We start from the raw sequence: 197887 nt of genomic DNA, 5'->3' as shown, positions 1-197887 counted from the left end.
CCACCGGCGGCGCGGACCGACTGTGGATCGTGGACGGCACCCTGATCCCGGTCCGGGACAGGCACCTCGGCACGTCATCACGCAACTACCGGTTCTCGGCGAATGTGCAGGTCATCGTTGATGCCGACACCCGCCTCGTGATCGCCGCCGCCCGGCCGGTGCCGGGCACCACCGCGGACGCCCACGCCTGGCGGGCCTCCGGCCTGGCCGAGCACTGCCAGGGCGTAACCGTGCTCGGCGACGGCGCCTACCTCAACTGCGGCATGGTCACCCCGCACCGCAAACGCCCCCGACGGGCCCTGCTGCCGGGCGAAGAGGCCGACAACGCCGCCCACCGCACGGTCCGCGCCCGGGTCGAGCACGTGATCGGCCGGATGAAGAACTACAAGATCCTCCGCGACTGCCGGCAACACGGCGACGGCCTCCACCACGCCGTCCAGGCCGTCGCCCAGATGCACAACCTCGCCCTCGCATCATGACCAGAGAACCGCGTTCACGGGCCCTGACCTGCCCGAACACGGCCTTGTGCAACACGCTTTACAGGGCAAGCCAGGTCAAGATGTCACCCGATCGTGCAAGCAGACCCTGGTCCCGTGTGCCGGGGATCGCTTGTTGCAGCGCCCCCGCAGGCATCCGGCCGCGGGGGGCGCTGCACCGTTCACTCGTTGTCGGGCTGATCGTTTCCTTCGCTGCCTCCCCTGTCGGCATCGTCGTCTTCAGCTTGGTCGTCGATGACGATGCGGTTCGGACTTCCGCTGCCGTCGCTGCTGGGCCGGTCGATGATGGCCTGCACCGCGGCGGTGATCTTGCCTTGAATATGGCTGGCGATGGCGCGCGTCACGGTGTTGTCAGTGGCGTGGGTGACGTGGGCGAGGCTGGTGAGAGCGGCTACGAGGCTGGGTCCGGAGAGACGGACGCTGACGAAGCCGTCATCGTCTTTGACTTTGCCGGGGATATGGAAGTGCTGGGCGTTTGCGGCGACTTGGATGAGGAATGCCCAGGTGTCGCGGTGCGCTTCGACGGTGGCATGGGCGATGCCGGCGGCGGCCCGAAGAATGCCCGGGTCAGGCTCGACGGCCCAAGGCTGTTCGGGCTTCGGGTCTGGCTCGGGTGCGTGCGCGTCTCCCTGCTCGACTGATCCCGCCCGCGGTTCGGCCTCCGGCGGCACTGATTCGCCCTCGGGGCCGACGGCGCCGGTGGAGGTCACGTTGTCGGGGCACGCTTTGAGCTGGTCGTCGAGTTGAGCAACACCGGCACGTATCACACCGAGTTCGGAGCCAATGTGGATGAGCGGGTCGCTGAATCTGTCATTGATGCTGGCGAGACCCTCGCGGATCACGGCCCGGTCCTCGATGAGTCCGGTGTTGACTGCGGCTCGGTTCTCGGTAAGACCTCTGGCGATCTCGGCATTGGCTTCGTGCCGGGTCTGGTCGATGGCGAGTTGCTGGTCAGAGACTTGCTGCTTGAGCGCGGCGAGGTCTTCGCCGACTTTGCCGAGCTGGCAGATGATCTGCCGTAACAGGTCCGCGTTGCCGTTGCCGAAGAACGCCATGAGCCCCCCCCTGTGGTCGTCAGCTGACCTGGTCAGAGTGGAGCTCGGTTGAAATATCGACAAGTGCAGGAACCAGCCATCGAGGGGCAAATACCCGGCGCATTTGCCAGAAGGCGCGCTCAACAACACGCGCCCCGAAGAAGGCAGCCCACGACAGAGGGCCGCCGACAGTGCGCACCATGCGGTGTATGGCATTACACAGACGGAGAGTTGGGGGCCGGCGCGAGCTAGGACATGGTGATCGCGGGTGCGGTGGTTGCCCGCGAGGGCAAGGCTCTTCTGATCCGCCGCCGGTTTCCGGAGGCGCCCTGCGGCGGCACTTCCGGGAAACGGGCGTCGCCATCGATCCGTAGACGGTGAGCGGTGAGCGGTGAGCGGGTGCATCCGGTGACAAGCCGGCCAGTGGTGTACGTTGCCTACCTCTGGTCGTCGGGCGGCGTCGCCACGGAAGGTAGTGGCGACGGCGTGAGTGCCGTTCGCCCGGCTGCAGGAGTGGGTCCAGGACGGCATATGTTAATCAGCGTGGGATCGATGTGACGGGGGCTGGCGTTTCCCTCCTGACCGGCATTGCCGCGAATCCGGGCGTGTGGCGAGGCAGACGGCGACGAGGTTGATACTGCCGACGTTGTCGCCTATCAACAGGACGGTCACAACGCCCGGGAGAATTGCCTCACGCATCCGGCTGGGCCCGTCAACTCCCGCCAAGCGCTGCATCAGGCAACACCCCTATGTGCCGTCCCGGAACCGCTCACCCCCGCGCAGGTCGCCCGCCTCGCCGTACGCCGAAGAGACCGCCTCGGCGGAGCGCTCCACGAATACCAACATGCCGCCTGAACTCGGCGGGGCACTATCAGTGATACGTCGTCGGGTAGATCTCGCCGTCGACCGTCAGGTGTATGAGGCCATTGCTTCATTCCGCGCTGCGCTGGGAAGCACCTCCCATCGTCAGAGCCTGAACGCCCCCCGCCCGGTCCACCCGGCGCGCAGCACCGTGACCTCCAGGGGGGGTCGTCATCTCCCTGGTGTCAAAACGGAACGGCTCGACCCGTTGTTTACGGCCGTCGGGCCCGTCACGGTCTCTCGCTGCGTGAACACCGCCGGCGCGTGGCCACGTCCGTACTGCTCATTGGCGTAGTCGGCGGAACGGTTCTCCCACCGCTCGTGGAGGACACGCACCTCGTGCTTCTCCGGGACCAGACGCATGCTGGTCTTCAGTCTCACCCCCACCTGCTTGATGTGGCACTCCGCCACCAAGTCCGCCTTCTCTCCCTGCTCCCCTTCACGCACGCTGTACGGCACGTCCGCGTTGTTCAGCGCGAGCAGCGCGCCGCGGACCTCTGCCGCCGCTTTCGGGGTGACACGGCCGTCAGGGACCTTCGTACCGGTCCACTTACTCAAGAAGCCCATTGCTATTTTCGCGCCCCCCGTTTCGGAGTGAACTGTGCGGATGAGGTCCTGGAACTCCCCCAGAACATCATGGTGCTGAGCCTCGGTGGCGGTCAGCGCCAGCCGAATCACCGCGCGATGGGCTGGATTATCGATGTCCGGCAGAGACAGATACGCCTGCGTCTGAACGAGGTCGTGACGCGTGCCATTGACGGTGGCGGAGAAGGCCAGCCTCTGGGCGAGAGCAGGTGCGTCGTCAGATCCCACCTCACGGCGTGATCCACGGTCACCGGCTCGACAACCTCGCGAAGGGGCTCGACCGACTCGTCTTCGATGTCCGCCAGTGTCGCCGCCTGTGAGGGCACCTCGCCGACGATGGTGATGTTCGCAGTGAAACCGACAGATTAAGTGTCGAGGTTCGGCGGCGCCGGGCAGGGCCCGCCCGCGAGGAATCGGTCGGGCCCGGTCCCACACCATCGCCGGGAAGCCGTTCCGGCTCTGGCCCACGCCGACTTGAAACGGTAAGCGCCGAAGTCCTCGCTATACGGGCGCAGGAGCGAGGCCAGTTCGGCACCAGATCGCGCAGGCCGACGCCAGGCCGGACACCTTCAAACGGCAACCATCGGTGAAGCTCCGCTCGCCGACGACGACAGGCCGTCCTCCAACAACCGCGCCGCCCAGAACCGCCCGGCTGGTAGCACGATCCCGTGCTCGGTCGCGACCCGGCTCAAGGCCGCATGGTCCCCGATAAGCAGCAGGTGTGTGGGCGACATGCAGATCACGATAACCGGGGGTGTAGCCGCTCGGGTCCGGCCGCATCCCCGGACACCGACCGCTACACAGACCTGCTCGCGCCCACAGGACCGGCAGCACTTCCCGCTTCGCCTTCTGCCCCGACCGCACTTGGCCGAAATCGCCCCGGGACACAGGGGTGTGGCTCAGGAATTCTGTCGCCCTCCTCAGCGGGATCGCATCGGCTCGGTGTGGGAGGTCACCGGGGATCGGTCACGCGCAACGACTTCCCACGGCGCGGCGGCGAGCTCGGGTACTGCCGCGCAGGACATCACCGTGAGCGTGCAGGCCCCCGGCATGGCCTGTTGCATGTTCAAAGAGTTATCCCAACGTCGTGTGCCGCGTGGCGCAGTCGGAACCTGGCACTCCCCCACGCCCCTATCCCGGGATGCGGTGCATGATTCGCGCCACTGCTGCTCAATCACATTGCCGCTGCAACCGGACATGGGAGAGGATGTTCGAGGAACTATGGGACGTACGGTGCTCACGTGCCGCGCGGTGCGCAGCAGTGCGCCGGGCCCAAGTTGACCAAGGGGGAGCGATGAAGTTCGACATGGGGTCGACGACTCTGTCGACGCTGACTAGGAGCACGGACGGGTCCAGCAACGATCTGGGCACGTTGATCCAGCAGTTGATCGCCGCCGCTCAGCCGTTGGAGGGGAAGTTCAACGGCGAGGGCAAGGCGATGTTCGATTCGTTCAAGCTGAATGCGGACGAGATCACCGCCGCGCTGAACGGCTCGCTGTCCTCGATCCTGGGCGGCCAGGGAGGCATGGACACCGCGTTCGGCACCGGTGACACGGAGCAGTCCGACAACGCGCAGCAGAACATGAGTGCCGCGAACTTCGACGCGGCCCGCTTCCACGGCTGAACCGAACGGGGAGACAGATCATGGGGACTCAGGACCGGCGCTCCTACGACACCGGCGCCTCCGCCGAGGTGCAGGGCGGCCTGCAGGGCATCATCGGCCGTCTGGAGACCGTGCTCGGCGATCGGGACAGCGCGGTGAAGGCCGCGATGGCCGACTACCAGGCCGACGGCGTCTCGGAGGAGTACCACGGCAAGGAAGTCCGCTGGAACAAGGCGGCAGGCGAGGTCCGCGACATCATCCGGCTCGTGCGCACCACGCTGGAGAAGAACGACGTCACCGCGCAGGCGACGTTGGCCAAGGCGAAGGCAGCCGTCGACAACATCGGCTGATCGGGCGCCAGGCGACGGGCGGGGCCAGGACCCCCGCATACACGGGGGTACGGGGATGAGGGGTTTGTCGTGACGGGGTGGGACATCGACCCGGCCGGGGTGTCCGGCGTGTTGTCCAAGTCGGGCACTGCGGCGAAGAACATGTCGAAGGCCGGCGGTGCGATGCAAAGTGACCTGGAGTCTGCGCCGTCCGCGGCGGGCACGCTCACCAGCCAGTTCGGCCCCTACACCAGCACCGCGGGGGTGGTCGGGGCGGCGCTGGCACAGTTCGCGCAGCACTGGAACCGGGACCTGCTCTACATCGCCAAGCGCACTGAGAAGTCGCTCAACGGGGCGGCCGGTGCCACCACCGCGTACATGCACGGTTCGGTCGAGCAGGCGGCGAACGCCCAGGAAGAGGCGTCCAAGGAGCCGAAGATCGACATGCCGGGCGCGGGCCAGACCGGACGTCGCACGGAGGGGCGGTAGCGGTGAGCGAGAAGCTGATCGACCCGTCCGGTATCCCGCACTTCATCGGGGACCTGGCCACCCTGGACACCGATGTCACCAACCTGACCACGCACGCGGGCGAGTTCCGTTCGGCGGGCTCGGACGTGCACACCGAATTCCAGGGTCTGTCCGCGTTTTACAAGGCCCCGGAGGCGGACCAGTTGTTCGCCACCACGCTGCCGGTGAAGACGAAGACGGACGCGTTCGCCGACGACCTGGAGCAGGTCTCCACCGCGCTGTCCGCCTACAGCACCGAGGTGCAGCCTCTGGTCAAGAAGCTGGAGGCGCTCAAGGCGGACGCGACCGCGTTCGTGAACTCGGTGTCCGGTGACGACGACTGGCGCAAGGACCAGGACAAGGTCGACCACAACAACGACCTGTGGCACGACGTGAACCACACCGTCACCGCGTTCCAGGCCGCCGAGCGCACCGCCTACAACAAGATCATGTCGCTGATCAACGGCACACCGCTGACCACGGACGACGGCTCGCACGGCGAGAACATGTACGGCTACAAGGCCGGCGATCTCGACCACGCCGAGCAGACACCGTGGGGCTCGGCCGCCGAGCGCGAGTACGAGGGGCTGGCCTGGCTGGGCCACCAGATCAAGAGCTTCGTGTGGGACGGCTTCATCGTCGACGGTGTGTGGGGCACCATCAAGGGCCTGGGCACTTTGGTGGGCACCGACGGCGGAGACGCGGCCGGAGAGGCCTGGAAGCATCTCGGCCAGCTGGCCACCGGCATCGTCATCTCCGGTGTGCCGATCGTCGGCACCGCCTATTGGCTGGCCCCCGACGACAAACTCCCCTCCTGGCTGCGCGACTCACGCACCACCATGAAGGAGACCGGCAAGGCTCTGGTCGCCTGGGACACCTGGAAGACCAACCCCTCGCGCGCGGCCGGCCAGGTCGTCTTCAACGGACTCACCGCCGTCTTCACCGGCGGCTCCGGCAGCGCCGCCTCCGGTGCGGGCAAGGCCGGAGCGGTCGCCCGCACGCTGTCCGTCACAGGCAAGGTCGCCCGCGTCGTCGACCCCATGACGTATGTCGGCAAGGCCGGCAAGTTCGCCTTCATCAAGGTCGGCGACACCTTCACCGCGCTGAAGAACCTCCACTCTGGCGCCTCACTCGACCTGCTCAAGCGGGCAGACGCCTTCAAGTCCCCGACGATCCCTGAGACGGCGATCCCGTACCTTGACAACGCCACCGGCAAGGTCGTCTACCTCACCGACGAAGGCCATCTTCTCAACTCCGACGGCAGCTTGCACCAGCACGTCGATCAGGCACCCGGCGAGGTGTCGGCCGCGGACCGGGCGCGGATGGACGCTGCCGGCAGCAATGTCCTCAGTCCCGAACTGGCCGGCGCGCATGCAGGATCTAACTCCGTCGGCACCGCAGGTCACGCCGCAGGGCACACGTCGAGTGGGGCAGTCCGCGAGGTCGGTCAAGGTGCTGGACGGGGCAGCGGCTCGGGTACTGACACGACCTTTTCCCATTCGCGCGGCACGACAGATTCGACAGGCACAAGTGCGGCGGGGCACGGCGCAGCTGAGTCGGGTCGACTTCCGGGCGGCCACAGCGGCGGAACCGAAGGGCACGGCGACTCGTCTGCCGCTTCGTCCGCCGATGACCTCGGTCACGACGCCGCGGCAGCAGGGGCGGACGGTGGAGCATCCGCCCACGACCCGTATCACGGCCACGAGCCGGTCTTCTCTCGACCGGCCCTGCCACCGGGGGACGGTCCGCTCACGCTGGACGATGTACGCAGGGCCCACGACAACCGCGTCCGCTGGGAGATGGGCGAGGACTATCACCGGCAGGTGTACGGCGGCGGCCCAGAACGGCACTATCCGGTACCGACCAACACGCACCCCAAGTACCCGGTCACGGCGACGGGCGGCCGCAAGGTCGATGTGCCTGTGGACATGCCGGACGGGCGAGTACTTGCCGTCGAGGTCAAGACGTATCGGCAGTACCGAACGATCACGTTGCACGACGGAACCAAGCAGACCGTCAAGGGCGAGGTTCCGCTGAGCAAGCACATCAAGGAACAGATCCATAAGGACCTCGCGCTACGCCGCATGAACCCGAGTTACGATCCACGATGGTCGTTCACCCATGCGGGACCCTCCAAGGAACTTCGGGACTATCTAACGGAGGCCAAGATCATCTTTGTCGAATACGGCCCGACGCCCAAGAAGTAGCGTCGGTACCCGGCTGAGTCGAAAGGCAATTCTCCATGCACAGCGAGACCCCGGAGCCGGGGGCAGTTGCTGCCCTGGAATGGGCAGAGGGCGCGCACCGCAATGCTCGCGATCTGGCGGCGATGGTGGGGGTCGCCCCAGAACAGTTCGATGCGGATCCACTCGCGCTGATCCCCCGGCTCGAGAACTACGTCACACGGCTACCCTTGGACGAGTTCGAGCAGTCTGACTGGATCACGCTCCACAGCGACCTGACGTCCTTTCTCGGTGACGTCCTTGTACGGCACTACAACGCCAGGTGGATCAAGGCTCCGGATTCGGACGCTCCCGCCGGGTTCCGCTATCTCGTCGAAGCCGAGGGACTGGATGGCCTCACCCACCGCGTGGAGCCATACGACGTGGTTATGGAGGAATTTCATCACTTGCCCATCGAAGTCACGCGAATGCTCGCGAACGCGGAGGCTGTCTTGTGTTTGAGCCCCGACCCCGAGGGGGCCTAACTCTTATTCCTCGGCGGCTGCTTCACGCAGCAAGGCAACCTTGGCCAGCGTCCCGGCCCTGTTGATCAAGAGGTCAGGAACTGCGTCCTCATAGAAACGGAGTTGCCCGATGACACCCTCCCTCACGGTGTGCTTCACCAGGCGATTGAGGAGTGCGTCCACGTCATCGAGGTTCTCTTCGTGCACCTCCTGATGAACGGTGAGGTACCAGGTGTCGCTGGCATGGACGAGCTCAGCAACCAGTGCGCCGCCGGCATGGAGGGCGGGGCCGCGACCGGCAAGTAGCGGCCACTCATCTTCGTCGGCCTCTCGTTCGTCGGCGACGCCTAGGTGCCAGCGCAGATCATCGACGAACGGAGCAGGCGTCGCTCCCGACAACTCCAAGGCCAGATCAAGGGCGTACATGTCACTCATGTTCCGAGCCTATAGTCGCGCCACGTCGTGACAGCCCCGGACTACCTTTACCAGGTGCGCTAGTTCGGCCCCTAACCGCATCAAACAGGAATTTTTGCCATGTCAGCCCAGGATTACGACAGTCAGCTTCTCGAGTCGGTGGCCGTACGACGTCGGCGGCTTCGGGATGCGATGTTGTTCGGGGCGCAGCGCAGGCGACGTACCGTCGATGAGCGGCTGGGCAAGGCGTTCGCGGGGGTGGTGATCGCGGCGGTGTTGTGTGCCGGGTGCGTAGGTTGGTCGTTCATTTCGCACCGGGTGATCGGCAAGAACGGTATCGGAACGTCCGTATCTGTTCCGACAACGACCACTCCGCCCGCACCATCGCCGCAAAGTACCAATTCGGCCCGATGATAGGTTCGATCGCGTGATATCCCAGGAGACCGTCGACCGCACGGCGTTGAGCCGTATCACCTTGATCGGTGAGCGGCGCCGTATCGATCTGGTGCTGCCCTCACAGGAGCCTGTCGGGCTGCTGCTTCCCGAGGTTCTGCGGCTGTTGGATGATCAGGTGGGTCAGCGTCCGCAGGCGCGCCACCTGGTGCGGCCGGACGGCAGTGCGCTGGAGCCGGACGCGACGTTGGAGTCCGCCGGGGTGGCGGACGGCTGCGTACTGCGGCTGGTACGGGTCGAAGATGCGCCGTCCGCTCCGGTCGTTCATGACGTGAGCGACGAGGTGGCCCGTGATGTGGATGTGCGGGCCTGGCGGTGGGATGCGCGGGCACGGCAGATCGTCGCCGCAGCCGCGTGTGTCGCCTGGGCCGTGGCCGCGTCGCTCATGGCCCGCGAGGGATACGCAACGAAGAGCGTCGCTGGCGTCCTCGTTGCCGCCGCTGTCGTGACTGCCGCTACGGGCGCGCTGCTTAGCCGGGTCGGCCGCAAGGGCCTTGGCACAGCACTGATCGCCGCAGCTACGGCCGTCGGGGTGCTGGGCATCTGGTCGTTCGCGGATGCCGAGGGCTGGTCCGGGCCGGTGCGCTGGGCCGCGGTGGCCGCGGTGGCGGTCGTGGCGCTGTTGCTGCTGGGATGGTTCTCGCCCTTGGGGCGTGGCGCTTTGGTGGGCGCGGCGACGTTGACCGGGTCCGGGGTGTGCTGGCAGGGCGCGCTCGTCGTGCAGTCGGCCGACGGGGACACTGGTGCGGCCCAGACCGCGGCGCTGATGGCTGTGGTATCCGTGGTGGCTCTGGGTGTGCTTCCGCGGCTCGCGTTGATGGCGTCGGGCCTGTCCGCTCTGGACGACCGGCGTGCGGCGGGTTCGTCGGTGAGTCGCCTGGAGGTGGCGACCGCAATGGCCGCTACACACCGGGCTCTGGCCCTCGCGTCGGTGGTGCTGGCGTTGTCCGGTGCGTTGGCCGGGGTGTTCGCGGTGCGTACGGTGACGGTGTGGACGGTGCTGCTCTCGGTGGCGGTCGCGCTGGTGCTCGCGCTGCGCGCGCGGGCATATCCGCTGGTGGCCGAGGTCGTCGCGCTGCTGGTGGCATCGGGTGCCGTCGTGGTCTGCCTCGCCTGGCTGTGGCTGGGGCAGAAGGGCGCCGCGGGGCCGCTCACCCTGCTGGTGGTGCTCGCGCTGGTGCCACTCGGCGTACTCGCCGTTCAGCCCGCCGAGCATGTGCGGGTACGGCTGCGCAAGCTGGGGGACGTCCTGGAGACGGTCGGTGTCATCGCGCTGTTCCCGCTGTTGCTCGGGGTTTTCGGGGTGTACGGGCGGCTGCTCGGCACCTTCGCGTGAGGTGACGGTGATGACGACTTCCGGCCGGTGGCAGAACGACGTACTGCGGGAACTCAGTGCGCCCGCCCAGCAGAGCGAGGTGGACGCCGGCCGCTCCCCGCTGCCTGTGCGCCGCACGGAGGAGCAGCGCCCCCACCCGGGGCAGCCGAATCCTCTGTCCCCGCCGCCTCCGCCCACGGCATCGCAAGAAGAGCCGGCTGGGCCGCCCGCGACCGGCTCGGTTCCGGCAAGGCGCCCTGCCCGTCGGCCCCAGGGCCCGGTCACGACTCCGGACTCCGTACCGACGCTGGATCCTCGGCTCGCGCTGGCGCTCGGGGCGCCGCAGCACGGGGATTCGGTGGTGCGGCGTACCGGGCGGAGTCTGCGCAAGCTGGCCTCGTCCGCGGCGCGTGAGGTGTCCGAGGAGACCCGGCTCGCCGGACTGCTGCAGCAGCCGGTGACCACTGGCCGCGTGATCGCGGTGACCTCGATCCGCGGCGGAGTGGGCAAGACCACCACGGCGGCATTGCTGGCCCGCACCCTCAATCATTACCGGCACGACCCGGTCCTGGCCCTGGACGCGGACTCCGCGCTGGGCACACTGCCGGTGCGACTCGGGGCGGAGTCGGTGCGCTGGGCGTGCGCCGACCTGGCCCAGATCCTCACGCCGTCCATGCAACTCACCGACGTGACCGGCTACTTGGTGCCCGTCACGGATGGCGGCTGGCTGTTGCCCGCGAGCCAGGGCCGGCTGACCGCGCCGCTGGACATGCCCACCTACCGCACCGTCACGCTCGCCCTGCGCCGCTACTTCGCGGTGACGGTGGTGGACTGCGAGAGTCTGCCGGGCGAGGTGGCGCGTACCGCGATGGACACCGCGCACGCCCGCGTCGTCGTCGCCCCGCAGACCGCCGAAGGCATCAACGGCACCCGAACCGTCCTCGACTGGCTGGCCCAGCTGCCGCATGCCGCGCTGGCCTCCACCGTCGTGGCGCTCACCACGAACAGCAACGATCCGAGCCTGGAGCTGAAGACGGCCATGGCCCACCTGCGCGAGACCGGCGTCACCGTCGTCCACGTGCCCTACGACCGGCACCTGTCGGGCGGCGGCCCGATCCGCACCGACCGGCTCGGCGAGGCCACCCGGCGGGCCGCGGCCGAGCTGGCCGCCGAGGCGATGCAGCGGGCGGTGCGCGTCCGATGACCCAACACCTCATCCACCGCCCCGCCCGCTCACACCGCCCGCTGCCGCCGGTCGAGGCCCGCACCATCGAACCGCCGCCGAACCTGCCCGAGGGCAAGACAGGCAGCGCGGCCACCGCCCTGCTGCCCATGGCGGGCGTCATGGGCTCGGTCGTGATGATGACCGTGATCCGCTCCAGCCAGTTCGCGGGACTCGGCGCCGTCGTCCTGGTCATCGCGCTGCTCGGCGCGGTCGCGCTGTTCCTGTCCCAGCGCGGCAAAGCGCAGCGGCAGCGGCGCACCCAGCGCGAGCGGTACCTGGAGTATCTCGAGGAACTGCGCACCGAGTTGGCCGAGGCCGAGGACGGCCGCCGCCGGGCCGCCCACTTCCTGCACCCGACCCCGGCAGCCCTGTACGACCTGGTGCGCGACCCGGCCCGGCTGTGGGAACGACGACGCTCCGACGCCGACTTCCTGCAAGCACGCATCGGGATCGGCGACATCCCCGTCCAAGAGCTGGCCATCGCGCAGAACGCGGCCGGTGGGGCCATGACCCCGCCCGACCCGTTCATGCTGAACGAGGCCCGCGCCCTGCAGGCCCGCTACGCGATCACCCCGGATCATCCGCTGACGGTGCCGCTGGACCGGGCAGGCAACGTCAGCATCGTCGGGGACCGCGACGGCGTGCTGCGCATTACCCGGGCCCTGCTGATGCAGACGGCGGCCGCCCATGCCCCGGACGACGCGGCGCTCGCACTCGCCGTGCCCGGGGAGCACATCGGCGAATGGGAGTGGGCCAAGTGGCTCCCGCACGTCCTCGACCCGCAGGCCCCCGACCGCGCGGACGGCCCCAGTGCCGCCCGCCGTATCGCACCGGACCTGAACCAGCTCGCCCAAGTGATCGGCGGAGATCTGAAGCGGCGTGCCTCCTACGCAGCCGAGGTGCGGCGCGGCCTGGCCGACAAGAAAGCCCTCGACCTGACCGACCGGCTCGTCATCATCCACGACGCCTACGGTGAGAACGCCGCCGACCTGCCCCGCCCGGATACGGCGGTCCCGCTCGACGCCATGGGCGTCACCGTCGTCCACCTGCTGGCCGAGCAGCGCCACGAGCCCGACCACGTCTCGCTGCGCATCATCGTCGACGGCGAGAACGTCATCGTGGACGACCTGCGCCATCAGCAGACCCTGCGCACCCACGGGCTCGTCGACGAAACGGGCCCCGCCGCCGGCGAAGGACTCGCCAGGACGCTGGCCCCGCTGCGCTTGTCCGCGGAATCGGCCGCCGAGGGCGCCCCCGTGTCCGGCCCCGTCGACTTCCCCCACCTCCTCGGCATCGACGACATGGCCGCCCTCGACCTGCCCCGCCAGTGGGCACCGCGCGGCGACCGCGACTTCCTGCGCGTGCCGATCGGCCTCGACGACCACCACCAGCCGGTCCTCCTCGACCTCAAAGAGTCGGCCGAACTCGGCATGGGCCCGCACGGGTTGTGCGTCGGCGCCACCGGCTCCGGCAAGAGCGAACTGCTGCGCAGCCTCGTCCTCGCCCTGGTCACCACACACGCGCCCGACGACCTCGCGATGGTCCTGGTCGACTACAAGGGCGGCGCCACGTTCGCCCCCTTCACCGGCCTGCCGCACGTCGCCGGCGTCATCACCAACCTGGAGAACCAGGCCGGACTCGTCGAACGCGTCCACACCTCACTGGCCGGGGAGATCAAACGCCGCCAGCAGGTGTTGAAGGACGCGGGCAACATCGCCGACATCGGCCACTACCGCGCGCTGCGCGCCGGCGAGCGCCCCGACCTCGAACCGCTGCCCCACCTGTTCGTCGTCATCGACGAGTTCGGCGAACTGATCACCGCCAAGCCCGACTTCATCGACCTGTTCCTGTCGATCGGCCGGATCGGCCGCTCGATCGGCGTACACCTGCTGCTGTCGAGCCAGCGCATCGAGGGCGGCAAGCTCAAGGGCCTGGAGACCTACCTTTCCTACCGCCTCGGACTGCGCACCTTCTCGGCGGATGAGTCGCGTACGGTCCTGGAGACCACGGACGCCTTCCATCTGCCGCCGCTCCCGGGCTTCGGCTACCTCAAGGTCGACACCTCCACCTACACCCGGTTCAAGGCGGGCTTCGTCTCCGGCGCCTACCGCGGGCCCGCCCTGCGCGAGACCACCGCCGACGCCGAGCCGCTCGCCTGGCCCTACCCGGCCTACAACACACCTCAGACAGCAACCAGTGCACCGCAAGCAGCCGCACCGGCGATGCGGGAGCGCGAGACGGGACCGACGGTGCTGTCCACCGCAGCCGCCCAACTCGCCGACGCAGCCGAGCCGGTACGCCGCATCTGGCTGCCGCCCCTGCCGGCGGCCGTCTCGCTCGACACGGCCGCCGGCCCCCTCCAAGCCACCGGCGACGGTCTACGGATCGCCCGCTCCCAGGGCCCATTGCGCGTGCCGCTCGGTGTCCTCGACGACCCGGCCAAGCAGTGGCAGGGCCCCTGGGTGCACGACCTGAACACCGCGGGCGGGCACACCGCCGTCATCGGCGGCCCGCAGTCCGGCAAGACGACCCTGCTGCGCACCCTCGCGCTGTCCCTCGCACTCACTCACACCCCGCACGACGTCGCCCTTTACGGCCTCGACCTGGCCGGTGGCGGCCTGAGTTCCCTCGCCGACCTGCCGCACGTCGGCGGCATCGCGGGCCGTGCCGACCACGAACGCGCCGCCCGTACCGTCGCTGAGGTCCGCGCTATGCTCGACGCTCGCGAGACGGTCTTCCGCGAGCACAACATCGACTCCATCGACCAGCTGCGCGCGCTACGCGGTCAGGGCCGCCTGCCCGAACTCGGCTCCACCGACATCGTGTTGCTCATCGACGGCTACGGTGCGCTGCGCGACGAGTTCTCCCACCTCGACGACCCGGTCGCCGACCTCCTCAAGCGCGGCAGCAGTTACGGCATCCACGTCGTGGCCGGAATGCTCCGCTGGAACGACGTCCGCATCGCCACCCAGTCACTGTTCGGCAGCCGCATCGAACTGCGCCTGAACGACCCAAGCGACTCCTCCGTCGACCGCAAACTCTCCGAGACACTGTCGCCCGACACGCCTGGGCGCGTGCTCACCCAGGACAGGCTCTTCGCGCACACCGCCCTGCCCCGCATCGACGCCCGGCCCACCGCCGACGGCCTCGGCCCGGCCCTGCAAGAGGCCGCCCGCACCATCCGCGCCACCTGGCACGGCGAACTCGCCGCCCCCGTACGGGTACTGCCCGCAAGGCTGCCCGCCCAACGCCTGCCGTCCACCGCCGCCGAGCCGTACACCGTACCGATCGGCGTCGACCAGGACACCCTCTCCCCCACCCTCCTCGACCTGTTCGGCAACGACCAACACCTGCTCATCCTCGGCGACAACGAGTGCGGGAAGACCAACCTCCTCAAGCTGATCTCCCGCTCCCTCGCCGAGCGCTACACCAAGGACGAACTGGTCTTCGGCATCTTCGACCCGCGTCGCGGACTGCGCGGCGTCATCCCCGAGCCGTACCGTGGCGGCTACGCCCACAACGCCAAACTCGCGAGCGCGCTCGCCACCGGCATTGCCGCCGAGCTGGAAAAGCGCCTCCCCGAGGTCGCCGACCCGGACGATGTGGAGGCGGAACCGTCCTTCACCGGCCCGCGGATCGTCATCCTCGTCGACGACTACGACATCCTCACCACCGCCGGCCAGCAGCCCCTGGCCCCGTTCCTGCCCTACATCTCCTCGGCCCAGGACATCGGCCTGCACTTCGTCGTCACCCGCCGCGTCGCCGGCTCCTCAAGGGCGCTGTACGAGCAGTTCCTCACCGCGCTACGGGAAACCGGCGCCAGCGCCCTGGTGATGAACGGCGACCGCAGTGAGGGGCAACTCCTGCCCGGCTTGTATGCCTCCGCGCAGCCTCCCGGCCGCGGCACCCTGGCCCGCCGCGGCCGCCGCCACCAGCTAATCCAGACCGCCCTCGCGGCCGATCCCGCAGCCCAGGAGGCGCCCGCGTGACCAAGGACATCATCGCCCTCACCCCGAAGATGCCCGACCCCGCCGCGCTCCTCGCAGCCCTGCACGCGGGCGGCCCGGACCTGACCCTGACCACCACCGACGACGACGCGGTCGTGCACCTGTGCACCGCGGCCGGCCGCCCCCTGGTCTCCGTCGAGGCCCCGCTCCTCGTCCACACCCCGGGCGAGGCCGAACGCCTCCTCGGCCACCAACTCACAGCCCCCGAGCCGCCGTTCTGGTGGACCGAACTCCGCGCCTCCACGGCCGTACCAGAAGCCGAAGACCTCGCTGCATCGGTCTGCGGCCGCCTGACGATGCTGCTCGGCGGCACGGCCTGGCCCCGCCAGGCCACCAGCACCGCGGTGGTCGACACATCGGCCGGGACACCGGAGGACGTGACCGCGACACCCGCCTCCCCCAGCGCACTACCGATCGTCGACGTCCTCACCGACTCCACAGCAGTGGTCCTCGCCGACCGTCCGGCCCTCGGCCTCACCACCTGGCTCTCCGACGTACTGCGCATCACCACGGCAGCCGACCGGGCCCTGCACATCGTCACCCCACCCCACGTCCGCCTCACCATCCCTCTGCGCACAGCGCTGAGCGGCGCCCCCAACCGCTGGGTCATCCAGGACCCCGACTGCGGCTACTACGACGGCCTGTCCGGCGCCGAACTCACCTGGCAAGGCGGCACGTTCAGCACCCTCGGCAATGGCAAGGTCGCGCAAGCGTTCACGAACGGGGCTGCCCCCACCGAGGAGCGGCAGCTCGCGGTGGCGTTCCGGACGCTCCACGCGCCCGACGCCGATCTACTCCTCGGCGGTGCGCTGGAGGCAGCCTGGCGCCACCTGACGGGTGCGCCGCCTACCGCATGGGGCACGGCCGAACCGGTCAACCTCCCCTGGTCGGCACGCCAGTTGACCGACCTGGCCCGCGACCGCTCCCCCGACCCCACCCACGCCCTCGCCGTCGGCACCCCCGACCGACCGGCCATCGCCACCCACCGCACCACCCGCACCACGACCGGCGTCGCCGAGGACGTGCACCTCACCCTCGGCTACCGAACCGACGAGCCCGTCCCCCTGGACGTAATCGAGTCCCTGGCCGCCGAACTCGTCGACCACCACGGGCTCACCACCATGCTGACCACACTCACCGCAGCCCACGCCGACCTGACCTTGCCGCCACACCTCACCGCAACCTCGATCCCGGTCGCGTTCACCCTCGGCGCCACCGACGTAGGATCTATCGGCCTCGCCCACGCCCGCAGGCCACCGCTCGCCCTGAAACCGGTCGAACTCGGCACACCCTCACAACCGGCCCTGCACTACCCACTCGGCGACGGCACCGAGCCCCAGCCCTGGACGACACTGCAAGCGCTCAGCACACATCTCAAGGCCCGGTCGAGTACGGCACGTTGAGCTACCGCTGCTGACCCTGAGGGATGTGCCCGATCGACCGCCTCAGCGGCGTAATCCACGAGTACCGGCAATGCCCCTGCCGACAATGTCATCCATGCAGTTCAAGAACCTGTTCGGTGGTGCGGCAGGATGAGCACTCGCGCTGCTACGTCTCGCCTACCCTGTGGGGTTCCAATACTCGGCTCAACCGATGACCTGCACCTTTCGGTCGGTCGAGTCACCGGGCAAGATCACGTCACATGGCGCTGCGACTGCTCTACCTGATCTTCGTCCGGCTGCTCGACGGATTGGTCCTGCTCGGCCGCTCCGGTCGAGCCAAGGAGATTGAGATCCTGGCCCTGCGCCACGAGGTCGCCGTGCTCCGCCGCCGCACCCCTCGCCCCGGATTGACCTGGGCCGACCGGGCCCTGGTGCCCGCGCTCACCCGCCGCCTGCCGGCATGGCTGCGCCACCATCGTCTCGTCACCCCCTCCACCCTCCTCACCTGGCACCGTCGTCTGGTGAAACGTAAGTGGCGCCAACCGGCCGCGAAGCCCGGTCGACCACCCATCCCCGCCGAACTGCAGACACTGATCCTGCGCCTGGCCAGAGACAATCCCTCCTGGGGCTACACCAGAATCCAGGGCGAGCTACGCCGACTCGGACACCGCGTCGGCGCCTCCACCATCCGCCGCCTCCTGCGTAACGCCGGACTCCCGCCCGCACCCCGACGTACCGACGAGCAGACCTGGCGCCAGTTCCTACACCACCAGGCCGAAGGACTGCTGGCCTGTGACGTCTTCCACGTCGACACCATCACGCTCCGACGCGTGTACGTCTTCTTCGTCATGGAGGTCTACACCCGCACCGTGCACATGCTCGGCGTCACCACCCACCCCACCGGCCCCTGGGTCACCCAGCAGGCCCGCAACCTCCCGCTGATCCTCGGCGAGGACGCCGGCCGGTTCAAATACCTCATCCGCGATCGCGATGCGAAGTTCACCGCCGCCTTCGACGCCGTGTTCACCGCGAACGACACCCGGATCGTGAAGACCGCACCCCAGACCCCGCGGATGAACGCGTACGCGGAAAGATTCGTACGCACCGTCCGCACGGAAGGCACCGACCGAATCCTCATCTACAACGAGCAGCACCTGCGCCGCGTCCTCGACCGCTACACCGCGCACTACAACTCCGGTCGAGCCCACCGGGCCCTGGACCTGCGCGCCCCAGCGGACGACCCGAACGTCCTCCCCTTCCCCGCCCACCACATCCACCGCCGAAAAATCCTCGGCGGACTCCTCAACGAGTACCAATCAACAGCGTGACCCGCCACCTAGACCGGGCGAGAAGAGCCGGGTCAGATCACATGCGTGGGTTTTGGAACCCCACAAGGGCGGACCGATCAGCTGATGACCTCCCCGTCCGTTTCGCGTCGCACTGGATCGGCACCTCAGCGACCTACACCGGCTGTTCCTGGAAGCCAGCCGTCCGTGGGGCTCGCCGCGCCGCGGCGAGGGTTGACGGAAAGTACGACGCACCACAGCTTTGGGTCGACACCTTGCGCCGCGCGGGAACGACGTCCTGTCATAGGGAACCCGCGCTTCACTCCATCAGGGCAGGCCATCCCCAGACCGCCGTAAGGTCCGCACAACGGACCGTGACAGTCGCGTCGGTCAGCGCGATTTCGTGCACGCAGCCACTCTCTTCGCCCGGAAGGATCTCGTCGAGAAGCACGGAGTCGACCGGCATCCAGTCGATGGAGTGGTCATAGTCGATGGAAAAGTGAGTCACTCCCGAATAGGTGATACGCAGACCAGAATCATGCTTCCACTGATTAGGAGCAAATTCGAGGGCCAACCCTCCGCTTTTGTCGGTAGCCAACTGGATACCAGACAATTCGAGATCCTTGACGCAGCGACTGTTTCCGCGCCCCATGTCGTAATGCGCAGGATCGGAAGCGAAAGCCCAAGCGCCTGTGGGCAATTCTTCGCGGATTTTGGGGAGCTCGGCCAGATAGTCCCTCGGGTCCAGGTAGAACCCGTCGGACTCCCAGACTGCCGTGACGTACTTCATTTGCAACCTTCCGCGGCGAGAGGCGGCCGCCTCCATTTGTCTCCGGTGATGTCCTCGGCCCCCTTGGGGGCGATGCGACCGACTTTCCGCAGTTCATAAACCATCCGCCCCTTGATGGCATTCTCTACAGCGGGCGGAACCTCGACCTCCGAGGCACTGATGCCATGCTTATTGAACCATCCCTGGCTGTTGAACAGCCCAACCTCGCGCATCGACTTGTCATATACGTGGATTTCCACGTCCGTACCCGTGCTGCCCACCGGAAAGACGTCGCGCCTGCCCGTGTACCCCTGCCCGAAGTCCAGCGGGTTCCGCGGTCCCGATGGCCCTTTCCCGGCGAGACCGAAGGGATCGCTCCAGCTCAGAGGATTGTGCACGTACGCGTAATGATCGGGTGCCGGAACGAGGCCCAGCGGATCCGGGCTGATGTACCGTGCCGTCTCGGGGTCGTAGTACCGGTGAAGGTTGTAGTGCAGGCCGGTCTCGGTGTCGGCGTACTGGCCGGGAAAGCGGAGCCGGCAGTCGACCTCCGACGTGTCCTCCTGCGGCGCCGGGAAGCTCGTGCCCCACAGACTGGTGCGGCGCTGCCACTCCAGCTCCCCTGCTGCGGAGACGAGTTCTGTGGGCGTGCCGACGGAGTCCGTGATTATGGCATGGAATCGGGTGGTATACACGAGGTCCGACTCTGCCGCCAACTGAGCCAGATAGGAGGCGTTGGGAGGGGTAGCCGACGGCTGGTGCTGTGTTTGGGCCACTGGGCGATCGCTGTCCGGCGCATAGTCCCAGGTAGTGGCCCGGCCGTCCGGACCCGTTACCTCGGCCAGGTGCAGGTCGTCCCATGTGAACTCCGTGTGGTCCGCTGTCGCGCCGTCGTCGGCCACGCGGTGCTTTGAAATCCGGCGGCCGAGCGGGTCATACGCGTAGCGCCAGCGGCTGCCGTCCGCTGCAACCACTTCCACGAGACGGTCTTCGGTGTCCCACGCGTAGGTCCACGTACGACGCTGGCCGTTGAGGAGTCTGCGAGTCCGGCGCACCAGGCGTCCCTGGGCGTCGTGTTCGTACGAGGTACGGCCGGCTGAGAGGAGGAGCGCGCCGTCGAACTCACGTTCACCGGGGGCTTTGTGGGCGGGCGCGGTAGCTCTGGTCACGTTGCCCGTAGTGCTGTACGCGTATGTCTCCGCCCAGCCGTGGGCGCCGATGCCGGTGACCCGCCCCATGTCATCGAGTTCGATACGGCGGGTGCCCGAGGTCAGTTCGCGGATCTCGGTGAGACAGCCGTCGGCCCGACGTGAATACGTGCGGTGCTGGAGAAGGTGATCCGTGCCGGACATGGCGGAGGGAGCGGTCAACGACTGCGCGGTCAGGAGTCCCCCCGCGCTCCAGCTCTGCGTCAGCGCCACGTCTGAGCCCATGAGGCGTTCGGTCTCACGGCCCGTGGCGTCATGGACAAAGTCCAGCGAGCACGCTGGTGAGCGCAGGGCGAGCGGGAGCCCCGCCGAGTCGTACGTCCACTCGGAGGCCAGGCCGGAAGGCGTGACCCGGCGGACACGGCGGCCGAGGGCATCGTAGGCATGCAGGATTGTCCGGCCATTGACGGTCTCCGACAACACTCGGCCGAGTACGTCCCGTTGCAGCATGACATCCGCGTCCCCGTTGATCGCACGATGCAGGCCGCCATCGGCACCGTAGGCGAAGGTCGTGACGTTGCCCGTGTCCGAGCGCTGCTCCACCACGCGCCCAAGGGCATCGCGGGTGAAGCGCAGCGTTTCGTCGGCGCCGTTGGTGCGTGAGCGCAGGGCGCCGGTCGCGTCGCGTGTGTAGGTGAGAGTGCGACCGTTGAAGTCTGTCTCCGCCGTGAGGTAACCAGCCGGGTCATAGGTGTACGACCAGGTCAACCCGTGGGGGTTGGTGACTTCGGTGAGGCGAAGTTCGGTGTCGTAGGTGAAGGCGTAGGTGGCTCCATCGGGGTCGGTACGGGTGGCTGGGACGTCGAACGGGGCGACAGTGTGCTGGGTGATGTGACCCGCCTGGTCGGTATGGGTGAGGAGGTTGCCCTCACCGTCCCAGGTCCACAACTCCTCAGTGCCGTCTACGTGTTCGCGGCGCTCCGGCTTGCCTTCGACGGTCCAGGATGTGCGGGTGATGTTGCCGAGGGGGTCCACCGTTTCGGTGATCCGTCCGAAGGCGTCCCGGCGCACCGTCGTGATGTGACCCAGTTCGTCAGTGAGGGTCAGCGGCAGACCGGCCGCGTTCACGGTGAACGCGCGGGTGTGTCCGAGCGCGTCCGTGAGCGTGTTCAGGTGACCGGACTCGTCGTAGTCGTTGTGGGTTTCGGCACCGAGCGGGTCGGTGGTCGTGAGGAGGTTGCCGCGCTCGTCGTATGTGTGCCGCCAGTAGGCGCCGCCGGGCTCGATGAACTCCGTGGGCAGGCCGAGATGGTTGTACGTCGCCCGTGCTGTCGCGTCGTCGGGCAGGGTGACCTGGGTGAGGTTTCCGGCCTCGTCATAGGTGTAGCGGGTGGTGTGTCCGAGCGGGTCGGTGACCGCGAGCGGCTTGTCGCCACGCTCGTCCCATTGGCGACGGGTGATGTTGCCGAGCGGGTCGGTCTCTTCGACGACCAGGCCCTCTGTGTTGTGGCGGTGATAGGAGGAGCGGCCGAGGGAATCGGTGTAGGTAGTGGTGCGGGACGCGTCGTCGTAGGCCAGCGCGCCGGAGAGGATGCCGTCGATGCCCGCGGTGCGGACGACCCGGCCGAGTGCGTCGTACTCGTAGGAGAACCACGTTCCGTTGCGGTCCTGCCACGCGGCGGCAGCAGGCGCAGCCGGTGGGGCCGGGGCAACAGCCGGCGTCGCAGTCGGTGGCAGCGCGGCGCTCACCATGGCCGCCCCTCTCGTGCTCATGGCCATAGCCGTGGGAGTGAGCGCGCATGCCGACTCCCAGCGCCAGCAGGCTATCGAGCACATCACAGAACTACTGGAGCAGCTGCACGAACAGAAGCTCGAAGACGAGCACAGCGAACTCGACGGTTGCCGCGACGCCATTGGCAAAGCCACGGCCATTCTGCTCGACCAGGGCAAGCTCGGTGTCTCGCTGGGGCTGGATTCCGCAGTGCATGCCATCAACACAGCGCTGGGCGCCGCTGACCGTCGACTTGCCCAGTGGGAGATCGCACTCGCCAAGCTGCCCGACGGTAAGGCCATCGACATCAGCACGCTGACCAAGTCGTTCCCCGGCATCGACGACGACGGCGGTACTTTCCGCGCCCACCTCGAACTCGCCGCCTTGGCCATAGCGCTGAAACGGCGGGTCAACGTCCTGCAGGCCGTCGAGCATGCCCAGAGTGACCCTGGCAACTTGTTCGAGAACTTCGTCCGCGCGCTCAAGGCCGACCAGCAGCGCCTCGACAAACTGGAGTCGGACACGGCCAGTGTCCTAGTACACCTGTCGACGCTGGAGCTGGCACGCCCGCAGGGTCTCCGCCCCGTCTTCACGACCGGTGAAGTCGATCGCTTGATGCGCACGGCATACCGAATCCGCAAGCTGGCCGACGGCGTCACGGTAGACAACCGCACGACAGACGTGGCGATTGAGATTGCCCGTGCCAAGGACGGCTCAGTGATCGTGTTCCCTGCGCTACCCGCGTCGGCGTAGGCGTGTCCGGGCTCACTCCGCGAATGGTGCTAACGAGCTCGTGTATGGATGGCGGCGGCGTAACCGCGCGCCGCCAGCCTGGGAGCCCAGTCCCTGATTTCCGGCATCGGCCATGTCCGCGCAGCTGGCCAGCGCGGCCGGGCTGCACCGGCTGCGGCTGCAGCGCCGTCACAGTCGAGGGCGCCCAGTGCGGCGACGGTGCGCGATCTTGGCAGCTAATTTCAATGGTGCCGTCAGACTCGAACTGGGCTTGACAACATAAGAGTTCACCCTAGCCACCAGGATCGCGCACGTTCCTCCACAGTCAAAGCCTGAACACCCCACGCCAGGTCCACCCGGCGCGCAGCACCGTGACCTCCAGAGGGTTTGTCATCTCCCGAGTGTCAAAACGGAACACCTCTGCCCGTTGTTTACCCCCATCGGGCCCCGTCACGGTCTCTTTTTGCGTGAACGTCGCAGGCGCGTGGCCGCGTCCATACTGCCCGTTGGCGTTACCTGCGGAACGGTTCTCCCAGCGCTCGTGGATAACGCGGACCTCATGCTTCTCGGGGACCAGGCGCATGCTGGTCTTCAGCCTCACACCAACCCGCTTGATGTGACACTCCGCCACCAAGTCCGCCTTCTCTCCATGCTGCCCTTCACGCACACTGAATGGCATGTCCCGGCTGTTCAGCGCGAGCAGCGCATCGCGCACCGCCGTCACCGGCTCTGGGGTGACACGGTCATCAGGGACTCTCGTGCCGGTCCATTTACTCAAGAATCCCATTGCTATGGTCGCGCCTTTGTATCGGAGTGAATTGTGCGGATGAAGTCCTGAAATTCCCCTAGGACGTCGTCGTGCTGAGCCGCGGTGGCGGTCAGCGCAAGCCGGAGCATCACACGCTTGGCCGGGTTCTCGATGTCCTGCAGCGACATGTACGCCTGTGTCTGGACGAGGTCGCGATGCGTGCCGTTGACGGTAGCGGAGAAGGCCAGCCGCTGAGTCAGAGCAGGCGCATCGGCAGCACCCACCTCGCGGCGGCGGCCCACCGTTACCCGCTCGACAACCTCGCGCAGGTGCTCGACCGACTCGTCCGCAATATCCGCCAGCGTCGTCGCTTCGGGGAGCATCTCACCGGCGATGGTGATGTTGGCGGCGAAGCCGACATCCGGCTGCGGATGCACCGCGGCGAAGGCCACCTCCTCGGTCTCGCCCGTCTCTGGGCGGGCGGGGACCCAGCCGTCCGGCAATCGAAAGTCAATGGGGATCGGCAATGGCGTGGGCATCTCTGCCCTCCTTACACGAGAAATGGATCAATCGAACCAGCCGGTGACGGTGTCCTTGACGGAGCCGGCGCCGTCGCCGATGGCCTCAACTCCATCGCCCACCGCACCGGCAACATCGCCGGCAGTTTCACTCAGCTTGTGTGGATCGACCGTGACCTCAACCCCGACCGCCCCGCCGAGTATGGGGGAGGCACCGGCCTTCCCTCCGAGACGGAACGTGCCGTCGTCGTCCTTCTTGAGGCCCCACCACGCTTCGGCACCGGGGCCGGCCCATCCCTCGGCCGTCCCGCCGATGCCGAGCCCGGCAACCTCGAAGCCGGCGGCTCCGCTGACCTTGCCCCCTGCGAACGCCTTCGCTCCCACGGTCAGCTCCTCCTTGGTGGCCTTGGCGTTGACGCCCGCTTCACCGCCCACGAAGCCCTCGCCGCGCGTGTACCCGCCGACCCAGGGGCCGTACTCGACCCGGCCTTCGGCCAATCCGCGGACTCCTGCGGATATCTCGGCCTTGCCGACGACGCCCTTGTCGTTGAATCCGTAGTTCGCGGTGGCCCGACCACCGCCGTAGATGTCGGCCACCCCTGAGAGCCTCAGGTCTCCCTGCGCCAGCGTGCCCTTGGCGGTCTCGTGGAAGGCGTCGATGTAGGCCTTGAGCGAGCCTTCCTTGCCATACTTGGGGCCGGTGACCGTAAAACCCATGTGCGGCCATCCGTCAGTCCTGGTGTGGGGGGCCTTCTGCTTGCCCAGGTACTGGTCGATGTTGCCGTCGGCCTGGCCGTTGAAGCCGTTGACGGTGCCGTCCTGGAGGTCGCTGTCCACCACGACCGACTGCAGCGCGGTCTGGACATCCTTGTCGGCCGCGTCCGTGTCCTTCACACACTGGTCGATGACCAACTGCCAGGCGGTGACGGCTTTGTTGATACTGCTCCGGTAGTCAGGGTCGTGGACCATTGCGTGGCGCTCGGCGTCGGTCAGATCCGTCGTGTCGAAGGACGCCACCCCTTGGTCGGAGACCTTCATCCCTGCCTTGATGGCATCGCTGCGGACCGATTCGAGTTGCTTCCGCAGGCTCGTGAACCCTGTGTGCGCTTCGCGGAGCAGAGAGGCGATGGCTTTCGCCTCGGTCTGGGCTTTCTGGAATTCCCTGAGGGTCACGTCGAAACGCCCGCTGGCTGCCTGCGCGCTGAGCCCCGTCCACGTGCTACCCATGGATATGCCGTGCACGTCACGGCGGTACGCGCTCTCCAGGTCATGGAAATTCTTGGTCGCCATGCGCTCCCACTGGTCGGCGGCCGTGGTGAGCGACGACAGGTCGGTCGTCATGATCTCGTGGTACGTCGGCATGGATTCCCCGTTGGATGATGCAGCTGCGTTGTCCGCCGGAACGGCTGGGATCAGAATGTGTCGAGAGAAGACGAGGAACGCACCCCGGATCCGACCCCGGCATCCGTTCCGGTCAACGTGGTGTTGCTGCTGCGCAACGCCGTCTTCTCCAAGGACAGCCGGCTCATGAGGTGCTGCACCTGCTCCCCCCACGCCTTGTGGGCCTTACTCATCGCGTTGGACGTGAGCCACCCATGCCCGTCCTTCGGCCCGAAGGCCTTCACAACGCCGTGCGTCTCTTCGTCGGCCGCATCGCCCGCCTGCGTGGTATCGGGCTGGATGTGGTCTTCGATGGCCCGTGCGGCCGCCTTCTTCTGCGCCGGACTCGACGCGAGATCCGGCTGTCCGCCGAGGGCTGGCCCTTCACCGGCGGGAATCTGGTTCAGACGCATCCCGACCGCACCGTCCGGCATGTGCTGCTCCCCGTTCGAGTCCGTCACTGGCCCTGCCCCCACTCGATCCTCGTCATGTCACGGCCTGCCCGTGTGGTTGTTGTCCCGGTGCGGCCATGGCTGCCCCTGTCCCGCCTGCGGGCTTGGAGGAGGCGGCTGGGCCCATCCGTGTTGCGGCGTCGGCTGCACGGCCGCAGTTTGGACCGAGCGGCGCCTGCGGCTACGCACGGCGAGCACCCCACCGCCCGCTCCGACCAGCACGAGCACACCCACGTTCACCAAGATCCACGGCAAGGCACTCGAATCACCATCGGAGGGTGCAGCGGGAGACGCCGAGGCTCCCGAGGACGGCTCGGCGCTGGCACCGCCCTGCGTCGCGGAGCTTCCGGCCTTGTCATCCGGCAGCGGGTATGCGTGAGCCGGCCCCGGGTCACCGGGATTGGTGAGTGCGATCCGGGGGCGTACAGCGCCGTAGCCGATGGGGTCGGTGCGCTGCTGGCCGCTGACGGGGCCACTTGCGGTGTTCAGCATGACTCGCAGGACCTGGTTGTTCGTCCAGTCCGGGTGCTGCGACCAGATCAGTGCCGCCGACGCCGACGCGAGCGCGGTGGCGTCACTAGTGCCGTGCGAGTCGCACACCTCGCTGCCGCCCTTGCAGGCTGCGACGATCTTCGCTCCGGGTGCGACCAGGTCGACCTGCGGACCGCGTTGGGATTCGCTGGTCACCTTGAGGTCCTTGCCGATCGCGCCGACGCCGATCACGCCTGGGGTCGCGGCCGGGTACTCCGCGCGGTTCGTCCCCGAGCCGGTGTTGCCGACGGCCGCGAAGACCAGCTTGTTCTTGGAGAGCGCGTAGGCGACCGCAGAGTCGAGCTTCTTCGAGTGGTCCTCACTGCCCAGGGAGATGTTGATGATCTGGGCGTCGGATTCGGCGGCGTAGCGGATGGCCTTGGAGATGTACGTGGGGTAGTCGTCCGGATTGCCGTCCTTGCGGCTCTTCTCGATGAAGTCCGGCACCCGGATCGGCAGGATCTTGGCTCCGGGAGCCAGCCCGTACGAGGCCTGCGTCCCGCCTCTCGCGCCGGTGGCCGCGATCAGGACGGCCATGCGGGTGCCGTGTCCGTCGTAGTCCGACTGTGCGTCACCGGGATGCCGTGAGTAGTTCTTGCCCGGCACTACCTGCCCACGCAGGTCTGCAAGATCGGGGTCGACGCCCGAGTCGACGACCGCAACCGTGACGCCCTTGCCGTTGGTGGTCTTCCACATCTGATCGGCGTGCATGGCATCCAGGTACCACTGCTCGGCCCGGACCGACTCGGCACTGGCCGGCGTCACGGCGACACCTGCGAATACGACGCCGGCCAGGGCCGCCGCCAGCCGGAGCCTGCGGACCTGCTTGGTACGGGAACCCATGGTCATCCTTCGTTGTCGCGCCGAGCTGTCGGAGGCAGGCCCGGCAGACGCAGCTCAGGCACCCGGCGCTCCGGCTGCTCCACCTCAATGTCCTCTACGTCCTCGCGCTCCGGCGTCGCATCGCGCGGATGCTCCTCCGAAGAACGCCGCCCATCATCCTTACGTGCCGCGGACGCGGAGCCGCGGGCAGGATCGTCACCGACACGCTGCGCCGGTGCGTTGCTCCGATTCGCCGCCGCGCCGCGGGTACCACCCGCCGCCCGAGTAGTGGCCAACGAGGCACGCCGTGCCTTTGAGGTCTGCTGCGGCTGACCGCCGGCAACACCGTCCGAGCCGGCCGGCATCCGTCCACCGGAGCCGCCAATTTTGCGCACTGTGCCGACTGTGGTGTCGCGGCGTGATGCGGCTCCAGTACGTGCCGATCCCTCTGGCGCACCGCCTCGGGCTCCGCTTCCCCGCTCGGAAGGCGATCCGCCAACGACCGTCCCCCGGGGAATCGCGCTTGTACCGCGCCCCGTCTGCTGCGAGACCGGACGTCCACCGGCAATTCCGTTCGACGGCTGCCCGGAACTCACGCCACCAGGCCCGCGCACTGGCGAGGCCGTGCCTCCCTGTACACCTGGGATCCCCGGCCGCCCCGCCACGGGAGCCTCGCGTCCCGGTGTCACTCCACGAGAAGAGCCGGGGGCGCCGGTGCCCTCCGGAACGCCGAACGGTCCGCGCCCGCCGGGTGACGATGGCACGCGGCCAGCACTGCCCAGCCCACGCGGCGAAGCAGCGGAACGACCCGTGCTTGCGAACACCGGAGGCGGCGCTCCCGGAACCGCGGGGCCCGTGCCCGGTGAACCACCCGGCAACGCGGAAGGCGGCGCCGCGGGAGAGGACACCGTCGCAGCGGTGGGCGACGGTAGCGTGCCTGCACGGTCAAGCGACGTGCCCGGACTGCCTGAGGCAAGATCCGGAACTGGCCTGTGGGAAACGGAAGTTACGGCCGCTTGATGGCCTCCCCCTGCCAGGGAAGCACCGTGCGCCGCTTCGCCGAGCACCGCAGCCCCCGCCGCGACAACGCCGGCTCCGCTGACCGCCGCAGCGGTCCCCGCGCCCGACGAATCACCGGAAGCCTCATCAGGGCGATGGCTGAGGTCGTCGCGGCTGTCCGGCACGAACTGCTTGGGAAGGGCCGGAAACTCCGGTGCTCTCAGGGCCTCGATCTGCTCCGTGGATGCCGAGTACGACTGCGCCAGCTTCGTCATCAACAGGGAGGCTTCGGCACGATCGTTGTCGTACTGCGATTTGGCCGTCTTCACCGAGGACGCTGACGGCCCGCTGTCATGGTTACCGACGTCCGTCGCCGCGGCGTCATGTGCGTCCAGGATCGAGCGCGCCGGGGCGCTGGAGTTCTTCAACGACTCCAGCTGTGGCTTGACTTCGTGCAGTGTGTCCGCCGCGTGGCCCAGCCACTTTCCGGCGCTCTCGCTGTAGTCGCCCAGGCTCAAAGTCGCCCGCGCGGCATGATCGATCCACTTGCGGAACGCCTCGGCGCCCTCGCCGTCCCACTCGACCGCCGTGCTGTGCGTCTTCAGGTCGTCGCCGATGTCTTTGATCGTCTTCGCTGCCGTGGTCAGCAGCACGCCAAGATCCGCAGCTGCTGCCCCGTCCGCCGGCTCGACCATCGCCCACAGCTCTTCCGGGGTGTGCACGGCGAAGCGGTACTGCTTGGCCATACCCCATACGTGGGAACCCAAGTCGCTCATGCCCCGTACCCTCCCTCAACCATGCCAGCCCCAGGCCCGAGTGCTACCACGGCGCCCCCGCCCACGCGTGACGGCATCACAGTCCCCCCGCCTCGTCTTCCGCCGCCTTCGGCACGGGCTCGCCCCCGGCGGCAGTGTCGGCGCCATTGTGATGAGAGCCGTGCGTCGCCTTTCCGCCGCGGTTCACCAGGGCATCCGCCTGCGACCGGATCCGGCTCAGGCGAGCGCGGACGTCCTCGTCGAGGTTGTCGTAACCCGTCTTGGTCGCATCGACCGTCACCACCAAGCCCTCAATCTGCAGGGCCAGCATCTTGGAAAGATTCGCCAGTTGGCTGTGCACCTTCGTGTAGGCCGAGTGCAATCCATCGGCCTCTTCGAACGCGCCCAACCGGCCGCTCGGCATCGCCCCATTCGCGATCGACTTCGGCGCCGCCTTCGACTTCTCCAAGTCGCGTAGCAGTGCGTCGACTCGACGCTTGAACGCCGAGAGCGTCTCACCCTCGACCAACATGGTCTTCGCCGCGCCGGCTCCGGCCGCTGCCGCCTGCGACGCACCCCCCGTGCCGTCGGACACGATCCTGCCCTCCCCGTACAACCTGCCTCTCAGCACACATTCAGTCCTGCTGAGGCCCTTCTGTATTTTCTCATCTGTAACAGAAGCAACCCAAGCACCGTATCCGGGTTGCACACGCACCGCACGACACAGGCTCGCGTCGGGCGATCGACTGGCTGAAAGTACGTCACAAGCCAAGCCTTCGGCGGTCTCGAGTCACGAGAACATAGCTGCGCCGATTCCTGCGACTTTCGAGATCAGACCCAGGCCATACCCATCCTCCAGCCACGCCGCCTCTGGTCTCCCCTACGGGGAGCGCCGCGCGCGCTGTCCCTGATTGGCCGCTTCACACCGCTCCTACAGGCCTCCTCCTCGCCCACCGCTCTCGAGCCGAACTCGGCCACTACTCCTGTGACTTCCCGGCCGCGTGCTGCTTGCCAGCCCGTTCGGGGACCCGCCCCGCGCCGCCAGAATCCACATGCGACTCAGGAGTCCAAGCTAGTGCGGGGTTGAGTGGCAGGTTCAGTATCGCGGCCTGTAGGACCGGTATGGTCACGGAGGCCGCTACGATGGCCCTGGCCCTGGCCCTGATCTCCCCACTCCACGTCGGCCAGAACATGAGTTTGCCCACGTCGACCCCGACGTGGAGGGCCACGCCTGCACACCGGCAAGGTGAACATCATCGGTGAATTTCAGGTCGTGATCGAGTCCAACTCGACGCTGTACGCCGTGGCCGGCAGGGCGGAGACCCTGCAACCGCGTCGCCTCCTGCGGTTCATGAGCGCGCCAACTCTCCCTGCCACCAGAGGCGAACCCCCTCGGTCCCGAACAGATAGACCACCTAGACATTCGCCGGCACAACCGCCCTTGCGCCGTACTCAGCGAGTACCGCCGCACCTACTGAAGTACACAGATGCACATTTCCCCACACACGCGTCCCCGCGGATGTGGGGAACAGAGCGGCATGCCGTGCCCAGTGTGCAGTGGCTGGGGATCATCCCGCACTCGCGGGGATGGTCCTATACGCCACCCCGACAAGGCCTGACCTGCCCGACAGGGCGCCTGACACCCCATCAGTACGGGCGTCAAATGAGCGTCACGATCGTCATTTCAGGGTCGAGATATCGCCCGCAATACCCACATCGCGCCTGATGCGCATGAGCAAAACCCAGACTCCGGAGCCCTTAGCGACCGGTTCGAGAATCGCCACGCACTCCACATGATGCGTCATCGGAAAAACAGCGACTCGGCAGCCGAGCTGCCTACCGCCTTGGCACGGCGTTCCGATGACTCACTCTCGACCGCGGCGAGTGCCGGACGCTAAACCGGAGAACCCTCTTCACGTCGCACTCACCGTTCTCACTCGCACAGCGTCCCGACATCACCCCTGAACCTCAGCCCCGCGTCGCGTCGTCCACTCGCCACCGGACCCGCACTGCAATCTGATCGGACGCGGAGTCGATAGGACACGCCGGATGTGCTGCACGGAACAGCGAGTCCGGCATTACAGCGCCGCGAGCCCCGTCACAGCCTCGGCGCGCTGATCGCCAGGCCGCCGACCCGCTGCCAGCCGCGTTCAACTTCTCCTTGCGTCACGCAACAGCCATACCCGAAAACCGGCATACCACCCACCCGAAATCGGAACTGGGGTCAAGATTTCGCACGCCCCCATAACCCAGATTCCAGACATGGTGTCGCCGCTTCCGGCCCCACTCCCACGGGGAGCAACCCTCACCAGCAGCAAGAGCGCCAGCCCATAACCAAAAGCCCACCCATACGACGGGGAGCCACAGGTCACAAACCGGGCACGGATGTGAACACGCGCGCAAGGAATCGACTATGCGCGCATGGGCCCGAGTGGGAGCAAACAGACAAGGGGACAGTGGGAGCACGCTCCCACTCCCCCGCTCCCACCCGGGAGCGAGCCGAAAACAGAAAAAGAGCCGTTCGAAAACGGCCCTTCACCTGCGACGTTCGATACGTTCGAACTGTCGGGACGACAGGATTTGAACCTGCGACCCCTTGACCCCCAGTCAAGTGCGCTACCAAGCTGCGCCACGTCCCGGTGCTCGCTGACCTGGGCTTTCCCCTGGCCGAACGTGCACCGAAACCATACCGCACTTGGGGCAGTGGTCGCGCATCCCTTTCGGTCGCGGGGCGGGCTTGACCTCAAGCAAGGTTGAGGTCGCACGCTGCTTGTCATGACGACCACGGCGAAGACCAGGACGAGGACGAAGACGGAGACTGCGCGGCGACGCGTGTACGGGTATAGGGATCTGGCTCGTCTGATGAGCCTGATGACCGGCGACGAGAAGCACGGGCCCGCCGCCACCTCCACCCTCGACGTGCTGTGGGTGCTCTACGACAAGGTGCTGCGAGTCCGGCCGGGGACCGTTGACGATCCGGGGCGCGACCGGTTTCTGCTCTCCAAGGGGCATGGGCCGATGGCGTACTACGCGGTGCTCGCCGCGAAGGGGTTCGTGCCGGTCGAGTGGCTGGGCGGGTTCGGGGAGTACGAGTCGCGGCTCGGGCACCATCCCGACCGGGTTCTCGTGCCCGGCGCGGAGATCGGCAGCGGGTCGCTCGGGCACGGGCTGCCGATCGCCGTGGGGACCGCGCTCGGTCTGCGTGCCCAGGGGCTTGATGACGCCGCCGTCTGGGTCCTGGTCGGCGATGCCGAACTGGACGAGGGCAGCAATCACGAGGCCATCGCGTTCGCCGGTGCCGCCGGCATCGAGCGGCTGCACACCGTCGTGATCGACAACCTGTCCGCCACGTACGGCAGGGCGGGCGGTATCGCGGCCCGTTTCGAAGCGGCGGGCTGGTCGACGCTGAGCGTGGACGGCCGGGATCACGCTGCGCTCTGTGAGGCGTTCGACGCGCCGCATCCGGGGCGGCCGCACGTGGTCGTCGCGCGCGTCGAGCCGAAGTTCTCGTAAGCACCCCAGGTCCCCCTTTCAACCCTCTGCGCACCGTTCGGAAGGAAGTCGCCATGGACACCATGCGTGACCGTTTCGCCCCCGTCGTCTCCCGGCTGCTCGACGAGGATCCCCGTGTGGCCGTCGTGCTCGCGGAGATCGGCCTGGCACCGTTCGCGCAGGCCGCTCGCCGCCATCCGGACCGGGTGATCAACGTCGGGATCAGGGAGCAGCTGCTCGTCGGGGCCGGGGCGGGGCTCGCGCTCGCGGGGCTGCGGCCCGTCCTGCACACCTTCGCGAGCTTCCTCGTGGAACGGCCCTTCGAGCAGGTCAAGCTGGATTTCGGGCACCAGGACGTGGGCGGGGTGCTGGTGAGCGCCGGCGGGTCGTACGACGTGTCGGCCGGTGGCTTCACGCACATGGCGCCCGGCGACGTGGCTCTGCTCGACACGCTCGACGGCTGGACCGTGCACGTGCCCGGGCATCCCGACGAGGCGGAGGCGCTGCTGCGGCACGCCGTGGCCGACGGTGACGAGCGCGTGTACGTCCGGCTGTCCGCGCAGGCCAACCGGGAGCCACTCGTCGTGGACGGTGCTCGGTTCCTGACCGTGCGGGAGGGGCGCGGGGGTGTCGTGGTCGCTGTCGGGCCGATGCTCGACAATGTGCTGGCCGCGACGGAGGGCCTTGACGTCACTGTGCTGTACGCGTCGACAGTGCGGCCTTTCGACTCCGGGGCGCTGCGTCGGGCCGTTGGAGAGGGCGGGGCCGCCGATGTCGTCCTCGTCGAGCCGTATCTGGCGGGCACGTCGACGGCCGCCGCGAACGACGCACTCGCCGATCTTCCGCATCGCGTGCTCGGGCTCGGTGTGGGCCGCCGTGAGCTGCGGCGCTACGGCCTCATGGAGGACCACATCGCCGCGCACGGGCTCGACGCGGCGACGCTACGGACGCGGATCGGCGACTTTGTGGGCACACCGCCGGTCACGGGATAGGCGCGGCGCGGATCAGCGACTTTCCGGGCGCGCCGGTTGCGGGGCCGGTGCGGGCAGGGAGCGTCGAGGGGACGCGTCCGCTCGTACGAGGTCTCGGATCGCCGGGATCGCGAGCAGTGCGGCCGCGCAGACGACGGTGACGACGCCTCCGGTGAGCAGGACGTGCCGGGTGCCGAACGCGCCGGCCGCGGGGCCGGCGAGCGCCTGGCCGACGGGGGCCATGGCGAGGGAGCCTGCGACGTCGTACGCGTGGATGCGGTTGAGGACGTCGCGGGGCACCTGTGTCTGCACGCTCGTCGCCCACATCACGCCCCAGAACGACAGGCCGGCGCCGGCCACCGCGCAGCCCGCCATCATCCCGGGCACGCCGAGTCCCGCGCCGACGGCCGCCGGGAACAGGGCGAATCCGAACAGGGCGAAGGAGCCGGCGCGGAGCATGCGGCGGGGGCGCAGGCGCAGGGCGACGAGGCCGCCGATCACGGTGCCCGCGCCGAGCGCCGAGTTGACCAGGCCGTAGGCGCGCGGGCCGTGTTCCTGGGTGACCTGGGTGGCGACGAGGGGGACGGCCGGGCCCGACGCGCCGATCATCAGGACGCACCAGACGGCGATGACGCCCCACAGCCAGGGGCGGGACCTGAATTCCCGCCAGCCCTGGACGAGATCCCGGCGGAAGCCGTTGTGGGCGGGCAGGCTGTCGGGCGGTGCCGGGGGCAGGCGCAGCAGGACCAGGCACAGGGCGCTCAGTGCGTAGGTTCCCGCGTGTGCGGCGAAGACGAGGCCCGGGGAGGCGAACGCGACGAGCAGGCCCGCGACGGCGGGGCCCGCGAGCTGGGAGCCGGACTCGGCGACGCGGATCGACCCGTTCGCGGCCTGTACGTCGTCGGCGAGGCGGGGCACGGTGCTGGCGACGCCGGGCTGGAAGATCGCGGACGCCGCGCCGTTGACGGCCCCGATGACGCAGATCTCCCACAGCACGACGTGCCCGGTGAAGAACATGACGGCGGCGAGGGACTGGGATATCAGGCGCGTGACGTCGGCGCCGATCATCAGCCACCGGGTGTTGAAGCGGTCCGCGAAGACCCCGCCGAAGATGACGAGCCCGGCGAAGCAGGCGACGGACGCGGCCATCGCGAGGCCGACGGCGCCCGCGCCGTACCCGTACTGCAGCAGCCCCGCGGCGAGGGCCACGGGCAGCATGGTGTCACCGAGTTTGGCGACGGCCCGCGCCGTGAAGAACAGTCCGAAGTCCCGTGACCAGATGCCGCGCGGCCGGCGCGGGGAGGCGTCGCGGCGGCCCTGCCGTCGCCATCGGGTGCGGCCTGTAGCCGTTTCCGGCGCGGTCGGCCGCTTGTCGTCGCCCGCCGCGCCACCGCTTTCCGTGCCGCCCCCGCTCATGCCCGCCCCGACTCCTCCCCGGCCGTTCCCACCCCTACGGGCGGATCATGCCACGCGCACCGGGCCGGGCCCCATGGAGTTTCAGTCCGCTGTACGGAGGCTCAACTCCGGGTGGGCGTCGAGCAGTCGGGGCGGGGCCGCCTGGTGCCAGGAGTCGGTGAGGATGGCCCGCAGTTCGTCCGTGTCGTCGAGCGCGGCGAGCCGGGCGCGGACCCATGCGAAGGACGCCTCGTGGTCGGCGATCCAGAACTTCTCCGGCTCGGCCAGGACCAGTTCGTCGCGCTCCTCCTTGGGGCAGCGCACGGCGATCGACGTCTCTTCCTCGGGCATCGTGACGAACATCTTCCCCGCGACCCGGAAGGTCGGCATGCTCCAGGCGATCTTCTCCGTCGTCTCCGGAAGGGACAGGGCGATGCTGCGTACATCTTCGGCGTCCGGCATGGGAGGAACCGTAGCCAAGGGCACTGACAGTCGCGTCCGACGGGCCGGTCACGGCACGCGTTTGTCCAGCCAGGCCGTGAGGTCGTCCTGCACTTCACCGCGGTTCGTCTCGTTGAGGATCTCGTGGCGTGCGCCTTCGTAGCCGCGCCACGTCAGGTCGGTGACACCGGCGTACCGGAAGTCCTCCAGGAGTTCGTGGACGAGGGTCATCCGTTGGTTGCAGGGGTCATCGGTGCCGACCGCGACGTGGATGGGGAGGTCGGCGGGGATGCGGGCGAGGTTCGCCGGGTCGTTGATGCGGCGTACGGCGCGAACCCAGTCGAGGGTGAGGCCCGCCGAGAAGGGGAAGCCGCAGCGCTCGTCGGCCACGTACGCGTCGACCTCGGCCTCGTCCCGCGAGAGCCACTCGAAGCCGGTGCGGTGCGGGTAGGGGTCGTTGAACGTGGCGAACAGGTCGGGGACGTAGGAGGAGAGTTCGGCCCGTCCGGAGCGGGCGATGTCCGCCTCCAGGGCCGCGATGGAGCCCTCGTTGTCGGCGCCGGGCAGCGAGCGGAAGGTGCCGGAAAGGATCAGGCCGACCAGGTCGTCCGGGTGCCGCTGCGCGTAGTCCCGCGCGAGCAGCGAGCCGAGGCTGTGGCCGAGCAGGACGAAGGGGACGTTCGGGTACAGCGCCCGTGCCTGGTCGCCGATCGCCTTGAGGTCCTCGACGATCGCGACCCAGGCGTCGACCGTGCCGGGTTCCGCGTCGTCGGTGACGCCGTAGCCGCCGGTGGTCACGGCGGTGGCGCCGTGGCCGCGGTGGTCGGAGGCGATGACGCCGTAGCCGTGCGCGGTCAGGTGCCGGGCGAACCGGTCGTAGCGCAGTCCGTGCTCGGCCGCGCCGTGCGCGATCTGCACGAACGCGCGGGGCCTGCCACCGTCGGGCAGCCAGGTGTACGTGGCCACGGCCGCGCCGTCGCCGGTGCTCAGCACGCTGGTGGTGTACGCGGGGTCGGTCATGGGGGCGGCTCCTGGTCATCGGTGGGCGGGTGGGTCCTCTCCATCTCCCCTGCCCCGTCGGCGCTCATGCCTGCACGAAGGCGAACGGCGGCACGGGGCGCTTGTTGACCAGCGTCGGGGGGCCGCAGAGCCCCCGTGGGCGGTCGGGTAGGGCAGTACCGTGGTCGGGACCAGGATCTACGACGGGGTGTGGGTGCTCATGGCGCAGCAGTCGCCACTGATGACGTTCCGGGAACCAGGGGCGCCCCCGCTGAGGATGGTGGCTCTGGAGGAGGACTTCGACCCCGCTGAACTCGACCCGTACATCGCGGCGTTGGAGGTCGTGGGGCGGATGCCCGTCGATCGGTACTGGCCGGAGCCATGGCACGACGAGGCAGGCGGCGTCCTGTAAGCCGCTCAGCCCCCGGCCGCCTCCCCGAGCGCGTCCAGGACCGGGCGGATCAGCGGATGCGTCTCCGCGCCGTGGCGGACCGCCGCGAAGACCTTTCGGGTGGGGGTCACGCCGTCGATGGGGCGGACCACGACGTCGGCGAGGTCCATGCCGACCAGTGCCGAGCGTGGGACGAGGGCCACGCCCGCGCCCGCGGTGGCGAGGGCCACGACGGCGCGGAAGTCGTCGGAGAGGTGCTCGAACTGCGGGGCGAAACCGGCGTGTTCGCAGGCCAGGACGACCACGTCGTGGCACGGGTTGCCGGGGTAGGGGCCGATCCAGGTGTCCTTCGCCAGCTCGGCGACCGGTACCCGTTCGGCGTCCGCGAGCCGGTGCGCGACCGGCAGCACCGCGTCGAACGGCTCCGCGTAGAGCGGCACCCTTGTGATGCGGTCGTCGTCGGCCCCCGGGGCGCCCCGGTACTCGACGGCGACCGCGACATCGATCCGGCGGTCGAGGAGCATCGGCAGGCTGGCGTCGCCCTCGGCGTCCTGGACCCGGACCCGGATGCCGGGCGCGGTGTGCGCGAGCCGGGCCAGGGCCGGGCCGACGACCAGGCCGATACCGGTCGCGAAGGAGGCCAGCGTCACCGTGCCCGCCTCGCCGGTGCTGTACGCGGCGAGCTCCGCCTCGGCCCGCTCCAGCTGGGCCAGGACGGCGTTGGTGTGGGTGAGCAGGATCTCGCCCGCGGGGGTGAGACGGACTCCGCGGGCACCGCGTTCGACCAGTTTGTGGCCCGTCTCCTGTTCCAGGGCCGTCAGCTGCTGGGAGACCGCGGACGGGGTGAGGTACAGCGCGGCGGCAGCCGCCGTGACGGTGCGGTGGTCGGCCACCGCACGCAGGATGTGCAGCCGCCGCGCTTCGATCATGCCCCGATTGTCCCAAACCGGTCAGCCCAGCTGCGCGCGGGCCTCCACGAAGGCGTCCACGGCGCGGTTCACGTCCTCCGTGGAGTGCGCGGCGGAGAGCTGGACGCGGATCCGGGCCCGGCCCTGCGGCACGACGGGGTACGAGAAGCCGATCACGTACACGCCGCGCTCCAGGAGCAGCTCGGCCATGCGGCCCGCGACCGACGCGTCGCCGATCATGACCGGCGCGATGGCGTGGTCGCCGGGGAGGATGTCGAAGCCCTCCTCCACCATCCGTGTACGGAACAGCTTGGTGTTCGCGGCGAGGCGTTCGCGCAGGTCACCGGCGGACTCCAGGAGGTCGAGGACCTTCAGGGAGGCGGCCGCGATGACCGGGGCGAGGCTGTTGGAGAACAGGTACGGGCGCGAGCGCTGGCGCAGCAGCGCGACGATCTCGGCGCGGGCCGCGACGTAGCCGCCGGAGGCGCCGCCCAGCGCCTTGCCGAGGGTGCCGGTGATGATGTCGACGCGGTCCATGACGCCGTGCAGTTCGGGGGTGCCGCGGCCGCCGGGGCCGACGAAGCCGACGGCGTGCGAGTCGTCGACCATGACCATGGCGTCGTAGCGCTCGGCGAGGTCGCAGATGTCGGCGAGCGGCGCGACGTAGCCGTCCATGGAGAAGACGCCGTCGGTGACGATCAGCTTCCTGCGGCTGTCGGAGGCCGCCTTGAGCTGGGCCTCCAGGTCGGCCATGTCGCGGTTGGCGTAGCGGAAGCGCTTGGCCTTGCTCAGGCGGATGCCGTCGATGATCGAGGCGTGGTTGAGGGCGTCGGAGATCACCGCGTCCTCGGGGCCGAGGAGCGTCTCGAAGACGCCGCCGTTGGCGTCGAAGCAGGAGGAGTAGAGGATCGTGTCCTCCTGGCCGAGGAAGGAGGACAGGCGCGCCTCCAGTTCCTTGTGGACCTCCTGCGTGCCGCAGATGAAGCGGACGGAGGCCATGCCGTAGCCCCAGCGGTCGAGGGCCTCGTGGCCGGCGGCGATGACCTCGGGGTGGTCGGCGAGGCCGAGGTAGTTGTTGGCGCAGAAGTTCAGCACCTCGCCGGGGCGGCCTCCCGCCGTCACGCCGACCGTGGCGGACTGCGGGGTACCGATGACCCGCTCGGGCTTGTGCAGGCCCGCGGCGACGATCTCGTCGAGGGTGGCCTGGAGGTCTTCGCGTACGTTGTCGAACATGCCATCTTCCTTACGGTGCGGAGGCGTCGGCGGCGTTTCGTGATGCGGCATCGGCGAGTGAGCCGAAGGTGCCCGCCGGTGTCGAGACGGCGAGCGCGCGGAGGCCCGACGAGGGAGGGTCGAGCACGGTCGTCGTCTCGACACCGGAGTGGGGCCCCGGAGGCGAACCGAGCCCGGAATCAGGCTTCCCAGTCGAGGATGACCTTGCCGCCGCGGCCGCTCGCGGCATCGTCGAAGGCGGCGTCGAAGTCGGTGTACGCGTAACGGCCGGTGATCACCGGGGCGAGGTCGAGGCCGCCTTCCAGGAGGACCGACATCGCGTACCAGGTCTCGAACATCTCGCGGCCGTAGATGCCCTTGATAGTGATCATCGAGGTGACGATCCGGGCCCAGTCGACGGCGAACTCCTGTGCCGGCAGGCCGAGCATGGCGATCTTTCCGCCGTGGGTCATGTTGGCGAGCATGTCGCGCATCGCGGCCGGGTTGCCGGACATCTCCAGGCCGACGTCGAAGCCCTCGCGCAGGCCGAGTGTGCGCTGGCCGTCGGCGATGGTGGACTCGGCGACGTTCAGGGCGAGGCTCGCGCCGACCTTGCGGGCCAGCTCCAGGCGCTCCTCGCTGACGTCGGTGATCACGACGTTGCGGGCGCCGGCGTGCTTGGCGACGGCGGCCGCCATCAGGCCGATCGGCCCGGCGCCGGTGATCAGGACGTCCTCGCCGACGAGAGGGAAGGACAGCGCGGTGTGCACGGCGTTGCCGAACGGGTCGAAGATCGCCGCCACGTCGAGGTCGACGGGGACGCGGTGCACCCACACGTTCGACGCGGGCAGGGCGACGTACTCGGCGAACGCGCCGTCGCGTCCCACCCCGAGGCCGACCGTCGCGCGGCACAGGTGGCGCCGTCCGGCGAGGCAGTTGCGGCACTTGCCGCACACGAGGTGGCCCTCGCCGCTGACCGTGGAGCCGACGGCGATGTCGGCGACGTCACGGCCGGTCGCGACGACCTCGCCGACGAACTCGTGGCCGACGACGAGGGGCGCGCTGATGGTCGACTGCGCCCAGCCGTCCCAGTTGCGGATGTGCAGATCGGTGCCGCAGATGCCGGTCCGCTTCACCTTGATCAGTACGTCACCGGGGCCGACGGACGGCTCGGGCACGTCCGTCAGCCACAGTCCCGGTTCGGCCTTCTCCTTGACCAGTGCCTTCAACGGCTCGGCTCCTGTCGTCGCGCACGCGGGCAGCACGAAGCGGCCCGCCTACGGGGAAGAGTGAGGGGGTGGCGGCCAGCAGGCCGCCACCCCGGACTCTTCCGTACGGCGGCGCCCCGGTCCATCGAGACTTTCTTAAGCGCCGTCGCAGCTTTCCTACAGGCAGCTTTCTACGGGTGTACCTGGACCTGGGCGAGGCCCACGCGGCCGGTGCCCGTCAGTTCGACGCGGACGTAGCGGGCCCGGGTGCCGGTGCCGAGCACGGTGGGGCGCAGTGCCTTGCCCGTGACGTGGACGGTGGTGGCGTCGGAGAAGTCGGCCGATGACGCGAGCCGTACGTCGAAGCCGCTCGTCGTCATCGACGCGTCGTTCCAGATCTCGACCTGGCCGACGGAGTGGACGGCGCCGAGGTCGACCTGCCACCAGGCGCCCGGCTCGGCGAGCGTGCGGGTGTCGGTGGAGGTGTCCCCGTCGACGGCCCGCGCCGCCGCTGCGGTGCCGTCGGTCGTGGACTGGGTGGCGGTGCCGGTACGGGCCAGGTCGGGGCGGAGCTGTTCGACGCGGCCGTGCCCTTCGGCGCCCGCCGCCGCGGCGACCTTCAGAGCCTCGGCGGGGAGGCGGTCCAGCTTGGTGTGGTTGTCGGTGAGGGTCGATCCGGTGCCCGCGAGGGCGGGGGTGTCGGTGTCGGTCCAGTTGCCGGTGGCGTGGTTGTCGATGCCGTAGTCGGCCCAGTTGGAGACCCACTTGTAGCCGAGGCGGGTCAGCACGTTGCCGCTGACCGTGATGTGGCTGGACTGTTCGTCGAGGTAGATGCCGTTGCCGTCGCGCTCGGTGTTCCCGTAGGCGCTGCGGTTGATGTAGTTGCCGGAGACGACGGTGCCGGGCTGGGCGCCCTGGGTGTAGACGGCGCCGCCGTCGTGCTGTTCCTGGGCGACCCGCATGACGTCGGTGATCCGGTTGTTCGTGACGCGATTGTCGCGCAGTACGGACTGCTGGGCCTCGGGCTGGTTCCAGCCCCAGCCGACGGAGATCGCGGAGTAGGGCAGGTCTTCGAGGGTGTTGTGGTCGATGACGGTTCCGGCCTCGTACCCCGCCCAGATCCCTACGGCGTCCGTGTACTCCACTCCTGTGTCGCGGATGGTGTTGTACGACACCGTGTTGTGGGCCCCTACGAGTTCGGGTGCCGGCATGGGTTCCGTGTCGCCTATGTACGCGGCGCCCGAGGAGAGGTCGCTGAAGCGGGAGCGGGTGAGGGTCGAGTCCTGCGTGCCGTGCTCGAACACCGCTCCCGCGCCGCCGAGTTGGGTGAAGGACGCGTGGTCGACCATGACGTGTCTGCCGCCGCGCACGGTGAGGGCGGCGGCCGGCTTGGTGTAGAACCGGCCCGCGTGGTCCACGGGCCCCGTGGCGCCGGTCAGGGTCAGTCCGGCCTGCATACCCGCGTACCCCTCGTCCGTGGAGGGCTGGCTGTAGGCGGCGTATGCGAAGCCGATGCCCGTGACGCGGACGTCGTGCGCGCCGTCGAGGACGAGCAGATTCTCCGTCACGGGCGTGACGGCATGGAAGCGGCGCGGGTTCTCGCCCTTGCGCGGCAGATACGTGACGGTCCGCGCGGCCGAGTCCCACACGAACTCGCCCGGCTGGTCGAGGAGTTCGCGGGCGTTCTCGAAGAAGGCGACCTTGGAGTAGCGGGCCGAGTCGACGGCCGTCGAGTCCCAGGCGGGTCCGGTGCGGTCCGTGCCGGACGCGGAGTTGGTCCAGCAGGGCTGGGCGAACGTCATGGTGTCACCGGCGACGGACGCGATCCGGCAGTGGTAGTTGCGCCACCGTACGCGGATGACGGCTTCGGCGTCGGTGGGCCGGGCCCACTGGGCGATACCCGTGGCCTGCGCGCCGGTCATGCCGGTCCTGGTGGCGTCGCACACGGCGGCGGCGCAGGAGTCGCCCCGGGCGCGCACGGCGCGTCGACCGTCGACGAAGAGCTGACGCGGGACGACTCCCTTGGGCACCTTCGTGGTCCAGGTGCCGTCCGCGTTCGCGGACCAGCCGGTCAGCGCGCGGCCACCGGAGAGGACGGGACGGGCACCGCGGGCGGCGGCCCAGGTGACACCGGAGTCGTCGGCTCCGAGCTTCAGCGGCGTACGCAACTCGTATGTTCCGTCGGCTAGTTCGACGCGTACGGCCCGACCGGTGACGTCCCGCGCGGCGTCCCGAGCGCCCTCCACCGAGCAGGGGTGCCCGACGGTGCAGGAGGCACCGGAGCCGTGCGGCGCGGCGTGCAGGACCTTCGGGGCGGAGGCGGCTTGAGCGGCGGACAGAGGGACGAGTGCGAGGGCCGCGGCGGCGAGGAACGCGGCGGCACGGGTGCGGGCTCTCATGCGGTGACCTTCCCTGCGGATGGGGGTGCTGTGGCGTCCTGAGGGGGCGCGGGACACGGGGCGAGCGACCACGTACGCCCCGGGAACGGCCCGGGCCGAAAGACGCTCCGGTGCCGGGTCCGTGCGCCGGTCACGCCGCACCGGCCCAGTCGGGACGACCCGGCATCGGAGGATTCTTCGCCCCGAACAACCAGGCCCGCAGGAACGCGTCGAGCGACCGCTCCCCCGACACGGCGACCGCGTGCCGGATGAAGTCCTCGCTGGTGACGGTGCGGTCCCGGAAGCGCCGCGGCCACTGACCCATAATGCGGTCGAACTTCCGCTGTCCGACCTGGAGTTGAAGCGCGTAGAGAACGAGCGCTCCGCCGTCGTAGATGTTGGTGCCGCCCAGCGCCTTGGGCAGCCCGGGCGGGCCATCGCTCGCCCGGACGGCGTCCAGCTTCGCGTACGTCGCCTTCATCTTGTCGTCCATCAGCGACCAGCCGCGCTCCTCGCTGTACAGGGCGGCGTAGTACACGGCCGGTCCCTCGTTCAGCCAGGCCTGCTGCCAGTCGTTCGGGGTCACGGAGTCACCGAACCACTGGTGGGTCAGCTCGTGGACCATGGTGTTCTCGTACGTGGGGTTGCCGTCGGCACTGGGCTTGAACCAGTTGGTGCCCATGAGCGTGAGCGTGGAGTTCTCCAGCGCGTCGGTGTACCCGTCGTAGATGTGCACGCCGTACACGGAGAACGGGTACCGGCCGAACTTCGCCTCCAGCCAGGCGAGATGGTCCGGGGTGCGGGCCACGATCGGGCCGTACTTGTCCTCCTGGCCCTGCGGGACGATGTGCCGCAGCGGCAGCCCGGTGTGTGAAGTGCCGTACAGGTACGCGCCTTTGACAACGGCGATACCGAGGAGTTCGGTGGGCATCCGCTCGCGCAGCGCGAAGTGCCACAGGGTGGAGCCGTCGGGGCGCTTGTCCTTTCCGGTCAACTCGCCGTTGGCTGCGGCGACATAGCCTTCGGGCGCGGCGATGTGGAAGGTCCAGGTGGCTTTGTCGGACGGCGTGTCGTTGCACGGCAGGAACGTGTCGGCGCGCGAGGACTGCACGGCGGAGGCGAATCCGCCGTCGGTGCCGAACCGCCAGCCGGTCAGGCCCACGCGCGGGGCCTTGCCGTTGCCGCGGTACCTCACCGTGACGGTGAACGGCGCGCCCTTGTGCAGGGGCTGGGAAGGAGTGACGGTCAGCTCTTGGCCGGACTGGCCGACGGACAGGGCGAAGGCGGCGCCGCGGCCGTTGACGGCGATCGCGTCGATGGTGTGGCCGTCGGTGTCCAGGTTGAACGAGGACAGGTCCTGCGTGGCCTTCGCGGAGAGTGTGACCACGCCCGTGAAGTCGTAGGTGACCGGCGTGAAGTCGAAGGTCAGGTCGTAGTGCGTGACCTGATAGCCGCCGTTGCCGAGCGTCGGGAAGAGCGGGTCGCCGACGCCGTCGGCACCGGGCCGCGGGTCGAAGCCCTTGGCGTGGGCGGCCGTGGCGAACAGCGGGACCGTGAACGCGGCGACGCCCGCGCCCTTCAGGAGTGCGCGTCTGCTGGTGCTCACTTCTTCCCCTTCCCCGAGGACTGGTGTGAGGACGACTGCCGGGAGGCCTGCTCGAACTCGGTCCGGCACTTGTCGCCTCCGGCGTTACGCCACTTCTTCACCAGGGCGTCGTACGACGACAGCGGCTTTCGGCCGGTGATGAGGTCCTTCACGCCGTCGAGGTGGATGCTGTAGAGACTGCCCAGGCCCTTGGAGTCCCAGGTCGGTGCCGTGTAGGCGAGCGTGGGGTCCTCGATCATCTTCGGGATGAGCTTCGTGTACGCCTCGTGGACGTAGCGCGCCGCGTCGGGGTGGGTGGCGCTGAAGAACGCGGGGGTCGCGGAGGCGAGCTTGGACCAGGGCACGGTGACGTCCTGCGCGCCCTGCTTGGTGAGCACGGGGGTGCCGCGCTTGTCCCGCTGGTGGTCGGTGCCCTCGACGCCGTAGTTGATGAGTGTGTACTCGGCCGAACCGAAGGGCGACGCGGCGAAGTCGGCGAGGCGCAGCAGTTCCTTCACGCGCTTGTCGTCGGCCTTGGTGAGGTGGCAGTTCTGCAGCGAGACGTTGTCGGTCCAGACGACGGCGTCCTTGCCGACGGGCACCATGGGCCGCACGTCGAAGGAGGCGTCGATGGCGGCCATCGCGTCGACGTAGCCGGTGGAGGTGGTCAGGTAGGACGGCATGCCGTCATAGACGTACGCGGCCTTCCCGTTCATGAACAGGCCGGTGTACTGGGCCTTTTGGGCGCCGGACATCTGCACGGTGCCGGGGTAGAAGCAGCCCGCCTTGTACAGCTCGGCGGCGGTCTCGACGGCGTGCCGGTACGCCTCGTCCTCCAGCTGGTAGGTCCACTCGCCCGTCTTGTGGTCGTGCTTCCAGTAGTGCTGGGCGCCGGCCGACATGGCGAGCAGGTTCAGGCTGCCGCCGGTGAAGAAGTACTCCTTCTTCTTCGCGTCGGTGAGGTCCTTGGCCAGCTCCACGAGCCGTTCGACGCTGTCGATCTGGTCGAGGGAGGTGACGCCGGCCTTCTTGAAGAGGTCGGCGCGGTAGAAGCCGGCGCCGCCGCTGCCGGAGCGGGCGATCGGGATGCCGTAGAGCTTGCCCGCGTAGATGGCGTCCTGCCAGGCGTACTCGGGGACGGCGGCCAGGTTCGGATAGTCCTTGACCTTGTCCCCGGACAGGTGCGGGGTCAGGTCCGCGCACTTGGCGGTGAGGAAGGCGCCCTTGTTGTCGACGCCGCCGGTCTCCGGGTACATGAAGATGTCGGGGAGCTGGTCGCCGGCCACCATGGTGGAGAACTTCGCCGGGTAGTCGTCCGCGGGCACCGCCGTGAAGTCGACCTGGGCGCCGAGCAGCTTCTCCACCTCCCGCCACGCCGCGTTCTTGCCGCGCTCGGGCGGCAGCGGCGCGAACGTCTCGGTCACCGCGGTGATCTTCTTGGCGCCCTTGAGCGGGGTGCCCTTGGTGGCGCGGGCCGGGTTCGCCGGGTACTTCAGGAAGGCGTTGGGCACGCCGGCCGCTGTGCCGGGCAGATCGGCGTTGACGCCGATGGAGCGGACGGTGGTCGTCGGGAGCAGCTTGGCGCTGTTGGCCTCGGCCTTGGCCGCGGTGCCGCCGTCGCCGCAGGCGGCGAGCAGCGGGGCCGCGACGACGGCGAGGCCGGCGCCCGCACCCCAGCGGAACAGGGTGCGGCGGTTGACGGATGTGGTGCCGGACATCGATGGCTCCTCAACACGAGGGGATAGACGGCAAGTCGGGGGCAGCGGTGACTTCTTCAGCCCTTGACGGCGCCGGTGAGGACGCCCTTGGTGAAGAACCGCTGGAGGAACGGGTAGACGAGCAGGATCGGCACGACCGCGATCACGAGCACGGCCATCTGCACGGCCTGCTGCGGGGCGATCGCCTCGCCGGCCGCGGCGGTGTCGAGGTTCTGGCCCTGGAGGATGAAGGTGCGCAGCACCATCGGCAGCGGCCATTTGTCGTTGTCGCCGAGGTACAGCAGGGCGTTGAAGTACGCGTTCCAGTACGCGACGGCGTAGAAGAGGCCGACGACGGCGACGACCGCCTTCGACAGCGGCAGCACGACGCGGACCAGGGTGCGGAAGTCGCCCGCGCCGTCGACCTTCGCGGCGTCGTACAGCTCCTCCGGCAGGTTCATGAAGAAGGCGCGCATCACGACGAGGTTGAAGGCGCTCACCATGGTGGGCAGGACGAGCGCGGCGAAGGTGTTGTAGAGGCCGAGTTCCTTCACCAGAAGGAAGTTGGGGATGACGCCCGCGTTGAACAGCATGGTGAACAGGGCCGTCATCAGGATGAAGCGGCCGCCGACGACGCCGCGCCGCGAGAGCCCGTACGCCATTCCGATGGTGGCGAGCAGGCTGCACGCGGTGCCGAGGACGGTGACGCCGACGCTCACGAACAGGGCGCGGGTGACGCGGCCGCCGGTGAACGCGGTGCGGTAGGCGTCGAGGTTGGGGTGGTCGGGCCACAGGACGAGGCCGTTGGACCTGATGATGTCGGTCTGCGAGGCGAAGCTCGTGCCGATCACACCGAGCAGCGGGTACGCGACCAGGCCCACGACGATGACGAGGGCGAGGCCCTTCAGGACGAGCCCGGCCCTGGTGGGGCGCTCCATCCACGGCGGGCGGGCACCGGACGGGCGCAGTTCACCGTCGGCGGGCGCACCGCTCCTGCGGCGGCGCGTGCGCACCGCGGTCGTGGCGGTCGTATCAACGGTCAGCACCGCGGTACACCCCTTCGTGGCCGAGCCGGTGGGCGAACTTGTTGGCGCCGATGACGAGCACGGTGCCGATCACGGCCTTCACCAGGCCGACCGCGGCCGCGGTGCCCCACTGGTTGTCCTTGATGCCGTGGAAGTAGACGTAGGTGTCCAGGACTTCGCCGCTGCCGGGGCCGACGGCGTCGCGCTGGAGCAGGATCTGCTCGAAGCCGACGGTGAGGATGTTGCCGAGGTTGAGGATCAGCAGCAGCACGATCACCGGGGACAGGCCGGGCAGCGTGACGTGCCAGAAGCGGCGCCATCGGGCGGCGCCGTCCATGGCGGCCGCCTCGTACAGGCCGCGGTCGATGGAGAGCAGCGCGGCGAGGACGATGATGGTGCCCCAGCCGGCGTCCTTCCACATGACCTGGAGCGCGAGCAGCCAGGGGAAGGCGTTCGGGTCGGTCATCATGTCGTAGCGCGGCAGGCCGACGGCTTCGAGCAGGTCGGGGACGACGCCCGCGCCGCCGAGGATCTGCTGGAAGATCGAGACGATGATGACCCAGCCGATGAAGTGCGGCAGGTAGACGACGCTCTGTACGAAGCGGCGCAATTTGTCGCTGACGATGCTGTTGAGCAGCAGGGCGAGCCCGATCGGCACGGGGAAGAACAGGACCAGCTGGACGAGCGCGATCTCCAGTGTGTTGCCGGTCGCCGACCAGAAGTCGGGGTCGGCGAAGGCGTTCGTGAAGTTCGCGAGGCCGGTCCAGGCGCTGTGCATGTAGCCCAGGTAGGGCTGGTAGTCCTGGAAGGCCACCATGTAGCCGAGCAGCGGCACGTAATGGAACACCACGAAATACAGGAAGCCGGGCAGGCACAGCAGCAGCATCACCTTGTCGCGCTTGAGGCGCTGCCAGAGGGTCTTGCGGGAAACGACGGTGGGTGGTGCGGGTGGTGCGGGAACAGTCATGGGGCGGTCCTGTTCGGCCGAGTGGCGCAGAAGCGGTGGCGCACGTAACTGTGTTTCTGCGGCGGCAAGTTAGTAAGCGGTTAACCCCATCGTCAATAGATGCGCGAAACAGCTGGGTTACGAGCAGCTTTCAGCAGGCCTTTCCTGGCAGGCATTTCACTCCCTACCGGACAACTCAGGGCACAATGAAGCCACTTGACCTTGACGGTCGAGCCGCACCCTCCCTAGCGTGCCGTCACGCCATAGAACACGTTTACTGTCCGGAGGCAGGGTGCGTACCACTGACGAGGCGCCGGTCCAGGCCATGGCCGCCGACGCCACACCGCCTTCGCGGCGGCCCCGTACGGTTCTCGCGATGGATTCCGCGGTCGTCGACGACGTCTTCCCGCCACCCGTGCGGGCCCGGCTCGAAGAGACCGCGGACATCCGGCCGCCGCACGTCGTGCGGGAGTTCGGCAGCCGGGAGGCGCGCGCCGCGCTCGCCGAGTGCGAGGTACTGCTGACCGGCTGGGGCTGCCCGGCCATCGACAGCGCGGTACTCGACCGGGCGCCCCGGCTGCGCGCGGTGATCCACGCGGCCGGCACCGTGAAGACGTTCCTGAGCCGGGCGGCGTACGAGCGCGGCATCACGGTCTCCTCGGCGGCCGCGGCCAACGCGGTACCGGTCGCCGAGTTCACCCTCGCCGCGATCATCCTGGGCGCCAAGCGGGCGTTCCCGCTCGCCCACCTCTTCCGCGGCCGGCGCACCCATCGCACCGACGCCGACCTGGACCGGCACCACTGGCTCGGCACCCGCGGCATCACGGTCGGCGTGGTCGGCGCCTCCCGGATCGGGCGCCGGGTCGTCCAGCTGCTGCGCTCCCTCGACGCCGAGGTGCTGCTGTACGACCCCTACGTCTCCGACGCCGAGGCCGAACTGCTCGGCGCGAGCCGCACCGACCTGGACACGCTGGTCGCCACCAGCGACGTCGTCACCCTGCACGCCCCCGACACCGACGAGACCCGGCAGCTGATGGACGCCCGCCGGCTCGGCATGATGCGGCCGGGCGCACTGCTCGTGAACACCGCGCGCGGCCCGCTCGTGGACACCTCCGCCCTCACCGAACACCTGGTCAGCGGCCGGATCGACGCCGTGCTCGACGTCACCGACCCGGAGCCGCTGCCCGCCGGCCACCCGCTGTGGGACCTGCCCAACGTCTTCATCACGCCGCACATGGCGGGCGCCCAGGGCAACGAGGTGGGGCGGCTCGGCGCCCTCGCCGTCGACGAACTCGCTCGCTACGCGCGCGGGGTGCCGCTCAACCACCCCGTCCTCCTCGACGACCTGGAGCGGATCGCGTGAACGGGCCCGCCCCGCACCGCCTAGGCTCGGAATCGGTGTCGAGGCCGGGCGGACGGCCCCAGGCGGACCAGCGGGCAGCCCCGCAGGCACAGCAGCAAGCACAGCGGCAGACAGACCAGAACGACCATCAGGGGGTGGGCCGGATGTCCCGGCAGAGTTCGACGGCACCCGGCAGCGGCGGAACCGCTGGGCAGCGCCGCGCGACCGTCGTCGACGTGGCCAAGCGGGCCGGCGTCTCCACGGCGACCGTGTCCCGCGTGATGAACCGCAACTACCCGGTCGCCGCGGAGACGCGCGAGCGTGTGGAAGCGGCGATGCGCGAGCTCGGGTATGTGGTCAACGCCCATGCCCGCGCCCTCGCCGGGGTCTCCGGCCGCACCGTCGGCATCATCGTGAGCGAGCTCATCGACCCCTTCTACGCCTATATCGCCCGCGGGGTCGAACGGGAGGCCACCGATGGCGACCGGCTCTGCCTGGTCTGCTGCACCCAGGGCGACCCGCGGCGCGAGCTGGCCTTCATCGAGCTGATGCACGAGCGGCGCGCCGACGCCGTGGTGCTGGTCGGCGGCAGTGTCGACGACCGCGACTACAAGGTCGAACTGGCGCGCAGGGCAAGGGAGTTGGATGCGGGAGGCTCCAAGCTGGTGCTGTGCGGCCGCCCCTCGATCGGCCACGGCGCGCCCACGGTCGGCGTGGAATACGACAACGAGGGCGGCGCCTTCGCCCTCACCGACCACCTGATCGCGCAGGGCCACGAGCGGATCCTGTACCTCGGCGGGCCGCCCGGCCTGTCCACCGCGAAGGACCGGCTCGCGGGTCACCGCCGCGCGCTCGAACTGCGTGGCATCGCGCGCGAGCCCGCACTGGAGCAGCCGGGCGCGTTCAGCCGCGCCTTCGGATACCGGCGCATGACCGAACTCCTGCGGGAGGGGCCCCGGTTCACCGCGGTGTTCGCCGCGAACGACATCGTGGCGGCGGGCGCGGCACAGGCCCTTGAGGAGGCCGGCGTCCGCATCCCGCAGGACGTCTCCCTGGTCGGCTACGACGACATCCCGGTGGCCCAGGAGCTGCGGCCGCGTCTGACGACGGTCCGTATCCCCCTGGAGGAGATGGGCCGCCAGGCGGTACGGGTCGCGCTCAACGGAGGCGACGAGGACGACTGGCGCGCCCCCACCACGGGCACACTGCGGCTCGGCACGCAGCTGGTCGTGCGGGACTCCGTGGCGCCGCCGCGCGCCTAGGGCGCGTCTTCACACTCCTCTCGTCGCCCGGAGGGCGGCCCGGCGGCGTTCGGTGCGTGCTCTCGGCGGGCCGGGTGCGGGGCCTCGTACGGGGCGTACTCGGCTTTGCGCCCGGTGCGGCGGGAGTACGTGCCGGGCGGCGCCGGGCAGAGAGGAGTTTGAAGACAGGCCCTGGGACCCTGACCGAGCCACCCCGCCCGCCGCCCGACCGCATGCGCAGTCCTGCTCGGACCGGACGTGCTCGACGTAGTAACGAACAGAAACTCTCCGGACCCTCTTGCGGCCGGATAGCAAACGCTTACATGCTGGCGCGCAGTTCTCACGCCCGTCCCGCCCATCGCTCCGACGTTCATCGTCCCCATGGGAGTCTCTGGATGCGCCCTGCCGACCTGCCCCTTCCCGCCTCCGCCGCCATCCCCCGCCCTGCCAACTCCCCCGGAATCGGACGTCGTTCCGTGCTCGCCGGCTTCGCCGGGATCGGTGCCGCCGCGCTTCTCAGCGGCGGCGCCGGAACCGCCGCGGCGTCGACCGCACACGGTGCGCGCGACGGCGACACGCTGCTCATCGAGGCGTTCCCGGACGCCGAGACCGAGCGGCTCCGGCTGGCCACGACCTACCGCGGCAGCGACTTCATCGCCACCGGCCGCTACGCCCCCGCGGGCGCGCAGATCAGTATCCGGGTGAAGGCCCTCGACGGAGTCCTGCCGACGCTGCACATCGGCACGTTCGACAACCACCCCGACAACGCCGACCTGTTGACGCCCCGCGCCATCACCCTGACCCAGGGCGTCAACACCTTCAGCGACACCTACGGCGGGCCGATCCATCTGCGCCTGCCCGGCCACGGCGAGCGCGCTCAGGTCACCTTCGTGCAGGGTGCCGTGCGCATGCCGACGTTCGTCCTGGGCGAGACGACGGAGGACCGGTTCCAGCAGCAACTCGACACCCTCACCGACTCGCTGTACGTCGAACTGTCCTCGCCGCACGCCCTCGTGACCGTCACCCGGGCGAACTTCCTGCCCTACCGGGGTGAGGACCACACACGGCTGATGGAGATCTTCGAGCAGGTCATCGCCTCTCATGCCGACGTCGCCGGGCTCGACGGCTCGTCCGCACCGCACCGGCGCAAGGCGGGCCCTTACCAGTTCAGCGAGGTGCCGAAGGTGCCGGCCGGGGTCGGCGCGTATGCCACGCACTACTACAACGCCTTCCCGCCCGCCTACTTCGACCGGCTCCTGACCGTCCAGGGCCTCACCACGCGCGGGTGGGGGCTCTACCACGAACTCGGGCACCTGCATCAGCAGTTCGCGTACCGCCCGTCCGGCCTGACCGAGGTCTCCGTCAACATCTACTCGCTGGCCGCGCAACACGTCCTCGGACAGCCCTCCAACCTCCTCGTCCCGGATGCCGCTTCCGGCCTCACCCCGTTTCAGTCCGCGCTGCCCAAGCTCGGCACGCCGGGTCTCGCCTTCGCCACCTCCTTCGGCGCCTACGAGAAGCTGGTCTCGCTGCGCCAGCTGGAACTCGCCTTCGGCACGGGCCTCTGGCCGAGGCTGCACCGGCTCATCCGCACCGAGAACCCGCAGTCCGACTGGGCCACCCAGGACGCCCTGCGCTGGACCAACTTCGCCGTGTACACCAGCCGCGTCAGCGGCTACGACCTCACCGACTTCTTCGTGGACCGGTGGGCGTACCCGATCGATCCCGAGGGTCTCGCCGCACTCGCCACACTCAACCTCCCGAAGCCGCCCGTCGATCCGGCCACCTTGTCCGACTGACCGCCGTCTGCTGACCGCGGACGACTGTGTGACCGACCCCTGTCCGCCCGATCCGGAGGGTGACGACCGACCATGGATCCGACCCGACGCCAGACCCTCGCGCTCGCCGGAGCGGGCGCCGCCGCGACCGTGCTCCCGCACGCCGGAAGCGCCGCCGCCGACACCAGCACCAGCACCGACCCGTACGACACGCTCCTCGCCCGCGCCGAGCAGCAGCTCACCGGCGGGGACTTCGACGCCGCCGACCCCGACTTCGCGGCGGCGCTCACCGCCCTGGACCGCCAGGCAGCCGCCTGGTGGCAGCAGCTCGACACGTCCGCGGGACGCACGGCGCTGTGGCCCGACCTCTCCCCCGCCGCCGACCCCGGCATGTTCGGCCAGAGCTATCCACGGCTGCGCACAATCGCCACCGCCTGGGCCACCCCGGGCACCTCGCTGACCGGCGACGCGGCCGTGCTCGCCGGGCTGCTCGACGCGCTGCGCTTCCTCCACAGCGTCGGCTACAACCCGGCCCGCTCCGAGTCCGGCAACTGGTGGTTCTGGGAGATCGGCGCGCCCCGCGCCCTCGTGGACACCTGCGTCCTGCTGCACGCGCGGCTGCCCGCCGACGATCTCGCCGCGTACGTGAGCGCCGTCGCCCGCTTCGTCCCGGACCCGGACCGCCGCACCAACTCCCCCTCCCTCGCCGAGACCGGCGCCAACCGCGCCGACAAGGCCGTCATCGTCGCCCTGCGCGGACTGCTCGCCCGGGACGCCGCCACGCTCGCCCTGGCCCGCGACGGCCTGTCCGACGTCCGCGACGGCGGCCGGAACAGCCTTTTCCAGTACGTCACTTCGGGCGACGGGTTCTACGCGGACGGCTCCTTCGTCCAGCACGACTACGTCGCCTATACGGGTACGTACGGCAGCATCCTGCTGGGCAGCGCGGGTCAGCTCATCGCGCTCCTCGCCGGCTCCGACTGGGCCGTCACCGACCCGGACGTCTCGGTGCTCCACGAGGCCGTCGACCGGACCTTCTCCCCCGTCCTGTTCGACGGCCTGATGATGGACGCCGTGCGTGGCCGCGCGATATCCCGTGAGCGCGCCCCCGATCACACCGACGGCGCCGTGGCCGTCTCGTACGTCCTCCAACTCGCCGACGGCGCACCGCAGTCGTACGCCGGCCGTTGGCGCGCGGCGGCCAAGGGCTGGATCCTGCGCAACGACTCGCGCAACAAGGAGACCCCGTACGCGAGTCTGGTCGGCGTCCCCGCCCTGGCGCGCGCGAAGGCCGTCCTCGACGATCCGGCCGTGCGGCCCGCGGACCGGCTCACCGGGCACTTCGTGTTCGCCGGCATGGACCGGGTCGTGCACCGCCGCCCGCGCTGGGCATGCGCCCTGTCGCTGTCCTCGAAGCGCATCTCCGCATACGAGGCGGGCAACGGCGAGAACCTGCACGGCTGGTACACCGGCGACGGCATGACCTACCTGTACGACGGCGACGATCCCGACGCGTTCGGCGACGGCTTCTGGCCGACGGTCGACCCGTACCGCCTGCCGGGTACGACGGTGGACACGCGGGCCAGGACCGACCTCGGCACGGGCGGCGGGACCAGTACGTTCCGCCCGAAGAACGCCGTCGCGGGCGGCGCCGTCCTCGACGGCCGCTACGGCGCGGCCGCCATGGAACTGATCGCCGACGGGTCGACACTGCGCGCCAAGAAGACGTGGTTCTTCGTGGACAACGCCGTCGTCGCGCTCGGCGCGGACATCACGGCGAGCGACGGCCGCACCATCGAGACGGTCGTCGAGAACCGGAACCTGCACGCCGGCGGAGCGCCCCGGCTCGTCGTCGACGGTCACCGGAAACCCCCGCGACAGGGCTGGTCGGCGTCCCTGCCCGGCGCGCGCTGGGCCCATCTGGAGGGCACGGGCGGATACGTCTTCCCGTCCGGCGGCCCGCTGCGCGCCCTGCGCGAGGAACGCACCGGTACCTGGCGGGCCCTGAACACCGGCGCGGACACCGGCGGCAGCACCACCCCGCTCACCCGCCGCTACGCCACTCTCTGGTTCGACCACGGCCCCTCCCCCGTCTCCGCTTCCTACGCCTATGTCCTGCTGCCGGGCGCGACCGCCGCCGCGACCGCCGTCTGGTCCCGGTCCCGGCCGGTGCGGATCGTCGCCTCCGACGGCACCGTCCAGGCCGTCGAGTCGCCCCGGCTCGGGCTGCTCGCCGCGCACTTCTGGGCCGCGGGTGCCGTCGGCGGGCTGCGCACGGACGGACCCGGCACCGTCCTCGTACGCCGCCACGGCCATGGCGTCACGGTGGCCGTCGCGGACCCGGGCCGCACCACGGCGACCCTGGCGGTCGAACTGCCGTTTCCTGTACGACGGTTGGTCAGTGCCGACGACACGATCAGCGTCGCGCCCGGACGCCGCCCCGTCCTCACCGTCCAGGTCGGCGGTTCGCGCGGCCAGACGCACACGGCCGAACTCGCCTGATCACAGCCTCGCGCCGGGCATCCGACACCGGCGCACCGACCATCGACGTCAGCACGTACCGCGCATAGGGTCCGGCGAAGAAGATCTTCGCCGCCTGTCCCGCAGACCGACCGAGGAGCCAGCGAACCACCATGCCCGCCCCGTACTTCTCCCTGCCGCCCACCGACCGTGTCCGCTCCCCGCTGACGGGCTGGACGCGGGCGCACTGGGAAGCTCTGGCCGACCGGCAGCTGGAGGCGCTGCTGCCCTATGCCACACCGGGGTTCGCGCAGTACCGGCTGCCGGGACGGGCCAGCTGGTCCGGGGTCGTCTCGGACGGGCTCGAAGGGTTCGCTCGGACATTTCTGCTGGCCTCCTTCCGGATAGCGGGCGCGGGCGGCGGGACCGACGAGCACGCTTCGCCCGCCCTGTCCCACCTGATCGAAAGGTACACGGAGGGTCTGACAACGGGCACGGACCGTGACAGCGGAGAGGCCTGGCCCGAGCTCACCGACTGCTCCCAGCAAATGGTGGAGGCGGCCTCGATCGCGATCGGCCTGCACGAGACCCGTCCCTGGATCTGGGACCGGCTCGACACCCGCGTCCAGGAGCGGGTCGTCGACTGGTTCTCGGGGTTCGTCGGCGGGCGGACCTGGGACAACAACTGGCGCCTGTTCCAAGTGGTGTCGGAGCAGTTCCTGGCGTCGGTCGGCGCTCCGTACAGCCGGAGCGACATCGACGGCGGCCTCGACCGGATCGAGGACTGGTACGTCGGCGACGGCTGGTACACCGACGGGGACGGCCGCAACTTCGACTACTACATCGGCTGGGCGATGCACCTGTACCCACTGCTGTGGGCCCGCATGGCCGGACCGGACGGCGACGGCGGGCGCGGCCGGGTCTACCGCGAGCGGCTCGGCCAATTCCTGGGCACGTACCCGCAGTTCTTCGGCGGCGACGGCGCCCCGGTGCACCAGGGCCGCTCCCTGACCTACCGGTTCGCGGCGACCGCCCCGGTCTGGATGGGGGCGCTGGCCGACTGCACCCCGCTGGCGCCCGGCCTGACCCGGCGCCTGGCGTCCGGCGCGGCCCGGCACTTCGTGGAGCGTGGCGTGCCGGACGAGCGGGGGCTGCTGCCGCTCGGCTGGTACGACACGTTCCTGCCGTCGACCCAGGCGTACTCGGGGCCCGCGTCGCCGTACTGGGCCAGCAAGGGCTTCCTCGGCCTGCTGCTGCCCGCCGACCATCCGGTGTGGACGGAGCGTGAACTCCCGCTGCCCGTCGAGCAGTCGGAGCAGTACACGGCGCTGCCCGCGCCGGGCTGGCTGCTGCACGGCACTCCGCACGACGGCATCGTCCGTCTGATCAACCACGGCAGCGACCACAACCCGCTCGAAGGCCCGGCCACCGACGACCCGCACTACGCCAAGCTCGCCTACTCCACGGCCACCGCCCCCGAGTCCGCGCCGCACGCCTGGGCGCGCGCCGTCGACAACCACCTGGCCCTGCTCGCACCCGACGGCACCCCGTCGCGCCGCCGCCGCATCCACCCGCTGACCTGCGAGGGACGCCGCGCCTCCTCCCGTCATGACGCTCAACTCCCGGGGACCGAAGAGGAGTTCCCGATCGAGTCGACGAGTGTGCTGCACGGGCCGTGGGAGCTGCGTGTGCACCGGGCCGAGGCGCCGGCCGGGGTCGGCGTGCGCGAGGGCGGGCACGCGGTCGCGGGCTCCACGCGTCCGCACGCCGAGCAGGGTCCGGGCTGGGCACTGACCGTCACGGAGTCGGGTCTGACGAGCGCGCTGGTGGCCCTGCACGGCTGGGACGAGGAGACCGGCATCGCGCGCGAGGTCGAGGCCAACGCCCACGGCCCGCACTCGGCGACGCCCTGCCTCCGCGCCGCACGGCACCCCGGCGGCATCGGCACGTACGTCACGCTGGTGGCGCTGACCCGCGACGTGGTGCACCCGCAGGCGCTGCGCGAGTCGATCTCGTGCGTGGTGGACGACGACGGACAGGTGTGCGTCACATTCCCGGACGGGGAGACGGTGACGGTCCCGGGCGGCCCGACGACGCGGGAGCCGGCTGTCAGGTGATCAGGTCCCCGCGCCGACGCACCACCTCCATCAGCTCACCGGCCAGCGTCTTGATGGTCGCGAGCCCGGCCCTCCCCCAAGGGCGGGGTGCGGTGTCCACCACGCATACGGTGCCGAGCGCGAGGCCCGTGCAGTCGTCGAGCAGCGGCGCCCCCAAGTAGGAGCGGATGCCGCTCTCGTCGACCACAGGGTTGCCCGCGAACCTCGGGTAGTCGCGCACGTCTTCAAGGACGAGCGCTTTGCGCCGCATGACTACATGGGGGCAGTAACCGTGATCGCGCGCCCTGTAGCGGGCCGTCCCGTCGCCGCGCCGGTCCCCGTCGGGCGTGTGGAGTCCCGCGAAGAACTGCCGGGTCCCGTCGATGAAGTTGACCATGGCGTAGGGCGCTCCGGTCACGTCGGCGAGCCGGTCCGCGAACAGGTCGAAGGCCGGTTCCGGGCGCAGCCCCACATCGAGGCGGCGCAGTCTGCGCGCACGGTCGGGGCCCTCCCGGTCGACCGGGGTCAGCAGCAGACGCCCGGTCGCGTCGTACGTCATACGTCCGCTCCGCGGCTGTCGTACGTCATGTGTGGGCTCCGAAACCGGTGGCCGCCGGGGCGGCGTGCGCCAGCAGGTGCCGGACCAGGGTGAGCAGGGTCTGGATGCCGGAGCTGGAGATGCGCGCGTCGCAGCGCACCACGGGCACCTGGGGGTCGAGGTCGATGGCGGCGCGCACCTCTTCGGGTTCGTAGCGGTAGCCGCCGTCGAACTCGTTGACCGCCACGATGAAGCCCATGCCGCGCTCCTCGAAGAAGTCGACGGCGGCGAAGCAGTCCTCCAGGCGGCGGGTGTCGGCGAGGATCACCGCGCCGAGCGCGCCCTCGGAGAGTTCGTCCCACATGAACCAGAAGCGTTCCTGGCCCGGTGTGCCGAAGAGGTACAGCACGTGTTCGGGGTCGAGGGTGATGCGTCCGAAGTCCATGGCGACGGTCGTCTCGACCTTGTTCTCGATGCCGTCGAGATTGTCGGTCGCGGCGCTGACGGTGGTGAGCAGCTCTTCGGTGCTGAGCGGAGCGATCTCGCTGACCGCGCCGACGAAAGTCGTCTTGCCGACCCCGAATCCCCCCGCGACCAGGATCTTCAGTGCGGTGGGGAAGGGGTCAGAGCTGTCGTCGTAGTCCATCGAGCACTGCCTCCAGTAGGGACCGGTCAGTGGGGTTGTCGTGGAACGTGGGGGGCTTGGTGGTGACGGCCCCGCAGTCGACGAGGTCGGAGAGAAGGACCTTGGTGACGGCCGCGGGGAGCCCCAGATGGCCGGCGATCTCCGCGACCGACGTGGGCTGCGCACACCGTTCGAGTGCTTGGCTGTGTTCCGGCCCCAGGTAGCCGAGGGGCGTCGCCCCGGTGGCCATGACCAGGGACAGCAGGTCCATCGACGTCGTGGGCCGGGTGCGCCCGTTGCTGACCGTGTAGGGGCGTACGAGCCGGCCTGCCGCGCCGTCGAGCCACGGTCCGTCCTGCGGGGCCGACACTCTCAATTCCTCATCGCCGTGGGCTGGGGCGAGGGCTGGCGGGGCGCGGTCACCAGGTAGGGGCGCACGCTCTTGACGAGCATGGCCATCTCGTAGCCGAGGACGGCGGCGTCGGCCTCCCGACCCGCGAGGACCGCGAGGCAGGTGCCGGAGCCGGCGGTCGACACGAACAGCAGGGTGGAGTCGAGTTCCACCACCACTTGCCGTACGTCGCCGCCGTCACCGAACCGCACACCGGCGCTGCGGCCGAGCGAGTAGAGACCGGACGCGAGGGCGGCCATGTGGTCGGCGCTGTCGGCGTCCAGTCCGTGCACGGACTTGACGAGTCCGTCGGAGGAGAGGAGCACGGCGCTGTTGGTGTGGGGAACGCGCTGGACGAGGCCGCTCATCAGCCAGTCGAGATCGGACACATGACCCGTCGGCACATCGCTCGCCATGGGGGATCGACTCCTTGGTGGACTGCTCGGTGTGGTGCTGGTCGGGGGGACGGTGGGGGCGGGGTGGGGCCCGCCCGGTGTCACCGCGTGGTGCGGGGCGGCCCGGGCGAAGGTCATCCGGCACGACCGCCCTCGTCGTCCCCGGCCCCCGGCGTCTCGCCCGGCATCTCACGCGGTCCGGCCGCCTCGGCGAGCGTGATGCCGCGCTGGAAGGCGGCCATGAGCCCGGGGTCGTGGCCGACCGGCGGCTCGTCGTCCTGGCGTGGTGCGGGACCGCCGCGCAGTTGTGGCGCGAGGTGTTCCTGGGCTCTGCGGCGCGGGAGGCCGGGGCGCTCCATGGTGTCGCGCACCGCGCCGTTGACCGGGATGGGCGGGGTCGCCGTGTGCTCGGGCGTGCTCTCCCGGTCCTCGGGGCGGATGCCGGGCAGGGCGTCGGCGGGAGTGGCTCTCGGGTCGCCGCCGTGGCGCTGGGGAAGGGGCGCGGGGCCGGGCGGTGGTGCTGGTGCGATACGTGGCTGCCGCGGCATCGCGGCGACGCCCCCGTGGGGTGCCACCGGGGCGGGCCGCGCCATCGGCGGTGCTTCCGGTCCCGCGTCGCGGGGGTGCCCGAGGGCGCTGGGCCCGTGCGCCGCGGCGGCGCCGGGCGTGAGCACGCTGTCGGCGGTCGCCGCGGCCGCGGCCCGGCGCACCCGGGAGGCCGGCTCCTCCTGGTCCATGCCGAGCAGGCCTTGCGGCAGGACGAGTACGGCCTGGATTCCCCCGTAGATGTTGGTCTGCAGCCGTACGGTGATGCCGTGTCGCCGGGCGAGCTGCGACACCACGAACAGGCCGATGCGCCCGTCCCGCAGCAGGCTGTCCACGTTGACCTGGTCGGGGTCGGCGAGCAGCGCGTTCATCTTGTGCTGTTCGGTGAGCGGCATGCCGAGGCCCCGGTCCTCGACCTCGACGGCGAGGCCGGAGGTCACCAGGTTGGCGCGGAGCAGCACCTGAGTGTGCGGGGCGGAGAACACGGTGGCGTTCTCGACGAGTTCGGCGAGCAGGTGGATGCAGTCGGCGACCGCGTGCCCGCGCAGTGTGCCGTCGATCGGCGGCACGAGCTTGACCCGCGAGTACTGCTCGACCTCGGCGATCGCGGAGCGCATCACCTCGGTCATGGAGACGGGGTGGCTCCACTGGCGCCGGGAGACGGCGCCGCCGAGCACCGCGAGGTTCTCGGCGTGCCGCCGGATGCGGGTGGCGAGGTGGTCGACGTGGAAGAGGCCCTTGAGCAGATCGGGGTCCTCGACGTCGTTCTCCAGGTCGTCGAGGATGGAGATCTCGCGGTGCACCAGGGACTGCAGGCGGCGGGCGAGGTTCACGAAGACCTCGACCTTCTGCTGGCTGCCCGCCTGGCTGGAGAGCTGGGTGGCCTGGACGACCGCGGTGACGGCGACGTCCTGGGCGCGCGAGAGGTCGGCGGCGAGCTGGTCGAGGTCGTCGGCGCCGGGTGCGGGCGCCTTGGGGGCGCGGCGCGGTGGCGGGGCCTCGCCCTTGCGCAACTGCTCGACGAGCCCGCGCAGTTCGGCCTGGCCGCGGGCGCTGGTGCGGCGCAGCGCGATGACGCGGTCGCGCACAGTGGCGGCGGCCCGGTCGGCGGCGATCGCGGCTATGACGATGCCCGCGACCGTGACGAGGCAGGCGCCGGCGAGCACGCTCCACAGGGCGGGGCCGGGGCGCGCCCCGGTGGACCGTACGGCGAACAGGACGGCCGCGCACGCGCTGAGCGCCACCGCGAGCGGCGGCAGCACGGCCAGCCGCAGCAGCTGGGGCCGTATGTGGGTCTCGGCCGGACGTGGCGCGGCCCGCCCCGTCGGCCTGCCGTGCCGACCGCCTTCGCGACGCTCTGCGCGGGCGGCCGACTGGCGAAGCTGAGACATACGGCGTCCTCGTCCACGGTTCTCTGGGGGCAGGGGGCAGGCCGGGCGACGGCAGAAAAGATCAACCGGGCGTCGCTCGGCGAGCACTCACGGTAGTCGGCAACGCTTCATGTGCGGTGGGCAGTTGCCAAACTCCGGTGGCTGACGTCCCGCTCTGGTATGAGTCCTCGCACAGCCGACCGATTACGCCGAGTGGCCCCGTTGCCGGGGTGTGCGGCCCGCGGCCCGGACGAGGTGGGGCCGCGACTGTCGATCCTGGAGGAGCGGGAACCGACGACTCCGGGCGAGTGCGGGGCAGCACTCGCCCGGAGGTGGGCCTTCGTCCGGGGGCCGTCGCCCCTTGGGCTCAGAGGCCGATGTCGCGGCTGCGGTAGTCGTCGAGGGATTCGCGGCGCACCAGCAGGCGGGCGCGCTCGTCGGCGACGGCGATGACGGGCGGGCGGCCGACCAGGTTGTAGCCGGAGGCCATGGAGAGGTGGTACGCGCCGGCCACCGGGACGGCGAGCAGGTCGCCGGGGTGGATGTCGCCCGGCAGTTCGACGTCCGCGGCCAGCACGTCGCCCGCCTCGCAGTGCCGCCCGACCACGGTCGTCGTGGCGGCCGCGGCGCCCGAGTGGCGGCCGATCAGGCGCGGCGCGTACCGCACCCCGTACAGAGCGGGCCGCGGGTTGTCGCTCATGCCGCCGTCGACGGCGACGAACACCTTCTCGCCGGTGTGCTTGACCGCGAGCACGCGGTAGAGGGCGACGCCCGCGGGACCGGCGACCGCCCGGCCGGGTTCGATCAGCAGCCGGGGCACGGCCAGTGCGGCGCCCGCGCAGCTCTCGGCGAGTTCGGCGCGCATCCGGCGGGCCAGCCCGGCGATGTCCAGGGAGTCCTCGCCGGGCCGGTAGGCGATGCCGTGGCCGCCGCCCATGTCGAGTTCCGGCAGGACGACGCCGTGGCTGTCGCGGATCCGGGCCATGAGTCCGACCATCCGGCGCACCGCGGTGAGGTAGGGCTTGACGGTGGTGATCTGGGAGCCCAAGTGGCAGTGCAGGCCGGTGAGTTCGAGCTGTGGCTGGTCGAGGACGCGGGCGATCGCGTGGTGCGCGTAGCCGTCGGTCAGGGACAGGCCGAACTTCTGGTCGTCGGTGCCGGTGCGGATCTTCTCGTGGCCGCCCGCGGTGATGCCGGGCACGATGCGCACCATCACCTTCTGGTGCCCGTCCGGTCCGACGGCGGCGGCGAGCCGGGCGATCTCGGACGGGCTGTCGATGACGACGCGGCCGACGCCGAGGCGCAGGGCGGTCTCCATGTCGTGCGGTGACTTGGCGTTGCCGTGCAGCACGATCTTCTCGGCGGGGAAGCCCGCGGTGACGGCCAGTTCGAGCTCGCCGGCCGAGCACACGTCGAGCCCGAGCCCTTCCTCGTCGACCCAGTGGACCATGGCCCGCGACAGGAACGCCTTGGCCGCGTAGAGGACGTGCGCGTCCGGGAACGCGGCGCGGTAGGTGCGGCAGCGCTCGCGCACCTCCGCCTCGTCGAGCACATAGGCGGGTGTCCCGAACCGTTCGGCGACCGCGGCGAGCGGGACCCCGCCGACGGCGAGGTCACCGTGCGGCCCGCGGTCGGTGGAGGCCGGCCACACCGACAGGTCGTCGACAGCGGGGGCCGTGGCGGGAGTGTGCGGGTGCGTGATGGTCATGATGTGCGAACTCCCTCGTCCAGCCGTGCCACGCCGGTCACCTGCTGCTGCCACCGGCCTCCGGCCTTCCTGCCGCCGCGGCGGGCGAGCGGGACGGCGGTCGCGGGGGCGGAGAACGTGGGATCGACGGTGACGGCGGTGACGCCGAGGAGTCCGGCCAGGGCGCGCAGCGCGGGTTCGCCGAGCCTGATCCACCTCTGGTCCTCGCCCAGCGTCGCGGTCAGGCGCTCGCGGCTGGTGAATCCGACGGCGGTACGTTCGCCGAGCGGGGTACGGAACATGCGGGCGGCGCACCCCGCGGGGCCCGGCCGGACGGGAACGTGGAGCGGTCCGGCCGGGTTCCGTTCGGAAGGCTCCGGGTCTTCGGCGCACTGCGGGTCGTTCATGGGACTCCCCCTGGAGAATCCTCGATGCGGGCAGGAACGCCCCGGCCTTCACCGAAGGGAAGGCCGGGGCGTGCTGCTGACGCTATGCCCGCGGTACAGGGGGTTCCGACGCCTCATGACGCGACGCTTACGGCAAGGGGCCCGCCTCTGACGGGATGCTGACGGAGGTGGTCCGGCAGCGCCCCGGCGCGCACCCGTCCCGGGTCAGCGATCGCCCGCCAGGTCGAGCTCCGTCGGGGCCGGGCCGCCCTCCGTCAGGGTCGGCGCGACGCGGCGCCAGGAGCGGGCGACGGGGCCGGTCACCCCGCGCCACCAGGCCTCGGCCGGGAGCTCCCCGGACGGCTCGAACGGCTCGCCCGGACGCGGTGTGGCGAGTGCCTGTCCGGCGTCCCGCGCCACGTCCATGGACCATTCGCCGGGCTCGGCCCACGCGTGGGGCGCCAGATTGAACGTGCCCCAGTGGATCGGCATCAGCACGCCGTGCGGCCGCGCGCCCTGCAGATCGAGGTGGGCGCGCAGGCCTTCCTCGGGCGTCATGTGGATGTCCGGCCAGAAGTCGGAGTAGGCACCGACCTGGATCATGGTCACGTCGAACGGCCCGTGCTCCGCGCCGATCTCCCGGAAGCCCTGGAAGTAACCGGTGTCACCGCTGTGGTAGATCCGGTGCTCAGGACCCGCGACGACCCAGGACGCCCACAGGGTGTGCTGGGGGTTGCGCAGGCCGCGGCCGCAGAAGTGACGGGCGGGCGAGGCCGTCAGCGTCACCCCGCCGACCTCGGTCGACTCGTGCCAGTCCAGCTCGCGCAGCCGGTCGGCCGGGACGCCCCAGTGCTCCAGGTGCGCGCCGACGCCGAGCGGCACCGCGAAGACGGTGTCCGTCCCGGTGAGCGCCTTGATGGTGGGCATGTCCAGGTGGTCGTAGTGGTCGTGCGAGATGACGACCACGTCCACCGGGCCGAGCGCCGCGAGGGGCAGCGGCGCGGGGTGCAGCCGCTTGGGGCCCGCGAAGGCGAACGGGGAGCAGCGCTCGCCCCACACCGGGTCGAAGAGCACCCGCACCCCGTCGATCTCCGCGAGCACGCTGGAGTGCCCCATCCAGGTGATGCGCAGCCCGCTCGCGGCCGGCTTCGCCAGATCGGCGAAGGTCGTGGCGTGCACCGGCACCGTGCCGGCCGGAGCGCGCAGAGCCCGCTCCTCCTTACGGAAGTAGACCTTCGCGAAGTCGAGCACGGAGCCGTCGGGCCGGGTGCGCGCCCCCTCCGGGTTCTGGAACTGCCCGTCGGCGAAGTTCGGCGACTTGCGGATCCGCTCCAGGCGCGCGCCGGTGGCCTCGGCGCCGAACGCGGCAGGCTGCAGCGACCGCAGCCTGGGACTCAGGGAACGTGGCACAGCGCCTCCCGTTGATCGATCAGGGTCCTCCATTATGTGCCGCCCCTGTGACAGCGCGCCCCGCCGCCCCCTGCACCACCGCGTCGCGACTGATCCGGCATTCGGTGCCAACGGCATTGACAGGGCTCGAACCCCCTTCCGATACTGACTGACGATTCAGTACGCCCACGCCGAGGAGATGACCGGGAACCCATGACCGCCGCCACGCCCGCCGGGCAGCCCACGACGCCGCTGATCCAGCTGACCTGGACCGACCACGTCACGGGCCGCGCCGGCTACCTGGTGGTGGACCGCCTGGTGCGCGGCGTCTCCAGCGGCGGCCTGCGGATGCGCCGCGGCTGCACGCTCGACGAGGTCGCGGGACTCGCGCGCGGCATGACGATGAAGGAAGCCCTGCACTACAACCCGCAGGGGCGGTACATCCCGCTCGGCGGCGCCAAGGGCGGCATCGACTGCGACCCGCGCTCCCCGGAGGCGTACGGCGTACTGGTGCGCTACCTGCGGGCCATGCGGCCCTACATCGAGTCCTTCTGGACCACGGGCGAGGACCTGGGCCTGACCCAGGACCTCGTCGACGAGGCGGCCGCCGAGGCCGGCCTCGTCTCCTCGATCCAGGCCGTGTATCCGTTGCTCGACGACGAGCGGGCCGCCCGGCAACGCCTCGCGGACGCGTTCGCGGTCGATGTCGACGGGATCGGCCTGGACGAACTCGTGGGCGGCTGCGGTGTCGCCGAGTCGGTGCTCGTGGCGCTCGACCGCGCCGGACTCCCGCACGCGGGTACCCGGGTCGCGCTCCAGGGTCTGGGCACGATGGGCGGCGCCACGGCGCGCTTCCTCTCCCGGGCGGGGCTGAAGGTGGTCGCGGTCGCCGACCTCAAGGGCACGGTGGCGAACCCCGAGGGACTCGACGTGGAGGCCCTGCTCGCCGCGCGCGACGCGTACGGCACGGTGCACCGCCCGGCGCTGCGCCCCGAGGACCGCGACCTGCCGGGTGACGCCTGGCTCTCGGCCGACGCCGAGGTGCTCGTACCGGCCGCGGTGTCGTACGCGATCGACGCCGCCGGCCAGGAGCGGATCACGGCCCGCTGGATCGTGGAGGCCGCCAACATGCCGGTCCTCCCCGACGCGGAGGAACTGCTCACCCGGCGCGGCATCACCGTGCTGCCGGACGTCGTCGTCAACTCCGGGACGAACGCCTGGTGGTGGTGGACCCTGTTCGGTGACATCGGCGCGGACGCGGACGAGGCGTTCGCGTACACACGGCGTTCCATGCGCGCCCTGATCGACCAGGTACTGACCCGCGCGGAGGCCGACGGGACGACCCCGCGGGCCGCCGCGCACGCCATCGTCGCCGACCGGCTGCCCGTCATCGCGGAGCGCTTCGGCTGGTACGGGTGACCGCGCCCGGCCCACCGCCGGTCCGCGGGTGAAGAACTAGGGTGGCCGCGTGGCCAGAGTCCGGTTGAGCGTGCCCGAGCGGCGCGAAGAGCTGTTGCGTGCCGCCATCGAGCAGATCGAGGCGCGCGGGGTGGCGGCCGTGCGCATCGCCGACGTGGCGTCGGCGCTCGGCGTGAGCAACGCGCTGGTGCTGTACCACTTCTCGACGAAGGAGAAGCTCGTCTCGGCCGCCTTCACGTACGCGGCGGAGGACGATCTCGCGCGGCTGTCCAAGCTGCTGGCCCGTCGCACCACGGCTCTCAAGCGGCTCCGGGCGGCGGTGCGCTGGTACGCGCCGACGGGTCGGGCCAAGGGCTGGCGGCTGTGGATCGAGGGCTGGGCGGCGTCCTTGCGCGAACCGGCGCTGCGCGAGGTCACCCGCGACCTCGACAAGCGCTGGAAGGCCGCGCTCACCGAGGTCGTCGCGGAGGGCGTCGCGGCGGGCGAGTTCACCTGCCCCGACCCGACGGCGACGGCGCTGCGCCTGACGGCCCTGCTCGACGGGCTCGCCGTGCAGATGACGGCGTACGAGGGGGCGGTCTCCCGGGCCCGCACGCAAGAGTGGGTGGACGAAGCGCTCGCCCGTGAACTGGGCCTGGACCGGGCGGAGTTGACGCGCCAGCCGGTCCAGGGTCTGCCGTAGACGACAGCGCGGCACAGCGCATGCCGGCGCAGTGGCTGTCAGTTCAGCTCGTACACCGCCGTCACGCTCACCTCGTCCTCGATCTCGCCGGGCGCCACCGGGACCTTCGCCGCCGACTGTTCGAAGGCCGCGGGGGGTACCTCCACCGGCCGGGGGCGGCCGCTCGCGCCCTCCGTCAGCGAGACGAGCCGGCCGAGCCGGTGCCCGCTCAACTCGGCGTACTGCACGGCCTTTTCGTGGGCGTCGGTGTGCGCGGCGGCCCGGGCGGCGGCGCGCAGCCGGCTCGGGTCGGCGACGTCGAAGACGACCGCGTCGACCCGGACGGCGTCGCCGGTCGCGTCCGTGATCGCCTGGATGACCTCGCCGGTCCGCCGTACGTCGCGGACCTTGACGGAGAACGACTGCACGGCCCGGTAACCGATGACCCGCGTCGTCGCGCCCGGCTCGGGACCGGTCTCGTACACGGCCGAGACGGCGAGGTGGTCCGTGCGGATGTCCCGGTCGGCGACGCCCGCCTCGCGCGCCGCGGCGGGCAGCGCGTCCGCGGCGCGGCTCTGGGCGGCCAGGGCGTCCTTGGCCGTGGGCCCGGTGGCCTCGACGCCCGCCGTCACGGTCGCCATGTCCGGGGCCGTACTGGCCCGGCCCTCACCGGTCACCGTCAGGGTCGCGGGTTTCGGCGCCGCGACGGCGGCGGCGGCCGGTGCCTCCGGCGCGGCGGCGGCGGGCACCGCCGGCAGCATGACGGCGAGCAGGGCTCCGGCGAGGGCGGCACGGTGCCGGGTGCGTAGAGGCAGTGCAGACATGGGATCGGGGTCCTTCCCGGTCGGGCCCGCCGGCGCGGCGGGCAGCCGACATCCCAGCACCCGCACCCGCCCGGCCCCGTCACGCCACTCCGCCCGGTCACCCCGTCGGGGATCAGAACGACAATCAGACGGGTTCATCGGGGAGCGGAGGGATCAGGACGCGGACTCCAGATGCATCTTGATCGTGTGCGGGTCCACGAAGCCCTTGGCCACCACGCGGTCGCCGGAGGACTCCCCGCGCAGCCGCCGCCCGATCCACGGCACCAGGAACTCGCGCGCCCAGTGGATGTCGTCGCGCCGCACCTCGAACGTGCCGCGCGGCGGGAGCAGCGGCCAGGCCTGCTCCGGGTCGGCGGGCACGTCGACACCGAGCGCCTGCCCCGCGCGCAGGGCGACCCGGGTGTGTCCCTCGGCGGACAGGTGGAGGCGGTCCTCGTCCCAGGCCCGGCGGTCCTGGATGGACCTGAGGGACCACAGGTCGAGCACCGGGCAGCCGTAGCGGTCGGCGATCGCGCGGATGTGCATGTTGTACGTGGCGATCTTGCCGCGCATGTGCTTGAGGACGGCCACGTCGCGGGTGTCGAAGCCGGTGGCGACCATGACGGTCCCGGCGGCCCCGGCGAGGCGTGCCACGGCCTTCTCGAAGCGCTCGGCCACGTCGTCCGGGTCGGTGCCGGGCCGGATGATGTCGTTGCCGCCCGCGACCAGCGTCACCAGGTCGGGGGCGAGCTCGACGGCCCGCGGGACCTGGTCCTCGACGATCTGGTCGATGAGCTTGCCGCGCACGGCGAGGTTCGCGTACTGGAAGGTGTCCTCGGCCACGCGGTCGTCCAGGAGGACGGCGAGCCGGTCGGCCCACCCCACGAAGCTGCCGTCCGGCCCGGGGTCCCCGACGCCTTCGGTGAAGCTGTCCCCCACCGCCGCGTAGGACCGAATCGTGCCGCCGCTGAATGATCTCGATTCGTTTGCCACGACCACACATCTTTCACCCTCGGGTGTGGCCTACGCGACCGTAACCAGGGGTTGACGAGCGGTGAGAAAACGCACTCGGCTCCCGGGGAATAACCCGGGAGCCGATCGGATCGCGCTCGAATCAGATCGAGACGCCGTGCTCGCGCAGGTACGCCAGCGGGTCGACGTCCGAGCCGTAGCTCGGGGACGTACGGATCTCGAAGTGCAGGTGCGGGCCGGTCACGTTGCCGGTGGCGCCGGAGAGGCCGATCTGCTGGCCCGCGGTCACGGTCTGCCCCGCGGAGACGCCGAGCGAGGACATGTGGGCGTACTGGGAGTAGCGGCCGTCGGCGTGCTGGATGACGACCTCGTTGCCGTAGGCGCCGTCCCAGCCGGCCGAGACGACGGTGCCGGCGCCGACCGCCTTGATGGCGGTGCCGGTGGGCACGACAAAGTCGGTGCCGGTGTGGTAGCCGCTGGACCACATGGAACCGGACGAGTGGTACGGCGTGCCGATGGAGCCGTCGACGGGCTTCACGAAGTCCGCGGTGCTGCTCGCCCGGGAGGCCGAGGCGGTGCTCGCGGCCGCGCCGTTCAGGGTGAGCTTCATGCCCGGCTTGATGACGCCCGCGTCGGAGCCGACGACGTCCTTGTTGGCGTCGTACAGCTTCTGCCAGCCGCCGTCGACGTTCTGCGCGTCGGCGATCTTCGAGAGCGTGTCACCGGACTTGACGGTGTACGTCTTCGCGTCGGTCGAGGCGGAGTCGGTCGCCGCGTGGGCGCCGGTGGCACCGATGAGCGGCAGGGCGAGCGCGGCGCCACCGGCCGACGCGACGGCGGCGGCGCGGGTGACGCGCTGGGACTTGGGGCGGCGGTGCTTTCCCTTGGCGGGCATGACGAGTTTCCTCTCCGTCGCCTACGAGGTGAGCTGTCGGGTTCGGGCTGGAGCTGCCCGGCCGGGCCCTTTCACGGACACGACTTCACCCCTAGCCGCATGGGGAATTCCCTCGGCGGCGCACTGCCTGTGGGTCCCCCGTTCCTGCCGTCACGGGTCGTTGTTCGGAATTCCGGGCGGTGGCAGGACTAGGCGTTCCGTCCGGAGTGAGTGGCGACCGTAAGGCAGCGCGAAAGGCGGTGACAAGCGCCGAAATCACCTCTGGGTCCGCTTTCTTGATCGTCTGGGCGTTTTCTGTGTCACCCTGCGTCGACTCAGGGGCTTTGCCGGCGCCTTACTTTCAGGAATTCAGAGGAAGAGAATTTCCGGCGGCCACCACGGACCGTTACGGCTATGAGCCTGCTCACGCGCCTGTACCCAATGTCCCTTTATTTACGGACGGTTGATGTGAAGTATGAGCAAAACGGACAGATGGTTTACTCGGGAACCCGTGTCGTATCGTCAGGAGCGCGTCCGCCGGCGAGCGACGCCGGAGCCCGACCGGGAGGAGCCCCCGTGACACAGCACGCCCCGTCCACCGAGCCCGAGCTGTCCGGAGTGCGCAACTTCCGCGATGTGGGCGGTCTCCCGACCGTGGACGGCCGGCGCGTGCGTCCGGGCGTGCTCTACCGCAGCGGCCATCTCGCCCACGCCACCGCCGAGGACGCGGCGTTCCTCGCCGGGCTCGGCCTGCACACCGTCTTCGACTTCCGCAACGCCGCGGACCAGCGCCTCGAGGGCGCCGACGTCGAACTGCCGGGCGTGCGCAATGTGAACCTGCCGCTGACCGACCCCGCCGACGGCGCCGAGTTCTGGCAGATGGTCCGCGACGGGGACATAGACCAGCTGCGCACCCTCCTGTCCGAAGGCCGCGCGGCGAACCGCATGATCACGTCGTACCGCTCGATCATCTCCCTGCGCACCGCCGAGCACAGCCGCGTGCTGCACGCGCTCGCCGAGGACAGCGTGCCCGCCCTGATGCACTGCGCGGCGGGCAAGGACCGCGCGGGCCTGTCGATCGCGGTGACGCTGCTCGCCGTCGGCGTGGAGCGCGACGCCATCGAGACGGACTACCTGGAGTCGAACGCGAAGCACCGCCGCTACAAGGTGCGCCGCAGCAGCGCGGCGAGCGACGCCTACTCCCCCGAGGTCATGGAGTTGCTCAGCCCGCTCTTCGACGCCCGCGCCGCCTACCTGCACGCGGCCTTCGAGACCATCGAGCAGACCTGGGGCGGCGCGGACCGCTACTTCGAAGAGGGTCTGGGGCTCACCGCGGCCGACCGCGACCGGCTGCGCGAGCGCCTCCTCGTCTGAGCCGCGCTACTGGCCCCCGCCCAGCGTGAACAGCAGGTAGACGAAGGCGGCGAAGGCATGTCCCGCGAAGACGTACACGAGGACCCGCACCCAGATACCGCGCGGCAGCTTGTCCTCGATGTCCCGCCGGGCGGGCTGTTCCCCGGCGCCGTGCTCGGTCGCGTCACTCACGTCAGCCATGTCGGGCCTCCCGGATCGGACCGGCCGCGGGGCCGAGGCACAGCGCGGCGGTCGGGCTCTGCAGCAGGGTGTGTACGAACAGGAGCTCGGCCCCGCCCCGGTCCGCGGCGGCGATCCGGTGCGGGGTGAGCGAGTCGAAGTGCGCGCTGTCCCCGGGGTCGAGCCGGTAGGACGTGTCCCCGAGGCGCAGTCGCAGCCGCCCTTCGAGGGCGTAGAGCCACTCCTCGCCGGGGTGCACGCGCACGATGTCGCCCTGCGATCCGTACGGCACGTGGACCCGCAGGGCCTGCATGCCGCGGCCGGGAGAACCCGCCTGGAAGTACGTCCAGCCGCCGGCCTCGGTCGCCTCCATGGCGTCGGCCCGGACCACGGCGTCGCGGTCGGCGGGGGTCTCGCCGAGCAGTTCGGAGACCGTCGTACCGTAGATACGGGCAAGGGCGAGCAGCATCGGCAGCGACGGCTGCCGCTGCCCGGTCTCCAGACGCGACAGATGCGCCGGTGACAGGCCCGCGGAGCGGGCGGCGACCTCCAGGGTGAGGGCGGCGCGGCGGCGCAGGGCACGCAGCTGGGGCGCGACGGCGGGCAGCTCCGGGGGTTCCGGTGCCTCCTCCGGGAGGGCAGGACTCATACGGTCGATTCAGCCAGAGCCCTGCCCGAGGGGCAAATTTATTGCCCCGGAGGCAAATCCGACGAGCTGCGGTCAGCGGTTGGCGACCGCCTGCTTGATCAGGGTCTTGCCGAAGTCCCACATCAGCCCGCCACCGCTGTGCGCGTCGTCCATCACGGCGGTGAACGCCTCCACGAACCGCTCGACGTCGGCCTCGTCCACCACCAGCGGCGGGATCAGCTTGATGACTTCGAGGTGGTCGCCGGAGACCTGCGTGAGGATCCGGTGCTTCTGCAGCAGCGGCACGACCACCATCTGCGCGAACAGGCCCTTGCGCGCGGCCTGCAGCATGGCCCAACGGCTGCGCAGTTTCAGGGACTTGGGCCTGCCGAACTCGATGCCGATCATCAGGCCGCGGCCGCGGACGTCGCTGAGCAGCTCGTAGCGGTCGATGAGGGCGGTGAGCCGCGCCGTCAGCAGCTCGCCCATGGCGCGGGCGTTCGCGACGGTCTCCTCGCCCTCCATGACGGACAGGACGGCGAGCCCGGCGGCCATGGCCTGCGCGTTCGCCCCGAAGCTCGCCGAGTGGACGAGGACCCGGTCCATGGACGAGTAGACCTTCTTGAAGATCCAGTCCTTGCCGAGCGTCGCGCCGACCGGCACGTACCCGCCGGACAGCGCCTTGGCCACGCAGACGAGGTCCGGCTCGACACCGTCCTCGTGCTGGTACGCGTAGAAGTCGCCGGTGCGGCCGAGGCCGGTCTGCACCTCGTCCGCGATGAGCAGCGCCTTGTGCTGGTGCAGGAGGTCCTGCGCGGCCCGCAGATAACCGGGCGGCGACTCGTGCACGCCCTTGCCCTGGATCGGTTCGACGATGAGCGCCGCGACGTCGCCCTTCTTCAACTCCCTTGCCAGCGCGTCGAGATCGCCGAGCGGCACGGCCGTGTCGGGCAGCAGCGGCGCGAAGCCGTCCCGGAAGCCGTCCTCGCCGTTGACCGACAGCGAGCCGGTGGTCAGCCCGTGGAAGGCGTGCGAGCAGAAGAGGACGCGGGGCTTCCCGGTCGCGTAGCGGGCGAACTTCAGCGCGGTCTCCACCGCCTCCGTCCCGCTGTTGCCGAAGAACACCCGGTCCAGGTGCGGGCTGTGCGTCAGCAGCTTCTCGGCGAGCAGGCCCGGCAGCGGCTGGCAGTCGAACCGGGTCAGGTCGGCGAGCGAGGCGTCCAGTACGTCGTGCAGCGCCTTGCGTACGACGGGGTGGTGGCGGCCCAGGCCCATGACGCCGAAGCCGGCGAGCATGTCGAGGTAGTCGTTGCCGTCCGCGTCCCAGAAGTGCGCACCCTCGGCCCGCTCGTACACCTTGTCGAAACCGATGGTGTGGAGCATCTTCGGCAGCTGGTGGTTGAGGTACTTGGCGTGCAGCTCGTACCGTTCGGCGCCGCGCTCGGCCAGCAGCGTACCGAGGTCGAACTCCTTGGTCATACGTTGTTCTCCTTGCCGGCCTGCTCGGATGTGCTGGCTTTCTTGCTGGCTTTCAGTTTCAGGCTCGTGCTGATCCGTCCCGCGATCTCCACCGGGGTGAGGCCGATGTCGGCGAGCACCTCGGCCCGCTTGGCGTGCCCCAGGAACTGCTCGGGGATGCCGAACCGCCGTACGGGCACGTCGACTTCGGCCTCGCCGAGTGCCAGCGCGACGGCCGAACCGACGCCCGCCGCCCGGCTGTTGTCCTCGACGACGGCGACGAGTTCGTGCTCCGCCGCCAGGGGCACGAGGTCCGGGTCGACCGGTTTCACCCAACGCGGGTCCACCACCGTGCAGTTGACTCCCCGCGCCTCCAGCAGCTCGGCGGCCCGCAGGCAGACGGGCGCCATGACGCCGACGGACACGAGCAGCACGCGTGCCGCGTCCGACCGGTGCAGTACGTCGATGCCGCCGACCCGGTCGACCGCCGGGACCGGCGCCCCCACGGACTCCTTGGGGAAGCGCAGCATGGTCGGCGCGTCGTCCACGGCCACGGCTTCGCGCAGCTGCGCGCGGAGTTGGCCGGCGTCGCGCGGCGCGGCGATCCGCAGGCCCGGCACGACCTGGAGGATCGACATGTCCCACATGCCGTTGTGCGAGGCCCCGTCGACGCCGGTCACGCCGGCCCGGTCGAGCACGAACGTCACGCCGCACTTGTGCAGCGCGACGTCCATCAGGAGCTGGTCGAAGGCGCGGTTGAGGAACGTCGCGTAGACGGCGACGACCGGATGCAGACCGCCTGTGGCCAGCCCGGCGGCGGACACGGCGGCGTGCTGTTCGGCGATCCCGACGTCCCAGACGCGGCCCGGGAACTCCTGGGCGAACTTCGTCAGACCCACCGGATGCAGCATCGCCGCGGTGATCGCGACGACGTCCTCGCGTTCCCGGCCGATCGCCGCGATCTCGTCCCCGAACACGGAGGTCCAGGACGGCCCGTTGGACGGAGCGAGCGGTTCGCACGTCAGCGGGTCCATCACGCCCACGGTGTGGAAGCGGTCGGCCTCGTCCGCGAGCGCGGGCTCGTAGCCGCGCCCCTTCTCGGTCAGGCAGTGCACAAGTACCGGGCCGTGGAATCGTTTTGCCCGGCGCAGCGCGGACTCCACCGCGCCCACGTCGTGGCCGTCGATCGGACCTACGTACTTCAGACCGAGGTCCTCGAACATGCCCTGCGGCGCGAACGCGTCCTTGAAGCCCTTCTTCGCGCCGTGCAGCGACTCGTACACCGTGTGCCCGACCACAGGCGTGCGCAGCAGTACGTCCTTGCCCCAGGCCAGCACCTTCTCGTAGCTGTCCGTCGTGCGCAGGGTGGCCAGATGGTTCGCGAGACCCCCGATGGTCGGCGCGTACGAGCGCTCGTTGTCGTTGACGACGATGATCAGCGGCCGGTCCTTGGCGGCCGCGATGTTGTTCAGCGCCTCCCAGGCCATCCCGCCGGTGAGCGCCCCGTCGCCGATGACGGCGACCACGTGCCCGCGCTCCCCCTGCACCTGGCGCGCCTTGGCGAGCCCGTCGGCCCAGCCGAGGGCCGTGGAGGCGTGGCTGTTCTCCACGATGTCGTGCTCGGACTCCTCGCGTGACGGATAGCCGGAGAGCCCGCCCTTGCCGCGCAGTTTCGAGAAGTCCTGACGCCCTGTCAGAAGCTTGTGTACGTAGCTCTGGTGGCCGGTGTCCCAGACGATCCGGTCGACGGGCGACTCGAAGACCCGGTGCAGCGCCATGGAGAGTTCCACCACGCCCAGATTGGGCCCGAGGTGACCGCCGGTCCTGGCGACCGCGTGGATCAGGAACTCCCTGATCTCCACGCCCAGTTCGTCGAGCTCCTCCTCGCTCAGCGCCTTCAGGTCACGCGGCCCCCGGATGGTCTCCAGAATCGTCACGCTCGAGCCCCCTTCCCGTTCGAGTACCTGCGAACTCAGCTCACGGTGACGTCGGGCGCACCCGACGCGACGCCGTCCTTCTCCCACTGCTCGGCGATCTTCATCGCCTCGTCGATCAGCGTCTCCACGATCTTCGACTCGGGCACGGTCTTGATGACCTCGCCCCGGACGAAGATCTGCCCCTTGCCGTTGCCGGAGGCGACGCCGAGGTCGGCCTCGCGCGCCTCGCCCGGACCGTTCACGACGCAGCCCATGACGGCCACGCGCAGCGGCACTTCCATGCCGTCGAGCCCGGCGCTCACCTCGTCGGCGAGCTTGTACACGTCGACCTGGGCGCGCCCGCACGAGGGACAGGACACGATCTCCAGGCGCCGCTGCCGCAGGCCGAGCGACTCCAGGATCTGGATGCCGACCTTCACCTCCTCGGCGGGCGGCGCGGACAGCGAGACGCGGATGGTGTCGCCGATGCCCTCGCCGAGCAACGCCCCGAAGGCGACAGCGGACTTGATGGTGCCCTGGAAGGCCGGGCCGGCCTCCGTCACCCCGAGGTGCAGCGGATAGTCGGACGCCGCGGCGAGCTGCCGGTAGGCGTTGACCATCACCACGGGGTCGTTGTGCTTGACGGAGATCTTGATGTCGCGGAACCCGTGCTCCTCGAAGAGCGACGCCTCCCACAGCGCCGATTCGACGAGCGCTTCCGGCGTCGCCTTGCCGTACTTCTGCAGCAGCCGCCGGTCGAGCGAGCCCGCGTTGACCCCGATCCGGATCGGCGTGCCCGCGTCGGAGGCGGCCCGCGCGATCTGCTTCACCTGGTCGTCGAACTTCTTGATGTTGCCCGGGTTCACGCGAACTGCCGCGCACCCGGCGTCAATTGCGGCGAACACGTACTTCGGCTGGAAGTGGATGTCCGCGATGACGGGGATCTGCGACTTCCTCGCGATCGTCGCGAGCGCGTCCGCGTCGTCCTGGGTGGGGCACGCGACGCGCACGATCTGGCAGCCGGAGGCGGTCAGTTCGGCGATCTGCTGCAGCGTGGCCCCGATGTCCGAGGTCCGCGTCGTCGTCATCGACTGCACGGACACCGGCGCGCCGCCTCCCACGGCCACCGGTCCGACCTGGATCTGACGGCTGACGCGCCGTTCAGCGATGGGTCGGACCGGTACCTCGGGGAGGCCCAGTGAGACTGGCTCTCCGGAACTCATGGCATCGTCACCCACGGTTCCCGGCGACGGTCTCCGTCATCGCGCGCAGGGACTCCTTGAGGGAGCCCATGGTGGCGAGGACGGCGGTCGGCTCGTAGCCGCAGTGCGCCATGCAGTTGGCGCAGCGCGGGTCCTTTCCGCGGCCGTACGCCTCCCAGTCGGTCTTCTCGATGAGCTCGCGGTAGGTCGGCACGTACCCGTCGCTCATCAGGTAGCAGGGCTTCTGCCAGCCGAAGAGCGAGTAGTTCGGGATGGCCCACGCGGTGCACGGGAAGTCGACCTTGCCCTCGAGGAAGTCGAGGAACAGCGGCGAGTGGTTGAGCCGCCAGCGCCGCCGGTTGCCGCCCGAGAACGCCTTCTTGAAGAGTTCGCGGGTCTGCGTGACGCCGAGGAAGTGCTCCTGGTCGGGGGCCTTCTCGTAGGCGTAGGCGGGCGAGATCATCATCTCGTCGACCGCGAGGTCGTCGTTGAGGTAGTTGAGCACCTCGATGATGTTCTGCGGGGTGTCCGTGTTGAAGAAGGTCGAGTTCGTGGTGACCCGGAAGCCGCGCCGCTTGGCTTCCTTGATCGCCTCGACCGCCTCGTCGAACACGCCCTCCTTGGCGACGGATTCGTCGTGGCGCTCGCGCATGCCGTCGATGTGCACCGTGAACGCGAAGTACGGCGACGGCGTGAACTTGTCCATCTTCTTGCGCATCAGCATCGCGTTGGTGCAGAGGAAGACGTACTTCTTCTTGGCGACCAACTGGCGCACGATCTCATCGATCTGAGGGTGCATCAGCGGCTCGCCGCCGGCGATGGAGACCATCGGGGCGCCGGACTCCAGGACGGCGCCGACGGCCTGCGCGACCGGCATGCGCTGTTTGAGCACGCCGGCCGGGTGCTGGATCTTCCCACAGCCCTCGCACTTCAGATTGCAGGCGAAAAGCGGCTCCAATTCGACAATGAGCGGGAACTTGTCCCGCTTGCGGATCTTCTGTTCAGCGAGATACGTCGCAACCTTGATGGACTGGCGGAGCGGCATGGCCATCTGGCTCACCTCCGAGGGAGCAGCAAAGAACGGTGCCATTCGAAAAATGCGGGAAGGACGGCACGAAGGACACGGAAAGCCGATAGTCCACCGCGAAGCGTGCCGATCCGGACGAGTTCATGTTCTGGAGCGTCGACGACCACCCGGACGGCCGCAACCGGACGGCCGTCCGATCCGGCGGCCGCCACGGCCGTGCGCAGCGTGGCCGCGGACTCCATGTCGACCGCGATCGCGCCCGTGGCGAGCAGAGCGCCACGCTCGTGACCACGTACGACGTGATCGGAACCGGTGAGCGGACCCGCGTGCACGGTCCTGCCGGGCACGGCCCTGACCAGCTCCTTGACCAGGAGGTCCGTACCCGCGCACGGCGTACGGCCATGTGCGTCGCGGGTCTCCTCGGCCACGACCAGGTCCCCGGGGTGCATCCCGGGCGCGAGGCCCGCGCAGAAGCCGGTGGCGACCACGGCGGCGTCACCGAGCGCGGCGTCACCGAGCGCGCGCGTCAGCGCCCGTTCGGCGGCCCTGGGTCCCATACCCGTACGCAGCACGGTCACCGGGGCGCTCGGTCCGCCGCGGCTCCCGGTACGCAGGGCGAGGTGCTCGATACCCAGCGCACACGCGACGATCAGCGGCGTGCTCCCCGGCGGCGGAGCCGCCCGGTTCCGGGACATCAGCCCCCCTTGGCCGCGGTGGCGGCCCGGTCGGCGAACGGCTCGCCGTGGATGTAGCGGCCGAGCGCGGTCAGCGGGAAGACCTGCCGGTACAGGTGGTAGTTGATCGAGAAATCCCAGGGGAAGCCGGTGCCGGTGAAGTACGGCTCGTCCCAGGTGCCGTCCTCGGTCTGGGTCTCGGCGAGGAACTCGATCCCGCGCTCGACGGCCTTGGAGTCCCGCTCACCGGCCGCGAGCAGCGCCATCAGCGCCCAGGCGGTCTGCGAGGCGGTGGAGACCCCGTGGCCCTTCCAGTCCTCGTAACGGTACGAGCGCAGGTCCTCGCCCCAGCCGCCGTCCTCGTTCTGGACGGAGGCGAGCCAGCTGACGGCCCGCTGGATCGCGGGATGCGAGACGGGCAGCCCCGCCGCGGTCAGCGCGGGCACCACCGACCCTGTTCCGTAGATGTAGTTGACGCCCCAGCGGCCGAACCAGGCGCCGTTCTCCTCCTGTTCGGCGAGCAGCCACTCGATGCCGCGCCGGGTGCGCGGGTCGTGCGACTTGCCCTCGATGGCGAGCATCTCCACGACGTGCCCGGTGACGTCGGCGGACGGCGGGTCGATGACCTCGCCGAAGTCGCAGAACGGCAGCCGGTTGGGGAAGGGGCTGGTGTTGTCGACGTCGAAGGCGCCCCACGCCCCGTTCTTCGACTGCATGCCGAGGTTCCAGCGCACCCCGCGCTCGATGGATTTCTCCACCCGCGCCTTGTCCGGGTGGTCCACCCGGCGCAGTGCGAGCACGACCTCGGCGGTGTCGTCGATATCGGGGTAGTTGTCATTGTGGAACTCGAACGCCCAGCCGCCCGGCTCCAGTTGGGGCTTGAGCACGGACCAGTCGCCGGGCCGGTCGATCTGCTCGTCCATCATCCACGTCACGGCCTTGACGAGGCTCGGATGGTCGGCGGGCAGTCCGGCGTCGGCGAGCGCGATGGTCGCCAGGCAGGTGTCCCACACCGGGGACTGACAGGCCTCGATCATCCGGGCCCCGTCCTCCCGCCACACGGCGAACCGGTCGAGGGACGCCAACCCGGCCTTCAGGACCGGGTGTTCGAGGTCGTACCCGACCAGGTGCAGGGCGATCACGGAGTAGACGGCGGGAGGCTGGATGCCGCCCCAGCAGCCGTCGTTCTCCTGCCGCTCGATGATCCAGCGGGCCGCGGCGTTGACGGCGGACTTGCGCAGCCGCTTGAGGGCGACCTTCTGATAGCCGTGCATGATCTTGTCGAGCCGCTGGAAGGCCCCGTCCCAACTCGCCACCGGGGCCAGGGGTTTGGCCGGGTTGGGGTCGCGGGCGTCGATGTGCAGCTCGTCCAGCGGGAACGGCGCGGGCCGCACCGGACGCTTCGCGGACACGATGGTGAGCGGCACGATCGTCTGCCGCGCCCAGCATCCGAAGTCGTAGATGTTGAGCGGCATCCACTTCGGGAAGTAGATGAGCTCCGGCGGGAGTTCGGGGAGGTCGTCCCATTTCCACCAGCCGAACAGGGCCAGCCAGATCCGGGTGAAGACGCGGCTCGCGGCGATGCCGCCGCGCTCGCGGATCCACGCGGAGGCCCTGGCCATGTGCGGATCGTCGGGGGTGTCCCCGGCGAGCCGCAGGGCGACGTACGCCTCGATGGTGGTGGAGAGTTCGCCGGGTCCGCCGTGGAAGGTGGCCCAGGTGCCGTCCTCGCGCTGCTCTCCACGGATGAAGAGGGCGGCGGCGTCGGTGGTGGCCCGGTCGCGGATGCCCAGGAACTGGCGCAACAGCAGATCCTCGGCGTCCATCGTCACGTTGGTGTCGAGGTCGCCCTTCCACCAGCCCTGGGCGTCCTGCCTCGCGAGCAGGAAGTCCGTGGCGCGCTGTATGGCTCGGTTGGCGGCGCTGGGTGTCCCGGCCGCCTCGGGGGTCGTTTCGGTCAGATGGGCAGTGGTGGCCGAGGTCGCCTCGGGAGTTACGGCTCCGGTGCTTCCGTCGGTCGTCGCTGTCATGGCTATCCCTTCGTGCAGTGCTTCTTCTCTGCTGGGTAACCGTCGGCCGATGCCCTGGAGGGACACCGGCCGGCGACTGCGAGTCATATGCGGCCGATAATGATCATCTCTTTCGTACGACGACGAAGTCCGCGAGCGCCGCGAACTGGGCGCGCACCTGGTCCGGCATCTGGACGGAGTCCAGGGCTTCGAGGGCGACAGTGTGCTGGCGCCGGGCCTCCTCGGTGGTCCACTCACGCCCGCCGGCCTTCTCGATGAGGTCGGCTCGGGCGGCGAACTCCGCCTCGGAGAAGTTGTCGAAATCGTTGTTCTTGGCGTCCGCGGCGAGGAGTTCGCCGAGGCGCTCGGAGGCCGGGCCGCCCGCGGCGAGCGCGGCGACGACGGGCAGCGACTTCTTGCGCTGACGCAGGTCGCTCCAGGTCTGCTTGCCGGTGGACTCGGGGTCGCCCCAGATGCCGAGCAGGTCGTCGACCGCCTGGAAGGCGAGGCCCAGGTGGTAGCCGTACCGCTCCAGGGCGTCGGCGGTGACGTCGTCGGCGCCGCCGAGGACCGCGCCGATGGAGGAGGCGCAGGCGAGCAGGGCGCCGGTCTTGTTGCCCTCCATCTCCAGGCACTCCTCGACGCTGACGCGCTCGCGGTGCTCGTAGGAGATGTCCTGGGCCTGACCGTCGATCAGGGCCCGGGTGGCGGTGGTGAGGCGGCGCGTGGCGCGGCCCGCGTCGACCGAGGCGATCTCCAGGAGCACCTCGTTGGCGAGGGCGAACAGGGCGTCGCCGACCAGGATGGCCTGCGCGGGGCCGTGCACCTTCCACACGGTGTCGCGGTGCCGGCGCTGCTCGTCGCCGTCCATCAGGTCGTCGTGCAGCAGCGAGAAGTTGTGGACGAGCTCGACCGCGACGGCGCCGGGCACGCCGACCTCGGGCTCGGCGCCCGCGGCCTGCGCGGAGAGCACGGCGAGCGCGGGGCGCACCGCCTTGCCGCCGTCGCCGTCGGAGGGGTTGCCCGCCGCGTCGATCCAGCCGAAGTGGTAGGCGGCGACGGTGTCCATGGGCGGCGCGAGGCGGTCCACGGCTTTCTTGAGCACCGGAGTGGCCAGGGTGCGGCCGCGCTCCAGAAGCGCGGTCACGTCCACCGCGTCGGCAGCCGTTCCGGCCGAGGGCACAGGTGGCACAGTCTCTCCTTGATTAACCGATGTCGGCGTTGCGGCCTGGGTGACTTCGACGCTCACGCCGCCTCCCGGAACAGATGGCCGCGCGGGCGGCCGAGTGCGGCGAGTGCCGCGTCCGCGGCGCTGGTACCGCTGCGGACCGCGCTTTCCATGGTCGCGGGCCACCCGGTGGCGGTCCACGCGCCGGCCAGGTAGAGGCCGGGGGCATTGGTGCGGGCCGTGGGCCGCAGGGCTCCGACGCCGGGGGCCGGCGCGAAGGTGGCCGTCCGCTCCCGGGTGACGAAGAAGTCGCGCACCGTGGCGCCGCGCGCGGCGGGCAGCAGCCGCTCCAGTTCGGGGAGGTAGCGCTCACGCAGCGCGGCGACGGGCCGGTCGATCTCGTCCTGCGCGGCCGACTGCGACACGGCCAGGTACTGCCCCTCGGTCAGCCCCGAAGCCTCGGTCCGGTCGAAGACCCACTGGACCGGGGAGCCGAGCGCGGTGAAGAAGGGCTGCTTGAGGACCTTGCGGTCGTAGACGACGTGCAGGTTGAGGATCGGCGCGGTGCCGATGGACAGCAGCCGGTCGGCGTCGTCGAGCGCGCCCTCCGGAAGCAGGCCGTGCGCCTCGCGCTGCGGTACGGCGAGCACCACGGTGTCGGCGTCGAGGATCTGGCCGGAAGTGTCCGGTCCTTCGGGAACCTCGACGCTCCAACGGCCGTTCTCCATGCGGGAGATGGAGGTGACGCGTGTACGGAGTCCGGTGCGTACGCCCGCGGAGTCGAGCGCCTTGCGGGCGAGAGTGTCGTGGAGTTCACCGAGGGGTACGCGGGCCCAGCCGATGTCGGCGGCACCCGGGTCGGACAGCAGCCCGGTCTTGAACACCATGGCGGCGAGACCCAGCGAGGACTCACCCGCCACGGCGTTCAGGGTCGCGACGCCGACCAGGTCCCACAGCGCCTCGATGGCCCGCTGCGACTGACCGTGTTCCGCCAGCCAGGAGCCGAAGTCCCGCTCGTCGAGCGCCGGATCGGTGGGGTCCAGGCCCTTGAGGGCGAGCGCGGCTCGTCCGACGTTGGCACGTTCGGCCAGTGACAGATGCGGGTAGGTGGCCAGGCTCTTGGCCAGATGCAGCGGCACGGGCAGCGCGGTGCGCCGCAGTCGGCCCAGCCGGTTTCTGTCCGCGTCGAGCACGGGCACGTCGAGACGTTGCTGCACGGGCGCCAGCGACGTGGCGTCGATGCGGTCCAGGAACCAGCGGTAGGCGGTGCAGCAGCGCAGATACACGTGCTGACCGTTGTCGACGGTGAGGTCGCCGCGCTGGAAGGAGAAGGCCAGACCGCCGAGGCGGGGCCGTCCTTCGAGGAGCGTGACGTCCATGCCGCCGTCGGCGAGCGAGAGCGCCGCCGTCACCCCTGCGAGCCCACCGCCGATCACCACCGCGGCGGGCCTGCGTCGGGACGCGGCGGAATCCGCGTCGTGCGCTTCCGGTGCCGTGTCGCCGGTGCTCATGCGCCCTCCCCCTCGGTGCTGCCTGTGGTGCGTACGGCCAGCGTGCGGCGGGGTTCGACTGGTGTGACGAACGTTCGGCGGGCCGTTGCATGCAGGGACGCCGAGCCACCCTGGAGGGTTGCGCGCCACTTGGGGCCGAAGCCGACAGGGAGCACCGGAATGCCCATCAGGCGCGCCTCCTGAGCGCGGCTCGGGAGACGGTGCGCGCGTCGAGCCCGGAGAGGCCTCGCACGGCGACGTACGCCTTCTCGTGCCCGGGCAGCGAGACACGGCCGCGCAGTACGGCCTCCGGCTCGCGCTCGATGCGGTCGAGCAGGCGCCGGTAGATCCCGGCCATGGCGGCGACGCAGGCACCGGAGCGCCGGTCGAGCAGCGGCAGGAGCCGGTACCCCTCGGCGAACAGTGCGCGGGCCCGGCGCACTTCGAAGTGCACGAGCCCGGCGAAGTCGGAACCGGCGGGCGGCACGGAGCTGTTGAATCCGGCCGAGCAGCCGAACTTGGCCAGGTCGTCGGCGGGCAGATAGGTACGCCCGTCGGCGGCGTCCTCGCGAACGTCGCGGAGGATGTTGGTCAGTTGGAGTGCGAGCCCGAGCGTGTCGGCGTACTCGGACGCCCGTTCGGCGCCGCGCGCCCCCGGTTCGGTCCCGAACACGCCGAGGGAGACCCGTCCGATGGCGCCGGCGACGCACCGGCAGTACACCTTCAGGTCGTCCCACGTCTCGTAGGTCTCGCCGTTCAGGTCCATCACGACGCCGTCGATCAGCTCGTCGAGCCCGCCGAGCGGGATCGGGAACCGGTCGGCGGCATGCGCGAGCGCGACGGCCACCGGATCGGTGTCGTCCTCGTCGACCTTGCCGTCGCGGACCCGGCCGAGCAGCGCCCGGGTCTCGTCGAGCCGGTGCGCCTTCACGTCCGGTGCCAGTGTGCCGTCGCCGATGTCGTCGACACGGCGCGAGAACGCGTACACCGCCGACATGGCCCGCCGCTTCGCGGTCGGCAGCAGTCGGATGCCGTAGGCGAAGTTTCGCGCCTGTTGGCCGGTGACGGTCTCGCAGTAGCTGTATGCGGCGAGCACCGGTGCCGACACTTGCAGGTCAGACTCCACGGTTTTGCTCACCCCTCTCCTCGCAGAGTCGCTCCCACCTCGCGCAGCAGCTGGAGCTTGGTGGGTTTGGGTGGTCCAGGAAGGACGTCGTACGAAACGGCGGTGATCGCGTGAACCGCCGCCTTCCCCCCGGCCACGAACCCGGCCAGCAGCAGCTTCAGCCTGCCGTGGACGCTACCCACGAGGGGGGTGCCTTCATTCAGGAGCCGGAGGGCGCGTTCCGCTTCGTACGCGACCAGCGCGCGCACCGATGCGCCTGCGGTCGGTGCGGCGAGATCCGACTCCTGCACGTGGAACTGTTTCATGTCTTCGGCGGGAAGGTAGATGCGGTCACGCCCCAGGTCCTCGGCGACATCCTGCAGATGCTCGACGATCTGCAGTGCGGTACAGACCGCGTCCGAGCGGCGGACGCGCTCGGGAGTCGCGGTTCCGGTGATGGCGAGGACGAGACGGCCGACCGGGTTGGCGGACAGCTCGCAGTAGGCGAGCAGGTCGTCGTAGGTCTCGTAGCGCGTGACGAGTTGGTCCTGACGGTTGGCCTCGATGAGGCCGGTGAACGGCTCCGGGGTGAGCGAGCGGCGCCGGACGGTGGGCTGCAGAGCGCGCAGCAGCGGATGTCCGGGCGTCGAGTCGAAGACCCGGTGCAGGTCGGCCTCGAAGGCGTCCAGCATCGCGAGCCGGTCGTCGGCCTGTTCGGGTGGGACACCGAGGAGACGGGCGTCGGCGCCGCCCGGGGCGAGGTCTCCGTCGCCGATGTCGTCGACCAGGCGCGCGAATCCGTACACGGCCATCAGGTCGTCCCGCCAGGCACGCGGGAGGAAGAAGGGGGCCACCGGGAAGTTCTCGTCGGCGGCTTTGTCGAGGGTGGCGCTCTCCGGGGTCTTCGTGGACTCCGGGCGCACACGGGGCGTTGCGCTCACCGCGCGCGGTCCGCTTCCGGAACGACGGCGAAAGCCTCGTGGACCTGGAGAGTTTCCGTAGCCATTGCCGTCACATCTCCCGTTCTACACTGCAGACCTAATACATCCTATTTCGGACACGCCGCCCGGCCGTCCGCACCGTCGGCTCTCCCCCGCCGGACCGGGACATCGCGCATTATCGCCCCACTTGCCGCGAATAAGCACCGGTACAGCTTACGTTGTACAACGAGGCCCGCCACGGCGGGGTGTTCCGCGCGTCACAACAACACACCGATCGAGGCCAAGATTCCTTGCGGGCAAGGAAGTTGACCCACCTTTGACCTTGATCGCAAGCGCCACGGCCAAGTAGTTGGTGGGTACAGGCATATCAGAGGCCCCACCGACGGGAGCTCGGTGGGGCCTCCTATGACGCGGTCGGAAGCTCGGCGGTTACTTGCCCGTGAACTTCTCGTACTCCTTCAGTACCTCGGCCGTCGGACCGTCCATACGCAGTTCCCCGCGCTCCAGCCAGAGAACGCGGTCGCAGGTGTCGCGGATGGACTTGTTGTTGTGGCTGACGAGGAAGACCGTGCCGGCCTCCTTGCGCAGCTCACGGATCCGGGCCTCGGAGCGCTTCTGGAACTTGCGGTCGCCGGTGGCCAGCGCCTCGTCGATCATCAGCACGTCGTGGTCCTTGGCGGCCGCGATGGAGAAGCGCAGCCGGGCCGCCATGCCGGACGAGTAGGTGCGCATGGGAAGCGTGATGAAGTCGCCCTTCTCGTTGATGCCCGAGAAATCGACGATGTCCTGGTACCGCTCCCTGATCTCCTCGCGGGACATGCCCATCGCGAGACCACCGAGGATGACGTTGCGCTCGCCCGTCAGATCGTTCATCAGCGCCGCGTTCACTCCGAGCAGCGAGGGCTGGCCGTCGGTGTAGACCTTGCCCTGCTCCGCGGGCAGCAGGCCCGCGATGGCGCGCAGCAGCGTCGACTTGCCGGACCCGTTCGAACCGATCAGGCCGACGGCCTCGCCGCGGTAGGAGGTGAAGGAGACGCCGCGCACGGCGTGCACCTTGCGCACGCCACGCTCTTCGCCGCGCTTGATTATGCGGCTCAGCGCGGACGTGGCGCTGCCCTTGCCGGTCCTCGTGCCGTTGACGCGGTACACGATGTGCAGGTCGTCGGCGATGACCGTCGGGATACGTGCATCGGTCGTCTTGTCGAGATCAGCCACGGCCGTACCGCTCCTCTGACTTCCAGAAGTAGATGAAGCCGACGATCCCGATCAGGACCGCCCACCCGGCCGCGAAGGCCCACACGTGCGGCGGCAGGTAGGAGGAACCGTAGTCGTCGATCATGGCGAACCGGATCAGGTCCATGTAGAGGGAGGCCGGGTTCCACTGGAGGACGTCCGCGAGCCAGCCGGGCGCGTTCTTGTCCGCGAGCATCGCGGGGATGCTGAACATGACGCCGGAGGCGTACATCCAGGTGCGCATGACGAAGGGCATCAGCTGCGCCAGGTCGGGCGTCTTGCTGCCCGCCCTGGCGAAGATCAGTGCGAGACCCGTGTTGAAGACGAACTGGAGGACCAGCGCGGGCAGCACGAGCAGCCAGGACAAGGCCGGGAAGATCCCGAAGCCCACCATGACCACGACGAGCACGATCATCGAGAAGAGCAGCTGCTGGAGCTGCTGGAGCGCGAAGGAGATCGGCAGCGAGGCCCGCGGGAAGTGGAGTGCCCGGACCAGGCCCAGGTTCCCGGAGATCGCCCGTACGCCCGCCATGACCGAGCTCTGGGTGAACGTGAAGACGAAGACACCCGTGACCAGGAACGGCACGTAGATGTCGTGCGGGATGCCCTTCCTGGCCCCGAGCAGCAGCCCGAAGATGAAGAAGTAGACCGCGGCGTTCAACAACGGCGTCGCCACCTGCCAGACCTGGCCGAGCTTGGCCTGGCTGTACTGGGCGGTCAGCTTCGCCTGGGAGAAGGCGATGATGAAGTGGCGCCGGCTCCACAGCTGTCGTACGTACTCGAACAGACCGGGACGGGCTCCGCTGACGGACAGGCCGTACTTGGCGGCGAGCTCGGCCGGGGAGAGCCCGTCGTCGGGCGACGGGGCCGCGGTCACCGCGACGGATCCGTCATGCGTTGTCTCACTCACAAGGGGAACTTTCGTCTTCAAAAGCGCAGCCTGATCGGGCATGGGCGAGAGCCGCGGACCGGGGTCCGGCCGCATGCTCTCAGACTTCGAGCTTGTCAGATGACAGGAGGCCGGCCCAGTCGGGTCAGGCGCCACACCGTACGCCACTTCATGGGACGCCTGGGGCCGCAGGGCGTGGTCCAGCCCTCCTTGAAACCGCCGAGCCAGGCCTTCAGGGCCGGGCCCGAGGGGCGGCGGGCGAGGGTGAGGAGCAGCCACACGCCGAGGTATACGGGGACCAGCGGCGCGGGCAGGTTGCGGCGGGCGAGCCAGACGCGGTTGCGGGCCACCATGCGGTGGTAGACCGCGTGCCGGGACGGGGCCGTGGTCGGGTGGTTCAGCACCATGTCGGCGCGGTAGTCGATCATCCAGCCCGCGTCGAGGGCACGCCAGGCGAGGTCGGTCTCCTCGTGGGCGTAGAAGAACTCGTCGGGCAGTCCGCCGACCTCGGCGACGACCCGTGTCCGCACGGCGTTGGCGCCGCCCAGGAACGTCGTGACGCGCGAGGAGCGCATCGGGTCGGCGGCGCGGAGCCGCGGCACGTGCCGGCGCTGGGTCTCGCCGGTGTCCGGGTCCGCGATGCGGAAGCTGATGATGCCGAGCCTGGGGTCGGCGGCGAAGGCCTCGCGGCACAGCTCGGCCGTGTCGGTCAGCGGCAGCAGGCCGTCGTCGTCGAGGAAGAGCAGGATGTCGACGTCGGAGCCGGAGGGCCCGAAGGCCTCGATGCCGACGTTGCGTCCGCCGGGGATGCCGAGGTTCTCGGGCAGTTCCACGGTCCGTACGCCTTCGGGGACGTCCGGGACCGGCGAGCCGTTGCCGACCACGACCACCTCGACCGGGTCGCCGTCCTGTTTGGCGACCGAGTCGAGGAGGGCGCGCAGCTCTGCCGGGCGGTTGCCCATGGTGATGATCACCGCGCCGACCTTCGACGGCCGTATCTGCGTGCTCACTTCAGCCTGCTCGAAGCGAGGATGGACACGAGGTGGAGCAGGGTCTGCAGGAGCGCGATGCCCGCCAGCACGGCCACACCGAGGCGCGTGAAGAAGAGGTCGCCCCGGATCTGGTCCACGATCGCGAGGACCAGGATGAGGAGCGAGGCCTCGATGCCCAGGATGAGGCGGTGGAACTTGAGCGCGGCGGCGGCCCTGCGGGCCAGCGCCATGCCGGAGCCGCGGATCTCGGACGCCGACTCCTTGACCTGCTCCCGGCCGCTCTGTGCGCGGGACACGCCGACGAGGTCGGTCTCGGCCTTGATCAGGATCGCACCGAGCGCGGCGAGCGTGCCGAGGAAGGCCCACAGCCAGTCGATCCGGCCGGTGCCCCACAGATCGGCGGCGCGCAGGCCGAAGCCGACGAGGACGGCGGCGTCGGTGAGGTACGCGCCGACGCGGTCCATCCAGACCCCGGCGAGCGAGTACTGCTTGCGCCACCGGGCGATCTCGCCGTCGACGCAGTCGAGGAGCAGGTACAGCTGGACCGCGACGACGCCGAGGACGGCACCCCAGATGCCCGGCAGGAGCAGGGCGGGGGCCGCGAGGACGCCACAGACGGTCATCAGGTAGGTCAGCTGGTTGGGCGTGACCTTGGTGTTCACCAGGTGGCGGTCGATGCGCAGCGAGATCTCGCGCATGTAGAGCCGTCCGCCCCAGTGCTCACCGCTGCGCCGGTCCTTCACACCCGCGGGGTGGACGACCGGGCGGAGCTCAGCTACCGATGGCTTTTGCATAGTCGGCGTAGGCGTCCCTGATCTGGTCGGTGGTGAGGGCGAGGTGTTCGAGGATCGTGTAGCGGCCGGGCCGGGTCTGCGGAGCGAACTCCACGACCTTCACGAACTCGTCCACGGTGAAGCCGATCTCCTCGGGCGTCACGGGCAGACCGTGGCGGCGCAGTACGTCGACCATGAAGCGGGACTCGTCGCGGGCACCGCGCAGGTGCATCGCGAAGGCCGCGCCCAGGCCGCACTGCTCGCCATGGCTGGCGGCGCGCTTGGGGTAGAGGAGGTCGAAGCCGTGGTTGATCTCGTGGCAGGCGCCGGATGCGGGCCGGGAGTCCCCGGAGACCGACATGGCGATGCCGGTGAGGACCAGGCCCTCGGCGAGGACCTGGAGGAAGGCGTCGTCGCCGACGCCGCCGGGGTGGCGCAGGACCGCTTCGCCGGCCTGGCGGGCCATGGCGGCCGCGAGCCCGTCGATGTCCTCGCCGCGCTCGCGGGCTGCCAGCTCCCAGTCCGCGACCGCGGAGATGTTCGACAGGGCGTCGCCGATGCCGGAGCGCACGAAGCGGACCGGTGCCTCACGGATCACGTCGAGGTCGATGACGACCGCGATGGGGTTCGGCACGCCGTACGAGCCGCGGCCCGCGTCGTTGTCGAGGGTCGCGACGGGCGAGCAGAGGCCGTCGTGCGACAGGTTCGTCGCGACGGCGACCAGCGGCAGACCCACGCGCGCGGCGGCGAACTTGCCGCAGTCGATGATCTTGCCGCCGCCGAGGCCGACGATCGCGTCGTAACGGCCCGCCTTCTTGATGTCGTCGGCGAGCTGGATGGCGTCGTCGAGCGTGCCGCCGCCGACCTCGAACCAGTCGGCGCGGGGCAGCGAGGACTCCAGACGGGCCCGCAGGGCGGCGCCCGAGCCACCGCTGATCGCGATGGCCAGGCGCCCCGTGGACGACGAGATCCTCTGGTCGGCGAGGACCCCGGCGAGGTCGTTGAGGGCCCCCGGCCGGATGTCGACGACGACCGGCGAGGGAATGAGCCTCGTCAGTACTGGCACGCGATCTCCCGGGCCTTGGCGAGGTCGTCGTGGTTGTCGATCTCGACCCACTTCACGTCGCCGATCGGGGCGACGTCGACCTTGAAGCCGCGGTTCACGAGCTCCTGGTAGCCGTCCTCGTAGTACAGCTGCGGGTCACGCTCGTACGTGGCCTTCAGGGCGTCGGCCAGCTCGTCGGCGGCCTCGCCCTCGATGAGGGTGAGGCCGATGTACTCGCCGGTGGCCTCGGAGGGGTCCATCAGCTTCGTGATCTTCCGGACGCCCGTCTCGGGGTCCACGACGACCTTCATCTCCTCCTCGCCCAGGTCCTTCACCGTGTCCAGGGCAAGAATGATCTTCTTGCCGTCGCCACGGGCGGCGAGCAGCGTCTTCTCGACGGAGACCGGGTGCACGGTGTCGCCGTTGGCGAGGATCACCGAGTGCTTGATGGCGTCACGGCCACACCACAGGGAGTACGCGTTGTTCCACTTCTCGGCAACGTCGTTCTCGATGAGCGTCAGCTTCAGGCCGTACTTCGCCTCGAGCGCGGCCTTGCGCTCGTAGACGACCTCCTTGCGGTAGCCGACGATGATGCCGACCTCCTCGAGGCCGATCTCGGCGAAGTTCTTGAGGGTGATGTCGAGGACGGAGAGCTCGTTCTCGGTTCCCTCGCCCGCGACGGGCACGAGCGCCTTGGGAAGCGTCTCGGTGTAGGGGCGAAGCCGGCTGCCGGCGCCGGCGGCCAGGACGAGGCCGATCATGCGGGTTCTCCTTCATCGTGTACGGCGGGTGCTCCACGACGAGCGGAAGCGACCCAGAAGCGGATGCTCTCGGCGAGCACCACAAGTGCCACGAGCACGGCGAGCGCCGTGAGCGCGAGCGGGAAATCTGTCGTTGCGAGCAGCGCGGCCAGCAGTGTGACCAGCAGTGTTCTGCCGTCGTGCCCGCCAATGGCGTGGACGAGCCAGCGCGGGGGCGCTCCGGTGCCGCCGCGGATGCGGTACACCGTGTCGTAATGATGGTAGGCGACCGCGGCCACCAGCCCGAATGCCGCGGGCAGCGCCCCCTGTACGTCCGCCTTGGCCGCGAGCAGCAGCACCGTGCCGTACTCGGCGGCCCTGAAGAGCGGCGGGACCAGCCAGTCCAGCGGGCCGGTGAGCGGTCCGGAGACGGCGAGGGAGGCAAGGATCACGTAGACGCACGCCGCGGCGAAGACGCTCCAGGACCCGTATCCGCAGATCGCGGCGGTGATCACCAGGAGGGCGGCGGCGACCGCGGCGAGCAGCGGCGCCGTGTACCCGCCGCCGCGCAGTTTGCGGATCGTCCCGCCGGCCAGCAGGCCGGTGTCGGCCAGATCGGCCAGCGCCTGCGCGGCCCGCGGGGTGCGGTGCGCCTTGCGGGTCAGCGAGCGCAGGACGCGGCCCGCGGTCGTGTAGCAGGCGGCGAGCGCGCAGCCGACGAGAAGGACGTAGAAGGTGATGCGCGGTGTGGTCAGCGCGGTGAGGATCGCGATCAGCGCCCAGCGTTCGCCGATCGGCAGCACGATCATCCGGCGCACCCAGACCGTCCACCCGACGCTGTCGAGTTTGTCCGAAAGTGCGGCGGTGGGGCTGGTGTTGGCGGTCGCGACGATGCTGTCGGCGTGCGCCTCGTTGAAGGAGAAGTCGACGACGTGCCGGCAGGTCTGCAGGACCATCGCGCCGAGCGCGAGGGCCCATACGTCATCGCCCGTGGCGTTGGCCGCGCCGAGCGCCAAACCCGCGTAGTAGGCGTACTCCTTGGCGCGGTCGAAGGTCGCGTCCAGCCAGGCGCCGAGCGTCGAGTACTGCAGCGAGTAGCGGGCGAGCTGCCCGTCGGTGCAGTCCAGGACGAAGGAGCAGAGCAGCAGGATGCCCGCCCCGACGAAGCCGACGCGGGTGCCCGTGGCCGCGCAGCCCGCCGCGATCAGGGCGGTGAGCAGCGACGCGGTGGTGACCTGGTTCGGGGTCAGGCCGCGGCGTGCGCACCAGCGCGCGATGTAGCGGGAGTACGGGCTGATGCAGTACGTGGTGAAGAAGCCGTCCCGTGCCTTGACCGCCGTACGCAGCCGGATCGCCTCGTCGTCGACGGCGGCGACGGCCTGCCGGGCCTCATTGCGGGTCTGCGGGTCGGTGGGCACCGCGGCGACGAGCTCACCGAGTTCGGGGCGGTGCACGTCGGTGCCGGCCGCCGCCAGGCTCTCGGCCGCGGCGTCGGGGGCGGGGCCCGTCTCCTCGACCGCCCGCTGCAGGGCCTGGCGGGCCGTGGGCTGGGCGGTGAGGGCGCCGGGGATCGCCGACACGGGGAAGCGGGGGTCGGTGAGGCCGAGGCGCAGGGCGTGGACATGGCCCACGAAGCCCGCGTCGACGACCGCGACCCGCTGGTCGCCGGGGGCGCTCGCGAGCGCCGCTTCGGCGTCCGCCGCGTCCGGGGCGAGTCGTACGTCGAAGCCGAGGTCCCGCAGATCGCCCTCCAGGGACGACCCGGGGACCGGCTGACCGGTGACGATGGCGGTCGACAGACGAACTCACTCCTTGGGTGCCGACGCGAGGGCGCCGGGCTCATGCACGGTGGAGGCGCCCGGAGCACAGCCCCTGGCAGTCCCCAGGGGTGGCCGGGCGGTATGTCGGCAGAGGCTATCGGATGTTGAGAGCCGGACGTTCACCGCCCGTTTACGGCCCGATTGGCCCCTGTCTCACGCGGTCTGCGTAGGCCAGGCCGCCGGTTCATCATTGTCGATCAAGGCCCCGCGCCACAAACCCGAGGTCGGTCTGTTCCCGCCAGGGCCCGCTTAGGGTGGTGCGTCATGACATGGCTGATCACCGGCGGAGCCGGATACATCGGGGCACACGTGGCGCGGGCGATGGCGGGGGCCGGTGAACGCGTCGTCGTCCTCGACAACGTCACGTCCGGGGTACCCGACCGGCTGCCCGCGCAGATCCCGCTGGTGCGCGGCTCGGCGCTGGACGCCGATCTCGTGCGCCGGGTGTGCGCCGAGCACGAGGTGACCGGTGTCGTGCACCTCGCCGCGCACAAGCAGGTCGGCGAATCCGTCGAGAAGCCCGAGCCGTACTACCGGGACAACGTGGGCGGGCTCGCCACGCTCCTGGAGACGGTCGCGGCGGCGGGCGTGCGCCGCTTCGTCTTCTCGTCGTCGGCGGCCGTCTACGGCAACCCCGACACCGACCTCATCACCGAGTCGACGCCGTGCGCGCCCGTGAACCCCTACGGCGAGACGAAGTTGGCGGGCGAGTGGCTGGTGCGGGCGGCCGGGCACGCGCACGGGATGGCGACGGTGTGCCTGCGCTACTTCAACGTGGCGGGCGCCGCCGAGCCGCGGCTCGCGGACATCGGCGTCTACAACGTGATCCCGATGGTCTTCGACCGGCTCACGCGCGGCGAGGCCCCGCGGATCTTCGGCGACAACTACCCGACGCCGGACGGCACGTGCGTACGCGACTACATCCATGTCGCCGACCTCGCCGAGGCGCATCTCGCGGCGGCCCGCAGGCTGGCGCGGCCCGACGCGAGCGGTGATCTGACCCTCAACATCGGCACGGGTCTGGGGGTGTCCGTGCGCGAGCTGATCGACGTGATCGCGGAGGTCACCGGGGATCCGAGGCAGGCGCTCGTCGAGCCGCGCCGCCCCGGTGACGCGCCGCGCGCGGTCGGCTCCTCGGCGCGGGCCGAGAAGGAGCTCGGCTGGACGGCGACACGCGGGGTACGCGAGATGGTCGAATCGGCCTGGGCCGGCTGGCGCCTGCGACACCCCGACAACAGCCGCGAGTGATCGGTCACCGCCCTGACCTGCGGACATGCGGCCTCCCTCCACAGGGACATATCCGCAGGTCAGAGCAGATGACAACGGTGTTCATGGCAGTGTTTGCGGATACCCCCTGCCCGTAGTTCACTGTGATCGCCGCCCCCACCGGGGCGGCACGACCGACCGACACGGAGGGCGGTTTCCATGGGGGCCGGACACGACCACGGGCACAGCCACGGGCCGACGACCGGTACGGCCGCCGCGGCCCACAAGGGGCGGCTGCGCATCGCGCTCTCGATCACGCTGACCGTGATGGTCGTGGAGATCGTCGGCGGCGTCATGGCCGACTCCCTCGCCCTCATCGCGGACGCCACCCACATGGCGACGGACGCGCTCGGCCTCGCGATGGCCCTGCTCGCGATCCACTTCGCCAACCGTCCGGCCAGCGAGCGGCACACCTTCGGCTACGCACGCGCCGAGATCCTCGCCGCCCTCGCCAACTGCCTGCTGCTGCTGGGCGTCGGCGGCTACGTCCTGTACGAGGCGATCCAGCGCTTCATGGAACCGGCCGAGACGGCGGGCGGCCTGACGATCGTCTACGGCCTCATCGGCCTGGTGGCGAACATGATCTCGCTGTCCCTGCTCGTGAAGGGGCAGCAGGAGAGCCTGAACGTACGCGGAGCCTTCCTGGAGGTGGCGGCGGACGCGCTCGGCTCGCTCGCGGTGCTGATCTCGGCGGTGATCATCCTGACCACCGGCTGGCAGGCCGCCGACCCGATCGCGTCGCTGATCATCGGCCTCATGATCGTCCCGCGCACGGTGAAGCTGCTGCGCGAGACGTTGAACGTCCTGCTCGAATCGGCCCCCAAGGGTGTCGACATGGCCCGGGTGCGCTCCCACATAGTGGCCCTGCCGGGCGTCGAGGACGTCCACGACCTGCACGCCTGGACGATCACGTCGGGCATGCCGGTGCTCTCCGCGCACGTGGTCGTCAGCCAGGACGTGCTCAGCACGATCGGGAACGAGAAGATGCTGCACGAGCTGCAGGGCTGCCTCGGCGACCATTTCGACGTCGAGCACTGCACGTTCCAGCTGGAGCCGAGCGGGCACGCCGAGCACGAGGCGAAGCTCTGCCACTGAGGTCCGCCACTGAGGTCTGCCACTGAGGTCTGCCACTGAGGTCTGCCACTGAGCGTGCTACCGTGGCCCGCGATTCTTGAGGAGGTGGGTTGATGACTGTCGTCGCGGTGAGCGCTGCCGTGCGCAGCGACAGGTGCATCCCCATCTCCCGGGCTCTCGCCTGAGCGAGGCCCCTTCACTCAAGGGTTTTACGTTGACTGACGACAGCAACGTCGTACGCGATTCCTTCTTCGCCCTGCACCACGGGCTCCCCCGGCAGGGCCCCGGCTCCGACGCCACGACGCGGCACCTCCTGTCCCTCGCGGGCGAGCTGCCCGCACGTCCCCGCATCCTCGACCTGGGCTGCGGCCCGGGCCGCTCCGCGCTGCTGCTCGCCGCCGAGACCGGCGGCGAGGTGACGGCCGTGGACCGGCACGAACCGTTCCTCGACGAACTGCGGGCGGCGGCGCGCGGGCGGGGGCTCGCCGACCGGGTCCACCCCGTCGCGGGGGACATGGGCGAACTCACCTATCAGGACGGTTCTTTCGACCTGATCTGGGCCGAGAGCTCGGCGTACATCATCGGCTTCGACACCGCGCTCGCGCGGTGGAAGCGACTGCTCGCCCCCGGTGGCGCGCTGGTGCTCACCGAGTGCGAGTGGACGACGGACGCCCCGTCCCCGCAGGCCCGCGCCTTCTGGGAGGAGCACTGCCCGCTCCGGACGACCGAGGGGAACCTGCGGGCCTGCGCGGCCGCCGGGTACTCCGTACTCGGTGCGTACCGGCAGCCCGAGTCCGACTGGGACGAGTACTACGGGCCGCTGGCCGAGCGGGCCGGCGCCGTCGATCCGGAGCGTCCCGGCATGGCCGAGGCGCTCGCCGGCACGCGCGCGGAGCTGGCGATGCGGCGCGCGCACGGCGCCGAGTACGGATACACGGGCTACGTCCTGCGGCCCGCGATCTGAGAGCCGGTGACGGTTCCCGGATGACCCTCGCGGGGCACGATCGGCCACCCGGCCGCGTTCGGTATCCGGCCCCCGCCATACGGTGGTTCCGCCCGGCTTCGCGGCCGGGCGGAACATTCGGTCCGTGGTGAGGTCGGAGACTGTCCGTTCCGTACGGCAGACTGGGGCCCGAGGACCGAAGCGAAGGATGGGTATGCCGATCACACCTGCCACCGCGGCGAACAATTCGTCGAACGGCACCGGAGAAGCGATCTTGCTGGAACTCGTCGACGAGGACGGCAGGACGATCGGCACCGCGGAGAAACTCGCCGCCCATCAGCCGCCCGGCCAACTGCACAGAGCGTTCTCCGTGTTCCTCTTCGACGAGCAGGGGCGGCTGCTCCTCCAGCAGCGGGCGCTCGGCAAGTACCACTCCCCCGGCGTGTGGTCGAACACCTGCTGCGGCCACCCCTACCCGGACGAAGCCCCGTTCGCGGCGGCGGCCCGGCGCACCTTCGAGGAGCTGGGCGTCTCGCCGTCGCTGATGGCGGAGGCCGGCACCGTGCGCTACAACCACCCCGACCCCGAATCGGGCCTGGTGGAGCAGGAGTTCAACCACCTGTTCGTCGGGATGGTGCAGGCGCAGTTGAACGTGGACCCGGAGGAGGTCGGGGCGACGGCGTTCGTGACGGCCGACGAGCTGGCCGCGCGGCACGCCGCTGACCCGTTCTCGGCATGGTTCATGACCGTGCTCGACGCGGCACGCCCCGCCGTCCGAGAGCTGACGGGGCCGGCCGCGGGCTGGTAGCCGCCCGCGTCGTCAGGCGTTCGCGGGCTCGAGGGGCAGGGCGGCCCAGATGACCTTGCCCCCGCTCGCGGTGTGCTCGACATCGCAGACGCCGCCCGCCTCCGCCGTGATCTCCCGCACGAGCAACAGCCCGCGTCCGCCGGTCTGCCCGCTGGTGGCTTCGAGCGCGGTGGGGCGGTAGGGGTGCTCGTCCTCCACGGAGACCCGCACCCACTCCGCGCCGACGGCGACCTCCACGGCGAGCGTGGGCGAGAGCAGGGCGGCGTGCTTCACCGCGTTGGTGACGAGTTCGGAGACGATCACCAGCAGCCCGTGGACCAGGTCGTCGGAGGCGGGCACTCCTTGCCGGGCGAGCAGTTCGCGCACCGCCCGCCGGGCCTGTGGCACGGAGGCGTCGACCGCCTGCGCCGTGAACCGCCAGATCCCCTCGTACGGCAGCGGGGGTACGCCCACGGATGGCTCGGGGTACTCTCCCCCACTGCTCAGAGGACGTGTGCGGGCCCCCGACCCGTCGTCACCCATCGTCCGGTCCCCGCCTCTGCGCTCGATTGTCACCACCCTTCGAGTGTTGGTAACGCGCAGGTCCGGACCGGGTTACTGACCAGAAGTCGGCGACTACTGGTGGTTTTTGATCACGGATGTAGGACAACTTCAGCCGCGCGACCGGCCATGTCCAGGTTGTTCCTCTTTCGAGGGCTCTTCAGCTTGTTGTACGAGGTTCACGAGCGGGGGGCGCCCCTTCTTGATCGCGCGTTCGAGCCCGGCGGATAGCATCCGGCGTATGGCCTCCTCGTCCTCGCAGCAGCTCACGCACACCGTCGCCGACGGGGTCGCCACCGTCGTCATCGACCATCCGGCCAAGCGCAACGCCATGACCGACCCGATGTGGGACGCCCTGCCGCAGCTGCTCGCGGAGCTCGCGGCGGATCCGGCCGTGCGGGTGCTGGTGCTGACCGGCGCGGGGGACACCTTCTGCGCCGGGGCGGACATCTCCACGCTCGCCTCGGGCGCGGGCGCGGCGCAGCGGCTGGCCGTCGCCGCGGAGGAGGCGCTGGCCGCCTTCCCGAAGCCGACGCTGGCCGTGATCCGCGGTTTCTGCGTGGGCGGCGGCTGTCAGCTGGCGGCCGCGTGCGATCTGCGGTTCGCCGCCGAGGGCGCGCTGTTCGGGGTGACGCCGGCCAAGCTCGGGATCGTCTACCCGGCCTCCTCGACCCGGCGGCTCGCGGCGCTGGTCGGTCCGGCGACCGCCAAGTACCTGCTGTTCTCGGGTGAGTTGATCGACACGGAGCGGGCGCTGCGGACCGGGCTCCTGGACGAGGTCCTGGCCGGGGCCGCGCTGGACAAGCGCATCGCGGAGTTCACGCGGGTGCTCGCCGGCCGCTCGCAGCTGACGCAGGCGGCGGCGAAGGAGTTCGCGGCGGGGCGCACCGACCGGGACGCGTACTGGGCCGAACAGGCGCGCGGCAGCGGCGACACCGCGGAGGGCGTCGCCGCGTTCCTGGAGCGCAGGGCGCCGCGCTTCGGCTGGACCGTGCCGACTACGTCAGGATGAAGCGGCTCCTGGCCCGGAACTCCTCGACGAGGTGGGCGGGCGCCTTGTGCGGTGAGCCGGCGTCGTAGGGCGGCTGCGGGTCGTACTCGGTGAGCAGCTGCACGGCCTGGGCGTGTTCGTCACCCGCGATCTTCCCGAGCAGGGTCAGGCCCATGTCGATGCCGGACGACACCCCGGCCGCGGTGACGTACTTGTCCTCGATGACGACGCGCTCCCCCGTCGGCCGCGCGCCGAACTGCTTCAGGAAGTCGAGGGCCAGCCAGTGCGAGGTGGCTCGCCGTCCCCGGAGCAGGCCCGCGGCGGCCAGCAGCAAGGAGCCCGTGCACACCGACGTCGTCCACGTGCTGGTCGCGTCGGCCGCGCGCAGCCACGCCAGGAGGGCCTCGTTCTCCATCTGCGCGGTCTGCCCCGGCCCGCCCGGGACCACGATGATGTCCGGGTGCGCGACCTCGGCGAGGGTCTTGTCCGCGGTGAGGGCGAGGGCGCCGGTGTCGCTGCGGACAGGGCCCGTTTCCTCGGCGACGAAGACGAGCTCCGCGTCCGGGAGGCGGCCGAGAGTCTCGTACGGGCCGACGGCGTCGAGCGCGGTGAACCGGTCGAACAGGGACGATGGCGATCTGCACGGTGTTCCTTTCCGGAAGTCCCTATGTCGTCAAGTCGCTGAGTGGCTTGGTGGCTGAGCCGGTAGGCCGGTCAGTGCGAGGGTGTGGGCGCGTGGAAGCGGCGCCGGTACTCCGCCGGCGGTGTGCCCAGGGCTTTGAGGAAGGCGCGGCGCATCGCCTCCGGTGTGCCGTAGCCGCTGGCGCGGGAGATCTCCTCGACGCCGTCGGTCGTGTCCTCCAGGAGGCGGCGGGCGTGTTCCACGCGGACGCGCTCCACGTATTTGCCGGGGGTGAGGCCCGTCTCGGACTGGAAGGCGCGGGCGAAGTGGCGCGGTGAGAGGCGGGCACGGGCCGCCATCGACTCCACGGACAGGTCGTCGCCGGGATGCTCGGTGATCCACTGCTGGACCTCGCGCAGCGGCTCGCGGCGGGCGGTCTGGGCGGCGAGCTGGGCGCTGAACTGGGCCTGGTTCCCGGGGCGTCGCAGGAAGACGACCAGGTGGCGGGCGATCGTCAGGGCGGTGTCCCTGCCGTGGTCCTCCTCCACGAGCGCGAGGGCCAGGTCGATACCGGCGGTGACACCGGCCGATGTCGCCACGTTTCCGTCGCGTACGTAGATGGGGTCCGGGTCGACGTCGATCGCCGGGTGGTCGCGGGCGAGGCGGTCGCAGTACGCCCAGTGCGTCGTGGCTCTGCGGCCGTCCAGGAGGCCCGCCCGCGCGAGGAGGATCGCGCCCGTGCAGACCGAGACGATCCGCTGGGCGTGCGGCGCGTTCTCCCGCAGCCAGTCGATCAGGCGCGGGTCGGGCCGGCGCGTGCCCTGGCCGCCGGGGACCAGCACGGTGTGCGGGGCGGGCGCGTCGGAGAGGGCGTGATCGGGGACCAGGGTCAGACCGCTCGACGTACGGACCGGAGCGCCGTCGAGCGAGGCCGTGCGGACGCGGTACCCGGCGGTGGCGGAACCCGCGGCGAGGGTGGCGCCCGCGAAGACCTCGACGGGCCCGGTGACGTCGAGGCTCTGTACGTCGTCGAAGAGGAGCACGAGAACGACTCGATCGGTACGGGGCGGCATGCGTCTTATTCTTCGGGACCCCGCGGATGGCCGCAATGACGAGTACCCCTCCTTTCCTGCCATCGTCCGCTCCCCCTCATCCCTCTGCGTACCAACCGGTCGGTAACGTACGGGCATGACCCCTGACCCGCGCCTGCGCGCCGCCCGCCGCTGTCACAACGTCGTCAATCCGTTCCACTCCACCCACTACTTCTCGCCCGACCTGGGCAGGGAACTGGCCGCCGTGGGCGTGCAGGACCGCAGCGCCGCCTATTTCGCGGTGCGGTCCGCGGCCATGGGGGCCGTCGGCGCCGGAACCGTGGCCTCGACCTTCTACAACTTCAAGTACGACCTCGTGGCCCGGCACGTGCCCGCGGTGTGGCAGGCCGCCTCCCCGGAGACGGTGCTCGCGGCACGCGCGCGTGCCGTCGACGCGACGCTGCGCCGCCTGCTCGGCGAGGAGGCGCTCGCCTCCAAGGAGATGGCCGAGGCCGCCGAACTCGCCCTGCGCGCCACGGAAGCCTGCACGCGGCACGCCCGCCCCCTGTATGCGGCCCACGCGGACCTGCCCGTCCCGGAGGCGCCGCACCTCGCGTACTGGCACGCGGCGACGCTGCTGCGCGAACACCGCGGCGACGGGCACCTCGCCGCGCTGCTCGCCGCCGAACTCGACCCGGTGGAGGCCCTCGTCAGCCATGTCGCGACCGGCAAGGGCATGGCCCCGAAGTGGCTGCTCTCCACGCGCGGCTGGACTCGGGCCGAGTTCGACGAGGCCGCCGAGCGGCTGCGCGCGCGGGGCCTGCTCACCGGCGACGCGGAGCTGACCCTCACCGAGCAGGGTGTGCGGCTGCGCGCGGCTCTGGAGGAGCGCACGGACGTCCTCGACCGGGCGCCCTACGAGCACCTCGGCGAGGCGGGCGTGGCCCGGCTGACCGAGCTGGCCACGGGGTTCGTCGGAGCGGCGCTCGGCAACGGCGCGTTCCCCGAGGACCTCATCGGCAAGACGGCCTGAGGCCCGCGCCGCCCCGCGGCGGACCGGCGGAGTGTGTGCGCAGGTCCGTGCCCTGATCCCCCGTTGTCGGTGCCACCTGCCACAATTGCCGCGCAACCTCATTCGACATAGGCGGTACGGGATCGTGGCGACACCCACTGTTGGGTCCATCGAAGGCAGGATTGCCGAGGAACTCGGCGTACGGGAGCGGCAGGTGAAGGCTGCCGTCGAGCTGCTGGACGGCGGCTCGACGGTGCCCTTCATCGCCCGCTACCGCAAGGAGGCGACGGAGTCCCTCGACGACGCCCAGCTGCGCACCCTGGAGGAGCGGCTGCGGTATCTGCGCGACCTGGAGGAGCGGCGGGCGTCGGTCCTCGAATCGGTGCGCGAGCAGGGCAAGCTCACCGAGGAGCTGGAGGCGCGGATCCGCGCCGCCGACACCAAGGCGCGCCTGGAGGACATCTACCTGCCGTTCAAGCCCAAGCGGCGGACGAAGGCGCAGATCGCACGCGAGGCGGGCCTGGAGCCGCTGGCGGACGGCCTGTTCGGCGACCCGTCGGTGGACCCGGTGGCCGCGGCGGCCGCGTTCGTGGACGCCGAGAAGGGCGTCGCCGATCCGCAGGCCGCCCTCGACGGGGCCCGCGCGATCCTCACCGAGCGGTTCTCCGAGGACGCCGACCTGATCGGTGAGCTGCGCGAGCGCATGTGGGTGCGCGGGCGGCTCGTCGCGAAGGTGAAGTCCGGCAAGGAGGAGGCGGGCGCCAAGTTCGCCGACTACTTCGACTGTGCGGAGCCGTTCAAGGAGCTCCCCTCGCACCGCATCCTGGCGATGCTGCGCGGCGAGAAGGAGGACGTGCTGGAGCTGGTCCTGGAGCCGGAGGAGCCGGGCACCGAAGGTCCGGCCGCCTCCGGCTCGGCCGCGCCCTCCTCCTCGTACGAGCCGATCGTCGCCGACCGGTTCGGCATCCGGAACCAGGGGCGTCCGGGCGACAAGTGGCTGGCGGACACGGTCCGTTGGGCATGGCGTACGCGCATCCTGGTGCACCTCGGCATCGACCTGCGGCTGCGTCTTCGTACGGCCGCCGAGGACGAGGCCGTCAAGGTCTTCGCGGCGAACCTGCGGGACCTGCTGCTCGCCGCTCCCGCGGGCACGCGCGCGACGCTGGGCCTCGACCCCGGTTTCCGTACGGGTGTGAAGGTCGCGATCGTCGACGCGACGGGCAAGGTCGTGGCGACCGATGTCATCCACCCGCACGTTCCGGCCAACCGCTGGGACGAGGCGATCGCCAAGCTGGCGCGGCTCTCCAAGGAGCACGCGGTCGACCTGATCGCGATCGGCAACGGCACGGCGTCGCGCGAGACCGACAAGCTCGCCGGTGAACTCATCGCGAAGCACCCGGAGTTGAACCTCACCAAGGTGATGGTCTCCGAGGCGGGCGCCTCGGTGTACTCGGCGTCGGCGTTCGCCTCGCAGGAGCTGCCGGACATGGACGTGTCGCTGCGCGGCGCCGTCTCCATCGCCCGGCGGCTGCAGGACCCGCTCGCCGAACTGGTCAAGATCGACCCGAAGTCGATCGGGGTCGGCCAGTACCAGCACGATCTGAGCGAGGTGAAGCTCTCCCGCTCCCTGGACGCCGTCGTCGAGGACTGTGTGAACGGGGTGGGGGTGGACGTCAACACCGCCTCGGCCCCGCTGCTGGCCCGGGTCTCCGGCATCGGCGCCGGACTCGCCGAGAACATCGTGGCGCACCGCGACGCCAACGGCCCGTTCGGCAACCGCAAGGGCCTCAAGGACGTGGCCCGGCTCGGCCCGAAGGCGTACGAGCAGTGCGCGGGCTTCCTGCGGATCCGCGGCGGTGACGACCCGCTGGACGCCTCGTCCGTGCACCCCGAGGCCTACCCGCTGGTGCGGCGGATGGCGAAGTCGACCGGTGGCGCGGTCGGTTCGCTGATCGGCGACACGGGGACGCTGCGCTCGCTCAAGCCGGCCGACTACGTGGACACCACGTTCGGTCTGCCGACCGTGACGGACATCCTGAAGGAGCTGGAGAAGCCGGGGCGCGACCCGCGCCCCGCCTTCAAGACGGCCACCTTCAAGGAGGGTGTCGAGAAGATCGGTGACCTGGAGCCGGGGATGATCCTGGAGGGCGTCGTGACCAACGTCGCCGCCTTCGGCGCGTTCATCGACATCGGCGTGCACCAGGACGGGCTCGCGCACGTCTCGGCCCTGTCCCGGACGTTCGTGAAGGACCCGCGCGACGTCGTGAAGCCCGGCGACATCGTGAAGGTCAAGGTGCTCGAGGTCGATGTGCCGCGCAAGCGGATCTCCCTGACCCTGCGCCTGGACGACGAGAAGGCCTCCGGCCCGGAGCGGGGCAAGCGGGGCGGCGGAGACCGGCAGCCGCCCCGGCAGACACCCCGGCAGGGCGGGCGTGGTGGCTCCGGTGGCGGAGGCAAGGGGCGGCCCGCCGCCGCGCCGGCCAACTCCGCCATGGCCGACGCGCTGCGCAAGGCCGGTCTGACGTAAGCGCCGTCCTCGTGGGTGGCGGTGGGGAGCTGCGGGCCGGTTCATGGCTGGTCGCGCGGTTCCCCGCGCCCCTGAGCGGCACCGCGGTCTAGGCTTCTGCGACTCTTCCTGCCGCCACCTCCAGGCGCCTGGTCGTCTCCACCGCGTCCAGCATCCTGCGGTCGTGCGTGACCAGCAGCAGCGTGCCCTTGTACGTCTCCAGGGCCGACTCCACCTGCTCGATGGCGGGCAGGTCCAGGTGGTTCGTCGGTTCGTCCAGGACCAGGAGGTTGACGCCCTTGCCCTGGAGGAGGGCGAGGGCGGCTCGGGTGCGTTCGCCGGGTGACAGCGTGGCCGCCGGGCGCAGGACGTGCTCCGCCTTCAGGCCGAACTTGGCGAGCAGGGTGCGCACTTCGGCCGGCTCGGTCTCGGGGACGGCCGCACAGAACGCGTCGAGCAGGGCCTCCGTGCCGTGGAACAGGGCGCGGGCCTGGTCGACCTCGCCGACCACGACACCGGAGCCGAGCGTCGCATGGCCCGAGTCGAGCGGGATGCGGCCGAGCAGGGCGGCGAGCAGGGTCGACTTTCCGGAGCCGTTCGCCCCGGTGATCGCGATCCGGTCCGCCCAGTCGATCTGTAGCGTCACCGGGCCGAACGCGAAGTCCCCGCGCCGCAGTTCGGCGTCCCTCAGCGAGGCGACGACCGCGCCCGAGCGGGGCGCGGCCGCGATCTCCATGCGCAGCTCCCACTCCTTGCGGGGCTCGTCGACGACGTCGAGCCGCTCGATCATGCGCTGCGTCTGACGGGCCTTGGCGGCCTGCTTCTCGCTGGCCTCGCTGCGGAACTTGCGGCCGATCTTGTCGTTGTCGGTCGCCTTGCGCCGGGCGTTCTTGACACCCTTGTCCATCCAGCCCCGCTGCATCTGGGCGCGGCCTTCGAGGGCGGACTTCTTGTCGGCGTACTCCTCGAACTCCTCACGCGCGTGGCGCCGGGCGACGTCGCGCTCCTCCAGGTAGGCGTCGTAGCCGCCGCCGTAGAGGTTGATCTGCTGCTGGGCGAGGTCGAGCTCCAGGACCTTGGTGACGGTGCGGGCGAGGAACTCGCGGTCGTGGCTGACGACGACCGTGCCGGCGCGCAGACCCCGGACGAACGCCTCCAGGCGCTCCAGGCCCTCCAGGTCGAGGTCGTTGGTCGGCTCGTCCAGGAGGAAGACGTCGTAGCGGGACAGGAGCAGGGAGGCCAGGCCCGCGCGGGCGGCCTGGCCGCCGGAGAGCGACGTCATCGTCTGGTCGAGGCCCACCCGCAGGCCGAGCTGCTCGGCGACCTCGTCCGCGCGCTCGTCGAGGTCGGCGCCGCCGAGGGCGAGCCAGCGCTCCAGGCTGGTCGCGTACGCGTCGTCGGCGCCCGGGGCCCCGTCGACGAGGGCCTGGGTCGCCTCGTCCATGACGCGCTGGGCCTCGTCGACGCCGGTGCGGCGGGCGAGGAACTCTCGGATGGTCTCGCCGGGCCTGCGGTCCGGTTCCTGCGGGAGGTGGCCCACGGTCGCACTCGCCGGGGAGAGCCGCAGCTCGCCCTCCTCCGGGGTGGCGAGTCCGGCGAGGAGGCGCAGGAGGGTGGACTTGCCGGCACCGTTGGCGCCGACGAGTCCGATCACGTCGCCGGGCGCGACGACGAGGTCGAGTCCGGCGAACAGGGCGCGGTCCCCGTGTCCGGCGGCGAGGTTCTTGGCTACGAGCGTGGCAGTCATCAGGGAGCCGATCCTAATCGGGGCGCCGGGCAGGGGCGCGCCCGCACTGCCCCGGGGGCGGTCAGCGTGCCATCGGCGCCACCAGCACGCTCCCCGTGGTGCGTGCCACGAGGAACGATTCACCTTTCTTCGCCCTGTGGTCGAGCGGAACGCGATGCCGCCCTGGGCCGAGAATGTCGTCGAAGACCTCATGGGCGTGGGTGCGGTAGAGGCGGTCGAGCCGGTACGCGGTCAGCTGTACACGGCACGTGGAGGTCACTTCGAGGCCCGCCTCCCCGTCGGCGGCGGCGAGCCCGGTGAGGCGGCGCTGTTCCTGCGGGCTGCGGTCGAGGGCGGCCTCGATCTGGGCGACGAGCACCGGGATGATCGGTGCGAGTCCTTCGACGTATGCCGGGTCGGCGCCCGCCTGCTCGAACTGGCTTCGTACGGCGGCCTGTTGGTTCTCGTCGACGGCGCGGCCGAAGGCGACAGCCCCGTACCTGCGCAGTTCCTCGGCCGATACGCCGGACGCGTCGTCGGTGATGTCGGCGCCGATGCCGATCGTGCGCAGGGCGGCGGCGAGCTTGGCGAGGACGGCGACGCGGGCGCCGATGAGCAGCACCCGGTGGCGCCTGACGGACCGGGCCGCGCCGTCGAGCAACTGACCGAGCGCCGCCCGGTATTCGTCGCCGTCGAACCGGAACGGGCCGATACCGTGGTAGCCGTTGAGCTCCAGGTCGGCCCGTTCGTCGGTCTGCCAGGCGAAGTCGCGCCAGACGAAGTCGGTGCCGGCCCGTTCGATCACGGCGGTGACCGCGCCGCACTCCAGGCCCTCGCACTCGGGACAGCCGTAGATGACGTAACGGCCGTGCGCGAGCGGTGCGTCGGCCTCCATCAGCAGGCTCTTGACGTGGTCGGTGAAGATGGCGGGCGGGATGTCGGCGGCCAACGGGGAGACGGCGTCGAGGTCGGAGAGCTGGAACAGCAGCGGGCGGCCGTTCACGATGAAGTCCACGAAGTCCCGGTGGACTTGGACGTCACCATTGGAGAGAACCCCACCGGCACGCATCGCCGGTGCCAGGCCGAAAGTCGCGTACTCGGCAGACATGCCCTGAGTATCCCCACTTGGCACCTGATATGAGCACGGCATGCCATATTCCGCTCCCGCTCGTCTTCAGGGGCTGGTCAGCACGTGTGCGATCGCCGACGCCGTGTCGGGCGCCGTATGGGTCGGCGCGAACGCCGGCTCCGTCCAGCGCCGCCCCCGGGACACCCATGCGGTGCGCAGCCCGATCCCCCTCGCTCCCAGGACATCGGCAACCGCCGAGTCCCCCACCATCCAGGCCGCCCGGAGGGAACGGCCGGCGGCCGCCGCGTGGAAGATCTTCGGGTCGGGCTTCTTGCGGCCGACCGCCTCGGAGATCGTCCAGCCGTCGAGGAGTGCGTCGAGGCCCGTACGTTCCAGCTTCGCGGTCTGTTGCGCGGTGCGGCCGTTGGTGACGACGAGCAGCGTCCAGCCCGCCGCTCGCGCGGTCAGGAGTGCCGTGCGGACCGGGTCGGACAAGGTGACGCGGTCCGTGGCGCCGTTGTCGAGGAGGGCGTGGATCGTGTGCGGCGGGACGCGGGCGCCGTAGCGGGCCGTCATCAGGGCGGCGAGTCCGGCCCGCGGCGTGTATCCGTCGCCGTCGGCCGCCATCAGCCGGGGCAGGTCCGTGGCCGGCAGGTCGTGGTCGGTCAGGAACGCCGCCATCGCGGAGCGGACCGCGGCGTCCCGGTCGACCAGTGTGTTGTCCAGGTCGAGCAGCAGCAGGGGCATGGCCGCCAGTGCAGCACGCCATGCCCGCCGCGAGCTCAGTGTTTTTCGAGGGGGTCGCCCTCCGTCTCCAGGCCCTGGCCCGGGCCGATCCGGATCTCGAACTCGCCGCCGTACTTCTCGTGTCCGGCGACCACGGCCGCCTCGACGGCCTCGATGCCCATGTCGCCGCGGACGATCAGCGGGTCCTGGCGCAGGTCGCGCATGAGGGCCACGCACATGCCGATCATGACCAGGGTGAAGGGCGCCGCCACCAGGATCGTGAGGTTCTGCAGACCGGTGAGCGCGTTGCCCGAGCCGTTGCCGATGAGCAGCATGACGGCCGCCACGGCGCCGGTCACGACGCCCCAGAAGATGACGACGAACCGGCCGGGTTCGAGCGCGCCCTTCTGCGACAGCGTGCCCATGACGATCGAGGCCGCGTCCGCGCCGGAGACGAAGAAGATGCCGACGAGGATCATGACCAGCAGGCTGGACGCCGTGGCGATGGGGAACTCGTGCAGGACGCCGAAGAGTTGGGCCTCCTGGCTGGAGGCGCCGGCCAGCTGCCCGTGCTCCTTCATCTTCATCGCCGTGCCGCCGAAGATCGCGAACCAGAGCAGGCTCACGGTGGAGGGGACGAGGATGACGCCGCCGACGAACTGGCGGATGGTGCGGCCGCGGCTGATGCGCGCGATGAACATGCCGACGAACGGCGTCCAGGAGATCCACCACGCCCAGTAGAAGACCGTCCAGCTGCCGAGCCAGTCGGCGACACCCTTGCCGCTGGAGGCCTCGGTGCGGCCGATGAGCTGGGGCAGGTCGCCGAGGTAGGCGCCGAGGGAGGTGGGGAGGAGATCAAGGACGATGATCGTGGGGCCCGCGATGAAGACGAAGACCGCCAGGATGAGCGCGAGCACCATGTTGATGTTCGACAGCCACTGGATGCCCTTCTCCACTCCGGAGACGGCGGAGGCCACGAACGCCACGGTCAGCACGGCGATGATGGAGACGAGCAGCCCGGTGCTCGCCTTGTCCATCCAGTTCAGTACCTCGAAGCCGGAGCCGATCTGCAGGGCGCCGAGGCCGAGCGAGGCCGCCGAGCCGAAGAGCGTGGCGAAGATCGCGATGATGTCGATGACCCGGCCCCACGCGCCGTGCGCGTGCTTCTCGCCGATGAGCGGCACGAAGACGGAGGAGATCGTCTGCCGCCTGCGGCGCCGGAACGTGCTGTAGGCGATGGCGAGTCCGACGACCGCGTAGATCGCCCAGGGGTGCAGGGTCCAGTGGAACAGGGTGGTCGCCATGGCCGTTTCCATGGCTTCGGCCGAGTCGGCCGGGTCGGTGCCCGGCGGGGGCGTCGTGAAGTGTGCGAGGGGTTCGCTCACGCCGTAGAACATGAGGCCGATGCCCATGCCGGCGCTGAACATCATGGCGACCCAGGAGACGGTGCGGAACTCCGGTTCCTCGCCCTCCTTGCCCAGGGTGATCTTTCCGTAGCGGCTGATCGCCAGCCACAGCGCGAAGACCACGAAGCCGGTGGCGGCGAGCATGAAGGCCCAACCGCCGTTGTGGATAAGGCCTTTGAGCGCGCTGGTGGAGACGCTTTCCAGGCTGTCGGTGGCGACGGAGCCCCAGACCACGAAGGCCAGGGTGAGCACGGCGGTGACGCCGAAGACGATCCGGTCGGTGGCGGGGCGTCGGCCATCTGTCGCGCCCTCTGCGAGGTGGGACGCGTCGGGGGGTGGTTTCTGAGGGGTTGTCACCCTTTAGGGCCTACCACATTCGACGCGTCCCACACTTGTTCAGCAGCTGGTGTCGGGCGCTCCTTCCGTCAAGTGGTAGGGCGCTCGGGCGTCGAGCAGCAGTGCGACCAGGGCCCGTTCGGACTGCCGCAGCGGCACAAAGGCTCCACTGCCCGATTTCCGGACGGTGATGCCGTGCAGGGACAACTCGTCTTTGTACTCGGCGAACTGGTCCGCGGTGAGGCGGTACCCGCAGGGCGGGTCCTGGATGGTCTCGGCGGGTCCGGCCGGGTCGTTGTCGGCGCCGCCCACGTAGATCGGCCCGGTGTCACGAAATCCGGCGAGCCGGGCGGCGCCCGTCGCCGCCTCGACCCGGCCGACCCGTTCCTTGGTGAAGCGCAACAGGCCCCCGAGCGCGGCGAGTTGGGAGTCGCGGCGGCGCCGGTTGTTCAGCGACGCGTCGGCCTCCTCCGCGGGGGTGCCGGGGTCGACGCGGCTCTCGATGAGCAGGCCCACCGCGTGCTTGACGCCGGAGACGTTGCGCAGGATGCGCTCCTGTCCGTCGCCCGCGGTCTGCTTGACCGGGTCGCCGGTGACCGGGTCGGTCCAGATGCCGTACGTGCCCGTGGAGTGCCCGGCGGCGTTCGCGGCGGGGCGGACGTAGTCGAGCGACAGCGTCTCGGCCTCGTCGTGGACCTTGGTGTCGGTGTTCAGGTTGCGCGGCCAGAGGTCGAAGAGGGCCTTGTCGTAGTACCGCGGGGTGGCCCCGTACTCGTGCAGGTCGTAGATGACGTCGGGCCGCCGGTCGCGGATGACGGCCGCCATCGCCCGCGCCTCCGCCGTCTTGAGGGCGATGTGGTCGCGGTTGATGTCGATGCCGTCGGAGTTGCCGCGGGTGTCGGCGGCGCGCCCGTCGGGGTTGGCGGTGGGCACGACGAGGAGGGTCGTACGGGCCAGGAAGGCCTGCGTGGCCTTGTCCTTGGCGTACGCGAGGTCGCGGATCTGGGTGAGACACGCCTCGCGCCCGGACGGTTCGTCGCCGTGCTGGCTGCAGATCAGCAGCACCGTGTTCGCGGTGCGGTGGGTGCCGATGCGGACCAGTTGCACCGGGCGGTCCTGCTTCGTCGTGCCGATGCGGGAGACGGAGACCCGGTCGGAGGCCTTGTCGACGGCGGCGAGGAGCCGCTGCTCCTCGGGCTGACTGGTCCAGCGGGCGCCGTTCGTCTGCTCGAAGCCGGTCCGCGGCGCCGTGGAGGTGGCCTGGGCGGGGGCGCTCACCACCAAGGGCGCGGCGAGCGCCGCCCCGGCGGTGGCCAGGGCGAGGACGCGCTTACGGGGGTTCATCAGTTGCTGCCTCCCGGGACGGGGCGGTCCTGGCGGAACGTGCTCAGGCCGTCGGCCGCGGTCGCGTGGGGCGTGGCGCCGCGGGACCCGGCGGTGGCGGCCGCGAACGCGCCGGCGCCGCCGACGACGGGGACGCGGGCCACGGTGCGGGACAGGTCGAGGGCGAGGGTCGGCCTGGTCGACGGGGGGTCGATCAGGTCCTTGTCCGTCCCGGCGACGATCAGGGCGAGCCGGTGGCCCTTGGGTACGACGTGGTCGCTCGCGGCGAGCTGGAGCGTGACGGTGTACGCCTTGCCGGGGGTCAGCGGGCGGCCCTTGTCCGGGTTCGCGTAGGTGCCGAGGTCGGCCCAGCCGCGGCTGAACACGGTCGAGTTGACGTCCGTCGCGTCGGTCTGCGTGTTCTTGTAGCAGGAGCTGTCACCGGTGGTGCTGGGGCCGTAGCAGCTGCGTTCGGTGAGCGTGGTGATGCCTTCGCCGGCGCCCGCGTAGTCGCGGATGGTGGCCGGGCCGAGGTCGACCAGGACGGCGCTCAGGTGGGCGCTGGCCGTGGTCGGGGTCGCGGTGACCGTCACCTTCGAGGAACCGGACAGGCGCAGGTCCTTGCCGAGCGGGCGGCTGATGAATCCGGCCTTGCCGGGGGTCGACGTGTCGATCTGCGCGGCCCAGTCGGTCTCGCTGAGGGCCGGGTCGTCGGTGAACGTCTCGGTGCCGCGGCCTGTCTTGAGGCCGAGGGTGCCGACGCCCGCGGCGCTGCCCTTGCCGGGACGCAGCGCGGTCGTCGTCGCGGTGCGCGCGGGCCAGACCTTGTCGGTGGTCCAGTGGTCCGGGGTGCGCTCGATGTCGGCCATCGGCTCGCGGTCGATGCCGTTGTCGTAGCCGAGGAGTTCGTGGTCGAACCAGCGGTGCAGGGTGGAGACCCAGGCGTCGCGGCGGTAGTCGAACGGGTCGACGTGGCCGGTCTGGGAGAGCCAGATCTTGCGGTCGACGCCGTTCTTGGCGAGCGCGTCCCACCACTGGCCGAAGTGCTTGGCGCGGACGTTGAGGTCCTGCATGCCGTGGGCGATGAAGACGCTGGCCTTCACCTTGTGCGCGTCCTTGACGTAGTCGCGCTCCTCCCACAGGGAGGTCCAGTCGCCGCTGCGGGGCGCTTCATCGACAAGTCGCTGCTGCACGGCGGCGCAGCGGGCGCGGGCCTCCGGGCTCTCGACGTAGTCGGACAGCCACTCGGGACCCGAGTCGTAGAGCGGAGCGCCCTGCTGGAAGTAGTAGTCGTACCAGGACGAGATCCCGCTGATCGGGACGATGGTCTCCAGACCCTCGACGCCGGTCGCGGCCACGCCGTTGGCGATGGTGCCGTCGTAGCTCTTGCCGATCATGCCGGTACGGCCGTTGGTCCAGTCCGCCTCGGCTCGTGCGGTGCCGGTACGGCTGGAGTAGCCCTGGGCGCGGCCGTTCAGCCAGTCGACGACGGCCTTGGCGGACTGGACGTCGGAGCGTCCGCCGACGTCGACACAGCCGTCGGAGCGGTTGGTGCCGGCGAGGTCGACGGCGACGAACGCGTAGCCGCGGGGCACGAAGTAGTTGTCGTAGTAGAGCGGCATCTGGACGACGTTGCCGTTGGCGTCGTACGTCTTCAGCTGGCTCTCGTTGCCGCGCCCGCAGCAGGAGTAGTACGGGCTGGCGTCCATGATCACGGGGATCTTGCGGCCCTGCGCGGCGGGTTCGCGCGGGCGGACGATGTCGACGGCGACCCGGTCGGTCCTCCCGTCGTCATCGCCGTCGACGCGGGTGTCCACCCAGACGGACTCGCGGATCGCGTTCTCGTACGAGTAGACGGGCTGCGACTCGCGGGCGGCGGGTGCGGCCTGGGCGGCGCCGGGGACGACGAGAACGGCGAGCAGCGCGGTGGTGGCCGCTGCTGCGAACGTTCTCCAGAGGCGGTGGGTGCGTCTGGCGGATATCGGCATGGCGCGGAAGCTACACGGGTCAACTCCTGTGCGACAGAGGGCCGTACGCACTGATGACAGGCGCTTGGGGCGCAAAGGCACATGTCGGCCGAATGGCGATCGTGTGACAGCTGCGGCCATGGACATGACCGGGGCGGGGGGTGCTGAATAGGCTCGCGGACGAGATCATTCCTCGGCCTGTCCCTACGACTTGGAGCTCTTGTGTACCGCAGACTCATCGCCCCCGGCGCGCTGGCGGTCTCCCTTCTGCTGGCGATCCCGGCGTCGGCCGCCGACTTCCGGCCTGGGGCCGCGGGCATCGGCGATCCCTACTACCCGACGTACGGGAACGGCGGTTACGACGTCTCCCACTACGACCTGCGGCTGAAGTACCAGCCGAAGACGGACCTGTTGGAGGGCACGGCGACGATCCTCGCCTCCTCCACGCAGGACCTGTCGCGGTTCGACCTCGACTTCGGGCTCACCGCGAGCGAGGTCAGGGTGAACGGCAAGAAGGCGGCGTTCGCCAAGTCCGGGGTGCAGGAACTGGAGGTGACGCCCGCGGCCGGGCTGCCCAAGGGCACCCCGTTCACGGTCGTCGTGAAGTACGCGGGCAAGCCGTCCGAGGTGAAGCTGTGGGGATTCACGTCCTGGCAGCGCACCCCGGACGGCGGCGTCGCCGCCAACGAGCCGGAGGCGGCCGCCTGGTGGTTCCCGTCCAACGACCATCCGCGTGACAAGGCCACGTACGACGTCTCGGTGGCCGTCCCGGACGGCACCCAGGCGATCTCCAACGGCACGCTGCAGTCGCAGAGTTCGAGCCTGGGCTGGACCCGGTTCAACTGGCGCTCCAGCAAGCCGCAGGCCACGTATCTCTCGACGCTCGCGGTCGGCAAGTTCGACATCACGACGGACAAGACGGCGGACGGCCTGCCCGTCATCAACGCGTACAGCAAGGACCTCGGCGCGAACGAGGGCGCCGCCAAGGCGAGCGTGGAGCGCACCGCCGAGGTCGCCGAATGGCTGGAGTCCGTCTACGGCAAGTACCCCTTCGAGGCGCTCGGCGGGTACGTGCCGAACGTGCCGTCGTCGTTCGCCCTCGAGACGCAGACGCGGCCCTTCTACTCGCCGAAGCAGTTCGCGAACGGCTCGAACGTGTCCGTGGTCGTCCATGAGCTGGCCCACCAGTGGTACGGCGACAGCGTCTCCGTCGACGACTGGAAGGACATCTGGATCAACGAGGGCTTCGCCCGTTACAGCCAGTGGCTCTGGTCCGAGAAGGAGGGCGAGGGCACGGCGCAGGAGCTCGCGGACTACGTGTACGCGCAGCACCCGGCGGACGATGCGTTCTGGCAGGTCGAGCCGGGCGACCCGGGGGCGGAGAACCAGTTCGCCTCAGCTGTCTACGACCGGGGGGCCGTCGCGATACAGGCGCTGCGCAACGCCGTCGGCGAGAAGAAGTTCTTCGAGATCCTGAAGGGCTGGCCGCAGGCCCACGCGTACGGCAACGCGAGTGTCGCCGACTTCGAGCAGTACGCGGAGAAGGTCTCCGGCAAGCCGCTCTCGGCGCTGTTCGACACGTGGCTGTACCAGCCGTCGAAGCCGGCTCAGCCCGCTGCTCGCGCCGCTGCCGCGCCGCAGCAGCCCAAGTCGTGGAAGAAGATCGCGGCGACCGACGGGGTGCACGCGGAGCACTGATCCGTCTGCGGCCGGGTGGGGGCTTCTCGCGCGGTCCCCGGCGCGGGGAACTGCGCGAGAAGCCCCTGCGAGCCGCACCCGGCGGACGGACCGCTCACGGCAGACGGGTGGCCGCCCTCGCCCGACGGGCGAGCGGGAGGTACCTCAGGCGCTCGGGTAGACGTGGGACGGCCCACCGGACCAGCACCGCCACCCGCCGCAACCGCCGCTCCTGCCACGGGGTCCATTCGAGGCCGATCGCCTCGCGGGCCTCGGGCGGGAGCAGGCCGATCGACAGGAACCGGAGCACCCGGGTCAGCGCGGGACGCAGCAGCGGCCACACAAGACGCAGCACCCGGGGCCCTGGCGGCGGCGGGACGGCCCGGTCTGCGGCCGTCAGTTCCGCGACCACCGCGTTCGACCCGATCTCCCGCGCGAGCACCTTCTCGTAGTACGGCCAGAACTCCTCGGTCGTCTGCGGCATGTCGCGGTCGTGGATGCCGAGGATCCGCCCGACCATCAGCCACTCCGCGTAGAACCGCTCGTCCTCGGCGGGTGTGAAGGGCCGGGCGAAGTAGCGGCGGGCGTAGCGGGCGACGGGGTAGCCCGTGGCATGGACCCAGGCGTAGTACGCGGGGGTCAGCGCGTGGTAGCGGCTGCCGTGCGGGTCCGTGCCCTGGATGGTGCGGTGCAGGCGGCGCAGCCTGCGGCCCTCCTCGGCGGCGGCCTCGCCTCCGTAGACCCACAGCAGGACCGAGGTGAGCGAGCGCTGTCCGCGGCCCCACGGGTCGGTCCTGAACACCGAGTGGTCGTCGACGCCGGCGCCGACGGCGGGGTGCGCGACCTGGAGCACGAACGCGGCCGGCAGCGCGAGCAGCGAGCGGATGTCGCCCGCGGTGTCCCAGAGGAGCCCGCCGGGCGGGGGCGGCGTCGGGTCCGGGTCGTGCTGCTTCATGCGGCTTCCTGTGGGGCGCGCGGGGACAGTGGTGTCTGTGTCCCAGTATGCGCTGCCCGCGCCGCGCTCCCTCGGCCGCTGTGCGCCTCTCCCAGGGCCTGTCTTCAAACTCCCCTCGTCGCCCGGAGGGCGGCCCGGCGCGTTCGGTGCGTGCTCTCGGCGGGCCGGGCGCGGGGCCTCGTACGGGGCGTACTCGGCTTTACGCCCGGCGCGGCGGGAGTGCGTGCCGGGCGTCACCGGGCAGAGGGGAGTTCGAAGACAGGCCCTAGATCTCGCCGCCGTAGCGCTTGGCCAGGTCGGAGGCGAGTTCCGCGACGCACGTGCACAGGTCCGTGACGGCGGCCGTGTGCTCGGCGTCCGCCGGAGTGTGGTGGGTCGGCACGACGTGGGCCCGCAGCTGCGGGGGTGCGGGCGGCGCGGGCGGTGCCTGCGCCGCCCGGCGGGGCCGCCGCCGGACGGAGGTGACGAGCGCTGCCATCAACGCGGCCGCATAAACGGCGAATTGACCCGACTTGAGGTGAACGTCCCACGGAACCAGGGCCATGCCTGAGTCCTACCCGATCGCCACACGGACGCAACGCTTCGGGGGCCCGGGAACTTTCACACCGGCAGCCATGCCCGGACAGCCCGGCCCGGTGAATACCCGGGCCGGGGCGGGGCGCTCTACTCGCCCTTGGGCGACTTCGTCAGCTCCGGAAGCCCCTCGCGCGCGATGCGGCGGCGGGCGGCGAACCAGCCGGCCACCAGCAGGACCGCGACGACCGGGATCAGGGAGAGCGTCTTGCGGCCGGTCTCCGCGTCGTTCCACATGAGGCCGAGGACGACGAGGAGGAAGACGATCGTGACGATCTCGGTGACCGGGGACCACGGGAGGCGGAAGGCGGGACGCTGGACCAGGCCCTCCTTGGCCCGGCGCACGAACGCCAGGTGGGCGACCATGATCATGACCCAGGTGCCGATGATGCCGATCGAGGAGATCTCGATGACGATCTCGAAGGCGTCGTGCGGCAGGAGGTAGTTGAGACCCACGCCGAGGACGCCGACGCCCGCGGTGAGCAGGATGCCGCCGTAGGGCACCTGGCTGCGGTTCATCCTGGCGGTGAACTTCGGCGCGGAGCCCGACATCGCCATGGAGCGCAGGATGCGGCCGGTGGAGTACAGGCCGGAGTTGAGGCTGGACATGGCCGCGGTGAGCACGACCAGGTTCATGATGTCGCCGATGCCGCCGATGCCCAGCTTGCTGAACAGGGTGACGAACGGGCTCTCCTCCGACGAGTACGTCGTCGACGGGAGCAGCAGGGCGAGCACGAGGACCGAGCCGCAGTAGAACAGGCCGACGCGCCACATGATCGAGTTCACGGCGCGCGGGACGACCTTGTGCGGTTCGGCCGTCTCGCCCGCGGCGACGCCCACCAGCTCCAGGGCCGCGTAGGCGAACACGACGCCCTGCATGACGAGGACCACCGACATCATGCCGCTCGGCATGAAGCCGCCGTTGTCCGTGATCATGCTCAGACCGGGTGTATGGCCGTCGACCGGGTGCTGCGTGGCGATCAGGAAGATGCCCACGAACAGGAAGGCCACCAGCGTGGCCACCTTGATGATCGAGAACCAGAACTCCATCTCGCCGAAGTACTTCACCGAGATGAGGTTCACGCCGAGCACGACGGCCAGGGCGATCAGCGCCAGCACCCACTGCGGAATCGTGGTGAAGGCGCTCCAGTACTGCGTATAGAGGGCGATCGCCGTGATGTCGGCGATGCCGGTCATCGACCAGTTGAGGAAGTACATCCAACCGGCGACGTAGGCGCCCTTCTCACCGAGGAACTCGCGCGCGTACGACACGAAGGAACCGGAGGAGGGCCGGTACACGACCATCTCGCCGAGGGCGCGCACGACCAGGTACGCGAAGAGTCCGCAGACGAGGTACGCGAAGACGAGGGCGGGGCCCGCCGAGTGGAGGCGGCCGCCCGCGCCCAGGAAGAGTCCGGTGCCGATCGCGCCACCGATCGCGATCATGTTGACGTGGCGGGCCTTGAGGTCCTTGCTGTAACCGGCGTCGCCCGCGTCGGCGGGCGTCTGGACCGCATCTGTGGGGGATGCGTCCACGGCCGTGTTCACGGCGTCCTTGCTCACGTGGGGGTGTCCACTCTGTGGTGCCCGGCGACGCACAGGTCAGCCGGGGTCCGGATCTGCTGGGGCCCGCGACACCCCTGACAGTGCGCGGACCGACTGTGCACCTTCCCCCAGAGATCACCGGGCACGCGGTGGTACAGATCACATAGCGGTTCTTCTCACAGGGCGGGACGACTCTGTACAGGCCGCCAAGTCAGGCGTATAAGGCACTTTCACAACATCGGTGTCTCAGCAATACTGTTGAGCCCTGATCGACACCGGTAGACGTGTACGAGAGCGACCCGAGGCGGACATGACGACGTACACCGACGACACCGACGACACCGACGACGCCGAGGGCTCCGAGGACTTCGAGGCGGCGTCCTCCCCCACGCTGACCGTCGACGAGCTGGCCGCACGCGCCGGCGTCACGGTCCGCACCGTCCGCTTCTACAGCACGCGCGGACTGCTGCCGCCGCCGGTGATCGGCCCGCGCCGGGTCGGCCTCTACGGGCAGGACCATCTGTCCCGGCTCGCGCTCATCGAGGAACTGCAGCACCAGGGCATGACCCTGGCCGCGATCGAGCGCTACCTGGAGCAGCTGCCGGCCGATCTCAGCGCCCACGACCTGGCCATTCACCGTGCGGTGGTGGCGAGTTGGGCTCCGGACGCCGCGGAGGACATGTCCCGCGCCGAGCTGGAGCGCCGGGCGGGCCGTGCCCTGTCCGGCGCCGACCTGGACCGGCTGTCCGCGATGGGCGTCGTCGCGTACGACGAGGACGGCGACGTGTACCGCGTGGACGTGGGCCTGCTCCGGCTCGGCGTGCAGCTGCTCGGCGTACCGATCGCGCACGAGACGATCCTCGCCGCCCGCACCGTCCTCCTCGATCACACCCGGCAGGCGGCGCACGAGTTGTCGCGGCTGTTCCGGGACGAGGTGTGGGGGCCCTACCGGGAGCGCGCGTCGGATCCGGAGCACCTCGCGGCGATGAAGTCGCTGTCGGCCCATATGCAGCCCATGGTCGTGCAGGCCCTGGTGACCGCGTTCCAGCGGTCGTTGAAGGAGGAGCTGCGGGAGGCGTTCCGCGCCGAGGGCTGAACGCCTCCCGCCGGAGCCGGCGTCAGTCCGTGAAGGTCTCGCCCTTCTCCGCCTTCTCCACCAGCAGCGCGGGCGGCAGGAACCGGTCGCCGTAGCGCTCGGCCAACTCCCGTGCGCGGGCGACGAATCCGGTGGGACCGCCCTCGTAGCCGTTGATGTACTGGAGCACGCCGCCGGTCCAGCCGGGGAAGCCGATGCCGAAGATGGAGCCGATGTTGGCGTCGGCGACGGACGTCAGGACGCCCTCCTCCACGAGCCGCACCGTGTCGAGCGCCTCCGAGAAGAGCATGCGTTCCTGCATGTCCTCGAACGGGATCTCCGTCCCCGGCTTCGTGAAGTGCTCGCGCAGGCCCGGCCAGAGTCCGGCGCGCTTGCCGTCCTCGCCGTACTCGTAGAAGCCCGCGCCGCCGCTGCGTCCGGGGCGCCCGAACTCGTCGACCATGCGGTCAATGACCCCCTCGGCGGGGTGCGGGGTCCAGGTGCCGCCCTCTTCCTCGATCGCCGCCTGCGTCTCCTTGCGGATCTTGCGGGGCAGGGTGAGGGTCAGCTCGTCCATCAGGGACAGGACCTTGGCCGGGTAGCCGGCCTGGCCCGCCGCCTGCTCGACGGAGGCGGGCTCGATGCCCTCGCCGACCATGGCGACACCCTCGTTGATGAAGTGGCCGATGACGCGCGAGGTGAAGAAGCCGCGCGAGTCGTTGACGACGATCGGCGTCTTGTTGATCTGCCGTACGAGGTCGAAGGCGCGGGCCAGTGCCTCGTCACCGGTGTGCTCGCCCTTGATGATCTCGACGAGCGGCATCTTGTCGACGGGCGAGAAGAAGTGCAGGCCGATGAAGTCGGCCCGGCGCTCGACGCCTTCGGCGAGGACGCTGATCGGCAGCGTGGAGGTGTTGGAGCACAGCAGCGCGTCGGGGGCGACGACGTGCTGGATCTCCTGGAACACCTTGTGCTTGAGCGAGGGATCCTCGAAGACGGCCTCGATGACGGCGTCGCAGCCGGCCAGCGCCTGCGGGTCGGCGGTGGGCGTGATGCGGGCGAGCAGCGCGTCCGCCTTCTCCTGGGTCGTACGTCCACGGGAGACGGCCTTGGCGCACAGCTTCTCGGAGTACGCCTTGCCCTTGGCGGCGGCCTCGGCCGACACGTCCTTGAGGACGACCTCGATGCCCGCGCGGGCACAGGAGTAGGCGATGCCCGCGCCCATCATGCCGGCCCCGAGCACAGCGGCCTTGCGGATCTTTCGCGGCTCGATCCCCTTGGGGCGGTTGGCGCCCGAGTTGACGGCCTGGAGGTCGAAGAAGAACGCCTGGATCATGTTCTTCGCGGTCTGTCCCGTGACCAGCTCGGTGAAGTAGCGGGCCTCGATGGTCAGGGCCGTCTCGAAGTCGACCTGGGAGCCCTCGACGGCGGCCGCGAGGATGTTGCGCGGGGCCGGGTAGGGGGCGCCGTTCAGCTGCTTCTTGAGGTTGGCCGGGAACGCGGGCAGGTTCGCCGCGAACTTCGGGTTGGCCGGGGTGCCGCCGGGGATGCGGTAGCCGGGCTTGTCCCAGGGCTGCTGCGACTCGGGGTTGGCGTCGATGAAGGCGCGGGCCTTCTCGATCATCTCCTCGCGGGTCGCGGCCACTTCATGGATCAGGCCGTTCTCCAGGGCACGCTTCGGGGTGTACTGGGTTCCCTGGAGCAGCACCTTGAGGAGCGCGTCGGCGATGCCCATGAGGCGGACGGTGCGGGTGACGCCGCCGCCCGCGGGGAGCAGGCCGAGCGTGACCTCGGGGAGGCCGATCTTGGAGCCTGGCGCGTCGAGCGCGACGCGGTGGTGGCTGGCCAGGGCGATCTCGTAACCGCCGCCCAGGGCCGCGCCGTTGATGGCGGCGACGACGGGCTTGCCGAGCGTCTCGATGCGGCGCAGCGAGTTCTTGATGCCGATGCCGGTCTCGAAGACGGCCTGCGCGTCCTCGGGGCCGGCCTTCATCATGTCCTTCAGGTCACCGCCCGCGAAGAAGGTCTTCTTGGCGGAGGTGTAGATGATGCCCCGGATGGAGTCGCGCTCTGCCTCTGCCCGGTCGGCGATCGCGGCGATGGAGTCCTTGAACGCCTGGTTCATCGTGTTCGCGGACTGGTTCGGGTCGTCCAGGACGAGGGTGACGATGCCGGTTTCGTCTTGTTGCCAGTGGATGGTGGTGCTCTGCGTCATGTCTGCGTCTCCGTGAAGTCTGATGCGGGGAGTTTTGACGGGGGGCGGATTCTGGGGAGGGTGGTGGCGTCTCGTGGCCGGGTGCGTCGTGGCTGGTCGCGCCGTTCCCCGCGCCCCCTGAGACGCGCACTGCGTGCGCCATCTCATCCATGGGGCTGCGGCGAAGCCGCATGCTCCAGGGGCTCGGGGAACGGCGCGAGAAGGCCCACAGGCCCGCACCAGACGGACAGCACCCGCCCCTACGGCGCTACACCCGCTCCACGATCGTGGCGATCCCCATCCCCCCGCCGACACACAACGTGGCCAGCCCGTACCGAAGATCCCGCCGCTCCAGCTCATCGACCAACGTGCCCAGGATCATCGCCCCGGTCGCGCCCAGCGGATGCCCGAGCGCGATCGCCCCTCCGTTGACATTGACCTTGTCCAGGGACAGTCCCATGTCCCGCACGAAGCGGAGCACGACCGCCGCGAACGCCTCGTTGATCTCGACGAGGTCGATGTCGTCGATGGTCAGGCCCGCCTTGGCGAGGGCCTTGCGGGTCGCGGGCGCGGGGCCGGTGAGCATGATGGTCGGCTCGGAGCCGGAGACAGCCACCGAGACGATGCGGGCCCGCGGGGTGAGGCCGTGGCGCTCGCCGACCTCGCGCGAGCCGACGGCGACCAGCGACGCGCCGTCGACGATGCCCGAGGAGTTGCCCGCGTGGTGGACGTGGTCGATCTTCTCGACCCAGTGGTACTTCTGCAGCGCGACGGCGTCGAATCCGCCCAGGTCGCCGATGTCCTTGAAGGACGGCTTGAGCCTGGCGAGCGAATCGGCGGTGGTGCCGGGGCGCAGGAACTCGTCGTGGTCGAGGACGGTCAGCCCGCTGCGGTCCTTGACCGGGACGATCGACCGGTCGAAGCGGCCGTCCTTCACCGCGGCGGCGGCGCGCTCCTGGGAGAGCGCCGCGTACTCGTCGACGTCCCGCCGCGAGAAGCCCTCGATGGTGGCGATGAGGTCGGCGCCGATGCCCTGCGGTACGAAGCCGGTCTCGAAGTTGGTCATCGGGTCGGCGAACCAGGCACCGCCGTCGGAGGCCATCGGCACCCGGGACATCGACTCGACGCCGCCGGCGAGGACGAGGTCCTCCCAGCCCGAACGGACCTTCATCGCCGCCAGGTTGACGGCTTCGAGGCCGGAGGCACAGAAGCGGTTCTCCTGGACGCCCGCGACCGTGTCGGGCAGGCCCGCGGCGATCGCGGCGACGCGGGCGATGTCGGAACCCTGGTCGCCGACCGGGCCCACCACGCCGAGCACGATGTCGTCGATCGCGGCGGGGTCCAGATCGGGGAGGCGGGCCTGAAGCTCGTGGATGAGCCCGACGACGAGGTCGATCGGCTTGGTGCCGTGCAGGGAGCCGGTGGCCTTGCCCCGGCCGCGCGGGGTGCGGATCGCGTCGTAGACGTACGCGTCTGTGGTCACGGAAGTGCCTTTCAACGAGGGTCTGGTCAGGACAGCAGCGAACGGCCGATGATCTCCTTCATGATCTCGGTCGTGCCGCCGTAGATGGTCTGGATGCGCCCGTCGGTGAAGGCCTTCGCGACGCGGTACTCGGTCATGTACCCGTATCCGCCGTGCAGTTGGAGGCAGCGGTCGGCTACGCGCTTCTGCAGCTCGGTGGCCCACCACTTGGCCATGGAGGCGTGCACGGCGTCGAGGGTGCCCGCCGAGTGGTCCTCGATGCAGCGGTCGAGGAACGTCCGGGTGACGGCGCACTCGGTGGCCATCTCGGCGATCTCGAACCGGATGTGCTGCAGCTTGGCGAGCGGCCGCCCGAAGGCCTCGCGCTCCTTGACGTAACTCGTGGTGATCTCCAGCAGGTGCTCGGCGGCGGCGATGGCGGCGACGGCGATGCCCATGCGCTCCTGCGCGAGGTTCGTCATCAGGTGGATGAACGCGCCGTTGGTCTCCCCGAGGAGATTCTCCTTCGGGACGCGTACGTCGTCGAAGAACAACTCGGCCGTGTCCTGCGCCTTCTGGCCGATCTTGTCGAGGTTGCGGCCACGCTCGAAGCCCTTCATACCGCGCTCGACGACGAGGAGCGAGAGCCCGTGCGCGCCACCTTCCTGCGTGGTCCTGGCGACCACGATCACGAGGTCGGCGAGGATGCCGTTGGAGATGAAGGTCTTGGAGCCGTTGAGCAGCCAGTGGTCGCCCTTGTCCTCGGCGGTGGTGCGGATGCCCTGGAGGTCGGAGCCGGCGCCGGGTTCGGTCATCGCGATGGCGGTGATCGTCGAACCGTCGCAGAAGCCGGGCAGCCAGCGCCGCTTCTGCTCCTCGGTGCCCAGCGAGGTCAGGTACGGGCCGATGATGTCGTTGTGCAGGCCCACGGCGAGCCCGGCGGCGCCCGCGCGGGTGAACTCCTCGGCGAGAACGGCGCTGTAGCGGAAGTCGGCGGTGCCGCCGCCCCCGTACTCCTCGGGCACGGCGAGGCCGAGCAGCCCCTGGCGTCCGGCGGCGAGCCAGGCCTCGCGCGCGACGATGCCGTCCTTCTCCCACTGCTCGTAGTGCGGGGTCACCTCCTTGGCGAGGAAGGTGCGGACGGTCTCGCGGAACGCCTCGTGCTCGGCGCTGAACAGACGTCGCTCCATGCTCGCGATCAACTGCCTTTCTTCGGTGAGTCGGTGGGCCCGTCCGGTTCGGGTACGCCCCAGTCGCGGGCGACCGCCGCGGTGTCGGCGCCCGGCAGGGCGGGGCCCGAGCGGACGGCGGTGGGGGTGCCCGAGAAGCGGGGCGCGGGGGCGGGCTGGGTGATGCCGCCGTGGTCGACGAACGTGCCGCGGGCGGCGAGGTGCGGATGGTCCGGGGCCTCGCGCAGCGAGAGGACGGGGGCCACGCAGGCGTCGGAGCCCTCGAAGACGGCCGTCCACTCGTCCCTCGTACGCTCCTTGAAGCGCGCGGCGACGGTCTCGCGCAGCTCGTCCCAGCGGGCCAGGTCCTTGCGCGCGGGCGCGACGCCGGCGAGACCCATGAGGTCGATGAACGCGTCGTAGAACCGCTGCTCAAGGGCGCCGACCGCCATGTACTGGCCGTCGGCGGTCTCGTACGTGCCATAGAACGGGCAGCCGCCGTCGAGCAGGTTGGCGCCGCGCCGGTCCTGCCAGCCGCCGGCCGCGAGCATGCCGTGGATCATCGCGGTGAGGTGGGAGGTCCCGTCGACGATCGCGGCGTCGACGACCTGTCCGGCGCCGGTGGCGCGGGCGTGGTGGAGGGCGGCCAGGATGCCGACGACGAGATAGAGGGAGCCGCCCGCGTAGTCCCCGACGAGGTTGGCGGGGACGGTCGGCGGCTCGTCCGGCTTGCCGATCATGCCGAGGGTGCCGGTGAGCGCGATGTACCCGATGTCGTGCCCGGCGCGCTGGGCGAGGGGGCCTTCCTGGCCCCAGCCGGTCATCCGGCCGTAGACCAGCTTCGGGTTGCGGGCGTGACAGGTCCCGGGGCCCACTCCGAGGCGCTCGGCGACGCCCGGCCGGTAGCCCTCGATCAGTACGTCGGCGCGGTCGACGAGCCGCAGTACGCGCTCGGCGCCGTCCGCGGCCTTCAGGTCGACGATCACCGAGCGCTTGTTGCGGTTGGTGACGTCGTACGCGGGGTCGATCGCGAGGCCCGCGCCACCGGGCCGGTCGACCCGTACGACGTCGGCGCCGAGGTCGGCGAGGAGCATCGCGGCGAACGGCCCCGGGCCGATCCCGGCGAGCTCGACCACGCGCACCCCGGCGAGCGGGCCACCGCCGGCCTCTGTGCCTGCCCTTGTCATCCGGCCACGCCCCCGTCTGTGACACAACTGATGTAACACCATTGATGCTATGAAGCCGCCCCGGTCAGCACAACCCCCGACGAGCAAGCGCTTAGCCAAATTCCGGACCGGCACGGCCTGCCGCCCGCGCGCACGCTAGCCTCGGCCACCGACGACGGCACGAGAGCACGGTGAGGGGTGTCATGCGCAGGCCTGAAAGCCCGAAGAACACGGACAGGGCGTACGACGTGGTGTTGTTCGGGGCGACGGGCTTCGTGGGGGTGCTCACCGCCGAGTACTTCGCGGCGCACGCTCCCGAAGGGTTGCGCTGGGCGATAGCGGGCCGCGACACGGCCAAGCTGGAGCGGCTGCGCGAGCGGCTCACCGGCATCGACCCGGCGTGCGCGGTGCTGCCGCTGGAGCGGGCGGACGTCGCCGACGCGGCGTCGCTGCGCGCGCTCGCCTCTCGCACGCGCGTGGTGGCCACGACCGTCGGCCCGTACCTGGAGTACGGGGAGGGCCTGGTCACCGCGTGCGCCGACGCGGGCACCGACTATGTGGACCTCACCGGCGAGCCCGAGTTCGTGGACCTCATGTATGTGCGGCACGACGCCCGCGCGCGCGAGACGGGCGCCCGGCTGGTGCACGCGTGCGGCTTCGACTCGGTCCCGCACGACCTGGGCGCGTACTTCACCGTGCGGCAGCTGCCGACGGCGGTGCCGCTGCGGGTCGACGGGTTCGTGCGGACGAACGCCACGTTCTCGGGCGGCACGTTCACGTCCGCGCTGAACCAGTTCGGGCGGGCCCGGCAGATGCTCGCCGCGCAGCAGGACCGGCGGCGGCACCAGCCGCGGCTCGTGGGCCGCACCGCGTACGCGCCGACGGGGACGCCGCGGTACGCCAAGGAGGTCGGGGCGTGGGCGCTGCCGCTGCCGACTCTCGACCCGCAGGTGGTGCAGCGTTCCGCGCGGGCCCTGGAGTGCTACGGCCCGGACTTCCGCTACCGGCACTACGCGGCCGTGAAGTCGCTGCCGTTCGCGGTGGGCGGGGTGGCGGCCGCGGGAGCGCTGTTCACCGCGGCCCAAGTACCGCCCGTACGGCGCTGGTTGGGGAACAGGCTGCTGCCCGGCGACGGACCCGACGAGGCGCGCAGGGCCAAGAGCTGGTTCTCGGTGCGGTTCGTGGGCGAGGGCGGCGGGCGCCGGGTCTTCACCGAGGTGTCTGGCGGCGATCCCGGCTACACGGAGACCGCGAAGATGCTCGCGGAGTCCGCGATGTGCCTGGCCCAGGACGAGCTCCCCGACACCGCGGGGCAGGTGACCACCGCCGTGGCGATGGGTGACGCGCTGATCGGACGGCTGCGGGCGGCCGGTCTCACCTTCCGGGTCGCCGCGCAGCGGTGAGCAGGGCGTCCCGGCACAGCCGGTCGGCCCTGCGGGTCGTCTCCGGCAGCCGGTAGGCGGGGGTCAGGGCCAGCGTGTGGGCGCACGCGCCGGCCAGGGAGATCCGGTGGCCCACCGAGACGTACACCGGCTTCACGCCCTCGCGGGTGCGCAGGGCCCGGCCGACCTCCTCGCCCGCGTCCGTCAGCGCGACGGTGCTCCCCCGACCGGGCCCCAACTCGCCGTGCGTGAAGGCGAAGGGGTTCTTGGCGACGCCCATCGTCGGCAGCCCGGTGAGCACGCCGAGGTGGCTCGCGAGTCCGAAGCGGCGCGGGTGGGCGAGACCGTAGCCGTCGCACACGACGAGACCCGGATCGGTGCGCAGCGCCCGCAGAGCGCCGAGGACCGCCGGGATCTCGCGGAACGCCAACAGGCCCGGCACATAGGGGAAAGCGACGCGCCCGACCGCGGTCGCCTCCTCGACGACGTCGAGTGTCGCGGCGTCCAGCACGACCGCGGCCGCGGCGACGACATCGCGTGCGTCGTCGTAGGCGACATCGATCCCGGTGACCGTGCCCGCCCCCGGCTCCGGCCCGGCCTCGTCCACCACGACGCGGTCCCGCAGCGCGTCCTGCACCGCGCGCGCCGCCGCCTCGTCCGTCGGCCAGCCCTCAGGAATCCCCGTGATCGTCCGCATGCGCCAACCTTAGACAGCGCGCGCGGGGCCTCCCCTCGCTCACCGCTGACCGGGGCGGCCCGCGTTCTCCCACGTCGCGGGCTTCCACAGGCCGGACCGGCGCAGCGACTGCGGGCAGTGGAGGTAGATCTCGTCGATGTCCAGGAGCAGCGCGAGGGTCGGCCGCTGTCCCTTGACGGTCATGCCGTCGAAGAAGGGGGCGTCGGTGAGGACGCGGGCCCGGCCGTTGACGCGCAGGACGTCGGTGGCGCCGGGTATCAGGAACAGCAGGCTCGCGTGCGGGTTCTCCAGGACGTTGTGGAAGCTGTCGCCGCGACGGTTGCCGGGCCGGTCCGGCAGGGCGAGGGTGCCGGCGTCGACGATGTGCGCGAACCCGGGGCCGTCGCCGCGCGGCGACACGTCGCAGTTGCCGTGGGCGTCGGCCGTGGAGAGCAGGCAGAACGGCGAGCGGGCTATCAACTCCCGGTCCGCGTCGTCGAGTCGGTCGTGGACCTTGTCGATCACGATCGGGTGCGGCTCGCCGAGGATCTCGCGCAGCTCGGCCGCGGACCGCAGCTCCACGTAGCCGTCCGCCGGCTCGCCGGGCGGCCGGGGCGCGAGGGTGTCCGTGGTGTGCAGCAAGCCGACTCCTGGATTCGTACGGGCCTCCGGCGACGCCCGCGGATGCCCGCCAGAGTAGTTGCTCGGTGAACCTTATCTGATGTTAGGTTAGCCTCACCTAATGACTGGAACCTGTCGTTCCAGTGCCTGCCGCTGCGCGGCCGAAGCCGGACGGCGGACAAGGAACGATCCAGTGCAACTCACTGTGGCGGGACCGAAGGCGCTGCCGCGCCGTAAGGCTCCCGCGGCCTCCCCTCGCTCTCCTCGCCGCGGCCGGCTGCTCCTCGGCCTGTTCGCCGTCGCGCTCGTCCTCGTGGCCGCGGTGGCACTCAGCCTCGGCGTCGGCTCGGGACACGTACCGCTCGACGACGTCGTCGCCGGTCTCTTCAGCCCCGACCGCGGCGACCGTGCCCAGCTCATCGTGCGGGAGGTCCGCATCCCGCGCACCGCGGCGGGCCTGCTCGCGGGCCTGGCGCTCGGACTCGCCGGCACCGTCATGCAGGGTGTGGCCCGCAACCCCCTCGCCGACCCCGGCCTGTTGGGCGTCAACGCCGGAGCCTCCGTCTTCGTGGTCTTCGCCATCAGCGTGCTCGCCCTGACCGACCCGCGGCAGTACATCTGGTTCGGCTTCCTCGGCGCCTGCCTCGCCGCCGTGCTCGTCCACGGGATCGGCAGCATGGGGCGCGAGGGCGCCACCCCGGTGAAACTCGCCCTGTCCGGGGCGGCCGTGGCCGCCGCACTCTCCGCCCTGACCAGCGCGATGCTGCTCACGGACAGCAGGACCTTCGACCAGTTCCGTTTCTGGCAGGTCGGCTCACTCACGGGCCGTGAACCCGCCGTGCTGTGGCAGGCCCTGCCCTTCATCGCCGTGGGCGGGGTCCTGGCCCTCGCGCTGGGCCCGCAGCTCAACACCCTCGCCCTGGGCGACGACACGGCCCGCGGGCTCGGCCAGCGGATCGCCCGGGCCCGGCTCGGCGCCGCGGCCTGTGTGGTCCTGCTCTGCGGGGCCGCGACCGTCGTCGCCGGGCCGATCGCCTTCGTGGGCCTGGCCGTTCCGCACGCGGCACGCCTGATCACCGGGCCCGACTACCGCTGGATCCTGCCGTACAGCGCCCTGCTCGCGCCGGCCGCGCTGCTGCTCGCCGATGTCGTCGGCCGGCTGATCGCCCGGCCCGGCGAGGTCCAGGTCGGGGTGATGACGGCCGCGCTGGGCGCGATCCCCTTCGTCGTCCTCGTACGGCGCAGAAAGACGGTGGAGCTGTGAGCGGCGGAGTGGCGAGCGATGAAGTGGTGAGCGGCGGACCAGTGAGGGACACGCTCCGTCCGGCCGACGATGCCCTGCGCGCGGCTACGGCCCGGGTGTCCTCGGTACGCCGCCGCGGACGCGCCCGGTTCATCGGTGTCAGCGGCGGCCTGCTCGTCGCCGCGCTCGTCGCGCTGTGCGTCGCGCTCGGCTACGGCGACTACACGGTTCGGCTACCTGACGTGGTCGCCACCCTGCTGGGCGGCGGCGACAGCGGAACCCGGTTCGTCGTCCTCGAACTGCGGCTGCCGCGGGCCTTGTTGGCGCTGCTGGTGGGCTGCTGCTTCGGGTTGTCCGGCGCCGTGTTCCAGACGCTGCTGCGCAATCCGCTGGCGAGCCCCGATGTGATCGGGGTGAGCTCGGGCGCGGGCGCCGCCGTCGTCCTGGCCGGCGGGCTCGCCGGGCTGAGCGGCACTCCGCTGTCGTTCGTGGCGCTGGCCGGCGCCCTCGCCGCGGGCACGGCGGTCTATGTGCTGGCCTGGCGCAAGGGGGTGAGCGGATACCGGCTCGTCCTCGTCGGCCTGGGTATCGGGACGGGCCTGTCGAGCGTGATCTCGTACCAGATGACACGGTCGGACGTCAGTGAGGCGCAGACCGCGTTCCTGTGGCTGACCGGAAGCCTCAACGGGCGTTCCTGGCCGCACTTCTGGCCGCTGCTCGTCGGCGCCGTCCTGCTCGTACCGCTGACCGCCCTGGCGGCCCGGGCGCTGCCCGCGCTGCAACTCGGCGACGACACGGCCGGCGGGCTCGGCGCACGCGTCGAGCGGGACCGGCTCGCCCTGCTCGCCTGCGCCACCGCCCTCGCCGGGGTGGCGACGGCCGCCGCGGGCCCCGTCGGGTTCGTCGCCTTCGTGTCGCCGCCCATCGCCCGGCGCCTGCTGCCGGGGCAGGGCGCCGCCCTGCTGCCGTCCGCCGCGACCGGCGCGCTGCTCGTGATCGTCGCCGACTTCGCCGCCCAGCACCTGGTCCCCGGCACCCAATTGCCGGTCGGCATCGTCACGAGCGTGATCGGCGCCCCGTACCTCCTATGGCTCCTGGCCCGCGCCAACAGATCCGGCCAGGGCGGCTGACGATGCGATGCCTCCCTCCCTCATGGCACAGGCCCACGCGCCCTGTCCCCCCGCTACGGCACCAATCGGGCCGGGGTCTCGAAGATCCGGCCCGACCAGGCCTCCGTCGGCCCCACCCACTTGCACCCGATCACCCATGCCGCCCGAGCCGGTCTCCGGGGCCGCCGCGAAGACCCCGCGCGGCCGGAACACAGCCACCACCGGCCCAACCCGTCCGCACCCCTGCACCCCCGCCACCCGGGACCCCCGACCATGCCCTCCGCCCCGCCCCACCCCTTCCGCCCCGACGACGAGGAGACGGCCGTGACCTCACCGCACACCTTGCAGGCCCGCGGGCTCGCGCTCGGATACGGGGAGCGCCGGATCATCTCCGGGCTCGATGTCGATGTTCCGCCGGGCCGGATCACCGTCGTGGTCGGGCCGAACGCCTGTGGTAAGTCGACTCTGCTGCGGTCGATGGCCCGGCTGCTCGCCCCGACGGCCGGCACGGTCCTGCTCAACGGGCGCAGCGTGCACGACATGTCCACCAAGGACGTGGCGGCGGTGCTCGGCGTGCTGCCGCAGACGCCGGTCGCGCCGGAGTCGATCACCGTCGCCGATCTGGTCGGGCGCGGCCGCTATCCGCATCAGGGCTGGTTCCGGCGCTGGACGCCCGCGGACGACGAGGCGGTTGCCGCGGCGCTGCACGCGACCGACGTGCTCGACCTTGCGGAGCGGTCCATCGACGAACTCTCCGGCGGTCAGCGCCAGCGCGTCTGGATCGCCATGGCCCTGGCGCAGCAGACCGACGTCCTGTTGCTCGACGAGCCGACGACCTACCTCGACATCAGCCATCAGCTCGACGTCCTGGACCTGCTGACCGATCTCAACCGGGAGCGCGGCGTCACGCTGGTCGTGGTCCTGCACGACCTCAACCTGGCGTGCCGCTACGCAGACCATCTCGTCGCCATGAAGGACGGCCGGATCGTCGCCGAGGGCGCGCCCTCGGACATCGTCACCGAGTCCCTCGTCGAGGAGGTCTTCGGGCTGCGCAGCACCGTCGTCCCCGACCCGGCGTCCGGCACCCCGCTCATCGTCCCGATGGGGCGCCATCACATGAGCGCCTCCCCCACCCCGTCCGCGTAGAAAGACAGGAACATCGCCATGCCCACCCCCTCTCCCGGCCGTACCGGCCGCCGCCGTTCCCGGTTCCTCGTCGGCGCCCTCGCTCTCGCGCTCGCCGGCTCGCTCGCGGCCTGCGGTTCCCACTCGGACGACGACGCCGCCGGCGCCGGCCAGAAGTCCTCCGGCGCTTTCCCCGCGAAGGTGTCCACGAAGTTCGGCACCGTCACGGTGAAGCAGCAGCCGAAGCGCGTGGTCGCCCTCGGCTGGGGCGACGCGGAGACGGCCCTCGCGCTCGGCGTGCAGCCCGTCGCGGCGAGCGACTGGCTGGCGTTCGGCGGGGACGGTGTCGGCCCCTGGGCCAAGGGCAAGTACGACAAGTCGCCGCAGAAGATCGGCACGCTGGAGCCCGAGTACGAGAAGATCGCGGCGCTCAGGCCCGACCTCATCCTGGACACCAAGTCGAGCGGCGACCAGACCCGTTACGACACCCTCAGCAAGATCGCGCCGACCGTCGGGGTGCCGAAGGGCGGCGACCAGTACAAGCAGACCTGGGAGAAGCAGACGACGATGGTCGCCCAGGCGCTCGGGGTGCCCGAGAAGGGCGAGAAGCTGATCGCGGACACCGAGAAGGAGTTCAGCGACGCGGCGGCCGCGCACCCCGAGTTCAAGGGGAAGACGATCACCGTCGGCTCCCGTACGGCATCGGCCTGGGGCGCGTACGTGCGCGGCACCGGTCGTATCGACTTCGTCGAGCGGCTCGGCTTCACGAACAACCCGGCGGTGGAGAAGAAGGCGGGCAGCGCGTTCTCCGTGCCCGTGTCGGAGGAGAACCTCCAGATGCTCGACGCCGATCTGATGGTGATGGCGCCGATCGGCACGACGGCGAAGAAGATCAGCTCCGACCCGCTGTTCGCGTCGATCCCGGCGGCGAAGAAGGGGCACGCGGTGGTCTTCGACGACCCGAACATCAGCCAGGCCTTCGCCACCGACTCGGTGCTGTCCGTCCGGTACGCGCTCAAGAACGTGGTGCCGCTCTTCGCGGACGCCATGAAGAAGTAGCGCAGCGGGCTACACGCGGCTGCCCGCCGCCGTGTCGGAGGACAGCCGCTGGGCCACGTAGACCGGGATGACCGACAGCAGGACGAGGACGACGGCGACGACGTTGACCACGGGGGCCTGCTGCGGTCTGGCCATGTTGGAGAAGATCCACAGCGGGAGCGTCCGGACGCCGGGGCCCGCCGTGAACGTGGTGACCACGATCTCGTCGAAGGACAGCGCGAACGCGAGCAGGCCGCCGGCCGCGAGCGCCGAGCGCGTCAGAGGGAACGTGATGTCACGGAACGTCCGGAAGGTGTCGGCGCCCAGATCCATCGCCGCTTCCTCGTACGAGTACGAGCCCTGGTGCCTGCGCAGCCGGGCGGCGACGTTGTTGAAGACGACCACGACACAGAACGTGGCATGCCCGACGATCACGGTGAACAGGCCGAGGCCGATCCCGACCGGCTCCAGGACCGTGCGGAACGCCGTGTTGAGGGCGACGCCGGTGATGATGCCCGGCAGCGCGAGGGGCAGGACGACGGCGAAGGAGATCGCCTCCCGGCCGAAGAAGCGGCGCCGGGAGACCGCGAAGGCGATGAGCGTGCCGAGGACGAGGGCGATGACGGTGGCGCCGAGGCCCGCCTTCACCGAGGTCCACAGGGCGTCCCTGGCGCCCGCGCTGTGCCAGGCGTCCTGCCACCAGCGCAGGGTGAGACCGCTCGGCGGCCAGCTCGAACTGCGGTCCTGGTTGAGGGAGTTGACGACGACCAGGAGCAGCGGCACGTAGATGACGGTGAAGCCGACGAGGGCGCCGACGCGGAGCGCGATGCGCGCGGGGCGGGACAGGTGCACCACGGGCTCCTTCAGAGGCTGCTGAGCGCGCCCGTGCGCCGCACGGCGAGCAGGTAGAGGACGATGACCACGACCGGCACGGTGCCGAGGGCGGCGGCCAGCGGCAGGTCCAGGGTGATGTTGGAGTAGACGACGTTGCCGATCAACTGCGTTTTGCCGCCCACGATTTGTACGGCGATGTAGTCGCCGAGGCTGAGCGAGAACGTGAAGACGGACCCTGCCGCGACGGACGGCAGGACGAGCGGCAGCAGGACCGTGCGGAAGGTGCGCCAGGTGCGGGCGCCGAGGTCGGCGGAGGCGTCGAGCAGTCCCTCGGGGACGCGTTCGAGGCCCGCGTGGATCGGCAGGATCATGTACGGGAGCCAGAGGTAGGTCAGGACGAGGACTGTGGCGGTGAGTCCGTAGCCGGGGCCGCTCAGTCCGAGGGGCGATAACAGCCAGTCCAGCAGGCCGCCTTCGGCGAGCATGACGCGCCACGCGTACGCCTTGACGAGGTAACTGGCCCACAGCGGGGTGAGGATGGCGACGACGAGCAGTGGACGCCACCGGGGGCGGGCGACCCGCGCCGTGTAGAAGGCGATCGGGAACGCGAGCACGACGCACAGCACGGTGACACAGAGGGCAACTCCTATGGTACGCAGGGCGACTTGGCGGTACACGTCCGTCGTGAACAGCGTCTTGAAGTTGTCGAGGGTCCAGGTGCGCACGATGTCCGACGTGAACGGGTCCGTGGTCCACAGGCCCGACAGGAAGAGCACCGCGAGTGATCCCAGGTAGGCGACGACGAGCCAGGTCAGGGGCGCCGCGAGGAGCAGTGCGAGGCGTAGCCGGGGGCTGCGGTGCAGCACCCCGGCGGCTTTCCTCCCGATGGTCACGCCCACCTCAGCCCTTGACCTCGGTCCACGCCTGGACCCACTTCGCGTACGGCACGCACGTCACGTCGGTGCGTCCGTCGAGGCACTGCGGGATGGGTGTGGTCCAGAAGTGGACCTGTTTCCAGTAGGCGGCGTCGTCGGCGTGGTAGGTCGCGCAGTGCCGTTTGTCGGCGGTCCGCGCGCACGCCCCGGCGTTGGCGGGCGCCTCGCCGAAGTACTCGGCGACCTGTGCGTTCGCCTTCGGCGAGACGATCCAGTCGAGCCATTTGTAGGCGCAGTTGGGGTGTTCGGCCTTCGCGGAGACCATCCAGGTGTCGGACCAGCCGGTGGCACCCTCCTTCGGGAGGACGGCCTTGACGGGGGCCTTCTCGGCCTGGGCGGTGTTCACGATGACCTGCCAGCTGGTGCCGATCACCGAGTCGCCGCTCTTGAAGGCGGAGATCTCCTTCAAGTAGTCGCTCCAGTATTCACCGACGTTCCCGTTCTGCTTCTTCAACAGGGCGACCGATGCGTCGAATTGCTTCTGGTCCAGCGCGTACGGGTCCTTGATGCCGAGGCCCGGCCGCGTCTTCATGAGGTACAGCGCGGCGTCGGCGATGTAGATCGGCGAGTCGTACGCGGTGACCTTCCCCTTGTACGCGGACGCGCCGTCGAAGACGGCCTTCCATGAGTCGGGGGCCGGGGAGACCTTGTCGGTGCGGTACATGAGGAGGTTGGCGCCGCGGCCGTGCGGGATGCCGTAGGCGACCTTCTTGACGGAGTTCCAGGGCTGCATCTTCAACCCCGGGAAGATGTCTCGGTAGTTGGGTACGAGGTCGGTGTTGACGGGGGCCGCGTCCCCGGAGGCGATCAGGCGCAGGGAGGCGTCTCCGGACGCGGAGACCGCGTCGTACTGGCCGGTCTTCATCAGGTTGACCATCTCGTCGGAGGTCCCGGCGACCTTGGTGCTGACCTGACACCCCGTCTGTTTCTCGAAGGGGGTGACCCAGTCGACCTTCGGATCGTTCGAGCCGTCCTCGGCGTAGCCGGCCCAGGCGATGAGATTGACCTTGCCCTCCGTCTTTCCGAGGGCCTTGGGCGCGGACAGTTCCGGCGGGGTGAAACCCCGCCCGCCGGGTGCGCCGCCGGCATCGCCTCCCCCGTCGCCGGAGGAGCCGCAGGCGGTGACGAGCAGCAGCCCACCGAGTGCGGTGGCGGCCAGGAGGGTTCGGGGTGCGCGCACGAGGTCTCCCTGTCGGTCGATTCGCGTGGGTCGCTCAAGTCGTTCTGTTCAGTGGGACGTTGTGCCGTCGGTGCCAGCGCAGCAGGACGCGGTTGCCCGGCAGGGCGAGCGCGTCGGCCGCCGTCGTGTCGAGGTTCTGCCGTACGACGACGAATCGCGCGCCGGCGTCGGTGTCGACGACCACGCGCGTACTGTCCCCGAGGTACACGGCGTCGGCGACGGTACCGCGCACCTCGCTGTGGTGGACCCGGTCGTGCTTCTCCCCGTCGGGCAGGACCCGGATCTTCTCGGGTCTGACGCCGAATGTCCCGGATTTCCCCACGATCAGTTCGGCGGCCGCTCCGGTGAGGGTGTTGGAGGTGCCGACGAAGGACGCGACGAACACGGAGGCGGGCGCCTCGTACAACTCCCCCGGTGTGCCGACCTGTTCGACGCGTCCGGCGTTCATGACGGCGATGCGGTCGCTGAGCGCGAGGGCCTCGCCCTGGTCATGGGTGACGAGCACGAAGGTGATGCCGACATCGCGCTGCAATTCCTTCAGCTCGGTCTGCATCTGTTCGCGCAGATTGACGTCGAGGGCGCCGAGCGGTTCGTCGAGGAGCAGGACCCGGGGGCGAACGACCAACGCCCGTGCCAGCGCCACGCGTTGGCGCTGCCCGCCGGAGAGCTGCCCCGGCCGGCGTCGGCCGAATCCTTCGAGGCGGACGGAGTGCAGGGCGGCGCGGGCCCGCTCGGCCTGCTCTCTCCGGCCGGCGCCGCGCACCTTCAGGCCGTAGGCGACGTTCTGCTCGACGCTCATGTGCGGGAAGAGCGCGTAGTCCTGGAAGACGGTGGTGACGTCGCGCTCGAAGGGGGCGCGCCGGGTGACGTCGACGCCGTCGAGGCGGACGGTGCCGCTCGTCGGCGTCTCGAATCCGGCGATCAGGCGCAGCACGGTGGTCTTCCCCGACCCGGACGGGCCGAGCAGCGAGAAGAACTCGCCCTCGGCCACGTCGAGTTCGACGCCGTCGACGGCATGTACGTCACCGAAGGTCTTGTGCACCGCGCGCAGGGCGATCGCGGCCGCCCCGCGCTTCACGTCTTCCGCCGCTACTTCTGGCATGGCCATACGCGTAGATCATGCACATTTCAACGACCCCCCACAAGACCGCCTACGGCCTGTCGGACGTTCTGGTACCGGAATTGGAATGTCGCCCGACCCGGCTACCGGAACCGGTGTCCCAGGCGCGCCGCGCGCCCCTTCTCGCCCGCCGCCCAGCAGGCGCCGTCGTGCGTGCAGTCGACGGTGTCGTACGAGCCCGTGTCCACGGTGCGCCAGGTGCGGCCCGCGTTCGTGGTGAGGTCCGTGCCGGTCGGACCGACGGCGAGGGCGGCGGCCCGGCTGTGCGGCAGCCAGGCGACGCCGGAGCGGTAGGCCGACGGAGGCCGCGCCGACGGGGTCCAGTCGCGGCCCGCGTCGCCGGTCACCGCGGCGGCCCGCGGCGAGGGCTGGTCGGCGCGGTAGTCGCCGCCGACCGCGATGCCGTGCGCCCGGTCCCGGAAGGCGAGGCCGAAGACGCCGCGGGCCGGGTCGCCCGCCGGGATCGGGGTCTCGGCCGCGGTCCAGGTCAGGCCGCGGTCGGCGGAGTGCAGCACCCGCGAGGCCGCGCCGCCGCCGGTGGCCAGCCAGACATCCTTGGGGCCCGACGCCACCAGGCACTGCCCGGACGCGGCGAAGCCCGCCTCGCCGCTCTGCGCGGGCGGCATCCCGGTGTTCGGCAGGACCCGCCAGGAGCGGCCGCCGTCGCGCGTCGACAGGATGCGGTACTTGCCGTCGACCGGGTCGCTCATCGCGAGGCCGTGCCGGCGGTCGAAGAACGTGACGCAGTCGTAGAACGCCTTCGGGTCGGTGTTGCGGAACGACTCCGTCCAGCTCGCGCCGCCGTCCTCGGTCCGGAAGATCCGGGACGCCTCGCCCTCTCCGATGGCCAGGACCACCGCGTGGCGGGCGTCGAACGCCTCGATGTCACGGAACTCCAGCGCGTCAGCGCCGGGCGGCGACACGGACTTCCACCGCGCTCCGCCGTCCGTGGTGCGCAGCACGGTGCCCTTCGTACCCGCGACCCACGCCGTGCTCCGGTCGACGGCGGCCAGACCCCGGAACCGGGCGTCGGTGTGCGTGTCCCGCGGCTCCCAGGCCGGGGCCTGGGCGGCGGCGGGCCCCGGCGCGGCACCGAACGCGACGGCCGCGAGCACCGCCACGCCCATGGCCTGCACGGTTCGTCCCGCTTTCCCCCTACGACCCGCGCTTCTCCGTGTCGTCACAGTCCTCAATCTCGTCATGGCGCGCGAAGGTAGTCCGCCGTCCGGGTGGCGTCCAGAGGACCTTGATTGAAACCGGTGACAGAGGTCACTTGTGTTTCGTCCGGCTTCAGGTGCACGGATTTCCCCGTTCCGCCGTCTAGTCCAGTGAGGCCGTCCGACCCGTTCGTCGTCGTCCGTGCAGTTGTCCCAAGGAGCAGGCGTTGTCCATCGTCATCGAGCAAGCCGTAGAGGCCCGTCTGGTCGCCGCCGCGCCGCGCATGGCGAGCATCCCCGCGAGGCTCGCCTACGACGCCCGCGACCCGTTCGCCGTGCGCATGTCGTTCCCTGCCCCGGCCACTCTGGAGGGCGTCGAGGTGTGCTGGACGTTCGCCCGCGAGCTGCTCACCTCCGGGGTGACGGAGGCCGTGGGCGCCGGTGACGTACGCGTCCGCCCGTACGGCTACGACCGGACGGTCCTGGAGTTCCACGCCCCGGAGGGCACCGCGATCGTGCACATCCGCACGGGCGAGCTCGAGCGCTTCCTTTCGGACAGCGCGGCGCTGGTGCCGGCCGGCGAGGAGTATCTCCATGTCGACATGGACGGGGATCTGGCGGAGCTGCTGCGGGACGCGTTCTGAGGCTCGCGAGAAGCGGCTGACATTCGTGGCGGCGGATGAAAAGCTGCGCCGAACAGGCGTTCGGGGGACGCGGTTGGCGGGGGCCGCATGGTGCACGGGGGCAACGGCGGGCGTCGGACGCCGCCCGGACCGTCCGCGGTGGCGATCACGGCCGGCGTGGTCGCCGCGTCGGCCGCGACCGCCCTGGTGCTGCGCCCCGGCGAGGGTCCGCTCGGCCACCTGGGCATCGTCACCATCGTGATCGTCGCCGTCTGGGCGGTCGGCCTCATGCTCGGCATGGAGCAGCTGCGGGACCGGATCGGCGCACGCCGCGCCACGGTGCCGCCTGCCGAGGAGCGGTTGCGGCGGGCCGCGCCCGGCGCCTGATGTGAGGCGACGCGGTCCCCTCTGCCTGCACGCGAGTGCGGGTCGTCCGTGGCTGGTCGCGCAGTCCCCCGCGCCCCTTGGGGGCGTTTCAGCCGGTGCCCGCCGATGATCTGGTGGCCTCCGCCGATTTCACCGCTGCCTCCAGGGCTCGGGCGATCGGAGGCAGGTGGGGACCCGCTCGTAGGGTCAGGGCGGCCAGGCGGGTGGTGTGGTGGCGGCGGTCCCGGGGGCGGAGCACGGTGCGGAGGTGGCCCGCGGCGGCCAGGGCGGCCAGGGTCGCGTGGTCGCGCGGGACCCCGTCGGGCGGGACCGGGTTCGTCACCGCGTGGAGGACCTCCACGCGGAGGACCTCCACGTAGCCCGCGCGTTGCAGCGCGTAGTGCGTGCTGGGGAAGAGGCCGAGGACGCGGCGGCGGCCGGGGCGCAGGTAGGCGTCCGTGACCAGACCCTCACGGACCAGTGCGGCGGTGCTCCGGGCGCGGTGGGTGATCCAGCCGCGCCATTTCCTGGGCCGGGACTCCTCGATGAGTTCCAGGAGGTGGTCGAGGACGGCGTCGCCGGTGCGGGCGCCGAGCACCGGGGTCACGATGCCGTCCACTTCGTGGATCAGCTCTCGCTCGGCGAGCTCCGCGAGGACCGCCGCGCGGATCGCGAACGGCAGGTCGGGGGCGCCGGCGACCCGGTCCTTGCCGGTGTCGTACGCCAGGAGGAAGAGGCGGGCGGGAACGGAGAGGGAGCCATGGGGCACCTGCGTCAGGTTAATCGGTTGACAGTCCCGGAGACAGATTCTTACGCTGTATAGCGGTTCTGTTGTCGTCGATCGGAGTAGGACGTTGCTCGTCTGAGGTCCTGAGACACCGCGCATGTCACGCAGCGCACGGTTCCGCACGGTTCTTCACGTGCCCTCCGCCGCGTACATGTCGTCGTGCGAGACCTCGGCATCCGAGCCGCCCTCCCCGCCGGTACAGGCCTTTTTTGTTGCCCCTGGCCCGCGGTGTCTCGAACGCGTCGTATCCCGTCACCGTTCGCACCGAGCAACCGCGAGGCCCCCTTGTCCACCTCCTCCCAACCTCACACCCACGGCCACGGCCCCACGTCCGTCGCCGTCACCGCGCTCGCGTACGCCTGGCCGGACGGCACCGGCGTCTTCGACGGACTGCAGGCCGCCTTCGGTCCGGGCCGCACCGGCCTGATCGGCGTCAACGGGTCAGGCAAATCAACCCTGTTGAAGCTGATCGCGGGCGAACTGGCACCGGCCGACGGCACCGTGCGCGTCTCCGGAGAGATCGGCTACCTGCCGCAGAGCGTCACGCTCGACACCACGCTCCGGGTCGACGAGACCCTGGGCATCGCCGACACCCGCGCCGCGCTGCACGCCATCGAGGCGGGCGACGTACGCGAGGAGAACTTCACCGCCGTCGGCGACGACTGGGACGTCGAGGAGCGGGCGGTCGCCATGCTCTCCGAACTCGGCCTCGGCCACGTCGACCTGGACCGCACCATCGGCGAGGTGTCCGGCGGCGAGTCGGTGCTGCTGCGGCTCGCCGCGCTGCTGCTGCGCCGGCCCGACGTGCTGCTCCTCGACGAGCCGACGAACAATCTCGATCTGCACGCACGACAGCGTCTGTACGCGGCCGTCGAAGGGTGGCCCGGGGTGATGATCCTGGTCAGCCACGACCGCGAACTCCTCGACCGCGTCGACCAGATCGCGGATCTGCGGGGCGGCGAGGTCGCCTGGTACGGCGGGAACTTCTCCGCCTACGAGGAGGCGCTCGACGGCGCGCAGGACGCGGCGGAACGGATGGTGCGCGTCGCCGAGTCCGATCTGAAGAAGCAGAAGCGCGAACTGTCGGACGCGCAGATGAAGTTGGCGCGGCGCAAGCGGTACGGACAGAAGATGTGGGACAGCAAGCGCGAGCCGAAGATCGTGATGGGTGCGCGCAAGCGGGCCGCGCAGGTCTCCGCCGGCAAGCACCGCATCATGCACGAGGAGAAGCTCTCCGAGGCGAAGGAGCGCCTCGACGAGGCGGTGGAGGCGGTACGCGACGACGACGAGATCCGCGTCGACCTGCCGTACACCGCCGTCCCACCGGGCCGGTCCGTCCTGACGCTGAGCGGGCTGCACCTCGCCCACGGGGCGCGTGTGGAGGGCGGGTTCGAGCTGCGCGGCCCCGAGCGCATCGCCCTGATCGGGCGCAACGGCTCGGGCAAGACGACGCTGCTGCGCACGATCGCCGGAGAGCTCGCGCCGGTCGAGGGCGAGGCGGTGCCACATGTGCCGCTTCGCTTCTTGCCGCAGCGACTCGACGTACTGGACGAGGAGTCCAGCGTCGCGGAGAACGTGGCACGGTTCGCGCCGGACGCCACCAACAACCGGATCCGGGCCCGCCTCGCCCGCTTCCTGTTCAAGGGGGCTCGGGCGGATCAGGCGGTCGCGACCCTGTCGGGCGGCGAACGCTTCCGCGCGACGCTCGCCGCGCTGATGCTGGCCGAACCGGCACCCCAGCTGCTCATGCTCGACGAGCCGACGAACAACCTCGACATGGCGAGCACCCGGCAGCTGACGTCGGCCCTCGAGTCGTACGAGGGAGCCCTGATCGTGGCCAGCCACGACCTGCTGTTCCTCGACTCGATCGGGGTCACCCGATGGCTGCTGCTGGAGAACGGCGTCCTCCAGGACACAGCAGCCCCATGAGAGGAGGAAACCCCGACAAAAGGTGTCTGGTATAGCACCTACCGTCGGAGATATGCCGAGCACAAAAGGAACCGGTCACCACTGCCTGCACATCGTCGGCGCCCGCCAGAACAACCTTCGCGACGTGACCCTGCGCATTCCCAAAGAGCGCCTCACCGTGTTCACCGGGGTCTCCGGCTCAGGGAAATCGTCGATGGTCTTCGGCACGATCGCGGTCGAGTCGCAGCGCCAGCTGAACGAGACGTTCACCTGGTTCGTACGCAACCGGCTGCCGAAGTACGAGCGGCCGCACGCGGACGCGCTGGAGGGCCTCTCCCCCGCGATCGTCGTCGACCAGAGGCCGATCGGCGGGCACTCCCGCTCCACGGTCGGCACGATGACGGACATCTACTCGGTGATCCGCGTGCTGTTCTCGCGGTGCGGGACGCCGAGCGCGGGGCCGGCCGCCGCGTACTCGTTCAACGACCCGAGCGGCATGTGTCCCGGGTGCGACGGGCTCGGGCGCACCGTGCGGCCCGACTACGACCGCATCCTCGACCCCGCGAAGTCGCTGGCGGGCGGCGCGGTGCGCTTCCCGCCGTTCGCCGTCGGCACCTGGCAGGGCCAGACGTACACGAACACCACCGCTCTCGACACCAACAGGCCCGTGGGTGAATTCACCGCCGCTGAGCGGGAGTTCCTGCTGCGCGGGAGCGGCGCGCAGGTGACGGTCGACAACACCGGCGGCAGCCGCGCCATCGCCTTCGAAGGGCTCGCAGACCGGTTCGAGCGGCTGTACGTCAACCGGGACCTGTCGGCGCTGAGCCAGCGGACCCGCGACCTGGTGGAGCCGTACCTGACGGACGGCCCCTGCCCGGCGTGCGGGGGCGCCCGGCTCACCGCCGCCGCGCTCGCCACCCGGATCGACGGCCGCACCATCGCCGACTGCACGGGTATGGAGGTCGGCGAGCTGATCCCCGTACTGCGGCGCATCGAGGAGGCCGCCGACCCGGTGGCCGGGCCGATCGCCGGGGCGGCCGTCACCGCGCTCGAACGGATCGAGGCGATCGGGCTCGGCTACCTCAGCCTCGACCGGCCCACCTCGACACTCTCCGGCGGCGAGGGGCAGCGCCTGAAGACCGTGCGGCATCTGGGGTCGAGCCTGACCGGAATGACGTACATCTTCGACGAGCCGAGCGTCGGCCTGCACCCGCGCGACGTGGGCCGCCTCAACGACCTGCTGCTGCGTCTGCGCGACAAGGGGAACACGGTCCTGGTCGTCGAGCACGACCCCGACGTCATCGCCGTCGCCGACCACGTGGTCGACATGGGGCCGCTGGGCGGCGCGGGCGGCGGACGCGTGGTGTACGAGGGGACGCCGGACGGACTGCGGCGCGCCGACACCCTGACCGGCCGGTGCCTGCGCGGCTCCGGCGGCGTGAAGGAGCACCCGCGCGAGGCCACCGGCGGCATCCGGATCGAGCGGGCCCGGCTGCACAACCTGCGGAACGTGACCGTGCGGGTGCCGACCGGGGTGCTGACCGCGGTGACCGGGGTCGCCGGTTCCGGAAAGAGTTCGCTGGTGGCGGGGGCGCTGTGTGCCGCGCACCCGGACGCGGTGGTCGTCGACCAGTCGTCCATCGGCATCTCGGGCCGGTCCACTCCGGCGACGTACCTCGGGATCATGGACGCCGTACGCACGCTCTTCGCCCGCGAGACGGGCGCGCGAGCGGGCCTGTTCAGCTTCAACTCGGCCGGTGCGTGCGGGAGTTGTCAGGGCCGCGGGGTGGTGTACAGCGACCTCGCCTTCATGGACCCGGTGACCACCGTCTGCGAGGCCTGCGGCGGACGGCGGTTCGGTGACGAGGTGCTGCGGCTGACCGTGCGGGGCCGCAGCGTCGCCGATGTGCTCGACATGACGGCCGGGCAGGCCCTGGAGTACTTCACCGGGCCCGGCGAGGAGTCGGTACGCCGCCGGCTGCACGCCCTGCGTGACGTCGGTCTGACCTACCTCACGCTCGGCCGGGCGCTGTCCACCCTGTCCGGAGGCGAGCGCCAGCGGATCAAGCTGGCCACACAGTTGCACCGCACCGCCGCGACATACGTCCTGGACGAGCCGACCACCGGACTGCACATGGCGGATGTCGACGCGCTCGTGGCGCTCCTGGACCGGCTGGTCGACGCGGGCAACACGGTGGTCGTCGTCGAGCACAACCTCGACGTGGTCCGGCGTGCGGACTGGGTGATCGATCTGGGCCCCGGTGGCGGGCGGCACGGCGGGCAGGTCGTCTTCGAGGGGACAGCGGCCCAACTCCTCGCGGCGGACGGCTCGTTCACCGCCCGGCACCTGCGGCGGGCGGTCGCGGGCGTGGAGGGGCACGGTGAGGGGGAGGTGACAGCCGCGTAACGGGGGATACCGCCGCACCCCCCGGGCTGTGCATGATGAACGCCGTCGCCCACCACGCACAGCTCAGCACCAGTCATGGAGTACACCCGTGCCCAGCCAGAAGGCCCTCGTCCGCCGCCCCGGACCGCGTGTCGCGGAGGGGCTGGTCACGCATGTGGAGCGCACGCCCGTCGACGCCGGCAAGGCGCTCGCGCAGTGGCAGGAGTACGTCGCCGCGCTGGAGACGCACGGCTGGGAGACGTTTTTGGTGGAACCGGCCGACGGCTGCCCGGACGCGGTGTTCGTCGAGGACGCGGTGGTCGTCTTCCGGAACGTGGCGTTGATCGCGCGGCCGGGCGCCGAGTCCCGGCGCGACGAGACCGCCGGGGTCGAGGAGGCCGTGGCGCGGCTCGGCTGCTCCGTCAACTGGGTGTGGGAGCCCGGCACCCTCGACGGAGGCGACGTACTGAAGGTGGGCGACACCCTCTACGTGGGGCGCGGCGGGCGCACCAACGCGGCGGGGGTACAGCAGTTGCGGGCGGTCTTCGAGCCGCTCGGCGCGCACGTGGTGCCCGTGCCGGTCAGTTCGGTGCTGCACCTGAAGTCCGCGGTGACGGCGCTGCCCGACGGTACGGTCATCGGGCACGCGCCGCTGGTGGACCACGCGTCGGTCTTCCCCCGGTTCCTGCCGGTGCCGGAGGAGGCGGGCGCGCACGTGGTCCTGCTCGGCGGGGACCGGCTGCTCATGGCGGCGAGCGCCCCGAAGTCGGCGGAGCTCTTCGCGGATCTCGGCTACGAGCCCGTACTGGTGGACATTTCGGAATTCGAGAAGCTGGAGGGCTGTGTGACGTGTCTCTCAGTCCGGCTCCGCGGGCTTCAAGCGTGACCCGAGCCTTTATCGAGCGCTTAACCTACGGCAACGTAACCTACGACACCGTAGGTAATACACCGCTCGCTGTACCTCCGTCCCCCAGGAGCCCTCGTGACCGTCATCTCTCCCCGCCTCGGTTCGTCGACCACCTGGACCGACGCGCGCCTTCTGCACGCGCTGGAAGAAGTGGTCGAGCGGGAGCTCAACCGCCACCTAGGGGTCACCAAGGACTGGATGCCGCACGAGTACGTGCCCTGGTCCGACGCCCGTAACTTCCCCGGCTTCTTCGAGGACGGCGAGGCCTGGGACAAGGAGCAGTCCAAGGTCACGGAGATCGGCCGCACCGCCCTGATCGTCAACCTGCTGACCGAGGACAACCTCCCCAGCTACCACCACGAGATCGCGTCGCTCTTCGGCCGCGACGGCGCCTGGGGCACCTGGGTGCACCGCTGGACGGCGGAGGAGGCCCGGCACGGCATCGTCATGCGCGACTACCTCCTGGCGTCGCGCGCGGTCGACCCGGACAAGCTCGAGACGTTCCGCATGGCGCACATGAGCGAGGGCTTCGAGTCGGACAACCGGCACTCGATGCTGCACTCGGTCGCCTACGTCTCCTTCCAGGAGCTGGCCACCCGCATCTCGCACCGCAACACCGGACACCAGTCCGGCGACCCGGTCTGCGACCGCATGCTGGCGCGCATCGCGACCGACGAGAACCTGCACATGGTCTTCTACCGGAACCTCCTGAAGGCCGCGTTCGACATCGCCCCCGATCTGACGATGTGCGCGGTGCGCGATGTCGTCGTCGGCTTCCGCATGCCGGGTCACGGCATCCCCGGCTTCGAGCGGGCCGCGGCGCAGATGGCGATCGGCGAGGTCTACAACATCCGCATCCACCACGACGACGTGATCCAGCCCGTGCTCCGCTTCCTGAAGATCATGGAGATCGGCGGGCTCGGCCCCGAGGGTCTCCGGGCGCAGGAGGAAGTCGGTCTGTTCATGAACGGGCTCGACGCCGAGGCCGCGAAGTTCGACGAGAAGCTGGCCGCCCGCAAGGCCCGGCTCGCCGCACGGGCCGCGAAGGCCTGAGCCTGACGGTGCCGACCGTGCCCGACCCCCGCGCGCCGGCCGCGCGGGGGTCGCAGCGCCGGGCCGGCCGCCGTCGAGAGCCGCAATAACTTTCGTGATAGCTTCTAACGAAAGGGAAGGCGGCAGGCCGATGGCGGAGACGAAGACCCCGCGCGAGCGCTACCGCGCCCAAGTGCGCGCGGAGATCAAGGAACACGCGTGGCGGCAGATCGCCGCGGCGGGGGCGTCCGCGCTCTCCCTCAACGCGATCGCCAAGCAGATGGGCCTGAGCGGCCCCGCGCTCTACCGCTACTTCGCCGGCCGCGACGAGCTGATCACCGAGCTCGTCAGGGACGCGTACGAGAGCCTCGCCGACCGCTTCCGCGAGACCGCGGGGAAGGCGGGGTCCGATGCCGGCGTCGCCGCGCTGGCGCACGCGCTGCGCGGCTGGGCCCTCGACGACCCGCACCGCTACTTTCTCGTCTTCGGCACACCCGTGCCGGGCTACCACGCGCCCGACGACATCACCGCCATCGCGTCCGAGATCATGGGCCGCCTGCTCGACGCCTGCACGGCCGTGACCGGAACAGGCGACGGCCCCCCGGCCCCGTTCGACACGCACATCGAGGCGCACCGGCAGTGGGCGGCAGGCCACCCCGCCCCGCCCGCGGCCCTCCACCGGGCCCTGTCCCTCTGGACGCGGCTGCACGGCGTCCTGTCGCTGGAAGCCGCCGGTCACTTCACCGGGATGGGATTCGACCCCGCGCGGCTCTTCGAAGCGGAACTGGACGACCTGCTGGCACGCTGACGCCGCGCGGCGACCTCGCCCTCAGGCGAGGCCCGCCGAGATGGCGCGGCGCACGGCGTCGGCCCGGTCGCGGATCCCCGCCTTGGCGAACAGGTTGTTGATGTGGGTCTTGACCGTGGCCTCGCTGATGAACAGCTTCTCGGCGATGGCCCGGTTCGGCAGGCCCTGGCCGATGAGAGTGAGCACCTCGCGCTCGCGGGGCGTGATGTCCTCGGGCAACGAACCGCCCGGCGCGGGCGACTTGGTCCGCACCGTGGCGAGCAGCCGGTCCTGCACCTCGCGGTCGAGCACGGACTGCCCGGCGGCGGCCGCCCGGATGGCCCGGACGATGTCCTTGCGCCCGGCGTTCTTCGTCAGATAGCCGCGGGCCCCGGCGCTCAGCGCGGCCAGGATCGAATCGTCGTCGGCGAAGGTGGTCAGCACGACCACGGCCACCTCCGGGTGCTCCTCGCCCAGCCGGCGGGTCGCCTCGATGCCGTCCATGACCGGCATCCGCAGGTCCATCAGCACCACGTCCACCGGCCCGGCGTCCGTCACCGCCGTCAGCACCTCCGTGCCGTCCGCGGCGGCCGCGACCACCTCGATGTCCTCGGACAGGCCGAGCACCGCGGCGAGCGGTTCCCGGACGGCGGCCTGGTCGTCGGCGACGACCACTCTCAACTTCTTCTGCTTCTCGGTCTGTTCACTCATCCTGTTCACTCATCCCGGGATCACTGTCTCCACCTGCCAGCCGCCCTGGTCCGGTCCCTCGACGACCGGACCCGCGGTGATGGTTCCGCCCAGCAAGGCGACGCGTTCGCGCATTCCGATCAGTCCCATGCCGCTGCCGACCCCCGCGGCCACCGCGCGGGTGGCGGGCCCGTTGCGGATGCTCAGCGTGGTCGACGCGGCGGCGAACGCCAGCTCCACGCGGACCTCGCCGCCGGGCGCGTGCCGGGCCGCGTTGGTCAGCGCCTCCTGGGAGATCCGCAGCAGATTCTGGGTCACGCGGGCCGGCACCTCGCGGACGGTCCCGGTGACGGTGAGGGCGTCGCGGTGGCCGGACGATTCGAGCATGGCGGTCAGGCTCTCCAGCAGCGGCAGGGCGTCCTCGCGCAGGGCGTGCACGGTCCACTGGGCCTGCTTCAGGCTCTCCTTGACCATGCTGTGGGCCTTGTCGTTGGCCTCGCGGACCTTGTCCAGGTCGCCGGTGTCGAGCAGTGCGTCGGCCAGTTCCAGCTGCATGTTGATCCCGGCCAGCGAGTGCGCGAGGACGTCGTGCACGTCCCGGGCGATCCGGCTGCGCTCGGTCAGCACGGCGGTGCGGGCCTCGGCCCGGGCGGCCCGCTCGGCGGACTCGGCGACCGAGATCGCCGCCCGGACGGCGCGGTGCCGGCTGCGGTTGGTGATGCCGACCAGCACGGGGGCTCCGGTGACGAGGCCGAGGGCCCAGGGCACCTCGTGGTGGCCGGGGCCGAGACGGAAGTACAGGACGGCGCCGCACAGCAGACTGCAGAAGACGGCGAGGATCACCGCCGGCCTGGTCTCCAGGCGGTAGCCAATGTGCCCGGCGAGGAAGAAGGCGAACAGGTAGCTCGTTCCGCTGCGGCTGACGCCGATCAGCGCGGCCGCGGCGATGATGCCGAGCGTCAGCCAGACCAGGGCGAGCCGCGGGGAGACCTTGGCCTCGGGCAGCCTCCGGGCCAGCAGGGCAAGGCAGTTGACCGCGAAGAGGGCGGCGACCACGAGGCCGCGGCCGCTGGATCCCATGGGCCGGATCGTCACGATCCCGGCGACGATGACCGCGAGGGTGGCCACCCATTGGGCACGGGGGTCGTAACCGGGAAGCGGCCGCGGGGCGGCCCCCTTCGAGGGGGCCGCCCCGGGCGGCTGGTCGGTCTCGGTTGCGGGCACGGCCAGACCATAACGCACGGTCAGAGAGCCCCGCCGAGAACGCTCGCGGTGACCGGCCGCGCTGCCCGCACCAGCCGGCTGCGCAGGAAGATCGTGGCGAGCCGCGTCACGACCTCGGTGAGCGCCATCAGGACGAAGGCCGCGACCCAGGCCTGGTCGCTCGTGATGTGGTGCGTGATGCTGAACCGGCCCACGTCGTCGGCGCCGCCGTGCTCGGTCCACAGCTGGAAGCCCATCCGGGCGCCCATGCCGAGTACCCACAGGATCGCCGAGACCGCTCCTGCCTTGATCAGCAGGTGCTCGCCCGAGGTCCGGATCCGGGTGTAGACACCGCCGGCGACGCCGAGCGCGGCGCCCACGCCCATCAGGGTCCCGATCAGCACCAGGTCGTTGCCCTCGGTGGGGATCGTGTCGAGGTACGAGTAGGCCACGAAGGCCACGATCCCCAGCGGGATCAGGAAGGACCTGAGGTCGAGGCGGCCTTCCCGCAGCTGCCGGAAGACCACGAGGAGGAGAGCGATGTCGGTGATCCACTCGGTCGTTGTCATGCCCTCAAGGCTGCCGGGACAAGGCCTCCGGCACCTGGACCCATAGGTGGAACCCGGGGTGGAGATGCCCCCGGGGCCCGACGGCTCGACGCTCCCCTAGCCGCGCCGTCGCAACGGTGCCACGGTGCGACCAGGGGGTGAACTCCATGGCGCAGAAGCACGAGTGGATGTTCTACGAGGTCATGTGGCGCAGCTGGGCCGGGCGCGCCCAGGTGCCGTATCCGGTGCCGTGGTGGGCGCAGCAGGCGTTCCGGCGGTGGAGCGAGGACTTCGACGCCGGGACGTACGACTCCAAGGAGGCGGCGTTCGCCTCGAACGCGCTGTACCGGTACTGGAGCATGGTCGGGGTCAAGGACCACCGGCAGGAGTCCCTGGTGGGGCAGGCCGGCGAGATCGAGCCGGTGTACGACAAGTACTGCCTGTCGTTCTTCCTGTTCGACCAGGCGACCGGCGCGCTGCACCTTCCGCAGCTGACGGACGGCGGGACGGTGGAGCAGCGGATGGAGGCGCCGTATCTGCCCGTGGTGCTGACGACGTTCCGGACCGCGGGCGGGGTCGAGTTCGTGCAGCGGACCTTCGCGGCGCCGGTCGGGGCGCGGCGGCGGGACGTCGTCGTGACGCGGCTGACCGTGGGCTCGCCGACGGGACAGCCCCGGGAGGGGCTGCTGTGCGCGGCGGTGCTGCCGGCCGGGCCGAGCGGCTTCCAGCGGCACGACCGCAACGGGAGGGAGGTCACCGACCGGCGGCTGACGTTCCTGCGGTATCTGCCCGACGAACGGCGGGTGGAGACGAACAGCGGCTGGGGGCCGGTCTTCGACACGGCTCCCGAGCAGTTCGGGGTGTACGGCAACGCGGACTTCAGCACGGATCCCGACGCGTACGTGCGCCACAGTCCGTTCCGCGACCTGGTGATGGGCGGCAAGCTGAGCGGGGCCGCCGAGGCGCAGGACCAGGTGGCGGGGTTGTGCAGCGCCGTGTTCGCGTGGCCGTACCGGGTGGTGGAGAACGAGGTGATGGAGGTCGACGTACGGCTGCCCGTCGATCTGTACAACGGGTCCGAGGACCTGGCCGAGCTGCGTGCGACCCCGGCCGACGTGCTGGAGGGCGCCAACCGGGACTTCTGGACGGAGAAGCTGCTGCGGCAGGGCGTGCAGCCCGAACTGCCGCGCCCGGTGGCCCACTTGGCGGACTTGTTCCGGCAGGCGCGGTCCGAGCTGCTCATCCTGTCCGACCTCGGGGAGATCCATCCCGGTCCGACGGTGTACGACTCGTTCTGGATCCGGGACTCGTCGGTGGAGGCGACGGCGTGCTCGCTGGTCGGCGATTCCGCTCTGGCCGAGCACCAGTTGGGGACGCACTACCCGCTGAGGTTCAGCCGGGGCGGCGGGCGGATCGGCCCGTGCGCCGAGTACGGGTTCTACGGCGGGCCGCACGAGAAGGACGACCGGGAGTGGGACAGCAACGGGCAGGCTCTCTGGGCGATCGGGCGGTTCGACCGGACCTCCGGGCGGCTCTCGGCGTTCGGCGCCAAGCTCTACAACCCGTTCGTGCTGGACGGCGCGCGGTGGCTGCGCGACAACCGGGACGGGTTCGGGCTGCTGCACAGCGGGTGGAGCGCCGAGCACCTCGGCGAGCGGGACAAGCCGCACTACTGGGACGACCTGTGGGGCCTCGCCGGTCTCTACGAGAGCGCGCGGCTCGCGGAGCGGATCGGTGCACCCGAGGTGCCTGAACTGTGGGGCGCCTTCGACGACTTGAAGGCCGCGACCGTCGCTTCGATGCGCTGGGTCCTCGCCGAGCAGCGGCGCCGCGGGGCCTGGGAGACGTACCTGCCGACGGGGCCCGGCGACGTGGGCCGGCTCGATTCGACGGTGATCGGCGCGGCGGCGTACTTCCATCCGCTGCGGCTGCACATGGGCAGCAAGCTCGGCGACGACATCGACCGGGCCGCCCGTTTCACGCTCGACACGATGTACGCGCACTTCGTCACCGGCGGATACCGGCACGAGGCGGCGTGGAACGCCTACGGGCCCTATCTGACGATGCAGTTGGCGCACGCCTACCTGCTGGCCGGGGACCCGGAGCGGGCCGACGCGCTGCTCGGCTGGGCGGTGGCGACGGCGTTCCCGCGCACGCGGGACCGGGCGGTGGCGCTGGGCGCGTGGAACGAGCAGCACGCCTTCCCCATCGCGTCGGAGTTCCGTGAAGTACCGGACCGGCACTGGTACATGGGCGACATGCCGCACGGCTGGGCGGCCGCCGAGTATCTGCTGCTCGTCCGCGACATCCTGTTCTTCGAGGCGGACGAGGACCGGGACCCGCATCTGTACATCGCCCCGGGAGTGCGGCCGCACTGGGTGCCGGACGCGCAACCCGTGGCGGTCGAGGACGCGCCGACCCTGTTCGGTGAGCCCTTCGGGTACCGGCTCACGCACGACGCGGGAGCGCGCCGGGTGACCGTACGGATCGGGGCCGCGCCGGACGGGGTGCGGTTCGTCTACCCGTGCCGCTTCGGGCCGCTGCGCTCCGCCGTCGCCGACGGGCGGGACCTGGACGTGTCCGGCTTCGGCAACGACGTCCATGTGCCCGCTGGGACACGGGAGTTCACGGTCACGTACGCCTGAGCTGGTGGCGCTCCTTCTCGGAGAGGCCGCCCCAGACGCCGAACCGCTCGTCGTGGGTCAGGGCGTACTCCAGGCAGGCGGGGCGGATCTCGCACATCCGGCAGATCAGCTTCGCCTCGCGGACGGAGCTGCCCGGCTCGGGGAAGAAGAAGTCGCCGCCGGTCTGGGCGCACAGAGCCTGGTCCTGCCAGGTGGGTCCGGCGGGCGTGAGGGGCGTGTTCGCGTGCATGGCGACGAGAATGCCGCCCGGCGAAAAACGATTGATCAATGAACGGTCAACGCGGCTCACCGGGCGGCTCACGCTCGCCTCTCACACGGCTACCGCTGCTCCGGGTCGCCGTTGATCACCGCGAACCCGGCCCCGTAGGGGTCCGCGAGCTTCGCGATCCGGCCCACCCCGGGGATGCTGACCGGCGCGGAGTGCACGGTACCGGCGAGCTTCTGCGCCGTGTCGGCCGCGGCGTCCACGTCCGGCACGTGGATGTACGGCGTCCAGTGCGCGCCCGCCCGCGCCTCGACCGGGTCGATGTCCAGCGGGACGATACCCGCGAACATCCCGTTCTCGTCCGTGCCCGCCGGGTTGACCGTCGTATACGAGCCACCGGGGAACTCCACGTCGAACGAGCCCCAGCCCAGAACCGAGCCGTAGAAGTCCTTCGCGGCGCTCACGTCGGGGGTGTACAGCTCCACCCAGTTCAACCCGCCGTCCTGCGTCACGTGGCCGAAACCCTTGTGCAGTCCAGGCTGCCAGATGCCGAACGCCGCACCCGCCGGGTCGGCCACGATCGCCATCCGGCCCTGGTCGAGGACGTCCATCGGCTGCAGGAACACGGTGCCGCCGGCCTGCTCGACGGCCTTCACCGTGGCGTCCGCGTCCGTGCTCCGGAAATACACCGTCCAGGCCGGGGTGCCCTGCTCGGCGGAGACGGTCATGCCGCCCGCCACCGTCTTGCCGTCGACCCGGAACATCCCGTATCCACCGGTCTCGGCTCCCCCGGCCTGGAACTGCCAGCCGAAGACGCCCCGGTAGAACGAGATCGCACCGTCCAGGTCAGGGGTGCCGAGGTCCAGCCAGTTCGGCGCGCCGTTCACGAAATCCGTGGTGATCATGGTCGTGCCCTCCTCGTCGAGGGTTTTCTCTTCCTGGACCTCCGAGTCTTCCACCGCCCACTGACAACCGCCGTCGCACCGCGCTGACCAGGCAAGGTACGGACCAATGGGCGCCATGACCCTTGTGTTCAACATTTGAACGTAAACAAAATCTGGGAGCGCTCCCCGTCGTAAGTCTTGACGACCTCAGCCCCTCTCGCCACAGTGGGGCTCCCCACACACCCCCCACACTTCAGGAGTGCGATCGTGATATCGCGCAGGATGTTCCTCGCCGGCGCCGGGGCGACCGTCGCAACTGCCGCCGCCTCACTGTCCGTTCCCGCCTGGACGGCGGGCGCCGCGCCCGCCACCTGTGAACTGGCCCTGCAGAACAAGTCCTTGCCCGGCACCGTACGCGCGTACGTCACCGGCCACGAGCAGTCCTCCGGCAACTGGGTACTGCTGCGCGCCGACGGCAGCGTCTACCGCCCCGAGTCTCCGAGCGCCCCGCAGACGCCGCTGCCCGTGGACTGCGCGATCCCGCTGGGTGCGGCCGGCTCCGCGCCGAAGGTGGTGACGCTGCCTCAGATGTACGGCGCCCGCGTCTACTTCGTCCGCGACGACACACTGGACTTCTTCCTCAACCCCGGCCCCGGCCTCGTCGAGCCGGCCTTCGCGACGCCGACCGACGCGAACTACGACAAGACCTGGTCGTTCGCCGAGTTCACCTTCAACTCCGACCAGCTGTACGCCAACATCAGCTACGTCGACCTGGTGACGGCCCTGCCGATCGGGCTGACCCTGGAGGGCGACGCCACCCACACCGTCGCACCGCTGCCGGACGGCGCCGTCGACAAGATCGCCGCGGATCTCGCCGCGCAGGCCGCCAAGGACGGGCAGCCCTGGGACAAGCTCGTGATCAAGGGCGGGGACGGAAAGGTGCTGCGGGTCATCTCGCCGCAGAACCTGATGGCGCCCTACTTCGACCGGCCCGACGAGATGCCGTTCCGCGACGCGTGGAACGGCTACGTCGACCAGGTCTGGGAGAAGTACCGCTCGACCGACCTGAAGATCGATCTGCAGGGCGGCCGCGGCGTGTTCACCGGCCGGGTCAGCGGCGACACGCTCACCTTCAACGGCGGGCACACCTTCACCAAGCCGTCCGCGAAGGACATCTTCACCTGCAACTACGGGCCCTTCACGAACAACCCGGCCGACTCCGACGACAAGAAGGGCCTCCTCGCCCGCCTCGCCGCCGGATTCAACCGCAGCATCATGCTCACCCACCCCGAGCAGCCGAACGGCGCCGGTTCCGGCGACTACTACCAGGACGCCACGACGAACCACTGGTCCCGGATCGTGCACGCCAACTCCCCCATCGGGTACGCGTTCCCGTACGACGACGTGCGCCCGGACGGCCAGGCCGACGTGTCGGGCGCGGCCAACGACGGCAACCCGCGCCGCTTCACGGTGAGCGTGGGTTCCTGACCGTCTCCGCTGTGCCGTAGGTCATGTGCGGGCGTCCTCGCGGATGAGTTCCACGGCCTTCTCCGCGAGGGCGACCGTCGGCGCGTGCGTGTGGCCGCGGGTGATGTGCGGCATGACGGAGGCGTCGACGACGCGCAGCGCCCCGGTGCCGCGGACCCGTAGCCGCTCGTCGGTGACGGAGCCCTCGTCGGCGCCCATCCGGCAGGTGCCGACGGGGTGGTAGAGCGTCTCGGCGCCGGCCCGGATCGAGCGCGCCAGCGTCTCGTCGTCGACGACACCCGGGTATCCGGCCATGGGCGCCGAGTGCAGCGGTCGCAGCGCCGCGCCGGCGAGCAGCTCCTCGGCCTTGCGCACGCCCGCGACGAGCGTCCGCAGGTCCTCCTCGTCGGTCAGATAGCCCGGGTCGATCCGCGGGCGGGCGCCGGCGCCCGGCCCGGTCGGCGTGATGCGGCCCGAGCTGCGCGGCTGGAGGAGGATCACGCCGAGGGTGATGCCGTGTTCGGTCGGCGGGGTCAGTCCGTGGTTCACGAACGGCACGGGCGCGTACACCAACTCGACATCGGGAGCGCCCAGTTCGGGCCGCGTCTTGATGAAGGCGACAGCCTCGCCGACGTTCGAGGTGAGCGGCCCGCGTCCGCCGAGCAGGAAGCGGGCGATGTTGGCCGGGGTGTCCGCGCCGGTGAGGGTGACGGGGCGCGGGCAGCGGACGGTGACGGCGTAGGAGAGGTGGTCCCGGAGGTGACGGCCCACGTCGGGCGAGGCGACGAGGGGGTCGATGCCGGCGGCCGCGAGGGTCTCCGGGTCGCCGATGCCGGCCTGCTGCAACAGCTGCGGCGAGCCGATGGCGCCCGCGGCGAGGATCACCTCTCGGGTGGCGCGCAGCGTCCCGGCCGCCACGCCGTCGGCGACGACGCCAGCGGCGCGGGTGCCGTCGAAGTCGAGGCGGGTCACGCGGGCGTCGGTGTAGACGTCGAGGTTGGGGCGGCGCGCGGCGGGCCCGAGGTAACCGTGGGCGGCGCTCCAGCGGCGGCCGCGGTACTGGTTGACCGGGGTGAGGGCGAAGCCGGTGTGGTCGGCCTGGTTCAACTCGCCCAGCTCACGCAGTCCTTGGGCACGGCAGGCGTCCAGAAAGGCGGAGGTGGTGGGGTTCGGCCGGCGCTGCGGCGAGATGTGCAGCGGCCCGAGCGTGCCGTACACCGACTTCTCGGGCCGCGGGCCTCCCCATTTCTCCGCGCGCTGGAAGTACCGCACGAACTGGTCGTACGCCCACTCGGGCCCGGCGGCCTCGCCCCACGCGTCGTAGTCGTCGCGGTGACCGCGCACCCACATCATGGCGTTGAGCGACGACGACCCGCCCAGCATGTGGCCGCGCGGCCAGTACAACTCCCGTCCGTCGAGGGCGTCTTGCTTCGCGGTGGCGTAGTTCCAGTCGTACGGCGTCTTGAACAGCTTCGGGAACGCGGCCGGTATCCGGATCTCCGGCTTGCGGTCGCGCGGCCCCGACTCGACGAGCGCGACCCGCACCGCCGGATCCTCGCTCAGCCGCCCGGCCAGCACACATCCGGCGGACCCGGCCCCGACGATGACGTAGTCGTACGTACGGTCCTTGCTCAACTCGGCTCCCTCGACGGCTTGTTGGCGCGTGCAGGTGCTACAGGTGCCACAGGTGTTACCGATGGTTTACACCCGGGGCGGGGACCTGCGCACCCATGCGCCGACCGTCGGGTCAGTGATGCGGCGCGTCATACGGCGGAATCGAGCCATCCGCCTTCTTCACCAGGAACAGCCCCGCCATCCCCATGTCCGAGTGGCTCTGCACATGGCAGTGGTACATCCACGCGCCGGCCCCGACGCCCTCCCCCGCGATGATCTGGAACCCGAACGAGTCCGCCGGGCCGCAGATCTTGTTGTCGAGGACCTGGGTGGGGTCGTCGGGGCCCGTGAGCAGGCCCGTGCGGTTGTCCGCCCAGCGGTGACCGTGCAGGTGGAACGTGTGGTAGTACTCGCCGTGCGTGATCATGATGATCTCCACGCGATCGCCCACCGTGGCCTCGAAGTTGGGGGCTTCGTGGGCGGCCTTGTTGTTGATCGTCATGTCGTTGAAGACGATCGTGAACGTCTTGCCGGGGTCGGGCAGGACGTCGCCCTTGCGGCGCACGATCACCGGACCGTAGAGACCCTTCCTGATTCCGCCCGTACCGTGGTCCGTGCCCACGACGTGGTCGTGGTAGTGCCAGTAGCCCGCGGTGCCCGCGCGCCAGGTGCCGTCCTTGCGGCGGCCGGGCGCGTGGGTGCGCCAGGTGTAGGTGCGGGTACCGCCGGGTTCGACGTGGCTGCGGTTCATCCGCGTGCCGTCGCTGGAGATCTCGTAGTCCATGCCGTGCACGTGCAGGCTCGCGTCCACGTCCGTGAGGTTGTGGAACTCGATGTGCGCCGTGTCGCCCTCGTTGAGCTCGATGAGCGGGCCGGGTATCGACGCCTTGCCCTTCTCGAAGCCGTAGCCGAGCTGGCCGTCGGCGAGCTTCTCCGCGTACAGGGTGAGGCGTCGGACCTCGCCGCCCGCCGGAGCGGTGCGCGGCGGGGTGTCGGCACCGACCGCCTCGGGGGCCGAGGCGGCGATCGACAACGATGTCACCCCGGCCGTGGCCGCCACGGCGCCGCCGATGAGCATGCGCCGGCTCAGCGCGCGTCTGTCCTGCTCGGTCGCGCGGTTCGGTTCGTCACGCGGTCCACCGTGTTCCGTCGTCACAGCCAACTCCCCACCCTCGTACGGGCCTTCACGTCGCGCTGAGCACGGTAGCCAGGTGATCTTCGTTTATCCACACTCAGGACAAAGTTTGTGGAATCCCGGTCATACCTATTGGCGGAACACGCAAAGAGGTCTAGCTTTCACCGCGTTTGCTGTGTCCGACGAGGGGTGGGTGAACACATGCGGCGGTTTCCGCATCAAGAGCCGTTGCCCGTACGAGAGTTCAGAGCGAGCAGGAGGAGACGCGGTCGCCTTCTGGCGGTCGGTGTCGCCACCGGAGCGGTGGCCGCCGGGCTGCTGAGCGGCCCGGCCGCCAGCGCGTACCCGGATCCGGGCCCGTCCGTGACAACGATGTCCGTGAAGTCGCCACCCGGCGGCGCCTCGCCACGGGTCCTGGTGTTCTACGGGTCCGCGGCCGGCGGCGACGAGTCGCCCACGGTGAACGCGGGCATCGAGGCGATCGAGAAGATCGGCCTGTCCGGGCCCGCCGGGCAGCGTTTCACGATCACGGCGACCGACGACGCCTCCTTCTTCACGAACGCCACGAAGCTGGGGCGCTTCAACTCCGTCGTGTTCCTGACCGGCGGGGGCGACATCCTCGACCCCGATCAGGAAGCGGGCCTGGAGGCGTACATGGAGGCGGGCGGCGGTTTCGTCGGCATCCATGACGCGGCGCGCGCCGAACCGTACTCGGACTGGTTCACCGGCCTGATCGGGGCCAGGCCCGCCGCGGGTTCGCCCACTGCCGTGCAGCGCGCGACCGTCGAGGTCGGCGACCGGCAGAACCCGGCGACGAAGGACCTGCCGCTGCAGTGGAAGCGGCCGGACCAGTGGCTGAACTGGGCGAAGAACCCGTCGGGCGACGTGCACACGGTCGCCCGGGTCAACGAGTCCACGTACAAGCCGGGCGAGAGCGCGAACGGCGCGGACCACCCGGTGTCCTGGTGCCGTGACTACGACGGCGGCCGGTCCTTCTACACCGGTATGGGCGGGACCGTCGCGTCGTTCGACGAGGCGGACTTCCGCGGCCATCTGCGCGGCGCCCTGCTGTGGACCTCGCGGATCGTGCGCGCCGACTGCAAGGCGGCGATCGACTCCCACTACAAGGCGGAGCGCCTGACGCAGCCGAACCAGGCGGGCCAGAACGACCAGATCGGGGAGCCGCACGGCCTCGTCACCGCTCCCGACGGGCGGGTGTTGTACATCGGCCGGGGCGGCGCGGACTCGTCGCAGCCGGTGGTCACCGACTGGAACGACCCCGACGTCGGCAAGGGCATCGGGCAGATCCACGTCTACGACCCGACGACGAAGAAGGTCACGCTCGCAGGGGCGTTGACCGTCTTCGGCAACAAGGGCGGCGGCGACGAACTGGTCAAGGTCGAGGAGGGTCTGCTCGGCATCGAGCTGGACCCGAGGTTCGAGCAGAACGGCTATGTGTACCTGCACTACACGCCGCACTCGCGGCTCGACCGGGACAAGCAGCTCGCCGAGCGGCGCGTCTCGCGGTTCACGCTCGACCTGAACACGAACAAGCTGGATCTGAGCAGTGAGAAGGTTCTGCTCAAGTGGCCCGTGCAGGTGCACAGTTGCTGCCACGCGGGCGGCGGGATGGCCTGGGACTCCAAGGGGAACCTGTACATCGCGACCGGCGACAACAACTCCTCGCAGTTCAGCGACGGCTACTCGGGCAACAACCCGCAGCCCAACTACAAGGGTGTCTCGTTCGCCGACGCGCGCCGCACCGCGGGCAACACGAACAACCTGAACGGCAAGATCCTGCGCATCCACCCGGAGTCCGACGGGACGTACACCCTGCCGGAGGGGAACCTCTTCACCGGCAAGGAGACCGCCGAAGGCGGCGGGAAGACCCGCGGCGAGATCTACGTGATGGGCGTCCGCAACCCGGCGCGCATCTCGGTCGACAAGCAGACCGACACCCTGTACGCGGGGTGGGTCGGCCCGGACGCCGGCGAACCGTCGACGACCTGGGGTCCTGCCAAGTACGACCAGTTCGCCGTCATCACCAAGGCGAGCAACCGCGGCTGGCCCTACTGCATGGGCAACAAGCAGCCCTACCGTGACCGCAATCTGCCGGACCCGACGAAGCCGCTGGGCTGGTACGACTGCGACCACCCGAAGAACGAGTCGCCGAACAACGACGGTCTCGTCAATCTGCCGCCGGTCACCGGGAACAACATCTGGTACTCGCCGCAGGGCGGCGCCCCGGACTACCCGCGCGACGCCAACGGCGTGCCCTCGTACAAGCAGTCCGAGGCGAAGTACCTGCTTCCGTGGCTCAAGGGCGGCGGGCAGGCCGCGATGGACGGACCCGTCTACCGCTACGACGCGTCGGTCCCGAACGCCGACAAGTGGCCGAGCTACTGGGACGGCAAGTGGTTCGTCGGTGACTTCTACGACTCCGACCAGCCGCGCAACGCGGTCCTCACCGACCCGAAGACGCACGGCGACGGATCGATCCCGGTCCACTCCGAGTCGTTGAAGAAGATCATTCCGATCGGCAACGACGGCATCAAGAACCTCATGGACTGGAAGTTCGGTCCCGACGGTGCTCTGTACGTCCTCGACTACGGGCGTGGCTTCTTCACCTCCGACTCCAAGTCGGCGCTGTGGAAGGTCACTTACACCGGCGGCGAGGCGACTCCGGCGGCCGATCAGCTGGCCGGGAAGGGCTGACCCATGCGACCAATCCTGCAACCTCTGCGCAGACACCGCCTGTTGACCGCGGTGCTCGCCACCGTGCTGATGTGTCTCGGGCTCGGCGCGCTGCCCGCCGCCACGGCGGCGCCCGCGCCGGGTGCGGCGGCCGACCAGGTGCTGACCTGGACGGCCGGCGACGACATCACGAAGTACGCGTCGGCGCCGACGACGGCGGTGGCCGGCAAGGCGACGATCGTCTTCGAGAACAGCACGGCGACCGGCAACACGATGGGCATGCCGCACACGTTGACGTTCGACGTGTCGGACCCCGAGTACAACAACGACGTACCGCTCAACATCATGGCGAACCCCAACGACGACCAGGGCGGCAAGCACACCGCCGAGGTCACCCTCTCCCCCGGGCGCTACCGCTACCACTGCACGATTCCGGGCCACCTCAGCATGCAGGGGGTCCTGGTCGTGACGGACGGCGGCGGCGGTGAGGACACGACCGCGCCGGAGACCTCGGCGAAGGCCGAGGGGCAGACCAACGCCGACGGCGCGTTCGTCGGGTCCGCCTCCGTCTCGGTCACCGCGACCGACGCGGGCTCGGGCGTCGACAAGACCGAGTACGCCCTCGACGGCGGCGCGTACACGCCCTACACGGCGGCCGTGGTCGTCGACCAGGTCGGCACGCACACCCTGAAGTACAAGGCGACGGACAAGGCGGGCAACGCGGCCGCCGAGAAGTCCCTCGACTTCACGGTGGTCGCGCCGCCGACCGACGACACGACGGCGCCGGAGACCTCGGCGACGGTGACCGGCGACAAGGACGACACCGGCGCGTACGTCGGCATGGCCACGGTGACGGTCTCCGCCTCGGACACCGGTTCCGGGGTCAACACGGTGGAGTACGCGCTCGGCGCCGACGGTGCCTGGCAGCCGTACACGGCGCCGGTGATGGTCCACGACCCGGGCGCCTACAAGGTGCGTTACCGGGCCGCGGACAAGGCGGGCAACGCCGCGGCCGAGAAGTCGGTCGACTTCTCGGTGGTGGCTCCGCCGGTCAAGGACACGACGCCGCCGTCGGTGTCGCTCGCGGTCGCCGGGGACAAGAACTCCGACGGCGCGTACATCAACAACGCGAAGCTCACCGTGACGGCGACGGACGAGGAGTCGGGCGTCGACCGAATCGAGTACTCGCTCGACGGCGGTCCGTATCTCGCCTACACCGCACCGGTGTCGGTGGACCGCGTCGGCGCGCACTCGGTGGCGTACCGGGCGAGCGACAAGGCGGGCAATGCCGCCGCGGCGCAGACGTTCGTGTTCGCGGTCGCCTCGGGCGGCGGCGTCCCGGCGCCCAACTGCCCCGAGCTGGACGAGCGCACGACGGTGTTCGTGGGCACGACGGACACGGGCATCCCGAACCGGGTCACCAACAACCGGTGCCGCATAGGCGAGTTGATCGAGGACGAGAAGGACTGGACGTCGCACGCCCTCTTCGTCAAGCACGTGAAGACGGTCACCGACAAGCTCCTCAAGGAAGGCGTCGTCGACCAGCGCGAGTACAACAAGATCAACAAGGCGGCGAAGCAGTCCGCGATCGGCACGCCGGGCCAGACCGACGGCTACACGAAGATCCTGGACGGCACGCAGGAGCAGTTCGCCAAGTGGGAGCAGGTCGGCGGCGGCAAGTTCGCGCTGAACGCCGACGGGTCGATCACCAGCAGCACGTCGGTGGACGGCATGGGCATGCTCTGGTTCCCGCAGCGCAAGTACGGCGACTTCTCGCTGAAGCTTCAGTGGCGCGACGACGCCCCGGGCACGGGCAACGCCAACGGCGGTGTCTTCGTGCGCTTCCCGTGGGTGCACAACCACCCCGAGGAGCCGAACCCGGAGTGGGTCGCCATCAAGTACGGGCATGAGATCCAGGCCCTCGACCGCCCCGACGGGGACATGTACAAGACCGGTTCGGTCTACGGCTTCGACCGGGTCGGCCTCGCGGGCGCGGGCGTCACCCAGAAGGGCACGTGGAACGATTACGAGGTCAAGGTGGTGGACCAGCACTTCTCGATCTACCGCAACGGTGTGCTGATCAACGAGTTCGACAACACCGGTGGCCAGGTCTTCGAGCCGCCGCGGTCGGACGACCCGGGCACGGACGGCCGGCGCTACTCCTCCGGCTACATCGGGCTCCAGGTGCACAGCACGTCGGATGTCATCTCGTACCGGGACGTCCGCGTGAAGGAACTCCCGTAGTACGTAGGTGAATCGAGCCGGGTCAGGCCTCGTGCCTGGCCCGGCTCGGCTGTACGCGCTTGGGCTCGCCCGGCATCTTGGGATACTCGGGCGGGTACGGCAGGTCGGCGTGGCCCCGGTCCTTCTCGTCCTGGTCGGCGAGTTCCAGGAGCGCGTCCAGGGAGTGGTGCGTCTCGTCCATGCCGGCGTGTACGTCGCCGAGTTCGGCGTACCGCCTGGGCATGGTGACGATGTCGAAGTCGCGGGGCTCGGCGTCGCCCAGCTCGTCCCAGGAGAGCGGGGCGGAGACGGGCGCGTGCGGGCGGGCGCGGACCGAGTAGGCGGAGGCGATGGTGCGGTCGCGGGCCGTCTGGTTGTAGTCGAAGAAGATGCGCTCGCCGCGCTCCTCCTTCCACCAGGCCGTGGTGACGGACTCGGGCATGCGGCGCTCCAGTTCACGGCCGCAGGCGATGGCGGCCCGGCGCACCTGGGTGAAGGTCCAGCGCGGTTCGATGGGCACGAAGACGTGCAGTCCGCGGCCGCCTGAGGTCTTGGGCCAGCCGCGCAGTCCGCCGAACTCGTCCAGTACGGCGCGGAGTTCGCGGGCGGCGTGCACCGCGTCGGCGTAGTCGGTGCCGGGTTGCGGGTCGAGGTCGATGCGGAGTTCGTCGGGGTGGTCGAGGTCGGTGCGCCGTACCGGCCACGGGTGGAAGGTGAGGGTGCCGTACTGGGCGGCCCACAGGACGGCGCCGACCTCGGTGGGGCACATCTCGTCGGCGGTGCGGCCGGAGGGGAAGGCGATGGTGGCGGTGGGGGTCCAGTCGGGGAGGTTCTTGGGGGCCCGCTTCTGGAAGAAGGACTCGCCGGTGGCGCCCTCGGGGTAGCGCTCCAGGGTCGTGGGCCGGTCGCGCAGGGCGCGCAGGATGCCGTCGCCCACGGACAGGAAGTACTGCGCGACGTCCAGCTTGGTGTAGCCGGACGAGCCGCCTTCGGGGAAGTACACCTTGTCGGGGCTGGACAGACGCACCGTCCGCCCGCCCGTTTCCAGTTCCACTGCCGCGCCCTTGCTGCCCATGGGGCCACGCTAGGCCGAAGGGGCATAGTGCGCATACCGGGCGATAAGTCTGTATAAGGGACAGAATCGATGTATGGATCTTCCCGTGATGCCGCCGGTCCGCCCCATGCTCGCCAAATCCGCCGCCCGGCTCCCCGCCGGGATGCACTACGAGGCGAAGTGGGACGGCTTCCGGGCGATCGTCTTCCGGGACGGGGCCGAAATCGAGCTGGGCAGCCGCTCCACCAAGTCGCTGACCAGGTACTTTCCCGAACTGGTGGCGGCGCTCGCCGAGCGGCTCCCGGAGCGCTGCGTACTGGACGGGGAGATCGTCATCGCCCGGAACGGGCGGCTCGACTTCGACGCGCTCACCGAGCGGATCCACCCGGCCGCGTCGCGCGTGCAGACCCTGGCGGAGCGCACCCCGGCGTCGTTCGTGGCGTTCGACGTGCTGGCCCTCGGCGACGAGTCCCTGCTCGACGCGCCGCTGACCGAGCGCAGACGGCGCCTGGAGGAGGCACTCGCGGACGTCGCGGCGCCGGTCCACGTGGCGCCCGCGACGACCGACGCCGAACTGGCCGAGCGCTGGTTCGAGCGGTACGAGGGCGCGGGTCTGGACGGCATCGTGGCCAAACCCCTCGACCTGCGCTACCGGCAGAACGAACGCCTCATGATCAAGGTCAAGCACGAGCGGACGGCGGACTGCGTGGTCGCCGGATACCGCTTCCACAAGAGCGGCCCCGTCGTCGGCTCGCTCCTGCTCGGCCTGTACGACGACACGGGCACCCTGCAGCACGTCGGGGTCTGCGCGGCCTTCACGATGAAGCGGCGCACCGAGCTGATCGCCGAGCTCGAACCACTGCGCATGGACTCCGCCGGGGACCACCCCTGGGCGTCGTGGACGGACGGGGCGGCGCACGAGGCGTCCCGGATGCCGGGCGCGCCCAGCCGCTGGACCGGCAAGAAGGACCTGTCGTGGGTGGCGCTGCGCCCGGAGCTGGTGGCCGAGGTGGCGTACGAGCACATGGAGAACGGGACGCGTTTCCGGCACACCGCGCGCTTCCGGCGCTGGCGCCCGGACCGGGAGCCCGAGAGCTGTACGTACGCGCAGCTGGACGAGCCGATGAAGTTCGACCTGGCGGACGTACTGCGCTGAACAGGCCGGACTTGGGGTGGCCTCCGGGCGGGTAGGGAGGGGCCGTGGATACGAACGGGTTACGTAGGCGTGGGTTCCTCGTCGGTGCGCTCGCGGTGGCCGCGGCGGCCTGCGAGCCGACCGGCGGGAACGACTCCCCTCCGGCGCGCGGCACCGGCCTGCTCGCGGTGAAGATCGACAACGTGGGTGCCGCGCGGCCGCAGACCGGTCTGGAGGACGCCGACATCGTGTACGCCGAGCAGGTCGAGGGCGGGCTCAGCCGGCTGATGGCGGTGTTCGGCTCGCGGCTCCCCGACGTCGTGGGGCCGGTGCGCAGCGCGCGGGAGACCGATCTGGAGCTCCTCGCGCAGTTCGAACAGCCGACGCTCGCGTACTCGGGCGCCCAGTCCGGGGTACAGGCGCTGATCGACGCGGCGCCGCTGCGCGCACTGCCGCAGGGCAAGGACAGCCGGGCCTACTTCCGGAGCAGCGCCAAGCCCGCCCCGCACAACCTTTTCCTGCGGCCCGCCAAGCTGGGCCGGACGACATCGGGTGCGGACGCGAAGGCGGCGGCCGGCTTCCGCTTCGCCTCGCGGGTACCAGCGGGCGGGCAACCCGAGACGGAGCGCACGGTGCGCTTCCCCTCGGCCCGCTTCACCTTCAACTGGTCGGCCACACAACGGCGTTGGCTGGTGAGCATGGACGGCAGCGCGGCCGTGACGGCGGACGGGACCCGGCTCGCGGCGGCAACGGTCGTCGTGCAGTACGTCGACGTGCGGCAGTCCCGCTTCCACGACAAGTTCGGCAGCGTGTCACCGCTGTCCCGCACCGTCGGCTCCGGACGGGCGGTGGTGCTGCGGGACGGGCGGGCGTACGACGCGGCGTGGCAGCGGCCGGGCGCCGGGAGCGGCACCGCCTTCACGGTGGACGGACAGCCGCTGCCGTTCGCGCCGGGGCAGGTGTGGGTGGTGTTCGCGAAGGAGTAGTCCCTGGTGTCAGACCCCGGGGGTCGCGAGCGGCTCCGCGGGGTTGCGCAGGTCCTCCGCCGCGTCGGCGACCCGCTGGATCAGGTCGAAGAAGACGGCCTGCTCCTCGCCGCTCAGGGGCGCCAGGAAGATCTGGTTCATCCGCGCGGTCCGCACGGTCAGCTTCTTGTGCATGCGCAGTCCCTCCGGTGTCGGCCGCAGCAGCCAGCGGCGGCCGTCGCCCGGGTCCCGCGCCTTGTCGACCAGCTCGCGCCGGGTGAGGCGGCTGACCACCTCGGCGATCGTGGACCGGTCGAGTCCGACGCGCTCGCCGACCGTGCGCTGATCGAGGCCCGGCTCGGCCACGAGGGTGTTGAGGACAGCGAACTGCGGTGACGTGATCTCCTCCGAGACCATCGTGTTCCACAGCAGATAGTGCGCCTGCTGGAGTCGCCGGGCGAGGTGCCCGGGGTGGGTGGTCAGGTCCACCGCGGCCATCACGGTCCTCCGTTACGTGGGTGTACTGAGCGATATTAGACCCTTGACGGCCCACTTGGCTGGTGGCAACGTGTGCCCCGCTCAACAAATGCTCAGTGCGCTGAGTAATTCCTAGAGACGGAGTCCCGGCATGGCTCTCACCCAGCACGACATCGACGCGGAGATAGCGGCCGCGCACGCCGCGTACGAGAAGCGGGTGGCCGGCGGGGCGCCCGTCGAACACCATCCGCGCCGCGACTACGCCCCCTACCGCTCGTCCGTCCTGCGCCATCCCCAGCAGCCGCCGATCAACATCGACGTGTCGAAGGACCCGGAGCTGGTCGAGCTCGCCTCGCCCGCCTTCGGCGAACGGGACATCACCGGGCTCGACAACGACCTCACCAAGCAGCACGTCGGCGAACCCGTCGGCGAACGGATCACCGTCTCGGGCCGTCTCCTCGACCGGGCCGGGCGCCCCGTGCGCGGCCAGCTCGTCGAGATCTGGCAGGCCAACTCGGCCGGCCGCTACGCCCATCAGCGCGAGCAGCACGACGCTCCGCTCGACCCCAACTTCACCGGTGTGGGACGGACGCTGACCGACGCCGAGGGCCGCTACCGCTTCACCACGATCCAGCCCGGGCCCTACCCGTGGGGCCAGCACGTCAACGCCTGGCGACCGGCGCACATCCACTTCTCGATGTTCGGCTCGGCATTCACCCAGCGGCTCGTGACACAGATGTACTTCCCGAGCGACCCGCTGTTCCCGTACGACCCGATCATCCAGTCCGTCACCGACGACGCCGCCCGGCAGCGCCTGGTCGCGACGTACGACCACAGCCTCTCCGTGCCGGAGTTCTCGATGGGCTACCACTGGGACATCGTGCTCGACGGACCGTCCGCCACCTGGATCGAAGAAGGGCGCTGACCAGCCATGACGAAGATCGACACGAGCAATCCTGGCAACGCGCTGCCGACCCCGTCGCACACGGTCGGCCCGTTCTACGGATACGCCCTGCCGTTCCCCGGCGGCGGTGACATCGCGCCGGTCGGCCACCCGGACACCGTCACCGTGCAGGGGTACGTGTACGACGGCGCGGGCGATCCGCTCCCCGACGCCTTCGTGGAGGTGTGGGGCGCCGACCCCGAGGGCAGGCTGCCGCAGGTCGACGGGTCGATGCGGCGCGACCCGGCGAGCGGCGGTCACCTCGGGCGCAACGGCGTGGAGTTCACCGGCTGGGGCCGCGTCCAGACCGATGCCAACGGGCACTGGTACGCGCGCACGCTGCGGCCCGGCGCACGCGGCGACAGCGCCCCGTACCTCAGTCTCTGCGTGTTCGCGCGCGGCCTCCTCGTCCATCTCTTCACGCGGATCTACCTGCCCGGCGACGACGTGGTCCTCGCCGCCGACCCGCTCCTTTCGCGGCTCGAACCCGCGCGGCGCGACACGCTTGTCGCGCGGGAGCGGTCCGACGGCACGTACCGTTTCGACATCCGCCTTCAGGGCGAGGGCGAGACGGTCTTCCTGGAGTTCACGTGAGCTTGTTCGACCCCGGCACCGAGGACGCGCCCGCCGAGCGCGGCACGTCCGAAGAGGCCTTTCTGCAGGCCCTGCTGGACGCGGAGGCGGGTCTGACCCGGGCCCAGGCGGCGCTCGGGCTCGCACCCGCCGGCGCGGCCGACGCCGTGACGACTGCCGCGGTGGCGGCGTCCTTCGACGTACGTGACCTCGCCCGGCGGGCCCGCGCGGGAGGCAACCCGGTGATCCCGCTGGTCGCCGATCTGACGGCGGCCGTGCCCGCGGAGTACGGGCCGTACGTCCATCGGGGGGCGACCAGCCAGGACGTGCTGGACTCGGCGCTGATGCTGATGGCGGCACACACGCTGGACGTGACTCTGGCGGAACTCGGCCACGCCGAGGCCGGGTTGGCGCGGCTCGCGGCCGCGCACCGGGACACCGTCATGCCGGGCCGCACGCTCACGCAGCACGCCGTGCCGACGACGTTCGGCCTGAAGGCGGCCGGGTGGCGGTCGCTGGTCCTCGACGCCCGGGATCGACTGCGGTCCGTTCGTGCCGCCCTGCCGGTTCAACTGGGCGGTGCGGCAGGGACGTTGGCTGCGTTCGAGGCATACGGGGCGAGCGACCCTCTGGCCTTGATCTCGGCATACGCGCGCGAACTCGGCCTGGCCGAGCCGCAGTTGCCGTGGCATGTGCTGCGCACGCCGGTGGCGGATCTGGCGGGAGCGTCGGCGTTCACGGCCGGGGCGCTCGGTAAACTGGCCGTCGATGTGCTGACGCTCTCCCGGACCGAGATCGGGGAGGTCGCGGAAGGCGCCGGCGGCGGTTCGTCCGCGATGCCGCACAAGGCCAACCCGGTGCGGGCCACGCTGATCGCCGGGGCGGCCCGCCGCGCGCCCGGACTCGCGGCGACGCTGTACGGGTCGATGTCCGCCGAGGACGAGCGGCCCGCCGGGGCCTGGCACGCCGAATGGGCCACCCTGCGGGAGCTGTTGCGACTGGTGGGCGGGGCCGCGCGGAACGCCGCCGAGCTGGTCGAGGGCCTGGTGGTGCGCCCCGACGTGATGCGCGAGCACCTCGCGCTGACCGGCGGGGCGATCGTCTCGGAGCGGCTGTCCGCGGAACTGGCCGCGGTTCTCGGCCGCGGCCGGGCCAGGGAACTGCTCGGCGAGGCGACACGCCGCGCCGCCTCTGAGGGCCGCACCCTGCCCGACGTACTCGCCGAGGAACCGGACCTCGCCTCCCTGGACCTGACCGAACTGACGGCCCCGGAGCGGTACACCGGGGCGGCGGGCGAACTGGTGGACCGCGCACTGACCCGCCGCTGACGGGAGGCACCATCCCGCGGCCGTGCCCTCGCCCCGTCCACTCCCCGCACCTCACCTGGAGCCCGCCCATGCCCCCCTCCCCCCTCCTCCATCACCGCGCCGAGGGCTCCCCCTCCGCTCCCCCGTTGCTGCTCGGGCCCTCGCTCGGGACGTCGTTGGCGCTCTGGGATCAGGTCGCGCCCGAATTGTCGAGTGCGTACCGCGTCGTGCGCTGGGATCTGCCGGGGCACGGGGGGTCCGGTGCCGGATTGATCGCCGAGGGGGCCACCGTCGCCGACCTCGCCGGGCTCGTTCTCGCCCTCGCCGACTCCTTGGGCATCGAGCGGTTCGCGTACGCGGGTGTGTCGCTGGGCGGCGCCGTCGGACTGCATCTCGGCGTGCATCACCCGGAGCGGCTCAGCAGCCTGGCCGTTCTGTGCTCCTCCGCCCACTTCGGCGGCGCCGCGCCGTGGCGGGAGCGGGCCGCGCTGGTTCGTGAGGAAGGGACCGGCGGCGTCGCCGAGTCGGCGCCCGCTCGGTGGTTCACCCCCGGGTTCGTCGTCCCGCGGCTGGTGCGGGACAACCGGGACGCCGACCCCGGGGCGTACGCCGCGTGCTGCGACGCGCTCGCCGCCTTCGACCTGCGCGACCGGCTCGGCGGGATCTCCGTGCCGACGCTGCTGGTCGCCGGTCGCGAGGACCCGGCCACGCCGCCCGCGCATCTGCGGGAGATCGCCGACGCGGTGCCGGGCGCCGAACTCGCCGAGCTGGCCGGGGCGTCCCATCTGGCCGTCGCCGAACGGCCGGAGGCGGTGCTCGGGCTGCTGCGCACGCACTTCGGGCAGGGCGCCCCGCGCGGCATGGAGGTGCGGCGACAGGTGCTCGGCGATGCGCATGTGGACCGGGCACAGGGGCGGCAGACGCCGTTCACGGCCCGGTTCCAGGATTTCATCTCCCGCTATGCGTGGGGCGAGATCTGGACCGACCCGACCTTGTCCCGCCGCGAGCGCAGCATGGTGACCCTCACCGCGCTCGTCGCCCACGGGCACCTCGACGAACTGGCCATGCACGTACGGGCGGCCCGCCGCAACGGCCTGACCCCCGACGAGATCGGCGCCGTGCTGCAGCAGTGCGCCGTGTACGTGGGCGTCCCCGCCGCCAACGCCGCGTTCGCCGTGGCACAGCGCGTGCTCGGCGAGGAGGAGAGGGAGGAGGAGAAGGGCAGGGGCTCGGCGGCCGGGTGACCTGGCCGGTCCCTACCGCAGGCCGCGCCCCGTCTCCAGTACCTCACGGGCCCGCGCCGCGAGTCCGTCCGCGCCGCAGGAACGGGCCAGGGTGAGGCCGCGGTTGAGTTCGGTCAGCGAGCGCGCCGCCATGCCGTACTCGACGCGGGCGAGGGCGTGTTCGTAGGCGCAGGGTGAGGCTTCGAGGTACGTGACCGCCTTGGCGTACAGGGTGAGTTGCTTCTGGCCCGTCTCCAGCGCCGCCGCGCAGCGCAGCGCTTCGCCGATCGCCGTGTCCGTGCCGAAGCGCTCGGCCTGGACGCGGGCCTCCGCGACGAGTTCGGCGGCTCGCCGCGGATCGGTGGGGGCGAGGGCGCGGGCCAGGTCGCAGGCCCACGGCGCCATGATCGTGTTGTGTCCGCCGCGGGCGATGGCGGCCTTGGCCGCGGCCTCCAGCTCGTTGATCCCGTCCTCCACCCGGCCGGTCGCGAGGAGGAGGCGGCCGCGGACCGAGTGCGCGTCGGGAAGCACGATCGTGGAGGGGTACGGCGGCCCGAACGAGTAGCGGTCGGCGATCGCCTGCGCCTCGTCGGCCTTGCCGCGGGCGAGCAGCGTGTCGATGAGCATGCACGCCGCGTCCCAGTGCATCGGCAGCCCGCGCCCGACGCGGTCGGCGAGGCGCAGCGACTCGCGCAGGAACGCCTCGGCGTCGGTGAGCCGGCCGCGCCTGCGGTGCACGTATCCGACGAAGGCGTGCGCGAGGGCGAGGTGGCCGCCGCTCCAGCCGGCCGTCTCGTACTCGCGGACGGCGCCGGTGAACAGGCTTTCGGCGCGGTCGAGCCGGTCCGCGAAGAGATACGCGCTGCCGAGCATGGCGAGGACCTCGAACCCCCACTCGGGGTCGAGCCAGCCGAGCCCGGGCGCGAGCCGGCCGTTGACCAGGGCGCGGTCGCAGCGCTCGACGACCTCCTCCGCGTTCTCCCCGCGGGTCATGGCGTCGAACGCGCGCAGGATCAGCAGGACGCGCTCCGAGTTGTCCCGGCCGCCGAGCTGGTCGGCGATCATGGCCAGCCTTCGCGAGCGGCCCGAGGAGTCCTCCTCGCCCGCGTGGATGCCCTCCCACATGAAGTGGACGGCCTGCAGGCGCATCCGGGCGGGGCCGGGGTCGAGGCGGTCGCTCTCGCCGTCGATGAGGCGCAGCGCCTCTTCCAGCTGGTCGTTGTGGACCAGCGCCTGGGACAGCCGGCACACGGCGTCGACGCGCAGGGCGCCGACGAGTCCCGGTGTCGTGTCGAGCGCGGCGTCCAGGTGCTTGATGGTGGTGGCGGGCGAGGTGAGCAGCGCGGCGCAGCCCAACTCGTAGAGCAGATGGGAGCGGACGTCCGGCAGCGGCGGTTCCTGCAGGGCGCGCTCCAGACAGCGCCGGGCGGCGTCGGGCGCGCCGACGGCCAGGTGTTCGCGGGCGGCGGCGCGCATCTGCTCGACGAGTTCCGGATCGTCGTCCGGGTGCACTTCGAGCAGGTGCCGGGAGGCCGCGGCGGGCCCGTGTCCGGACGCGGTGACGGCCCAGGCGGCCTGGCCGTGCATGGCGGTGCGGGTGGCCGCCGGGATCGCGTCGTAGACGGCGGAGGCGATCAGCGGGTGCACGAACTCCAGGGCGTTCTCGGCGCCGTACAGGCTGTCGGTGAGGATGCGGGCGGCGCTCAGCCGCTCGGCGCAGCGGCCGGCCTGCTCCGGGTTGAGGCCGGCCAGCAGGGCGGCGAGTCCGGGGTCGATCCTCGTGCCGAGGATGGCGGCGGCCCAGGCGAACTTGGTCGCCTCGATGCCGAGTCCTTCGAGGCGGGCGACGAGTCCGCGGCCGCGCGCCGACTTGTTCAGCGCGCGCAGTTCGGCGGCCGAGTCCTCTTCGGGGTGCAGATCGGTGTCCTGCACCTTGGCGAGCAACTCGACGGTCTCGTACGGGTTCCCACCGGTCACCGCCCACACTTCGCGGCAGAACGGGTCGTCTGCGTGGTCGCCGAGCGTGGCCCGGGTGAGGCTCGCGGTGGCGTCGGGGGTGAGGGCACGCAGCCTGTTGATGCCGGGCCGGGCGGCGGCGGCCACCGCGTCCAGGCAGACGGCGGCGGCCTCGTCCTCGGGGTCGCGCTGCGCCACGACGACGAGCACCGGCAGGTCGTCGAGGCGCTCGGCGAAGGCGGCCAGCCACTCCAGGGTCTCGAGGTCGGCCCAGTGCGCGTCGTCGATGAGGATCACCAACGGCCACTGCAGGCGGGCCAGTCGGGAGACGGCGGCGACGAGTCCGTCGCGCACACCCTGCGGGTCGGCCTGCCGTCCGGCTGGCTCGGCTATGCCGAGGGCGGGGCCCGCGATGTCGTACCAGTCGCCGAAGTACTCGCGGGTCTCCTCGTCGGAGAGCGCGAGCAGGGTGGGCTGCAGGAGTTGGCGTACGACGTTGAAGGGGACGGAGGTGACGGTCTCACCGCCGCGGGCGGACCATACGGTGGCCCGGCCCGCCGCTATCTCGCGCAACCGGCCGAGCAGGGCGGTCTTGCCGATGCCCGCCTCACCCTTGTACACGACGAGGCTGCCCGAGGACGCGGCGTCACCGCACAGGTCGTCCAACGCCCGGACCGCTATGTCCAGTTCGGACTCCCGCTCCCACAGCGGTGGGCCAAAGGAGGCGGCGTCGGTGTGCCGTCCCTGAGTCATCGCGCACCCTCCCGGTGGCCTTCACGCCGGCCGATCATGTCGATCGACCGATGTCCTGGTCACGAGAGTAGTGCGCCGCGCCGCGCTGTGGTGAGGCGTCGCGGGAGCCGATGATTTTTTGGCCGGACCCGGGCGCCCGCCGTGGTCACGGGGCCGGTCCTTGACGATCCCCACCACCATGCCCATACGGCCGCCGGCAACGATCGGGCCTGTAATGCGGACCCTCTCATCCCCTTTTCAGGCACGCCTCATACTGTTCCGTCCATGACGTCGCAGACTCCCGCAGGCTGGTACCCCGACCCCGGCCAGGTCCCCGACGGCCCGCGCACCGAACGCTGGTGGGACGGCAGCCGCTGGACGGACCAGACCCGGCCCGCCACCACCCCGCCGCCGTTCCCGCCGCAGGCGGCCGCGCCGGGTCCCGCGCCGCTGGCGCAGCAGCCGACCGCGCCCGGGACCATTCCGGCATACAGTAACTATCCGGTGCATCCCGGCCAGTTGCCGCCGAAGCCACGCAACCGGACGCGGATCGCGATCGCGGCCGGGGTCGCGGTGGTCGTGCTCGCCGGCATCGTCGGCGGGGTGTTCGCGCTCACGTCGGGCGACGGCGGCAGCGGCAAGAGCGACAAAGCGGGCGCCGATTCGCAACAGCCCAGGGAGCCGCAGGGGCCCGGCGGTCCCGGCGGCAACAGCGGCGGTGGCGGCGGCAGCGCCTCGCCCGAGGCGCCCGGCTCGCCGCAGGCACCACTCGACGACGGCTTCGCCACCGACATCGTGAACGGGGTCGCGCTGCCGGTCCTCGACGGCTGGACGGGCTCCGACGGCGCGGGCGTCGCCGGCGTGCAGACGGGCACGTACAAGTGCCCCGACGACGTGGAGCAGAGCTGCGTGAAGGGCGGCGCGTCCACCTCGTCGGCGAAGAGCCTCAAGCTCGACGGGACGACCGCGGAGGCGGCGGCGAAGGAGGACATCCTCAAGAACGCGAAGGCGTCCTACGGCGGCAAGGTCTACGGCGGGATCATCCAGCACGACGAGCTGCTGTCCGAGAAGGTCACGGTCGCCGGGGAGCAGGGCTACCGGGTCCGCTGGAACGTGGACACCAAGTCGAAGATCGACGCCTGGGTGGAGTCGGTCGCGTTCCCCTCGCCGGCCGACTCCAAGACGCTCGTCGTCGTCCGCATAGGCGTCGACATACCGCGGACCAGCAAGGAGAAGGCCGCGGGGCCGGACGACGCGGCGATCGACAAGCTCGTCAAGGGCATCAAGAAGGCCGAGGTCACCGGCGACACGGGCGGCGGCGACGGCCAGGATGTCTGAGCCCTCACAGACGCACCGCTGAAAACGCACCGTTGAAACCCTGGGGCCGGGCAGGTTCCCCTCCGCTCGTGGAGGAACCCGCCCGGCCCGGGGGTGCGCGCCGCCCCCGTCCCCACGGTGCGGCGCGGGCAGACCACCGGCCGGTCATCCCTGCGACCGGTGGCCTCCCGTTCAGGTGGCCCGATCCGAAGCGGTCAGGCCGAGTCCCGGGATCAGTACGCTCTCGACGAAGCCGACCAGATAGTCGGCGTCGGCGTCGCGCCCTTCCAGGAAGGGACGGCTGCGCATCACTCCGAAGAGCTGCGCGGCCAGATAAGGCAGTGCGGGGTGGCCGGCGGCGATCTCGCCACGCGCCACGGCCCGCTCGATCATCGCGTCGATCGACGCCAGCTCCGGCTCGACCAGCGCCTCGCGCAGCGCGCCCTTCAGCTCGCCGTCCTGGCGCACCGCGTGCCCGAGAGCCTGCAGCAGAGCCGTGTCCGGGAGCGCCTGCCCCGCCGCGTTGCGCGCGGCGGCCACGAGGTCTCCCGCGAGGCTGCCCGTGTCGGACGCGGAGAACTTCGTACAGCGTCCGGCCCGCAGCGCGGCGGCCACGAGCTGCGGTTTCGTCTTCCACTGACGGTACAGGGTGGACTTGCTGCAGCAGGCCTGGGCCGCGACGCCCTCCATGGTCAGGGCGTCGTACCCGTTCCTGCGGAGCTGGTCGAGGACCGCGTCGTAGAACTCCTGCGCACGCTCGGGGGTGATCTTGGAACGGCGCGAGGCGGGCGCCACTGTCGCTGTGGCGGTGGCCTGTTCTCGCGTCGTCATGGCTCCACTCCTCGCTCTGCGGTTCGTGTCGATGAGATCACACCCTCTATCGATACGCCAGTGTACCGGTACGCCATCGTTTCGGTACACTGGCGTATCGGTACACTGGCGTATCGATGAATGCGGTTCGGGGCCGCGTTCACCGACGCGCCACCAGCGCAGCTGAACCACCACGCACCACCCAGTCGTCACGAAAAGGGGCCGGGGGATGGATTCCCTTACCGAGCCTGCCGAACCGGAGCCGGACAGCCGATCTGCCCGACCACCCCTGGTCCGCGAGCTCCTGCTGGTCGTAGGACTCTTCCTCATCTACAAGTTCGGCCGACAGCTGGCCAACGGCCATACCGCCGAGGCGTTCCGCAACGCCGACGACGTGTGGCACTTCGAGCGCGCCGCGCACCTCCCGGGCGAGGGCGCGATCCAGAGCGTTCTGCTGCACAGCGACGCCCTCGTACACATCGCGAACACCTATTACGCGACCGTGCACTTCCCGGCCACGCTCGCCCTGCTGGCCTACCTGTATCTGCGCCGCCCGCTCCACTACGTGTGGACGCGGCGCGTGCTCGCCGTGCTGACGGCCGCGGCGCTCGTCCTGCACCTCGGCTTCCCGCTGGCGCCGCCGCGGATGCTGGCGGCCGCGCACCTCGTCGACACCGCGCAGGTCTACGGGCCTTCCGTGTACGCGGCGAAGCCGGCCACCGACACCATGGCCAACCAGTTCGCGGCCATGCCGTCGCTGCACTTCGGCTGGGCCCTGATGGTCGCCGTCGGCCTGATCGTCGCCACGCGGTCGCGCTGGCGCTGGCTGTGGCTGCTGCACCCGCTGCTCACCCTGCTCGTGGTCGTCGGCACCGCGAACCACTACTGGCTCGACGCGATCGTGGCGACGGCACTGCTCGCCATCGCCCTCGCGGTGGTACGGATGCCGCACACCGTCGGCGGTCCGGCCGCGATCCGCCGCCATCTGCTGCCCGCCCCCACCACCACGGCCGCACCGGCCGCCCTGCGGGCGCGCGGCACGCTGGAGCCCGCGCCCTGGCAGCCCACGGCCGCGTTCCGTACGCCCCCGGACTCGCTGTCCGCCGCGGACGTGCTGGAGCGGATGCAGCCGCTGCGCATACCGCTGCGGGTCTCCCCGACGCCCGGGTCCACCTCGGTGGCGACCGCCCCGCAACTCGTCACGAGCGGGGCCGGCCGATGAGCGCCACCCTGCTCGCCGTCGCGCTCTCCCTGGTCTCCGCGGTGGCCTACGCCGCCGCGGCGGTGGCCCAGGAACGTCTCGCCGCCCGCACCGCAGGCGCCGGGGCGAGCCTGTGGCGGCTGCTCGGCACCGGCTCCTGGTGGTGGTCGGTCGTCCTGAACGCCGGGGCCGCGCTGCTGCACGTCGCCGCGCTCAAGTACGGGCCGCTCACCTTGGTGCAGCCGCTCGGCGCGCTCACGCTCGTCGCGGCCGTGCCGCTGGGTGCCCGGATCGCCGGCCGGCACGTCACGGCGGGCGAGTGGCGGGGCACCGCCCTCACCCTGGCCGGCCTGGGCACGCTGCTCGTCACGGCGTCGGGGCCCGCCCCCGAAGACACGCTCTCGCTGCCCGAGGCGCTCGCGGTGGCGGGTGCCACGGCCGCGTTCATCGGTGTCCTCTCGCGGCGCGGCGCGAAGCCGGGCCTGCGGCACGCGACCGCGTCCGGGGTCGCTTCCGGCGTCGCCTCCGCGCTCACCCAGACCGTGACCGTCGCGGCGACGGACCGCTCGGGCCCGCTGCTCGCCCCGCAGGTGATCGTGGTGGCGCTGCTCGTCGCGGCGTTCGCCGCGGGCGGCCTGCTGCTCTCCCAGACCGCGTACCGGGGCGGGCTCGGCGCGCCGCTCGCGATGGTGACGCTGGCGAACCCGGTGGCCGCCGCGGTCATCGGCCTGTCCCTGCTGGGCGAGCGGTTGCAGGGCGGCGTCGCGGGGGTCGTTCTCGCCGGCGCCGGAGCGGTGCTGGCGGCGCGTGGGGTGCTCCTGCTGACCCGGACTCCGGCACCGCCCAGCCAGGCACGGACACAGGCACAGCCGCAGCCGCAGGCCACCGTCGTGACACTGCCGGCCCTCCCGGCTCAGCCCGAGCCCGAACCGCTCACCCTGCGCGCGTCCTGAGGGCCTGCCACGCGCAAGGGGGCGGGCCCGTCGCGGGCCCGCCCCCTTGCGCACGCGTCGGCGGCCCGGTCACCCGAAGCCGCGCGAGTCCTGCTTCAGCGCGGTGTCCACCGTCAGGGCCGTCGCCACGACGAGGCTGAGCAGCGGCTCGGGCAGCTGGAAGTGGATCTGCAGCACGTAGTTGTCCGCGGTCGTGAACATCGTCTTGGCGAGGCCCTCCCACGTCTTCGTGATGCGGGCGACCTCCTGGTCCGCGTGGTCGACGATCGCGAAGTTCCAGGCCCGCCAGTTCTCCGCCTTGATCGCGCCGACCTGCTGGCCGTTCACGTTCATCGCGAAGTTGATCTTGCCGATCATGTTCTGCTGGACGATCTCACCGACCGGCGACCCGTCCGGACGCTCCACGACGACGCGCGACTTCATGAACTTCGCGGGGCGCGTGAGCACCAGCTGCGGCTGGTGGTACGCGTCCCGGATCTCCAGCTTGTGCGTCATGAACTGATCGACGCTGGAGACGAAGCGCAGCGCCTTCTTCAGGCTGCTCTGGCCGATCTCGGTGACCGAGCCGAGCTGGTTCCCGTGCTGGTCCATGACCGTGTACTCGTTGGTCATCTCGATCAGCTTGGCCTTCTGGTTCACCACCAGGACCGGCTCGGTGAACAGCGAGCCGCCGCCCCGCCCGGCGGGCGCGACCCCGGCCTGCTGCTGCACCTGACGCTGCACCCGGCCCACGTCCGCGTTCTGCTGCGCCTGGGCACCGTAGGGCTGCTGGGCCGGCTGGGCCTGCGGCTGGTGCGGCTGCTGCTGAACCTGCCCCGCGGCGGGCGCCTGGGCCTGCCCCTGGGCGTGCGTGTGCTCGGTCCACTGGGAACCGTCCCACCACCGCAGCGCCTGGGGAGCCCCCTGAGGGTCCGGGTACCAACCTGCAGGGGTGTTCGATTGCGTCGTCACCGGGGCACACTATCGCGCCACCCCATGGGCCCATCCAGGCTCAGCACATGTGATGTGTGCCCCTCCGCCTCTGCCGTGACAGGGGCGCAGGGGCACACGGTTCAGGTGATACTCAGGCGGTGATCAGGCGGTCGCGATGAGCGGGTCGCTCACGCCGGCCTGGCCGTTCTCGACGTGCCCGACGAGGCGCCGCAGATATCCGGCGTTGCCCTCGACGACGATCTTCAGGTCGTACCAGCGCTTGGTGGCGCGCAGGTCGACGGTCTGCGCCACGGTGGCACCGGCGCGCACCGTGTACGTCTGCGGCTGTCCGCCGTAGGCGTTGGTGACCGTGAGGTGGACGTCGGCGGTGGTCGGGTTCTTCAGGGTCAGCTTCAGATTGCCCGTGCCGCCGTCGTGCCGCGCGGTCACCTCCGGCTCGGCGACCTTGTTGTTGCCCTTGAAGGCGCGCAGGAAGCCGTTCGGGCCGTGTGCCGTGAGGTCGTAACTACCGCTGGAGTAGGCCGAGTTCCAGCTGTCGGAGAGCGACTTGGCGGCCTCGGCCGTGTAGGTCCAGGGGCCGTCGGTGCGGTTCTGGGAGCGCACCTGGAAGGCCGCGCCCTTCGTGGCGCCGCCGCTGAACGTCAGCTTGTACTTGCCGGTCCCGACGTCCTGCGCGCCGTCGACGTAGGGCGCGTACCCGAGCGGCCGGCTGGGCCGCGCGCCCTTCTCCTGCTTGGGCAGCGCGCCCTGCGCGGGCGGCTTCGGCACATAGCTGTCGTGCCGCTCGCGGTCCGGCGGCTCGAAGCCGGCGGTGTCGGGCAGGTCGGCCGGGTCGGTGACCTTGAGGGAGAAGTCGAAGGCCGAGGTGAGGTCGCCGCAGATGGCCCGGCGCCACGGCGAGATGTTGGTCTCCTTGACCCCGAACCGGTTCTCCATGAAGCGGATGATCGAGGTGTGGTCGAAGGTCTCCGAGCACACGTAGCCGCCCGTCGACCACGGCGAGACCACGATCATGGGCACGCGCTGGCCGAGCCCGTAGGGGCCCGCGGCGCGGCTGCCGCCCGGGTAGTAGTCGAGCTTCGTGTCGACGGTCGAGAGGCCCTGGTTCGCCGAGGCGGGCGCGTAGGGCGGCACGACGTGGTCGAAGTAGCCGTCGTTCTCGTCGTACGTGATGAACAGAGCCGTCTTGCTCCACACGTCCGGATTGGAGGTGAGGGCGTCGAGGACCTGGGAGACGTACCAAGCACCGTAGTTCGCGGGCCAGTTGGGGTGTTCGGAGAACGCCTCGGGGGCCGCGATCCAGGAGATCTTCGGCAGCTTCCCGGCCTTCACGTCGGACTTGAGGAGGTCGAAGTAGCCGTCGCCCGCCTTGGCGTTCGTGCCGGTGCGGGCCTTCTCGAAGAGCGGGTCGCCGGGCTTGGCGTTGCGGTAATTGTTGAAGTACAGCAGGGAGTTGTCGCCGTAGTTGCCGCGGTAGGCGTCGTCGATCCAGCCCCAGCCGCCCGCCGCGTCCAGGCCGTCGCCGATGTCCTGGTAGACCTTCCAGGAGACGCCCGCCTTCTCCAGGCGTTCGGCGTACGTCGTCCAGCCGTACCCCGCCTCCTCGTTGCCCAGGACCGGTCCGCCGCCGGTGCCGTCGTTGCCGACGTGGCCGGTGAGCATGTAGTAGCGGTTCGGGTCGGTCGCGCCGATGAACGAACAGTGGTAGTCGTCGCAGACGGTGAACTTGTCGGCGAGGGCGTAGTGGAACGGGATGTCGTCCCGCGTGAGGTGCGCCATCGTGCCGGTGCCCTTGGCGGCGATCCAGTTGTCGTACTTGCCGTTGTTGAAGGCGCTGTGCCCGCCGGCCCAGTCGTGGTCGAGACCGGCGATGAACTGCATGCCCAGGTCGTCGGCGTCCGGGTGGTACGGCAGGGTCTCCTTGCCGGCACTCGACTGGTTCCACACCGGCTTGCCGCTGGGCAGCGTCACCGGGCGCGGGTCACCGAAGCCGCGGACGCCCTTCATCGACCCGAAGTAATGGTCGAAGGAACGGTTCTCCTGCATGAGGACGACGATGTGCTCGATGTCCTGCACGGTTCCGCTGCGGCGCGCCGCGGGGATGGCGGCGGCCCGGTCGATGGAGCCGGACAGCGCCGTGAAGGCGGCGGTGCCGCCGGCGATCTGGAGGAAGCGGCGCCGATTGAGTTCGGTCATGAGTGTGGGGGTCTCCTGTTGCTTCGGTGGTGGTCCGTCCGCGATGAGGGGCAACGGGGAGTGTTCAAGACGACCGGGGTGAAAGGAAAGGGAACTGAAGTGACAGTCGCGCAAAATGTGCGCGGCTGATGCGCGAAGTCACCCGCGACCGGCGTGTCACCGCACGTCGTGCCAGAGTTCCCGCTCCGCCGCCCGCGGATCGGCCTCGGCGCGGCAGGCGCCGTCGTCGAACACCATGGTCGTCCGCTCCCCCGCCGGGTCGTACGCGGGCCAGCCCGGATCGCCGGTGGACGCGAACGCCACCCACGCCGCGTGGACCGTACGGGCCAGATCGCGCGGGCCCTCCTCGCCCACCAGCGGGACATGGTCGGGGTCGTCGAGCAGGTCGAAGACGAAGCCGATCTCGACGGCGTGGCAGGCGCCGAGCTCGCCGTCGAAGCGCGGGGAGCGCCAGCCGAACTCGTAGACGTACGAGCCGGGGACGGACTCGGCCAGGCGCGCGGCGGGGATCCGGTAGAACCAGTCGGTGCCGATCGCCTCCAGGAGTTCGCCCGGGCTCGCGCCGGGGCGGGACGCCGCATACCGGTCGAGGTCCATGCCGTAGGCCGCCGCGCCCCGGCGGGCGCGCTTTTCGGTGATCGTGGCGAAGCGGCCGGTCGGGACCATGAACAGGCGGTTCTCCTCGCGGTTGCTGCCGATGAGGAGGTCAACGCCGAGGTCCGGGCCGGGCAGCGCGAGCCGTTCGGCGACCGGTTCGAAGACCATGCCGTTGAGGGCCGCGTCGCCCCAGACGGCCGGGTCCGGCCTGGACGCGTAGTCGGCCCGCAGGGCGTCCTGGGCCGCGGTCAGTTCGGGCAGGGGGACGGCCGCGAACGCCTCCGCCGAGTGCGCGACCCCGAGGCTCCGCGCCATCCGCTCGCCGATCCGGTGCGCCGTGTCCGGCCGGACGAAGTGGTGGCAGGCCCCGCTCTGCAGCGCGGCCCGCCGGAACAGGCCACGGGCGCGCGGCTCGGTCAGCAGCAGTCCGATCGCCATGGCGCCGGCCGACTCGCCGAAGACGGTGACGCGGTCCGGATCGCCGCCGAACGCCTCGATGTTGTCGCGCACCCACTCAAGCGCGGCGATCTGGTCGAGCAGGCCGCGGTTGTCCGGGGCGCCCGGCAGGTGCAGGAAACCGTCCGTGCCCAGGCGGTAGTTGACGCCGACGAAGACGACGCCGTCGCGGGCGAACGTCTCGCCGCGGTACCCGGAGGAGTTCGCGGAACCGTTGGAGAAGGAGCCGCCGTGCAGCCACACCATGACGGGAAGGCGTGCGCCGGGGCCCGGTTCCGGGGTCCAGACATTGAGGTTCAGGCACTCCTCGCCGGGCACGGACGTCTCCGGGATGAGCACGTCGAAGGGCGGCGCGTACGGGGGCTTGGGCGCGGTCGGCCCGTACGCGGTGGCGTCGCGCACCCCGCTCCACGGCTCGGCGGGCGCGGGCGCGGCGAACCTGCGCGGCCCGAACGGCGCGGCGGCGTACGGCACTCCGAGGAACGCGGTCACCCCGCGCTCGGTGCGGCCGCGCACGGCGCCCTGCCGGGTGGTGCACTCGGGCGATGCGTCGGTCATGCGGTGGCTCCCTCGGCCAGGGTGCCCGGCGTCGGGCACCACCCCTCTCGTATCCCGCCGGCCCCCGCCACGTAAAGATCAAGGGCATGTCGGGTCCGCGTCCTGCAGCGGATCGGGCACGGGCGGCGCCCCGGTCGGCCCGAGCGGCTCTCCCGCGAGCCACTCCGCCACGGCCCGGCCGATGGGCTGCCCGGTCTCGATCTCCACGAAACCGAACTGGCCGGACTGGTTGCACTCCAGGAACCACCAGATCCCGTCGGTGTCCTCGGCGAAGTCGAAGGCGCCGTACGCCAGCCGGGCCCGGCCGAGATAGGCGTGGACGCCGTCGGCGACGCGCCGCGGCACACTCACCGGCCGCCAGGGCCCGGCGCCGGGATCGAAGCGGACGTCGACGATGCCATCGGCGGCGTCGGCGGCACCGGTGGCATCGATGTCACCGGCGGCGTCCGCGTCGCTCTGCGACCGTGCGGCGAACACCCGGTCGCCGACGCAGGTGACGCGGATGTCGGCGATTCTGCGCACCCTGCGCTGCAGCAGCGTCGGCCCGTGCGCCACGTCCTGGTAGTCCTCGCCGGGCCGCACCCGGGTCGTCGGCACGGCGAGCGCCCCCTCACCGGGGTGCGCCCCGGAGACCGGTTTGACGACCAGGTCGGGGTAGCGCTCGGCGAAGGCCCGCGCCACGCGCGGGAATGTGGTGATCAGCGTGGCCGGCACCGGCAGCCCGCACTCCCGCGCCAGCCATAACTGCCAGGGTTTGTGCCGTGCCTGGCGGGCGGCGTCGGGATGGTTCATCCACCGCGCGTCGGTACAGCGCAGCATCCCGTACAGGGCCTGCGAGGTCTCCTCGGTGAGCCATGCCGAGGCGGCCGGGGACCGCGCGGCGGGCGTACCGGGTCTGCGCACCCAGATGGAGCGCAGTCCGCCCATGCTGACCACGCGTCCGCCGACGGAGAGGTGGCCGTGGAACACGCCGTGCGCGTACTCCCCCGACACGTCGACGCCGCCGGGCAGTTCGGCCGGGTCGAGCCGGAGGACCGGGATTCCCTTGGCGTTCAATTCGACGACGGCCATGTCGGCCGTCACATCCTGTTCGCTCGTCAGGATCAGCACCGTCATTTCCGCGCGGCCGTTCAGTCGTCGAAATGGGTTTTGGATCCCGCGGTGGACGTGGTGGCTGCACATTCTCGCAACACTGCGTAGTCGCGCGCGGCCACTCCGCCGTCGGGCAGCACATTCAACTGCAGTGCGGAGTCGTACGTGTACACCGCGCTGACCTCGGCCTCTCGCGCGGCGCGAGCGTATTTCAGGGCGAACGGTCGCATGAGTACTCCTAGTTGAGGGGCCACCAAGTCAAGCCCATGGTGACTCTCCGACGTCACACTCCTGAGGAAATTCTCAGATTCTCTCTGTAGAACGCATCACACCTGCGGAGGAGTTGCTTCCGCCGCGGGGTGCGATGACCGGACGTCCGAACGCAAAAGGGGCGGCCTTTCAGGCCGCCCCTTAGCACTACCGTCTTTACACGCCTTTACACGTCCTTACGGCGACCTCCACCGGAGAGGTAGGCGAGTCCTGAGTGCGCGCCGATGTAGCTGTCGACCAGGCGGTCGGCCACCGTCACTGAGTCCACGAGAGGATGCAGCGCGAACGCCTTCACGGCGGTGGCGCGCGACCCCGATTCGGCCGCCGCGAGCACCTCGCGCTCCACGGCCTTCACGGCGGTCACCAGGCCGGTGGCGTGCAGCGGCAGCGGGTCCACGGCGACCGGGTGGGCGCCGTTGGCGTCCACGAGGCAGGGCACCTCGATGACGGCGTCCGCGTCCAGTGCCGCGAGGGTGCGCCGGTTGCGGACGTTGAGGATGAGCGTGGCGCGTTCGTCGCGGGCGATGGCCCGCATCAGGGCGAGGGCCACCTTCTCGTAGCCGCCGGACTCCTCCAGGTCGGCGGCGTCGCGCTCGCCCGCGCCGGAGGCCTCCCGGTTGTGCGCCATGTACGTGGCCTCGCGCTCGGCGCGGGTGCGGTCCCAGCTCGCGTAGGAGGGACCGGCGTAGAACGCGGTCTGCTGGTCGGCGAGGAAGGCGCCGCGCGTGCGCTCGGCCTCCCGGTAGGCGCGGACGGTCTCGCGGTTGAAGTAGTAGTAGTGCAGGTACTCGTTGGGGATCGCGCCGATCGAGCGCAGCCAGTCCGTGCCGAAGAGGCGGCCCTCCTCGAAGGAACCGAGCAGCTTCTCGTCGGCCAGCAGGCGGGGCAGTTCGTCGCGGCCACGCACCCGCAGGCCGCGCAGCCAGCCGAGATGGTTGAGTCCTACGTAGTCGACCCAGGCGTCGGCGGGGTCCGCGCCGAGCACCCGGGCGACGCGGCGCCCGAGGCCGACGGGCGAGTCGCAGATGCCGATGACGCGGTCGCCCAGGTGCCGGGACATGGCCTCGGTGACCAGGCCCGCCGGGTTGGTGAAGTTGATGACCCAGGCGTCGGGGGCCACCTCCTTGACCCGGCGCGCGATGTGCACGGCCACGGGCACGGTCCGCAGCCCGTAGGCGATGCCGCCCGCGCCGACCGTCTCCTGCCCCAACACGCCTTCCGCGAGAGCGACTTGTTCGTCCGCGGCACGGCCCGCGAGGCCGCCGACCCGGATCGCCGAGAAGACGAAGTCGGCGCCGCGCAGCGCCTCGTCTAGATCGGTCGTCGCCCGCACGGCGGGCGCGTCGGGCACGCCGGTGGCTTGTTCTCGCAGTACGCCGGTGATGGCCCGTAGCCGGTCCGCGTCGACATCGTGCAGCGTGACCTCGGTGACCCTGCCTGGAGCGTGGTCGGCGAGCAGCGCTCCGTACACGAGGGGCACCCGGAATCCGCCACCGCCGAGAATCGTCAGCCTCATGGCGTGATCGTAGGGCAGCCTGGTCCCCGACCTGATCTTCGACCGGCGGAGGCCCCCCATGAACCGGCACACGAGACGCCAACTCCTCACCCTGGCCGCACTGACGGGCGCGCTCGCCCTCGGCGCGGGCACCGCGTCGGCCACGGCCGCACCCGCCTGGACCGAGACCGGCACGAGCTACGTGAACTCGCTCACCGGCAGTCAGGGCCTGGCGAGCCGCGCCGACGGCTCGCTCGTGCAGCGGGGGCTCGCCTCGGTCCCGCTGGATCTGCGGATAGCGGGCTGGACGCATATCGGGGACCCGGACGTGGCGGACGGCTACACGTTCGACGCGTACCAGGGCGGCGACGACGCGACGAGGAAGATGTTCGCGGCGACGGCCCCGGACGGCAAGCGCACGACCTATGAACACGCCCTGGACGGGGGAGAGTTGCTCAACAACTCGTTCGCCTCCGTATCGCCCGACGGGCAGTGGCTGGTGTCCGGCGAGTGGGGCACCATGAAGCGGCTCCAGGTCTTCCCCACGCCGGTCCTGAACACGTCCGCGCCCGCCCCCGGCGCGAACCTTCCGCAGGCCGGGCAGATCACCCTCGACATGTCCGTCGAGAACATCCAGGGCTGCGACTTCACCGACGCCACGCATCTGCTCTGCTCGTCCGACGACGCGGCCAAGGAGGTACTGGGGGTCGCCCTCGACCGCCCCCTGGACGGCAAGCCGGTCACGGGCCACGTCACGACGGTGTTCGCCATCCCGCAGCGCAGTGTCTGCTCGGGCACGTTCGAGGCGGAGGGCATCGACTACGACGCCGCCCGCGGCACCCTGCGCGTCGCGGTCGTGCCGCCGTCGCCGTGCCTGGTGACGACGGCCGTGGTCGCGTACAAGCACTCCTGAGGTGTGCGGTGGCGGGGTTCGGGGACGGTCGCGACCATGACGGATCGCACGCTTCCCGCCCCGCCTCCCCCGCCGCGCCGTCGATACGTGGCCGCCCCGCGCCGGCGCCACTGCCGGTCGCGCCCCCTTGACCCGAGGCGCCTCACGCCCGCCGCGGCAGCTGCCAGACCTCCTCGATCGCATCACCGGTGAGCACCTTTCGGGGGTCCCCCTCCGCCCGCAGCCGCCCTTCCTGGAGCAGCAGGACGTGACCTGCCGATCTCGCCGCGTCGAGGTCATGGGTCGCCTGCAGGACCGTCACCCCCTCCTCCGTCACCTCGGCCAGTACGTCGGAGATGATCCGCTGTGCCGTCGCGTCGAGGCCGGTGGTGGGCTCGTCGAGCAGGAGCAGGTCCGCCTGTTGCGCCAGCCCCTGTGCGACGAGGGCGCGTTGGCGCTGCCCGCCCGACAGTTCTCCCAGCTGCCGGCGGGCCAGGGAGGTGATGCCGAGCCGGTCCATGCTCGCTTCGACCACGGCCCGGTCCTGCCGTGAGAGCCGCCGCCACAACCCGCGGTGCCCCCACCTCCCCATCGCGACGGCGTCCCGCACGGTCAGGGGGAGCACATCGTCCACCCTGCTCCGCTGCGTCACCAGCGCCGCGGACCCCTCGCTCCGGTGCTCCACCCGGCCCGCTGTCGCCCGGATCACTCCGGCGACCACGCCGAGCAGCGTGGACTTGCCCGCGCCGTTCGGGCCGACCACCGCGGTGGTGGTGAACGCCGGTATGCGCAGGGTGAGTTGGTCCAGTACCGCACGGTTCGCGTAACCGGCCGACACCCCGTCGAGCCTTACCTGCCACTGCATGTCCCGTGCCTCTTCCCGCTTCGCCTCATTGAAGTGATAATCATTTTCATTGTAGTGTCCGCCGCATGGAATGGTTGACGGGCCCCTTCGAGGTGACCTTTGTCCAACGGGCCCTGTGGGGCGGCATCCTCGTGTCGCTGATCTGCGCCCTGGCCGGTACGTGGGTCGTGCTGCGCGGCATGGCCTTCTTCGGCGACGCGATGTCGCACGGCATGCTTCCCGGCATCGCGCTCGCCGCGCTGCTGGGAGGCAACCTGCTTATCGGCGCCGCCCTGAGCGCGGCCGTCATGGCGCTCGGCGTCAGCGCCGTGGGCCGGTCGCCCCGCCTGTCGCAAGACACCAGCATCGGCCTGCTCTTCGTGGGGATGCTGTCGCTGGGCGTGATCATCGTCTCGCGTTCGCAGTCGTTCGCGGTCGACCTGACCGGCTTCCTCTTCGGTGACGTGCTCGCCGTGCGCCCGGCCGACCTGGCCACGCTCGGGGGCGCGCTGGCCATCGCGCTGGTGATCTCCGTACTCGGCTACCGGCCGTTCGTCGCCCTCGCGTTCGACGAGCGCAAGGCCCACACCCTGGGCCTGCGGCCACGCCTCGCGCACGCGGCACTGCTGGCCCTGCTCACGCTGGCCGTCGTCGCGTCATTCCACGTGGTGGGAACGCTGCTGGTCTTCGGCCTGCTGATCGCGCCGCCCGCGGCCGTGCTGCCGTGGGCGCGGCGCATCCCGGTGATCATGGCCGGCGCCGCCGGCCTGGGGGCGAGTGCGACGTTCCTCGGCCTGCTCCTCTCCTGGCACCTCCACACGGCGGCCGGGGCGAGCATCGCGGCGACCGCGGTCGTCCAGTTCCTGCTCTCCACCGCCGCCTCCGGACTTCACCGCCGGTGGGGCCGGCCCACTCCCCCCGCCGCCACGACCGACCGACCGCACACCGACCTCTCGCACAGCGACCGACCGCACATGGAATACGGACACCCCTCATGACACGCAGAAGGACCCGAACCCGAACCGCACTCCCCTGCGCCGCACTTGCCGGCTGCGCGCTGCTCGCCGGCTGTCAGGGCAGCAGTGACGCGAAGGCCCCCTCCAAGACCCCGGCCTCGGAATCGGCGCGACCCCACGGGTACGTCGAGGGAGCCGAGGAAGCCTCCGAGCAGCAGTCGCGGCTCGTCCTCGCGGACACGGACACAGGAGCGGTCAAGGTCCTGGACCTGATCACCGAGGACGTCACCTCGCTCCGGTCCAGTGACGACATCCACGGTCTGCGCACAGACGGCCGCTTCGCCTATCTGAGCGCCGGCGGCGGCACACGCGTCGTCGACTCCGGTGCCTGGACGGTGGATCACGGCGACCACGTCCACTACTACCGCGCCGCGATCCGCGACGTAGGCCCCCTCGCGGGGACGGACGCCTCCCGCGTCCACAGCGATCAGGCCGTCACCGCGGTCTCCTCCGCGCAGGGCGGCACCCGCGTACTCGACCGCACGAAGTTCGAGGAGGGCGCCGTCCCCCGGGGCCGGACCCTGGCCGGCACCGGAAGCGGAGCGGTCGTCCCCTACGCGGAACATCTGCTGGTCACCGCCGCGGGCGCCGGAGAGGACCGCGTCGAGGTCCGCGACCGGGCGGGCGCACGGGTCACCGCACTGAAGGAGCCGTGCGCGCAGGCACGCGGCGAGGCCGTCACGCGGCGGGGTGTGGTGTTCGGATGCGCCGACGGCGCACTGCTCGTCAGCGAGGACAAGGGCACGTTCGAGGCGGCGAAGATCCCGTACGGCACGCAGGTCAAGGCCTCGGAGCGGGCCGTCGACTTCCGCCACCGGGCGGGCAGCACCACGCTCGCGGCCCGGTCCGGCGAGGACGCCGTCTGGGTCCTGGACGTCACCGATCGTGCCTGGACCCGGATCGAGACCGGCCCGGTCGTGGCCGCCAACACCGCCGGGGAGGGCGCGCCGTTGCTCGCGCTCGGCACGGACGGCGTGCTCACCGCCTACGACATCGCCGCCAGGAAGAGCGTCGCCCGCAAGGAACTCCTCACGAAGGGGGCCGGGTCCGCCGCCATCGAGGTCGACTCCGGCCGTGCGTACGTCAACGACGCCGCGGCCCGGAAGGTCTACGAGATCGACTACAACGACCGGCTCCGGCTCGCCCGGACCTTCCCCCTCGGCTTCGCCCCGACGTACATGGTGGAGACCGGCCGATGAGCACCGATTCCCCTACCGTGCACAGGAGTTGGGCACCCGCGCGCCTCCTGCTCGCGTCCCTGGCCGGCGTTCTCCTCCTGGGGGTGAGCGGATGCGCCGCGAGCGAGGAGCACCGCCCCACGGTGGTCGTCACCACGAACATCCTCGGTGACATCACCCGCAATGTCGTCGGCGACGAGGCCGAGGTGACCGTGCTGATGCGGGCCGGCGCCGATCCGCACTCCTTCGGCGTCTCGGCTCCGCAGGCGGCGTCCATCGAGCGGGCCGACCTGGTCGTCCACAACGGTCTCGGCCTGGAGGAGAACGTCCTGCGGCACGTGGAGGCCGCCGAAGACGCCGGGACCCCCACCCTCGCGGTCGGGGAAGCCGTCGGTCCGATCACCTACACGGCGGGCGAATCCGCCGACGAACCCGACCCGCACTTCTGGACCGATCCCGAGCGGGTCCGCAAGGCCGTCGGACTCATAGCCGACGAGGTCACCGAGCACGTCGGGGGCATCGACCAGGCCGTCGTCGAGAAGAACGCGTCCGCCTACGGAGCGCAGATCACCGAACTCACGGCGTGGATGCGGAGCGAATTCGACGAAATCCCGGCCGGGCAGCGCCAGTTGGTCACCAACCATCACGTCTTCGGCTATCTGGCGCGGCGTTTCGGGTTCCGGATCGTGGGCGCGGTGATTCCGAGCGGCACCACCCTCGCGTCGCCGAGCGCTTCGGACCTCGAATCCCTCGCCACCGCGGTGGAGACGGCGGGCGTGAAGGCGATCTTCGCCGACTCCTCCCAGCCCGACCGGCTGGCACAAGTACTGAAGCGCGAGATCGACCTCGACATCGACGTCGTACCGCTGTTCTCGGAATCCCTCACCGCGAAAGGAGAGGGAGCCGCCACCTATCTGCAAATGATGCGCGCCAACACCACGTCCATCGCCACGGGCCTGGGCGCCGAATAGCCACGTTGTCGCCGGTCGAAGGCGACAACACGAAAGAGGAAAACACGTGATGAAGCATGTGACACGCCCGAGGACCGCGGCTGCCGTCGCCGCGCTGCTCGCGGTGTCCGCCACGCTCACCGCCTGCGGGAGCGACGACAAGAAGTCCACGGCGCGGACAGCGGACAAGGCTTCCGGTTCACCGGCCGCCCCGGTCGCGGACCCGATCGTCACCACGTACGACGGGGGTCTGTACGTACTGGACGGGAAGACGCTGAAGCTCAAGGAGGACATACCGCTCAAGGGGTTCAACCGGGTCAGCCCCGCGGGCGACGACCGTCATGTCATGGTCTCCACCTCGACCGGTTTCCGGGTGCTCGACGCGGCGGGACGACAGCTCACCGACGTCGAGTTCGCCGGCAGCAAGCCGGGACACGTCGTACGCCACGCGGGCAGAACCATCCTCTTCGCGGACGGCACCGGCGAGGTCACGATCTTCGACCCGAAGGAGCTGGGCGGCACCAAGCCGAAGGCCGAGACCTACACCTCCGCCGCCCCGCACCACGGCGTCGCCATCCGGCTCGCCGACGGCACGCTGGTGACCACGCTCGGCACGGAGGAGAAGCGCGTCGGCATCGCCGTACTGGACGAGGACCGCAAGGAGATCACCCGCAGCGAGAAGTGCCCCGGCGTCCACGGGGAGGCGACCGCACAGGGCGAGGCGGTGGTCATCGGCTGCGAGGACGGCGTCCTGATCTACAAGGACGGCGCCATCAAGAAGGTGAACAGCCCCACGGAGTACGGCCGGACCGGCAACCAGGCCGGGACGGACGAGTCCCCCGTCGTCCTCGGTGACTACAAGAAGGACAAGGACGCCGAACTGGAACGCCCGGAGCAGGTCTCGCTCATCGACACCGAGACGGGCACGATGCGGCTCGTCGACCTCGGCACGAGCTACACCTTCCGGTCGCTGGCGCGCGGCCCGCACGGCGAGGCGCTCGTCCTGGGCACCGACGGCAATATCCATGTCATCGACCCCGCCACGGGCAAGGTGACCAAGAAGATCTCGGTCCTCGGCTCGTGGCAGGAGCCGCTGGACTGGCAGCAGGCCCGCCCGGCTCTGTTCGTGCGCGACCACACCGCGTACGTCTCGGATCCGTCGGGCAAGAAGCTGCTGGCCATCGACATCGAGTCGGGCAAGCGGCTGGCCACCACGGAGCTCCCGAAGGCCCCCAACGAGCTGAGCGGAGTCGCGCGGCACTGAGAGCCTGACGCCGGCCCGGGACCGGGGAGAAGAGCGACGGGTGGTGGTGCGGCCGGCGCCGCACCACCACCCGTCATCGATGCCCAGGCATCACCACGAGGACTTGGTCACCCCGGGAAGGTGACCGGCGTGCGCCTGTTCACGCATCCGGACCCGGGAGAGCCCGAACTTCCGCAGGTGACCGCGGGGGCGGCCGTCCACGCTGTCCCTGTTGCGCACCCGGGTCGCGCTGGCGTCGCGCGGCTGGCGGCGCAGTTCCTCGACCGCCGCGGCCCGCTCGGCCAACGCGGTGCCGGGCCGGCGGATGATCTCCTTCAGCTCCGCACGGCGTGCGGCGTGGCGCGCGACGACCGCCTTGCGCTTCTCGTTCTGCGCGATCTTGCTCTTCTTCGCCATCAGACCTTCACCCCTCGCGCCCGGATGCGGGCGACGGCTGCCTCGACGCCGATGGCGTCGACCGTTTTGATCGCCCTGGCGCTCAGCACCAGGCGTACGTGCCGTCCTTCACTGGGCAGCCAGTAGCGCTTGCGCTGGATGTTCGGGTCGAACCGGCGCGATGTGCGCCGGTGCGAGTGGGAGATGTTGTTGCCGAAGCCCGGCTGGGCGCCGGTCAGTTGGCAGTGGGCGGACACGGATTCTCCTGCCTCTCGTCGAGTGGCCCCCATATTGAAAATGGAAACCATTGCCATATAGTAGCCGCATGACACGCAACGATCCACGCCCCATCACCGAACTCCCCTCCACCGGCCGCGGTGAGGGCCGGTGAGGGAGGACAACCGCACGCTCCCCGTCGTCCTCGTCGGCGGACTGCACTCGGACGCACGCCACGAGGTCGTCGAAGGGCTGCTGAAAGAAGTGCCGCAGAGCGTCGCGCTGCACCATGACCTGGCGGGAGCGGAGACGGGGACGGTGCACCGGACCGTACGGGAAAGCTCCGGAGTGCTCTCCAGCGGCGAGGCGCCCCTGGTGAACGACTGCGCCTGCTGCGCCCTGCGCGAGGACCTGATGCCGGAGCTGGCACGCCTGGCCGCCGACGGAGTCACCAGGATGGCCGTGCTCGAACTCTGGGACTCCGTCGAGCCCAGAGCGATGGCCGAGGTCATCGCCGCACACGGTGCGGGCCGGGTCGAGGTGAGCGGTGTGGTCACCGCCGTCGATCCCGCCCTCGTACTGCCCTACCTCGTCAACGGCGACGACCTCGCCGAGGTGGGTCTGGCCGTCGCGGCCACGGATCAGCGGACCGTCGGAGACACCTGGGCCCGACAGCTGGAGTACGCGTCGGTCGTCGCCCTCGTGGACAGTGACCAGGCGGACGAGGAGGACCACGCGCTGCTCGGCCAGCTGCACCCGACGGCACCGCACGTCGCTTCCGGCTCAAGGGAGTTGACGAAGCTGGCTCTCGCGGGGTTCGACGTGGCAGCGGCCGGGACCGGCCAGCATCCGGCCTGCGCCCTGCTGCCGCAGGAAGCCGAGGAGGCGGGCGTCAGCACTCTCGTGTGGCGCAGGCACCGTCCATTCCATCCCGAGCGCCTGTACGACGCGCTCGAGGACCTGAGCTGTGCGGCCGCCCGCAGCCGGGGCCGCTTCTGGCTCGCCGACCGGCCCGACACCCTCCTTTCCTGGGAGGCGGCGGGCGGCGCGCTCTGCGTCGAGGACAACGGCCCCTGGCTCGCGTCCCTGCCGGACGCCGCCTGGGAGATGATCCCGCCGGTCAGGCGAGCGGCCGCCGCACTGGACTGGCATCCCGAACACGGCGACTGCTGCCAGCACCTGGTCTTCGTCTCACCCGGTCTCGACCGTGCCGGGCTGACCGCTCTGCTCGATTCCTGCCTGCTGACCGACGACGAGTACGCGGCGGGCCGCCCGGCATGGAAACACCTGCCGGCCGCGTTCGACGCGCTCCTCGACCCGGCCCGCTGACCGCCTCACCCACCCGCCTGCCCAGACCCGACACCCGTAAGGAAAACCCGTGCCTCGACGCCAGGACCCCCGTAAGCCCGCCAAGAACCGCCCGAACCCGCTGGACGCGGCGAAGATCGAGTACATCGACTACAAGGACACCGATCCGTTGCGGAGGTTCATCTCCGACCGGGGCAAGATCCGCAGCCGCAGGGTCACACGTATCAGCGCCCAGCAGCAGCGACAGGTCGCCGCGGCGATCAAGAACGCACGTGAGATGGCGCTGCTTCCGTACTCCGGCTCCGGCAAGTGATGCCAGGGCGGGGTGGGTGCGGCCCGCGGGCACGTCTCACCCGGCCCGGAACCGCACCGGCCGCCGGAAGACACCCGTCGGGTCAGTGATTTGTGCCCGCGGCCCAGAGGACCGACGTGCCGTCGAGGATCGTGATGTTGCCGTCGCTCTGGAGCTTCAGCACCGCGTTCTCGTGCCCGCTCGTCTCGCTGGCCCAGACGGCCCGGTCCTTCGCGTCGTAGACGACGAGGTTGCCGTCGGACTGGAAGTCGACGCGCGCGCCGGTGCCGTGGGTCCTGCTGTCCCAGCGTGCCTGGTTCGTCTCGTCGTAGGCGACGAGGTTGCCGTCCCGCTGCAGAGTGAGCCGGACCTTCGCCGCCGCGACCTCCTCGCCGGGCCGCAGACTCGTCGGCGCGGTGACGATCTTTTCCATCGGCACGTTCTCTTCTTTGCCGTCCGAGACCTTGTCCGCTGAGCCGTCGGAGCTGTCGGAGCTGTCGGAGCTGTCGTCGGGCTGGGGGCTCTTCCCCGACGGCGTTGAAGTTGTTCTGGCCCCGGCCTTCGGCCCGCCGGTCCCCTTCGCGCTCTGCCAGGGCTGAAGGACCAGCAGGGCCCCGGCCACAACGCACACGACCGCGGTCACGACCACAACGGCCGTGCGCCGCCACACGCGGTGGTTCTTGACTCCGCCGAGCGGCGGGGCGGGGGCTGGAAGGAAGGGGGGTGGTCCCACCTCCGTCGGTGCCGGCACGGGGGCCGCGACGGTCGGGGCTCCGGGTGCCGGGACGCTCGGGGCCGCCGTGGAGGCGTCCAATGCTGTAGGCACGGGGGCCGTTCCGGGGACGCCCTCTGCCATGTCAGGGGTGGCGATCCTCTGATAGGCCGGATCGTTCGCCAGGGAGATGTGCGACTGGCACAGTTCGACGATCTCCCCGGGTGTCGGTCGCCGGGCCGGGTCGCGATCGGTGCACGCCGCGATGATCCTGGCCAGCCCGGCGTCGACCGCCTCCAGGTCGATGTCGCCGTGGACGGTGCGGTAGGAGACCGCCGGGAAGGCGCCGTCGCCGTACGGAGGTCGGCCGGTCGCGGCGAAGGCAAGGGTGGCGCCCAGCGCGAACACGTCCGCGGCGACCCCGACTTCTTCCCCTTGCAGCGCCTCGGGAGCGGTGAAACCGGGGGTGCCTGCGGTATGGCCGGCCTGGGTCAGCGCGGTCTGCCCGGTCTCCCGCGCGATGCCGAAGTCGATGAGCTGCGGGCCGACCGGCGACAGGATGATGTTCTGCGGCTTGACGTCCCGGTGCAGGACCCCGTGGACGTGGATGTCCGACAAGCCCTCGGCCAGCGCGGCCATGATGCCGAGGCAGAGCCGCGCGGGCAGCGCGCCGGATGCGCGCACGGCGGAGTCCAGGGTCCGGCCGGGCACGTACTCGGTGGCGAACCAGTAGGGCGGGTCCGCCAGACCACAGTCGATCAGCGAAGCGGTGTAGGCGCTGCGCACGGTGTGCAGGGTGCCCACCTCGCGCCGGAACCGCTCCAGCGCCTGTTCCTCGTACTGGAACCGGCTGCCGATGACCTTGATCGCGACGGGCCGGCCACCGGGGGTGCTGCCGAGGTAGACGGTGCCCATACCGCCCTCTCCGAGGCGGCCGGTGAGACGGTAGTGACCGATCCTGACCGGATCGGATTCGGTGAGGGAGTGCACGGCGGGGAATTCCTCCTGGGATGACCTGCCCGCCCGCACGGCTGGTCCGCGTCCTCTTGGGGACCGGTGGCTTGCTGGGCAGGATGCCGCACGCGCCGCAATGTGCCCACCTGACGAGCCGCGCCGCCACGGGCAGTTGCTCGCCCGATCATACGTCAGAGCCCATGATCGCTCGGCAGTAGCGTGTCCGGCGCGCAACCGTCGCGAACATCGGCGCTCACACGTGGCGTGCGTCGGCTTCGGCCCAAGTGCCGCGGAAACCACCGTCGTTGCGCGGCACGACCCGGAGGGCGATCCCGGCTCCCTCGACGACTTCGGTGGTGCGCACCCGCCCCCTCCTTCGGACCGGGCAGCGCGAACGCCGAGGCTTCGTCCAACTCGCGGACAGCCGTCACCAGTTCAATGCGCGCCCTGTGATCTGGCGGGCCGGGGCAGCTGGTTGTGGGCCAGACCGAACGCGCCGGCAGCCTGGCCTCGGCGGCGATGGAGGTGCGCGGTCAGGAGGTTCGCGTCCCCGCCCGTGGTGAGCGCACCGCTGGTGACGTAAACGGTGTCCTTGTCGACGGCGACGGATGTGGTGTTCTGCAGTCCGTCGCTCTGGTCGAGGACGGTGTGGTCGGGCCGGCCCGGGGTGATGAGTACCACCTTGCTGGGCAGGTTGAGGGCAGCCAACAGCTGGTCTCCCCGTCCCGTGAAGGCGAAGTCGTCGACGCTGTCCAGCCCCGAGGCCTTGATCTGGGGCTTCCCGGCCGTTCCCTTGCCGGTCAGCGGGATGCGCAGGATGGTTCCGCGGTCGATGTTGGACACCCACACGGCACCGTTGTGCACCTTCACACCGTTGGCGCCGAAGAAGTGGGTCGGGGAGAGGACGGGTCCATCGGCCCAGACCGTGGCCGTTCCGCCGTGCGGACGGACCTGCCATACCTTTCCCTGCGTGGAGTCGGTGATGTAGAAGTCCCCCGTGTGCTCGTCCCGGGCGAGCCCGTTGGCGAAACTCATCGCTGGGAGAGCCGAGATTCGCGTCGGCCTACCGCCCGGGGGCAGCTTCCACAGACCGGTGAGGTGCTTGTCGCCTGCGGAGTACAGGAAGTAGACCGTGCCGTCTTTGGTGCGCTCGATCCCTGTCACCGAGGCGGATCCGCCACCCGGTGTGTGCACACCTCCATCCGCCGGCAGCGGCATGGTGGCCAACACCTCGACGCGTCCGTCGAGGGAAACGTGTGCCACCTGACGGGAGAAGATGAGGCCGACGTCGGCCGAACCGTCCGGCCCCACGATGACGCTCTCCGCCACCTGCCCGTCCGGCCGGTCGAAGTGAGCCACGACGTGTGGGCCCGAAAGGGGTGATGTGGCCGCTTCGGCCGGCACCGCAACCGCAGTGAACCCAAGCATCATGCCCGCTGTGGCTACAACCAGGCGGACGGCGCTGAAGGTGCCGGACCACGACGTGCGGATCATGACGTTCACGGCCGAGCCCGGCACCCCGGACGCGGAGAAGCTGGACCTCCTGCGGGCTCCTGCCGTTCGTGCGCTGCCACTCAGTGCCGGCTGAGGTGGACAGCCGGGAAGCGGCCGGCCCGGTCCGGGCGACCGGCCCCTTCGGATACAGGAGCCGGAGGGACGTCGCGCGGTGAACGCCCCACGCGGGGCCAGGCGATGAAGGTCGTCGCCATGGCGGCCATCGCGAGTCCGGCCCCGGCGACAAGAACAGGTACCGGATTCCACAGGCCGCTCAGTGCCTGGACGAGGACGGGGAAGACGAACCCGGTGTAGGCGAGGCTGTAGAAGACGGCGATCGCGGTGGCGGCGTGCTGCGGAGGGGCCAGCGATTCCACCAGTCGCAATCCGCTCACCAGGAGGATGCCGTAGGCCGAGCCCAGGACGACGGCGGCGGTCAACAGCAGCACCAGGGAGCCGGTGCCTGCGGTGAGCGCCGCGAGAAGCATGCCGACGATCGCAGCCGTCATGCCTGTTCGGAAGGGGGCTGCTGGGGAGCGCCGCGCGAGTCGGCCCGCCCATGGCTGCACCGCGATGCCGGTGCCCAGCGTGGTCGCGGCGACGACGCCGCTCCCGACGGCACCGAAGTTTCCGAGGGACACCAGCGCGGGCAGCGCCGTGAAGGACACGGTGGCGGCCCCGAAGACCCATGGTGCCGTGGGGAGGATGGCGGCCAGGAATGCCCGGCTGGTCAGATAGGCTCCCGGCCGGCGGTCTACTGCCGCGAGGCCGGTGTCCGTGTTGAGGTGCTGTCGGGCCGTCTCAGGGGTCCGGAACACGAGGGGCAGCGCCAGCGCCACGAGCGCGATGTGTACGAGGTAGGACGTGGTCTGCGGCGAGGGGAGCCACTGGACGACGGCCCCGGACAGAAGCGGCCCGGCCGCGAACCCGGCGGTCAGTGCGACTGCCGCACGTCGTGCTCCCAGGCCGCGCGTCTGCGCGGTGTCGGAGAGTTCCTTGATCCATGCCGTTCCCGGCCCGAACGCCGCGCCGGCACTGATCCCGATGAGTATCCGCCCGGTCAGGATCGCCCCGAACGCCCCGTCCGAGAACGACATCACTGCCGAGCCGAGCGCGGAGAGCAGCAGCGCGGCGAGGAGCGCCCGGCGCCGGCCGACACGGTCCGAGACCCGCGCCACGATCAGCAGGGCCGGGATGAGCCCCAGTGCGTAGGCCCCGAACAGGCCGTCGGCCCGGAGCCCGCTCAGGTGTGTGTAGGCGTGCAGCAGGGAGGCAAACATGTTCGCTCCCCATCCGACGACGAATACCGCGGCGGCGGGCCGGACCCACGCGGAACGCGCGATCACCGGCGGAACGTGTCTCCCGCTGCCTGTCCCGGCGAGCGGCGCCGGGGCGGCGGACAGGTATGACGGGGCGTCGGGGGTGCGCGTGCTGGGGTGAACGGGCATCAGTTATCAGTCCCTGGTCCGCTGCTGGACGGCGTCGGTGATCGGTGTGGGGCCTTCGGTGAGTTCGAGGATCTCGCGGCGCAGTCGGGGGGTGTGGACGAGTTCGGCGAGGGTGGCGGCAACGTCGTCGCGGGTGATTCGGGTGTGGACCAGGGCCGGGGCGAGGCTGATCCGGCCGGTACCGGGGTCGTCGGTGAGGGCGGCCGGGCGCAGGATCACCCAGTCCAGTTCGGTGGCGGCCAGTTCGGCGTCGGCCCGCTTCTTGGTGTCGATGTAGTGCTCGAAGGTGTCGGACACCTCCCGGTCGCGCCAGGCTTCGGGGAAGGCCGAGACGAGCAGCAGGCGTCGGACGCCGGCGAGGCGGGCGGCCTCGATGGCGGTGGACAGGCCGTGGCCGTCGATGGCCGTGATCGCGCTCGTGCCGCCTTCGCCGCCGGCCCCGGCGGCGAAGACCAGGACGTCCGTGCCGCGGAGCAGGGCGGCGAGTGCGGGTGCGTCGATGCGGGTCAGGTCGCCATGGGTGGCGTGGATGCCCTCGGCCGCGAGGCGTTCGCCCTGCTCGGGACGGCGGTGGAGCCCGTCGACCCGGTCGCCGTCGGCGGTCAGCAGCCGCGCCAGGCGGAGTCCGACGCCGCCGGCGATCCCTACGATGAAGACCTTCATGTCGTCACTTGCTTTCCGCTGCCTGGCAGGTCGGTCGAGGTGGGGAGCTGGTGGCTGAGGACGCCGTCGAACGGCTCTCGCTCCAGGGTCCGGATCGCGCCGTGTCCGACGACGGAGGTGACCGGGTGTCCCTGGCGGGCCCGCCGGGCCGGGGCCGCGTAGGCCGCCGGCCCGGCGGGGTCGTCGTGCCGCTCGCGCGGCATCACGACGGAGACGCTCACGCGCCCGCGTTGTCGGTCTCGGCGACCTTGGTGACGAGTTCGATGAGTGCGTCGGCGGTCGGGCCGGAGGAGGCGGGGTTCTGTCCCGTGATCAGCAGGCCGTCCCGCAGGACGTACGGCGCCCAGTCGGCGCCCTTGGAGTAGTCGCCGCCGAGCCGGACGAGTTCGTCCTCGACCAGGAAGGGGACCACCTCGGTGAGCTGGACTCCCTCTTCCTCGCTGTTGGTGAACCCGGTGACCTTCTTGCCCCGCACCAGCGGCGTGCCGTCCGCGTTCACGGCGTGCCGCAGGACACCGGGGGCGTGGCAGACCAGGGCGAGCGGCTTGCCGGCGCGCAGGGTGGTCTCGATCAGGCGGACGGAGGCGGCGTCCTCGGCCAGGTCCCACAGGGGGCCGTGGCCGCCGGGGTAGAAGACGGTGTCGAAGTCGTCGGCGGAGACGGAGTCGAGGCGGACGGTGCGGTCGAGGGCGGCCATGGCCTCGGGGTCGGCTTCGAAGCGGCGGGTCTGGATGGTCTGGTTGGCCGGCTCGTTGCTCTTGGGGTCCAGCGGCGGCCGGCCGCCCTTGGGAGAGGCGAGTACGAGGTCGATCCCGGCGTCCTTGAACCGGTAGTAGGGGGCGGCCAGCTCCTCCAGCCAGAAGCCGGTCTTCCTGCCGGTGGTGCCGAGCTCGTCGTGCGAGGTCAGGACGATGAGAACCTTCATGGTTACTGCTCCTTGGGATGAATAGACCGGTCGTCTCTAGCTGAATAGACCGGTCGTCTTTGGGTGTCGATGAAACCGCGCGGGCGCGGAGTGGCGGGTGGTTGGGCGCTGCCGGGACAGCGGGGGTTACAGGTGCAGAAGCCGGCGGGTGACCGTCGTCGTGGTGGCCAGAGGGCCGGCGTCGCGGTGGATCTTGGCCATGACGCTCGCGCCGAGCCACATGTCGTACAGGACCTGCGCGGTGGTGCGGGCGTCGTCGTCGACCGAGAGCGAGCCGTCCTCCAGGCCGGCGGCGATCGCCCGCTCCAGCCGGTCGACGATGGCGGTGGTGCCCTCCTTCAGCGCGAGGCGCATCGACTCCGACAGGTCGGAGACCTCCGCGCCGAGCTTGACGGCCAGGCATTTCCCCTGGCACTCGTCGACGCTCTGCGTCTCGCGCCAGGCCTGCCAGTAGTTCATCAGCCGCTGCGCCGAGGTCGAGTCCGGCTCGGCGAGGATGCGGTCCATGTCCGCGAGGTAGTCGGTGAAGTACGACCGCATCATCGCCTCGCCGAAGGCGTCCTTGGAACTGAAGTAGTGGTAGAAGGACCCCTTGGGGACCCCGGCCTCGGAGAGGACCTCGTTGATCCCCACCGCGGCGAATCCCTTGTGCGACATGATCCGCTGAGCCGTGTCGAGAATACTGCGGCGAGTGTCGCCCTGAGTGACTGGCATGAGTGTCACCCTACCTCCAACTAGACCGGTCGTCTACTCGTGGTCAGCGGTTGAGGAAGTCCAGCAGGATCTCGTTGACCTCGGCGGTGTGTGTGGTGAGCAGCCCGTGGGGTGCGCCGTCGATCTCGGTGTACTGCGCGGCGGGCAGCGCCTTGGCGAAGCGGCGTCCGGTGGCGTCGATGGGCAGGGTGCGGTCGGCGGTCCCGTGCACGATCAGCGTCGGGACGTCGATCCTGGGGATGTCGGCGCGGAAGTCGGTGGGCCAGGTCAGGGGCGCGGCCGCCGAGGCGATCCCACCGGCGCCCGCCGCCACGTTCCAGGCGTTGCGCACCGCTTCCTCGCTCACCCGGGTGCCGAGGTTCTCGTCGAGGTTGAAGAAGTCGTTGTAGAAGCCGGTGAAGAAGGCGTAGCGGTCCTTGGCGGCCGCGTCGGAGACGCCCTGGAAGAAGGAGAGCGGGGCGGCGCCGTCGGGATTGTCGTCGGTGACGAGCAGGAAGGGTTCCAGTGAGGCAAGGAAGACGGCCTTGGCGACGCGGGCGGAACCGTAGGCGGACAGGTAGCGGGCGACCTCGCCGGTACCCATGGAGAAGCCGACCAGGACAACGTCGCGCAGGTCGAGGGTCTCCATGAGGGTGTTCAGGTCGGAGGCGAAGGTGTCGTAGTCGTAACCGGCCGCGGGCTGGCTGGACTTGCCGAAGCCGCGCCGGTCGTAGGTGATGACCCGGTTGCCGGCCGCCAGCAGGGCCGGCACCTGCCCCTCCCAGGAGTTGCCGTCCAGCGGGTAGCCGTGGATCAGCACCACCGGCCGGCCCGCTCCCTTGTCCTCGTAGTGCAGTTCGATGTCGGTGCTGTTCTCCGTACCGACCTTGATGCGTCCCATGACCGTTGTCCTTTTCCGGGAGTGGCGGGTGGCGCCGGCGTTTGCCGCGTTCCGATGTCCAGAACTATACGACCGGTCTACTCAGTCGTCAACGGCCGCATCGCCGAAGGTTCACAAGCCCCTGCCGCCCGGGCGGGTTCGTCGATCCGCTGACCGCTTGCTGACTTCAGTGACGGCCCCTCAACTCGGCAGCGATTCTTGCCGCCATGTGAGCGGCGTGGCTGATGCAACAGCACCACCTGTCTTCCGACTCGCCCCATGGAACCCACCTGTTGGGCGGCAGTGCCTACCAGCGCGTCCACCCCCACCTGCCTCTCAATGTCAGTACTGGGAGCAACGAACTGTTGCCTAGGTGGCGTCCCGGAAACGGCGGCCGTTGATGGCGGCCCACATCGCCGACGAACGGAAGGCTCATCAGGCCCTCGAACGCCTCCTGCCAGCGGGCAGGGGCTACGCTGTGACCTGCGGCCACCGCGTGATCGTTTGTCTTCACACACCGATGAACAACGGGTGGCCGCACCCGTCTCCACAGCGTGTCGGGGTCGCGCAGCGTCCGCCCGCCGTCCTGTGTCAGGAGGACCTGTGCAACGTGGCGAAGTCTGGTGGGTGGAGTTCGACGAGCGGCGGCCGGTCGTGCTGCTGTCGGGAGACGACGCGTCCGGGATCCGGGTGATGCAGGTCGTCGCTCGGGCGGGTGTCGACATCACCGGTCTGGGCGTCGAAGTGGCAGTAGGCGCCGTAGAAGGACTGCCCTTTGAAG

The 197887-nt window shown here is 70.6% G+C and carries 170 protein-coding genes, 1 tRNA gene, 2 pseudogenes and 1 riboswitch (1 of these 174 cut by a window edge); of the genes and pseudogenes, 67 read left to right on the top strand and 106 right to left on the bottom strand.

The features are described 5' to 3' along the window. Positions 1-479, top strand: a 479-nt coding sequence (locus AB0J02_RS05130; protein ID WP_363192187.1) for a transposase family protein, incomplete at its 5' end; no start/stop codon positions are given. Between the two features lie 179 nt (positions 480-658). On the opposite strand, the gene AB0J02_RS05125 is transcribed toward AB0J02_RS05130, so the two are convergent. After that, entirely contained in the window at positions 659-1552 is an 894-nt protein-coding gene (locus AB0J02_RS05125; protein WP_363192186.1) for a hypothetical protein, read from the bottom strand. Between the two features lie 1011 nt (positions 1553-2563). After that, on the bottom strand, positions 2564-3205 hold the full coding sequence (locus AB0J02_RS05120; RefSeq protein WP_363192185.1) for a hypothetical protein: 642 nt from the start codon (positions 3203-3205) through the stop codon (positions 2564-2566). A gap of 1066 nt (positions 3206-4271) precedes the next feature. On the opposite strand from AB0J02_RS05120, the gene AB0J02_RS05115 reads away from it, so the two are divergent. The 5 genes from AB0J02_RS05115 to AB0J02_RS05095 all read left to right on the top strand — a co-directional run bounded on the left by AB0J02_RS05115 (position 4272) and on the right by AB0J02_RS05095 (position 8123). Next, complete coding sequence (locus tag AB0J02_RS05115; protein ID WP_363192184.1) at positions 4272-4601, top strand: hypothetical protein; 330 nt, start codon at positions 4272-4274, stop codon at positions 4599-4601. A 20-nt stretch (positions 4602-4621) separates the two neighbouring features. Next, complete coding sequence (locus tag AB0J02_RS05110; RefSeq protein WP_363192183.1) at positions 4622-4930, top strand: pore-forming ESAT-6 family protein; 309 nt, start codon at positions 4622-4624, stop codon at positions 4928-4930. A gap of 69 nt (positions 4931-4999) precedes the next feature. Beyond that, positions 5000-5398, top strand: a complete 399-nt coding sequence (locus AB0J02_RS05105; protein WP_363192182.1) for a DUF6507 family protein — start codon at positions 5000-5002, stop codon at positions 5396-5398. A gap of 2 nt (positions 5399-5400) precedes the next feature. Continuing rightward, positions 5401-7623: a hypothetical protein gene (locus tag AB0J02_RS05100; protein ID WP_363192181.1), complete on the top strand. Its 2223-nt coding sequence runs from the start codon at positions 5401-5403 to the stop codon at positions 7621-7623. 35 nt (positions 7624-7658) lie between these two features. Next, complete coding sequence (locus AB0J02_RS05095; protein WP_363192180.1) at positions 7659-8123, top strand: hypothetical protein; 465 nt, start codon at positions 7659-7661, stop codon at positions 8121-8123. A 3-nt stretch (positions 8124-8126) separates the two neighbouring features. On the opposite strand, the gene AB0J02_RS05090 is transcribed toward AB0J02_RS05095, so the two are convergent. Continuing rightward, on the bottom strand, positions 8127-8537 hold the full coding sequence (locus tag AB0J02_RS05090; protein ID WP_363192179.1) for a hypothetical protein: 411 nt from the start codon (positions 8535-8537) through the stop codon (positions 8127-8129). Positions 8538-8636: 99 nt separating this feature from the next. Here AB0J02_RS05090 and AB0J02_RS05085 point away from each other — a divergent pair, with 99 nt between their 5' ends. The 6 genes from AB0J02_RS05085 (at position 8637) to AB0J02_RS05060 (ending at position 18226) form a co-directional block, all read left to right on the top strand. Further along, entirely contained in the window at positions 8637-8930 is a 294-nt protein-coding gene (locus AB0J02_RS05085; RefSeq protein ID WP_363192178.1) for a hypothetical protein, read from the top strand. 46 nt (positions 8931-8976) lie between these two features. After that, on the top strand, positions 8977-10305 hold the full coding sequence (gene eccD, locus AB0J02_RS05080) for a type VII secretion integral membrane protein EccD (protein ID WP_363192177.1): 1329 nt from the start codon (positions 8977-8979) through the stop codon (positions 10303-10305). A 10-nt stretch (positions 10306-10315) separates the two neighbouring features. Further along, positions 10316-11488, top strand: coding sequence for an AAA family ATPase (locus tag AB0J02_RS05075; protein WP_363192176.1), 1173 nt, complete (start codon positions 10316-10318; stop codon positions 11486-11488). Then, positions 11485-15498, top strand: a complete 4014-nt coding sequence (gene eccCa, locus AB0J02_RS05070) for a type VII secretion protein EccCa (RefSeq protein ID WP_363192175.1) — start codon at positions 11485-11487, stop codon at positions 15496-15498. Before AB0J02_RS05075 ends, eccCa begins: the two co-directional genes overlap by 4 nt. Then, positions 15495-16919, top strand: coding sequence for a DUF6177 family protein (locus AB0J02_RS05065; protein WP_363192174.1), 1425 nt, complete (start codon positions 15495-15497; stop codon positions 16917-16919). Before eccCa ends, AB0J02_RS05065 begins: the two co-directional genes overlap by 4 nt. Positions 16920-17158: 239 nt before the next feature. Further along, positions 17159-18226, top strand: coding sequence for an integrase core domain-containing protein (locus AB0J02_RS05060; protein ID WP_363192173.1), 1068 nt, complete (start codon positions 17159-17161; stop codon positions 18224-18226). A gap of 277 nt (positions 18227-18503) precedes the next feature. Here AB0J02_RS05060 and AB0J02_RS05055 read toward each other — a convergent pair whose 3' ends face one another. Next, positions 18504-18974, bottom strand: coding sequence for a hypothetical protein (locus AB0J02_RS05055; protein ID WP_363192172.1), 471 nt, complete (start codon positions 18972-18974; stop codon positions 18504-18506). Continuing rightward, entirely contained in the window at positions 18971-21853 is a 2883-nt protein-coding gene (locus tag AB0J02_RS05050) for an RHS repeat-associated core domain-containing protein (protein ID WP_363192171.1), read from the bottom strand. The genes AB0J02_RS05055 and AB0J02_RS05050 overlap by 4 nt, the downstream gene beginning before the upstream one ends. Here AB0J02_RS05050 and AB0J02_RS05045 point away from each other — a divergent pair. After that, positions 21777-22625 (top strand): annotated as a pseudogene (locus AB0J02_RS05045) (hypothetical protein); the annotation flags it as partial. The gene AB0J02_RS05050 and the pseudogene AB0J02_RS05045 sit on opposite strands and share 77 nt — an antisense overlap. A gap of 304 nt (positions 22626-22929) precedes the next feature. Here AB0J02_RS05045 and AB0J02_RS05040 read toward each other — a convergent pair. The 8 genes from AB0J02_RS05040 to AB0J02_RS05005 form a co-directional block, all read right to left on the bottom strand. Further along, positions 22930-23391: a hypothetical protein gene (locus tag AB0J02_RS05040; protein ID WP_363192170.1), complete on the bottom strand. Its 462-nt coding sequence runs from the start codon at positions 23389-23391 to the stop codon at positions 22930-22932. Between the two features lie 2 nt (positions 23392-23393). Beyond that, positions 23394-23891, bottom strand: coding sequence for a hypothetical protein (locus AB0J02_RS05035; protein WP_363192169.1), 498 nt, complete (start codon positions 23889-23891; stop codon positions 23394-23396). A gap of 27 nt (positions 23892-23918) precedes the next feature. Continuing rightward, a complete protein-coding gene (locus tag AB0J02_RS05030) occupies positions 23919-25211 on the bottom strand; it encodes a hypothetical protein (RefSeq protein WP_363192168.1) in 1293 nt (430 codons plus the stop codon). A 71-nt stretch (positions 25212-25282) separates the two neighbouring features. Continuing rightward, positions 25283-25684, bottom strand: coding sequence for a hypothetical protein (locus AB0J02_RS05025; protein WP_363192167.1), 402 nt, complete (start codon positions 25682-25684; stop codon positions 25283-25285). 57 nt (positions 25685-25741) lie between these two features. Then, complete coding sequence (gene mycP, locus AB0J02_RS05020; protein ID WP_363192166.1) at positions 25742-27076, bottom strand: type VII secretion-associated serine protease mycosin; 1335 nt, start codon at positions 27074-27076, stop codon at positions 25742-25744. A 2-nt stretch (positions 27077-27078) separates the two neighbouring features. Then, positions 27079-28800, bottom strand: a complete 1722-nt coding sequence (locus AB0J02_RS05015) for a hypothetical protein (protein ID WP_363192165.1) — start codon at positions 28798-28800, stop codon at positions 27079-27081. A gap of 106 nt (positions 28801-28906) precedes the next feature. Continuing rightward, a complete protein-coding gene (locus tag AB0J02_RS05010) occupies positions 28907-29404 on the bottom strand; it encodes a hypothetical protein (protein WP_363192164.1) in 498 nt (165 codons plus the stop codon). 1970 nt (positions 29405-31374) lie between these two features. Continuing rightward, a tRNA-Pro gene (locus AB0J02_RS05005) sits at positions 31375-31448 on the bottom strand. A gap of 223 nt (positions 31449-31671) precedes the next feature. Between AB0J02_RS05005 and AB0J02_RS05000 the strand changes: the two genes are divergently transcribed. Both AB0J02_RS05000 and AB0J02_RS04995 read left to right on the top strand, forming a co-directional pair. After that, the gene (locus tag AB0J02_RS05000) at positions 31672-32322 is read left to right on the top strand and encodes a transketolase (protein ID WP_363192163.1); all 651 of its coding nucleotides are present in this window, start codon (positions 31672-31674) and stop codon (positions 32320-32322) included. Positions 32323-32375: 53 nt separating this feature from the next. Beyond that, a complete protein-coding gene (locus AB0J02_RS04995; RefSeq protein ID WP_363192162.1) occupies positions 32376-33293 on the top strand; it encodes a transketolase in 918 nt (305 codons plus the stop codon). Between the two features lie 12 nt (positions 33294-33305). Here the strand turns inward: AB0J02_RS04995 and AB0J02_RS04990 are convergent, their stop codons facing one another. From AB0J02_RS04990 to AB0J02_RS04980, 3 genes are all read right to left on the bottom strand, one after another. After that, positions 33306-34688 carry an MFS transporter gene (locus AB0J02_RS04990; protein WP_363192161.1) on the bottom strand — a complete coding sequence of 461 codons (1383 nt, stop codon included), beginning with the start codon at positions 34686-34688 and terminating at the stop codon, positions 33306-33308. Between the two features lie 81 nt (positions 34689-34769). Further along, positions 34770-35129: an MmcQ/YjbR family DNA-binding protein gene (locus tag AB0J02_RS04985; RefSeq protein ID WP_363192160.1), complete on the bottom strand. Its 360-nt coding sequence runs from the start codon at positions 35127-35129 to the stop codon at positions 34770-34772. A gap of 48 nt (positions 35130-35177) precedes the next feature. Beyond that, complete coding sequence (locus tag AB0J02_RS04980; RefSeq protein ID WP_363192159.1) at positions 35178-36128, bottom strand: alpha/beta hydrolase; 951 nt, start codon at positions 36126-36128, stop codon at positions 35178-35180. A 160-nt stretch (positions 36129-36288) separates the two neighbouring features. On the opposite strand from AB0J02_RS04980, the gene AB0J02_RS04975 reads away from it, so the two are divergent. Then, positions 36289-36519, top strand: a complete 231-nt coding sequence (locus tag AB0J02_RS04975) for a hypothetical protein (RefSeq protein WP_363192158.1) — start codon at positions 36289-36291, stop codon at positions 36517-36519. Positions 36520-36524: 5 nt separating this feature from the next. On the opposite strand, the gene AB0J02_RS04970 is transcribed toward AB0J02_RS04975, so the two are convergent. From AB0J02_RS04970 to AB0J02_RS04935, 8 genes are all read right to left on the bottom strand, one after another. After that, on the bottom strand, positions 36525-37427 hold the full coding sequence (locus AB0J02_RS04970) for a LysR family transcriptional regulator (protein WP_363192157.1): 903 nt from the start codon (positions 37425-37427) through the stop codon (positions 36525-36527). A gap of 21 nt (positions 37428-37448) precedes the next feature. Next, positions 37449-38639, bottom strand: coding sequence for a glycine C-acetyltransferase (locus AB0J02_RS04965; protein WP_363192156.1), 1191 nt, complete (start codon positions 38637-38639; stop codon positions 37449-37451). Positions 38640-38818: 179 nt separating this feature from the next. Beyond that, complete coding sequence (gene tdh, locus AB0J02_RS04960) at positions 38819-39847, bottom strand: L-threonine 3-dehydrogenase (RefSeq protein WP_363192154.1); 1029 nt, start codon at positions 39845-39847, stop codon at positions 38819-38821. Between the two features lie 170 nt (positions 39848-40017). Continuing rightward, positions 40018-42225 carry a right-handed parallel beta-helix repeat-containing protein gene (locus AB0J02_RS04955; protein ID WP_363192153.1) on the bottom strand — a complete coding sequence of 736 codons (2208 nt, stop codon included), beginning with the start codon at positions 42223-42225 and terminating at the stop codon, positions 40018-40020. A 130-nt stretch (positions 42226-42355) separates the two neighbouring features. Continuing rightward, positions 42356-43810: a M1 family metallopeptidase gene (locus AB0J02_RS04950; protein WP_363192152.1), complete on the bottom strand. Its 1455-nt coding sequence runs from the start codon at positions 43808-43810 to the stop codon at positions 42356-42358. Beyond that, on the bottom strand, positions 43807-45507 hold the full coding sequence (locus tag AB0J02_RS04945) for an extracellular solute-binding protein (RefSeq protein ID WP_363192151.1): 1701 nt from the start codon (positions 45505-45507) through the stop codon (positions 43807-43809). Before AB0J02_RS04945 ends, AB0J02_RS04950 begins: the two co-directional genes overlap by 4 nt. Before the next feature lie 56 nt (positions 45508-45563). Continuing rightward, positions 45564-46424, bottom strand: a complete 861-nt coding sequence (locus AB0J02_RS04940; RefSeq protein WP_363192209.1) for a carbohydrate ABC transporter permease — start codon at positions 46422-46424, stop codon at positions 45564-45566. A 94-nt stretch (positions 46425-46518) separates the two neighbouring features. Then, entirely contained in the window at positions 46519-47478 is a 960-nt protein-coding gene (locus AB0J02_RS04935) for an ABC transporter permease subunit (RefSeq protein WP_363192150.1), read from the bottom strand. Positions 47479-47749: 271 nt separating this feature from the next. Here AB0J02_RS04935 and AB0J02_RS04930 point away from each other — a divergent pair, with 271 nt between their 5' ends. From AB0J02_RS04930 to AB0J02_RS04910, 5 genes are all read left to right on the top strand, one after another. Then, a complete protein-coding gene (locus AB0J02_RS04930) occupies positions 47750-48820 on the top strand; it encodes a hydroxyacid dehydrogenase (RefSeq protein WP_363192149.1) in 1071 nt (356 codons plus the stop codon). Positions 48821-48963: 143 nt separating this feature from the next. Further along, the gene (locus AB0J02_RS04925; RefSeq protein WP_363192147.1) at positions 48964-50061 is read left to right on the top strand and encodes a LacI family DNA-binding transcriptional regulator; all 1098 of its coding nucleotides are present in this window, start codon (positions 48964-48966) and stop codon (positions 50059-50061) included. A gap of 374 nt (positions 50062-50435) precedes the next feature. Beyond that, positions 50436-51839 (top strand): M60 family metallopeptidase, encoded by a 1404-nt coding sequence (locus AB0J02_RS04920; RefSeq protein WP_363192146.1) that lies wholly within the window; start codon positions 50436-50438, stop codon positions 51837-51839. A 72-nt stretch (positions 51840-51911) separates the two neighbouring features. Further along, positions 51912-54320, top strand: a complete 2409-nt coding sequence (locus AB0J02_RS04915; protein ID WP_363192145.1) for a polysaccharide lyase 8 family protein — start codon at positions 51912-51914, stop codon at positions 54318-54320. A 131-nt stretch (positions 54321-54451) separates the two neighbouring features. Beyond that, positions 54452-56395, top strand: coding sequence for a DUF2264 domain-containing protein (locus AB0J02_RS04910; protein ID WP_363192144.1), 1944 nt, complete (start codon positions 54452-54454; stop codon positions 56393-56395). Here AB0J02_RS04910 and AB0J02_RS04905 read toward each other — a convergent pair. The 8 genes from AB0J02_RS04905 to AB0J02_RS04870 all read right to left on the bottom strand — a co-directional run bounded on the left by AB0J02_RS04905 (position 56388) and on the right by AB0J02_RS04870 (position 63755). Then, entirely contained in the window at positions 56388-56933 is a 546-nt protein-coding gene (locus AB0J02_RS04905; protein WP_363192143.1) for a GAF domain-containing protein, read from the bottom strand. The genes AB0J02_RS04910 and AB0J02_RS04905 overlap by 8 nt on opposite strands. A 25-nt stretch (positions 56934-56958) precedes the next feature. After that, a complete protein-coding gene (locus AB0J02_RS04900; RefSeq protein WP_363192142.1) occupies positions 56959-57558 on the bottom strand; it encodes an ATP/GTP-binding protein in 600 nt (199 codons plus the stop codon). Then, complete coding sequence (locus tag AB0J02_RS04895) at positions 57536-57907, bottom strand: DUF742 domain-containing protein (RefSeq protein ID WP_363192141.1); 372 nt, start codon at positions 57905-57907, stop codon at positions 57536-57538. The genes AB0J02_RS04900 and AB0J02_RS04895 overlap by 23 nt, the downstream gene beginning before the upstream one ends. Positions 57908-57909: 2 nt before the next feature. Further along, positions 57910-58344 carry a roadblock/LC7 domain-containing protein gene (locus tag AB0J02_RS04890; protein WP_363192140.1) on the bottom strand — a complete coding sequence of 145 codons (435 nt, stop codon included), beginning with the start codon at positions 58342-58344 and terminating at the stop codon, positions 57910-57912. A 113-nt stretch (positions 58345-58457) separates the two neighbouring features. Beyond that, positions 58458-60260, bottom strand: coding sequence for an ATP-binding protein (locus tag AB0J02_RS04885; RefSeq protein ID WP_363192139.1), 1803 nt, complete (start codon positions 60258-60260; stop codon positions 58458-58460). Positions 60261-60606: 346 nt separating this feature from the next. Next, entirely contained in the window at positions 60607-61947 is a 1341-nt protein-coding gene (gene lysA, locus AB0J02_RS04880) for a diaminopimelate decarboxylase (RefSeq protein WP_363192138.1), read from the bottom strand. Then, the gene (locus AB0J02_RS04875) at positions 61944-62333 is read right to left on the bottom strand and encodes an SAV_915 family protein (protein ID WP_363192137.1); all 390 of its coding nucleotides are present in this window, start codon (positions 62331-62333) and stop codon (positions 61944-61946) included. The genes lysA and AB0J02_RS04875 overlap by 4 nt, the downstream gene beginning before the upstream one ends. A 204-nt stretch (positions 62334-62537) precedes the next feature. Further along, complete coding sequence (locus AB0J02_RS04870; protein ID WP_363192136.1) at positions 62538-63755, bottom strand: MBL fold metallo-hydrolase; 1218 nt, start codon at positions 63753-63755, stop codon at positions 62538-62540. Between the two features lie 159 nt (positions 63756-63914). Between AB0J02_RS04870 and AB0J02_RS04865 the strand changes: the two genes are divergently transcribed. Together AB0J02_RS04865 and AB0J02_RS04860 are read left to right on the top strand one after the other, a co-directional pair. Further along, a complete protein-coding gene (locus AB0J02_RS04865) occupies positions 63915-65120 on the top strand; it encodes a Glu/Leu/Phe/Val dehydrogenase dimerization domain-containing protein (RefSeq protein WP_363192135.1) in 1206 nt (401 codons plus the stop codon). 49 nt (positions 65121-65169) lie between these two features. Then, on the top strand, positions 65170-65802 hold the full coding sequence (locus AB0J02_RS04860) for a TetR/AcrR family transcriptional regulator (protein WP_363192134.1): 633 nt from the start codon (positions 65170-65172) through the stop codon (positions 65800-65802). Positions 65803-65840: 38 nt separating this feature from the next. Here the strand turns inward: AB0J02_RS04860 and AB0J02_RS04855 are convergent, their stop codons facing one another. The 3 genes from AB0J02_RS04855 to AB0J02_RS04845 all read right to left on the bottom strand — a co-directional run bounded on the left by AB0J02_RS04855 (position 65841) and on the right by AB0J02_RS04845 (position 68451). After that, positions 65841-66605, bottom strand: coding sequence for an SIMPL domain-containing protein (locus AB0J02_RS04855; protein ID WP_363192133.1), 765 nt, complete (start codon positions 66603-66605; stop codon positions 65841-65843). A 153-nt stretch (positions 66606-66758) separates the two neighbouring features. Beyond that, entirely contained in the window at positions 66759-67577 is an 819-nt protein-coding gene (locus AB0J02_RS04850) for an SGNH/GDSL hydrolase family protein (protein ID WP_363192132.1), read from the bottom strand. Positions 67578-67698: 121 nt separating this feature from the next. Beyond that, a complete protein-coding gene (locus AB0J02_RS04845; protein WP_363192131.1) occupies positions 67699-68451 on the bottom strand; it encodes a LysM peptidoglycan-binding domain-containing M23 family metallopeptidase in 753 nt (250 codons plus the stop codon). A gap of 3 nt (positions 68452-68454) precedes the next feature. Continuing rightward, a riboswitch (cyclic di-AMP (ydaO/yuaA leader) is annotated at positions 68455-68640 on the bottom strand. Between the two features lie 366 nt (positions 68641-69006). Between AB0J02_RS04845 and AB0J02_RS04840 the strand changes: the two genes are divergently transcribed. Next, a complete protein-coding gene (locus AB0J02_RS04840; protein WP_363192130.1) occupies positions 69007-69804 on the top strand; it encodes a tyrosine-protein phosphatase in 798 nt (265 codons plus the stop codon). Between the two features lie 6 nt (positions 69805-69810). On the opposite strand, the gene AB0J02_RS04835 is transcribed toward AB0J02_RS04840, so the two are convergent. The 19 genes from AB0J02_RS04835 to AB0J02_RS04745 all read right to left on the bottom strand — a co-directional run bounded on the left by AB0J02_RS04835 (position 69811) and on the right by AB0J02_RS04745 (position 91052). Further along, complete coding sequence (locus tag AB0J02_RS04835; protein ID WP_363192129.1) at positions 69811-69984, bottom strand: DUF6126 family protein; 174 nt, start codon at positions 69982-69984, stop codon at positions 69811-69813. Further along, entirely contained in the window at positions 69977-70612 is a 636-nt protein-coding gene (locus tag AB0J02_RS04830; protein WP_363192128.1) for an XRE family transcriptional regulator, read from the bottom strand. Before AB0J02_RS04830 ends, AB0J02_RS04835 begins: the two co-directional genes overlap by 8 nt. A gap of 72 nt (positions 70613-70684) precedes the next feature. Beyond that, the gene (locus AB0J02_RS04825; protein WP_363192127.1) at positions 70685-72070 is read right to left on the bottom strand and encodes an aspartate aminotransferase family protein; all 1386 of its coding nucleotides are present in this window, start codon (positions 72068-72070) and stop codon (positions 70685-70687) included. Continuing rightward, positions 72067-73986: a 1-deoxy-D-xylulose-5-phosphate synthase gene (gene dxs, locus AB0J02_RS04820; protein ID WP_363192126.1), complete on the bottom strand. Its 1920-nt coding sequence runs from the start codon at positions 73984-73986 to the stop codon at positions 72067-72069. Before dxs ends, AB0J02_RS04825 begins: the two co-directional genes overlap by 4 nt. 35 nt (positions 73987-74021) lie before the next feature. Beyond that, positions 74022-75188 (bottom strand): flavodoxin-dependent (E)-4-hydroxy-3-methylbut-2-enyl-diphosphate synthase, encoded by a 1167-nt coding sequence (gene ispG, locus AB0J02_RS04815; RefSeq protein WP_363192125.1) that lies wholly within the window; start codon positions 75186-75188, stop codon positions 74022-74024. Positions 75189-75195: 7 nt separating this feature from the next. After that, a complete protein-coding gene (gene hpnH / locus AB0J02_RS04810) occupies positions 75196-76218 on the bottom strand; it encodes an adenosyl-hopene transferase HpnH (RefSeq protein ID WP_363192124.1) in 1023 nt (340 codons plus the stop codon). Between the two features lie 5 nt (positions 76219-76223). After that, entirely contained in the window at positions 76224-76889 is a 666-nt protein-coding gene (locus AB0J02_RS04805; RefSeq protein ID WP_363192123.1) for a 1-hydroxy-2-methyl-2-butenyl 4-diphosphate reductase, read from the bottom strand. Next, the gene (gene shc, locus AB0J02_RS04800; RefSeq protein WP_363192122.1) at positions 76889-78898 is read right to left on the bottom strand and encodes a squalene--hopene cyclase; all 2010 of its coding nucleotides are present in this window, start codon (positions 78896-78898) and stop codon (positions 76889-76891) included. The genes AB0J02_RS04805 and shc overlap by 1 nt, the downstream gene beginning before the upstream one ends. Positions 78899-79001: 103 nt before the next feature. Then, positions 79002-80060 (bottom strand): polyprenyl synthetase family protein, encoded by a 1059-nt coding sequence (locus tag AB0J02_RS04795; RefSeq protein WP_363192208.1) that lies wholly within the window; start codon positions 80058-80060, stop codon positions 79002-79004. 62 nt (positions 80061-80122) lie between these two features. After that, positions 80123-81556, bottom strand: a complete 1434-nt coding sequence (gene hpnE / locus AB0J02_RS04790; RefSeq protein ID WP_363192121.1) for a hydroxysqualene dehydroxylase HpnE — start codon at positions 81554-81556, stop codon at positions 80123-80125. A 166-nt stretch (positions 81557-81722) separates the two neighbouring features. After that, on the bottom strand, positions 81723-82673 hold the full coding sequence (gene hpnD, locus AB0J02_RS04785; RefSeq protein WP_363192120.1) for a presqualene diphosphate synthase HpnD: 951 nt from the start codon (positions 82671-82673) through the stop codon (positions 81723-81725). Further along, complete coding sequence (gene hpnC, locus AB0J02_RS04780; protein ID WP_363192207.1) at positions 82670-83563, bottom strand: squalene synthase HpnC; 894 nt, start codon at positions 83561-83563, stop codon at positions 82670-82672. Before hpnC ends, hpnD begins: the two co-directional genes overlap by 4 nt. Before the next feature lie 447 nt (positions 83564-84010). Beyond that, entirely contained in the window at positions 84011-84796 is a 786-nt protein-coding gene (locus AB0J02_RS04775) for an ABC transporter ATP-binding protein (RefSeq protein ID WP_363192119.1), read from the bottom strand. Continuing rightward, a complete protein-coding gene (locus AB0J02_RS04770) occupies positions 84789-85724 on the bottom strand; it encodes an ABC transporter permease (RefSeq protein ID WP_363192118.1) in 936 nt (311 codons plus the stop codon). The genes AB0J02_RS04775 and AB0J02_RS04770 overlap by 8 nt, the downstream gene beginning before the upstream one ends. Positions 85725-85819: 95 nt before the next feature. After that, a complete protein-coding gene (locus AB0J02_RS04765) occupies positions 85820-86665 on the bottom strand; it encodes a glycosyltransferase (RefSeq protein ID WP_363192206.1) in 846 nt (281 codons plus the stop codon). Positions 86666-86709: 44 nt separating this feature from the next. Then, positions 86710-87489, bottom strand: a complete 780-nt coding sequence (locus tag AB0J02_RS04760; RefSeq protein ID WP_363192117.1) for a CDP-alcohol phosphatidyltransferase family protein — start codon at positions 87487-87489, stop codon at positions 86710-86712. Next, positions 87467-88534, bottom strand: a complete 1068-nt coding sequence (locus AB0J02_RS04755) for an iron-containing alcohol dehydrogenase family protein (RefSeq protein WP_363192116.1) — start codon at positions 88532-88534, stop codon at positions 87467-87469. The genes AB0J02_RS04760 and AB0J02_RS04755 overlap by 23 nt, the downstream gene beginning before the upstream one ends. After that, positions 88522-89274: a phosphocholine cytidylyltransferase family protein gene (locus AB0J02_RS04750; RefSeq protein WP_363192115.1), complete on the bottom strand. Its 753-nt coding sequence runs from the start codon at positions 89272-89274 to the stop codon at positions 88522-88524. Before AB0J02_RS04750 ends, AB0J02_RS04755 begins: the two co-directional genes overlap by 13 nt. Continuing rightward, positions 89271-91052: a DUF5941 domain-containing protein gene (locus AB0J02_RS04745; protein WP_363192205.1), complete on the bottom strand. Its 1782-nt coding sequence runs from the start codon at positions 91050-91052 to the stop codon at positions 89271-89273. The genes AB0J02_RS04750 and AB0J02_RS04745 overlap by 4 nt, the downstream gene beginning before the upstream one ends. A 285-nt stretch (positions 91053-91337) precedes the next feature. Between AB0J02_RS04745 and galE the strand changes: the two genes are divergently transcribed. From galE to idi, 4 genes and pseudogenes are all read left to right on the top strand, one after another. After that, a complete protein-coding gene (gene galE, locus AB0J02_RS04740; RefSeq protein WP_363192114.1) occupies positions 91338-92321 on the top strand; it encodes a UDP-glucose 4-epimerase GalE in 984 nt (327 codons plus the stop codon). 177 nt (positions 92322-92498) lie between these two features. Next, positions 92499-93434: a cation diffusion facilitator family transporter gene (locus AB0J02_RS04735; protein WP_363192113.1), complete on the top strand. Its 936-nt coding sequence runs from the start codon at positions 92499-92501 to the stop codon at positions 93432-93434. Positions 93435-93627: 193 nt separating this feature from the next. Continuing rightward, positions 93628-94371, top strand: a pseudogene (locus tag AB0J02_RS04730) (class I SAM-dependent methyltransferase); the annotation flags it as partial. A 199-nt stretch (positions 94372-94570) separates the two neighbouring features. Continuing rightward, on the top strand, positions 94571-95164 hold the full coding sequence (idi, locus tag AB0J02_RS04725) for an isopentenyl-diphosphate Delta-isomerase (RefSeq protein WP_363192112.1): 594 nt from the start codon (positions 94571-94573) through the stop codon (positions 95162-95164). Positions 95165-95176: 12 nt separating this feature from the next. Here idi and AB0J02_RS04720 read toward each other — a convergent pair whose 3' ends face one another. Next, positions 95177-95722, bottom strand: a complete 546-nt coding sequence (locus AB0J02_RS04720; RefSeq protein WP_363192111.1) for an ATP-binding protein — start codon at positions 95720-95722, stop codon at positions 95177-95179. Positions 95723-95945: 223 nt separating this feature from the next. On the opposite strand from AB0J02_RS04720, the gene AB0J02_RS04715 reads away from it, so the two are divergent. Next, positions 95946-96716 carry an enoyl-CoA hydratase-related protein gene (locus tag AB0J02_RS04715; RefSeq protein WP_363192110.1) on the top strand — a complete coding sequence of 257 codons (771 nt, stop codon included), beginning with the start codon at positions 95946-95948 and terminating at the stop codon, positions 96714-96716. Here the strand turns inward: AB0J02_RS04715 and AB0J02_RS04710 are convergent. Together AB0J02_RS04710 and AB0J02_RS04705 are read right to left on the bottom strand one after the other, a co-directional pair. Further along, a complete protein-coding gene (locus AB0J02_RS04710; RefSeq protein WP_363192204.1) occupies positions 96703-97320 on the bottom strand; it encodes a DJ-1/PfpI family protein in 618 nt (205 codons plus the stop codon). The two genes, AB0J02_RS04715 and AB0J02_RS04710, sit on opposite strands and share 14 nt — an antisense overlap. Positions 97321-97409: 89 nt before the next feature. After that, entirely contained in the window at positions 97410-98390 is a 981-nt protein-coding gene (locus tag AB0J02_RS04705) for a GlxA family transcriptional regulator (RefSeq protein WP_363192109.1), read from the bottom strand. Between the two features lie 115 nt (positions 98391-98505). On the opposite strand from AB0J02_RS04705, the gene AB0J02_RS04700 reads away from it, so the two are divergent. Beyond that, entirely contained in the window at positions 98506-99381 is an 876-nt protein-coding gene (locus AB0J02_RS04700; RefSeq protein WP_363192107.1) for a hypothetical protein, read from the top strand. A gap of 124 nt (positions 99382-99505) precedes the next feature. Next, positions 99506-101887: a Tex family protein gene (locus tag AB0J02_RS04695; protein ID WP_363192106.1), complete on the top strand. Its 2382-nt coding sequence runs from the start codon at positions 99506-99508 to the stop codon at positions 101885-101887. Between the two features lie 88 nt (positions 101888-101975). Here AB0J02_RS04695 and AB0J02_RS04690 read toward each other — a convergent pair whose 3' ends face one another. The 6 genes from AB0J02_RS04690 to AB0J02_RS04665 form a co-directional block, all read right to left on the bottom strand. Beyond that, positions 101976-103613: an ABC-F family ATP-binding cassette domain-containing protein gene (locus AB0J02_RS04690; RefSeq protein ID WP_363192104.1), complete on the bottom strand. Its 1638-nt coding sequence runs from the start codon at positions 103611-103613 to the stop codon at positions 101976-101978. Between the two features lie 61 nt (positions 103614-103674). After that, complete coding sequence (locus AB0J02_RS04685) at positions 103675-104700, bottom strand: oxidoreductase (protein WP_363192103.1); 1026 nt, start codon at positions 104698-104700, stop codon at positions 103675-103677. Between the two features lie 66 nt (positions 104701-104766). Then, positions 104767-105408, bottom strand: a complete 642-nt coding sequence (locus AB0J02_RS04680; RefSeq protein ID WP_363192102.1) for an HAD family hydrolase — start codon at positions 105406-105408, stop codon at positions 104767-104769. Positions 105409-105443: 35 nt separating this feature from the next. After that, positions 105444-107066, bottom strand: coding sequence for a BCCT family transporter (locus AB0J02_RS04675; protein WP_363192203.1), 1623 nt, complete (start codon positions 107064-107066; stop codon positions 105444-105446). A 123-nt stretch (positions 107067-107189) separates the two neighbouring features. Then, on the bottom strand, positions 107190-108473 hold the full coding sequence (locus AB0J02_RS04670) for a M14 family metallocarboxypeptidase (RefSeq protein ID WP_363192101.1): 1284 nt from the start codon (positions 108471-108473) through the stop codon (positions 107190-107192). Further along, positions 108473-110440, bottom strand: a complete 1968-nt coding sequence (locus AB0J02_RS04665) for a Xaa-Pro dipeptidyl-peptidase (protein WP_363192100.1) — start codon at positions 110438-110440, stop codon at positions 108473-108475. The genes AB0J02_RS04670 and AB0J02_RS04665 overlap by 1 nt, the downstream gene beginning before the upstream one ends. A gap of 201 nt (positions 110441-110641) precedes the next feature. Here AB0J02_RS04665 and AB0J02_RS04660 point away from each other — a divergent pair, with 201 nt between their 5' ends. Then, complete coding sequence (locus AB0J02_RS04660) at positions 110642-112117, top strand: M1 family metallopeptidase (protein ID WP_363192099.1); 1476 nt, start codon at positions 110642-110644, stop codon at positions 112115-112117. Between the two features lie 94 nt (positions 112118-112211). Here AB0J02_RS04660 and AB0J02_RS04655 read toward each other — a convergent pair whose 3' ends face one another. The 3 genes from AB0J02_RS04655 to AB0J02_RS04645 all read right to left on the bottom strand — a co-directional run bounded on the left by AB0J02_RS04655 (position 112212) and on the right by AB0J02_RS04645 (position 115187). Continuing rightward, entirely contained in the window at positions 112212-113051 is an 840-nt protein-coding gene (locus AB0J02_RS04655; RefSeq protein WP_363192098.1) for an oxygenase MpaB family protein, read from the bottom strand. Between the two features lie 265 nt (positions 113052-113316). Continuing rightward, entirely contained in the window at positions 113317-113595 is a 279-nt protein-coding gene (locus AB0J02_RS04650; protein ID WP_363192097.1) for a hypothetical protein, read from the bottom strand. Between the two features lie 119 nt (positions 113596-113714). After that, positions 113715-115187 carry an amino acid permease gene (locus tag AB0J02_RS04645; protein ID WP_363192096.1) on the bottom strand — a complete coding sequence of 491 codons (1473 nt, stop codon included), beginning with the start codon at positions 115185-115187 and terminating at the stop codon, positions 113715-113717. Between the two features lie 292 nt (positions 115188-115479). Here AB0J02_RS04645 and AB0J02_RS04640 point away from each other — a divergent pair, with 292 nt between their 5' ends. After that, positions 115480-116265, top strand: a complete 786-nt coding sequence (locus AB0J02_RS04640; RefSeq protein WP_363192095.1) for a MerR family transcriptional regulator — start codon at positions 115480-115482, stop codon at positions 116263-116265. 22 nt (positions 116266-116287) lie between these two features. On the opposite strand, the gene AB0J02_RS04635 is transcribed toward AB0J02_RS04640, so the two are convergent. The 4 genes from AB0J02_RS04635 to AB0J02_RS04620 form a co-directional block, all read right to left on the bottom strand. Further along, positions 116288-118459 (bottom strand): 3-hydroxyacyl-CoA dehydrogenase NAD-binding domain-containing protein, encoded by a 2172-nt coding sequence (locus tag AB0J02_RS04635; protein ID WP_363192094.1) that lies wholly within the window; start codon positions 118457-118459, stop codon positions 116288-116290. A gap of 247 nt (positions 118460-118706) precedes the next feature. Continuing rightward, positions 118707-119921: an acetyl-CoA C-acetyltransferase gene (locus AB0J02_RS04630; protein ID WP_363192093.1), complete on the bottom strand. Its 1215-nt coding sequence runs from the start codon at positions 119919-119921 to the stop codon at positions 118707-118709. 26 nt (positions 119922-119947) lie between these two features. Beyond that, positions 119948-121090: an acyl-CoA dehydrogenase family protein gene (locus tag AB0J02_RS04625; protein ID WP_363192092.1), complete on the bottom strand. Its 1143-nt coding sequence runs from the start codon at positions 121088-121090 to the stop codon at positions 119948-119950. Positions 121091-121098: 8 nt separating this feature from the next. Beyond that, entirely contained in the window at positions 121099-122256 is a 1158-nt protein-coding gene (locus tag AB0J02_RS04620; RefSeq protein WP_363192091.1) for a CaiB/BaiF CoA-transferase family protein, read from the bottom strand. 182 nt (positions 122257-122438) lie between these two features. Between AB0J02_RS04620 and AB0J02_RS04615 the strand changes: the two genes are divergently transcribed. Next, a complete protein-coding gene (locus tag AB0J02_RS04615; protein WP_363192090.1) occupies positions 122439-123638 on the top strand; it encodes a saccharopine dehydrogenase NADP-binding domain-containing protein in 1200 nt (399 codons plus the stop codon). Here AB0J02_RS04615 and AB0J02_RS04610 read toward each other — a convergent pair. Both AB0J02_RS04610 and AB0J02_RS04605 read right to left on the bottom strand, forming a co-directional pair. Further along, on the bottom strand, positions 123610-124314 hold the full coding sequence (locus AB0J02_RS04610; RefSeq protein WP_363192089.1) for an endonuclease V: 705 nt from the start codon (positions 124312-124314) through the stop codon (positions 123610-123612). The two genes, AB0J02_RS04615 and AB0J02_RS04610, sit on opposite strands and share 29 nt — an antisense overlap. A 39-nt stretch (positions 124315-124353) precedes the next feature. Continuing rightward, positions 124354-124935: an MSMEG_1061 family FMN-dependent PPOX-type flavoprotein gene (locus AB0J02_RS04605; RefSeq protein WP_363192088.1), complete on the bottom strand. Its 582-nt coding sequence runs from the start codon at positions 124933-124935 to the stop codon at positions 124354-124356. A 256-nt stretch (positions 124936-125191) separates the two neighbouring features. On the opposite strand from AB0J02_RS04605, the gene AB0J02_RS04600 reads away from it, so the two are divergent. The 4 genes from AB0J02_RS04600 (at position 125192) to AB0J02_RS04585 (ending at position 129450) form a co-directional block, all read left to right on the top strand. After that, positions 125192-126178, top strand: coding sequence for an iron ABC transporter permease (locus tag AB0J02_RS04600; protein ID WP_363192202.1), 987 nt, complete (start codon positions 125192-125194; stop codon positions 126176-126178). Positions 126179-126219: 41 nt separating this feature from the next. Further along, positions 126220-127287: an iron chelate uptake ABC transporter family permease subunit gene (locus AB0J02_RS04595; protein WP_363192087.1), complete on the top strand. Its 1068-nt coding sequence runs from the start codon at positions 126220-126222 to the stop codon at positions 127285-127287. Between the two features lie 252 nt (positions 127288-127539). Beyond that, positions 127540-128412 carry an ABC transporter ATP-binding protein gene (locus AB0J02_RS04590; RefSeq protein WP_363192086.1) on the top strand — a complete coding sequence of 291 codons (873 nt, stop codon included), beginning with the start codon at positions 127540-127542 and terminating at the stop codon, positions 128410-128412. Positions 128413-128430: 18 nt separating this feature from the next. Continuing rightward, positions 128431-129450: an iron-siderophore ABC transporter substrate-binding protein gene (locus AB0J02_RS04585; RefSeq protein WP_363192085.1), complete on the top strand. Its 1020-nt coding sequence runs from the start codon at positions 128431-128433 to the stop codon at positions 129448-129450. A 9-nt stretch (positions 129451-129459) separates the two neighbouring features. On the opposite strand, the gene AB0J02_RS04580 is transcribed toward AB0J02_RS04585, so the two are convergent. From AB0J02_RS04580 to AB0J02_RS04560, 5 genes are all read right to left on the bottom strand, one after another. Next, positions 129460-130281 (bottom strand): ABC transporter permease, encoded by an 822-nt coding sequence (locus tag AB0J02_RS04580; protein ID WP_363192084.1) that lies wholly within the window; start codon positions 130279-130281, stop codon positions 129460-129462. Between the two features lie 11 nt (positions 130282-130292). Beyond that, positions 130293-131156 carry an ABC transporter permease gene (locus AB0J02_RS04575; protein ID WP_363192083.1) on the bottom strand — a complete coding sequence of 288 codons (864 nt, stop codon included), beginning with the start codon at positions 131154-131156 and terminating at the stop codon, positions 130293-130295. A gap of 7 nt (positions 131157-131163) precedes the next feature. Further along, positions 131164-132378 (bottom strand): ABC transporter substrate-binding protein, encoded by a 1215-nt coding sequence (locus AB0J02_RS04570; RefSeq protein ID WP_363192082.1) that lies wholly within the window; start codon positions 132376-132378, stop codon positions 131164-131166. 34 nt (positions 132379-132412) lie between these two features. Next, the gene (locus AB0J02_RS04565) at positions 132413-133480 is read right to left on the bottom strand and encodes an ABC transporter ATP-binding protein (RefSeq protein WP_363192081.1); all 1068 of its coding nucleotides are present in this window, start codon (positions 133478-133480) and stop codon (positions 132413-132415) included. Between the two features lie 101 nt (positions 133481-133581). Beyond that, entirely contained in the window at positions 133582-134625 is a 1044-nt protein-coding gene (locus AB0J02_RS04560) for a YCF48-related protein (protein ID WP_363192080.1), read from the bottom strand. A 257-nt stretch (positions 134626-134882) separates the two neighbouring features. Between AB0J02_RS04560 and AB0J02_RS04555 the strand changes: the two genes are divergently transcribed. Continuing rightward, on the top strand, positions 134883-135299 hold the full coding sequence (locus AB0J02_RS04555) for an SsgA family sporulation/cell division regulator (protein WP_363192079.1): 417 nt from the start codon (positions 134883-134885) through the stop codon (positions 135297-135299). A 138-nt stretch (positions 135300-135437) separates the two neighbouring features. Continuing rightward, positions 135438-135665: a hypothetical protein gene (locus AB0J02_RS04550; protein WP_363192078.1), complete on the top strand. Its 228-nt coding sequence runs from the start codon at positions 135438-135440 to the stop codon at positions 135663-135665. Positions 135666-135753: 88 nt separating this feature from the next. Here AB0J02_RS04550 and AB0J02_RS04545 read toward each other — a convergent pair whose 3' ends face one another. After that, a complete protein-coding gene (locus AB0J02_RS04545; protein ID WP_363192077.1) occupies positions 135754-136413 on the bottom strand; it encodes a GPP34 family phosphoprotein in 660 nt (219 codons plus the stop codon). Between the two features lie 303 nt (positions 136414-136716). Between AB0J02_RS04545 and AB0J02_RS04540 the strand changes: the two genes are divergently transcribed. From AB0J02_RS04540 to AB0J02_RS04520, 5 genes are all read left to right on the top strand, one after another. Beyond that, positions 136717-138360 (top strand): ABC-F family ATP-binding cassette domain-containing protein, encoded by a 1644-nt coding sequence (locus AB0J02_RS04540; RefSeq protein ID WP_363192076.1) that lies wholly within the window; start codon positions 136717-136719, stop codon positions 138358-138360. A 52-nt stretch (positions 138361-138412) separates the two neighbouring features. Further along, positions 138413-140746: an excinuclease ABC subunit UvrA gene (locus AB0J02_RS04535; protein WP_363192075.1), complete on the top strand. Its 2334-nt coding sequence runs from the start codon at positions 138413-138415 to the stop codon at positions 140744-140746. An 88-nt stretch (positions 140747-140834) separates the two neighbouring features. Next, positions 140835-141611, top strand: a complete 777-nt coding sequence (gene ddaH, locus AB0J02_RS04530) for a dimethylargininase (RefSeq protein WP_363192074.1) — start codon at positions 140835-140837, stop codon at positions 141609-141611. Positions 141612-141707: 96 nt separating this feature from the next. Beyond that, positions 141708-142685 carry an acyl-ACP desaturase gene (locus tag AB0J02_RS04525; RefSeq protein WP_363192073.1) on the top strand — a complete coding sequence of 326 codons (978 nt, stop codon included), beginning with the start codon at positions 141708-141710 and terminating at the stop codon, positions 142683-142685. Between the two features lie 130 nt (positions 142686-142815). After that, the gene (locus tag AB0J02_RS04520) at positions 142816-143472 is read left to right on the top strand and encodes a TetR/AcrR family transcriptional regulator (RefSeq protein ID WP_363192072.1); all 657 of its coding nucleotides are present in this window, start codon (positions 142816-142818) and stop codon (positions 143470-143472) included. Between the two features lie 21 nt (positions 143473-143493). Here the strand turns inward: AB0J02_RS04520 and AB0J02_RS04515 are convergent, their stop codons facing one another. Genes AB0J02_RS04515 through AB0J02_RS04505 form a run of 3 tightly spaced genes read right to left on the bottom strand, consistent with a single transcriptional unit; the run spans position 143494 to position 145913 of the window. Further along, positions 143494-144162 carry a response regulator transcription factor gene (locus tag AB0J02_RS04515; RefSeq protein ID WP_363192071.1) on the bottom strand — a complete coding sequence of 223 codons (669 nt, stop codon included), beginning with the start codon at positions 144160-144162 and terminating at the stop codon, positions 143494-143496. 9 nt (positions 144163-144171) lie between these two features. Continuing rightward, positions 144172-145383: a histidine kinase gene (locus AB0J02_RS04510; protein WP_363192070.1), complete on the bottom strand. Its 1212-nt coding sequence runs from the start codon at positions 145381-145383 to the stop codon at positions 144172-144174. 2 nt (positions 145384-145385) lie between these two features. Further along, entirely contained in the window at positions 145386-145913 is a 528-nt protein-coding gene (locus AB0J02_RS04505) for a hypothetical protein (protein WP_363192069.1), read from the bottom strand. Positions 145914-146059: 146 nt separating this feature from the next. Between AB0J02_RS04505 and AB0J02_RS04500 the strand changes: the two genes are divergently transcribed. Beyond that, entirely contained in the window at positions 146060-148537 is a 2478-nt protein-coding gene (locus AB0J02_RS04500; RefSeq protein ID WP_363192068.1) for a hypothetical protein, read from the top strand. On the opposite strand, the gene AB0J02_RS04495 is transcribed toward AB0J02_RS04500, so the two are convergent. After that, positions 148524-148766 (bottom strand): WhiB family transcriptional regulator, encoded by a 243-nt coding sequence (locus tag AB0J02_RS04495; RefSeq protein WP_363192067.1) that lies wholly within the window; start codon positions 148764-148766, stop codon positions 148524-148526. The two genes, AB0J02_RS04500 and AB0J02_RS04495, sit on opposite strands and share 14 nt — an antisense overlap. An 89-nt stretch (positions 148767-148855) precedes the next feature. Beyond that, entirely contained in the window at positions 148856-149647 is a 792-nt protein-coding gene (locus AB0J02_RS04490; RefSeq protein WP_363192066.1) for a VOC family protein, read from the bottom strand. A gap of 246 nt (positions 149648-149893) precedes the next feature. Here AB0J02_RS04490 and AB0J02_RS04485 point away from each other — a divergent pair, with 246 nt between their 5' ends. Further along, positions 149894-151114: a glycoside hydrolase family 64 protein gene (locus tag AB0J02_RS04485; RefSeq protein WP_363192065.1), complete on the top strand. Its 1221-nt coding sequence runs from the start codon at positions 149894-149896 to the stop codon at positions 151112-151114. A 21-nt stretch (positions 151115-151135) separates the two neighbouring features. Here the strand turns inward: AB0J02_RS04485 and AB0J02_RS04480 are convergent, their stop codons facing one another. Next, positions 151136-152728: a GMC family oxidoreductase N-terminal domain-containing protein gene (locus tag AB0J02_RS04480; RefSeq protein WP_363192064.1), complete on the bottom strand. Its 1593-nt coding sequence runs from the start codon at positions 152726-152728 to the stop codon at positions 151136-151138. 112 nt (positions 152729-152840) lie between these two features. Beyond that, the gene (locus tag AB0J02_RS04475) at positions 152841-153785 is read right to left on the bottom strand and encodes a multicopper oxidase domain-containing protein (RefSeq protein WP_363192201.1); all 945 of its coding nucleotides are present in this window, start codon (positions 153783-153785) and stop codon (positions 152841-152843) included. Positions 153786-154043: 258 nt separating this feature from the next. On the opposite strand from AB0J02_RS04475, the gene AB0J02_RS04470 reads away from it, so the two are divergent. Further along, complete coding sequence (locus tag AB0J02_RS04470) at positions 154044-156557, top strand: ThuA domain-containing protein (RefSeq protein WP_363192063.1); 2514 nt, start codon at positions 154044-154046, stop codon at positions 156555-156557. A 3-nt stretch (positions 156558-156560) separates the two neighbouring features. Beyond that, on the top strand, positions 156561-158780 hold the full coding sequence (locus tag AB0J02_RS04465; RefSeq protein WP_363192062.1) for a family 16 glycoside hydrolase: 2220 nt from the start codon (positions 156561-156563) through the stop codon (positions 158778-158780). 22 nt (positions 158781-158802) lie between these two features. Here AB0J02_RS04465 and ligD read toward each other — a convergent pair whose 3' ends face one another. After that, positions 158803-159834 (bottom strand): non-homologous end-joining DNA ligase, encoded by a 1032-nt coding sequence (gene ligD / locus AB0J02_RS04460; protein WP_363192061.1) that lies wholly within the window; start codon positions 159832-159834, stop codon positions 158803-158805. A 73-nt stretch (positions 159835-159907) separates the two neighbouring features. Here ligD and AB0J02_RS04455 point away from each other — a divergent pair, with 73 nt between their 5' ends. Both AB0J02_RS04455 and AB0J02_RS04450 read left to right on the top strand, forming a co-directional pair. After that, positions 159908-160969: an ATP-dependent DNA ligase gene (locus AB0J02_RS04455; RefSeq protein WP_363192060.1), complete on the top strand. Its 1062-nt coding sequence runs from the start codon at positions 159908-159910 to the stop codon at positions 160967-160969. Between the two features lie 44 nt (positions 160970-161013). Continuing rightward, positions 161014-161934, top strand: coding sequence for a DUF3048 domain-containing protein (locus AB0J02_RS04450; RefSeq protein WP_363192058.1), 921 nt, complete (start codon positions 161014-161016; stop codon positions 161932-161934). A 9-nt stretch (positions 161935-161943) separates the two neighbouring features. On the opposite strand, the gene AB0J02_RS04445 is transcribed toward AB0J02_RS04450, so the two are convergent. Continuing rightward, positions 161944-162411 (bottom strand): MarR family transcriptional regulator, encoded by a 468-nt coding sequence (locus tag AB0J02_RS04445; RefSeq protein ID WP_363192056.1) that lies wholly within the window; start codon positions 162409-162411, stop codon positions 161944-161946. Positions 162412-162541: 130 nt separating this feature from the next. Here AB0J02_RS04445 and pcaH point away from each other — a divergent pair, with 130 nt between their 5' ends. From pcaH to pcaD, 4 genes are all read left to right on the top strand, one after another. Further along, complete coding sequence (pcaH, locus tag AB0J02_RS04440) at positions 162542-163315, top strand: protocatechuate 3,4-dioxygenase subunit beta (protein ID WP_363192055.1); 774 nt, start codon at positions 162542-162544, stop codon at positions 163313-163315. Positions 163316-163321: 6 nt separating this feature from the next. Further along, positions 163322-163927, top strand: a complete 606-nt coding sequence (gene pcaG / locus AB0J02_RS04435; protein ID WP_363192054.1) for a protocatechuate 3,4-dioxygenase subunit alpha — start codon at positions 163322-163324, stop codon at positions 163925-163927. Further along, a complete protein-coding gene (gene pcaB / locus AB0J02_RS04430) occupies positions 163924-165234 on the top strand; it encodes a 3-carboxy-cis,cis-muconate cycloisomerase (protein ID WP_363192053.1) in 1311 nt (436 codons plus the stop codon). Before pcaG ends, pcaB begins: the two co-directional genes overlap by 4 nt. Before the next feature lie 68 nt (positions 165235-165302). Further along, positions 165303-166457: a 3-oxoadipate enol-lactonase gene (gene pcaD / locus AB0J02_RS04425; protein WP_363192052.1), complete on the top strand. Its 1155-nt coding sequence runs from the start codon at positions 165303-165305 to the stop codon at positions 166455-166457. Positions 166458-166469: 12 nt separating this feature from the next. On the opposite strand, the gene AB0J02_RS04420 is transcribed toward pcaD, so the two are convergent. Continuing rightward, a complete protein-coding gene (locus AB0J02_RS04420; protein WP_363192051.1) occupies positions 166470-169145 on the bottom strand; it encodes an AAA family ATPase in 2676 nt (891 codons plus the stop codon). A gap of 264 nt (positions 169146-169409) precedes the next feature. On the opposite strand from AB0J02_RS04420, the gene AB0J02_RS04415 reads away from it, so the two are divergent. Then, positions 169410-170462, top strand: a complete 1053-nt coding sequence (locus tag AB0J02_RS04415; protein ID WP_363192049.1) for a DUF2510 domain-containing protein — start codon at positions 169410-169412, stop codon at positions 170460-170462. Between the two features lie 171 nt (positions 170463-170633). Here AB0J02_RS04415 and AB0J02_RS04410 read toward each other — a convergent pair whose 3' ends face one another. Further along, the gene (locus AB0J02_RS04410) at positions 170634-171272 is read right to left on the bottom strand and encodes a TetR/AcrR family transcriptional regulator (RefSeq protein ID WP_363192048.1); all 639 of its coding nucleotides are present in this window, start codon (positions 171270-171272) and stop codon (positions 170634-170636) included. 208 nt (positions 171273-171480) lie between these two features. Here AB0J02_RS04410 and AB0J02_RS04405 point away from each other — a divergent pair, with 208 nt between their 5' ends. Beyond that, entirely contained in the window at positions 171481-172473 is a 993-nt protein-coding gene (locus tag AB0J02_RS04405) for a phosphatase PAP2 family protein (protein WP_363192047.1), read from the top strand. Further along, positions 172470-173405, top strand: coding sequence for a hypothetical protein (locus AB0J02_RS04400; protein WP_363192046.1), 936 nt, complete (start codon positions 172470-172472; stop codon positions 173403-173405). The genes AB0J02_RS04405 and AB0J02_RS04400 overlap by 4 nt, the downstream gene beginning before the upstream one ends. A 69-nt stretch (positions 173406-173474) precedes the next feature. On the opposite strand, the gene AB0J02_RS04395 is transcribed toward AB0J02_RS04400, so the two are convergent. The 6 genes from AB0J02_RS04395 to AB0J02_RS04370 all read right to left on the bottom strand — a co-directional run bounded on the left by AB0J02_RS04395 (position 173475) and on the right by AB0J02_RS04370 (position 181023). After that, complete coding sequence (locus tag AB0J02_RS04395) at positions 173475-174356, bottom strand: phospholipid scramblase-related protein (RefSeq protein WP_363192045.1); 882 nt, start codon at positions 174354-174356, stop codon at positions 173475-173477. A 123-nt stretch (positions 174357-174479) separates the two neighbouring features. Next, positions 174480-176534 carry a phosphocholine-specific phospholipase C gene (locus AB0J02_RS04390; protein WP_363192044.1) on the bottom strand — a complete coding sequence of 685 codons (2055 nt, stop codon included), beginning with the start codon at positions 176532-176534 and terminating at the stop codon, positions 174480-174482. A 156-nt stretch (positions 176535-176690) separates the two neighbouring features. Then, a complete protein-coding gene (locus AB0J02_RS04385; protein ID WP_363192043.1) occupies positions 176691-178145 on the bottom strand; it encodes a carboxylesterase family protein in 1455 nt (484 codons plus the stop codon). Positions 178146-178223: 78 nt separating this feature from the next. Then, positions 178224-179261, bottom strand: a complete 1038-nt coding sequence (tgmB, locus tag AB0J02_RS04380; protein ID WP_363192042.1) for an ATP-grasp ribosomal peptide maturase — start codon at positions 179259-179261, stop codon at positions 178224-178226. 14 nt (positions 179262-179275) lie between these two features. Beyond that, on the bottom strand, positions 179276-179467 hold the full coding sequence (tgmA, locus tag AB0J02_RS04375) for a putative ATP-grasp-modified RiPP (protein WP_363192041.1): 192 nt from the start codon (positions 179465-179467) through the stop codon (positions 179276-179278). A gap of 206 nt (positions 179468-179673) precedes the next feature. Beyond that, positions 179674-181023 (bottom strand): 6-phospho-beta-glucosidase, encoded by a 1350-nt coding sequence (locus AB0J02_RS04370; protein WP_363192040.1) that lies wholly within the window; start codon positions 181021-181023, stop codon positions 179674-179676. Positions 181024-181081: 58 nt separating this feature from the next. On the opposite strand from AB0J02_RS04370, the gene AB0J02_RS04365 reads away from it, so the two are divergent. Further along, positions 181082-181915 carry a hypothetical protein gene (locus AB0J02_RS04365; protein WP_363192039.1) on the top strand — a complete coding sequence of 278 codons (834 nt, stop codon included), beginning with the start codon at positions 181082-181084 and terminating at the stop codon, positions 181913-181915. 142 nt (positions 181916-182057) lie between these two features. Here the strand turns inward: AB0J02_RS04365 and aztA are convergent, their stop codons facing one another. Beyond that, positions 182058-182759, bottom strand: a complete 702-nt coding sequence (aztA, locus tag AB0J02_RS04360) for a zinc ABC transporter ATP-binding protein AztA (protein WP_363192038.1) — start codon at positions 182757-182759, stop codon at positions 182058-182060. Positions 182760-182824: 65 nt separating this feature from the next. On the opposite strand from aztA, the gene aztB reads away from it, so the two are divergent. From aztB to aztD, 4 genes are read left to right on the top strand one after another with little or no spacing between them, the layout of a single operon-like run. Further along, positions 182825-183736 (top strand): zinc ABC transporter permease AztB, encoded by a 912-nt coding sequence (gene aztB / locus AB0J02_RS04355; RefSeq protein ID WP_363192037.1) that lies wholly within the window; start codon positions 182825-182827, stop codon positions 183734-183736. Beyond that, on the top strand, positions 183733-184953 hold the full coding sequence (locus AB0J02_RS04350; protein ID WP_363192036.1) for a hypothetical protein: 1221 nt from the start codon (positions 183733-183735) through the stop codon (positions 184951-184953). The genes aztB and AB0J02_RS04350 overlap by 4 nt, the downstream gene beginning before the upstream one ends. Next, positions 184950-185903, top strand: a complete 954-nt coding sequence (aztC, locus tag AB0J02_RS04345) for a zinc ABC transporter substrate-binding protein AztC (protein WP_363192035.1) — start codon at positions 184950-184952, stop codon at positions 185901-185903. The genes AB0J02_RS04350 and aztC overlap by 4 nt, the downstream gene beginning before the upstream one ends. 49 nt (positions 185904-185952) lie before the next feature. Then, on the top strand, positions 185953-187146 hold the full coding sequence (aztD, locus tag AB0J02_RS04340) for a zinc metallochaperone AztD (protein ID WP_363192034.1): 1194 nt from the start codon (positions 185953-185955) through the stop codon (positions 187144-187146). Positions 187147-187236: 90 nt separating this feature from the next. Here the strand turns inward: aztD and rpsN are convergent, their stop codons facing one another. Together rpsN and rpmB are read right to left on the bottom strand one after the other, a co-directional pair. Beyond that, positions 187237-187542 carry a 30S ribosomal protein S14 gene (gene rpsN / locus AB0J02_RS04335; RefSeq protein ID WP_363192033.1) on the bottom strand — a complete coding sequence of 102 codons (306 nt, stop codon included), beginning with the start codon at positions 187540-187542 and terminating at the stop codon, positions 187237-187239. Further along, positions 187542-187778, bottom strand: a complete 237-nt coding sequence (rpmB, locus tag AB0J02_RS04330) for a 50S ribosomal protein L28 (protein WP_363192032.1) — start codon at positions 187776-187778, stop codon at positions 187542-187544. Before rpmB ends, rpsN begins: the two co-directional genes overlap by 1 nt. Positions 187779-187908: 130 nt before the next feature. Between rpmB and AB0J02_RS04325 the strand changes: the two genes are divergently transcribed. Together AB0J02_RS04325 and rpsR are read left to right on the top strand one after the other, a co-directional pair. Next, positions 187909-189066, top strand: a complete 1158-nt coding sequence (locus AB0J02_RS04325) for a GTP-binding protein (RefSeq protein WP_363192031.1) — start codon at positions 187909-187911, stop codon at positions 189064-189066. Between the two features lie 49 nt (positions 189067-189115). Then, entirely contained in the window at positions 189116-189358 is a 243-nt protein-coding gene (gene rpsR, locus AB0J02_RS04320; protein ID WP_363192030.1) for a 30S ribosomal protein S18, read from the top strand. A gap of 82 nt (positions 189359-189440) precedes the next feature. On the opposite strand, the gene AB0J02_RS04315 is transcribed toward rpsR, so the two are convergent. Both AB0J02_RS04315 and AB0J02_RS04310 read right to left on the bottom strand, forming a co-directional pair. Beyond that, the gene (locus AB0J02_RS04315; RefSeq protein ID WP_363192029.1) at positions 189441-191039 is read right to left on the bottom strand and encodes a protein kinase; all 1599 of its coding nucleotides are present in this window, start codon (positions 191037-191039) and stop codon (positions 189441-189443) included. 399 nt (positions 191040-191438) lie between these two features. Further along, the gene (locus AB0J02_RS04310) at positions 191439-192362 is read right to left on the bottom strand and encodes a hypothetical protein (RefSeq protein ID WP_363192028.1); all 924 of its coding nucleotides are present in this window, start codon (positions 192360-192362) and stop codon (positions 191439-191441) included. 79 nt (positions 192363-192441) lie between these two features. Between AB0J02_RS04310 and AB0J02_RS04305 the strand changes: the two genes are divergently transcribed. After that, positions 192442-192591: a hypothetical protein gene (locus AB0J02_RS04305; protein WP_363192027.1), complete on the top strand. Its 150-nt coding sequence runs from the start codon at positions 192442-192444 to the stop codon at positions 192589-192591. On the opposite strand, the gene AB0J02_RS04300 is transcribed toward AB0J02_RS04305, so the two are convergent. The 6 genes from AB0J02_RS04300 to AB0J02_RS04275 form a co-directional block, all read right to left on the bottom strand. Next, positions 192578-193945, bottom strand: coding sequence for an MFS transporter (locus AB0J02_RS04300; protein ID WP_363192026.1), 1368 nt, complete (start codon positions 193943-193945; stop codon positions 192578-192580). The two genes, AB0J02_RS04305 and AB0J02_RS04300, sit on opposite strands and share 14 nt — an antisense overlap. A 6-nt stretch (positions 193946-193951) precedes the next feature. After that, positions 193952-194608, bottom strand: coding sequence for an NAD(P)-binding oxidoreductase (locus AB0J02_RS04295; protein ID WP_363192025.1), 657 nt, complete (start codon positions 194606-194608; stop codon positions 193952-193954). Then, complete coding sequence (locus AB0J02_RS04290) at positions 194605-194829, bottom strand: hypothetical protein (protein ID WP_363192024.1); 225 nt, start codon at positions 194827-194829, stop codon at positions 194605-194607. Before AB0J02_RS04290 ends, AB0J02_RS04295 begins: the two co-directional genes overlap by 4 nt. Continuing rightward, the gene (locus AB0J02_RS04285) at positions 194826-195533 is read right to left on the bottom strand and encodes a type 1 glutamine amidotransferase domain-containing protein (protein ID WP_363192023.1); all 708 of its coding nucleotides are present in this window, start codon (positions 195531-195533) and stop codon (positions 194826-194828) included. The genes AB0J02_RS04290 and AB0J02_RS04285 overlap by 4 nt, the downstream gene beginning before the upstream one ends. A gap of 126 nt (positions 195534-195659) precedes the next feature. Beyond that, positions 195660-196247, bottom strand: a complete 588-nt coding sequence (locus AB0J02_RS04280; protein ID WP_363192022.1) for a TetR/AcrR family transcriptional regulator — start codon at positions 196245-196247, stop codon at positions 195660-195662. Positions 196248-196290: 43 nt separating this feature from the next. Then, a complete protein-coding gene (locus tag AB0J02_RS04275) occupies positions 196291-197127 on the bottom strand; it encodes an alpha/beta hydrolase (protein WP_363192020.1) in 837 nt (278 codons plus the stop codon). A 582-nt stretch (positions 197128-197709) separates the two neighbouring features. Between AB0J02_RS04275 and AB0J02_RS04270 the strand changes: the two genes are divergently transcribed. Next, positions 197710-197887, top strand: partial view of a type II toxin-antitoxin system PemK/MazF family toxin gene (locus AB0J02_RS04270; RefSeq protein WP_363192019.1) — the beginning only. It continues 227 nt past the right edge of the window; 178 of the gene's 405 nt are visible here — the first part of the coding sequence; its start codon is at positions 197710-197712; its stop codon lies beyond the right edge, outside the window.

The sequence above is a fragment of the Streptomyces sp. NPDC050264 genome, assembly GCF_040655895.1.
GTDB lineage: Bacteria > Actinomycetota > Actinomycetes > Streptomycetales > Streptomycetaceae > Streptomyces.
Note: the sequence above shows the minus strand (reverse complement) of the source record. Positions and strands in the feature narration are given on the sequence as shown.

Bases quoted from the DNA above. Each gene is read 5' to 3' on its own strand.
- mycP (WP_363192166.1), bottom strand. From the start codon at position 27,076: ATGGGTTCCCGTACCAAGCAGGTCCGCAGGCTCCGGCTGGCGGCGGCC.
- AB0J02_RS04515 (WP_363192071.1), bottom strand. From the start codon at position 144,162: ATGAGTGAACAGACCGAGAAGCAGAAGAAGTTGAGAGTGGTCGTCGCC.
- AB0J02_RS05035 (WP_363192169.1), bottom strand. From the start codon at position 23,891: ATGCCCACGCCATTGCCGATCCCCATTGACTTTCGATTGCCGGACGGC.
- ligD (WP_363192061.1), bottom strand. From the start codon at position 159,834: ATGGGCAGCAAGGGCGCGGCAGTGGAACTGGAAACGGGCGGGCGGACG.
- AB0J02_RS05015 (WP_363192165.1), bottom strand. From the start codon at position 28,800: ATGGCCAAGCAGTACCGCTTCGCCGTGCACACCCCGGAAGAGCTGTGG.
- shc (WP_363192122.1), bottom strand. From the start codon at position 78,898: ATGACAGCGACGACCGACGGAAGCACCGGAGCCGTAACTCCCGAGGCG.
- AB0J02_RS04275 (WP_363192020.1), bottom strand. From the start codon at position 197,127: ATGGGACGCATCAAGGTCGGTACGGAGAACAGCACCGACATCGAACTG.
- hpnE (WP_363192121.1), bottom strand. From the start codon at position 81,556: ATGAGCACCGGCGACACGGCACCGGAAGCGCACGACGCGGATTCCGCC.
- AB0J02_RS05040 (WP_363192170.1), bottom strand. From the start codon at position 23,391: ATGGGATTCTTGAGTAAATGGACCGGCACGAGAGTCCCTGATGACCGT.
- AB0J02_RS04285 (WP_363192023.1), bottom strand. From the start codon at position 195,533: ATGAAGGTTCTCATCGTCCTGACCTCGCACGACGAGCTCGGCACCACC.
- AB0J02_RS04640 (WP_363192095.1), top strand. From the start codon at position 115,480: ATGACGACGTACACCGACGACACCGACGACACCGACGACGCCGAGGGC.
- AB0J02_RS04385 (WP_363192043.1), bottom strand. From the start codon at position 178,145: ATGACCGACGCATCGCCCGAGTGCACCACCCGGCAGGGCGCCGTGCGC.
- AB0J02_RS04670 (WP_363192101.1), bottom strand. From the start codon at position 108,473: ATGAACCCCCGTAAGCGCGTCCTCGCCCTGGCCACCGCCGGGGCGGCG.
- AB0J02_RS04940 (WP_363192209.1), bottom strand. From the start codon at position 46,424: ATGGAGCGCCCCACCAGGGCCGGGCTCGTCCTGAAGGGCCTCGCCCTC.
- AB0J02_RS04910 (WP_363192144.1), top strand. From the start codon at position 54,452: ATGCCCGCCCCGTACTTCTCCCTGCCGCCCACCGACCGTGTCCGCTCC.
- AB0J02_RS04415 (WP_363192049.1), top strand. From the start codon at position 169,410: ATGACGTCGCAGACTCCCGCAGGCTGGTACCCCGACCCCGGCCAGGTC.
- AB0J02_RS04585 (WP_363192085.1), top strand. From the start codon at position 128,431: ATGCCCACCCCCTCTCCCGGCCGTACCGGCCGCCGCCGTTCCCGGTTC.
- AB0J02_RS04965 (WP_363192156.1), bottom strand. From the start codon at position 38,639: ATGTTCGACAACGTACGCGAAGACCTCCAGGCCACCCTCGACGAGATC.
- AB0J02_RS04370 (WP_363192040.1), bottom strand. From the start codon at position 181,023: ATGAGGCTGACGATTCTCGGCGGTGGCGGATTCCGGGTGCCCCTCGTG.
- AB0J02_RS04830 (WP_363192128.1), bottom strand. From the start codon at position 70,612: ATGAGTCCTGCCCTCCCGGAGGAGGCACCGGAACCCCCGGAGCTGCCC.
- AB0J02_RS05030 (WP_363192168.1), bottom strand. From the start codon at position 25,211: ATGACGACCGACCTGTCGTCGCTCACCACGGCCGCCGACCAGTGGGAG.
- AB0J02_RS04685 (WP_363192103.1), bottom strand. From the start codon at position 104,700: ATGTCTGCCGAGTACGCGACTTTCGGCCTGGCACCGGCGATGCGTGCC.
- AB0J02_RS04870 (WP_363192136.1), bottom strand. From the start codon at position 63,755: ATGGAGGACCCTGATCGATCAACGGGAGGCGCTGTGCCACGTTCCCTG.
- pcaD (WP_363192052.1), top strand. From the start codon at position 165,303: ATGCCCCCCTCCCCCCTCCTCCATCACCGCGCCGAGGGCTCCCCCTCC.
- AB0J02_RS04465 (WP_363192062.1), top strand. From the start codon at position 156,561: ATGCGACCAATCCTGCAACCTCTGCGCAGACACCGCCTGTTGACCGCG.
- tgmB (WP_363192042.1), bottom strand. From the start codon at position 179,261: ATGACGGTGCTGATCCTGACGAGCGAACAGGATGTGACGGCCGACATG.
- AB0J02_RS04475 (WP_363192201.1), bottom strand. From the start codon at position 153,785: ATGCTCATCGGCGGCGCCGTGGCGGCCACGGCCGGGGTGACATCGTTG.
- AB0J02_RS04925 (WP_363192147.1), top strand. From the start codon at position 48,964: ATGTCCCGGCAGAGTTCGACGGCACCCGGCAGCGGCGGAACCGCTGGG.
- AB0J02_RS04610 (WP_363192089.1), bottom strand. From the start codon at position 124,314: ATGCGGACGATCACGGGGATTCCTGAGGGCTGGCCGACGGACGAGGCG.
- AB0J02_RS04535 (WP_363192075.1), top strand. From the start codon at position 138,413: ATGCCGAGCACAAAAGGAACCGGTCACCACTGCCTGCACATCGTCGGC.
- galE (WP_363192114.1), top strand. From the start codon at position 91,338: ATGACATGGCTGATCACCGGCGGAGCCGGATACATCGGGGCACACGTG.
- AB0J02_RS04990 (WP_363192161.1), bottom strand. From the start codon at position 34,688: ATGAGCGGGGGCGGCACGGAAAGCGGTGGCGCGGCGGGCGACGACAAG.
- AB0J02_RS04625 (WP_363192092.1), bottom strand. From the start codon at position 121,090: ATGGAGCGACGTCTGTTCAGCGCCGAGCACGAGGCGTTCCGCGAGACC.
- AB0J02_RS04500 (WP_363192068.1), top strand. From the start codon at position 146,060: ATGGCGCAGAAGCACGAGTGGATGTTCTACGAGGTCATGTGGCGCAGC.
- aztD (WP_363192034.1), top strand. From the start codon at position 185,953: ATGAAGCATGTGACACGCCCGAGGACCGCGGCTGCCGTCGCCGCGCTG.
- AB0J02_RS05075 (WP_363192176.1), top strand. From the start codon at position 10,316: ATGACGACTTCCGGCCGGTGGCAGAACGACGTACTGCGGGAACTCAGT.
- AB0J02_RS04495 (WP_363192067.1), bottom strand. From the start codon at position 148,766: ATGCACGCGAACACGCCCCTCACGCCCGCCGGACCCACCTGGCAGGAC.
- AB0J02_RS04505 (WP_363192069.1), bottom strand. From the start codon at position 145,913: ATGACAACGACCGAGTGGATCACCGACATCGCTCTCCTCCTCGTGGTC.
- AB0J02_RS04700 (WP_363192107.1), top strand. From the start codon at position 98,506: ATGACCCCTGACCCGCGCCTGCGCGCCGCCCGCCGCTGTCACAACGTC.
- AB0J02_RS04295 (WP_363192025.1), bottom strand. From the start codon at position 194,608: ATGAAGGTCTTCATCGTAGGGATCGCCGGCGGCGTCGGACTCCGCCTG.
- AB0J02_RS04905 (WP_363192143.1), bottom strand. From the start codon at position 56,933: ATGACGTACGACGCGACCGGGCGTCTGCTGCTGACCCCGGTCGACCGG.
- AB0J02_RS04865 (WP_363192135.1), top strand. From the start codon at position 63,915: ATGACCGCCGCCACGCCCGCCGGGCAGCCCACGACGCCGCTGATCCAG.
- AB0J02_RS04835 (WP_363192129.1), bottom strand. From the start codon at position 69,984: ATGGCTGACGTGAGTGACGCGACCGAGCACGGCGCCGGGGAACAGCCC.
- AB0J02_RS04590 (WP_363192086.1), top strand. From the start codon at position 127,540: ATGCCCTCCGCCCCGCCCCACCCCTTCCGCCCCGACGACGAGGAGACG.
- AB0J02_RS04875 (WP_363192137.1), bottom strand. From the start codon at position 62,333: ATGAACGACCCGCAGTGCGCCGAAGACCCGGAGCCTTCCGAACGGAAC.
- AB0J02_RS04560 (WP_363192080.1), bottom strand. From the start codon at position 134,625: ATGGGCGTGGCGGTGCTCGCGGCCGTCGCGTTCGGTGCCGCGCCGGGG.
- AB0J02_RS04445 (WP_363192056.1), bottom strand. From the start codon at position 162,411: ATGGCCGCGGTGGACCTGACCACCCACCCCGGGCACCTCGCCCGGCGA.
- AB0J02_RS05095 (WP_363192180.1), top strand. From the start codon at position 7,659: ATGCACAGCGAGACCCCGGAGCCGGGGGCAGTTGCTGCCCTGGAATGG.
- AB0J02_RS04655 (WP_363192098.1), bottom strand. From the start codon at position 113,051: ATGAAGCAGCACGACCCGGACCCGACGCCGCCCCCGCCCGGCGGGCTC.
- AB0J02_RS05115 (WP_363192184.1), top strand. From the start codon at position 4,272: ATGAAGTTCGACATGGGGTCGACGACTCTGTCGACGCTGACTAGGAGC.
- AB0J02_RS04885 (WP_363192139.1), bottom strand. From the start codon at position 60,260: ATGTCTCAGCTTCGCCAGTCGGCCGCCCGCGCAGAGCGTCGCGAAGGC.
- AB0J02_RS04915 (WP_363192145.1), top strand. From the start codon at position 51,912: ATGGATCCGACCCGACGCCAGACCCTCGCGCTCGCCGGAGCGGGCGCC.
- AB0J02_RS04390 (WP_363192044.1), bottom strand. From the start codon at position 176,534: ATGACCGAACTCAATCGGCGCCGCTTCCTCCAGATCGCCGGCGGCACC.
- AB0J02_RS05125 (WP_363192186.1), bottom strand. From the start codon at position 1,552: ATGGCGTTCTTCGGCAACGGCAACGCGGACCTGTTACGGCAGATCATC.
- AB0J02_RS04470 (WP_363192063.1), top strand. From the start codon at position 154,044: ATGCGGCGGTTTCCGCATCAAGAGCCGTTGCCCGTACGAGAGTTCAGA.
- AB0J02_RS04565 (WP_363192081.1), bottom strand. From the start codon at position 133,480: ATGCCAGAAGTAGCGGCGGAAGACGTGAAGCGCGGGGCGGCCGCGATC.
- AB0J02_RS04980 (WP_363192159.1), bottom strand. From the start codon at position 36,128: ATGACCGACCCCGCGTACACCACCAGCGTGCTGAGCACCGGCGACGGC.
- pcaG (WP_363192054.1), top strand. From the start codon at position 163,322: ATGACGAAGATCGACACGAGCAATCCTGGCAACGCGCTGCCGACCCCG.
- AB0J02_RS04760 (WP_363192117.1), bottom strand. From the start codon at position 87,489: ATGCAAAAGCCATCGGTAGCTGAGCTCCGCCCGGTCGTCCACCCCGCG.
- AB0J02_RS04955 (WP_363192153.1), bottom strand. From the start codon at position 42,225: ATGAGAGCCCGCACCCGTGCCGCCGCGTTCCTCGCCGCCGCGGCCCTC.
- AB0J02_RS04935 (WP_363192150.1), bottom strand. From the start codon at position 47,478: ATGACTGTTCCCGCACCACCCGCACCACCCACCGTCGTTTCCCGCAAG.
- AB0J02_RS04705 (WP_363192109.1), bottom strand. From the start codon at position 98,390: ATGCCGCCCCGTACCGATCGAGTCGTTCTCGTGCTCCTCTTCGACGAC.
- aztC (WP_363192035.1), top strand. From the start codon at position 184,950: ATGAGCACCGATTCCCCTACCGTGCACAGGAGTTGGGCACCCGCGCGC.
- AB0J02_RS04635 (WP_363192094.1), bottom strand. From the start codon at position 118,459: ATGACGCAGAGCACCACCATCCACTGGCAACAAGACGAAACCGGCATC.
- AB0J02_RS05110 (WP_363192183.1), top strand. From the start codon at position 4,622: ATGGGGACTCAGGACCGGCGCTCCTACGACACCGGCGCCTCCGCCGAG.
- AB0J02_RS04995 (WP_363192162.1), top strand. From the start codon at position 32,376: ATGGACACCATGCGTGACCGTTTCGCCCCCGTCGTCTCCCGGCTGCTC.
- idi (WP_363192112.1), top strand. From the start codon at position 94,571: ATGCCGATCACACCTGCCACCGCGGCGAACAATTCGTCGAACGGCACC.
- AB0J02_RS04300 (WP_363192026.1), bottom strand. From the start codon at position 193,945: ATGCCCGTTCACCCCAGCACGCGCACCCCCGACGCCCCGTCATACCTG.
- AB0J02_RS04920 (WP_363192146.1), top strand. From the start codon at position 50,436: ATGCGCCCTGCCGACCTGCCCCTTCCCGCCTCCGCCGCCATCCCCCGC.
- AB0J02_RS05000 (WP_363192163.1), top strand. From the start codon at position 31,672: ATGAGCCTGATGACCGGCGACGAGAAGCACGGGCCCGCCGCCACCTCC.
- hpnH (WP_363192124.1), bottom strand. From the start codon at position 76,218: ATGGCCATGCCGCTCCGCCAGTCCATCAAGGTTGCGACGTATCTCGCT.
- AB0J02_RS04690 (WP_363192104.1), bottom strand. From the start codon at position 103,613: ATGACTGCCACGCTCGTAGCCAAGAACCTCGCCGCCGGACACGGGGAC.
- AB0J02_RS04665 (WP_363192100.1), bottom strand. From the start codon at position 110,440: ATGCCGATATCCGCCAGACGCACCCACCGCCTCTGGAGAACGTTCGCA.
- AB0J02_RS04280 (WP_363192022.1), bottom strand. From the start codon at position 196,247: ATGCCAGTCACTCAGGGCGACACTCGCCGCAGTATTCTCGACACGGCT.
- AB0J02_RS04735 (WP_363192113.1), top strand. From the start codon at position 92,499: ATGGGGGCCGGACACGACCACGGGCACAGCCACGGGCCGACGACCGGT.
- AB0J02_RS04765 (WP_363192206.1), bottom strand. From the start codon at position 86,665: ATGGGCAACCGCCCGGCAGAGCTGCGCGCCCTCCTCGACTCGGTCGCC.
- AB0J02_RS04680 (WP_363192102.1), bottom strand. From the start codon at position 105,408: ATGCCCCTGCTGCTGCTCGACCTGGACAACACACTGGTCGACCGGGAC.
- AB0J02_RS04845 (WP_363192131.1), bottom strand. From the start codon at position 68,451: ATGCCCGCCAAGGGAAAGCACCGCCGCCCCAAGTCCCAGCGCGTCACC.
- rpsN (WP_363192033.1), bottom strand. From the start codon at position 187,542: ATGGCGAAGAAGAGCAAGATCGCGCAGAACGAGAAGCGCAAGGCGGTC.
- AB0J02_RS04520 (WP_363192072.1), top strand. From the start codon at position 142,816: ATGGCGGAGACGAAGACCCCGCGCGAGCGCTACCGCGCCCAAGTGCGC.
- AB0J02_RS04490 (WP_363192066.1), bottom strand. From the start codon at position 149,647: ATGATCACCACGGATTTCGTGAACGGCGCGCCGAACTGGCTGGACCTC.
- lysA (WP_363192138.1), bottom strand. From the start codon at position 61,947: ATGACCATCACGCACCCGCACACTCCCGCCACGGCCCCCGCTGTCGAC.
- AB0J02_RS04945 (WP_363192151.1), bottom strand. From the start codon at position 45,507: ATGTCCGGCACCACATCCGTCAACCGCCGCACCCTGTTCCGCTGGGGT.
- AB0J02_RS04410 (WP_363192048.1), bottom strand. From the start codon at position 171,272: ATGACGACGCGAGAACAGGCCACCGCCACAGCGACAGTGGCGCCCGCC.
- AB0J02_RS05025 (WP_363192167.1), bottom strand. From the start codon at position 25,684: ATGCCGGACGGTGCGGTCGGGATGCGTCTGAACCAGATTCCCGCCGGT.
- aztB (WP_363192037.1), top strand. From the start codon at position 182,825: ATGGAATGGTTGACGGGCCCCTTCGAGGTGACCTTTGTCCAACGGGCC.
- aztA (WP_363192038.1), bottom strand. From the start codon at position 182,759: ATGCAGTGGCAGGTAAGGCTCGACGGGGTGTCGGCCGGTTACGCGAAC.
- AB0J02_RS05090 (WP_363192179.1), bottom strand. From the start codon at position 8,537: ATGAGTGACATGTACGCCCTTGATCTGGCCTTGGAGTTGTCGGGAGCG.
- AB0J02_RS05060 (WP_363192173.1), top strand. From the start codon at position 17,159: ATGGCGCTGCGACTGCTCTACCTGATCTTCGTCCGGCTGCTCGACGGA.
- tgmA (WP_363192041.1), bottom strand. From the start codon at position 179,467: ATGCGACCGTTCGCCCTGAAATACGCTCGCGCCGCGCGAGAGGCCGAG.
- ispG (WP_363192125.1), bottom strand. From the start codon at position 75,188: ATGAGTTCCGGAGAGCCAGTCTCACTGGGCCTCCCCGAGGTACCGGTC.
- AB0J02_RS04970 (WP_363192157.1), bottom strand. From the start codon at position 37,427: ATGATCGAAGCGCGGCGGCTGCACATCCTGCGTGCGGTGGCCGACCAC.
- eccCa (WP_363192175.1), top strand. From the start codon at position 11,485: ATGACCCAACACCTCATCCACCGCCCCGCCCGCTCACACCGCCCGCTG.
- AB0J02_RS04805 (WP_363192123.1), bottom strand. From the start codon at position 76,889: ATGTCCCGGAACCGGGCGGCTCCGCCGCCGGGGAGCACGCCGCTGATC.
- pcaH (WP_363192055.1), top strand. From the start codon at position 162,542: ATGGCTCTCACCCAGCACGACATCGACGCGGAGATAGCGGCCGCGCAC.
- AB0J02_RS04825 (WP_363192127.1), bottom strand. From the start codon at position 72,070: ATGACCAAGGAGTTCGACCTCGGTACGCTGCTGGCCGAGCGCGGCGCC.
- AB0J02_RS05055 (WP_363192172.1), bottom strand. From the start codon at position 18,974: ATGAAGTACGTCACGGCAGTCTGGGAGTCCGACGGGTTCTACCTGGAC.
- AB0J02_RS04350 (WP_363192036.1), top strand. From the start codon at position 183,733: ATGACACGCAGAAGGACCCGAACCCGAACCGCACTCCCCTGCGCCGCA.
- AB0J02_RS04620 (WP_363192091.1), bottom strand. From the start codon at position 122,256: ATGACAAGGGCAGGCACAGAGGCCGGCGGTGGCCCGCTCGCCGGGGTG.
- AB0J02_RS05050 (WP_363192171.1), bottom strand. From the start codon at position 21,853: ATGGTGAGCGCCGCGCTGCCACCGACTGCGACGCCGGCTGTTGCCCCG.
- AB0J02_RS04420 (WP_363192051.1), bottom strand. From the start codon at position 169,145: ATGACTCAGGGACGGCACACCGACGCCGCCTCCTTTGGCCCACCGCTG.
- AB0J02_RS04750 (WP_363192115.1), bottom strand. From the start codon at position 89,274: ATGATCGGCCTCGTCCTGGCCGCCGGCGCCGGCAGCCGGCTTCGCCCC.
- AB0J02_RS04455 (WP_363192060.1), top strand. From the start codon at position 159,908: ATGGATCTTCCCGTGATGCCGCCGGTCCGCCCCATGCTCGCCAAATCC.
- AB0J02_RS04890 (WP_363192140.1), bottom strand. From the start codon at position 58,344: ATGGCGAGCGATGTGCCGACGGGTCATGTGTCCGATCTCGACTGGCTG.
- AB0J02_RS04365 (WP_363192039.1), top strand. From the start codon at position 181,082: ATGAACCGGCACACGAGACGCCAACTCCTCACCCTGGCCGCACTGACG.
- AB0J02_RS04900 (WP_363192142.1), bottom strand. From the start codon at position 57,558: ATGGACTACGACGACAGCTCTGACCCCTTCCCCACCGCACTGAAGATC.
- AB0J02_RS05085 (WP_363192178.1), top strand. From the start codon at position 8,637: ATGTCAGCCCAGGATTACGACAGTCAGCTTCTCGAGTCGGTGGCCGTA.
- AB0J02_RS04985 (WP_363192160.1), bottom strand. From the start codon at position 35,129: ATGCCGGACGCCGAAGATGTACGCAGCATCGCCCTGTCCCTTCCGGAG.
- AB0J02_RS04405 (WP_363192047.1), top strand. From the start codon at position 171,481: ATGGATTCCCTTACCGAGCCTGCCGAACCGGAGCCGGACAGCCGATCT.
- AB0J02_RS04715 (WP_363192110.1), top strand. From the start codon at position 95,946: ATGGCCTCCTCGTCCTCGCAGCAGCTCACGCACACCGTCGCCGACGGG.
- AB0J02_RS04855 (WP_363192133.1), bottom strand. From the start codon at position 66,605: ATGTCTGCACTGCCTCTACGCACCCGGCACCGTGCCGCCCTCGCCGGA.
- AB0J02_RS04400 (WP_363192046.1), top strand. From the start codon at position 172,470: ATGAGCGCCACCCTGCTCGCCGTCGCGCTCTCCCTGGTCTCCGCGGTG.
- AB0J02_RS04650 (WP_363192097.1), bottom strand. From the start codon at position 113,595: ATGGCCCTGGTTCCGTGGGACGTTCACCTCAAGTCGGGTCAATTCGCC.
- AB0J02_RS04615 (WP_363192090.1), top strand. From the start codon at position 122,439: ATGCGCAGGCCTGAAAGCCCGAAGAACACGGACAGGGCGTACGACGTG.